The sequence below is a fragment of the Caballeronia sp. EK genome, from assembly GCF_014384845.1.
In the GTDB taxonomy this organism is placed as follows: domain Bacteria; phylum Pseudomonadota; class Gammaproteobacteria; order Burkholderiales; family Burkholderiaceae; genus Caballeronia; species Caballeronia jiangsuensis.
This window is the reverse complement of sequence record NZ_JACSUE010000003.1, coordinates 286,264-511,667: the sequence shown is the minus strand read 5'-3', so window position 1 is coordinate 511,667 and position 225,404 is coordinate 286,264. Positions and strand designations below refer to the sequence as shown.

At 63.5% G+C, this 225,404-nt stretch carries 217 protein-coding genes, 5 tRNA genes and 1 pseudogene (2 of these 223 only partly in view); 134 read left to right on the top strand and 89 right to left on the bottom strand.

The genetic code is table 11. The features are described from left to right. From uraD to ltaE, 4 genes are all read left to right on the top strand, one after another. On the top strand, window positions 1-186 hold the end of the coding sequence (gene uraD / locus IAG25_RS11090; protein ID WP_187604881.1) for a 2-oxo-4-hydroxy-4-carboxy-5-ureidoimidazoline decarboxylase. The gene continues 339 nt to the left of window position 1, outside the view; the window shows 186 of its 525 coding nt (coding positions 340-525); the start codon falls outside the window, past its left edge; it ends in the stop codon at window positions 184-186. A gap of 46 nt (window positions 187-232) precedes the next feature. After that, on the top strand, window positions 233-1,243 hold the full coding sequence (alc, locus tag IAG25_RS11085) for an allantoicase (protein WP_187604880.1): 1,011 nt from the start codon (window positions 233-235) through the stop codon (window positions 1,241-1,243). Further along, the gene (locus IAG25_RS11080; protein WP_187605067.1) at window positions 1,243-1,746 is read left to right on the top strand and encodes an ureidoglycolate lyase; all 504 of its coding nucleotides are present in this window, start codon (window positions 1,243-1,245) and stop codon (window positions 1,744-1,746) included. Before alc ends, IAG25_RS11080 begins: the two co-directional genes overlap by 1 nt. 103 nt (window positions 1,747-1,849) lie before the next feature. After that, window positions 1,850-2,854: a low-specificity L-threonine aldolase gene (gene ltaE / locus IAG25_RS11075; RefSeq protein ID WP_187604879.1), complete on the top strand. Its 1,005-nt coding sequence runs from the start codon at window positions 1,850-1,852 to the stop codon at window positions 2,852-2,854. 57 nt (window positions 2,855-2,911) lie between these two features. Here the strand turns inward: ltaE and IAG25_RS11070 are convergent, their stop codons facing one another. Together IAG25_RS11070 and uraH are read right to left on the bottom strand one after the other, a co-directional pair. Next, the gene (locus tag IAG25_RS11070) at window positions 2,912-4,105 is read right to left on the bottom strand and encodes a urate hydroxylase PuuD (RefSeq protein WP_035498847.1); all 1,194 of its coding nucleotides are present in this window, start codon (window positions 4,103-4,105) and stop codon (window positions 2,912-2,914) included. 73 nt (window positions 4,106-4,178) lie between these two features. Further along, window positions 4,179-4,532, bottom strand: coding sequence for a hydroxyisourate hydrolase (gene uraH / locus IAG25_RS11065; RefSeq protein WP_035498845.1), 354 nt, complete (start codon window positions 4,530-4,532; stop codon window positions 4,179-4,181). A gap of 483 nt (window positions 4,533-5,015) precedes the next feature. Here uraH and IAG25_RS11060 point away from each other — a divergent pair, with 483 nt between their 5' ends. After that, window positions 5,016-6,380 carry an 8-oxoguanine deaminase gene (locus tag IAG25_RS11060; protein WP_187604878.1) on the top strand — a complete coding sequence of 455 codons (1,365 nt, stop codon included), beginning with the start codon at window positions 5,016-5,018 and terminating at the stop codon, window positions 6,378-6,380. 682 nt (window positions 6,381-7,062) lie between these two features. Here the strand turns inward: IAG25_RS11060 and IAG25_RS11055 are convergent. Continuing rightward, window positions 7,063-7,995, bottom strand: a complete 933-nt coding sequence (locus tag IAG25_RS11055; protein WP_035498841.1) for a LysR substrate-binding domain-containing protein — start codon at window positions 7,993-7,995, stop codon at window positions 7,063-7,065. A gap of 271 nt (window positions 7,996-8,266) precedes the next feature. Between IAG25_RS11055 and IAG25_RS11050 the strand changes: the two genes are divergently transcribed. The 4 genes from IAG25_RS11050 (at window position 8,267) to IAG25_RS11035 (ending at window position 13,088) form a co-directional block, all read left to right on the top strand. Continuing rightward, complete coding sequence (locus tag IAG25_RS11050) at window positions 8,267-9,841, top strand: ABC transporter ATP-binding protein (protein ID WP_187604877.1); 1,575 nt, start codon at window positions 8,267-8,269, stop codon at window positions 9,839-9,841. A gap of 5 nt (window positions 9,842-9,846) precedes the next feature. After that, window positions 9,847-10,953 carry an ABC transporter permease gene (locus IAG25_RS11045; protein ID WP_187604876.1) on the top strand — a complete coding sequence of 369 codons (1,107 nt, stop codon included), beginning with the start codon at window positions 9,847-9,849 and terminating at the stop codon, window positions 10,951-10,953. A gap of 13 nt (window positions 10,954-10,966) precedes the next feature. Continuing rightward, on the top strand, window positions 10,967-11,896 hold the full coding sequence (locus IAG25_RS11040) for an ABC transporter permease (RefSeq protein WP_187604875.1): 930 nt from the start codon (window positions 10,967-10,969) through the stop codon (window positions 11,894-11,896). Between the two features lie 106 nt (window positions 11,897-12,002). Next, complete coding sequence (locus tag IAG25_RS11035) at window positions 12,003-13,088, top strand: BMP family ABC transporter substrate-binding protein (protein ID WP_187604874.1); 1,086 nt, start codon at window positions 12,003-12,005, stop codon at window positions 13,086-13,088. Window positions 13,089-13,795: 707 nt separating this feature from the next. Here the strand turns inward: IAG25_RS11035 and IAG25_RS11030 are convergent. The 4 genes from IAG25_RS11030 to IAG25_RS11015 all read right to left on the bottom strand — a co-directional run bounded on the left by IAG25_RS11030 (window position 13,796) and on the right by IAG25_RS11015 (window position 17,038). Beyond that, on the bottom strand, window positions 13,796-14,002 hold the full coding sequence (locus tag IAG25_RS11030) for a dodecin (RefSeq protein WP_035498835.1): 207 nt from the start codon (window positions 14,000-14,002) through the stop codon (window positions 13,796-13,798). A gap of 214 nt (window positions 14,003-14,216) precedes the next feature. After that, window positions 14,217-14,708 carry a hypothetical protein gene (locus IAG25_RS11025; RefSeq protein ID WP_035498834.1) on the bottom strand — a complete coding sequence of 164 codons (492 nt, stop codon included), beginning with the start codon at window positions 14,706-14,708 and terminating at the stop codon, window positions 14,217-14,219. A gap of 322 nt (window positions 14,709-15,030) precedes the next feature. After that, window positions 15,031-15,474, bottom strand: coding sequence for a large conductance mechanosensitive channel protein MscL (mscL, locus tag IAG25_RS11020; RefSeq protein ID WP_035498832.1), 444 nt, complete (start codon window positions 15,472-15,474; stop codon window positions 15,031-15,033). Window positions 15,475-15,652: 178 nt separating this feature from the next. Further along, a complete protein-coding gene (locus IAG25_RS11015) occupies window positions 15,653-17,038 on the bottom strand; it encodes a DUF2252 domain-containing protein (RefSeq protein WP_187604873.1) in 1,386 nt (461 codons plus the stop codon). Window positions 17,039-17,283: 245 nt separating this feature from the next. Between IAG25_RS11015 and glgX the strand changes: the two genes are divergently transcribed. Continuing rightward, the gene (gene glgX, locus IAG25_RS11010) at window positions 17,284-19,494 is read left to right on the top strand and encodes a glycogen debranching protein GlgX (protein WP_187604872.1); all 2,211 of its coding nucleotides are present in this window, start codon (window positions 17,284-17,286) and stop codon (window positions 19,492-19,494) included. A gap of 355 nt (window positions 19,495-19,849) precedes the next feature. Here the strand turns inward: glgX and IAG25_RS11005 are convergent, their stop codons facing one another. The 3 genes and pseudogenes from IAG25_RS11005 to IAG25_RS41420 form a co-directional block, all read right to left on the bottom strand. Further along, a complete protein-coding gene (locus IAG25_RS11005; protein ID WP_187604871.1) occupies window positions 19,850-21,067 on the bottom strand; it encodes a tetratricopeptide repeat protein in 1,218 nt (405 codons plus the stop codon). A 147-nt stretch (window positions 21,068-21,214) separates the two neighbouring features. After that, entirely contained in the window at window positions 21,215-21,895 is a 681-nt protein-coding gene (locus tag IAG25_RS11000; RefSeq protein WP_187605066.1) for a PspA/IM30 family protein, read from the bottom strand. 335 nt (window positions 21,896-22,230) lie between these two features. Beyond that, window positions 22,231-22,518, bottom strand: a pseudogene (locus IAG25_RS41420) (plasmid mobilization protein); the annotation flags it as partial. Window positions 22,519-23,009: 491 nt separating this feature from the next. Between IAG25_RS41420 and IAG25_RS10990 the strand changes: the two are divergent. Next, the gene (locus tag IAG25_RS10990; protein ID WP_187604869.1) at window positions 23,010-25,565 is read left to right on the top strand and encodes a penicillin-binding protein 1A; all 2,556 of its coding nucleotides are present in this window, start codon (window positions 23,010-23,012) and stop codon (window positions 25,563-25,565) included. 75 nt (window positions 25,566-25,640) lie between these two features. Here IAG25_RS10990 and IAG25_RS10985 read toward each other — a convergent pair whose 3' ends face one another. The 3 genes from IAG25_RS10985 to IAG25_RS10975 form a co-directional block, all read right to left on the bottom strand. After that, window positions 25,641-26,072, bottom strand: a complete 432-nt coding sequence (locus IAG25_RS10985) for a copper chaperone PCu(A)C (RefSeq protein ID WP_187604868.1) — start codon at window positions 26,070-26,072, stop codon at window positions 25,641-25,643. A gap of 7 nt (window positions 26,073-26,079) precedes the next feature. Then, window positions 26,080-26,442 (bottom strand): copper resistance CopC family protein, encoded by a 363-nt coding sequence (locus IAG25_RS10980; RefSeq protein ID WP_187604867.1) that lies wholly within the window; start codon window positions 26,440-26,442, stop codon window positions 26,080-26,082. 115 nt (window positions 26,443-26,557) lie between these two features. Beyond that, window positions 26,558-26,938: a DUF2946 domain-containing protein gene (locus IAG25_RS10975; RefSeq protein ID WP_187604866.1), complete on the bottom strand. Its 381-nt coding sequence runs from the start codon at window positions 26,936-26,938 to the stop codon at window positions 26,558-26,560. Window positions 26,939-27,132: 194 nt separating this feature from the next. On the opposite strand from IAG25_RS10975, the gene IAG25_RS10970 reads away from it, so the two are divergent. Beyond that, window positions 27,133-27,209: transfer RNA gene (locus IAG25_RS10970), tRNA-Met, on the top strand. Here IAG25_RS10970 and IAG25_RS10965 read toward each other — a convergent pair. Then, window positions 27,188-27,448, bottom strand: coding sequence for a hypothetical protein (locus IAG25_RS10965; RefSeq protein ID WP_187604865.1), 261 nt, complete (start codon window positions 27,446-27,448; stop codon window positions 27,188-27,190). The genes IAG25_RS10970 and IAG25_RS10965 overlap by 22 nt on opposite strands. Between IAG25_RS10965 and IAG25_RS10960 the strand changes: the two genes are divergently transcribed. Together IAG25_RS10960 and IAG25_RS10955 are read left to right on the top strand one after the other, a co-directional pair. Then, complete coding sequence (locus IAG25_RS10960) at window positions 27,447-27,944, top strand: heme-degrading domain-containing protein (RefSeq protein ID WP_187604864.1); 498 nt, start codon at window positions 27,447-27,449, stop codon at window positions 27,942-27,944. The two genes, IAG25_RS10965 and IAG25_RS10960, sit on opposite strands and share 2 nt — an antisense overlap. 36 nt (window positions 27,945-27,980) lie before the next feature. After that, a complete protein-coding gene (locus tag IAG25_RS10955) occupies window positions 27,981-28,319 on the top strand; it encodes a DMT family transporter (protein WP_187604863.1) in 339 nt (112 codons plus the stop codon). A gap of 21 nt (window positions 28,320-28,340) precedes the next feature. On the opposite strand, the gene IAG25_RS10950 is transcribed toward IAG25_RS10955, so the two are convergent. Continuing rightward, complete coding sequence (locus tag IAG25_RS10950; RefSeq protein WP_187604862.1) at window positions 28,341-28,724, bottom strand: hypothetical protein; 384 nt, start codon at window positions 28,722-28,724, stop codon at window positions 28,341-28,343. 308 nt (window positions 28,725-29,032) lie between these two features. On the opposite strand from IAG25_RS10950, the gene IAG25_RS10945 reads away from it, so the two are divergent. From IAG25_RS10945 to IAG25_RS10920, 6 genes are all read left to right on the top strand, one after another. Then, window positions 29,033-29,299, top strand: a complete 267-nt coding sequence (locus tag IAG25_RS10945) for a hypothetical protein (protein WP_187604861.1) — start codon at window positions 29,033-29,035, stop codon at window positions 29,297-29,299. Further along, the gene (locus IAG25_RS10940; RefSeq protein ID WP_222946482.1) at window positions 29,299-29,652 is read left to right on the top strand and encodes a hypothetical protein; all 354 of its coding nucleotides are present in this window, start codon (window positions 29,299-29,301) and stop codon (window positions 29,650-29,652) included. Before IAG25_RS10945 ends, IAG25_RS10940 begins: the two co-directional genes overlap by 1 nt. Window positions 29,653-29,853: 201 nt before the next feature. Then, a complete protein-coding gene (locus IAG25_RS10935) occupies window positions 29,854-30,138 on the top strand; it encodes a DUF1488 domain-containing protein (RefSeq protein WP_035498949.1) in 285 nt (94 codons plus the stop codon). 225 nt (window positions 30,139-30,363) lie between these two features. Beyond that, the gene (locus tag IAG25_RS10930; RefSeq protein WP_035498816.1) at window positions 30,364-30,546 is read left to right on the top strand and encodes a hypothetical protein; all 183 of its coding nucleotides are present in this window, start codon (window positions 30,364-30,366) and stop codon (window positions 30,544-30,546) included. A gap of 49 nt (window positions 30,547-30,595) precedes the next feature. Next, window positions 30,596-31,306 (top strand): TetR/AcrR family transcriptional regulator, encoded by a 711-nt coding sequence (locus tag IAG25_RS10925; protein WP_255503627.1) that lies wholly within the window; start codon window positions 30,596-30,598, stop codon window positions 31,304-31,306. Continuing rightward, window positions 31,303-32,412 carry an enoyl-CoA hydratase/isomerase family protein gene (locus IAG25_RS10920; protein WP_187604859.1) on the top strand — a complete coding sequence of 370 codons (1,110 nt, stop codon included), beginning with the start codon at window positions 31,303-31,305 and terminating at the stop codon, window positions 32,410-32,412. The genes IAG25_RS10925 and IAG25_RS10920 overlap by 4 nt, the downstream gene beginning before the upstream one ends. Before the next feature lie 27 nt (window positions 32,413-32,439). Here the strand turns inward: IAG25_RS10920 and IAG25_RS10915 are convergent, their stop codons facing one another. Both IAG25_RS10915 and IAG25_RS10910 read right to left on the bottom strand, forming a co-directional pair. Then, on the bottom strand, window positions 32,440-32,865 hold the full coding sequence (locus tag IAG25_RS10915) for a hypothetical protein (protein WP_035498813.1): 426 nt from the start codon (window positions 32,863-32,865) through the stop codon (window positions 32,440-32,442). 109 nt (window positions 32,866-32,974) lie between these two features. Next, window positions 32,975-33,220 (bottom strand): hypothetical protein, encoded by a 246-nt coding sequence (locus IAG25_RS10910; protein ID WP_187604858.1) that lies wholly within the window; start codon window positions 33,218-33,220, stop codon window positions 32,975-32,977. A gap of 347 nt (window positions 33,221-33,567) precedes the next feature. On the opposite strand from IAG25_RS10910, the gene IAG25_RS10905 reads away from it, so the two are divergent. From IAG25_RS10905 to IAG25_RS10860, 10 genes are all read left to right on the top strand, one after another. Continuing rightward, the gene (locus tag IAG25_RS10905; RefSeq protein WP_187604857.1) at window positions 33,568-34,953 is read left to right on the top strand and encodes a tyrosine-type recombinase/integrase; all 1,386 of its coding nucleotides are present in this window, start codon (window positions 33,568-33,570) and stop codon (window positions 34,951-34,953) included. A 77-nt stretch (window positions 34,954-35,030) separates the two neighbouring features. After that, window positions 35,031-35,780 (top strand): hypothetical protein, encoded by a 750-nt coding sequence (locus IAG25_RS10900; protein WP_187604856.1) that lies wholly within the window; start codon window positions 35,031-35,033, stop codon window positions 35,778-35,780. A gap of 104 nt (window positions 35,781-35,884) precedes the next feature. After that, on the top strand, window positions 35,885-36,253 hold the full coding sequence (locus IAG25_RS41415) for a hypothetical protein (RefSeq protein ID WP_255503626.1): 369 nt from the start codon (window positions 35,885-35,887) through the stop codon (window positions 36,251-36,253). Window positions 36,254-36,620: 367 nt separating this feature from the next. Beyond that, window positions 36,621-38,174 carry a phage/plasmid primase, P4 family gene (locus IAG25_RS10890; protein WP_187604855.1) on the top strand — a complete coding sequence of 518 codons (1,554 nt, stop codon included), beginning with the start codon at window positions 36,621-36,623 and terminating at the stop codon, window positions 38,172-38,174. A 120-nt stretch (window positions 38,175-38,294) separates the two neighbouring features. After that, a complete protein-coding gene (locus tag IAG25_RS10885) occupies window positions 38,295-38,714 on the top strand; it encodes a putative PDDEXK endonuclease (protein ID WP_187604854.1) in 420 nt (139 codons plus the stop codon). Then, a complete protein-coding gene (locus IAG25_RS10880; protein ID WP_187604853.1) occupies window positions 38,711-39,115 on the top strand; it encodes a single-stranded DNA-binding protein in 405 nt (134 codons plus the stop codon). Before IAG25_RS10885 ends, IAG25_RS10880 begins: the two co-directional genes overlap by 4 nt. Window positions 39,116-39,291: 176 nt before the next feature. Then, window positions 39,292-39,687, top strand: coding sequence for a hypothetical protein (locus IAG25_RS10875; protein WP_187604852.1), 396 nt, complete (start codon window positions 39,292-39,294; stop codon window positions 39,685-39,687). Window positions 39,688-39,837: 150 nt separating this feature from the next. After that, a complete protein-coding gene (locus tag IAG25_RS10870) occupies window positions 39,838-40,179 on the top strand; it encodes a hypothetical protein (RefSeq protein WP_187604851.1) in 342 nt (113 codons plus the stop codon). A 27-nt stretch (window positions 40,180-40,206) separates the two neighbouring features. Further along, complete coding sequence (locus IAG25_RS10865; RefSeq protein ID WP_187604850.1) at window positions 40,207-40,449, top strand: hypothetical protein; 243 nt, start codon at window positions 40,207-40,209, stop codon at window positions 40,447-40,449. A 97-nt stretch (window positions 40,450-40,546) separates the two neighbouring features. After that, window positions 40,547-41,104, top strand: coding sequence for a hypothetical protein (locus IAG25_RS10860; RefSeq protein ID WP_187604849.1), 558 nt, complete (start codon window positions 40,547-40,549; stop codon window positions 41,102-41,104). A 112-nt stretch (window positions 41,105-41,216) separates the two neighbouring features. Here IAG25_RS10860 and IAG25_RS10855 read toward each other — a convergent pair whose 3' ends face one another. Then, on the bottom strand, window positions 41,217-41,435 hold the full coding sequence (locus tag IAG25_RS10855; RefSeq protein WP_187604848.1) for a hypothetical protein: 219 nt from the start codon (window positions 41,433-41,435) through the stop codon (window positions 41,217-41,219). A 266-nt stretch (window positions 41,436-41,701) separates the two neighbouring features. On the opposite strand from IAG25_RS10855, the gene IAG25_RS10850 reads away from it, so the two are divergent. Both IAG25_RS10850 and IAG25_RS10845 read left to right on the top strand, forming a co-directional pair. Further along, window positions 41,702-42,358, top strand: coding sequence for a hypothetical protein (locus tag IAG25_RS10850; RefSeq protein WP_187604847.1), 657 nt, complete (start codon window positions 41,702-41,704; stop codon window positions 42,356-42,358). A gap of 276 nt (window positions 42,359-42,634) precedes the next feature. Further along, window positions 42,635-43,039: a hypothetical protein gene (locus IAG25_RS10845; RefSeq protein ID WP_187604846.1), complete on the top strand. Its 405-nt coding sequence runs from the start codon at window positions 42,635-42,637 to the stop codon at window positions 43,037-43,039. A gap of 155 nt (window positions 43,040-43,194) precedes the next feature. Here IAG25_RS10845 and IAG25_RS10840 read toward each other — a convergent pair. Then, a tRNA-His gene (locus IAG25_RS10840) sits at window positions 43,195-43,270 on the bottom strand. Between the two features lie 117 nt (window positions 43,271-43,387). Then, entirely contained in the window at window positions 43,388-44,392 is a 1,005-nt protein-coding gene (dusA, locus tag IAG25_RS10835) for a tRNA dihydrouridine(20/20a) synthase DusA (RefSeq protein WP_187604845.1), read from the bottom strand. 182 nt (window positions 44,393-44,574) lie between these two features. Here dusA and IAG25_RS10830 point away from each other — a divergent pair, with 182 nt between their 5' ends. From IAG25_RS10830 to IAG25_RS10820, 3 genes are all read left to right on the top strand, one after another. Beyond that, complete coding sequence (locus IAG25_RS10830; protein ID WP_187604844.1) at window positions 44,575-44,877, top strand: hypothetical protein; 303 nt, start codon at window positions 44,575-44,577, stop codon at window positions 44,875-44,877. A 34-nt stretch (window positions 44,878-44,911) separates the two neighbouring features. Continuing rightward, window positions 44,912-45,304, top strand: coding sequence for a DUF5594 family protein (locus IAG25_RS10825; protein WP_187604843.1), 393 nt, complete (start codon window positions 44,912-44,914; stop codon window positions 45,302-45,304). 114 nt (window positions 45,305-45,418) lie between these two features. After that, entirely contained in the window at window positions 45,419-45,622 is a 204-nt protein-coding gene (locus IAG25_RS10820; RefSeq protein WP_035498948.1) for a hypothetical protein, read from the top strand. A 31-nt stretch (window positions 45,623-45,653) separates the two neighbouring features. Here IAG25_RS10820 and IAG25_RS10815 read toward each other — a convergent pair whose 3' ends face one another. After that, window positions 45,654-46,685: a methyltransferase gene (locus tag IAG25_RS10815; RefSeq protein ID WP_187604842.1), complete on the bottom strand. Its 1,032-nt coding sequence runs from the start codon at window positions 46,683-46,685 to the stop codon at window positions 45,654-45,656. A gap of 210 nt (window positions 46,686-46,895) precedes the next feature. Here IAG25_RS10815 and IAG25_RS10810 point away from each other — a divergent pair, with 210 nt between their 5' ends. Further along, the gene (locus tag IAG25_RS10810) at window positions 46,896-47,633 is read left to right on the top strand and encodes an SDR family oxidoreductase (protein ID WP_187604841.1); all 738 of its coding nucleotides are present in this window, start codon (window positions 46,896-46,898) and stop codon (window positions 47,631-47,633) included. A 50-nt stretch (window positions 47,634-47,683) separates the two neighbouring features. Next, entirely contained in the window at window positions 47,684-48,037 is a 354-nt protein-coding gene (locus IAG25_RS10805) for a putative quinol monooxygenase (RefSeq protein WP_187604840.1), read from the top strand. Here IAG25_RS10805 and IAG25_RS10800 read toward each other — a convergent pair. The 5 genes from IAG25_RS10800 to IAG25_RS10780 all read right to left on the bottom strand — a co-directional run bounded on the left by IAG25_RS10800 (window position 48,003) and on the right by IAG25_RS10780 (window position 51,104). After that, the gene (locus IAG25_RS10800; RefSeq protein WP_187604839.1) at window positions 48,003-48,464 is read right to left on the bottom strand and encodes a lytic transglycosylase domain-containing protein; all 462 of its coding nucleotides are present in this window, start codon (window positions 48,462-48,464) and stop codon (window positions 48,003-48,005) included. The genes IAG25_RS10805 and IAG25_RS10800 overlap by 35 nt on opposite strands. Before the next feature lie 33 nt (window positions 48,465-48,497). Beyond that, window positions 48,498-48,839, bottom strand: coding sequence for a hypothetical protein (locus IAG25_RS10795; protein WP_187604838.1), 342 nt, complete (start codon window positions 48,837-48,839; stop codon window positions 48,498-48,500). A gap of 4 nt (window positions 48,840-48,843) precedes the next feature. Then, window positions 48,844-49,236: a hypothetical protein gene (locus tag IAG25_RS10790; RefSeq protein ID WP_187604837.1), complete on the bottom strand. Its 393-nt coding sequence runs from the start codon at window positions 49,234-49,236 to the stop codon at window positions 48,844-48,846. Window positions 49,237-49,427: 191 nt separating this feature from the next. Beyond that, on the bottom strand, window positions 49,428-49,625 hold the full coding sequence (locus IAG25_RS10785; RefSeq protein WP_187604836.1) for a hypothetical protein: 198 nt from the start codon (window positions 49,623-49,625) through the stop codon (window positions 49,428-49,430). A gap of 54 nt (window positions 49,626-49,679) precedes the next feature. Continuing rightward, on the bottom strand, window positions 49,680-51,104 hold the full coding sequence (locus IAG25_RS10780) for an MFS transporter (protein WP_187604835.1): 1,425 nt from the start codon (window positions 51,102-51,104) through the stop codon (window positions 49,680-49,682). A gap of 166 nt (window positions 51,105-51,270) precedes the next feature. On the opposite strand from IAG25_RS10780, the gene IAG25_RS10775 reads away from it, so the two are divergent. The 3 genes from IAG25_RS10775 (at window position 51,271) to gnd (ending at window position 55,676) form a co-directional block, all read left to right on the top strand. After that, window positions 51,271-52,323 (top strand): NADP(H)-dependent aldo-keto reductase, encoded by a 1,053-nt coding sequence (locus IAG25_RS10775; protein ID WP_187604834.1) that lies wholly within the window; start codon window positions 51,271-51,273, stop codon window positions 52,321-52,323. Between the two features lie 272 nt (window positions 52,324-52,595). Further along, the gene (gene tkt, locus IAG25_RS10770; RefSeq protein ID WP_187604833.1) at window positions 52,596-54,689 is read left to right on the top strand and encodes a transketolase; all 2,094 of its coding nucleotides are present in this window, start codon (window positions 52,596-52,598) and stop codon (window positions 54,687-54,689) included. A gap of 6 nt (window positions 54,690-54,695) precedes the next feature. Then, entirely contained in the window at window positions 54,696-55,676 is a 981-nt protein-coding gene (gene gnd, locus IAG25_RS10765; RefSeq protein ID WP_035498788.1) for a phosphogluconate dehydrogenase (NAD(+)-dependent, decarboxylating), read from the top strand. Window positions 55,677-55,734: 58 nt separating this feature from the next. Here gnd and IAG25_RS10760 read toward each other — a convergent pair whose 3' ends face one another. Together IAG25_RS10760 and nodI are read right to left on the bottom strand one after the other, a co-directional pair. Then, window positions 55,735-56,580, bottom strand: a complete 846-nt coding sequence (locus IAG25_RS10760; protein ID WP_222946460.1) for an ABC transporter permease — start codon at window positions 56,578-56,580, stop codon at window positions 55,735-55,737. 4 nt (window positions 56,581-56,584) lie between these two features. Next, complete coding sequence (nodI, locus tag IAG25_RS10755; protein WP_035498944.1) at window positions 56,585-57,532, bottom strand: nodulation factor ABC transporter ATP-binding protein NodI; 948 nt, start codon at window positions 57,530-57,532, stop codon at window positions 56,585-56,587. A gap of 335 nt (window positions 57,533-57,867) precedes the next feature. On the opposite strand from nodI, the gene IAG25_RS10750 reads away from it, so the two are divergent. Further along, entirely contained in the window at window positions 57,868-58,377 is a 510-nt protein-coding gene (locus IAG25_RS10750; protein ID WP_035498786.1) for a universal stress protein, read from the top strand. Window positions 58,378-58,380: 3 nt separating this feature from the next. Here the strand turns inward: IAG25_RS10750 and IAG25_RS10745 are convergent, their stop codons facing one another. The 3 genes from IAG25_RS10745 to lexA all read right to left on the bottom strand — a co-directional run bounded on the left by IAG25_RS10745 (window position 58,381) and on the right by lexA (window position 60,290). After that, window positions 58,381-58,980 (bottom strand): DUF2939 domain-containing protein, encoded by a 600-nt coding sequence (locus IAG25_RS10745; protein ID WP_187604832.1) that lies wholly within the window; start codon window positions 58,978-58,980, stop codon window positions 58,381-58,383. Window positions 58,981-59,069: 89 nt separating this feature from the next. Continuing rightward, entirely contained in the window at window positions 59,070-59,396 is a 327-nt protein-coding gene (locus IAG25_RS10740; RefSeq protein WP_035498782.1) for a hypothetical protein, read from the bottom strand. A gap of 216 nt (window positions 59,397-59,612) precedes the next feature. Further along, window positions 59,613-60,290 carry a transcriptional repressor LexA gene (gene lexA / locus IAG25_RS10735; RefSeq protein WP_035498780.1) on the bottom strand — a complete coding sequence of 226 codons (678 nt, stop codon included), beginning with the start codon at window positions 60,288-60,290 and terminating at the stop codon, window positions 59,613-59,615. A 259-nt stretch (window positions 60,291-60,549) separates the two neighbouring features. Between lexA and IAG25_RS10730 the strand changes: the two genes are divergently transcribed. The 6 genes from IAG25_RS10730 (at window position 60,550) to IAG25_RS10705 (ending at window position 66,561) form a co-directional block, all read left to right on the top strand. Continuing rightward, window positions 60,550-61,584 carry a sulfate ABC transporter substrate-binding protein gene (locus IAG25_RS10730; RefSeq protein WP_187604831.1) on the top strand — a complete coding sequence of 345 codons (1,035 nt, stop codon included), beginning with the start codon at window positions 60,550-60,552 and terminating at the stop codon, window positions 61,582-61,584. Between the two features lie 93 nt (window positions 61,585-61,677). After that, window positions 61,678-62,583: a sulfate ABC transporter permease subunit CysT gene (gene cysT / locus IAG25_RS10725; RefSeq protein ID WP_187604830.1), complete on the top strand. Its 906-nt coding sequence runs from the start codon at window positions 61,678-61,680 to the stop codon at window positions 62,581-62,583. Continuing rightward, window positions 62,580-63,488, top strand: coding sequence for a sulfate ABC transporter permease subunit CysW (gene cysW / locus IAG25_RS10720; protein ID WP_222946459.1), 909 nt, complete (start codon window positions 62,580-62,582; stop codon window positions 63,486-63,488). The genes cysT and cysW overlap by 4 nt, the downstream gene beginning before the upstream one ends. Window positions 63,489-63,504: 16 nt before the next feature. Beyond that, window positions 63,505-64,575 carry a sulfate/molybdate ABC transporter ATP-binding protein gene (locus IAG25_RS10715; protein WP_187604829.1) on the top strand — a complete coding sequence of 357 codons (1,071 nt, stop codon included), beginning with the start codon at window positions 63,505-63,507 and terminating at the stop codon, window positions 64,573-64,575. A gap of 35 nt (window positions 64,576-64,610) precedes the next feature. Next, complete coding sequence (locus tag IAG25_RS10710) at window positions 64,611-65,537, top strand: CysB family HTH-type transcriptional regulator (protein ID WP_061117420.1); 927 nt, start codon at window positions 64,611-64,613, stop codon at window positions 65,535-65,537. Window positions 65,538-65,568: 31 nt separating this feature from the next. Further along, on the top strand, window positions 65,569-66,561 hold the full coding sequence (locus tag IAG25_RS10705; RefSeq protein WP_187604828.1) for an asparaginase: 993 nt from the start codon (window positions 65,569-65,571) through the stop codon (window positions 66,559-66,561). A gap of 807 nt (window positions 66,562-67,368) precedes the next feature. Here IAG25_RS10705 and IAG25_RS10700 read toward each other — a convergent pair. The 3 genes from IAG25_RS10700 to gcl form a co-directional block, all read right to left on the bottom strand. After that, window positions 67,369-68,274 carry a 2-hydroxy-3-oxopropionate reductase gene (locus IAG25_RS10700; RefSeq protein WP_187604827.1) on the bottom strand — a complete coding sequence of 302 codons (906 nt, stop codon included), beginning with the start codon at window positions 68,272-68,274 and terminating at the stop codon, window positions 67,369-67,371. Window positions 68,275-68,301: 27 nt separating this feature from the next. Then, complete coding sequence (gene hyi / locus IAG25_RS10695; RefSeq protein ID WP_187604826.1) at window positions 68,302-69,102, bottom strand: hydroxypyruvate isomerase; 801 nt, start codon at window positions 69,100-69,102, stop codon at window positions 68,302-68,304. A 72-nt stretch (window positions 69,103-69,174) separates the two neighbouring features. Continuing rightward, a complete protein-coding gene (gene gcl / locus IAG25_RS10690) occupies window positions 69,175-70,950 on the bottom strand; it encodes a glyoxylate carboligase (RefSeq protein ID WP_187604825.1) in 1,776 nt (591 codons plus the stop codon). A 172-nt stretch (window positions 70,951-71,122) separates the two neighbouring features. Here gcl and IAG25_RS10685 point away from each other — a divergent pair, with 172 nt between their 5' ends. From IAG25_RS10685 to IAG25_RS10650, 8 genes are all read left to right on the top strand, one after another. Then, window positions 71,123-72,076 (top strand): LysR family transcriptional regulator, encoded by a 954-nt coding sequence (locus IAG25_RS10685; protein WP_187604824.1) that lies wholly within the window; start codon window positions 71,123-71,125, stop codon window positions 72,074-72,076. Between the two features lie 121 nt (window positions 72,077-72,197). Continuing rightward, complete coding sequence (gene rpsF, locus IAG25_RS10680) at window positions 72,198-72,569, top strand: 30S ribosomal protein S6 (protein WP_014191231.1); 372 nt, start codon at window positions 72,198-72,200, stop codon at window positions 72,567-72,569. A 45-nt stretch (window positions 72,570-72,614) separates the two neighbouring features. Beyond that, window positions 72,615-72,914: a primosomal replication protein N gene (priB, locus tag IAG25_RS10675; RefSeq protein ID WP_035498764.1), complete on the top strand. Its 300-nt coding sequence runs from the start codon at window positions 72,615-72,617 to the stop codon at window positions 72,912-72,914. Window positions 72,915-72,916: 2 nt separating this feature from the next. Next, window positions 72,917-73,192, top strand: coding sequence for a 30S ribosomal protein S18 (gene rpsR, locus IAG25_RS10670; RefSeq protein ID WP_014191233.1), 276 nt, complete (start codon window positions 72,917-72,919; stop codon window positions 73,190-73,192). A gap of 28 nt (window positions 73,193-73,220) precedes the next feature. After that, window positions 73,221-73,676 carry a 50S ribosomal protein L9 gene (rplI, locus tag IAG25_RS10665; RefSeq protein WP_187604823.1) on the top strand — a complete coding sequence of 152 codons (456 nt, stop codon included), beginning with the start codon at window positions 73,221-73,223 and terminating at the stop codon, window positions 73,674-73,676. A 116-nt stretch (window positions 73,677-73,792) separates the two neighbouring features. Continuing rightward, on the top strand, window positions 73,793-75,181 hold the full coding sequence (locus tag IAG25_RS10660) for a replicative DNA helicase (RefSeq protein WP_035498758.1): 1,389 nt from the start codon (window positions 73,793-73,795) through the stop codon (window positions 75,179-75,181). A gap of 140 nt (window positions 75,182-75,321) precedes the next feature. Next, window positions 75,322-75,948, top strand: coding sequence for a DUF47 domain-containing protein (locus IAG25_RS10655; RefSeq protein ID WP_187604822.1), 627 nt, complete (start codon window positions 75,322-75,324; stop codon window positions 75,946-75,948). 112 nt (window positions 75,949-76,060) lie between these two features. Next, on the top strand, window positions 76,061-77,071 hold the full coding sequence (locus IAG25_RS10650; protein WP_035498755.1) for an inorganic phosphate transporter: 1,011 nt from the start codon (window positions 76,061-76,063) through the stop codon (window positions 77,069-77,071). 48 nt (window positions 77,072-77,119) lie between these two features. Here IAG25_RS10650 and IAG25_RS10645 read toward each other — a convergent pair whose 3' ends face one another. From IAG25_RS10645 to IAG25_RS10590, 12 genes are all read right to left on the bottom strand, one after another. Continuing rightward, window positions 77,120-77,926, bottom strand: a complete 807-nt coding sequence (locus tag IAG25_RS10645) for an SDR family oxidoreductase (RefSeq protein ID WP_035498754.1) — start codon at window positions 77,924-77,926, stop codon at window positions 77,120-77,122. A 58-nt stretch (window positions 77,927-77,984) separates the two neighbouring features. Beyond that, window positions 77,985-78,950, bottom strand: coding sequence for a C40 family peptidase (locus IAG25_RS10640; RefSeq protein WP_187604821.1), 966 nt, complete (start codon window positions 78,948-78,950; stop codon window positions 77,985-77,987). A gap of 194 nt (window positions 78,951-79,144) precedes the next feature. Beyond that, a complete protein-coding gene (locus IAG25_RS10635) occupies window positions 79,145-81,010 on the bottom strand; it encodes a PhoH family protein (RefSeq protein WP_187604820.1) in 1,866 nt (621 codons plus the stop codon). Between the two features lie 398 nt (window positions 81,011-81,408). Beyond that, window positions 81,409-81,870 carry a peroxiredoxin gene (locus IAG25_RS10630; protein ID WP_187604819.1) on the bottom strand — a complete coding sequence of 154 codons (462 nt, stop codon included), beginning with the start codon at window positions 81,868-81,870 and terminating at the stop codon, window positions 81,409-81,411. 84 nt (window positions 81,871-81,954) lie between these two features. Continuing rightward, window positions 81,955-82,851, bottom strand: coding sequence for a polysaccharide deacetylase family protein (locus IAG25_RS10625; protein WP_187604818.1), 897 nt, complete (start codon window positions 82,849-82,851; stop codon window positions 81,955-81,957). A 15-nt stretch (window positions 82,852-82,866) separates the two neighbouring features. Next, window positions 82,867-83,913 carry a bifunctional UDP-4-keto-pentose/UDP-xylose synthase gene (locus IAG25_RS10620; protein ID WP_187604817.1) on the bottom strand — a complete coding sequence of 349 codons (1,047 nt, stop codon included), beginning with the start codon at window positions 83,911-83,913 and terminating at the stop codon, window positions 82,867-82,869. Then, window positions 83,910-84,896: a formyltransferase gene (locus IAG25_RS10615; protein WP_187604816.1), complete on the bottom strand. Its 987-nt coding sequence runs from the start codon at window positions 84,894-84,896 to the stop codon at window positions 83,910-83,912. Before IAG25_RS10615 ends, IAG25_RS10620 begins: the two co-directional genes overlap by 4 nt. Next, window positions 84,893-85,930 (bottom strand): glycosyltransferase, encoded by a 1,038-nt coding sequence (locus IAG25_RS10610; RefSeq protein WP_035498746.1) that lies wholly within the window; start codon window positions 85,928-85,930, stop codon window positions 84,893-84,895. Before IAG25_RS10610 ends, IAG25_RS10615 begins: the two co-directional genes overlap by 4 nt. 23 nt (window positions 85,931-85,953) lie before the next feature. After that, a complete protein-coding gene (locus tag IAG25_RS10605; protein WP_187604815.1) occupies window positions 85,954-87,111 on the bottom strand; it encodes a DegT/DnrJ/EryC1/StrS family aminotransferase in 1,158 nt (385 codons plus the stop codon). A 51-nt stretch (window positions 87,112-87,162) separates the two neighbouring features. Beyond that, the gene (locus tag IAG25_RS10600) at window positions 87,163-87,534 is read right to left on the bottom strand and encodes an SMR family transporter (RefSeq protein ID WP_187604814.1); all 372 of its coding nucleotides are present in this window, start codon (window positions 87,532-87,534) and stop codon (window positions 87,163-87,165) included. Window positions 87,535-87,631: 97 nt separating this feature from the next. After that, on the bottom strand, window positions 87,632-89,305 hold the full coding sequence (locus IAG25_RS10595; RefSeq protein ID WP_187604813.1) for a glycosyltransferase family 39 protein: 1,674 nt from the start codon (window positions 89,303-89,305) through the stop codon (window positions 87,632-87,634). A 309-nt stretch (window positions 89,306-89,614) separates the two neighbouring features. Next, a complete protein-coding gene (locus IAG25_RS10590; protein WP_187604812.1) occupies window positions 89,615-89,989 on the bottom strand; it encodes an Mth938-like domain-containing protein in 375 nt (124 codons plus the stop codon). Between the two features lie 423 nt (window positions 89,990-90,412). Here IAG25_RS10590 and IAG25_RS10585 point away from each other — a divergent pair, with 423 nt between their 5' ends. From IAG25_RS10585 to IAG25_RS10570, 4 genes are all read left to right on the top strand, one after another. Then, window positions 90,413-91,651 carry a pyridoxal phosphate-dependent aminotransferase gene (locus tag IAG25_RS10585; protein WP_187604811.1) on the top strand — a complete coding sequence of 413 codons (1,239 nt, stop codon included), beginning with the start codon at window positions 90,413-90,415 and terminating at the stop codon, window positions 91,649-91,651. Window positions 91,652-91,676: 25 nt separating this feature from the next. Continuing rightward, a complete protein-coding gene (locus IAG25_RS10580) occupies window positions 91,677-92,999 on the top strand; it encodes a homoserine dehydrogenase (protein ID WP_187604810.1) in 1,323 nt (440 codons plus the stop codon). 11 nt (window positions 93,000-93,010) lie between these two features. Then, the gene (gene thrC / locus IAG25_RS10575; protein ID WP_187604809.1) at window positions 93,011-94,456 is read left to right on the top strand and encodes a threonine synthase; all 1,446 of its coding nucleotides are present in this window, start codon (window positions 93,011-93,013) and stop codon (window positions 94,454-94,456) included. Window positions 94,457-94,643: 187 nt separating this feature from the next. Beyond that, window positions 94,644-96,236: an ABC-F family ATPase gene (locus tag IAG25_RS10570; RefSeq protein WP_035498737.1), complete on the top strand. Its 1,593-nt coding sequence runs from the start codon at window positions 94,644-94,646 to the stop codon at window positions 96,234-96,236. 64 nt (window positions 96,237-96,300) lie between these two features. On the opposite strand, the gene IAG25_RS10565 is transcribed toward IAG25_RS10570, so the two are convergent. From IAG25_RS10565 to IAG25_RS10555, 3 genes are all read right to left on the bottom strand, one after another. Continuing rightward, on the bottom strand, window positions 96,301-96,504 hold the full coding sequence (locus IAG25_RS10565; RefSeq protein ID WP_187604808.1) for a DUF1289 domain-containing protein: 204 nt from the start codon (window positions 96,502-96,504) through the stop codon (window positions 96,301-96,303). Window positions 96,505-96,576: 72 nt separating this feature from the next. Continuing rightward, window positions 96,577-97,839: a phospholipase A gene (locus tag IAG25_RS10560; protein ID WP_187604807.1), complete on the bottom strand. Its 1,263-nt coding sequence runs from the start codon at window positions 97,837-97,839 to the stop codon at window positions 96,577-96,579. A 98-nt stretch (window positions 97,840-97,937) separates the two neighbouring features. Further along, window positions 97,938-99,275 (bottom strand): Nramp family divalent metal transporter, encoded by a 1,338-nt coding sequence (locus IAG25_RS10555; RefSeq protein WP_187604806.1) that lies wholly within the window; start codon window positions 99,273-99,275, stop codon window positions 97,938-97,940. Here IAG25_RS10555 and IAG25_RS10550 point away from each other — a divergent pair. The 5 genes from IAG25_RS10550 (at window position 99,274) to IAG25_RS10530 (ending at window position 103,903) form a co-directional block, all read left to right on the top strand. Continuing rightward, window positions 99,274-99,459, top strand: a complete 186-nt coding sequence (locus IAG25_RS10550; protein ID WP_187604805.1) for a hypothetical protein — start codon at window positions 99,274-99,276, stop codon at window positions 99,457-99,459. The genes IAG25_RS10555 and IAG25_RS10550 overlap by 2 nt on opposite strands. Before the next feature lie 335 nt (window positions 99,460-99,794). Beyond that, window positions 99,795-100,910, top strand: a complete 1,116-nt coding sequence (locus IAG25_RS10545; RefSeq protein ID WP_187604804.1) for a polyamine ABC transporter substrate-binding protein — start codon at window positions 99,795-99,797, stop codon at window positions 100,908-100,910. 103 nt (window positions 100,911-101,013) lie between these two features. Further along, window positions 101,014-102,186: an ABC transporter ATP-binding protein gene (locus IAG25_RS10540; RefSeq protein ID WP_187604803.1), complete on the top strand. Its 1,173-nt coding sequence runs from the start codon at window positions 101,014-101,016 to the stop codon at window positions 102,184-102,186. Continuing rightward, window positions 102,183-103,088, top strand: a complete 906-nt coding sequence (locus IAG25_RS10535) for an ABC transporter permease subunit (RefSeq protein WP_187604802.1) — start codon at window positions 102,183-102,185, stop codon at window positions 103,086-103,088. Before IAG25_RS10540 ends, IAG25_RS10535 begins: the two co-directional genes overlap by 4 nt. Further along, complete coding sequence (locus tag IAG25_RS10530) at window positions 103,088-103,903, top strand: ABC transporter permease subunit (RefSeq protein WP_187605061.1); 816 nt, start codon at window positions 103,088-103,090, stop codon at window positions 103,901-103,903. The genes IAG25_RS10535 and IAG25_RS10530 overlap by 1 nt, the downstream gene beginning before the upstream one ends. A gap of 54 nt (window positions 103,904-103,957) precedes the next feature. Here IAG25_RS10530 and IAG25_RS10525 read toward each other — a convergent pair whose 3' ends face one another. The 3 genes from IAG25_RS10525 to mfd all read right to left on the bottom strand — a co-directional run bounded on the left by IAG25_RS10525 (window position 103,958) and on the right by mfd (window position 110,405). Then, complete coding sequence (locus IAG25_RS10525) at window positions 103,958-104,962, bottom strand: threonine/serine dehydratase (RefSeq protein ID WP_187604801.1); 1,005 nt, start codon at window positions 104,960-104,962, stop codon at window positions 103,958-103,960. Between the two features lie 19 nt (window positions 104,963-104,981). Next, window positions 104,982-106,208: an acetylornithine deacetylase gene (gene argE / locus IAG25_RS10520; protein WP_187604800.1), complete on the bottom strand. Its 1,227-nt coding sequence runs from the start codon at window positions 106,206-106,208 to the stop codon at window positions 104,982-104,984. 723 nt (window positions 106,209-106,931) lie between these two features. Next, window positions 106,932-110,405: a transcription-repair coupling factor gene (gene mfd, locus IAG25_RS10515; RefSeq protein WP_187604799.1), complete on the bottom strand. Its 3,474-nt coding sequence runs from the start codon at window positions 110,403-110,405 to the stop codon at window positions 106,932-106,934. Window positions 110,406-110,531: 126 nt separating this feature from the next. Here mfd and ispD point away from each other — a divergent pair, with 126 nt between their 5' ends. Both ispD and ispF read left to right on the top strand, forming a co-directional pair. Beyond that, complete coding sequence (ispD, locus tag IAG25_RS10510) at window positions 110,532-111,266, top strand: 2-C-methyl-D-erythritol 4-phosphate cytidylyltransferase (protein ID WP_187604798.1); 735 nt, start codon at window positions 110,532-110,534, stop codon at window positions 111,264-111,266. 26 nt (window positions 111,267-111,292) lie between these two features. After that, on the top strand, window positions 111,293-111,784 hold the full coding sequence (ispF, locus tag IAG25_RS10505) for a 2-C-methyl-D-erythritol 2,4-cyclodiphosphate synthase (protein ID WP_187604797.1): 492 nt from the start codon (window positions 111,293-111,295) through the stop codon (window positions 111,782-111,784). 39 nt (window positions 111,785-111,823) lie between these two features. On the opposite strand, the gene IAG25_RS10500 is transcribed toward ispF, so the two are convergent. The 4 genes from IAG25_RS10500 to ompR all read right to left on the bottom strand — a co-directional run bounded on the left by IAG25_RS10500 (window position 111,824) and on the right by ompR (window position 115,313). Then, entirely contained in the window at window positions 111,824-112,348 is a 525-nt protein-coding gene (locus IAG25_RS10500; RefSeq protein ID WP_187604796.1) for a carboxymuconolactone decarboxylase family protein, read from the bottom strand. Window positions 112,349-112,434: 86 nt separating this feature from the next. Beyond that, the gene (locus IAG25_RS10495; RefSeq protein ID WP_035498713.1) at window positions 112,435-112,983 is read right to left on the bottom strand and encodes a peroxiredoxin; all 549 of its coding nucleotides are present in this window, start codon (window positions 112,981-112,983) and stop codon (window positions 112,435-112,437) included. A gap of 177 nt (window positions 112,984-113,160) precedes the next feature. Continuing rightward, a complete protein-coding gene (locus IAG25_RS10490; protein WP_035498710.1) occupies window positions 113,161-114,525 on the bottom strand; it encodes an ATP-binding protein in 1,365 nt (454 codons plus the stop codon). 62 nt (window positions 114,526-114,587) lie between these two features. After that, window positions 114,588-115,313 carry an osmolarity response regulator transcription factor OmpR gene (gene ompR / locus IAG25_RS10485; protein WP_008349770.1) on the bottom strand — a complete coding sequence of 242 codons (726 nt, stop codon included), beginning with the start codon at window positions 115,311-115,313 and terminating at the stop codon, window positions 114,588-114,590. Between the two features lie 244 nt (window positions 115,314-115,557). Here ompR and IAG25_RS10480 point away from each other — a divergent pair, with 244 nt between their 5' ends. Then, window positions 115,558-115,947: a hypothetical protein gene (locus IAG25_RS10480; RefSeq protein WP_187604795.1), complete on the top strand. Its 390-nt coding sequence runs from the start codon at window positions 115,558-115,560 to the stop codon at window positions 115,945-115,947. Window positions 115,948-115,962: 15 nt separating this feature from the next. Further along, window positions 115,963-116,877, top strand: a complete 915-nt coding sequence (locus IAG25_RS10475) for a DUF1501 domain-containing protein (RefSeq protein WP_187604794.1) — start codon at window positions 115,963-115,965, stop codon at window positions 116,875-116,877. Here IAG25_RS10475 and IAG25_RS10470 read toward each other — a convergent pair. Together IAG25_RS10470 and IAG25_RS10465 are read right to left on the bottom strand one after the other, a co-directional pair. Further along, a complete protein-coding gene (locus IAG25_RS10470; protein ID WP_187604793.1) occupies window positions 116,874-117,695 on the bottom strand; it encodes a squalene/phytoene synthase family protein in 822 nt (273 codons plus the stop codon). The genes IAG25_RS10475 and IAG25_RS10470 overlap by 4 nt on opposite strands. A 280-nt stretch (window positions 117,696-117,975) precedes the next feature. Beyond that, window positions 117,976-118,062 (bottom strand) — tRNA-Leu (locus IAG25_RS10465). Window positions 118,063-118,333: 271 nt separating this feature from the next. On the opposite strand from IAG25_RS10465, the gene IAG25_RS10460 reads away from it, so the two are divergent. Together IAG25_RS10460 and IAG25_RS10455 are read left to right on the top strand one after the other, a co-directional pair. Further along, a complete protein-coding gene (locus IAG25_RS10460; RefSeq protein WP_187604792.1) occupies window positions 118,334-118,705 on the top strand; it encodes a DUF2946 domain-containing protein in 372 nt (123 codons plus the stop codon). A 128-nt stretch (window positions 118,706-118,833) separates the two neighbouring features. Beyond that, window positions 118,834-120,252, top strand: coding sequence for a PepSY-associated TM helix domain-containing protein (locus IAG25_RS10455; protein ID WP_187604791.1), 1,419 nt, complete (start codon window positions 118,834-118,836; stop codon window positions 120,250-120,252). A 13-nt stretch (window positions 120,253-120,265) separates the two neighbouring features. On the opposite strand, the gene IAG25_RS10450 is transcribed toward IAG25_RS10455, so the two are convergent. Continuing rightward, on the bottom strand, window positions 120,266-121,414 hold the full coding sequence (locus IAG25_RS10450) for a glycerate kinase family protein (protein ID WP_187604790.1): 1,149 nt from the start codon (window positions 121,412-121,414) through the stop codon (window positions 120,266-120,268). Window positions 121,415-121,940: 526 nt separating this feature from the next. Between IAG25_RS10450 and tig the strand changes: the two genes are divergently transcribed. From tig to IAG25_RS10405, 9 genes are all read left to right on the top strand, one after another. Beyond that, window positions 121,941-123,287, top strand: a complete 1,347-nt coding sequence (tig, locus tag IAG25_RS10445) for a trigger factor (RefSeq protein WP_187604789.1) — start codon at window positions 121,941-121,943, stop codon at window positions 123,285-123,287. A 139-nt stretch (window positions 123,288-123,426) separates the two neighbouring features. Beyond that, on the top strand, window positions 123,427-124,080 hold the full coding sequence (clpP, locus tag IAG25_RS10440) for an ATP-dependent Clp endopeptidase proteolytic subunit ClpP (protein ID WP_035498698.1): 654 nt from the start codon (window positions 123,427-123,429) through the stop codon (window positions 124,078-124,080). 177 nt (window positions 124,081-124,257) lie between these two features. After that, window positions 124,258-125,529 (top strand): ATP-dependent Clp protease ATP-binding subunit ClpX, encoded by a 1,272-nt coding sequence (gene clpX, locus IAG25_RS10435; RefSeq protein WP_035498697.1) that lies wholly within the window; start codon window positions 124,258-124,260, stop codon window positions 125,527-125,529. A 186-nt stretch (window positions 125,530-125,715) separates the two neighbouring features. Then, complete coding sequence (gene lon / locus IAG25_RS10430) at window positions 125,716-128,139, top strand: endopeptidase La (RefSeq protein ID WP_187604788.1); 2,424 nt, start codon at window positions 125,716-125,718, stop codon at window positions 128,137-128,139. 485 nt (window positions 128,140-128,624) lie between these two features. Continuing rightward, window positions 128,625-129,992: a group II intron reverse transcriptase/maturase gene (gene ltrA / locus IAG25_RS10425; RefSeq protein ID WP_187604787.1), complete on the top strand. Its 1,368-nt coding sequence runs from the start codon at window positions 128,625-128,627 to the stop codon at window positions 129,990-129,992. A 217-nt stretch (window positions 129,993-130,209) separates the two neighbouring features. Continuing rightward, on the top strand, window positions 130,210-130,536 hold the full coding sequence (locus IAG25_RS10420; RefSeq protein ID WP_273591749.1) for an HU family DNA-binding protein: 327 nt from the start codon (window positions 130,210-130,212) through the stop codon (window positions 130,534-130,536). A 77-nt stretch (window positions 130,537-130,613) separates the two neighbouring features. Beyond that, a tRNA-Val gene (locus IAG25_RS10415) sits at window positions 130,614-130,689 on the top strand. 26 nt (window positions 130,690-130,715) lie between these two features. Further along, window positions 130,716-130,792: transfer RNA gene (locus tag IAG25_RS10410), tRNA-Asp, on the top strand. A 284-nt stretch (window positions 130,793-131,076) separates the two neighbouring features. Next, window positions 131,077-133,002, top strand: a complete 1,926-nt coding sequence (locus IAG25_RS10405; protein ID WP_187604785.1) for a SurA N-terminal domain-containing protein — start codon at window positions 131,077-131,079, stop codon at window positions 133,000-133,002. 98 nt (window positions 133,003-133,100) lie between these two features. Here IAG25_RS10405 and IAG25_RS10400 read toward each other — a convergent pair whose 3' ends face one another. Together IAG25_RS10400 and IAG25_RS10395 are read right to left on the bottom strand one after the other, a co-directional pair. Beyond that, on the bottom strand, window positions 133,101-133,442 hold the full coding sequence (locus IAG25_RS10400; protein ID WP_187604784.1) for a hypothetical protein: 342 nt from the start codon (window positions 133,440-133,442) through the stop codon (window positions 133,101-133,103). 128 nt (window positions 133,443-133,570) lie between these two features. Then, a complete protein-coding gene (locus tag IAG25_RS10395; protein WP_222946455.1) occupies window positions 133,571-134,242 on the bottom strand; it encodes an arylesterase in 672 nt (223 codons plus the stop codon). On the opposite strand from IAG25_RS10395, the gene IAG25_RS10390 reads away from it, so the two are divergent. Next, a complete protein-coding gene (locus IAG25_RS10390; protein WP_035498685.1) occupies window positions 134,241-134,942 on the top strand; it encodes an ABC transporter ATP-binding protein in 702 nt (233 codons plus the stop codon). The genes IAG25_RS10395 and IAG25_RS10390 overlap by 2 nt on opposite strands. Before the next feature lie 51 nt (window positions 134,943-134,993). Here IAG25_RS10390 and pgi read toward each other — a convergent pair whose 3' ends face one another. The 3 genes from pgi to IAG25_RS10375 all read right to left on the bottom strand — a co-directional run bounded on the left by pgi (window position 134,994) and on the right by IAG25_RS10375 (window position 139,768). Then, window positions 134,994-136,628 carry a glucose-6-phosphate isomerase gene (gene pgi, locus IAG25_RS10385; protein WP_187604782.1) on the bottom strand — a complete coding sequence of 545 codons (1,635 nt, stop codon included), beginning with the start codon at window positions 136,626-136,628 and terminating at the stop codon, window positions 134,994-134,996. 206 nt (window positions 136,629-136,834) lie between these two features. Next, window positions 136,835-138,397: an NAD(P)H-hydrate dehydratase gene (locus IAG25_RS10380; protein ID WP_187604781.1), complete on the bottom strand. Its 1,563-nt coding sequence runs from the start codon at window positions 138,395-138,397 to the stop codon at window positions 136,835-136,837. 78 nt (window positions 138,398-138,475) lie between these two features. Further along, entirely contained in the window at window positions 138,476-139,768 is a 1,293-nt protein-coding gene (locus IAG25_RS10375; protein WP_187604780.1) for an FAD-dependent oxidoreductase, read from the bottom strand. Window positions 139,769-140,231: 463 nt separating this feature from the next. On the opposite strand from IAG25_RS10375, the gene purL reads away from it, so the two are divergent. Then, on the top strand, window positions 140,232-144,269 hold the full coding sequence (gene purL / locus IAG25_RS10370; protein WP_187604779.1) for a phosphoribosylformylglycinamidine synthase: 4,038 nt from the start codon (window positions 140,232-140,234) through the stop codon (window positions 144,267-144,269). Between the two features lie 101 nt (window positions 144,270-144,370). On the opposite strand, the gene IAG25_RS10365 is transcribed toward purL, so the two are convergent. From IAG25_RS10365 to IAG25_RS10345, 5 genes are all read right to left on the bottom strand, one after another. Further along, a complete protein-coding gene (locus IAG25_RS10365) occupies window positions 144,371-145,153 on the bottom strand; it encodes a peptidylprolyl isomerase (RefSeq protein ID WP_187604778.1) in 783 nt (260 codons plus the stop codon). A gap of 80 nt (window positions 145,154-145,233) precedes the next feature. After that, window positions 145,234-145,548 (bottom strand): BolA family protein, encoded by a 315-nt coding sequence (locus tag IAG25_RS10360; RefSeq protein ID WP_187604777.1) that lies wholly within the window; start codon window positions 145,546-145,548, stop codon window positions 145,234-145,236. Then, window positions 145,545-146,081, bottom strand: coding sequence for a septation protein A (locus IAG25_RS10355; RefSeq protein WP_062266040.1), 537 nt, complete (start codon window positions 146,079-146,081; stop codon window positions 145,545-145,547). Before IAG25_RS10355 ends, IAG25_RS10360 begins: the two co-directional genes overlap by 4 nt. Before the next feature lie 127 nt (window positions 146,082-146,208). Further along, window positions 146,209-146,625 (bottom strand): peptide-methionine (R)-S-oxide reductase MsrB, encoded by a 417-nt coding sequence (msrB, locus tag IAG25_RS10350; RefSeq protein WP_035498674.1) that lies wholly within the window; start codon window positions 146,623-146,625, stop codon window positions 146,209-146,211. A 49-nt stretch (window positions 146,626-146,674) separates the two neighbouring features. Next, entirely contained in the window at window positions 146,675-148,201 is a 1,527-nt protein-coding gene (locus tag IAG25_RS10345) for a protein adenylyltransferase SelO (RefSeq protein ID WP_255503649.1), read from the bottom strand. A 172-nt stretch (window positions 148,202-148,373) separates the two neighbouring features. Between IAG25_RS10345 and IAG25_RS10340 the strand changes: the two genes are divergently transcribed. Further along, window positions 148,374-150,020, top strand: a complete 1,647-nt coding sequence (locus IAG25_RS10340; protein ID WP_187604775.1) for a 3-(methylthio)propionyl-CoA ligase — start codon at window positions 148,374-148,376, stop codon at window positions 150,018-150,020. A gap of 60 nt (window positions 150,021-150,080) precedes the next feature. On the opposite strand, the gene IAG25_RS10335 is transcribed toward IAG25_RS10340, so the two are convergent. After that, the gene (locus IAG25_RS10335; RefSeq protein WP_187604774.1) at window positions 150,081-150,971 is read right to left on the bottom strand and encodes a LysR family transcriptional regulator; all 891 of its coding nucleotides are present in this window, start codon (window positions 150,969-150,971) and stop codon (window positions 150,081-150,083) included. A 118-nt stretch (window positions 150,972-151,089) separates the two neighbouring features. Between IAG25_RS10335 and IAG25_RS10330 the strand changes: the two genes are divergently transcribed. The 14 genes from IAG25_RS10330 (at window position 151,090) to IAG25_RS10265 (ending at window position 165,477) form a co-directional block, all read left to right on the top strand. Further along, window positions 151,090-152,073: an ABC transporter substrate-binding protein gene (locus tag IAG25_RS10330; RefSeq protein WP_187604773.1), complete on the top strand. Its 984-nt coding sequence runs from the start codon at window positions 151,090-151,092 to the stop codon at window positions 152,071-152,073. 20 nt (window positions 152,074-152,093) lie between these two features. Continuing rightward, window positions 152,094-153,164, top strand: coding sequence for an ABC transporter ATP-binding protein (locus IAG25_RS10325; RefSeq protein WP_187604772.1), 1,071 nt, complete (start codon window positions 152,094-152,096; stop codon window positions 153,162-153,164). After that, complete coding sequence (locus IAG25_RS10320; protein ID WP_187604771.1) at window positions 153,158-154,813, top strand: ABC transporter permease; 1,656 nt, start codon at window positions 153,158-153,160, stop codon at window positions 154,811-154,813. Before IAG25_RS10325 ends, IAG25_RS10320 begins: the two co-directional genes overlap by 7 nt. Then, window positions 154,810-156,027 (top strand): pyridoxal phosphate-dependent aminotransferase, encoded by a 1,218-nt coding sequence (locus tag IAG25_RS10315; protein WP_187604770.1) that lies wholly within the window; start codon window positions 154,810-154,812, stop codon window positions 156,025-156,027. Before IAG25_RS10320 ends, IAG25_RS10315 begins: the two co-directional genes overlap by 4 nt. 53 nt (window positions 156,028-156,080) lie before the next feature. Continuing rightward, window positions 156,081-156,953, top strand: a complete 873-nt coding sequence (locus IAG25_RS10310; RefSeq protein WP_187604769.1) for a phosphonopyruvate hydrolase — start codon at window positions 156,081-156,083, stop codon at window positions 156,951-156,953. 76 nt (window positions 156,954-157,029) lie between these two features. After that, window positions 157,030-157,524, top strand: a complete 495-nt coding sequence (locus IAG25_RS10305; RefSeq protein ID WP_187604768.1) for a hypothetical protein — start codon at window positions 157,030-157,032, stop codon at window positions 157,522-157,524. Window positions 157,525-157,803: 279 nt separating this feature from the next. Further along, window positions 157,804-159,888, top strand: a complete 2,085-nt coding sequence (locus IAG25_RS10300) for a 3-hydroxyacyl-CoA dehydrogenase NAD-binding domain-containing protein (RefSeq protein WP_187604767.1) — start codon at window positions 157,804-157,806, stop codon at window positions 159,886-159,888. 1 nt (window position 159,889) lies between these two features. Then, a complete protein-coding gene (gene pncA, locus IAG25_RS10295) occupies window positions 159,890-160,516 on the top strand; it encodes a bifunctional nicotinamidase/pyrazinamidase (RefSeq protein ID WP_255503648.1) in 627 nt (208 codons plus the stop codon). 15 nt (window positions 160,517-160,531) lie between these two features. Further along, the gene (locus IAG25_RS10290) at window positions 160,532-161,710 is read left to right on the top strand and encodes an acetyl-CoA C-acyltransferase (protein WP_187604765.1); all 1,179 of its coding nucleotides are present in this window, start codon (window positions 160,532-160,534) and stop codon (window positions 161,708-161,710) included. Between the two features lie 70 nt (window positions 161,711-161,780). Then, window positions 161,781-162,083: a Dabb family protein gene (locus tag IAG25_RS10285; protein ID WP_035498667.1), complete on the top strand. Its 303-nt coding sequence runs from the start codon at window positions 161,781-161,783 to the stop codon at window positions 162,081-162,083. A 5-nt stretch (window positions 162,084-162,088) separates the two neighbouring features. Further along, the gene (locus IAG25_RS10280) at window positions 162,089-162,565 is read left to right on the top strand and encodes a PaaI family thioesterase (RefSeq protein WP_187604764.1); all 477 of its coding nucleotides are present in this window, start codon (window positions 162,089-162,091) and stop codon (window positions 162,563-162,565) included. 28 nt (window positions 162,566-162,593) lie between these two features. After that, a complete protein-coding gene (locus IAG25_RS10275) occupies window positions 162,594-163,598 on the top strand; it encodes an NADP-dependent oxidoreductase (protein ID WP_187604763.1) in 1,005 nt (334 codons plus the stop codon). Window positions 163,599-163,614: 16 nt separating this feature from the next. Then, a complete protein-coding gene (locus tag IAG25_RS10270; protein ID WP_187604762.1) occupies window positions 163,615-164,475 on the top strand; it encodes an SDR family oxidoreductase in 861 nt (286 codons plus the stop codon). A 48-nt stretch (window positions 164,476-164,523) separates the two neighbouring features. Next, window positions 164,524-165,477, top strand: coding sequence for an alpha/beta hydrolase (locus tag IAG25_RS10265; RefSeq protein ID WP_187605060.1), 954 nt, complete (start codon window positions 164,524-164,526; stop codon window positions 165,475-165,477). A gap of 5 nt (window positions 165,478-165,482) precedes the next feature. Here IAG25_RS10265 and IAG25_RS10260 read toward each other — a convergent pair whose 3' ends face one another. Together IAG25_RS10260 and ygfZ are read right to left on the bottom strand one after the other, a co-directional pair. Then, window positions 165,483-166,304: an NRDE family protein gene (locus IAG25_RS10260; protein ID WP_187604761.1), complete on the bottom strand. Its 822-nt coding sequence runs from the start codon at window positions 166,302-166,304 to the stop codon at window positions 165,483-165,485. Between the two features lie 12 nt (window positions 166,305-166,316). Continuing rightward, on the bottom strand, window positions 166,317-167,315 hold the full coding sequence (ygfZ, locus tag IAG25_RS10255) for a CAF17-like 4Fe-4S cluster assembly/insertion protein YgfZ (protein ID WP_187604760.1): 999 nt from the start codon (window positions 167,313-167,315) through the stop codon (window positions 166,317-166,319). A gap of 104 nt (window positions 167,316-167,419) precedes the next feature. Here ygfZ and mltG point away from each other — a divergent pair, with 104 nt between their 5' ends. The 9 genes from mltG (at window position 167,420) to IAG25_RS10210 (ending at window position 176,432) form a co-directional block, all read left to right on the top strand. Next, window positions 167,420-168,430 (top strand): endolytic transglycosylase MltG, encoded by a 1,011-nt coding sequence (gene mltG / locus IAG25_RS10250; protein ID WP_035498654.1) that lies wholly within the window; start codon window positions 167,420-167,422, stop codon window positions 168,428-168,430. Then, window positions 168,431-169,051, top strand: a complete 621-nt coding sequence (gene tmk, locus IAG25_RS10245; protein ID WP_187604759.1) for a dTMP kinase — start codon at window positions 168,431-168,433, stop codon at window positions 169,049-169,051. Window positions 169,052-169,071: 20 nt separating this feature from the next. Next, window positions 169,072-170,112, top strand: a complete 1,041-nt coding sequence (locus IAG25_RS10240; protein WP_187604758.1) for a DNA polymerase III subunit delta' — start codon at window positions 169,072-169,074, stop codon at window positions 170,110-170,112. Between the two features lie 61 nt (window positions 170,113-170,173). Then, entirely contained in the window at window positions 170,174-170,959 is a 786-nt protein-coding gene (locus tag IAG25_RS10235) for a TatD family hydrolase (protein ID WP_187604757.1), read from the top strand. Window positions 170,960-171,029: 70 nt separating this feature from the next. After that, window positions 171,030-171,794, top strand: coding sequence for an ankyrin repeat domain-containing protein (locus IAG25_RS10230; protein ID WP_375336512.1), 765 nt, complete (start codon window positions 171,030-171,032; stop codon window positions 171,792-171,794). A 106-nt stretch (window positions 171,795-171,900) separates the two neighbouring features. Next, the gene (locus IAG25_RS10225) at window positions 171,901-172,257 is read left to right on the top strand and encodes a Rap1a/Tai family immunity protein (protein ID WP_187604755.1); all 357 of its coding nucleotides are present in this window, start codon (window positions 171,901-171,903) and stop codon (window positions 172,255-172,257) included. Between the two features lie 135 nt (window positions 172,258-172,392). Beyond that, window positions 172,393-173,616: a mechanosensitive ion channel family protein gene (locus IAG25_RS10220; RefSeq protein WP_187604754.1), complete on the top strand. Its 1,224-nt coding sequence runs from the start codon at window positions 172,393-172,395 to the stop codon at window positions 173,614-173,616. A 90-nt stretch (window positions 173,617-173,706) separates the two neighbouring features. Further along, window positions 173,707-175,092 carry an alpha,alpha-trehalose-phosphate synthase (UDP-forming) gene (otsA, locus tag IAG25_RS10215; protein WP_187604753.1) on the top strand — a complete coding sequence of 462 codons (1,386 nt, stop codon included), beginning with the start codon at window positions 173,707-173,709 and terminating at the stop codon, window positions 175,090-175,092. Window positions 175,093-175,361: 269 nt separating this feature from the next. Next, a complete protein-coding gene (locus tag IAG25_RS10210) occupies window positions 175,362-176,432 on the top strand; it encodes a glycosyltransferase family 4 protein (protein WP_187604752.1) in 1,071 nt (356 codons plus the stop codon). 97 nt (window positions 176,433-176,529) lie between these two features. Here IAG25_RS10210 and IAG25_RS10205 read toward each other — a convergent pair whose 3' ends face one another. From IAG25_RS10205 to IAG25_RS10195, 3 genes are all read right to left on the bottom strand, one after another. After that, window positions 176,530-177,120 carry a BPSL1445 family SYLF domain-containing lipoprotein gene (locus tag IAG25_RS10205; RefSeq protein WP_035498938.1) on the bottom strand — a complete coding sequence of 197 codons (591 nt, stop codon included), beginning with the start codon at window positions 177,118-177,120 and terminating at the stop codon, window positions 176,530-176,532. A 398-nt stretch (window positions 177,121-177,518) separates the two neighbouring features. Continuing rightward, window positions 177,519-177,986, bottom strand: a complete 468-nt coding sequence (locus IAG25_RS10200) for a hypothetical protein (RefSeq protein WP_187604751.1) — start codon at window positions 177,984-177,986, stop codon at window positions 177,519-177,521. Between the two features lie 222 nt (window positions 177,987-178,208). After that, window positions 178,209-178,505, bottom strand: coding sequence for a PsiF family protein (locus tag IAG25_RS10195; RefSeq protein WP_187604750.1), 297 nt, complete (start codon window positions 178,503-178,505; stop codon window positions 178,209-178,211). Window positions 178,506-178,737: 232 nt separating this feature from the next. Here IAG25_RS10195 and IAG25_RS10190 point away from each other — a divergent pair, with 232 nt between their 5' ends. The 11 genes from IAG25_RS10190 (at window position 178,738) to IAG25_RS10140 (ending at window position 193,471) form a co-directional block, all read left to right on the top strand. Further along, a complete protein-coding gene (locus IAG25_RS10190) occupies window positions 178,738-179,019 on the top strand; it encodes a hypothetical protein (protein WP_187604749.1) in 282 nt (93 codons plus the stop codon). 324 nt (window positions 179,020-179,343) lie between these two features. Next, window positions 179,344-180,306, top strand: a complete 963-nt coding sequence (locus IAG25_RS10185; protein WP_187604748.1) for a sugar ABC transporter substrate-binding protein — start codon at window positions 179,344-179,346, stop codon at window positions 180,304-180,306. Between the two features lie 184 nt (window positions 180,307-180,490). Beyond that, window positions 180,491-182,080, top strand: a complete 1,590-nt coding sequence (locus IAG25_RS10180) for a sugar ABC transporter ATP-binding protein (protein ID WP_187604747.1) — start codon at window positions 180,491-180,493, stop codon at window positions 182,078-182,080. Further along, a complete protein-coding gene (locus IAG25_RS10175) occupies window positions 182,081-183,070 on the top strand; it encodes an ABC transporter permease (protein WP_187604746.1) in 990 nt (329 codons plus the stop codon). Window positions 183,071-183,242: 172 nt separating this feature from the next. After that, window positions 183,243-184,265, top strand: coding sequence for a LacI family DNA-binding transcriptional regulator (locus IAG25_RS10170; protein ID WP_035498640.1), 1,023 nt, complete (start codon window positions 183,243-183,245; stop codon window positions 184,263-184,265). A 26-nt stretch (window positions 184,266-184,291) separates the two neighbouring features. After that, on the top strand, window positions 184,292-185,242 hold the full coding sequence (rbsK, locus tag IAG25_RS10165; protein WP_187604745.1) for a ribokinase: 951 nt from the start codon (window positions 184,292-184,294) through the stop codon (window positions 185,240-185,242). Between the two features lie 177 nt (window positions 185,243-185,419). After that, window positions 185,420-187,138, top strand: a complete 1,719-nt coding sequence (locus IAG25_RS10160; RefSeq protein WP_187604744.1) for a methyl-accepting chemotaxis protein — start codon at window positions 185,420-185,422, stop codon at window positions 187,136-187,138. 129 nt (window positions 187,139-187,267) lie between these two features. Beyond that, window positions 187,268-188,029, top strand: coding sequence for a hydratase (locus tag IAG25_RS10155; protein WP_187604743.1), 762 nt, complete (start codon window positions 187,268-187,270; stop codon window positions 188,027-188,029). A gap of 375 nt (window positions 188,030-188,404) precedes the next feature. Further along, complete coding sequence (locus IAG25_RS10150) at window positions 188,405-190,327, top strand: PrkA family serine protein kinase (protein ID WP_035498636.1); 1,923 nt, start codon at window positions 188,405-188,407, stop codon at window positions 190,325-190,327. A 217-nt stretch (window positions 190,328-190,544) separates the two neighbouring features. Further along, entirely contained in the window at window positions 190,545-191,810 is a 1,266-nt protein-coding gene (locus tag IAG25_RS10145) for a YeaH/YhbH family protein (protein WP_187604742.1), read from the top strand. Then, window positions 191,807-193,471: a SpoVR family protein gene (locus IAG25_RS10140; RefSeq protein WP_035498631.1), complete on the top strand. Its 1,665-nt coding sequence runs from the start codon at window positions 191,807-191,809 to the stop codon at window positions 193,469-193,471. Before IAG25_RS10145 ends, IAG25_RS10140 begins: the two co-directional genes overlap by 4 nt. Before the next feature lie 45 nt (window positions 193,472-193,516). Here IAG25_RS10140 and IAG25_RS10135 read toward each other — a convergent pair whose 3' ends face one another. After that, on the bottom strand, window positions 193,517-194,572 hold the full coding sequence (locus IAG25_RS10135) for an AI-2E family transporter (protein WP_029672478.1): 1,056 nt from the start codon (window positions 194,570-194,572) through the stop codon (window positions 193,517-193,519). 282 nt (window positions 194,573-194,854) lie between these two features. On the opposite strand from IAG25_RS10135, the gene rarD reads away from it, so the two are divergent. After that, on the top strand, window positions 194,855-195,730 hold the full coding sequence (gene rarD / locus IAG25_RS10130; protein ID WP_029672479.1) for an EamA family transporter RarD: 876 nt from the start codon (window positions 194,855-194,857) through the stop codon (window positions 195,728-195,730). Between the two features lie 6 nt (window positions 195,731-195,736). On the opposite strand, the gene IAG25_RS10125 is transcribed toward rarD, so the two are convergent. Then, entirely contained in the window at window positions 195,737-196,732 is a 996-nt protein-coding gene (locus IAG25_RS10125) for an aldo/keto reductase (RefSeq protein ID WP_187604741.1), read from the bottom strand. 54 nt (window positions 196,733-196,786) lie between these two features. After that, window positions 196,787-198,241, bottom strand: coding sequence for a DHA2 family efflux MFS transporter permease subunit (locus tag IAG25_RS10120; RefSeq protein ID WP_375336511.1), 1,455 nt, complete (start codon window positions 198,239-198,241; stop codon window positions 196,787-196,789). A gap of 83 nt (window positions 198,242-198,324) precedes the next feature. On the opposite strand from IAG25_RS10120, the gene IAG25_RS10115 reads away from it, so the two are divergent. Both IAG25_RS10115 and IAG25_RS10110 read left to right on the top strand, forming a co-directional pair. Then, the gene (locus IAG25_RS10115) at window positions 198,325-199,185 is read left to right on the top strand and encodes a LysR family transcriptional regulator (protein ID WP_187604740.1); all 861 of its coding nucleotides are present in this window, start codon (window positions 198,325-198,327) and stop codon (window positions 199,183-199,185) included. Between the two features lie 128 nt (window positions 199,186-199,313). Beyond that, on the top strand, window positions 199,314-200,972 hold the full coding sequence (locus tag IAG25_RS10110; RefSeq protein ID WP_029672483.1) for a tannase/feruloyl esterase family alpha/beta hydrolase: 1,659 nt from the start codon (window positions 199,314-199,316) through the stop codon (window positions 200,970-200,972). 12 nt (window positions 200,973-200,984) lie between these two features. Here IAG25_RS10110 and IAG25_RS10105 read toward each other — a convergent pair whose 3' ends face one another. Beyond that, on the bottom strand, window positions 200,985-201,383 hold the full coding sequence (locus IAG25_RS10105; RefSeq protein WP_187604739.1) for a DUF2917 domain-containing protein: 399 nt from the start codon (window positions 201,381-201,383) through the stop codon (window positions 200,985-200,987). 333 nt (window positions 201,384-201,716) lie between these two features. On the opposite strand from IAG25_RS10105, the gene IAG25_RS10100 reads away from it, so the two are divergent. The 3 genes from IAG25_RS10100 to IAG25_RS10090 all read left to right on the top strand — a co-directional run bounded on the left by IAG25_RS10100 (window position 201,717) and on the right by IAG25_RS10090 (window position 203,846). Then, on the top strand, window positions 201,717-202,070 hold the full coding sequence (locus IAG25_RS10100) for a YciI family protein (RefSeq protein ID WP_187604738.1): 354 nt from the start codon (window positions 201,717-201,719) through the stop codon (window positions 202,068-202,070). 76 nt (window positions 202,071-202,146) lie between these two features. After that, window positions 202,147-202,545, top strand: coding sequence for a VOC family protein (locus IAG25_RS10095; RefSeq protein ID WP_187604737.1), 399 nt, complete (start codon window positions 202,147-202,149; stop codon window positions 202,543-202,545). Beyond that, the gene (locus tag IAG25_RS10090) at window positions 202,542-203,846 is read left to right on the top strand and encodes an RNA polymerase sigma factor (protein ID WP_187604736.1); all 1,305 of its coding nucleotides are present in this window, start codon (window positions 202,542-202,544) and stop codon (window positions 203,844-203,846) included. Before IAG25_RS10095 ends, IAG25_RS10090 begins: the two co-directional genes overlap by 4 nt. Window positions 203,847-204,037: 191 nt before the next feature. Here IAG25_RS10090 and IAG25_RS10085 read toward each other — a convergent pair whose 3' ends face one another. Beyond that, window positions 204,038-204,526 carry a hypothetical protein gene (locus IAG25_RS10085; protein ID WP_187604735.1) on the bottom strand — a complete coding sequence of 163 codons (489 nt, stop codon included), beginning with the start codon at window positions 204,524-204,526 and terminating at the stop codon, window positions 204,038-204,040. A gap of 63 nt (window positions 204,527-204,589) precedes the next feature. Then, window positions 204,590-205,411: a glucose 1-dehydrogenase gene (locus tag IAG25_RS10080; protein ID WP_029672447.1), complete on the bottom strand. Its 822-nt coding sequence runs from the start codon at window positions 205,409-205,411 to the stop codon at window positions 204,590-204,592. 880 nt (window positions 205,412-206,291) lie between these two features. On the opposite strand from IAG25_RS10080, the gene IAG25_RS10075 reads away from it, so the two are divergent. After that, window positions 206,292-207,689, top strand: a complete 1,398-nt coding sequence (locus IAG25_RS10075; RefSeq protein WP_187604734.1) for a glycosyltransferase family 9 protein — start codon at window positions 206,292-206,294, stop codon at window positions 207,687-207,689. Between the two features lie 20 nt (window positions 207,690-207,709). Here IAG25_RS10075 and IAG25_RS10070 read toward each other — a convergent pair whose 3' ends face one another. Together IAG25_RS10070 and IAG25_RS10065 are read right to left on the bottom strand one after the other, a co-directional pair. After that, the gene (locus tag IAG25_RS10070) at window positions 207,710-208,216 is read right to left on the bottom strand and encodes a CBS domain-containing protein (RefSeq protein ID WP_187604733.1); all 507 of its coding nucleotides are present in this window, start codon (window positions 208,214-208,216) and stop codon (window positions 207,710-207,712) included. A gap of 68 nt (window positions 208,217-208,284) precedes the next feature. Then, window positions 208,285-208,596 (bottom strand): TFIIB-type zinc ribbon-containing protein, encoded by a 312-nt coding sequence (locus tag IAG25_RS10065; RefSeq protein WP_187604732.1) that lies wholly within the window; start codon window positions 208,594-208,596, stop codon window positions 208,285-208,287. Window positions 208,597-208,883: 287 nt separating this feature from the next. Here IAG25_RS10065 and IAG25_RS10060 point away from each other — a divergent pair, with 287 nt between their 5' ends. After that, entirely contained in the window at window positions 208,884-209,564 is a 681-nt protein-coding gene (locus IAG25_RS10060; protein WP_238217790.1) for a carbonic anhydrase, read from the top strand. A 43-nt stretch (window positions 209,565-209,607) separates the two neighbouring features. Here the strand turns inward: IAG25_RS10060 and IAG25_RS10055 are convergent, their stop codons facing one another. Next, window positions 209,608-210,153: a DUF4142 domain-containing protein gene (locus IAG25_RS10055; RefSeq protein ID WP_035498932.1), complete on the bottom strand. Its 546-nt coding sequence runs from the start codon at window positions 210,151-210,153 to the stop codon at window positions 209,608-209,610. A gap of 129 nt (window positions 210,154-210,282) precedes the next feature. Between IAG25_RS10055 and IAG25_RS10050 the strand changes: the two genes are divergently transcribed. Together IAG25_RS10050 and IAG25_RS10045 are read left to right on the top strand one after the other, a co-directional pair. Further along, window positions 210,283-210,507, top strand: a complete 225-nt coding sequence (locus IAG25_RS10050; protein WP_187604730.1) for an FmdB family zinc ribbon protein — start codon at window positions 210,283-210,285, stop codon at window positions 210,505-210,507. 208 nt (window positions 210,508-210,715) lie between these two features. Next, window positions 210,716-210,991: a DUF1488 domain-containing protein gene (locus IAG25_RS10045; protein ID WP_029672455.1), complete on the top strand. Its 276-nt coding sequence runs from the start codon at window positions 210,716-210,718 to the stop codon at window positions 210,989-210,991. Between the two features lie 41 nt (window positions 210,992-211,032). Here IAG25_RS10045 and IAG25_RS10040 read toward each other — a convergent pair whose 3' ends face one another. Continuing rightward, window positions 211,033-211,488 (bottom strand): response regulator, encoded by a 456-nt coding sequence (locus IAG25_RS10040; RefSeq protein ID WP_187604729.1) that lies wholly within the window; start codon window positions 211,486-211,488, stop codon window positions 211,033-211,035. A gap of 102 nt (window positions 211,489-211,590) precedes the next feature. Then, on the bottom strand, window positions 211,591-212,055 hold the full coding sequence (locus IAG25_RS10035) for a DUF883 family protein (RefSeq protein ID WP_187604728.1): 465 nt from the start codon (window positions 212,053-212,055) through the stop codon (window positions 211,591-211,593). 355 nt (window positions 212,056-212,410) lie between these two features. Between IAG25_RS10035 and IAG25_RS10030 the strand changes: the two genes are divergently transcribed. Continuing rightward, the gene (locus tag IAG25_RS10030) at window positions 212,411-213,361 is read left to right on the top strand and encodes a DMT family transporter (RefSeq protein ID WP_187604727.1); all 951 of its coding nucleotides are present in this window, start codon (window positions 212,411-212,413) and stop codon (window positions 213,359-213,361) included. Window positions 213,362-213,366: 5 nt separating this feature from the next. On the opposite strand, the gene IAG25_RS10025 is transcribed toward IAG25_RS10030, so the two are convergent. From IAG25_RS10025 to IAG25_RS10015, 3 genes are all read right to left on the bottom strand, one after another. Next, on the bottom strand, window positions 213,367-213,900 hold the full coding sequence (locus IAG25_RS10025) for a cupin (RefSeq protein WP_187604726.1): 534 nt from the start codon (window positions 213,898-213,900) through the stop codon (window positions 213,367-213,369). 69 nt (window positions 213,901-213,969) lie between these two features. Next, window positions 213,970-214,206: a hypothetical protein gene (locus IAG25_RS10020; RefSeq protein ID WP_222946454.1), complete on the bottom strand. Its 237-nt coding sequence runs from the start codon at window positions 214,204-214,206 to the stop codon at window positions 213,970-213,972. A 30-nt stretch (window positions 214,207-214,236) separates the two neighbouring features. Further along, window positions 214,237-214,572, bottom strand: coding sequence for a hypothetical protein (locus tag IAG25_RS10015; protein ID WP_187604725.1), 336 nt, complete (start codon window positions 214,570-214,572; stop codon window positions 214,237-214,239). 233 nt (window positions 214,573-214,805) lie between these two features. Here IAG25_RS10015 and IAG25_RS10010 point away from each other — a divergent pair, with 233 nt between their 5' ends. From IAG25_RS10010 to IAG25_RS09980, 7 genes are all read left to right on the top strand, one after another. Continuing rightward, window positions 214,806-215,723 (top strand): LysR family transcriptional regulator, encoded by a 918-nt coding sequence (locus tag IAG25_RS10010; RefSeq protein ID WP_187604724.1) that lies wholly within the window; start codon window positions 214,806-214,808, stop codon window positions 215,721-215,723. Between the two features lie 190 nt (window positions 215,724-215,913). Further along, the gene (locus tag IAG25_RS10005; protein ID WP_255503622.1) at window positions 215,914-218,220 is read left to right on the top strand and encodes a two-partner secretion domain-containing protein; all 2,307 of its coding nucleotides are present in this window, start codon (window positions 215,914-215,916) and stop codon (window positions 218,218-218,220) included. After that, window positions 218,193-219,959: a ShlB/FhaC/HecB family hemolysin secretion/activation protein gene (locus tag IAG25_RS10000; protein ID WP_255503621.1), complete on the top strand. Its 1,767-nt coding sequence runs from the start codon at window positions 218,193-218,195 to the stop codon at window positions 219,957-219,959. The genes IAG25_RS10005 and IAG25_RS10000 overlap by 28 nt, the downstream gene beginning before the upstream one ends. A gap of 11 nt (window positions 219,960-219,970) precedes the next feature. Continuing rightward, window positions 219,971-220,612, top strand: a complete 642-nt coding sequence (locus IAG25_RS09995; protein ID WP_187604723.1) for a FecR family protein — start codon at window positions 219,971-219,973, stop codon at window positions 220,610-220,612. Between the two features lie 11 nt (window positions 220,613-220,623). Further along, on the top strand, window positions 220,624-222,882 hold the full coding sequence (locus tag IAG25_RS09990) for an SLC26A/SulP transporter family protein (protein ID WP_187604722.1): 2,259 nt from the start codon (window positions 220,624-220,626) through the stop codon (window positions 222,880-222,882). After that, window positions 222,879-225,107, top strand: a complete 2,229-nt coding sequence (locus IAG25_RS09985; protein WP_187604721.1) for a CHASE2 domain-containing protein — start codon at window positions 222,879-222,881, stop codon at window positions 225,105-225,107. Before IAG25_RS09990 ends, IAG25_RS09985 begins: the two co-directional genes overlap by 4 nt. Window positions 225,108-225,127: 20 nt before the next feature. Then, a protein-coding gene (locus IAG25_RS09980; RefSeq protein WP_187604720.1) for a 3',5'-cyclic-nucleotide phosphodiesterase crosses the window boundary here: on the top strand, window positions 225,128-225,404 show its beginning. It continues 509 nt past the right edge of the window; the window shows 277 of its 786 coding nt (coding positions 1-277); it begins with the start codon at window positions 225,128-225,130; the stop codon falls past the right edge of the window.

The following is a 225,404-nucleotide window of genomic DNA, read 5'->3' as shown; positions in this document are numbered from 1 at the left end:
ACGCAATATCGCGAAAAATTCGGTTTTCCCTTCATTCTCGCGGTGCGTGGGTATGACCGTCACGGCATCATCGCGAACTTCGAAAAGCGCGTGAATCATGACCGCGCCGAAGAGCTGCGCACGAGTCTCGACCAGATCTACCGGATCGCGCGTTTCAGGCTGAACGACCTGATCCAGGCCGCGTAATCCGCATCAACCGTCACAACCGAACGAAAAGCAAGGAAGCAGACAAATGGCAATTCCGACACTCGATCCCAACGCGCCCGAATTCACGCGCCGCTATGTGAACCTCGCGGATCCGCGTCTGGGCGCGCAGGCACTCGAGGCGAGCGACGATTTCTTCGCGCCGAAGGACCGCATGCTGAACCCGGAGCCGGCGGTGTTCATTCCCGGCAAGTACGACGATCACGGCAAGTGGATGGACGGCTGGGAAACGCGCCGCAAGCGCACGACGGGCTACGACTGGTGCATCGTCAAGCTGGCGCGTCCGGGCGTGATCAAGGGCATCGACGTCGACACGAGCCACTTCACCGGCAACTTCCCGCCGGCGGCGTCGATCGAAGGCGCGCATGTCATCGACGGTTCGCCGAATCAGTCGACGCAATGGACGGAAATCGTCCCGTCGACGACGCTTCAGGGCAACCATCACCACTATCTCGAAGTCAAGGCCGAACAGCCGTTCACGCATCTGCGTGTGAACATCTATCCGGACGGCGGCATCGCGCGTCTGCGCGTGTACGGCCAGCCGCAGCTCGACTGGAGCAACGCGGACCGCAACCAGCTCGTCGATCTCGGCGCGATGGAAAACGGCGCGTACATGGTGGGCACGAACAACCAGCACTTCGGCCTCGCATCGACGCTGCTGATGCCGGGTCGCGGCGTGAATATGGGCGACGGCTGGGAGACGCGTCGTCGTCGCGAGCCGGGCAACGACTGGTGTATCGTCGCGCTGGCGCAGCCGGGCGTCATCAAGAAGGTCGAAGTGGATACCGCGCACTTCAAGGGCAATTTCCCGGATCGCTGCTCGCTTCAGGCGGCTTACGTGAAGGGCGGCACGGACAGTTCCCTCGTCACGCAGGCCATGTTCTGGCCCGTGCTGCTCGGCGAGCAGAAATTGCAAATGGACAAGCAGCATTTCTTCGAGTCGGAAGTGGCGGCTCTCGGCCCGGTGACGCACGTGCGCTTCAATATTTATCCCGACGGCGGCGTGTCGCGTCTTCGTCTCTTCGGAACCCTCGCATGATGAAAAAGCTCGCTATCGAACCGTTGACGCGCGCTGCGTTCAAGCCTTATGGCGATGTCATCGAACTCGATGGCGCGAAGCAGATCCCGATCAACCTCGGCACCACGATCCGCTTTCACGATCTGTGCAACGTGGACGTGACGGATCAGGGCGGCCATGCGATCGTCAATCTCTTTCGCGGCCAGCCGCGCACGCTGCCGTTCGAATGCAAGATGATGGAACGGCATCCGCTCGGCAGCCAGGCGTTCATTCCGCTCGATGACCGGCCGTATCTCGTCGTCGTCGCGCCCGCCGGCGATCTCGACGAGTCGAAGATTCGCGCGTTCGTCACGAGCGGCTGGCAGGGCGTGAACTATGCGAAAGGCGTGTGGCACCATCCGCTGCTCGCGTTGGGGAAGGTGAGCGATTACATCGTCGTCGATCGCGGCGGTGGCGAAGGGCACAACCTCAACGAGCTGGATCTGAAGGAATCGCTGTGGCTGACGGACGAGGCGATGCGCTAGACCGCTTTTTTCGGGCAAGGGAAGGACCGGTGCGGTAAGACCGGTCCTTTTGCTTTTGGGGCGTTAAGATAAGCAGTTCATTTCCGACGACCCCCACTCAACGATGATCGATCTTCGCAGCGATACCGTCACCCGTCCCAGCCAGTCCATGCTCGCCGCCATGTCGGCCGCCGAAGTCGGCGACGATGTCTGGGGCGACGATCCCACCGTCATCCGCCTTCAGGCCGCGCTTGCCGAGCGCACGGGCAAGGAAGCGGGCCTGTTCTTCCCGAGCGGCACGCAAAGCAATCTCGCCGCGTTGATGGCGCATTGCGCGCGCGGCGACGAGTACATCGTCGGGCAGTCCGCGCACACGTACAAATACGAAGGCGGCGGCGCGGCGGTGCTCGGCAGCATTCAGCCGCAGCCGATCGAAAACGCGCCCGACGGCTCGTTGCCGCTCGACAAGATCGCGGCGGCGATCAAGCCGATCGACAACCACTTCGCGCGCACGCGTTTGCTGGCGCTCGAGAACACCATCGGCGGAAAGGTGCTGCCTGCCGATTACGTGGCGAAGGCGACACAGCTCGCGCGCGATCGCGGTTTGTCCACGCATCTCGACGGCGCGCGCGTGTTCAATGCCGCGGTGGCGTCGGACAAGCCGGTCAGGGATTTGTGCGCGCCGTTCGACAGCGTGTCGGTCTGCTTCTCGAAGGGTCTGGGCGCGCCGGTCGGTTCGGTGCTGGTCGGATCGAAGGCGTTGATCGATGTCGCGAGCCGCTGGCGCAAAGTGCTTGGCGGGGGCATGCGTCAGTCGGGCCTGCTCGCTGCCGCGTGTCTGTATGCGCTCGATCATCACGTCGACGCGCTCGCGCAGGATCACGACAACGCTGCTTATCTCGCCGCCGGCCTCGCGCAAACCGATGGAATCGAGGTGCAATCGCACGCAACGAACATGGTCTTCGCGCAGATTCCCGAAGCGCATTGCGCACCGCTCGAAGCCTTTCTGAAGGAGCGCGGCATTCTCATGCAGATGCTCTATGCGTCGCGCTTCGTCACGCATCGCGATGTGTCGCGCGCGGATATCGATACCGTGATTCGCGCGGTGAAAGACTACTTCGCGCGTTGAATGAAAAATGCCCCGCTCGAACATCGGCGGGGCATTTCTCGACTCGGAACGGCAGACTTATTCGACGGCGCCGCCTGCAAACCAGGCCGCCACCTTCTGACGTTCGGCATCGGTCATCTGCGTGACATTGCCGAGCGGCATCGCCTTCAGGGTCACGGCTTGCTGATGCACGCGCTGGGCGTTCTGCTTGATCTCGGCGGGCGTATCGAGCAACACGCCGGCGGGCGCGCTGCCCATCATCGTCGGATGCGCGGAGTGGCAGGTCGCGCAACGTTGCTGGATGATCGGCTGAATGTCGGAGACCTTGATCGTCGGCGCGCCGGCGGCCTGTGCGACAGCCACGGTCGGCGCGGGCATCGTCCATGCGAAGGCGCCGAGCACCAGCACCAGACCCGCGACCGGCATGTACCACAGCACCTGGCCGCGATGGCGCATCACGAAGAACTGGCGAATGAGCGCGCCCGCCAGCATGATCAGCACGAGAATCAGCCAGTTGAACTTGTGCGTGTAGGTCATCGCGTAGTGGTTCGACAGCATCGCGAACACGACCGGCAGCGTGAAATACGTGTTGTGCACGGAGCGCTGCTTGCCGCGCTTGCCGTAGATCGCGTTCGGCGTTTCGCCCTTGAGCATCGCGGCGACCATCTTGCGCTGACCCGGAATGATGACGAAGAACACGTTCGCCGACATGATCGTCGCGATCATCGCGCCAGTGATCAGATAGGCGGCGCGGCCCGCGAACACATGGCACGCGATGAACGCCGCGACCAGCACGTAGATGCCGACGCAGATGCCGAGCAGCTTGTCGTTGGTGCCGAGCACGCGGCACAGCGTGTCGTACACGATCCAGCCGGCCATCAGGAAGCCGAGCGCGGCGGATACTGCGACGACCGGGCCCATGTCGAGCACGCTCTTGTCGATGAGATAGGTGCTCGGCGACAGCAGATACAGCACGAAGAAGAGGCCGAAGCCCGACATCCACGTGGTGTACGACGGCCAGAACGACCAGTGCAGGTTCTCCGGCATGTCCTGCGGCGCGACGGAATACTTCTGCATGTGATAGAAGCCGCCGCCGTGGACGTGCCAGAAATCGCCGAACACGCCGCGACGGCGCGCGTTCGGGTCGGTGGGCGGTTTGAGACTGTTATCGAGCGCAACGAAGTAGAACGATTCGCCGATCCATGCGATCGCGACGATGACGTGCAGACAGCGCAATACGAGATTGAGCCAGTCGGTGACAAAGCCTTCCATGTACTCCTCCACTACCGATTCGTTATGCGCACATCGTCAGATTGATGGGGACGGGCGCGATATATATATGTTTTTAGCTGCCGCGATACGTGCTGTACGCCCACGGCGATACGAGCAGCGGCACGTGATAGTGCGCGCCGGAATCCGCGATGCCGAAGCGCAACACGACGCGATCGACGAAGCGCGGCTCGGGCACCTTCACGCCGATCGTGGCGAAGTAGTCGCCCGCGTGGAACACCAGTTCGTATTCGCCGGTTTCGAGATCGGCGCCTTCGAGCAGCGGCGCATCGGCGCGGCCGTCGTCGTTGGTGTGGATGGTCTTGATCGCGCGGCGGGCGTCGCCGTTGAGCGCGAACAGCTCGACTTTGATGTTTGCGCCCGGGCGGCCGTGCGCGGTGTCGAGGACGTGGGTGGTGAGCTTGCCCATTCGCAGTTTCCTTGAGTTGTGCGAGATCCGGCTTTGCGCATCGATCCGAATTTCGGCACCTTGAAACGTCAGTGCGTCTGCGGCGGATCGAGGCTCCACGTCAGTGGCTACATACCCGTCGGCGTTTCAGATGCGCGCCGTGTACAGCATTGTAGGAATTTGAGACGCGCTGTGCGCCCGCGATAGGAAAGATAATGCCCAACGCATGACAGCGGCGCGTAAGCCTTGCCGCAAAGGGTTCGCCGACGTTCCCGGCGGCTTCCCGACGACTCTTCCGGCGATGCTACCCGCGCCAAAAATCGGGAATATATCGCCGCCGTGAAGACGACTATGACGGCAGTCTGATTGCGTCCGATTTTTTGATTGCGGACAGTGGCGGTGCGCGCAGTATCGATGGATATTTGCCGCGTCCCGAAGACGGCGGCCGACGCTGGGTAACCGGGGCTTTTACTGGTTCCCTTACCGTCTCTGGAGATAACGCAGATGCCACGCAGTCTTTTGGTCAAAAACGCCCACATGCTCGTCACGATGGACGAGCAGCGCCGTGAAATTCGCGACGGCGGCATGTATATCGAAGACAACCGGATCGTGCAGGCGGGACCGACGAGCGAACTGCTGCAAACCGCCGACGAGGTGCTCGACATGCGCGGCCATCTCGTGATTCCGGGGCTCGTCAACACGCACCATCACATGTATCAGAGCCTGACGCGGGCGATTCCCGCAGCTCAGAACGCCGAGTTGTTCGGCTGGCTCACGAATCTCTACAAGATCTGGGCGCATCTCACGCCCGACATGATCGACATCTCGACCAAGACCGCGATGGCCGAGCTGCTGCTCTCCGGCTGCACGACGTCGAGCGACCATTTGTATATCTATCCGAACGGCAGCCGGCTCGATGACAGCATCGCGGCGGCGCGCGAAATCGGCATGCGTTTTCATGCGGCGCGCGGCAGCATGAGCGTGGGACAGAGGGATGGCGGCTTGCCGCCCGATTCGGTCGTCGAAAAGGAGGACGCGATTCTGAAGGACTCGCAGCGCCTGATCGAGACGTATCACGACGAAGGCCGCTACGCGATGCTGCGCGTGGTCGTCGCGCCTTGTTCGCCATTTTCGGTGAGCCGCGAATTGATGCGCGACGCGGCGCTGCTTGCGCGCGAATACGGCGTGTCGCTGCACACGCATCTGGCCGAGAACGTGAACGATGTCGCGTACAGCCGCGAGAAATTCGGCATGACGCCCGCCGAATATGCGGAGGATCTCGGCTGGGTCGGGCATGACGTGTGGCATGCGCACTGTGTGCAACTGGACAAGCCGGGCATCGAACTGTTCGCGCGCACGGGAACGGGCGTCGCGCATTGTCCCTGCTCGAACATGCGGCTGGCGTCGGGCATCGCGCCGATCCGTGCGATGCGTGATGCGGGCGTGCCGGTTGGTATCGGCGTGGACGGCTCGGCGTCGAACGATGGCGCGCAGATGGTCGCGGAAGTGCGGCAGGCGCTGCTTTTGCAGCGTGTCGGGTTCGGTCCGGATGCGATGACGGCGCGTGAGGCGCTTGAAATCGCGACGCTCGGTGGCGCGAAAGTGCTCAATCGCGATGATATCGGCGCGCTCGCGCCTGGGATGGCGGCGGATTTCGTGTCGTTCGATCTTTCGCAGACTGCGTTTGCGGGCGCGTTGCATGATCCGGTGGCGGCGCTGGTGTTCTGCGCGCCGTCGCAGGTGTCGACGAGTGTTATCGATGGGAAGATCGTGGTGAAGGATGGGCGGTTGACGACGGTCGATTTGGGCGTGGTGGTGGAGCGACACAATCGCCTGGCGCGGGGGCTGGTTGAGGCTTCGGGTTTGTGAGGATTCGGTTTGGGCGGGAGGCTTTGCTTCGGCTTTTGTGGATGGCCTGAATTCGTGTCGGTCTATTAGCACTGCCCCTCCCCGGGGCGGGGGTCACTTTCTTTGCTGCTGCAAAGAAAGTAACCAAAGAAAGCAGCTTCTCACCGCCCGCGGTCACACGCACGTTGGCCATGCTTGCCAGCCGCAGGCGGCACTCGCCTAAGTGTCGCCCTCGAAGGACCAACCGGGCTTGGATCGCGCACGGTCTGCCGCACCACATGTTTTGGCGCGCTGGTTCAGCACCAAATAGCTTCGGCACAGCGCTACGCGCTGCCGTCGGGTCTGCAAGCGAAACCATCGAAGAAGCACGTGCACACCCGATTGACCCATCGGCCGCGAAGCGGGCCGGAGCTATTTGGTGCTGAGCCAGTTCGTTGTGTGGTGCGATGTGTCGGACCGTGCGCGATCCAAGCCCTTATCTGCTTGTGGGGGCACTCGCTACTGCCGGGCCATTAGGCCAATCGTCTGTGCCGCGGCCGGTGTGAAGTGCTTAGGCTGGGGAGAGCTGTTTCTTTGGTTACTTTCTTTGCAGCAGCAAAGAAAGTGACCCCCGCCCCGGGGAGGGGCAGAGCAAATAGACCGACGCGAAAACAGGTTTCACGAACGAACGCAAAGACAAGCGAGCGAAAAACCAAAAGCAACCTCAAGGCTGATCGATCAACGACCGCGTCGCCTCGGCGACGAGCCCCCGCAGCCAGCGAACCTCATCGGAATAATGACACCGCTCATGCCACAACTGGTAATACTGCATCGGCGGGAAATCGAGCGGCGCGGGCACGACCGCGAGCGGCAGAAACCGCGCGTAATGGTCCGCGAAAAGCCGCGTCGTCGTGAAGACGAGATCCGACTTGATCAACACGTAAGGCGCGAGATTGAAGTACGGCAACGTAACGACGACATGACGCTTCAAACGCTCCCGCGCAAGATGCACGTCGATCGCACCGCGCTGCCCGACGGAATAGGGCGTCGGTGCGAGATGCGGCGCGTTCAGGTACTGATCGAGCGTGAGCCCGCCGCGCTTGGCGAACGGATGTTGATTGCTGACGAGACACACGATCTTGTCGACGAACAGATTGGAGAGGTGCAACTGTTCGGGCGGCTCGGGCCAGTTGCCCACGACGATGTCGAGCTTGCCGTCTTCGAGCGCCAGCTCGTAATCGAACGCGGGGCCGAGCGAATGGAACTCGAGCGTCGCGTCGGGCGCAGCCTGCCGGAATCGTTCGACGACGGTCGGCACGAACAGCACGTTCAGATAGTCGGGACAGCCGATGCGATAGCACCGCACCGACGTCGAAGGATCGAAGTTGTGCTGCTGGACCTTGATGCGCTCGATTTCGCGCAGCGCGTTTTGCGTAGGTTCGAGCAGGCGCAGACCATATTCGGTCGGCACCATGCCGGACTTGCCGCGCACGAGCAACGGGTCGCCGGTGATATCGCGCAACCGGCGCAAGGCGGCGCTGATGGCGGGTTGCGACTGATTGAGCTTGACGGCCGCACGCGTCACGCTGCGTTCCATCAAGAGGGTATGCAAGACGCGTAACAGATACGTATCGATCGCCTCGCGTTGCTGACTCATGTTATCTCCACTATATGTTCTGGCTGATCGATGCGGGGGTGCAACATATCATTTTTAATATGACGTAAAAATTTCGTCAAGGTGTGGCTTACCCGCAAACACTGGCTTTAGCGGTACGCAACACATAATTTTGAGTTATCGACTTAGCGTCCCGAATTCTGTAAATTCTGCCCGCGATATGAGTTTGTGCGACACCGCCGTGTCACGCGCTCGTGAGCGGTAACTTTTCCAGCCCGGTCTGCTCGGTGGCCAGGCGCATTTCTGGATTTCAATGGGCGACGCCATTTCCACGTCGATGACGCCACCGCGCCTGGCGTTGTCGGGTATCAGCAAACAGTATCCGTCCGTCAAGGCGAACGACGGCGTGAATCTCGTCGTCATGCCGGGGGAAATTCACGCCGTGCTCGGCGAGAACGGCGCGGGCAAATCCACGCTGATGAAGATCATCTACGGCGCGGTGCGCCCGGATGAAGGCGAAATCCGCTGGCAAGGCGAAACGGTCGAGATCGGCAGTCCGGCCGCCGCGCGCAAGCTCGGCATCGGCATGGTGTTCCAGCACTTCTCGCTGTTCGAGACGTTGACGGTCGGCGAGAACATCGCGCTCGCGCTCGACGAGAAGTTCGACATGAAGGCGCTCGGCAAACGCATCCGCGAAGTGTCGAAGGACTACGGCCTCGATGTCGATCCGCAGCGGCACGTGCACAGCCTCACCGTCGGCGAGCGGCAACGCGTGGAAATCGTGCGCTGCCTGCTGCAGAATCCGCGTCTGCTCATCATGGACGAGCCGACCTCGGTGCTCACGCCGCAGGCCGTGCAGAAGCTCTTCAAGGTGCTGCGACGCCTCGCCTCCGAGGGTTGCAGCATTCTATACATCAGCCACAAGCTCGACGAAATCCAGTCGCTCTGCGAAAACGCCACCGTGATGCGAGGCGGGCGCGTGACCGGCAACGTCGATCCGCGCAAGGAAACGCAGGCATCGCTCGCGCAACTGATGGTCGGTCATTCGCTGCCCGACTACACGCGCCGCGAGCACAATCCGGGCGACGTGCGGCTCGCGGTGAAAAACCTGTCGGTGGCGAGTCCCGATCCGTTCGGCACATCGCTTGAGAACGTCTCGTTTTCCGTGCACGCGGGCGAGATCTTCGGCATCGCGGGCGTGTCGGGCAACGGACAGGCGGAACTGCTCGCGGCGCTTTCGGGCGAAATCCGCGACCGGCACGTCGCGCCCGATGCCGTCTCGATCTGCGGCAAGCCCGCCGCGCGTCTGACCGCGGGCGGACGGCGCCGGCTCGGCTTCGCGTTCGTGCCCGAGGAACGCCTCGGGCGCGGCGCGGTACCGGCGATGTCCCTCGCCGATAACGGTCTGCTCACCGCGCATCGCGACAACATGGTGCGCGGCGGCTGGATCAGATCGGGCACGGTGAGGTCGTTCGCCGAGCGCTGCATCAAGTCGTTCGATGTGCGCTGCGGCGGCAGCGATGCGCTTGCGCAGAGCCTGTCGGGCGGCAACCTGCAGAAGTTCATCGTCGGGCGCGAGATTCTTCAGGAGCCGAAGGTGCTCGTGGTCGCGCAGCCGACCTGGGGCGTCGATGTCGGCGCGGCGGGCTTCATCCGCCAGCAACTGCTCGATCTGTCGGCGCGGGGCGTGGCCATCCTCGTCATTTCCGAAGAGCTCGAAGAACTCTTCGACATCTGCGACCGGCTCGCCGTGATCGCGCGCGGCAAGCTCTCGCCGGTGCGCAAGACAAGCGAAACCAACGCGGAGGAAGTCGGCCTCTTCATGGCCGGTCTTTTCGAAGGCAAGTCCGCGCCCGCCGCCGAACCCGACTCTCTCTTGAAGCATTAAGCACGATGATCTTCCCCTATCGACTCGAAGCGCGCCCGACGCCCTCGCGCGCCATGCAGCTCGCGGTGCCGGTGGTCGCCGCCGTCGCGACGCTCGTCATCGGCTTTCTGATTTTCAGTCTCGTCGGCCAGGACCCGTTGCGCGCGATGCACGCGTTCTTCATCGAGCCGCTTTCGAGCGTCAACGGCTGGTCCGAGCTCGTGCTGAAAGCGTCGCCGCTGTGCCTGATCGGACTCGGGCTCGCGGTCGGCTATCGCGCGAACGTGTGGAACATCGGCGCGGAAGGGCAGATGCTGCTCGGCGGCATCGTCGCGGGCGGCATCGCGATCCATGTCGGCGATGCGTCCGGCTGGTGGACGCTGCCCCTGATGATGGCGGGCGGCGTCATCGGCGGGATGGTGTGGGCGGGGATTCCCGCGCTGCTGAAGAGCCGCTTCAACACCAATGAAATCCTGACGAGCCTGATGCTCACCTACGTCGCGGCGCAATTGCTGATCTATCTGGTGAGCGGCCCGTGGCGCGACCCGGAAGGCATGAACTTCCCGATCTCGGCGATGTTCGGCGACGATGCGCTGTTCCCGCGTCTCTACGGCGACTGGCACTGGGCGTGGCTCAAGGGCACGCGCATCAACGCGTCGGTGTTTCTGACGGCGATCACGATTCCGTGCGTGTGGCTCTTCATGCGCAAGAGCTTCGCGGGCTTCCGGATGAACGTCGGCGGTCTCGCACCGCTCGCCGCGCGCTACGCCGGTTTCTCCGACAAGAAAACGATCTGGACATCGCTGCTCCTGTCCGGCGGCCTCGCGGGCCTCGCCGGGATGGGCGAAGTCGCCGGTCCGATCGGCCAGCTTCAGGCGGGCTGGTCGCCGGGCTACGGCTTCACGGCGATCATCGTCGTGTTCGTGGGACGACTGCATCCGGTGGGCATCGTGCTCGCGAGCCTGCTGATGGCGCTCCTGTATCTCGGCGGCGAAGCCGTGCAGACCTCGCTGCAATTGCCGCAAGCGCTCGCGGGCGTGTTCCAGGGCTTGCTGCTCTTTTGCCTGCTCGGCTGCGACCTGTTCGTGAATTACCGCATCAAGCGCAGGACGCCTGCGCATCACGCCGCATGACGAGGCAATAAAAATGGACATCAATCAGGCCAGCAACCTCGCGTCGAGCGCCGTGATCGCCGCCATCCCGCTGATGTACGCGGGCGCGGGCGAACTCGTCGCGGAAAAATCGGGCGTCCTGAATCTCGGCGTCGAAGGGATGATGCTGATGGGCGCCGTCACCGGCTATGCCGTCACCGCGATCACCGGCAGTCCGTGGCTGGGCATCGTCGCGTCCGTGTTCGCGGGGCTCGCGATGGCGCTGCTGTTCGGCTTTCTCACCATCACGATGCTCGCCAATCAGGTCGCGACGGGCCTGTCGCTGACGATCTTCGGCATCGGCTTTTCGGCGTATGTCGGCAAGCCGTATACGTCGGCGGCGGTGCGCGCGAGCATCGACGTGATGCCGCTTCCCGGCCTCGCGAACATTCCCGTGCTCGGCCCCGCGATCTTCTCGCTCACGCCGCTCGGCTATCTCGCGTTCATCATGTTCGGCGTGATCGGCTGGTTCCTCTACAAGACGCGCGCGGGGCTCGTGCTGCGCTCGGTCGGCGAATCGCCCGCGGTCGCGCATGCGGTGGGCTTTCCGGTCGTCGGCGTGCGTTATGGCGCGACGCTCTTCGGCGGTGCGATGGCCGGTATCGCGGGCGGCTACTACTCGATCGTCTATCTGCACGTCTGGCAGGAGCAACTCACATCGGGGCGCGGCTGGATCGCGCTTGCGCTCGTCGTGTTCGCGACCTGGAGGCCGGGCCGCCTGCTGATCGGCGCGCTGCTCTTCGGCTCGGTGATGGCGCTGCAGTTCTACGCGCAGGCGATCGGCGTGCCCGTGCCGACGCAATTCCTCGCGATGCTGCCTTATATCGCAACGATCGTCGTGCTCGTGCTCATCTCGCGCAACCCGAACACGATCAAGCTCAACGCGCCGGCATCGCTCGGCAAGCCGTTTTTCGCGGCGAGCTGATGCTGTTGTTCTCGCGCAGCATCGCGGTTTCGCTCTCATTTTTGACCGACCAAACTGACGCGGGGCTGCATGACCGCTTCACACAACATCGACCAGGAGAATCACAATGAATAAACCATGGCTGAAGGCGATCACTGCGACGGTCGCATTGTCCGCCACCGTCGCGGCCCTGAGCGCGCGGGCAGCGGATGCGCCGGGCGTCGCGTTCGTCTATCTCGGCAATCCGGGCGATGCGGGCTGGACCTTCGCGCACGATGCGGGCAGCAAGGAAGCCGAAGCGAAGTTCGGCAGCAAGATCAAGATCACGCGCGTGGAGAACGTGCCTGAGTCGGCGGATTCGGAACGCGTGTTCCGCGATCTCGCGAACAAGGGCAACAAGGTCATCTTCGCGACGAGCTTCGGCTATCAGGATTTTGCGCTGAAGGTCGCGAAGGATTTTCCGGACACCATCTTCCTGACAGCAACGGGCTTCAAGAAGGCGAAGAACTTCGGCACGTATGACGTGCGCATGTATCAGGGCGCGTATCTGGCGGGCGTCGCCGCGGGCTACGTGACGAAGACCAACACGCTCGGCTTCGTCGCGTCGGTGCCGATTCCGGAAGTCGTGCGCAACATCAACGCTTACACGATGGGCGCGCGCTCCGTGAACCCGAAGGTCCATACGAAGGTCATCTGGATCAATAGCTGGTTCGATCCAGGCAAGGAAAAGCAGGCTGCCGAAACGCTGATCGGGCAGGGTGCCGATGTGCTGCTGCAGAACACGGATTCGAATGCGACGCTCAATACCGCCGCCGAGAAGAAAGTCTTCGCGTTCGGCTGGGATTCGAACATGAAGAAGTTCGGCCCGAGCGCGCATCTGGGCTCGGTGGTCGCGCACTGGGGCGTGTACTACAACACGGTGATCCAGCAAGTGCTCGACGGCAAGTGGAAGAACGATCCGGTGTGGCTTGGCATTCCGCAGAAGGCTGTCGATCTCGAAGATTTGAACACTGGCGCGATTCCCGCGAAGGCGGTGCAGGCGGTTGCCGCGAAGCGTGACGAACTGCATACGGGCAAGTGGGATGTGTTCAGTGGTCCGATCAAGGATCAGTCGGGGGCGGAGAAGGTGCCGGCGGGCAAGACGCTTTCCGATCCGGAGCTGCAGCGGATCAACTGGTATGTCGAGGGGGTCGACGGGTCGTTGCCGAAGTAAGGTTTTTTTTGCGATTGATCCCGTGATCGTGTCGGTTTATTAGCACTGCCCCTGTGCGGGGCGGCACCTACTTTCTTTGCTGCTGCAAAGAAAGTAGGCAAAGAAAGCAGCTTCTCACCGCCCGCGGTCACACGCACGTTGGCCATGCTTGCCAGCCCGCGGTGGCCCTCGCCTAAGTGTCGCCCCCGAAGGCCCAATCGGGCTTGGCTCGCGCACGGTCTGCCGCACCAAATGTTTAAGCGCGCTGGTTCAGCACCAAATAGCTTCGGCACAGCGCTACGCGCTGCCGTTGGGTATGCGAGGGAAACCATCGGAGAAGAAGCGTACGCGAACCCGATTGACCCGTCGGCCGCGTAGCGGGCCGGAGCTATTTGGTGCTGAACCAGTTTGTTGTGTGGTGCGATGAGTCAGACCGTGCGCGGTCCAAGCCCCGCGAGACCTACGAGGGCACTCGCTACAGCTGGGCCATTAGGCCAATCGCCTGTGCCGCGGCCGGTGTGAAGTGCTTAGGCTGGGGAGAGCTGTTTCTTTGGTTACTTTCTTTGCAGCAGCAAAGAAAGTGACTGCCGCCCCGCACAGGGGCAACGCTAATAGACCGACGCGAAAACGGGATCCGGCAAAAAGCCGGCCCCGGCATGCACGCAGCCATCATCGAACGCAAACGGGATCGGCCAAAAGCCCACCCCCGGCTCGCGGGGGCGCCGCCATCAATCGATCCGCAGTCCCACCTTGATCGTCACCTGCCAGTGCAGGACCTTGCCATCATCGATGTGTCCTCGTGTTTCCACCACCTCGAACCAGTGCATGTTGCGCAGCGTTTTCGACGCCTTCTCGAGCGCGACGCGCACGGCGTCATCGCTCGATTGCGGCGATGAGCCGGTCAGTTCGATCTGCTTGTAGACGTGTTCCGACATGGTGTTCTCCTTGTAGTCCCTCAAGGGGATGTCTTCCGATGCAGCAAAGCACGCGCCATCACGCTTTCGCGCGTGGCTTCCATTAAAGGACAGGAACGCTTACGGGAGTAGTCGGGGTTTGCGCGAAGCACGCCGCCGCGCAGACAATGACACGCGAGGCCTCGTTCACGAGGCCCGCATGCATCGGGGACAAACAGGAAAGCTCAGAGAAGGATCAACGCAGAGGCCGCGAAGCAGCATCGCCCGCGTCCTGACGGCGCGTGCCGCGACGCCTGCGCGCCGAAACCGTCGCGCCGAATTCGCTCAGGATCTGCGTTCGGGCGCGGCTCGCGAACACGAGGAAACCAAAGCCGTTGGCCTCGTACCAATAACCGCCGTTCTCCAGTCCGTCGAGCGGCTGCTCGAGCGCATTGGTGATCGATTCGACACAACGCCTGTGCAGCTCGTCGATGGCCGGGTACGGCGGCTGTGCGCCGCGCACGCTGCACAGAAGAACATCGAGCCCCGGCAGGACATGCGCGTACAGCACCGGTTCATCCTGGGCGCGAGCTCGGGCAATCTTCGTGTCGAGCTGACCAAATGGCTTGAAATGCCGCAGCACGGCGAGAAAAGACTCGTCGCCATCGGCCTTCACGCGCTTACGCTTTTTCGGGAAGGACATAAAAACTCGCCTGAAAAAGAATTGCAAGAAACGCAGCGTCCTCATGCGGCCACTCCCGTCTTGCGCGCCGCACGTCGATCTTTTATAGCGCATCGATGTGATTAGGTCACGGTGAATCGGGCCATTCGTCATTGTGACCGGCAAAACGCCGGTGCACGTTCCTGGCGCATGATTCGTGCCGATGACCGTTTGGCGGCCCGCTTGGCATCCCTCTGAGCATCTATCCCAATAATAGTCCCGCTGCTACCCGCGCGAACAGCTTTCGTAAAGAAAAAAGCGGGTGGGCGCACCAAGCGTGCGGGGTGACTCTTTGGGCAGACCCATGCGCGTCGCACGGGTTCCGCCCGTTTCGAGCGGGTTTGCCCGGCTAGACGCGCGGCGCGTTCTTGAGTTCGTCGCGGATTTCGCGCAGCAGCAGCACGTCTTCCGGCGTCGCGGGCGGCGGCGTGGTTTCGGAAGGCTTGCGCAGATTGTTGATGAACTTGACCATCAGAAAGATGATGAACGCGAGGATGATGAAGTTGATCAGCGTCGTGATGAACGAGCCGTAGCCGAACACGGCGACGCCCGCCGTCTGCAAGTCCTTGTACGAATCCGGATTGCCCTTGAAGGTTGGCGGTATCTGTCCGAGTTTTACGAATAGGTTTGAAAAGTCCAGGCCGCCGGTGGCAAGACCGACGACCGGCATGATCAGATCCTTCACGACGGAGTTCACGATCGTCGAGAATGCGCCGCCGATGATGACACCGACCGCGAGGTCCATGACGTTGCCCTTCAGGGCGAAGTTCTTGAATTCTTCGATCATGCTCATGCGCGGCTTCCTCCAGTTTGAGTTAGACGGTTGTGCGGGCTTAAGCGGCAGCAAGGGCTATGCCATTGAGACATCCGCGAAACGCGCAGCGAAGCGCGTTTCAGCGCAGACAGCGTCAATGATAGTCAATTCGACTGCGGACCGCCCGCGCGCCGAAAATCGCGCACGCCTGCGATCATCATGCGGCAGGCACGCGGCCCACGCTGATCGCCGCGCAAAAGGCGGCGTGATCGGCGACTGTCTGCGCGCCGTAGCGCTCGGCCCAACTCGCGTAGGCCGCGTCGAGGCGATCCGAGTTGCCGCAATACCCCGCGATGAGCGCGGCGTCGCCCGTGCGCGCGTGGGCCCGGCCGAGCAGGAGGCCGAGACACCACGCGTAAAAATCGAAGGTGGCGCCGTGCAGCCAGTCCATGGGAATCGAGCCGCGAATCTGTTTCATCTGTCGTACGTAGAAATCGCGGCCGGATATGGTCGTCCAGCCGAGCAGCGCGTCCGACGAACTCTGCAAGAGCCGCTGGCCATGCACGACGCGCCGTCCCTGATGCCGATACGGTTCGTCGAGCGGCGGCACGAAGGGCGCGGCGGCGGGCACGATGCCTTCCTTCACCTGAATGAAAAGCGGATCGCCGAGCGCGCGCCCGAGCATCAGCACGAGATACGCGCGCGTGCCGACACTGCCCACGCCGACGACGCGATGCGCCACATCCACGACGTCGTAACGCTCGAGCATCATGCGCCATTCGCCCGCGATGGTCTGCAAATACGCCTTCAGGCCATCGATCACATGATTTTTTTCGGCGGCGTCGAGACTCGTGAGGATCGGCGGATCGACCTTGAAGCGATAGCTGTTGCCGGCCGGTTCCGCGACTTTCGCGAGCATCGTCGCGTGCGAGCGCTTCATCGCGCGCTCGACGGTCTTTTCGATGGTCGCTTTTTCGTCGGCGTCGAGCTTCGTCGGGGCGTCCATGTGCAGCGCGCTCGCGTAGGAGCGCATCTGCCAGAGATCGTAGGGGCTCACTTGCCAGAGATCGGCCATCGTCGTGCGATACGCGGCGCATGCCGAGCGCACCGCGCGCTCGCGCCCGGCGGCGTCGACGCCGTTCTCGCGCGCAGCCACGTTGATGCTCGCGGTCAGGCGCTTCAGATCCCATTCCCAGGGACCGACAAGCGTTTCGTCGAAGTCGTTCAGATCGAACACGACGTCCTGGCGCGGCGTGCGAAAAAGGCCGAAATTATTGACGTGCGCATCGCCGTCGATGATGACGTTGTGCCCGATCGACGGCGACTTCGCCAGATCCCACGCCATCACGGTCGCGGAGCCGCGCAGGAACGCGAACGGCGACTCGGCCATGCGCTGCATGCGCAGCGGAATAAGCCGCTCCTGCCGGCCTGCGTTGCCCGCGAGCACGCGCTCGACGGGATCGGGCCTGTCGTGCTCGGGCGACCACGCGCCGTGGGCGTCGAACGGAACCGCGTCGCGCAACGCGCGGCCGGTCGCACGGCTTTCTTCGGCCGTGCCGTTGAGCGGTGAATTCGACGTCGCGGAACCGGGGCGTGTGGACAAGGCGTATTCTCCTTCGGCGATGGGCGCGTGCGTCGAACGTGCCGGGGAGCGTCGGGCACGGAACGTTTTACACGCGGCGCGTGGCGAGCATGAGGCGTCGGACGTCGCGGAAGGTATGAAGCAAGCGGCGCGCCGACACAGCGCAAACGGGCACGCTAAATGCTCCTTACGATCCGCTTGAAGCCCCTCAATGCCAACGCACGATTCCGACGCAGCGCGCGTCAACCATTCGAACACATCATCTCATGCCGAACGAAATCCGCATTGCCGAAGGCTCCCCGTTTCCGCTCGGCGCGAACTGGGACGGAAAGGGCGTCAATTTCGCGCTCTTTTCCGCGAACGCGACCAAGGTCGAGCTGTGTCTCTTCGACGAGAAGGGCGAGAAGGAAACGCAGCGCATCGAGCTGCCCGAATACACCGACGAAGTCTGGCACGTCTACGTGCACGGGCTCGAACCCGGCGCGGTCTACGGTTATCGCGTGCACGGTCCTTACGAACCGGAAGCGGGACATCGCTTCAATCCGAACAAGCTGCTGCTCGATCCTTACGCGAAGGCGCACGTCGGCACGCTGAAATGGGATCCGGCCTTGTTCGGCTACACGCTCGACGCCGAAGGCGACGATCTCACCTTCGACGAACGCGACAGCGCGCCCTTCATGCAGAAGTGTCAGGTCATCGATCAGACATTCAGCTGGACCCACGCGACGCGCGTGCGCGTGCCGTGGGAACACACGATCTTCTACGAAACGCACGTGCGCGGCTACACGAAGCTGCATCCGGCGATTCCCGAGCACATGCGCGGCACCTTCGAAGGGCTCGGGCAGAAGGAAGTGGTCGAGTACATCAAGAGCCTCGGCGTGACGTCGGTGGAACTGTTGCCGATCCATACGTTCGTCAACGACAGTTATCTGCTCGACAAGGGCCTCACGAATTACTGGGGCTACAACACGATCGGCTTTTTCGCTGCCGATCCGCGCTATTTCGCGCGCGGGCCGGGCGTCGTCGCCGAGTTCAAGGAGATGGTCGACCGGCTGCACGAAGCCGGCCTCGAAGTGATTCTCGACGTCGTGTACAACCACACCGCCGAAGGCAACGAGCGCGGGCCGACGCTGTCGTTCCGCGGCATCGACAATGCGTCGTACTACCGGCTGATGCCGGAAGAATCGCGCTACTACATCAACGATACTGGCACGGGCAACACGCTCAATCTCTCGCATCCGCGCGTGCTGCAGATGGTTACCGACAGCCTGCGCTACTGGGTGACGGAGATGAATGTCGACGGCTTCCGTTTCGACCTCGCGACGATCCTCGGCCGCGAACCGTACGGCTTCGACGAAGGCGGCGGATTTCTCGACAGTTGCCGGCAGGACCCGATTCTGTCGAGTGTCAAGCTCATCGCGGAGCCGTGGGATTGCGGGCCGGGCGGTTATCAGGTCGGCGGCTTTCCGCCGGGCTGGGCCGAATGGAACGACCGCTATCGCGACACGGTGCGCGAGTTCTGGAAAGGCGACGAAGGCGTCGCGCCGGAACTGGCGACGCGCATCACCGCATCGGGCGACAAGTTCAACAAGCGCGGACGCAGGCCGTGGGCGAGCGTCAACTTCATCACCGCGCACGACGGCTTCACGCTGAACGATCTCGTGTCGTACAACGAAAAGCACAACGATGCGAACGGCGAGGACAACAACGACGGCCATTCGGACAACAAGTCGTGGAACTGCGGCGCCGAAGGCCCGACCGACGACGCGGAAATCCGCACGCTGCGTGAACGCCAGAAGCGCAACATGCTCGCGACGCTCCTGTTCTCGCAAGGCACGCCGATGCTGCTCGCGGGCGACGAATTCGGCCGCACGCAGAAGGGCAACAACAACGCGTACTGCCAGGACGACGACATCAGCTGGGTGAACTGGGACCTCGACGACGATGGCCGCGCGCTCGCCGAGTTCGTGCGCAAACTGACGACGCTGCGTCACACGCTGCCCGTGCTGCGGCGCCAGCGCTTCCTCACGGGCGAATACAACGAGGCCTTGCAGGTGGCCGATGTCAGATGGCTCGGCACGACCGGCGACGAGCTTACGCAGGAGCAATGGGACGATCCGAACATGCGCTGCTTCGCGATCGTCTTCGACGGCCGCGCGCAGGCGACCGGCATCCGCAAGCCGGCATCGGACGCGACGCTTTTGCTGATCGTGAACGCCTATCACGACGTGGTCGATTTCACGCTGCCGGATATTCCGGGCCCGGACGAATGGATCTGTCTGATCGACACGAATGCGCCGATCCGCGAGGAATTGCCGGAGTTCGGTTCGGACGACGTGTATCAGGTGACGGGCCGCTCGCTGCTGCTGTTCGCGCTTCAGCCGCGCGGCGCGACGAGGCGGATTTTCAAGCGTCTGGAGGAAGCGCTGACGGACGAAGCGCCGCCCGAAAGCGAAGAGAAGAAAGCGGAAGGCTGAAGCTCGCATCGCCGGGACGCCATGCGCGACCGGGTATCATGCGATTCTTTGCACTAGAGACAGGAGGCGGCGCGAGCCGCCTTCTTTTTTCCACGATGCCTGTTTCATTCACGCATGAACGCGCGCTCATCGAAGGCCGCGCTGCGCAAACGGCATGATCCTGCACGCCATTCTGCACGTCGCGAGCTGGGATCAGCTCGAACGCATCTGGGAATTCATCGTCGGCTTCTTCAAGTTTCTGTGGGGCCTGTTGCGTTTTCTCGGCGGCGGATGATGCGCCGATTCTCCACGCCGTAACGAAAAGGGCCCCGCGCAAACGGGGCCCTCGATCATGCGTGCGCGACAAGCGGCAGGGTCAGGAATCGCGCCAGCTGTCGTCGCTGCTGCCGAGGTCTAGGCCGCCGCCGCCGCCGCTGCCATCGTTCCAGTCGTTCGAGCCATTGCCGAAATCGAGGCCGCCGCCGTTGTTGTTGTTGCCGAAGTCGAGACCGCCGTTGTCGTTTTGCGCCGGGCGATCGACAGGCACTTCGCGCTCGATCACGCGATCGCGCCCATGCGACAACGCTTCGCCCAGCAACACGCCGGTGAGCAGTCCGCCCATGCCGCCGCCGAATCCGCCGCCGCCTTGCTGAATGATGACGGGCGGTTGCTGCCCCTGCTGCGGTGGATAAGGCGGATAGGGCCCTTGCTGCGGATACTGTTGCTGGCCACGTCCGAAACGCTCGGCTTCCTGCGCATACGGCGAGCCGGCCGCCGCACCCGCTTGAGCGTTGTTCGCGGCGTTCGGATCGGGACGGCCCTCGGCGCGTGCCTTCAAACTCGCGACCTGGTTCGCCAGATCGTCGATCGCATACGGCGGCACCGGATTCTTCGAGTTCGACAGCGATTCGACCATCTCGCGCAACTGCGTCTCCGCGCCTTCGACATCTTTAAGGAGCGCCTCGTGACCCGGCGCGGTGGAGAGCCGGACGTCGAGCTTGAGCGTGCGCACGTCGTTGAGCAGCTCGGTCGCGCGCTTGATCTGCGAGCGGCGGTCGTTCTCGGCCTGACCGTCGTCGCGTGCGCGGGCGCGTCGCAAGCCCCAGCGCAGCACGAGTGCGATCGCCGCGATCAGCAGCGCGAAACCGATCCACGCGCCCATGCCGATGCCGTGCTTTTGCGGCGCGGCGGACGCCTGTTCCTGATTGAACGGATTCTGCGCGCTCGAAGTAGTTGCGCCGTTGTTCGAGCGCGGCGAGATGCTCGCGCGCGTCGCATCGGCCTGGATGCGGGCTTGCGTGGCGGCGAAGCGCGACGGATCGGTGAAGCTCAGCGAGGGATCGAGCGATTTGGCCTGCTGAAGCTGCGAAAGCGCGTCGCTGTAGCGGCCCTCGCGGTCGAGCACCTGCGCATACAGGTAGTGCGCATGCGCGTTCTTCGGATGCGCGCTGAGCACTTCGCTCAACTGGGAGTCGGCCTGTTGCCAGTTGCCCTGCGTCATCGACTGCTCGACCTGCTGCGCGGTCGGCACGGCGAACGCGAGCGGAGAAGCGAGCGACAGCGACAACGCCAGAGCCGTCAAAGTCTTTTTCATGATGCGGGCCGGACGCGATGAACGTCCGTCTCCTGTCGATGCTGCAAACGGATGATGCAAGTCGTGATGCTCAAGGTAACGCATATTCGTGCGACGCGCGGCGGACCCGGAAGTTCGCCGCGCGCCGCCGCCTTTCAGATGCAGCACTTACTGGGCCGGCGTGTTCAACTGCTTCTTCAGCGCTTCGAGACGATCTTCCACCGATGGCCCGCGATTGAGCGCGGCGAGCTTGTCCTCGAGCGCCTTGCCGGAGTTCTGGTCCGCCGAATTCAGACGCGCGTCCGAGCGGGCGTTGGCGAGCTGAACCTTGTCTTCGAGCTTCTGAAAGTCTTCGGAAAGATTCTTTCCGCCGATGCCGCCCAGCGCGGTTGCCGCCGTGTCCTTCGCCTGCGCGATCTGCTGCTTGGCCTGAAGGATATTCGAGCGCGCGTTGAGATCGTTGCGGCGCTGGCGCATGTCCGCGATCTGCTTTTTCAGATGCTCGACCGAGGGCACGAGCGTTTGCAGTTCCGCCGCGAGCGCGTCGCGTTCGGTTTCGGCGTTGGACTGCGCCGCGAGTGCTTCGCGCGCGAGACTTTCATCGCCCGACTGAAGCGCGCGCTTCGCGCCGTCTTCGTATTTCCTGGCTTTATCTGCTGCTGCGTCGCGCTTGCTTTGCTGCGTCGCGACCTGCGCTTCGATCTCGATGAGCGAGTTCTCCGCCTTCGCGATGCTGTCGTCGAGCTCGCGCACGATCTGGCGTGCGTCGCGCGAAGGGTCCTGCATGGTGTCGGCGGCGTCGTTCAAGAGGCCTCTGACCGTGCGCGTGATGGAATCGAAAAGCGACATGTATTTCTCCTGGATGAAGACGGCGGCGTGCGCGCCCACCTGCGTGCCACGCGGCTCGAATGTGAGGCGCAATGCGCGGGATTGCAAGCGTCGTGAGCCTCACGCTCACGCCGGGTTTACCCGCTCATTAGATCATGCCGTGACTTAATCGGGACTTAACGGAAGGTTAAGGAGTGTAACGATGCGCCGTGCCGGAGAAGCGGACCACGGTAGCGGTGCAGCTAGCGTTCGGAACGCGTGTCGTCCGTCAGCGAGGCATCGTCGCCCTGATCCGTGTCGTGCTCGGCATCCTCTTCAGATTGGGCTTGCTGAGCTTGAGAAACGGTGCGCGCCTGCGCCGCGCGCTTGGTTGCGCTTGCCGCCGCTTCGCGGGCCTCGCGCGCGGCGGCTTTCGCGGCGACGCTCTTCAGCGCGGCGTTGAGCGCATCGGGGGCCTTCGGCGCACGCAGACGATCGACGATGCCCGCGACCTTGATCTGCTCGCTCGTCGCGTTGAAGTTCAGCACCGCGCGCCGCATGAGCTCGCTCACGCTGATGCCGAGGTTGTCCGCTGTCTTGCTGATGGCCAGCTTCTGCGCGGGGGTCACGAAAACAACGATGCGTTCGCTGGGTTTGGTCGTCATGAGCGGCTCGCAAACAGTAAGGCAATCGTATGGGACGATCGCGACTTCGGTTCATCAAACGGCACGACATCGTTACTGCAGGCCCACCCGACCTGTTCCGGGGAACCTGCGATCCACTCAACCATCATATCGGTTTGCGGGCGGCCGTGCGTGTGAACCACCGCGCATCCCATGCGTTTGAGCATTGCGCAAAAACGGCGCGCGATCAACGACTTGGATATTTTCTCATACGGTTGTCCACAAGGCTCTCAACACTTTCTGTGGGTAACCCAACATTCACGCGCGTTCCGGCGGCGCGCGGGCATTTACTTACAAAAAATTCCCGCTGGTTTTGTAGTGGCGCGCGCGAATTCTTTAAAATGCGCTGTTATCTTCGGTCGATACCGGCCCGCACATTCACTCGTCCCGCCTTTGCAGTAGCGCCAAAGCTTCGGCGCATCGCATCGCAGCTCGGCAGCGCGCGCTTCACGGCGCGCCGAACGAACCCAGTCATGCCTATCATCAAACGACCCGACTCATCCAATTCCTCGCGATACGATCGCGAACCCCGCTGGAACGACTCTCGCAACGACTCACGCAATGACTCGGGCGGCCGCGACGGCGGCGGGCGCAACGGCGGAAACGGCCGCAATGGCGGCAATGGCCGTAACGATCGCAACGGCGGCGGGCGAGGCCGTTCGCCCTTCGCGCGCATCGCGCTCTGGTTCGCGGGGCTCGCCGCGATCGGCGTGGTGATCGGCGCGCTCATCGTCGGCTATGCGCTCGTCGTCATGGGGCCGAATCTGCCGTCGCTCAATGCGCTGATCGACTACCGGCCGAAGGTGCCGCTGCGCGTCTATACCGCCGATCACGTGCTGATCGGCGAGTTCGGCGAGGAGCGGCGCAGCCTCGTGCGCTTTCAGGACATCCCCGACCAGATGAAGAAGGCCGTCCTCGCGATCGAGGATTACCGCTTTTACGATCACGGCGGCGTCGACTTCGTGGGCATCCTGCGCGCGGGCGTGACCGATCTGACGCACGGCGGCGCATCGCAGGGCGCGAGCACGATCACGATGCAGGTCGCGCGCAACTTCTTTCTGTCGAGCGAGAAGACGTACACGCGCAAGATCTATGAAATGCTGCTCGCGTACAAGATCGAGCGCGCGCTGACGAAGGATCAGATTCTCGAGGTCTATATGAATCAGATCTATCTCGGCGAGCGCGCCTACGGCTTTTCGGCTGCGGCACGCGTGTACTTCGGCAAGGATCTGAAGGACATCTCGCTCGCCGAAGCGGCGATGCTCGCGGGCCTGCCGAAAGCGCCGTCGGCGTATAACCCGGTCGTCAATCCGAAGCGCGCGAAGGTGCGTCAGCAATACATTCTCAAGCGCATGCTGGACCTGAACTTCATCACGCGCGAACAGTACGATAAGGCGATCGCCGAGGATATCCACACGAAGTCCGCGGGCACCGAGTACGGCGTGCATGCGGAATACGTCGCGGAAATGGTGCGGCAGATGATGTACGCGCAGTACAAGGAAGAAACGTACACGCGCGGCCTCACGGTGACAACGACCATCGATTCCGCCGATCAGGATGCCGCGTACAAGGCCGTGCGCAAGGGCGTGATGGATTACGAGCGCCGGCACGGCTATCGCGGGCCGGAAGGCAACATCAATCTGCCGTCGAACGCGGACGATCGCGCCGAGGCGATCGAAGACGCGCTCGTCGATCATCCGGACAACGGCGAACTCGTCGCGGCGGTCGTGACGGCCGCGAGCCCGAAACAGGTGACGGCGCAGTTCGTCGGCGGCGATACCGCGACCATCGCGGGCGAAGGATTGCGCTTCGTGGCGGCGGGGCTGCGCAACAATGCATCGAAGGCGCTTGCGATCAAGCCGGGTTCGATCGTGCGCCTCACGAAGGACGACAAGGGCAACTGGCAGATCACGCAACTGCCGCAGGTCGAGGGCGCGCTGGTTTCGATGACGCCGCAGGATGGCGCGATCCGCGCGCTCGTCGGCGGCTTCGACTTCAACAAGAACAAGTTCAATCACATCACGCAGGCATGGCGTCAGCCGGGTTCGAGCTTCAAGCCGTTCATCTATTCGGCGGCGCTCGACAAGGGTCTCGGACCGGCGACCATCATCAACGATGCGCCGCTGTACTTCCCCGCGGCGGGCGGCGGCGATGCCTGGGAACCGAAGGACGACGACCAGCCCGACGGCCCGATGTCGATGCGCACCGGCCTGCAGAAGTCGAAGAACCTGGTGTCGATCCGCATTCTGTCGTATATCGGCACGGGCTACGCGCAGGACTTCGTCACGCAGAAGTTCGGCTTCGACAAGGACAAGACGCCGCCTTATCTCCCGCTCGCGCTCGGCGCCGGCCTTGTCACGCCCTTGCAACTGAGCGGCGCGTATTCGGTGTTCGCGAACGGCGGCTATCGCATCAATCCGTATCTCATCGCCGACGTCGCCGATGCGCGCGGCACCGTGATCTCGCGCGCCAATCCGCTCATGGCCGGCAGTAACGCACCGCAGACGCTCGAGCCGCGCAACGCGTACATCATGAACAGCCTGCTGCATACGGTCGCGACGCAGGGTACCGGCTCGGGCACCAATGTGCTCAAGCGCAACGACCTGCAAGGCAAGACCGGCACGACCAACGACGCGAAGGATGGCTGGTTCGCCGGCTATCAGAAGCAGCTCGTCGCGGTTGCGTGGATGGGCTATGACCAGCCCAAGACGCTCGGCAGCCGCGAGTTCGGCGCGCAGCTCGCGTTGCCGATCTGGGTCGAGTACATGGGACGTGCGTTGCGCGGCATTCCGCAGGAGCAGATGGCGAAGCCCGATGGCATCACGACCGTGGACGGCGAATTGTTCTACGCCGACCGCACGCTGGGCGCGGGCTTCGTCGCGAGCATCGGGCTCGACAACACCAATCCGATGGCGGGCGATGCGACCACGATGGGCGGCGTCGGACCGGCGGGCATGCAGGCGCCCCCGACACCGCAAGTCACGACCGACGAACGCAAGCAGATCATGGACATGTTCAGCAGGCCGTGAAGTGATGCGGCACAGTCGATAAAAAAGCGCGCCGGGCTAAACACCCGGCGCGCTTTGCATTTCGGAGGCGTGCGTTCAGTGACCGACGGTCGCGGGTGACTTTACTTCACATTTCACGTCGAGCGTGGACTTGTCCGCGAACGAAAGGGTGAGGGGAATCGTCGAGCCGACTTTGAGCGGCTTGGGCGGCTCTTCGAGCATCAAGTGATAGCCCTTCGGCGCGAAGCTCAGCGTGCCGTGCGCGGGGACATCGACGGAATCGACCGGCGACATCGTGGCCGTGCCGCTTTTGCTCTCGGACTTGTGCATCATCGCCATGCCGAATGCGGGCGTCGCCGCGGCCGTGAGCGTCGCGGGCTTGTCGCCGTTATTCGCGACGGTGAAGTAGCCCGATGACGGCAGGTTCGGCGGCATCGCGCGAATCCAGCAATCGCGGGCTTCGAGCGTCGCGGCCTGTGCGAGCGATGCGCAGGCGAGAGTGCCCACGAGTACAGCGATTTTTTTCATTGCGTTCTCACTTGACGGTGAAGTTGTAGTGACCTTGCGTGCGATGCCCGTCTGCCGCAACCGCGGTCCATTGCACCTTGTAGACGCCCGGCGCGAGATCGGGAAGCGCGACGCTCATGTGCTTCTTGTCGCTGGCATCGACGGCGGATTTCGCGGTGTTGATCTGCGTGCCCTGAGCATTGGTGACGATGAGCTTGCTGAAGGTCGGTTCGAGCGCTTCGCCGAAGTCGATCGCGACTTCGTGCGGTGCGCTGACGGTTGCGCCGGGTCCGGGCTGTTGCACCTTCGGCAATGCATGCGCGAGCGCGAGCTGCGCCGATCCGAAGAACGCCAGCGCGAGCGCGCCGCGCATGATCGATGATGAAAGCATGATGGTTCCTTGCGTGCTCGAAGCCGCTGGCTTGTCGAGCAATGTTTGCTGCGTGCGAATGGCAGACTTCATCTCGCGCGGTGCGATGAACGAAGTCCATGCGTAGGAGCGTGAATCAGGCGAAGGCGGGCGGGGCGCGCGGTTGCGCGGCGTTGAGCAATGCGCGGCGCGGCGCATCGTCGAAGATGGCGTCGGCGAATGTTTCGTTTGACGGGAACGCGGAGAAGGTTCGATCGAGCGATACCGGCGGCGTCGGTGCGTGCGCGATGAGGTCGCAATAAGCGCACGCCTGAAGATGACCGACGGCGTCGTGATCGACCGGATGCGAATCGTGCGATGTGCGTGCATCGGCGGCGCACACGGAAGCGAGCATCGATTCGATGCGCACATGTTCGAACGCCTGCGATGCGACGGGCGCGAGCGAGAGCAGCAGGATCGCGCATATCGCCGCGAACCCGCTTATCTTCCCGATGATGCCCCGACGCAAGTGATGCATGTCGCGTTTGATCCGTTATCGATACATAGACCATGCTGAGCGGACGATTATGCCATGCGTGTTTTCACACGCTTTGCATCGGGGAGAGTCGCATCGACGCAGCATCGATGCTTCGCTTCTTCTTTTTCTTTGATCGAAGCAGATGGGGTCTTGCGACAAAGTAAGCGAGGACTTATAATCTTTTCTTCGACGGACGCGGGGTGGAGCAGTCTGGCAGCTCGTCGGGCTCATAACCCGAAGGTCGTAGGTTCAAATCCTACCCCCGCAACCAAAACCGTCCAGCATCACGCAGAAAAGCCCGGTCAAGCCGGGCTTTTTGCTTTTCAGCGCACGCATCGCGATGCGTCCATCGTGCAAACCCACGAACCGCACGAAGTCGCAATCGAACCAGTTCATGGCCGAAGCGCATGTGGCGGCTTCACATGCGCATGTCAAAATCGCAAAGACCGGCGCATGCACATGCGCCAATCCAATCCCATTCCACGCACGATAAAAGGAGTCCTCGCTCATGGACATTCCACACGTTCTGCAGGCTATCGCGCATCAGGAACACACGCTCGTGTTTTCGCAGTTTCACGCCGAGCATGCGTGGCAGATCGGCTCGCAGTTGCGCGAGATGGCGCTCGCGCGCGACGCAGCCGTCGTCATCGACGTGCGTACGTTCGGGCGCAAGCTCTTCTATGCCGCGATGGACAACACGACGCCCGACAACGCGCGCTGGATCGAACGCAAGTCGCGCACCGTCGAGCATTTTCGACGCAGCTCGTATGCAATCGGGCTCGCGCTGCAGCAGGCCGGCACGACGCTCGCCGACAAACACGCCCTCGATCCCGCCGAGTTCGCGACGCACGGCGGCGCATTTCCGTTGCGCGTGTCGGGCGCGGGCGTGATCGGTTCGGTCGCGGTGTCGGGTCTTCCGCAGCGCGACGATCATCAGATGGTCGTCGAAGCGCTATGCGCGGTGCTCGGCGAGAACTTCGGCAATCTTTCGCTCGGACGCGACTGACGTCATCGGCATCCTCGAATCGACACGACAACCAAGATGCGCTCAACCGCTTATGTGCTTCTCGCCATCGCGATCGTCGCCGAAGTCGTCGCGACCTCCGCGCTGCGCGCCTCCAACGGCTTCACGCGTGCGCTGCCCGCGGCCATCGTCGTGGTCGGATACGGGCTGTCGTTCTATCTGCTGTCGCTGACGCTGCGCGCGTTGCCCGTCGGCGTCGTGTATGCCGTGTGGTCGGGCGCGGGCATCGTGCTCATCACGATCGTCGCGGCGCTGCTCTTCAAGCAGACGCCCGATCTGCCCGCCATGCTCGGCATGGGCCTCATCGTGGCGGGCGTCGTGGTGCTCAATGCGTTCTCGAAGATGAGCGCGCACTGAAACACCCGATCGCGCGCAGGCTTATTTGCAGCGCACGATCATCGAGCGATTCTTGACGTTCGCCGAGATCACGTTGGTGATGCCGCCGCCGGTCGGGCCGCCTTCCTCGTTATCTTTCGAGACGATGTCGTAACCCGTCGCGCCGCATTTCTTGCCGGCGAGCACATAGCAGCTCGCCCAGCTCGATCCGGCGTCCGCGCCGCTGCAGTTGACGGCATAGCCGGTCTGTCCATCGGGCAGATTGATGAGCGATGCGTCGTTCGACGATGCGCACGCGCCGAGAGTCGAGATCGCGACGACAGCCGCGCCGAATGCCGCGGCACGCAGCCAGGAGACACGCGAGACAGCGCCGCCACGTGCGGCGCGTGCGGAGATACGGCGCATGCGCCGACCAGGTTCCTTCATCTTTACCTCGTGAGAGCGAAATGACGATATGCGCCCGCCGGCCTCGAGTTCGCGGGGAGAGCGCATTTTTTGAGATGTGCATTGTCCCATACGCCGCTTACGCGACACGTAAGCGGATGTTATCCGCGCGGCGCACGCCCGAAGCGCGATGGTCGCGCGGGCGCGTTGCTTGCGGAGCCACGATTGAACGCGCAAATCCGATGAACTATTTTCCGGATCGCGCACCTTAACCTCTGCAGTTTCGGTTGGAATTGCTTATCGGACGGCAGGACCAAAAGTGCCGCGAGCGAAAAAAGGGAGAGAAAGCCATGGCGGAAAGAGTCACGGGGCCATATCGAGGGTATTACATCAGTGCTTCGGCGCGGCTCGTGCAGTCGCACGGCGAGCATGACGGCGAAGCGCCGATCTATGTCGGCTCGGTCAGTCTCGCGCGCGGCGGGCCCGACGATGCGCATCGCTTCGAGGCGCTCGTCGATCTCGGACCCGAGCGGCGCTTCGCAACCGAAGGCGAGGCGCTCGTGCATGTGGAGCAGGCCGCGCGCGAATACATCGACCGCTTGCTGCAAGCGACGTGATGCGTCCCATCCATCTTCGACACGCCGTGCTGTACGACGTCGCGAATGGCCTGATCGATCTTTTTCCGAGCGGCGCGGATGTCGCGGAAATAGGTTTCGAGGCGACGCCCGCGCTCTTCGTGAGCTGGCGTACCGGCGGCGTCGCGAATCACCCCGGCAACATCGCGTGGGGCGTGCACTATCGCTTCGATGCGCAGGTGCTGCGTGACTATCCGCATCTGTCGGAGGAGGCGCGGCAGCGCGTATGCGAGCGCGTGCGCGAAATGAGCCGGTTGCTCGACTTCAACTACGCGGACCCTCTGGCGAGTTCGCTGCTCGTCGTGGATGTCGACGAAACCGTTCTTGCCGCGTGAACGGCGCGGGCGCTGGACCGCGTGGCGCGAGCGCGAGTACCATAGTCGCCGAATCGATTCGTGCGATCGTTTGCGGCGCTGCAAACACATTTGCATCGAATGGAGCAACGAAGCGGAGCAATGAAGCGCTTGAACGTCTTCGCGTTGGCGCCGACCCGATGCTTTCCCGGCCGGGCGCCACGCATCAGCAACGAGACAATCATGGATATTCGATTCCTCCCCGACGCGCCGGATTACCGCGATGCCAACCTGACCATCGAGTTCGCCGCGATCGTCGACGGACGACGCGTGCCGTGCGCGATTTCGGTGGAAGCGCTGGAAGATCATTTCGGCGCGCAAACCTATGACAGCGCCGGCTGGATCGATGCGTTCGATTCGGGCCGCACGCGTATCGAAGCCGTGGCGCGCGAGCATCTGCGCGTGACCAACGGTATGCCGGTGCTCCTGAAAAGCGGACACTTCCCACCGGGACGCGTCACGGTCTGATGCGCTGACGCACACGCACCTTCTTCTCTTACACGGCGCGATGTAAGACCTCCATCGCACCGCGTCCTTTATCGACGGCGGATGCGTTGCGCCTCCTTCCGCGTGATCGCGCATCGGAGTACCATCCCTCTATTCGCCGCACGCGATGCGATTCGCTCGGCACATTATTTGCTCGAAGGCATGCGCTTCTTGAGCAATCAAATATAAAAATCGCGCGGGGTCGTCATGCTTCAATCCTTTCTTCACTCACTTGTCGAGTCCAATGCGCTATGGCTCATCTGGGCAGCCGTTGGTGTGCTGATTCTTGCGCTGTGCATCGTGTTCGCATCGGTTCTGCTGAGCGACTCGGACGAGCCGCTCTATCGGGCGGCGCCGCGCCGCGACGACGACGCCAAGATCACTATCTGAGCGCGCGCGGGCGCGCCGCGATTTGACTTCGACAGAGGCGGTGCCGACAATGCCTCGCATGGGACCGCAAGAGCGGCGCACCGAGCAAAGACGCGAACAGCGCCAGGCGCTGCGCGAGCGCATACTCGAGGTCTCGCGCGAGATCGTGAAGCGCGAGGGCTTCGCATCGCTCTCGATGAGAAAGCTCGCCGAAGCGATCGATTATTCGCCCGCCGCGCTGTACCTTCATTTCAAGAGCCGTGGCGATATCGCGCGGGCGTTGCGCCGCGAAGGGCACGCGAACCTGCGCGATGCGTTCGTCGCGCACACATCGATCGCGGACCCGGCCGCGCGTTTGAACGCGATGGGCCGCGCGTATGTCGAATTCGGGCTGGCCGAGCCCGAGACGTATCGGCTGATGTTCATGGAGCCCGCGGGTTCCGCCGATGCCCCCGCCGATGCCGATGACAATGGCAACGGCCACGCGGCGGAATCCGGTGCGGCGACGCTTTCGCTGATCGCGGATGCGTTCGTCGAGTTGCGCGCGGCCGACCGGCTGCCGCCGCGCGCCGCGCCGATTGCGTGCGCGGAAGGGCTGTGGGCGAATCTGCATGGCATCGTCGCGCTGAAGCTGAATGGCGCGGCGTTGCCCGAGACACCGGCCGCGACGCTCGTCGAGTTGTCGCTCGACGTGTGGTACGCGCCGGTCAACGGAACTGAACCTCGGGGAACCGAAACTCGATTCAACTCACCGGATCGATCCGACACTTCAACACGATGACCACCGAAGACATCCGTATCGACACCGCCAACGGCATCGGCTTCATTGCACTCGATCGTCCGAAGGCACTCAACGCGCTGACGCCGCCGATGCTGCGCGCGATCAGCGAGGCATTGCGCGCGTGGCGCCACGATCAGGCGATCCGCGCGGTCGTCGTCTATAGCCCGCACGTGCGGGCGTTCTGCGCGGGCGGCGATATCCGCTTTCTGTACGAGTCCGCGCAGGCGGGCGCGCGCGACGCGATCGACGCGTTCTTCACCGACGAATACAAGCTCAATCACGCGATCTTCACGTTTCCGAAGCCGTATATCGCGGTCGTGAACGGCGTCGTGATGGGCGGCGGCATGGGCATCTCGCAGGGCGCGCATCACACGGGCGGACTGCGCATCGTTACGCAATCGACGAAGATGGCGATGCCCGAGACGCGTATCGGCCTGTTTCCCGATGTCGGCGTGAGCTGGTTCCTCGCGCGCGCGCCGGGCGCGATCGGCCGTTATCTCGCGGCGACGGGCGCGAGCCTCGCCGCCGCCGATGCGCTCTACGCCCGCATGGCCGACGCCTATCTCGACGATGGCGCGCTGCCGGGACTCGTCGAATCGCTCAGGCATCAGCGCTTTCTCGATGGCGTGGAAATCGTGCGCTTCGTGCAGAACGAAACGACGAAGTACAAGGTCGCGCCGATCCCCGAGAGAAGCGAGCTCGCTTTGGCGCGCACGATGATCGACAAGCACTTCGCGGCGGGCAACGGCGCGTCGATTCTCGCGTCGCTCGAGCGCGAGGCGGACGCCGGCAACGACTGGGCGAAGCGCACCGCAGCCGACTTGCGCGAGCGCTCGCCGCTTTCCGTCGATGTAGCGCTGCAGCAGGTCGATCGCGCGAAGTTCTCGACCATGGCCGAAACGCTGCGCCGCGACCTGGATCTCACGCGCACGATGTTCGAGCGTGGCGATGTGCTGGAGGGTATTCGGGCGCGCATCGTTGACAAGGACAACGAGCCGCGCTGGAAGATCGCGCGCGCCGAGGATGTGAACGCCGCCGATATCGACCGCATGTTCGAAAGCGCGTGGACGCCCGCGTTGCATCCGCTGCGGCTCTTGAAGGACTGATACCGCGCGGGTGATTTCGACGCCGGATCAGTCCGGTTCGCTGCCCGCCATGAATGCGCGCATGAAGACGAGTGCGCCCCAGCCCCAGATCGCGTTGGCGATGAAGTTCGGCGCGAGGCGCGGCAGCATGTTGCCGCTCGGCCAGATGCCGCGCGCCGGATCGATCACGAACACGCCGACCGCGGTCAGCACGATGCCGCCGAAGACGAGCGCGCCGATCCAGGGCGCGTTGCGCTCGGGCGCGACACGCAGAAGCCACACCATCAGCACGGCGAAAATGGAGCTCCACAGCGCATGCGCGATGAATTCGGGGATGCCGAGCGGAACAAACGGTGCGGTGGAAAAGCCGGCTGGATCGACGAGACCCGCTGCGTGCAGCAGCGCCAGGGTCGATTCGCGGAAAAAGAGCGCGGCGAGAAAACCGGAAACTAACGGCAGTATGACTTTTTGCATTGATTGGACCGCTTGGAGCCGGAGGGCGCGGTTCTCTCCGATTGTCGTGACGAGCGCCATTATAGTTGCGTCGCGCGTGCTTCCAGGCGGGGTACGGGGGCTTCGCGGGTTATTTTGCGATCGCGTCGCTCGCCGGGCTGTGATGCAGCATGCGATCGCTGTTCTGCGGCGGACTCGGACGCTTCACCGGCATGTTGTCGGGGTTGTCGGGGCGCGTGGCGCTCGCGGATGGCGCGCCGCGTGCGCCCGGCGGCTTGACCATCGATGCGTTGTCGTCGGGGCGCGCGGTCTGGGCGTGGGCCGCGAAGGTCGTGATGAACAGAAGGGCGGCTGTCGCGAGGTGATGTCGGGTCATGATCGCTCTCCGCGAAGGGGAGATTTTTGATGTGCATGACGCGTGCCTGAGTCGTGGTCGAGAATGCAAAAAGCCCAGTCGGATGACTGGGCTTTTTGCATGAATTCTCGGTGGGGTGGCTGATGGGACTCGAACCCACGACGACAGGAATCACAATCCTCTAAACTGGCCATAGCGCTGCATGGCGGGCAAAGGGTAAAACACCAATGAAATCATAAAAAACAATAGCTTAATGCGTCTATCCTACTTATACCCAATGGCGTTCGATGGCGTGATATTGCTATAATTTGCTTACATGAATGCTTACACGGACCGATGGGCGGCTATGTAAGCACTCTGGAGCAAACATGGCTAGGGTGAAATTCACGGCGGCGCGGGTCCGAGACTTCGCGTGCGAGGCCGGCAAGCAGCAGTCTTTCTTATGGGATTCGGAAGCGGTCGGGCTAGCGCTGCGTGCGACGGCGAAGGGCGCGCGCGCATACGTGTTTCAGTCGCGGCTAGGCGAGCGCGAAATGCGCGTGACCATTGGCAGCCCGCGAGACTGGGACATTACGCACGTCCGCGAGGAAGCGCGCCGCCTCCAGCGCCTGATTGACGCAGGCAAGGACCCGCGCGAGGAAAAGCGGGCGACGATGGAAGCCGACCGCGCCGCCGCCGAGGCGCGCCGCCATGCAGCGCAGCGCGAGGCTGTAACCCTGCGTGACGCATGGGACGTGTACGTTGCTGAGCGCTGCCCGAAGTGGAGCGAACTGCATTACCGAGACCATGTCACGCTTGCCAGCGCTGGCGGCGAACCGAAAAAACGTGGCAAAGGCATCACGGAACCCGGGCCGCTCGCCGCGCTGCTGAGCCTGCGGCTGGCGGACTTGAGCGCCGACCGCATGGCGGAATGGCTGGCCGTGGAAGCCGAAAAGCGTCCGGCGCGTGCGCGCCTTGCCTTTAACCTGCTGCGCATCTTCGCGGGGTGGTGCGAATCGAAAGCCGATTATCGCGGCCTAGTTGACCCGCAGGCCGTTTCCACGCGGTTATCCAAAGACGCGCTGCCGAAACGAGGGATCAAAACCGACGCCCTGCAACGGGAACAATTGGCTGGATGGTTCGCGGCGCTCCGCCAGCTTGAAAACCCGATGATGGAAGCGTACCTGATTGGTCTGCTGGTAACGGGGGCGCGCCGGGAAGAACTGGCCGGGCTGCGCTGGGACGACGTGGACTTTCGTTGGCGCAGCCTGCATCTGGCAGACAAGGTGGAGACCGAAACCGGACGCAGGATTCCCCTGACGCCTTATTTTGGTTCGCTGCTGCGAGAACTTAAACGCATAAACGAGACGCCCCCCAACGTGCGGCAGATGCGCCGCCTTACCGCGAGAGGCGAAACGTGGAAGCCGTCCGACTGGGTGTTTTCCAGTAAAACCGCCGCTGATGGACGTCTGGTAGCCCCGAATAACGCCCTATATCGCGTGTGTACGACCGCTGGCATTCCGCCCGTAACGTTGCATGGCCTGCGCCGCTCGTTTTCCAGTCTTGCCGAGTGGACGGAGACGCCAACCGGCGTAGTCGCGCAAATCATGGGACACAAGCCGAGCGCGACCGCTGAGCGGCACTACAAGGTCCGTCCGCTCGACCTGCTGCGCGCTTGGGCGGACAAGCTGGAAGCGTGGATTCTGACGGAGGCGAAAATTGAATTTCAGCCAGCAGTCGAGCAAGCGTTGCCGGTCATACATGCCATGAAATAATGCCGGGGGCGGCGACGCGTTGCGATGGGCGCAGCGCGCCGCCTGACCAACACCCTGTCTTGCTAGGAGACGCGGTAATGGCTAACGATGATGATAGCGCGCAGGACGACACGTTAGACGGCGCAGCGGCAGCAGCGCGCGGGAAGTCAACGAGAATCACGGTCCCGCATGGCTGTAAGTACGTGCGCTTGACTGTCGCCATCGAATCGGTAATTGCCGTTTCCGCCGCGAGGGGCGTCTTTCCGCCGACCTACGATTTCTATGCGAAGGACGTAACGGACAATGGTGAACCGATAGGCGAAATCCACATGGACCTGAGCGACGGGGGCGGTTTAGCGCTGCTTCGCGCAAAGTCCAATTTGACAGTCATCTGCCAAAAGCTGGGTATCAGTCCTCGCGACCCCCATAACCCGGTCGTGGATGACTATGAGGGCACGGAGCGACAGAATCTGACCTACAGGATAACGGTCGATGAATGGGCACGCCTCGCTGCGGGATATGACGTACCGTTCGAGGTGGAATCTGCGCAGGGTTCATTGCCAATGATGCAGGCTGAGGACGTGACGGCAGACACACTGCCTGCGGCGACCCCTCACATTTCGAAGGCCGAACGGCAGCAAGCCCGCATACTTGGAGTGCTACGGGGCCATGGCTATGACCCGATGGCGCTGCCGGTAGCGCGAGGCAAGAGCGGCGCAAAACAAGCGGTGTGGGAAGATTGCAAAAAAGATACGGCGCTGTTCACGTCGGAATCGTTCGAAAAAGCGTGGCAGCGGTTACGCAAAGACAGACAAATCAAAGATGCGCCCACGATAGACCGGGAATAGTATTCCGCCAAATTGGCGGATGGCGGAAGCTTGCGGCGGAGCATAGTTGCGGGTGCTTAATCGTTCCTGCGCCATCACTTGCGATGGTGCAGGAGCGACGAACGATGCAGACCTGCGATACTCCCGCCCCCGAAGTTATCGCGCTTGCCGCGACGCTGCGTTCCACGTTGCCCGCCATGCCGGACGGCGTGCCGCGTGCGCTGGTGCAACTGGCTCTGGCCGTGCTGGCCGACGCGGAAGCGCGTACCAGTCGCGCCGCGCCGCCTGAAGCGAATGTTCTACCCATCAAACCTAAGCCGCTCAGCACTGCTGAACTGGCCGCCACGCTGGGCCGCGAGCAAAGTACAATCCGCCGCCGCCTCTGCGATACCGGCAGCTATTTCGGACTGACGCCGACGAAACTACCGTCCGGGCGCTTGCTTTGGCCGGCGGACGCGCTCCAGCAATTGACGGCAGCTGGGGGCGCGAAGTGAAAAAAACGTCCGACCCCCTCGACGGCGAATCAGGCGCACTGCTTCCACTCGCAGCCAATCATACAGTAGTCCTTCCGAGTCCCAGCGCGGAGTTTGCAGGGACCGACAATCCCCGCCATCTTCGCGCGATTGCCGCTCTGCGCGTCCGCTCGCAGCCGCGCGAATCCATCGACCGCGCGGCGGGCTGTGACAACGGCCCAGACCTGATTGCCGAACTGCGCCGCCGCAATCTAGACCTACCCTGTACGCGTGTCGCCTGTATCGACCGCGACGGCTGCGAAGTGTCGCGCGGCGTCTATCACTTAACGAACGCAGACCGCCGCAAGCTGGCGCGTTGGGCGGCGCGTCGTCCGAAGTCGGGGACAGCATGAATAGCGACGCCGATGACCGCCATGAGGACAAGCCTCCGGAGCGGACGACCCCTTCTGCGCTCGAAGCCGATGCCCAGACGCTCGATGAAGTGCGCCAGAAGTTTCACGCGAGAGATCATGAGAAGCGCCCGCGCACCAGCGGCGGACGCATGTTCGCACCACTCAGTGCGATTCCGGCGCATCTGACGTTCGAAGTCCCCGCTACTGCCGAACTGAGCGAAGACGCACTTGCCGTAGTCTTCGCGAACGAATATCAGGGAAAGTTGCTCTTCGACACGTTGCGCGGCAGGTGGTTTTGTTGGGAAGGCACGCACTGGCAGCGTGACGACGGCGCGCGCGTGACGCGCCAAATGATTCGCCGCATGGTACGCCGTATGTGCCGGGGCGAGCCGCGCTGGTTGACGTCGCGCGTAATGGACGCCGTTGAAAAGCTCGCGCGCACCGACGAGCGCCTCTGCCCGCGCGGAACGTTCGACGCAAACCCGCTGCTGCTCGGCACGCGTTCGGGCGTCATTGACCTGCGCGACGGGTCGCTGCGCGCCGCCCGCCCCGAAGACATGATGACGCGCCTGACCGGATACGCGCCGGAATTTGGCGGCGACTGTCCGCGCTGGCTCGAATTTCTCGCGGCATGTATCAACGGCTTCGATCAGCACGGCGAGCCGCGCAGCGCGCCGCCCGATGACGACATGATGCGGTTTTTGCAGCGCATGTGCGGCTACTTCCTGACCGGCTCGACGCGCCACGAATTCGTGTTCCTTCTCTTTGGCGGCGGCGCGAATGGGAAGACGACCTTCCTGCGCGTGCTGCGCGAAATCCTTGGCGACTACTTCGTCTCCGTCCCGGTCGAAACCTTCCTGCAATCGGCGCATGACCAGCATCCAACCGGCATGGCCCATATCGAAGGTGCGCGGCTCGCGGCCTGCGGCGAACTGCCGGACAACCGCGCGTGGAACTCGGAGCGCGTCAAGAATATTTCGTCGGGCGAAAAGATTGCAGCACGACACATGAGACAGGACTGGTATGACTTCGTGCCGATATGCAAGCTGCTGTTCGTCGGCAACCATCGCCCGCGTCTGCGGCAGGTTGACGAGGCCGAAAGGCGGCGCTTTCGTATCGTTCCCTTCGTCCACAAGGTCCCTGAGAACAGGCGCGATTCAATGCTTGAAGACGCATTGCGCGACGAATCTCCCGCCATTCTCGCTTGGATGCTCGACGGTGCGAAGGCTGTCATTGCCGGAGGTTTTGGTCCAATGCCCGCCGCCGTCACGAAAGCGACCGACGACTATTTCGCGGAGAACGACACGTTCGCCCTGTGGGCGAGCGAACAGCTGCTGCTGCACAAGGACTATTCGGTGCCTTCTGACGTCGCTTACGCGAATTACACGCGCTGGTTTGAAGGGGGCGGCTACGAGGGGCGTCCGGTATCGCGCCGCGAATTCAAGACGCGCATGGAAGAGATGGGCGCGATACACGACCGCGATAGGCGAGGCCGCCTGTATCGCGGCGCGATGCTCGACACGTCCGGCGATTTATCTGGCGAGACATGAATTCGTGTCGCTTGTGTCGCTAGTTTCCATTTATCGGCCTACACGCGCGCGCAAGAGAGTTAACCGGAACTAAGCAGCACAGCGACACAAGCGACACACTCAACAAGGAAGCGGGTGCATATGGGCGCGATGCAGCGGCGAAAAGGCGGCGACGGCGAGCGCGAGATTGCCGCGCTGGTGCGCGACCTGACCGGCTGGGACGTGCGGCGGCGCGTGCGTCAGTACGAAGGTGACAGCGACATTGAAGGCATTCCTGGCTGGTGCGTCGAAGTAAAGCGCCATGCGCGGGCGACGCGCGCGGACCTGCGCTGCTGGTGGAATCAGACCGCGCGGCAGGCGGCGTCCTGCGGACTGCGGCCTGTGCTGTTTTATCGACTCGACCGGGACTGCTGGCGCGCGCTCTGGCCGGTCGCAGTGCTGGCGGACACGCCTGTCTCTGCCGGCTGGCTCGATTACGACATGACCTGCGAGGGCAGCGTATCCGCATGGGCCGCCGTCGCTCGCGAACGCGAATCCGCAACGTTGGAGGCGACGCTATGATTGACGGACTGGTCCTAGGCAGGCTGCACGCGAAGCCGGTCGCGCGCACCAGCCGCAACGGCAATGCGTTCGTTAGTGTCGCGGTGCTGGTGGAGCTGGCCGATGGTGCGACACTTTACGTGTCGGGCTGCGCGTTCGACGGACCGGTGCGACATGCCCTGCTCGCGCTCCACAAGGGCGATTCGGTCGCGCTGGCGGGGGCGCTGGCAATCGGCGTCTATCAGCCCGACGACGGCGCGCCGCCGCGTCCGAGTATCAGCGTAACGATACAGGCGGTCCTATCGCCCTACGACGTGCAGCGCCGGCGCAAAGCGACCCGCGCCGCCCGCAGGACTGAACCCACCGAGCGCCCGAGCGCGAGCGCGCGTGAAGCGTTTGAGGACGACGACCTTGCGTTCTGAGACCGACAAGGCCGCCGAGCGTCGCGAACTGAGGCGCGCTGCTCTATTCGAACGTGTCGCCGGATGCGACCGGGAACTGCGTTGCTGGCTCGACGCTTGCCGGCGTTGCAACGAAACGCGCGGTCAAACCCTCATCCGCTTGCTTGAAGAGACCGCGCCGCGCAGGAGGAAGACCGATGGGGACAAGTAAGTCGTTCGACGTAACGAAATTGGCCGCGCATCGCGCGCGTCTGCTGGCGCAGGGCTACCGGCGCTGTAGCGCTTTCCTTTCCCCGCAGTTGCAGAAACTGATTGCGCGTCATCGGCGGCGCGGGGAGAGCGTCGGTGCGCTACTTGACCGGCTGCTGCTGTCCGAGACCGCTATGCGACCGCGCTTTTCGACTGCCGATAACGTAACGGACGCGAAAATGATTCGCCGCACGCAAAACCAGATTCGGCATAGCTCGCGGCCTAGTAATGCCGGGCCGCGACTTCTCTCGGTCGAAATTCGTGAATCGGACGGCAGCGGCGTGCTCATCACGGCGCATGACGCGGTTCGCTTCGAAAAGGCATGCGGGCCAGCGCAAAGCTGAACAGCTTGGGTCGCGCGCGCGAGTGCACACGTATCTGGCGGAGCGCCTAGAGTAGGCGCTCAATATGCGGCGTCATGCCACGCCTCCGACATTTCGTTGCGTTCTATGTTTAAAAGCGCAATGACGCAATCCGAGATTGGGTGATTTTTGATGAAACAACGTACTTTTAAGCGTTTGGCTGCATGCGCCTTCCTGCTCTTGTCATGTAACGTCGCATTCGCACAGGTGGGAAGTACGGCCTACGGAAACCAAAGGCATTACAACAATGGTGTTACGGCGCAACAGTATGGAAACCAGACCTATTACAGCAATGGCGTGACTGCTCAAACCTACGGTAACCAGACCTCCTATAGCAATGGGATAAATGCGCAGACATATGGCAATCAAACGTACTATTCAAATGGCGTCACGGCGCAGACCTATGGCAATCAAACGCATTATTCGAACGGTGTGATATGTACGCGGTTTGGCAACACAGAAACTTGCAACTGAGTTACTTTTTCAACGCGGGAGTGCTCCATGCATTTTGTTATATTGGCCGTGGCCATCGGCGTGCTCTGGCTGTTCTACAGGGAAAAACCACGCGCGACGGCGCTGGTTGTGCTTGTCGCAGTAGGCGTTTTCTGCGGCTTCTGGCTTGGCATGTTTGCTCAAGTGTTGATAGCTCCCGACATCAACAAGGCATGGCCTCTTTGGGTCGGCATGCTTGGCTGCGGGGCACTGTTGCCGGGGCTGTACTATCGCGCGACGCAAAAACAATAATGACGCACGCGGGACGGGTCAACGCCGATGGTATCGCGATGCATTTCGACCGGTAAGCCCGCAAAAGTGTCATCTTTAATTCCGATAAGGACGTATTATGAAACCTGCTACGCGCGTGACTGCGCCTGTGGAACTGTTGTACCTCGCGCTGCTGCGCAAATGGGTGAAGACCGCCCCGCCGGATGGTAAATACGGATTTCGGGATGGGGAAAAGTGCTGTAATTCCCAGACTGCCCGCCTCGCGCGTGTCCTCAACATCATTGCAGCAGGTAATCACGATGACTTCTTTAACGCGCTTGCGCGGTATACCCGAAAGCCGCGAGGGGACGGGTCGCTGGTCACGCGCGACAAAGGCGCATTGCAGGACCCGTATCCACTCATTAATGGATGGTATGTGGAACAGTGCCTGAATCTGCCGCAGAAACTAGCGATTGTCGATTACCTAACAAGACTGGGATTGTCTTCGCCCTTCGCCAACGCTGCTCGCGAATTCGTCGCGGCCCAACCGTTCGACCAATTCGAACCAGACGAACGCGACGCGCCGACTATCTGGGCGAATGTGCGCGCCTGCGAGGAGCGCGAACAGGCAGAGCCGTTCCCGCCCGATATTGAACGGGAGGTACAACGCATGTTCCGCGATTTAACCCTAGAATGACGCGACGGTAGCTCGCGCCCGCAAGGTCGGCGCAGCGCAGCGAAACGACTGTAGTCTAGCTGCGTGACTCGCGCACGCGCGTGAGAACGTATTGCGGCAAAACAGAGTGCGATTAAGTCTGGTCCGGCAAGCGCTCGATGCGTATGTTGCGAATCCGCGCCCCTTTTGGCGACTGCGAAAGATGCTCGCCGATGGCAAAACGGCGGTCTGGGTGACGCTCGACCGCCAGTACCACGGAGCGCTCGGCGTCCTCCACTGCAACGTCGGGAGTTGCGAAAAGCGCGGCTCCGACCGGCAGACCGCGAAGTTGCATTGTCAAATTGGGCGACACCGGCGCCTCCGTTCGAATTGTTGACCGCGAGTGCGGGGCATCCCGCGTTCCCGCCGGCGCACTCATTTGTCCGTGGATGAAGCGAAGAAAGTCCGCCATCTGTTCGGGAAACGTATCCGTGCGCCTTTTCCATGCTCTGTGCTGAAAATGTGCCACGTCTCGCGGATTCGAGTAGGTCCTCAACCCGCGACAAGCCACCGCACGTAAAACGGTCGTTTCTTTCTACACTGATTTCAGTGTTATGACAGTTCGACCAAGGAGGCGTTATGAACGCGAAAGTTTCCAAAATTCTCATGGCAGGCATAGCAGGACTGCTCGCTCTCGGTTTGATAGCCCAACACAGGCCTGCGTCTGGTCCAAAAGAAGCGGCCCCCTCCGCGCCCGAAATCGCCGCTGTGGTAGACGCGAGCGCCACAGAGCCAGCGGCGGTTCCCCCACCATCGAGGGAATACATTCTGGCGGAGGATTCCGGACTGCTTGAACGCGCCGCCAAGCATCTCACTGAGAGCAAAGAGAAGTTGAAGAAATATTACGGCAGCGTGGACGACCTTAACCGCATGAACTCCGAATTGACCGACGTGCGCGCAGTGATATTGCGGCACACGGACGGCGACAAGCAGGAACAGGACGTCGCGCGGAGAGCAAAGGGGCTGGAGCCACAGATGGCGCAACAGGTGCGAGCGCTGTATGCGTCTTCGCTCGAAGAGATATTTATTAAAAACGGCTTCGATATTAAGGTGAAGGCGACAGGGACAGAACTTCGATTAACCTACGCACTCATGTCGAAGCCACTCGTTTACAAGTTTGCCAATGAGTGGAAGCTTGCCGACAAGGCTGCTGACTATGGATTTACGCGATTGGTCTACACGAATGGTTTCAGCAGTTCTCTTGGTGAGACGTGGACCGAACACGTACCGGGCTAGAAATCTGAACATCGGCGAAAACCCACGGCCTGCCTAGAGCCGCACGCGAATTGATCTATGCTTTGACCTGTGTACCTTGCATTCGTCGGGAAGACTGTTTGAATTTTAGAAACCGACGTTAAGAGTGTTGCACTTGCGTACATCGCCGAACTGCCGGTAGTTCGATGGCTCCAGTCTGCGCAAAATGCCTTTAGCGACGGTAAGCCCATTTGCTTAGTAACCACGCTTCGTACATACTCAAAAGCCGTCTGCGACGCACGGTACTCAAAACGAAAAATGAATCGCTCTCTCTTTTACGCGCTACTGTTGAGCTTGGCGTTGATTCCAATTGGCGTCGCAGCCCAAGCGACCAACCAACAAAGCGTCATGACTGGCGTTCCGGCCGACGCCCGCTTTGAGATTGTTCAATCCGAGTTGGCAGTTAGATGGACGTTCAAGCTCGATAAGTTTGCCGGGGTCGTTTTTCAATTAGTCGCGACAAAAGACGGAGGAGTGGCTTGGGAGGAAGTGCCGAGATTGAGGGGCCGAACACCGGACCCTGCGACACCAAACAGAGTCAACTATCAGATTTTTCTTTCTGGCATGGTCGCGCGGAACATGCTTTTGCTAAATGTGAATTCGGGCGCGACTTGGCAACTCCAGAGTGGAAACGATGGAATCTCCTGGGTTCCCTTTGAATAAGCTGGGAGACCTTGGTACGTCAGGCGCGAATGCGCGCCAGATGGCCTATGCACCGCGCGGACCCCGCAGTGCGAAAATGCTTACACCAGTGCTTACACGGATTTCAGAAAGCAAAAAGCCCAGTTCGATTGACTGGGCTAAGTGCTTGATTTTACTGGGGTGGCTGATGGGACTCGAACCCACGACGACAGGAATCACAATCCTGGACTCTACCAACTGAGCTACAGCCACCACTGTTACCGCGATCCCGACTGCTTCAGAACTGCCGTAGCAATCAAGAAGCGAGATTATACGAACATTGATTGCACTTGCCTAGTCCCTTCGAGCATCTTTTTCCGAAGTGCGCCGTCAGGACTCGATAGCTTCCACGGCCTCGCGAAGATGCGCACGCGCCTCGTCGAAAATCGTCAGATCGCCTTTCGCGAGCCGCCGATTGTCGGAGAGCACGCGACGCCATCCGCGCGCGCCCGCGACGCCGCGATACAGGCCCAGCGCATGCCGTGTCATGGCGCCGAGATACGTGCCGCGCGCAAGTTCGTGGCGCGCGTAGTCGATGAATCCCGCTTCGATGTCCTCGCGCGACGGACCCGGCGTAGCGGCGCCATAGAAGCGCGTGTCGACGCCCGCGAGCACGTACGGATTGTGATAAGCCTCGCGGCCGAGCATCACGCCATCGACATGCTTCAGATGTTCCTCGACTTCGTCCAGCGTCTTGATGCCGCCGTTGATCGAAATCTCCAGATGCGGGAAGTCGCGCTTCAACCGGTACGCGTACTCGTACTTGAGCGGCGGAATCTCGCGGTTTTCCTTGGGACTCAGGCCTTTCAAGATCGCGTTCCGCGCGTGCACGATGAACACCTCGCAGCCCGCGTCGGCGATCGTGCCGACGAAATCGCGCACGAACTCGTACTCCTCGACCGTATCAACGCCGATGCGATGCTTGACCGTCACCGGAACCGACACGGCATCGCGCATCGCCTTCACGCAATCCGCGACGAGCTGCGGCTCGTTCATGAGGCACGCGCCGAATGCGCCGCGCTGCACGCGCTCGGACGGGCATCCGCAATTCAGGTTGATCTCGTCGTAGCCCCATTGTTCGCCGAGCTTCGCGCTCTTCGCGAGATCGGCCGGCTCGCTGCCGCCGAGTTGCAACGCGACGGGCGCCTCGGCGGGCGTGAACGCGAGATGCCGCGCGACGTCGCCGTAGAGCAGCGCGCCCGTGGTCACCATCTCCGTGTAAAGCCACGCATGACGCGACACGAGCCGGTGCAGGGACCGGCAATGTCGGTCGGTCCAGTCCATCATCGGTGCAACGGAAACGCGGCGGGGGCTGATCTTCGATACGGCTGACATGGGCGACGACGGCCGCGCTTTCGTGCGAACCGCCTGAATCTCAAGGGGAATCCGCGATTTTACCGCAGCGCGGCGGATCGGTCGTCCGGTCCGATCGTGCCGGGTGGCGCAAACGTTCACCCGCTTCGCCTCACCATGCTAGGATTTCCAAACCACCCCCAACGACGACATCGGAGACAGACATGACGACTTTGGCGATCGACGGTGTGCGCTGGGTCAACGATCGCGTGACCAACGTGCGCTGGGGCAGTTTCGATCCGGCCACGAACGACTGGACCGCGCCCACCACCATCGTGGACGTCCAGCAGGTCGTGGACGCCCTCAAAAACGGCAAGGAAGTCCGCACGCTCTTCACGCTCGGCGGGCGTGTCTTTCTAGGTCCGAAAGTCAGCGCGCTGCCGTATACGAACGGTCATATCGGCATCGAGGCGCGCGTGCAGGACGGGCAGATCGAGAAATCGCTCGAAGATCTGCCGCCCGTCTGAAGACATCGCAAAGGCGCACTCTCGGAGACGAGCGTTGAATCGGGAACACGCGCTGCAGTTCGAAACCGAGTTCATGCCGCGCATCGTCGAACGTGTGATGCGTGTCCTCGGGCGCGGCGTGCGCGTCGAGATACTTCCCTACGAGCGCGCAGCCGTGCCGACGCGTTTGCATGTCAACGCCGATGCGCATCGAGCGGGCGATGAACATCGGCACGTCTATCCGTATCCGCTGAATGTATTTCTGACCTGGGACGACGAAGAAATCGAACGTCTGTTGGGCGACGGCGGCGAGGCCCGATTCCTGCGATATCTCGACGCGATGGCCGCCAAGCTCGACGCCTGGCAGGGCGCACGCGACGTCGATCTCGCAACGCGTTCCCAGGCGGAGCCGTCGGTGCTCTTTGGCGGTCTCGATTTCGAAGCCTGATCACGGCGGCCGGCTGCCGCCCGTTAGCGCCCGTTCAGCCGACGCATCGCATCGCCGGGGCTCACGCATTGCGTGGCGTCGGCAGGGCGCATCAACATGAACGTGGAGGTCGGTATGGCATCGTCGAATGAAGGCGATCTGCGCGCATTCGTGCAGACCGCGGAACAGGCGGGCGGTTTTGTGTGGGTCCTTGCGCTCGTCGATTTTTCGGCGCGCGAGGTGAAGCGCGTGCTGGTCTCCGAAGAAAATTTCGCCACCGCCGACGCCGCCCGCGACGCAGGCAATGATCGCCTGAAAGGGATGTCGAACGACCGCTGACGAAGCCTCGCGCGCGCGGCCCGCGACGGATTCACTTCGTCGCGATCACCATCGACTCCGGTCCCGCCAGAGGCTCGACGCGCGCCGTTGCGAACCCCGCTTCCTTCATCCAGGCGCAACATTGCGCGCCGGTGTAATCGAAGCCGCCCGGCGTTTCGATCAACATGTTGAGGCTCATCAGAAGGCCGAACGCATTCTGACGGCGTTCGTCGTCGATGATCGCGTCGTACACGATGAGCACGCCGCCCGGCGGCAGCGCCGCATGGCACTTCGCGAGCAGTTCGAGCTTCTGCGGCAGGTTCCAGTCATGCAGGATGTGACCCATCACGAGCACATCCGCCGACGGGCACGGGTCCTTGAAAAAATCGCCGGGATAAAAGCGCAAACGCTCCTGCAGCCCGTGCGCCGCGACGTAGTCGTCGAAAATGGGCCCGACCACCGGCAGGTCGAAACCGCCTCCCGTCAGATGCGGATGCGCCCGCGCGACCTGCACCGGCAGCGCGCCTTGCGCCGCGCCGATATCGATGAAGGTCCGGTACTCGCTCCACGGAAACTGGCGGGCGATCGCCTGCGCCGCACCCATGCTCACGCCGCTCATCGCCTGCAGGAAACCGCGCAGGCGCGCCGGGTCGCTATAAAGCGTCTCGAAGACGTTGCCGCCGTGCTTCGATTCGTTCTGCGGCAAGCCGGTGCGCAGCGCCTCGGTCAACGATCCCCAGAACGGGTACAGGCGCGCGTTCGCCATCTCCAGCAATCCGCCGACATACGAAGGCTTCTCGCGATCGAGGAAGAAGTCGGCGTCGCTCGCGTTCGCGTAGCGGCCATCCTCGCGCGTAAGCAGATTAAGCGCGACGAGCGTATCGAGAAAATCCAGCGCCCCGCGCGGATGCAGTTCGAGCGCCTGCGCCAAGTCTTCCGCCTGTCGCGGTCCGTTCGCCAGTTGCGTGAACACGCCGAGCTCGACCGCCGACAGCAGCGCTTTCGACGCCCAGAACGCCATGCCCATTTGCAGCAAGCGCTCCGGATTCGGCTGTGCGTTCATACTGCCTTGCGCGTCTTGCATGATGCGGCTCCCTGAAGCTGAAAGCAGACTGGAAAGGTCTGCGTACTCTACGATCGGTTCGCGTCCGGTTCAAGGAGTTATGTGGGCCGCATCACGCAGACGAAAACATGTTCGATGATATCGAACGAGTGCGCCGGTAACGTCGTACGGCAGCGCGCGAAGTCCCGCCCATAATGACTTCACACTGATCAACGTTCAAAGGAGAACGTCATGAATCGCTTCGAAGGCAAGACAGTTCTGGTAACCGGCGGCAACAGCGGCATCGGTCTCGCGGCGGCGCAGGCATTTGCGGCGGAAGGCGCGCGGGTCGTCATCACGGGACGCGACGAAAGCTCGCTCGCCACGGCGCGTGAATCGCTGGGCGCGAATGCGATCGCCATTCGCAACGTCGCCGGCACGGTCGGCGCGGCGCGTGAACTGGCGCAAGCGCTCGTCGATGCGAACATCCGCCTCGATGCGATCTTCGTCAACGCGGGCGTCGGCACGTTCGCGCCGTTCACCGACATCGACGAAAAGGCGTGGGACGAAACCTTCGCGATCAACGTGAAAGGGCCTTATTTCCAGATTCAGTCGCTGCTGCCGCTTCTGAACGAAGGTGCGTCGATCGTGCTGAACGGTTCAATCAACGCGCATATCGGCATGCCGATGTCGTCGGTGTACGCGGCCAGCAAGGCGGCGCTCGTGTCGCTTGCGAAGACGCTTTCGGCGGAATTGCTGCCGCGCGGCGCGCGCGTGAATGTCGTGAGCCCCGGCCCGGTCTCGACGCCGCTGCATGAAAAGCTCGGCCTCGTCGACGAAGCCGCCGCGCAACTCCAGAGCCAGATTCCGCTCGGACGCTTCGGCAAGTCGAGCGAAGTGGCGGCGACGGTGCTGCATCTGGCATCGGCGGAATCGGGCTTCATCGTCGGCACGGAGATCATCATCGACGGCGGCATGAGCCAGCTCTAAGCCAACCGCGCGGGCCGCACGCGCGGCCCGTGCTCTGCGAGGGATTCATCATGAGTGACATCACTTCGTTCGTCGTGCATCTGCCGGGCAAGCCGGAGCATCGCGATGAACTCGAAACGCGTCTTCTCGATGTGCTGGAACGCATGTCCGAAGAGCCGGATTTCATCAACACGTATCTGCATCGCGCGGCGGACGATCCCGATACGCTCGTGCTGTACGAAACGTGGGCTTGCTCGGCCGAGCATTTTCGCGCGCATCATCTGGGACGGCCTTATCGGCAAGCGTACGAGGCCGTGCTGCCGCAATTGCTCGCGCGCGACCGGACGATCGAATTCCTCACGCCGGTGCGAACCTACGAACGCGGCGCGCTCAGCGCATCGCCGGCTGCAGTTCGCCCCAGCTGACGAGAATTTGCTGGATGCTGCGCGCGTAGGCATCGCGATGTTTCGGCGATTCCGAGTGATAGGCGCCGATCGCGCGCCACGTATTGCCGTACTTCACCATCTTCTGCTTCAGGAGCCACGCGGCGACGAACACATTGACGCACGGATCGGCGAGCGCGCGATGCGGGATGCCCTGACGCGCCAGATCGGTGAAATGGATCGAGTTGATCTGCAACTGGCCGACATCGATCGAGCCGTTGGCGTTGCGGTTGATCGCGGCGGCATCGCCCTTCGATTCGCGCCAGGCGACCGCGCGCAGCACGAGCGGATTGACGCCCTGATAGGCGGCGGCCTGCTCGAAGCAATCGTCGGCGCGAGCGGCGCCCGGCGCGAGCGATGCGCCGAACAGCACGCAGGCGGCGAGGGCGGCATGAGTCGAACGGAACATGAGGCGTGGCTCCTTGGAATGGGCGCGCGTCGCTTACGGCGCAAGCGCGATATCGATGCGATGCTCGACGTCCTTCATGTACGCGCGCGATTCGTCGGACACGACGAGACGCGGTTCCGGGCCGTTGCATTTGCAATCGGCGACGCGGCGCGTTTTCTTGCCTTTCTTGCTCGCGGACTTGACGGGCGGATCGTCGTCGTCGATGGCGGCGGGCGGCAGCATCGCGAGCGTGGGCAAGGGCGGATAGACCTTCTGGACGACGGGGCCCAGCGCCGCGAGCGTTTGCACGGAGGCGGGCGCGCTCACGTCGAGCGGACTCGCGAAGGCGCTCGCCGAAAGCAACATGCCGGAGGCGAGGATCAGGAATCGGCGCATCGCGTCAGCCTCCCTGCGTCGGCTTGATGGACACGCTGTAGGGCTGTCGCGCGCCGGCGGTCAGGTTTTCGAGGCTGAGCCTGACCGTGTGCCGGGCGGGAACGCCTTTCCAGATCGCCTGGTTGAGATACGGAAAGTCCTGTGCGAGCGCGGTGACGAGGATGGTCGTCGGCTGCTTCTGCGCGGCCGCGAGCGCACCGGCTTTCGCGAGCATCGCGGTGAGTTGCGGGTCGCGCGCGCCGAGCGCGTCAGCGGGAATCTCGAAGCGGATGATTTCGGCGGACACCGCCGGCTTGTCGGTCTGGGCCGTGCTGGCCGCCGGCATCGGCGCGCAGCCGGTCACGGCGAATGCGACGGCGATGGCAAAAAAAAGTGACGCTGCCCCCTTCACTGGCATCTCCTGATTCAGTCATGGTGATATGCGAGTTGACGGCTCGCACGCGCGCGACTTGATAGCCGCGCGCAAACGTTTCGCCAAATAGCAAAACTTGACTCAGAAGACGGCGATTCGGGAAATCGCCCCGCACGGATCGCGGCAAACGATGCCGCGACGTTGCCGATGTGACGGTGAAATGACGCGGGTATCGATCAGATGGGCCACCACGCGCCGATGCTCGGCTCGGCGTCGAGCGCGCGGAGGAAATCGTTGGCGAAGGCGTCGGCGGCGATTTCTCGCTCGGGCGAGCCTTCGGGCAGATCGTGGGGATTCTTCAGGCCGCGCGCGTGGCGGATGGCGGCGACCGTTTCGGTCAGGGCAGCGAGCGAGTCGAGCGTGTGGGAGTTCATACCGCGGATTACGGCACAGACGACGAAGGCTTTAGCCCTCACGTCATAAAACCGTCACGCCTTCGGCTTCCGATGCCCCGAAACGAGCGCGCCTGCATCCCTCGCGAGCCCGAACAGATCGAGCACGCCCACAAGCCCCACAAACGCGACGATCAGAAACGCGACGCCGAAATCCTCCGGCCCGATCGAATGCGCATCGTGCCCGTGCAGCCACTCGCCGATGCGCAACGCGATCGCGCCGACCGCGACGCCGATGCCCATCGTCATCTGAAAGAGCGTGCTGGACAGCGCCGACGCGCCGCTCATCTGCGCTTTGGGCACATCGGCGAAGCTCAGCGTGTTGAGCGCCGTGAACTGCAGCGAGCGCGACAGGCCGCTCGCGAACAGCACGACGACGATCACGAGCTTCGGCGTCGTCGGCGCGAGCAGGCTCATCGCGGCAAGCGACAGCGCCGCGAGCACGCCATTGACGATCAGCACCGGCCGAAAGCCGAACTGGCGCATCACGGGCGTGGTGACGAGCTTCATCGACAGATTGCCCGCGAACACGGCAAGCGTGAGCAGGCCCGATTCGAACGCGTTCATGCCGAAGCCGACCTGGAACATCAGCGGCAACAGAAACGGCGCCGCGCTGATCGCGATGCGAAAGAGCGATCCGCCGCCCATCGCCACGGCAAAGGTTTTCACCTTCAGCGCCGACAGATCCACGACCGGATGCGCCGCGCGCCGCAGATGCCACCACGAAGCGATGCCCGCCGCCACGCCCACCGCGACGAGCACGCCGACGAGCGTCCAGTCGGCGTCGCTGCGGCCGACCAGTTCCATCGCGTAGAGCAGCGTCGTGCACGCAATGCCGCAGAGCGCGAAGCCCGGCAGGTCGAAGCGCCGTGTCGCGTCGCCGCGCTCGTTGCCGATGAAGCGCAGCGTCAGCAGCAAGCCGATCAGACCGAGCGGCACGTTCAGATAGAAGATCCAGCGCCAAGACGAATACGTCGTGATGAAGCCGCCGAGCGGCGGGCCGATCACCGGCGCGACGAGTCCCGGCCACGTGATGATCGCGATGGCGCGCATCAGGCCTTCCTTGGGTGTCGCGCGCAGCACGGCGAGCCGGCCGACCGGCACCATCATCGCGCCGCCGATGCCCTGCAGCACGCGCGCGGCGGCGAAGGCGGGCAGGGTCGAGGTCGTGGCGCACAAAACGGACGCCGCCGTGAACACCGCGATCGCGCTCGCGAACACGGTGCGCAGGCCGAAGCGGTCGGCGGCCCAGCCGGAAATCGGGATGAAGACGGCGAGCGTCAGCAGATACGCCGTGATGCCGAGACTCATGTCGGCGGGATGCACGTTGAACGAGCGCGCCATCTGCGGCAATGCGGTCGCGATGATCGTGCCGTCGAGGTTCTCCATGAAGAAGGTCGCCGCGACGAGCGTGACGATGAGCGACGAGCCTTTGTTGTCGCGATCGCTTGCGGACGGCATCGGTCGAACGCTCCTGCATGACGTGTTGGAAGCTTGCCATTCTAGCCGCGAGAGCAGAGCTTTCGCGGCTATGGTAGTTTTTGCGATTGCCGGAAAACCAGCCAAGCAGCATTTCCGACAATGCGCCGACAACGCGCAAACACAACGCCAACAAGAGGAATGAGCAATGAAGTTTCGGAAACTGGGTGATTCGGGTCTCGACGTCAGCCTGATCGGGCTCGGCACCATGACCTGGGGCGAGCAGAACACCGAAAGCGAAGCGCACGAGCAGATCGACTACGCGCTGGCCCAGGGCGTGAACCTGATCGATGCCGCCGAAATGTACCCGGTGCCGCCGCGCCCCGAGACGCAGGGCCGCACCGAGGAATACATCGGCACGTGGCTCGCGAAGAACGCCGCGAAGCGCGGCGACATCGTGCTCGCGACGAAAATCGCCGGGCCCGCGCGCCAGCCGCACAATCCGCGTCATATTCGCGGCGCAGGCAACCAGTTCGACCGCAAGAACCTGAACGAAGCCATCGACGGCAGTCTGAAGCGTCTGCAAACGGATTACGTCGATCTTTACCAGTTGCACTGGCCCGATCGCAGCACGATGACCTTCGGCCGCCCGTCATACCCGTATCTCGACGACGAATACACGGTGCCCATCGAGGAAACGCTCGCCGCGCTGGCCGAGCTCGTGAAGGCGGGCAAGATCCGCCATGTGGGCGTGTCGAACGAAACGCCGTGGGGCGTCGCGCAATTCCTGCGCGCCGCCGAAAAGGCCGGATTGCCGAAGATCGTCAGCATTCAGAATCCGTACAGCCTCGTGAACCGCACGTACGAGCTCGGCCTGTCCGAGTTCACGCACAAGGAAGGCGTCGGGCTGCTCGCGTATTCGCCGCTCGCGTTCGGCTGGCTGTCGGGCAAGTACGAAGGCGGGGCGCGTCCGGCGGGCGCGCGCATCACGCTGTTCGAACGCTTTCAGCGCTACAGCAAGCCGCAGGCGATCGCCGCGATCACGTCCTATGTCGAGCTGGCGAAGCGCCACGGACTCACGCCGACGCAACTCGCGCTCGCGTTCGTCAACACGCGGCCATTTACGACGAGCACGCTGATCGGCGCGACGTCGATGCCGCAACTGAAGGAGAACATCGAGAGCGTGAACATCGAACTGTCGGAGGAAATTCTGGCCGAAATCGAAGCACTGCACGAACGACAGCCGAATCCGGCGCCCTGAAATTCCCTGTCCGGTCATGCATTTGTCGAAGAATCGGATGCGCTGGCCGCGAATGTGTCAGCATTGACGTTCGCATAGCAGTCGCGTAGTGCCTGCATCCTTTTCGTAATACCGCCGTGGGCCGAAGCGCCTGACGCTTTTACCCCCGGCGCACCCCTCGCAACGTTCGCGGTGCGGTGCCGGCTGCAAGGCACTACACTTGCTCGATGGTCCTGGTTGCCCGCTGCGGCGCCTTTCGCCACAGCGCGCTCTTCGCAAAGGAGTCGTCGCTCATGTCTCAAGGAACACCGCAGGCCAAAGATCTCGATCGCCTCACGATCGACACCATCCGCACCCTCTCGATGGACGCCGTGCAGAAGGCCAATTCCGGCCACCCCGGCACGCCGATGGCGCTCGCGCCCGTCGCGTTCCATCTCTGGCAGAACCATCTTCGTTACGATCCCGACGCGCCGCTCTGGCCCAATCGCGACCGCTTCGTGCTGTCGGTCGGGCATGCGTCGATGCTGCTTTACTCGCTGCTGCATCTGGCGGGTGTGAAGGAGTTCGACCAGGACGGCAAGCCGACCGGCAAGCCCGCGGTGTCGCTCGACGACATCGAGCATTTCCGCCAGCTCGACAGCAAGACGCCCGGCCACCCGGAATTCCGCATGACGACCGGCGTCGAGACGACGACCGGCCCGCTCGGTCAGGGTCTCGGCAACAGCGTCGGCATGGCGATGGCCGCGCGCTGGAAGGAAGCCCACTTCAACAAGGGCAAGGATGCGATCTTCGATTACCGCGTCTACGCGCTCTGCGGCGACGGCGACATGATGGAAGGCGTATCGCACGAAGCCGCGTCGCTCGCGGGGCATCTGAAGCTATCGAACCTCATCTGGATCTACGACAGCAACCGCGTCACCATCGAAGGTCATACGGATCTCGCCTATAGCGACGACGTCGAGGCGCGTTTTCACGGCTACAACTGGCACACGCTGCATGTCGACGACGCCAACGACGCGCAGGCGCTCGAAGACGCCATCAACAAGGCGAAGTCGCACACGGACAAGCCGACGCTGATCGTCGTGAAGAGCATCATCGGCTGGGGCGCGCCGAACAAGCAGGACACGTCGAGCGCGCACGGCGAAGCGCTCGGCGAGGAAGAGGTCAAGCTCGCGAAGAAGTTCTACGGCTGGCCCGAGGACAAGCAGTTCTACGTGCCCGACGGCGTGATGCAGCATTTCGCCGACGGCATGGGCGCGCGCGGCAAGAAGCTGCATGCCGAATGGAAGCAGCGCTTCGACGCCTACGAGAAGGCCAATCCGGAACTCGCGAAAGAAGCGTGGCAGATGCTCGAATCGAAGCTTCCCGACAACTGGGACGCCGACATTCCGACCTTCGAAGCCGACGCAAAAGGCATCGCTACGCGCGATTCATCGGGCAAGGTGCTGAACGCCATTGCGCCGCGCCTTCCCTGGCTGATCGGCGGCGCGGCGGATCTCTCGCCATCGACCAAGACGAATCTCAAGTTCGAAGGCGCGGGCAGCTTCGAGCACGACAGCTACGGCGGACGCAATCTGCACTTCGGCATTCGCGAGCACGGCATGGGCGCGGTCTGCAACGGCCTTGCGCTATCCGGGTTGCGCCCGTATGGATCGACGTTCCTGATTTTCAGCGACTACATGAAGCCGCCGATCCGCCTTTCCGCGATCATGGAAGTGCCGGTGATCTACGTGTTCACGCACGATTCGATCGGTGTGGGCGAAGATGGTCCGACGCATCAGCCGATCGAGCAACTGGCTTCGCTGCGCGGCGTGCCGGGCCTGTGCACGCTGCGCCCCGCCGATGCGAACGAGGTGGCCGAAGTGTGGCGCGTCGCGCTGACGCATTCGAAGGAGCCATCGTGCATCGTGCTCACGCGTCAGGCGCTGCCGACTTTCGATCGCAAGAAGTACGCATCGGCCGATGGAGTGAAGCGCGGCGCCTACGTGCTCGCCGATGCCGATGGCGGCAAGAAGCCCGAAGTGCTTCTGCTCGCGACCGGCAGCGAAGTGTCGCTGTGCGTCGAGGCCTACGAGAAGCTGAAGGGCGAAGGCATCGCGGCGCGCGTCGTGTCGATGCCGTCGTGGGACATCTTCGAGAAGCAGGATCAGGCGTACAAGGACTCGGTGCTGCCGCCGGACGTGAATGCGCGCGTTTGCGTCGAGCAGGCCGCGACGCTCGGCTGGGACCGCTATGTCGGCCGCCTGGGATCGCAGATCGTGATGCACACCTTCGGCGCATCGGCGCCATTGAAAGCGCTGAAGACGAAATTCGGCTTCACGCCGGAAGCGGTCTACGACGCCGCGAAGAAGCAGATCGAACGCGTGAAATCCAACGGCAAGGAGTGAATCATCATGCAGATCGGCATCGTGGGACTGGGGCGCATGGGCGGCAACATCGGGCGGCGGCTGATGCGCGCCGGGCATACGTGCGTCGCGTACGATCACAATCCGCAAGCGACCGAAGCGCTCGCGAGCGAAGGTGCGACGGGCGCGAAGGATCTCGGCGATCTCGTCGCGAAGCTGAGTGCGCCGCGCGTCGTCTGGCTCATGCTGCCCGCCGGAAAGATCACGGAGGACACGCTCGACGATCTGCACAAGATCCTCGGCGCAGATGACGTGATCATCGACGGCGGCAACAGCTTCTACAAGGACGATATCCGCCGCGCGGCGCAGCTGCGCGAGAAGGGCATCCATTACGTCGATGTCGGCACGTCGGGCGGCATCTGGGGACTGGAGCGAGGCTACTGCATGATGATCGGCGGCGACGAGGCGATCGTGCGGCGGATCGATCCGATTCTCGCGACACTCGCGCCCGGACGCGGCGACATCCCGCAGACGCCCGGCCGCGAAGGACGCGATGCGCGCGTCGAGAATGGCTATATGCACTGCGGGCCGGTCGGCTCCGGGCACTTCGTGAAGATGGTGCACAACGGCATCGAGTACGGCCTGATGCAGGCGTATGCCGAGGGCTTCCATATCCTCAGGCACAAGGAGTCGAAGGATCTCGCGGAAGGCGAACGCTACACGCTCGATCTCGCGGATATCGCCGAAGTATGGCGGCGCGGCAGCGTGGTGTCGTCGTGGCTGCTCGATCTGACCGCGGGCGCGCTCGCCAGCGACGGCACGCTCGAACGCTTCTCGACGGAAGTCGCGGACAGCGGCGAAGGGCGCTGGACCATCGAGGCGGCGATCGAGGAAGCGGTGCCTGCGCAGGTTCTGTCGGCGGCGCTTTACACGCGCTTCCGCTCGCGCGATGCCGAGTCGTTCCCCGAGCGCATGCTTTCCGCGATGCGCTTCGGCTTCGGCGGCCATCACGAGTTTCCCGTGAAGTAGCGTTTTTTCTTCGACGATGCGGACACGGCGATGGACTTCAGCGGTCCATCGCCGTTTTTCATTTCATCATGCGTCGCCGGAAGAGCCACGCGCACAGGAAAAACGGCACGACCGCATAGGCGGTAAGCACCAGCACATGGAGCGCGGCGCCGTCGAACGGGCGGCCGAGCATCGCCGGGCGGATCAGCTCGACCGCATGGAAGAGCGGCAGAACCTGCGTGACGTGCCGGGCGATCGCGGGCAGTTGCGCGATCGGAAAGAACACGCCGGATAGCAGCAGCATCGGAGTGAGCGCGAGCGTCTGATAGAACATGAAGAAGTCGTAGCTCGGCGCGAGCGCGGTGATGACCATCGCCGTGCTGGCGAACGCGAGTCCCGTCAGCACGATGACGGGCAGCGCGATCAGCATCGACGGAAAGCTCGCATAGCCTAGCGCGCCCGCGACGATCATGATCGCCACGCCCGACAGCACCGACTTGCTCGCGGACCATACGATCTCGCCAAGCACGATGTCGCCGAGCGTGAGCGGCGTATGCATGATCGCTTCCCACGTGCGCTGCACGTGCATGCGCGAGAAGCCCGAGTACATCGCCTCGAAGCTCGCGGACATCATCACGCTCGATGCCGCCGTTCCCGCCGCGAGAAACGCGATATACGACACGCCGTCGACATGCCCGACCATCAGCCCGAGACCCAGTCCGAGACCGAAGAGATAGATCATCGGGTCGGCGAGATTGCCGATCATCGAGGCGATCGCGAGCTTCTTCCAGACGAGATAGTTGCGCCGCCACACCGACATCCAGTGCGTCGCATTGGCGGGCAGCGCACTGGATAGCGGAGTGAAATTTTCCGCGCGCTTCGATTCGCGTTTTCGTCCGATGCGGGATGGTTCGAGCGTATCCATTGATTCAGTCCACCATCTCACGTCCCGTGAGACGCAGGAAAACATCTTCGAGATTCGCCGGACGATGCAGATAGCGCACGTCCGCGCGGCCTTTCACGCGCGCATGCACGGGCTGCGGATCGTCGACATAGCAAAAGAGCGTTTCGCCGCTCACTTCCATGCGCTCGACGAACGGTTCGAGCTCCGCCGCGAGCGCCTGCGGATCGGGCCCATAGATCTCGATCACATCCGAGCCGATCACCGATTCGATGAGATCGCGCGGCCGTCCCTCGGCAATCTTGCGGCCTTCCTCGATCACACAAAGGCGATCGCAAAGACGTTCGGCTTCTTCCATGAAATGCGTCGTCAGAAGGATGGTCTTGCCGCGCGCGAGGAGCGAGCGCAGGCGCTCCCAGATCATATGCCGCGCTTGCGGATCGAGTCCCGTGGTGGGTTCGTCCATCACGAGAACATCTGGATCGTTGACGAGCGCGCGCGCGAGCGTGAGACGCCGCTTCATGCCGCCCGACAGTTCGCCGACGCGCGCATCGGCCTTGCTCTCCAGGCGCGCGAACTCCAAGAGCGATGGCACGAGCGCATCCATGCGCGCGCCGGTGAGACCGAAGTAGCGGCCGAACACAGTCAGGTTTTCGCGCACCGTGAAATCGGGATCGAGATTGTCGAATTGCGGCACGACGCCCACGCGTTCGCGCGCGAAACGGGCGCGCGCGGGCACCGGCTCGCCGACGAGACGGATCGCGCCGCTATCGGGCGAGGTGATGCCGAGCAGCATCTTGAGCGTCGTCGTCTTGCCCGCGCCGTTCGGGCCGAGCAGTCCGAAGCATTCGCCGGGCCGCACATCGAACGACAGACCATCGACCACGGTGCGCTCACCGTAGTGCTTCCTTACTTCGCTGAACTCGATGGCGGGCGCGCCGCTTTCATCGGACTCGCGTGATGTTTGATCAGTCATGCATTCGTGCCGCAGGAAAATCGCGTAGGGGAAATCCAGCGGGCTAGTGTAATCCATTGCACCAAGGCGATGCCTGGCGTGCAACCGCGTGCGGCGAGCGCGTGTCAAACCTGTGCGACGGGCGTCGAACCGGTTCCGGCCGAAAGTGCCAGAGGCTTGTCCGTCGGCGTGTTCGGAGTTCTGGCACGGTGCGAGCTAGCATGTTCGCGTCGGTAAGCGTTTTCCAGCGTTGTCACCCAAGGGGCGACGCACGATGATGAAGCAACGCCGCGGGTAAATCGCGCTTCGGGTCGCGTCGGGCGGGCGCGAAGGGCAAGTTGGCCAGGGAGGTCATGATGGAAAGCTACCGAAAAATCCTGCTCTGCTATGACGGCTCCAGAGAAGGTCGCAAGGCATTGCGCCAAGGCGCGAATCTCGCGCTGGATCTGAATGCCGAGACGCACGTCCTCGCAGTGGTGGACATGCGCTCGAGCATCGCGCAGAGCGCCGGACTGCTAACCGATATGGCCTGCGGACGCTTCGAAGAGGCCGCGCGCGACATTCTGCAGGAAGGCGTCGAGTGGCTCCGCGAACGCGGTCTTCAGGCGCAGGGACATTTTGCGTTCGGGCATCCGATCGACGAGATCGCCGCGCTCGCCGAAAGCCTTCAGGTCGATCTCGTCGTGGTCGGGCATCGTTGCCGCAACGGTCTCGCGCGCTGGTGGATGGGCGCGGGCAACACGCCCTTGCTCGACCGCGTGAAGTGCAGCATTCTCGTGGCCGTCTGTCAGGCGGGTGAATCGGCGGAAGCGGAAGACGAAGCGGCTTACGCGGCCAAGCCCGTCAAGGCCGAAGCCGGCGCCTGATCGTCAGCCATTGAGATCGACCGCGACGAGCTTCCATGACACGAGGCCGTAGCGGTGAAAGATCGCCGAGTAACGCGCATCTCCGGCGCCGTGCTGATACGTGACGACGAACGTGTTCAGGCTTCGATAACCGGCGGTGGTCTGTGGCGGTTCCCTGGGCGCCTGCTGCGCGGCCGTGACGCCCGAGGCCGGCGCGTTCGACGGCGTTGCCGATGCACCGTTTCCGGCTTGCGGCGGTTGCTCGCCCGGATCGCCGCGCGGCGGAATGCCGTTCAGAATCGCCGCGACGCCGTCCGGTGTCGCATATGAATCGACGAGAGGACCGACGAGCGCCGCACCGATCATCGCCCCGATGATTGCGAGCGGATTGCCGCTCTTTTGAATATCGACGCGGCGCGTGAGCAGCGCGCCGACCTGTTCCTTGAGGCTCGCGCGCAACGCGGGAAAATCCACGTACTGATTGACGGTCTGCGCGTCGCGGGCATCGGCTGCGCGTTTCACGCGATTCAGCGCGATATAAGGTGACGCGTAAATAAAAGCGAGCGCCGCGACGAGAATCAGGACGACGAACGCGGTAGCGACAGAACGGGTAGTGCGGGACATGCGACGACGAAGCCTCTTTGCAAAACGTGAATCCGGGATTGACCACGCCGGTGCGCGATAAATCCCGCGAATTCACGTTCCACCCCGATTCAGGCGAGGATGCCGCCGGCGAGCCCCGCGTCTTCCTCCGCGATGCAACGGTCGATCATGCGCGACACTTCGTCGATCTTGCCCACCAGAATCACGCGCGATTGCCCGCGATAGACGCGCACCGGCGCGCGCTGTTCCGGCTCCGCGTGCACCGTGCTGCTCAGCGACACGCGCGCGAAAGCCGGCTGCCGGGAGGGCAGCGCGGGCATGTCGTCGAAGAGGTCGGGGGCGGTTTCGGCGTGCGGCGTGCCGCATGCGATCAGCGTGCGCAGATGGCGCAGGCGGCCAAACTGACGGAAGGGCAGCAGACGGGCAAAACGTTCCATGATGACTCTCCAGACGATAGGACGCACCGCGGCGCACCGCGCACGGCGGCCGTCATGCTTGTTGTGTTTGAGCCGCCTCGACTGAGCGTTAAAGCGGTTGGTGAGGCTATCTTGCGATGTCAATGGGACATTTCTTGTCCCATTCTTATCTCTTTCTGAACGTGAGCGAACGATATGCCCGCGCTTTTCGCTCCCCGCCCTTGCCGGGTGGAGATTTCAGAACTCGCCAGAACGAATCAGGCCAACCGCGATGCCTTCCAGCGCGAAATCGCCGCTGCCGGAGCGCACGAAAATGTTCTCGTAGTCCGGGTTCTCGGCGATCAGTTCGACCCCGTCCGGACGACGTTTCCAGCGTTTGACCGTGACGTCGTCGCCCAGACGCGCGACGACGATCTGCCCGTCCTTCGCCTCGGTGCGCTTCTGCACGGCGAGCAGGTCGCCGTCGAGAATGCCGGCGTCGCGCATCGACAGGCCCCGCACTTTCAGCAGATAGTCCGGCTTGCTGGAGAAGAGCGCGGGATCGCATGCGTAATGCTGCGAGATGTGTTCCTGCGCGAGGATCGGGCTACCTGCCGCGACGCGTCCGACGAGCGGCAGCGACAGTTGCATGATGCTCTGATGCGGCAGCGTGAACTGATGCGGCAGTTCTTCCGAGCGATCGATGCGCGAGGCGTCGCCGAGCAGCCGGATGCCGCGCGACGAGCCCGCCGCGAGTTCGATCACGCCCTTGCGCGCCAGCGCCCGCAAGTGCTCCTCGGCCGAATTCGCCGAGCTGAAGCCGAGTTCCGCCGCGATCTCGGCGCGCGTCGGCGGAAAGCCCGTGCGGTCGATCGCGCGCTGGATCAGTTCGAAGACCTGCTGCTGCCGCGCGGTAAGTTTTGATGTCTTGGTCACAGGCTCTGGCCCCTGGGTGCACTGTATGGATGGACAGTTGACTGTATTTTTATACAGTATTTCGCGCTTTTCAAGCTTTACTTTAAGTTCGTCCGCCCGCAGCAGCGGAGGGCGCGTTTCGCCGCCACCGTCGCTTCTTCCACCCAGGAATATGCTTCTTAGCAGTTTTACGTATAAAAAAGTGAATAACGATTATTTCTAATCATATAGACGCCTCGATAGACTGATTCCGTCAATTCGATAAGACGGAGAACGGGGAATGCAAAGCATCAAGTTGGGATTGGGCAAAGGCGCGCGGCGCGTGCTCGCGGCGGCGGCGCTGACGGCGGCGGGCGTCGGGCTGGCTGCGTCGGCGTTCGCGCAGACGTCGTTTCTGAACGTCTCCTACGACCCGACCCGCGAGCTGTATCAGGACTTCAATCAGGCGTTCGCGAAAAAGTGGAAGGCCGACACGGGCGAAACGGTCACTTTCAAGCAGTCGCACGGCGGCTCGGGCGGACAGGCGCGCGCGGTGCTCGACGGTCTGCAGGCCGATGTCGTGACGCTCGCGCTCGCCTACGACATCGATGCGCTCGCGTCCAAGGGACTCGTCAACGCGGACTGGCAGAAGCGTCTGCCGGACAACGCGTCGCCGTACACATCGACGATCGTGTTTCTCGTGCGCAAGGGCAATCCGAAGCACATCAAGGACTGGGACGATCTGGCCAAGCCGGGCGTGTCGATCGTCACGCCGAATCCGAAGACCTCGGGTGGCGCGCGCTGGAACTATCTCGCGGCGTGGGCGTATGCGCAGCACAAGCCGGGCGGCAACGACCAGACCGCCAAGGATTTCGTCACGAAGCTCTACAAGAACGCCGGCGTGCTCGATTCCGGCGCGCGCGGCGCCACGACGAGCTTCGTGCAGCGCGGCCAGGGCGACGTGCTGATCGCATGGGAGAACGAGGCGTTCCTCTCGGTGAAGGAATTCGGCACGGACAAGTTCGAGATCGTGGTGCCGTCGGTGAGCATTCTCGCGGAGCCGCCGGTCGCGGTGGTGGACAAGGTCGTCGACAAGCACGGTACGCGCAAGCTCGCCGATGCCTATCTCAAGTATCTGTACAGCGACGAAGGACAACAGATCGCCGCGCGCAATTTTTATCGGCCGCGCTCGGACAAGGTGCCCGCTGAACTCACGAAGCAGTTTCCGAAGCTGAAGCTCTACACCATCGACGACACGTTCGGCGGTTGGACGAAGGCGCAGAAGACGCACTTCGCGGACGGCGGCGTGTTCGATTCGATCTATCAACCGCAGTAAGCGAAAGAGCGGGCGACGCGGCGCGTCAATGACGCCGCGCGCCCCGAAGCAGCGACGCGCCTAACCCCGGCGCAAGAAAAGGATCAATCAAGGATGACGACCCTCACATTCAAGAAGCCGAGCGCGCTTCCCGGGTTCGGCCTGACGCTCGGCATCACGGTGGCGTACTTAAGCCTCGTGGTGCTGATTCCGCTTGCCGCCACCTTCGCGAAGACCGCGACGCTCGACTGGGCGCAGTTCGTGCGCGCGGTCACGTCGCCGCGCGTGCTCGCGTCCTATCGGCTCACGTTCAGTGCCGCGCTCGGCGGCGCGCTCATCAACGCGGTGTTCGGCTTTCTCGTCGCGTGGGTGCTCGTGCGCTACACGTTTCCGTTCAAGCGCATCGTCGATGCGATCGTCGATTTGCCGTTCGCGCTGCCGACGTCCGTCGCGGGCATCTCGCTCGCCGCGGTCTATGCGGGCAACGGCTGGATCGGGCAATATCTCGCGCCGTTCGGCATCAAGGTCGCGTTCACGCCGCTCGGCGTGCTCGTCGCGCTGACGTTCATCGGCTTGCCGTTCGTCGTGCGCACGGTGCAGCCGGTGCTGGAGGAGTTCGAGCGCGAACAGGAAGAGGCCGCCGCGTGCCTCGGCGCGACGCGCTGGCTGACGTTTCGCCGCGTCGTGCTGCCTTCGGTGTTTCCCGCGCTCCTGACCGGTTTCGCGCTCGCGTTCGCGCGTGCGCTCGGCGAGTACGGCTCGGTGATTTTCATCGCGGGCAATGTGCCGATGAAATCCGAGATCACGTCGCTGCTCATCATCACGAAGCTCGAACAGTACGACTACGCCGGCGCGACCGCGCTCGCCGTCGTGATGCTGTGCGTGTCGTTCCTGATGCTGCTCCTCATCAACACGCTGCAATGGTTCCTGCAGCGGCGCACGAGCAAGACGGGCGCGGCGCCTGCCGTCGCGGCCGGGCCTTCGCTGCATGTCGGACATCCGGGCGGAGGTCACGCATGAGTACGCCCGACAGCAAAGCGCTTCCGGTGCACGCCGCCGCACGCGTGCGCGCAAGCAGGCTCAATCCCGTCACCGAACCGCGCGCCGTGCGCTGGCTGCTGACGGGCATCGCGCTCGTGTTTCTTGCGCTCTTTCTCGTCGTGCCGCTCGTCGCGGTGTTCGTGCAGGCGTTCGCGAAGGGCATCGATTATTACTTCGAGTCGCTGAAGGATCCCGATGCGTGGTCCGCGATCAAGCTCACGCTGATCACCGCGGCGATCGCCGTGCCGCTGAACGTCGTGTTCGGGCTGGCCGCTTCGTGGGCGATCGCGAAGTTTGACTTTCGCGGCAAGGCGCTCCTGACCACGCTCATCGATTTGCCGTTCTCGGTTTCACCCGTGATCTCCGGTCTCATCTACGTGCTGATTTTCGGCGCGCAAGGCTGGTTCGGTCCGTGGCTCGCCGCGCATGACGTGCAGATCATCTTCGCGGTGCCGGGCATCGTGCTCGCGACGATCTTCGTGACCTTCCCGTTCGTCGCGCGCGAGCTGATTCCGCTGATGCAGGCGCAGGGCAACGACGAAGAGGAAGCGGCGCACGTGCTCGGCGCCTCCGGCTGGCAGATCTTCAGGCGCGTGACGCTGCCCAACGTGAAGTGGGGCCTGCTCTACGGCGTGATTCTCTGCAACGCGCGCGCGATGGGCGAGTTCGGCGCGGTATCGGTGGTGTCGGGCCATATCCGCGGCCAGACCGACACGATGCCGCTGCACGTCGAAATTCTCTACAACGAATACAACTTCTCGGCCGCGTTCGCGGTGGCGTCGCTGCTTGCGCTGCTCGCGCTCGTGACGCTCGCGCTCAAGCTCCTCGCGGAGCGGCGCATGTCGCAAGCCATCGGCGAAACCCGGACACCCGCACAGAATTGAAGAGGCCGACAACATCATGAGCATCATCGTTCGCAATCTGCAAAAACGCTTCGGCGATTTCACCGCGCTCGACAACGTCACGCTCGATTTTCCTGCGGGCGAACTCGTCGCGCTGCTCGGGCCTTCGGGCTGCGGCAAGACCACGCTCCTGCGGGTCATCGCGGGCCTCGAATTCGCCGATGCGGGCCAGGTCGTGCTGCATGGCGAGGACGTCGCGGCGGTCGGCGCGCGTGAGCGCCAAGTCGGCTTTGTGTTCCAGCATTACGCGCTCTTCAGACACATGACAGTGTTCGAGAACGTCGCGTTCGGCCTGCGTGTGAAGCCGCGCCGCGAGCGCCCGAGCGAAGCCGTGATCCGCGAGAAGGTGCATGAACTGCTGAAACTCGTGCAGCTCGACTGGCTCGCCGAGCGTTTCCCGTCCGAACTGTCGGGCGGGCAGCGGCAGCGCATCGCGCTCGCTCGCGCGCTCGCCGTCGAGCCGAAAGTGCTGCTGCTCGACGAGCCGTTCGGCGCGCTCGATGCCAAGGTGCGCAAGGAACTGCGCAGCTGGCTGCGCCGCCTGCACGACGATCTGCATATCTCGACGCTCTTCGTCACGCATGACCAGGAAGAGGCGCTCGAAGTGGCGGACCGTATCGTCGTGATGAATCATGGGCGGGTGGAGCAGGTGGGCAGTCCGCAAGACGTGTACGATCATCCGCAGACGTCGTTCGTGTACGAGTTTCTCGGCGCGGCGAACCGGCTGCACGGCAATGTCGATGCCGGCGGCTTTGTCGTCGATGGCGCCGCGAGCCCGATCGCCGCGGAGGCGCATTTCAGGGGCCGGGCGCTCGCGTATGTGCGTCCCCACGATCTCGCGCTATATCCCGCCGACGGCACGCATCGCGACGGCATCGTGGTCGGCGTGCGGCGCGTCGTGACGCTTGGCGGCTCGGTGCGTGTCGAGCTCGAAGGCAGCGCGGGCGGGGTGATCGAGGCGGAACTGGATCGCGAGGCATGGCGCGCGCTCAAGCTCGATGTCGGGGACGGCGTGACGGCCGTGCCGCGCGCGCTGCGCGTCTTTCCAGCGCCGTCGCCGGCGCAATGAGATAACAACATAAAAGGATCGCGGAGAGGTTTCACATGAATTTCCAGCAATTGCGCTTCGTGCGCGAGGCCGTGCGTCAGAACATGAATCTGACGGAGGTCGCCAACGTGCTCTACACGTCGCAGTCGGGCGTGTCGAAACAGATCAAGGATCTGGAGGACGAGCTCGGCGTCGATATCTTCATTCGCCGCGGCAAACGTCTCACGGGTCTCACGGAGCCGGGCAAGGAGGTGCATCAGCTGATCGAGCGCATGCTGCTCGACGCCGAGAACCTGCGACGCGTGGCGCGCCAGTTCGCGGATCAGGACAACGGCCATCTCGTCGTCGCGACGACGCACACGCAGGCGCGTTACGCGTTGCCGAAGGTCATCCGCCAGTTCACCGAGGTGTTCCCGAAGGTGCATCTCGCGCTGCGCCAGGGCAGTCCGCAACAGATCGCGCAGATGATCATCAATGGCGAGGCGGATATCGGCATCTCGACCGAAGCGCTCGACCGCTATCCGGATATCGTCACGTTTCCGTGCTATTCGTGGCATCACACGGTCGTCGTGCCGAAGGATCATCCGCTCGTCGGCCGCGAGAACATCACGCTCGAGCAGATCGCCGAATATCCGATCGTCACTTACGACCAGGACTTCACCGGCCGCTCGCACGTCGACCAGGCGTTCGCGAGCGCGGGCGCGATTCCCGATATCGTGCTCACCGCGATCGATGCCGACGTCATCAAGACGTATGTCGAGCTCGGCATGGGCATCGGCATCGTCGCGGCGATGGCCTACGACGCGAAGCGGGACACCGAGCTCGTCGCGCTCGATACGCAGCATCTGTTCGAGGCCAGCACGACGCGCGTCGGCCTGAGAAAGGGCGCGTTCCTGCGCGCGTATGCGTATCGATTGATCGAGATGTTCGCGCCGCAGCTCGAAGAAGCGCAGATCGCGGCCCAGCTTCGCGAAACGGCGTGATCCGCATGCCGGCTGATTTACAATCGCCGGCATGAATACTTCCTCTCTCCCTCGCATCGCCGTGCTGGCGACGGGCGGCACCATCGCCGGGTCCGCCGGTGACGCATCGAAGACGGCGGGCTACAAGGCGGGCGTCGTCGGCGTCGACAAATTGCTCGATGCCGTGCCGGCGCTCGGTACCGTGGCGCGCATTCACGCGGAGCAGATCGCGAGCATCGACAGCAAGGACATGAGCGCCGCGCTGTGGACCACACTCTCATCGCGCATCGACGAACTGCTCGCGCAGGACGATATCGATGGCGTGGTCGTCACGCATGGCACCGATACGCTCGAAGAAACCGCGTATCTGCTGCATCTCACGGTGAAGAGCGCGAAGCCTGTCGTGCTGACGGCGGCGATGCGCCCGTCGACGGCGCTGTCCGCCGATGGCCCGCTCAATCTGCTGAATGCGGTGACTGTCGCGGCATCGAGGGACGCGGCGGGCAAGGGCGTGCTCGTGGCGGTCAATAACCAGATTCATAGCGCGCGCGATGTCACCAAGACGAGCACTTATGCCGTCGATGCGTTTCGCTCGCCCGAGACCGGCGTGCTCGGTTTTGTGCAGGACGGGCGCGTCGAGTTTCAGCGTATGGTCGTGCGGCCGCATACCGTGGCGAGCGAGTTCTCCGTGACCGATCAATGGCCGACGGTCGAGATCGTCGCGAGTTACGCGGATGCATCGCGGGTGATGGTCGATGCGCTTGTTGCGGCGGGAGTGCGGGGGATTGTTGTTGCGGGGACGGGCAATGGCTCGATGCATGCGACGCTTACGCAGGCGCTCGCCGATGCCGTTTCGCACGGCGTCGCGGTCGTGCGCGCGTCGCGCGTGGGGGCGGGGCATGTGATGCGCAACGGCGCCGCGAATGATGACGCCATCGGGAGCGTCAGTGCGGGGACGCTTAACCCTTATAAAGCGCGGGTTTTGTTGATGCTTGCTCTTGCTTCGGGAGTTGATGACTTGCAGCGCGTTTTTGATGTTTATTAGGGTTTTTTTTGTTTGCTTCGGCTGCTATGGATGGCCTGAGTTCTTGTCGGTCTATTAGCACTGCCCCTCCCCGGGGCGGGGGTCACTTTCTTTGCTGCTGCAAAGAAAGTAACCAAAGAAAGCAGCTCGTTTAAGCCCGCGGTCACACGAAGTTTGGCCATGCTTGCCAGCCGCTAGTGGCCCTCGCCTAAGTGTCGCCCTCGAAGGACTTACCGGGCTTGGATCGCGCACGGTCTGCCGCACCAAATGGTTTGGCGCGCTGGTTCAGCACGAAATGGTTTCGGCACAGCGCTACGCGCTGCCGTTGGGGATGCAAGGGAAACCTTCGAAGAAGCACGCGCAAACCCGATTGACCCGTCGGCCGCGAAGCGGGCTGGAGCCATTTGGTGCTGAACCAGTTTGTGGTGTGGTGCGATGTGACAGACCGTGCGCGAGCCAAGCTCGATTGGGCCTTCGAGGGTGACACTTAGGCGAGTGCCATCGACGGCTGGCAAGCATGGCCAACGTGCGTGTGACCTCGAGCGGTGAGAAGCTGTTTCTTTGGTTACTTTCTTTGCAGCAGCAAAGAAAGTGACTGCCGCCCCGCACAGGGGCAGTGCTAATAAACCGACACGAACTCAGGCCATCCATAGAAACCAAAACAAACGAATCCGACGCGGACACCCGACGATAAACCGTCTGACCGACCAAGGCTTACCCGGCGCATCACCGGGTGCCGCTTCTCGGACCCCACTTTGTCGCCCTCAGCCCAGAGCGACGTTTGTCCCGCGTGCCCATACGCGGGACGCCCCACGGTTCAGGTGCCGCTTACGCAGCCTTGGCTTGCGCCGGCTCGTCAGCCACCTGGAAGTTCGACATGATTTCGAGCGCACGCACGAGCGCCGAGTGATCCCACGCCTTGCCGCCGTTCGCGGCGCACACGCTGAACAGTTGCTGCGCGCTGGCCGTGTGGGGCAGGGCGAGGCCCATCTTGCGCGCGCCGTCGAGCGCGAGGTTCAGATCCTTCTGATGCAGTTCGATCCGGAAGCCCGGATTGAACGTGCGCTTCGTCATGCGCTCGCCATGCACTTCGAGAATGCGCGACGATGCGAAGCCGCCCATCAACGCACGACGCACGCGCTCCGGATCGGCGCCCGAACGCGACGCGAACAGCAGCGCTTCCGCGACCGCCTCGATGTTCAGCGCAACGATGATCTGGTTCGCAACCTTGCAGGTCTGACCCGCGCCGTTGTCGCCGATGAGCGAGATGTTCTTGCCCATCAGTTCGAACAGGGGCTTCGCGATCTCGAACGACTTCTCCGGGCCGCCGACCATGATCGTTAGCGTCGCTTCACGTGCGCCGACTTCGCCGCCGGACACCGGCGCGTCGAGATAGTCGCAGCCGAGCGCGTTGATCTTCTTCGCGAACTCCTGCGTCTCCAGCGGGGCAATCGAGCTCATGTCGATCACGAGCTTGCCCTTCGTGAGACCCTTCGCGACGCCGTCATCGGCGAACAGCACATTGGCGACATCGGGCGTGTCGGGCACCATCGTGATGACGATCTCGCTTTCCTGCGCGACCGCCGAGGAATCCGCGACGACTTGCGTTTGCGCGCGGATATCGTCCGGCACCGGAAACTTGCCGTTCACGACGAGCTTGTGGCCGCCCTTGATGAGATTGCGCGCCATGTGCGCGCCCATGATGCCGAGGCCGATGAAACCGATCGTTGCCATACTTCGAGCTCCTCCTGTGTGTCTGGTTTAAGCGGTTGCGCCTTGCTTCACGCCGCCGATCGATTGAAGCCAGCCGAGGCCCGCTTCGGTGCCGTCGAGCGGCTTGTACTCGCAGCCGATCCAGCCTTGATAGCCGATCTCGTCGAGCAGACCGAACAGATACGCGTAGTTGATTTCGCCCGTGCCCGGCTCGTTGCGGCCAGGGTTGTCGGCGAGCTGGATATGCGCGATCTGCGGCAGGTTCTTCCGGATCGTCGCGGCGAGTTCGCCTTCCATGCGCTGCATGTGATAGATGTCGTACTGAAGGAACAGATTGTCCGAGCCGACCGCGCGGATCACATCCAGTCCTTCTTTCGAACGGTTCAGCGCGAAGCCCGGAATGTCGTACGAATTGCACGGCTCGACCAGCAGCCTGATGCCTTCCTTCTTCAGCGCTTCCGCAGCAAAACGCAGATTCTCGATGATCGTCGTGCGCGCCTGTTCCGCCGATACGCCCGCCGTCGGAATGCCGACGAGGCAGTTCAGTTGCGGCACGTTCAGCGCCTTCGCATATTCGATCGCGCGCGGCACGCGTTCGCGGAACTCAGCGACGCGATCCGGCAGGCAGGCGATGCCGCGCTCGCCCGCTTCCCAGTTGCCCGCGGGCAGGTTGTGCAGCACGATCCGCAGGTCGTTGTCCTTCAGGCGCTTCTGGATATCGCTGATCGAGAACGCGTAAGGGAACAGGAACTCGACCGCCTTGAAGCCCGCGTTCGCGGCCGCGGCAAAGCGGTCGAGGAACGGGACTTCGTTGAACAGCATGGTCAAATTCGCGGCAAATTTCGGCATTGTTCTTTCCGGATGGTCGGTCAGTGAATGTTCGCCGCGCATTCGCTCGATCGAACGCGCGGCGGCGAAGCTTCAGTCGAGCGGCGTGACGGCGGTTGGTGCATCGGCCTTGGTTTCGGCGAGCTCTTCGAACTCGTTGATCGCGTCGATCTCGGTGCCCATCGCGATGTTGGTCACGCGCTCGAGAATCATCTCGACCACGACCGGCACCTGATGTTCGGCGGCCAGCGCCTGCGCACGCTTGAGCGCCGGTGCAATGTCTTCCGGCTTGTGCACGCGCAGCGCCTTGCAGCCGAGGCCTTCGGCGACCGCCACGTGGTCCACGCCATAGCCTTCGAGTTCAGGCGCGTTGATGTTGTCGAACGCGAGCTGCACGCAGTAGTCCATGTCGAAGCCGCGCTGCGCCTGACGGATCAGGCCGAGATACGAGTTGTTCACGACCACATGCACGTACGGCAGCTTGAATTGCGCGCCCACGGCGAGCTCTTCGATCATGAACTGGAAGTCGTAGTCGCCCGAAAGCGCGACGATCTTGCGTTGCGGGTCAGCCGCACGCACGCCGAGCGCGGCGGGAATCGTCCAGCCGAGCGGGCCGGCCTGGCCGCAGTTGATCCAGTTGCGCGCCTTGAACACGTGCAGGAACTGCGCGCCCGCGATCTGCGACAGACCGATCGTCGTGACGAAACAGGTGTCGCGGTCGAACGCGAGGTTCATCTCTTCGTAGACGCGCTGCGGCTTCATCGGCACGTTGTCGAAGTGCGTCTTGCGCAGCATCGTGCGCTTGCGCTGCTGGCAGTCCGCCACCCACGCGCCGCGATCCTTCAGCTTGCCGGCGGCCTTCCATTCCTTCGCCACTTCCACGAACAGTTCGAGCGCGGCCTTCGCATCCGACACGATGCCGAGGTCCGGTCCGAACACGCGGCCGATCTGCGTCGGCTCGATATCCACGTGCACGAACTTACGGCCCTTGGTGTACACCTCGACGCTGCCGGTATGGCGATTCGCCCAGCGGTTGCCGATGCCGAGCACGAAGTCCGAGGCGAGCATCGTCGCGTTGCCGTAGCGGTGCGACGTCTGCAGGCCGACCATGCCTGCCATCAGCGGATGATCGTCGGGGATCGCGCCCCAGGACATGAGCGTCGGAATAACGGGCACGCCGAGCGTTTCCGCGAACTGCACGAGCAGGTCTTCCGCCGCCGCGTTCAGCACGCCGCCGCCCGAGACGATCAACGGCTTTTCGGCGTCGTTCAACATCGTCAGCGCCTTTTCGATCTGCCCGCGCGTCGCTTTCGGCTTGTAGACCGGCAGCGGTTCGTACGTGTCGATGTCGAATTCGATCTCGGCGAGCTGCACGTCGATCGGCAGGTCGACCAGCACCGGACCCGGACGGCCCGAGCGCATCAGATGGAATGCCTGCTGGAACACGCGCGGCACGAGCGCCGGCTCGCGCACGGTGACGGCCCACTTCGTGACCGGCTTGGCGATCGATTCGATATCGACGGCCTGGAAGTCTTCCTTGTAGAGACGCGCGCGCGGCGCCTGGCCGGTGATCGCGAGAATCGGAATCGAATCCGCCTGGGCCGAGTAGAGGCCGGTGATCATGTCCGTGCCCGCCGGGCCCGACGTGCCGATGCAAACGCCGATGTTGCCGGGCGCGGCGCGGGTATAACCTTCGGCCATGTGCGATGCGCCCTCGACGTGGCGCGCGAGCACGTGGCTGATGCCGCCCGACTTCTTCATCGCCGAGTAGAACGGGTTGATCGCTGCGCCCGGCACGCCGAACGCGGTATCGATTCCTTCTTTTTCCAGCACGAGGACGGCTGCGTCGACGGCTCTCATCTTGGGCATGGTTGTCTCCTTCCTGGGGGTCTCTATCCGAAATGGCTGTCTGCATTCAAGCAGGGTTCCGTTGCACTTTAAGTCTGTGAAAAAGGTTTGATAAGATCAGCCGCAGTCGCTTTTTCCCAAACAAAAAGTATCGAATGCCCGTTCCGCGCGGTTGGGCGGCTGGAGACGAGAGATGGACCGCTTCAAGCAGATAGAAACTTTCGTGCGCGTGGCCGAAGCCGGCAGCCTGGCGGCGGCGGCGCTGGAGGAGGGCGTGTCGCCGGTGATTCTCGGCAGGCGCATCGACGCGCTCGAGAAGCGCCTCGGCGTGAAGCTGATGTACCGTTCGACGAGGCGGCTCGTCGTGAGCGAAGAGGGCGCGGCGTTTCTGGACCGCTGCAAGAATCTGCTGCTGGAATGGGATCAGGCGGAAAACGAGCTCGCGGCGGGACGGCGCGCGGTCGGCGGGCATCTGATCGTGTCGGCGCCGGCGGCGTTCGGTCGCATGCACGTCGCGCCGCACGCGCCCGCATTCGTCGCCGACAAACCCGAACTGCAGATGTCGTTCAATCTGACCGACCGCGTCGTCGATCTGGTGCGCGAGGGCTATGACCTGTCGATTCGCATCGGCGGAGCGGTCGATCCGAATTTCGTCGCCGTGAAGCTCGCGGGCAACCGGCGCGTGGTGTGCGGCACGCCCGCCTATTTCAGGAAGCACGGCCGGCCGAAAGCGCTCGAAGATCTGCCGAATCACAACTGCCTCGCGTTCAATCTCCAAGGCGGACAGAATCGCGGCTGGTATTTCCGGCGTAACGGCAAGGTCGTGACGGTTCGCGTCACCGGGACGCTCGATTGCAACGATGGCGAATTGCTGCATCGCTGGGCGTCGGAGGGACTGGGGCTCGGCTGGCGCTCGACCTGGGAAATCCAGCGGCAACTGGAATCGGGCGAACTCGAAACCGTCCTCGACGAATTCGAATTGCCCGATTACGACATCCTCGCGGTCTATCCGCAACAGCGCTACGTACCGGCGCGTGTGCGCTATTTCATTGATTATCTTAAGGAAATCTATGCGCAACCCGGTTACTGGAGCCGTCGACTGACGCTTCCGGGCGAGCCGCAGACGGCGCCCGCGCAGGCGTCGTAACTACTTGAAAACGCGTTCAAAATCGTATTTGCGCAGGCGGATGGAAAAAGCTATAATCTTTGGCTTCTCACTTGCCGCACCGGTCCGACGCCCGGGTGGCTTATATCCACAAGGAGTGAATATGCGTCATTACGAAATCGTCTTCATCGTGCATCCCGATCAGAGCGAGCAAGTGCCCGCCATGATCGAGCGCTACAAAGGCACGATCACGTCGCACGGTGGTCAGATCCACCGCATCGAGGACTGGGGCCGTCGCCAACTGGCCTACATGATCGAGAAACTCGCGAAGGCTCACTACGTCTGCATGAACATCGAATGCGACCAGGCCACGCTCGAAGAACTGGAACACGCGTTCAAGTTCAACGACGCCGTTCTGCGTCACCTCATCGTCAAGATGAAGAAGGCCGAAACCGGCCCGTCGCCGATGATGAAGGAAGTGCAGCGCGAAGAAGCCAAGAAGGCGGCTAGCCAGCCGTCCGAAGCGCAGGCTTAAGGACAGTTCAATACTGTCAAGCCACCAGGGAACAGAAGCTATCTCGTGAACCGGCTGCAACTGACAGCAAGCGTCGTGGAACGCGAACCGGTGCGGTACACGCCCGCCGGCATCCCGATCGCAAGCTGCACGTTGCAACACCGCGCGGAAGTCGTCGAAGCGGGCATCGCCCGTCAGATTGAACTGACACTGCAGGCGGTCGCGGCCGGAGAAGCGAGCGGCAGGCTGGAAAGCTGTCCGATGGGCGTCGAAGCGCGCTTCACCGGATTTCTGGCCAAAAAGAGCCGTAACGCGCGAACCCTGGTGTTTCACATCACAGAATTGCAGGACATTGGAAAGGACTAATCATGCCCCGCCCGACTGGTAAGAAATTCGACAAGCGTCGTCAGCAACAAAACCCGCTCTTCAAGCGCAAGAAGTTCTGCCGTTTCACGGCAGCCGGTGTCGAGCAGATCGACTACAAGGACACGGAAACGCTGAAGGACTTCATCGGCGAAAACGGCAAGATCACGCCGGCTCGTCTGACTGGCACGAAGGCGCACTACCAGCGCCAGCTCGACACGGCAATCAAGCGCGCGCGTTTCCTCGCGCTCCTGCCGTACACCGACCTGCACAAGGCCTAATCAGACGACGCACTAAGGAAAGCCAAAAATGCAAATCATTCTTTTGGAAAAGGTCGTCAACCTGGGCAACCTCGGCGATATCGTCAAGGTCAAGGACGGCTACGCACGTAACTTCCTGATCCCCGGCAAGAAGGCACGCCGCGCAACGAAGGACGCCATCGCCGAATTCGAAGTTCGCCGCGCCGAGCTCGAAAAGGTCGCCGCTGAAAAGCTGGCGGACGCGCAAAAGCAAGGCGAAAAGCTGAACGGCTTCACGGTTCAGGTTTCGCAAAAGGCTGGCGTGGACGGCCGTCTGTTCGGTTCGGTCACGAACGCGGACATCGCTGAAGCACTGAAGTCGCAAGGCTTCGCCGAAGTGGAAAAGGCGCAAGTGCGTCTGCCGCAAGGCCCGCTGAAGATGGTCGGCGACCATTCGGTTCAAGTGGCGCTGCACACGGACGTGCTGGTCGACGTCACCGTGTCGGTGCTCGGCGAGCACGCGTAAGTTTGACGCGAGACTTCGGTCTCGCGTGCGGTACGAAAAAGCGGAGCCTTTCATGGCTCCGCTTTTTTTCGTCTGAACGTAGCCTAGCGCGCGACATTAATCGATAATTCCACCCCATGAACGCTCCGTCCAAAGACCCGCAACTCGACGCGCTGAAGGTCCCGCCGCATTCGATCGAAGCCGAGCAATCCGTGATTGGCGGCCTGCTGCTGGACAACGCCGCATGGGACCGCATCGCCGATGTCATGCACCAGAGCGATTTCTATCGCTACGACCATCGGATCATTTACGAGCACGTCGGCAAGCTGATCGCGGCGACGCGCCCGGCCGACGTCATCACCGTCTACGAAGCGCTCACGATGGCCGGCAAGGCCGAGGAGGTGGGCGGCCTTGCGTATCTGAACGCGCTGGCGCAAAACACGCCGAGCGCCGCGAATATCCGACGCTACGCGGAGATCGTGCGCGACCGCGCCGTGCTGCGCCGGCTCGTGTCGGTCGCGGATGAAATTTCTGCCGACGCCTTCAATCCGCAAGGCAAGGAAGTTCGCCAGATTCTCGACGAAGCCGAAGCGCGCGTGTTCTCGATCGCCGAAGACGGCGCGCGCGGCACGCAGGGCTTTTTGGAAATCGGGCCGCTGCTCACGCAGGTCGTCGAGCGCATCGACACGCTGTATCACACGGCGAATCCGAGCGATGTGACCGGCACGCCGACAGGCTTCGTCGATCTCGACCGCATGACTTCGGGCATGCACGGCGGCGAGCTGATCATCGTGGCCGGCCGCCCGTCGATGGGTAAGACGGCTTTTTCGATGAACGTCGGCGAATACGTGGCGGTGGAGTACGGCTTGCCCGTCGCGGTGTTCTCGATGGAAATGCCGGGCACGCAGCTGACCATGCGTATGCTGGGTTCGGTCGGCCGGCTCGATCAGCATCGTATGCGCACGGGCCGTCTCACGGACGAGGATTGGCCGAAGCTCACGCACGCGGTGCAGAAAATGAGCGAGGCGCAGCTTTTCATCGACGAAACCGGCGGTCTCAACCCGATGGAACTGCGCTCGCGCGCGCGGCGTCTGTCGCGGCAATGCGGCAAGCTCGGCCTGATCATCGTCGACTATCTGCAGCTGATGTCGGGCTCGGGCGGCGGCGAAAATCGCGCGACCGAAATCTCCGAAATCTCGCGTTCGCTCAAGAGTCTCGCGAAGGAACTCGACGTGCCGGTGATCGCGCTGTCGCAGTTGAATCGAGGTCTCGAACAACGTCCGAACAAGCGCCCAATCATGTCGGACCTGCGCGAATCGGGCGCTATCGAGCAGGACGCGGACGTGATCCTCTTCATCTATCGCGACGAAGTCTACAACCCCGACAGCCCGGACAAGGGCACCGCGGAAATCATCATCGGCAAGCAGCGTAACGGTCCTATCGGTCCGGTGCGCCTGACCTTCCACGGTCAGTACACGAAGTTCGACAACTTCGCCGGCGCGCAGAACTTCTACGGCGGCGAATAGGCCGCCGATCGCATTCGCTGTCAATCCCTGACGACATCGGCCACCGCGTGTCATGAACGCGCGGTGCGTCCGCCAATGTGCGCAGGTACAATATGACGGTTTGATGTACGTCTCAAATTGACCCATTTAGCGGGAATTTCATGTTCGGTCGTTTCATGCCCACCGAGGGCAAATTCTTCGAGATCTTCAACGCGCACGCGAAGTGCATGGTCGATGCAAGCCGCGAGCTCGAACTGCTGATCGATAACCTTGACGATGCCGAGGTCCACAAGCAGAACGTCCAGGCGAACGAAAAGCGCGCGGACAAGCTCACGCACGAGACCATCGATCTGCTGCACAAGACGTTCATCACGCCGCTCGACCGCGACGAAATCCACAAGCTCATCACGACGATGGACGACATCCTCGATCTGATGGAGGACGTCGCCACGGCCATTTCGCTGTACGACGTGCGCGCGGTGACGTCGGAGGCGAGCCAGCTCGCGCATATCTGCACCGGCACGGTCACGCGCGTGCAGCAGGCCGTCGGACTGCTGGCCGACATGAAGCGCGCGAGCGAAATCCTGAAGATCTGCGAGGAAATCGACCGGCTGGAGTCGGACGCCGACCGCGTGCTGCGCTCGGCCATGTCGAAGCTCTTCCGCGAGGAAGACGACGTGAAGACGCTCATCAAGCTGAAGGCGATTTACGAACTGCTCGAGACGATCACCGACAAGTGCGAAGACGTCGCGAACATCATCGAAGGCATCGTGCTGGAAAACGCCTGACCACGCCGTCCAAGCCCCCGGCGCGCGGCAGGCCCGCGCGCGGCGGGACACGAGAAAACCGGGACGACTAACCGGCAGCGCATTTCAAGACCGGTCAAAACAACACCAACCGATGCATTCGATTCAACTCGCCATCTGGGCAGTCTCCTTGCTCGTCATAGTCGCACTCGCGTTCGACTTCATGAACGGCTTTCACGACGCCGCCAATTCCATCGCGACGGTCGTTTCGACCGGCGTGCTCAAACCGCAGCAGGCCGTCGCGTTCGCCGCCGCGTTCAACGTCATCGCGTATTTCATCTTTCACCTGAAGGTCGCGGCGACCGTCGGCAAAGGCACGATCGATCCCGAAATCGTCGATCACTACGTCATCTTCGGCGCGCTCGTCGGCGCGATCGGCTGGAATATCGTCACGTGGCATTACGGCATTCCGTCGAGCTCATCGCATGCGCTGATCGGCGGTCTCGTCGGCGCAGCGCTCGCGAAGTCGGGCTGGGGGTCGCTCAACTGGGACGGATTGCTGAAGACCGTCGCATTCATTTTCATCTCGCCGCTGCTCGGCTTCGTGCTCGGCTCGTTCTTCATGCTGCTCGTGTCGTGGCTGTATTTCCGCACGCCGCCCTCGAAGGTCGACCGGCGTTTCCGGCGCATGCAGCTCGTGTCGGCGGGCCTGTATTCGCTCGGCCACGGCGGCAATGACGCGCAGAAGACCATCGGCATCATCTGGATGCTGCTGATCGCGACCGGCTACGCTTCGGCCGCCGCCGATGCGCCGCCGATCTGGGTGATCGGCCTGTGTTATCTGTCGATGGGTCTCGGAACGCTCTTCGGCGGCTGGCGCATCGTGCGCACGATGGGCCAGAAAATCACGAAGCTGAAGCCGGTCGGCGGATTCTGCGCGGAGACGGGCGGGGCGATCACGCTCTTCGTCGCGTCGTTCCTCGGCATTCCCGTTTCGACCACGCATACGATTACCGGCGCGATCGTCGGCGTCGGCGCGACGCAGAAGTTCAGCGCGGTGCGCTGGGGCGTCGCGGGCAATATCGTGTGGGCGTGGATTCTGACGATTCCGGCGTCCGCCGCGCTCGCCGCAGCGGGCTGGTGGGTCGGCCACCGCTTCCTGTAAGCGTTTTATCTTGCCTCGGGCCCCGAACCGCTTCGGAGCCCGAGCGCGTCAAATGATCGGCGACGACACACCGTCCATCGGAATGATCGCGCCCGACACGTAACTCGCGCGGCGGCTCGCCAGAAAGAGCGCCACGTCGGCGATTTCCTCAGGTTTTGCATAGCGTCCGAGCGGCACTTTCGCCTGGCTTTCGGCAAGCACCTGATCGCGCGTGACGCCTTGCCGTTTCGCTTCCAGATCGAGTGCTTCCTCGACGCGCTCGGTGAGCGTCGCGCCCGGATTGATCGCGTTGATGCGAATGCCGAGCTTCGCGTAATGATGGGCGAGGCCGACGGTATTGAGCATCAGCGCCGCATTGGCCGCGCCGCCCGCGATATGGATGTCCGTCGCGATCTTCCCGCCCATCCCGACGATATTGACGATCGCGCCGGGTTCCGTGCCCGGCTCGTTGCGCAGGCGCTCGGCCATGCGCTTCAGCACGACTTGCTGCGGATAGACGTAGGAGAAGTACTTGGCGTCCATGGCCGCTTTATAGGCCGCGGCATCGAGCGTGTCGGGATCGTAGCGACGGGCGGCGCCTGCGCTATTGACGAGGATATCGATCGGTCCGAGCGCGGCGCTCGCTTCCTCGACCACGTCTTCGGCGCTATGCGCTTCGTGCAGGTCCGCGCGCGCGAGATGCACGTGATAGCCGGCGCTCGCCAGTTGTTCGCGGGCGCGGGCGAGATTCGCGGCATCGCGCGAGACGATCGCGACTTTCGCTCCTTCGCTCGCGAACGCCTTGGCGCATGCAAATCCGATTCCCTTGCTGCCGCCCGTGATCAGGACGACCTTGCCCGCGAGTCCCAGGTCCATGGTATTGCGCTCCGTCGAAGAATGATCGAAACACGATAGCAGAGACGCGTGGCGCGCGTCAGTTCGTGCCGGTCGCGAAGCTTGCGATGGGATCGTCGGTTTGCGCGGGGCGGGGCGCGGCGAGCGAACCGGTCGAGGCGCGCATCACGCGTACGGGCGCTTCGGCGGGATCGGTGGAGTCGGTGGCCTGAGCGGCGCGCGCCTGTTGACGTGCGGCGCGCGAGGTCAGAGGCGGCGGCTCGAAGGCGTCGGCGGCTGCCTGGATAGGATCGGACGACGCATTGACTGCGGCGGCCGTCTGCGGCGCGGTCGCGCCCGCGGCTTGCGATTGTCGTTGCGCGGCGGTGAGCGTGGAGGGCGGCGGTTCGAACGCGTCAGTGTTTGCCGGAACGGGGGGCGTTTGCCGCGCGTAAGCAGGCGTCGGCGCGGGCGTTTGCGCGGGCGCGGGCGATGCCAGATAAGTCGGTGCATCGAACGGCGCGGGTGTGGCCTTGGGCGGCGCGACGCGTCGGATACCGTCGAAGCGTTTCGCCCAATACGGGTTCGTCAGATAGTCGAGCCGCACGGTGCCGCCCGTCGACGGCGCGTTCACGAAACGCAGTTTGCCGACGTAAATGCCCACGTGCGAATGCGGCCGCCCGGTCGTGTTGAAGAAGATCAGATCGCCCGGCGCAATGCCGTCCGGCTCGATCGATTCGCCTCGCGAACTCATGTCGGCGGTCGTGCGCGGCAGATTGACCGACGCCGCGCGGTCGACGACATAACGCACGAGCCCGCTGCAATCGAAGCCCGCGTCAGGCGTGTTGCCGCCCCAGCGGTACGGCACGCCGACGAGCGACATTGCCTGAATGGAGATTTCCTCGCGTCCGACGCTGTGATCGACGAAATTGGGAAAGCCGGGTGGCGGCTGGTAGGTGCGGTTCGCAGTCGTGCTGGCGGCGGGCTTGCGTGCCGTCTGCTGCGGCGCGGATCCACACGCGGCGAGCAGTACGGTGACGGAAAGCAGCAACCAGATTCGACACATTGCATTGGGCGAGCAATCTCGCCGGGAAGGACACTGTGCCGATACTAGCCCGCCGAACGGGCGTGCGACAAGATGTCTTCAGGATTTACATGAAGTTTGTGCCGTAAGTGTTGCAGCCGGGGAACGTTCAGACAAAAAGAAGCGGCCCGGCGAATCGCTTCGCCGGGCCGCATGGAAACGCCAATGCGCTGTGCTTACAGGATGTCGGACGCGTAATCGGCGAGGCGCGAACGTTCGCCACGCGCGAGCGTCACGTGTCCGCTATGCGTCCAGCCCTTGAAGCGATCGACGACGTACGTCAGCCCCGAGCTGCCCTCGGTCAGGTACGGCGTGTCGATCTGCGCGATGTTGCCAAGGCAGATGATCTTCGTGCCCGGACCTGCGCGCGTGACGAGCGTTTTCATCTGCTTCGGCGTCAGGTTCTGCGCCTCGTCGATGATCACGTACTTGTCGACGAACGTGCGACCGCGCATGAAGTTCATGCTCTTCACCTTCAGCCGCGACCGGATGAGTTCCTGCGTCGCGGCGCGGCCCCATTCGCCGGCGGCATCGTCGGTCTTCTGCAGGACTTCGAGGTTGTCGTCGAACGCGCCCATCCACGGCTGCATCTTCTCTTCCTCTGTGCCCGGCAGAAAGCCGATATCTTCGCCGACCGGCACCGTCGCACGCGTCACGATGATCTCGTTGTAGCGCTTGTCGTCGAGCACCTGCGCGAGGCCCGCGGCGAGCGCCATCAGCGTCTTGCCGGTGCCCGCCTGGCCGAGCAGCGTGACGAAATCGACTTCCGGGTTCATCAGCAGGTTGAGCGCGAAGTTCTGCTCGCGGTTGCGCGCTGTGATGCCCCACACGTTGTTCTTGTGATGGCCGTAGTCGCGCAGCGTCTGCAGGAGCGCGGTCTTGCCGTTCAGTTCGCGCACGACGGCGTGGAACGACGGCTCGCCGTTCTGCGGCTCCAGATAGACGAACTCGTTGACAAGCATCGACGGGCACAGCGGACCGGTCACACGGTAATACGTCGTGCCGGTCTTGGTGTCCTGCCAGCTCTCCATGCCCTTGGCGTGCTTAGTCCAGAAGTCCTGCGGCAGCGCGCGCACGCCCGAATAGAGCAGGTCCTTGTCCTCGAGAACCTGGTCGTTGAAATAATCCTCGGCGGGCAGCCCGAGCGCGTGCGCCTTGATGCGCATGTTGATGTCTTTCGACACCAGCACGACTTGCCGATCCGGCCGCTCCTTCTGCAGCGCGCGAACGACGCCGAGAATCTGGTTGTCCGCCTTGCCGACGGGCAGGCCTTCCACCGGCTCGATGTCGGTGAGCGTGGTCTGGAAGTAAAGGCGGCCGAGCGCGTCGCGGTTGCCTTGCGCGGCGAGCGGCAAACCTTCCGCCATCTTGCCGGCGTCGCCCGCGTGCGCGACGAGCGCATCGAGCGTGCGGCTCACCTGACGGGCATTGCGCGCCACTTCCGACATGCCCTTCTTGTGATTGTCGAGTTCTTCCAACGTCATCATCGGCAGATAGACGTCGTGTTCCTCGAAGCGGAAGAGCGAGCTCGGATCGTGCATCAGCACGTTGGTGTCGAGCACGAACAGCTTGCGCAGTTCGGCTTCCGCCGCCGTGCCCTTGCGGCGCTTGTTTTGCGTGCGCGTGTCTCTCGCCGAGGTCCGCGCCGATGCCTCCGGCGCCACAGGCGTCTCGGCGCGCTCGGTGCGAGCATCGACAGGTTCCGGCGTGGCGCGCGCGGCCGGCGCCGGCTGCAGGAGCGCCGCGGTCTGTTTCGATTTTCGGCCGCGCGTCGGCACGGTGCCCGGCGCGGGCGGCGGCACGACCGCTTCCACGTGCGGTTCGGCCGGAATCTGGGTCAGCACTTCGCTCGCGATCGAGCGCAGCGTGTGCGCGGCGTTCGTGGCGGGACGCTCGGCGGCGACGGTCTCGACCGCGCCGTAGGCGTCGTCATCGCTCGCCGCGGCTTGTTTCTTCGACTGTTTCGAAGGCCGGGCTTTGGCCTTGTATTCTTCAGCCGGAAGGAGGTGGCCGAGCTTGGCCGGGGCGGTAGGCAAAGGCATAGTGTTCCCTCGAAAGGAATCGGGTCGTGTATCGTGCGCCGCCTGTCGCATCCTGCTCGTCCGCCCTCGAAGCGATACGAATCCCGCAGTTTGCGCCCGGTGGCGCGCTTAGTTGTCGAAATCGCCGGTTCGCCTAAGTTTCGATCTGCTCCTTGGAGGTCGCGTGCAACGCGCCGCTCGCGAGCCGGTCAACCGTGGCTTTTGTGCGACGCCAAATAAAAAAGCCGCCGTTCCGACTATCGGAACCAGCGGCTGACTTCTGTTTCAGAGCGCCTTTCCCTTGCCGGCTCCACGTAGCCCGGGTCCATGCCGACCGTACCGACAGGCACACGGCGGCTCGCGCTAAGACAAAGGGAATGGGGAGGACAGGCGCTCATTGCGAACCAATATATCGTGCCTCAAATCGCTTGTACAGCCTCGACAATAGCCTCTACGTGGCCTGGCACCTTGACGCCGCGGAACTCGCGGCGAAGCACGCCTTTCGCGTCGATAAGGAAGGTCGAACGCTCGACGCCGCGCACTTCCTTGCCATACATTTTCTTCATTTTGATGACATCGAAGGCCGAACAGATGGCCTCGTCGCCGTCCGACACCAGCGTGTAGGGCAGTTCCAGCTTGGCCTTGAAATTGTCGTGCGATTTCACGCTGTCACGCGAGATGCCGATCACTTCCGCGCCCGCCGCCTTGAACTGGTCGTAGTGGTCGCGAAACTGCAGGCTTTCGGTCGTGCAGCCCGGCGTGTTGTCCTTCGGATAAAAGAAGAGCACGACCTTTTTGCCGCGCAGGGAGGACAGGGTGAACTCGCCACCCGTCGCGGGCGCGGTGAAGTCGGGAACGGGCTGGTCGACTGCGACTGACACGTAGGTTTCTCCGGTTGTTCTGATTTGTAGGTGAGAAAGAAGACGAAACTCGCGGCGAGTCCCGAAAAGCGGCCACGCGCCGCTTCAGCCCGCCTGAACGATCAGCTCGCCCGCGCGGCCCGGAATCTCGCCCCACGTCACAGGGTACGTGGGCAGCGACGCGCGGTCCAGCGCCGCATGGTAATCGCCCATCGTGGCGAAGGTGTGTCCCTGCGCGCGCCAGCCGGCGAGCAGTTGCTCGAACACCGGCGCGAGCTTCTGGCCTTCGAGTTCGGCGTGCAGGGTGAACACCTGATCGTGCGGATTGTCGGCCGTATGGCGCAGCACATGGGCCGCGACGTTGCTTTCGTCGACGCCGTCGACACCCAGCACTTCGTCGAGCGTCGGGAGCGTCGTCGGCATCTGGATGTGGTTCAGCGTGCGGCCATCGAGAACGGGAATGTACGGCGTGTGGCCGCGCCCGTCGGACGCATAGCGCATGCCCCATGCATCGATCTGTTCGAAAGCGTAGCCGTTCATCTGCCAGCCGGCCGCGCCGTGCGTGACGGGCGGTCCGCCAAAGATCTCGATGAAACGCGCATGGCTCTGCTGCATCTGTGCGACGGTCCATTCGCGGTCGCGCCCACGCACGTTGTCCTGCCAGTAGACGTGGTCCCACGTATGGATGCCGCATTCGAAGCCGGCTTCGTGAATCGCGCGCATCTCCGACACGGCTTCGCGGCCGATGTCCGGCCCCGGCAAGAGTACGCCGTACATGAGCGTCTTCACGCCATAGTGCTCGACCACCGATGTGCGCGACACCTTCTTCAGGAAGCCGGGCCGGAAGACGCGCCGCAGCGCCCAGCCGGTGTGATCGGGGCCGAGGCTGAAGAGGAACGTCGCGCGGGCGCTGTACTTGTCGAGCAGACGCCCGAGGTTGGGCACGCCTTCGCGCGTGCCGCGCAACGTATCGACGTCGATCTTGAGAACGATGCGGGCCACGCGCGGTTCCCTCGCTTACGACTGTTCGACGAGCTTGCGGGCTTCGCCCACGTGGCCGCGATACGCTTCGAAGATCTTGCGCAGCGCGTCGTCCATGGACGCTTGCGGCGCCCAGCTGAGCTCCTGCATCGTGTTGTCGATCTTCGGCACGCGATTCTGCACGTCCTGGTAACCGTTGCCGTAGTACGCGCCCGACGAGGTCTCGACGAGCTGCACCTTCTTCGCGGTGTCCGTGTACTCGGGGAACTCGTTCGCGAGCGCGAGCATCTTGTTCGCCAGCTCGCGCACCGAGAAGTTGTTCGTCGGATTGCCGATGTTATAGATCTTGCCCGACGCCACGCCGTCCTTGTTCTCGATGATCTTCATCAGCGCGCCGATGCCGTCGTCGATGTCGGTGAACGCGCGCTTCTGCGCTCCGCCGTCCACGAGGCTGATGTTCTCGCCGCGCACGATATGGCCGAGGAACTGCGTCACGACGCGCGACGAACCTTCCTTCGGCGTATAGATCGAGTCGAGGCCCGGGCCGATCCAGTTGAACGGACGGAAGAGGGTGAAGTTCAGCCCTTCCATGCCGTAGCCCCAGATCACGCGGTCCATCAACTGCTTCGAGCACGCGTAGATCCAGCGCGGCTTGTTGATGGGACCGTAGGAGAGCATCGAGTTCTCCGGGTCGAACTGCTCGTCGGCGCACATGCCGTAGACCTCGGAGGTCGACGGAAACACGAGATGCTTGCCGTACTTCACGGCCGAACGCACGATCGGCAGGTTCGCTTCGAAGTCGAGTTCGAACACGCGCAGCGGCTGCTTCACGTAAGTCGCGGGCGTCGCGATGGCGACGAGCGGCAGGATCACGTCGCACTTCTTCACGTGATACTCGACCCACTCCTTGTTGATCGTGATGTCGCCTTCGAAGAAATGCATCCGCTCGTGATTCGCGAGGTCGCCCAGGCGATCGGTTTGCATGTCCATCCCGAAGACTTCCCAGTCGGTGTTTTCGAGGATGCGCTTGGACAGGTGATGGCCGATGAAGCCATTGACACCCAGGATCAGAACTTTTTTCATGAATGACGAGAGGATTGAATGATGCGGCCGAATTCGGCGGGATCGACGGGGCGCTCTTCGTCCACGGGTTGCGAATCGGCGTCGAGCGACCGATGGCGCAATTCGTGGATGGCGATGACGCGGCCATCGCCGCAGACGCCGAACAGCGCATTATCCGCCACGCTTAGGCCCGGGGGCAAACCCCGCAACTCACCGAGCCTTTCGGAGGACAGGCCGGGCGCGCCGGTTTCGGGCACGAGCCGCGCCCGCGCGACGATGAAACGGTCCGCGCCGATATCCGTGAACGCGCCCGGATAGGGCGGCGCGACCGCGCGGATCAGGTTATAGACGCGCTGCGCGGGCTGCGACCAGTCGATGCGGCCGTCTTCCGGCTTGCGCCCGCCGTAATAGCTGCCCGACGCGAGATCGTTCGGCAGATGCGGCGCTTCGCCCGCGAGCAGCGCGGGCAGCACGCGCCAGAGCGTCTGCTCGGCGGCGACCACGGTCTTGTCGAACACGAGCGCGGCGGTGTCGTCGGGGAGAATCGGCACCGGCGTCTGCGCGAGGATCGCGCCCGCATCCGGCTTCTCCGCCATTTCGTGCAGCGTCGCGCCGGTCTCGGTCTCGCCGTTGATCACCGCCCAGTTCGTCGGCACGCGGCCGCGATACTTCGGCAGGAGCGAGCCGTGCATGTTGTACGCGCCGCGCCGCGCGAGCGAGAGCAACGAGACCGGCAGCATGTGGCGGTAGTAGAACGAGAAGATGAAATCCGGCGCGACCTTTTCCAGCGTGTCGTACAGTTCGGGCGATTTGGGATCGACGGGCGTGATCGTGTCGATGCCGTGCTCCGCCGCAACCTGCGCGACGCTGCCGAACCATATGTTCTCGCTCGCGCTGTCCTCGTGCGTGACGACGAGCGCGACATCGACGCCGCGTGCGAGCAGCACCTGCAGACAGCGCACGCCGACGTTGTGATAGGCGAAGACGACTGCGCGCGGCTTCATCGGCCGTCTTCCTCGCGCGTGACGACGGCCACGTGCTGCACGGATTCCTGCAGCGGCTTGATCGCGGTGGGCAGGCCGTCGCGCTGTTCGAGGATCGTCTGCACGAGATAGCGGGGCCGCGCGCGCACCTGCTGATAGATGCGCCCGATGTATTCCCCGAGCAGCCCGAGCGCGAAGATGATCACGCCGAGCATGAAGAACGTGATGGCGAAGAGGGTGAACACACCCTGAACTTCCGCGCCGAACATGAAGCGACGAATCAACAGCAGCAGGAAAAGACCCGCCGAGCCGACCGACAGGATCACGCCGATGAACGACAGCCATTGCAACGGCACCACCGAGAAACCGGTGACGAGATCGAAGTTCAGGCGAATGAGACTGTAGAGCGAATACTTCGACTCGCCCGCAAAGCGCTCCTCATGCGCGACATCGACTTCGATGGGGTTCTGCGCGAACGTGTACGCAAGCGCCGGAATGAACGTGTTGATCTCGCCGCAGCGGTTGATCGTATCGATGATATGGCGGCTGTACGCGCGCAGCATGCAGCCCTGGTCGGTCATGCGAATCTTCGTGATGCGTTCGCGCAGGCGGTTCATCGCGCGCGACGCTTTCTTGCGCCACAGGCTGTCCTGCCGCTGCTGACGAATGGTGCCGACGTAGTCGTAGCCTTCGCGCATTTTGTTGACGAGCTTGGCGATCTCCTCAGGCGGATTCTGCAGGTCGGCATCGAGCGTGACGACGATCTCGCCGCGCGACTGTTCGAAGCCCGCGAGAATCGCCATGTGCTGGCCGTAATTGCCGTTGAGCAGAATCACGCGCGTGGTGTCCGGCCGCACGTGAAACTGCTGTGCGAGCAGCGCGGCCGATTTGTCGCGGCTGCCGTCGTTGATGAAGATCACCTCGTACGACGTGCCGAGCGCGTCGAGCGCGGGATACAGGCGCTGGAAGAGGGCGGCGAGGCCGTCTTCCTCGTTGTACACCGGGATGATCACCGAAAGCTCGGGAGACGTCGCCGGAAAATCCAAATGACTCATATTGGGCTGAGTGTCCTTGCTGGTTACCCGTTGTGCGCGAACTGTTCGCAGATTTCGTCGACTGATTTCACGACGTGTTCGACATCGTCCGTGCTCATCAGCGTGAAGAGCGGCAACGTGACCGTCGATGCGCCGTAGCGCTCCGCATGCGGAAACATGCCTTCTTTAAAGCCACGCGCGCGATACAGCGTGAAGAGATGCAGCGCCGGGTAGTGCAGACCCGTGCCGATGCCGCGTTCCTTCATCTCGGCCATGAACTCCGCGCGCGAGAGCCTGAGCTTTTCGAGCGGCAGCGCGATCTGAAACATGTGCCAGTTGCTGTCGGTGAAATTTTTCGTCGGCAGGCCGACGCCAAACTTGACCGCCGCGCCGCCTTCGAATGCTTCGAAGTACGCGCGCGCGAGTTCGCGGCGCTTTTCGGTGAAGCGCTCGATCTGCCGCAACTGGCCGAGCCCGACGCGCGCCGCCACATCCGTCAGGTTGTATTTGCCGCCGAGCACGTCGCAGTCCATGCCGTCGAAGCCCGTGCGCGTGATGCCTTGCAGGCGATACTTGCGCGCCAGTTCCGCTTCGTCCTCGTTGTTGAGCACGAGCGCGCCGCCTTCGATCGACGTCACGTTCTTGTTCGCGTGAAAGCTGAACGACACGATGTCGCCGATCGCGCCGATGCGCTTGCCCTTCCAGCTTGAACCGAACGCCTGCGCGGCGTCCTCGATGACGCGCAGCTTATGGGCGCGCGCGATCTCGTAGAGCCTGTCCATGTCGACGGGCAGGCCCGCCAGATAGACCGGCATGATCGCCTTCGTGCGCGGCGTGATCGCGCGCTCAAGCAGGTTCAGGTCGATGTTGCGCGTGAGCGGATCGATATCGACGAACACCGGCGTCGCGCCCACTTCGAGGATCACGTTCGCGGTCGACACCCAGGTCATCGGCGTGGTGATGACTTCGTCGCCCGGACCCACGCCGGCGATGCGCAAGCCAATTTCCATCGTGCACGTGCCCGAATTGAACGCCCGCACCGGACGGCCACCGACGTACGCCGACAGTTCGGCCTCGAACTGCTGGTTCTGCGGTCCGGTCGTGATCCAGCCCGAGCGCAGCACGTCGACCACGCCCTGAATGGTTTCCTCGTCGATCTCGGGCTTCACGAAAGGCAGAAACGGCCGCGTTGTTTGAGTCATTGGACTATGCGTTTAAAAATGAATTGATCTACGACGCTTCGATTCGACGAACTAGCCGCGCGCGAGCACCACCACGCCGATCAAGATGATGCCGATGCCGATGAGCCGCTGCATCGACAGCACTTCGCCGAACAGATACCACGCGGCGAACGCGTTGACGACGTAGCCGAGCGAGAGCATCGGATAGGCGATCGATACATCCACGCGCGACAGCCCCACGATCCACACGACGACGCTCAGCACATAACACGCGAGGCCGCCGATGATCGGCCACTGCGTCGCAATCTTTAAGCCGACGGGCAGAATGTTGGCGGGCGTGAAGTCGAAATGGCCCACCGCATTCACGCCGGCTTTGAGCAGCAGCTGGGCGCACGCGTTCAACGATACGCCGATGACGATGCAAATAAAGGAAATCGGGTTCATCGCGCGTTTTTCAAATGCGGAACAAGGATACTCGGTTCAGCGGCAAATGCCGAACGATCGTGCGGCGCAACATCGCCGCTGAAACGGATGACGAGGCTCACGGCTGCGGCTTTTCCACGATCACGCGGCGTTCGTCGCGCGCGATCAGTTGCATCGGCACGTGGCGCGCGCTCAGTTCGTCGTAACGGGACGGCGACATCAGCGCGAGCGCGTAGCGTTGCGAATCCCACAACTTGATCCACTCGTCGATGCTCGGCACCCATTTCTGCGGTTCCGTGCGCACGCCGAAGCCCAGTTCGTCGGCCTCAGCGACCATGATCATGGTGTGGCCGAGGTAGAAGGGCATCGTGTGATCGAGCTTCGCGACCCCATAGAACGGCGTGTCGGGCGGCAGCTTCGCCATCGCGGCTTTGACGGCGGGCACGAGCTTTACACCCGAGCTTTGCGTACCGAAGACTTCGTGGCCGGAGCCGGCGATCGTGCCGAGCAGCAGCCACGCCGCGCCCAGTCCCGCCGCGCCCGCGAGCACGCTGCGCCGGTTCAGCCAGATCGCGAACACCGTCACGACGAATGCAACGGCGAGGCCCGCGTACACCCAGATCTGGAACTCTCGATACAGCACGTTCGGCGTGTTGGCGCTGCCCGCGCGGCCGATGAAAATGGCGCCGAATGCCGCCGCGACGAGAAACACCGCGTAGCCGATCAGATGCATGCGGTAGCGCGCCTGCGTGAGCGATGGCAGATAGAGCCCGATCACGAGCGCGATGGCGGGCGCGACCGGCAGCACGTAGGAAACGAGCTTGGAGTGCGACGCGCTGAAGAACAGGAAGATGAACGCGGCCCAGACGAGCAGCAGTGTGACCGGCGCGAAGCCGTTCGGCTGGCGCGGCGTCTTCAGGCCGTGACGCACGCTCTGAAAGGTGATCGACAGCCACGGCAGAAAGCCGACGATCAGCACGGGCACGAAGTAGTAGAACGCGCCCGGACGATTCTGCTCGGGCGTCAGATAGCGCTTGAACTGCTGAACGATGAAAAAGAAGTCGAAGAACTCCGGGTTCTTCATCTGGACGAGCGCGAACCAGGGGCCGGTCACGATCAGGAACACGATCAAACCGCTACCGATATAGAGCCGTTTCCAGAGCGCCCAGTCACGCGACACGAGCGAGTACAGGACGAGAACCGCGCCCGGCAGGATCAGTCCGACCAGTCCCTTCGACAGCACGGCGGCGCCCATCGCGGCCCAGCAGAGCCACATCCACAGACGTACTTCACGCGTCGGCAGGCCGGGGCGCTGGGCGAGCAGCAGCGCGCAGAGCGTCAGCTGCATCCAGAACGACAGGCCCATGTCGAGCGTGTTGAAGTGGCCCATCAGGTTCCAGTACGGGCAGGTCGCGAGGATGACCGCGGCGGCGAAGCCCGTCATCGCGTTGAATACGCGCGTGCCGGTGTAGCCGACGAGCAGCACGCCCGCGAAGCCCGTGAGCGCCGTATAGAGCCGCGCCTGCCATTCGCCGATGCCGAACCACGCAAAGGAGAGCGCGTTCGCCCAGGTTTGCAGCGGCGGCTTTTCGAAATATTTGTAGCCGTTGTAGCGCGGCGTGATCCAGTCGCCGGTCACGAACATCTCGCGCGCCATTTCGGCGTAGCGGCCTTCGTCGCTCGGCACGAGATGACGATAGCCAAGCGGCGCGAACCAGATGATCGCGAGCGCGAGTACGAGAAGAATGAGCGAAAGACGCGTGAGCGGTAGCCGGGAAGGCGTATCGTTCATGAAGTCGACCTGTCCGATGCCGCGATGCGCGGCGCTAGTGAAACGAAATGGGCGATGATCGCGGGCCGCGTGAGACTACAGTACGCGCCTGCTCAGGCATGCATTTTCGCTGTGAGTTCGCGAGTTGCGGCGCGCCACTTCCGAAGCGACTCCGCCAAATGCCCGCCGAACACCCACGCCGGGCGGGAGTGTAGCGCACAGCCGGCCCGCATTCTTTAAATTCGATACGCGGCGGGCGCCGGCGCGCGCCGATGTCGGATGAGCGGCGGAAGTCTGCCACCGCTTCCTTAGCATTTCCTTAGGCTTTCCTCACGCTTCGATCAGGAGCGCGGCGGCCACGCGCCGGCCCTCGGACATCAGAATGTTGTAGGTGCGGCACGCCGCGCCGAAGTCCATCGTCTCGACGCCGATGCGTCGTTTCGCCAGTTGAGCCGTGAGCCGCGGATGCGGAAAGCGCAGCCGCGAGCCGCTGCCGAAGATGACGACTTCCGGCGCCGCCTGGACGAGCGCATCGAAATGTTCGGACGTGAGCGCCTCGAACGACGACACCGGCCACGCCACGACGGGCGCCTCGGGCATGACGATCACGCTGCCTTCGTGTCTTTCGAGATTGATCGCCACGAAACCGTCTCCGTAGCTCGTGATGGTATTGAGCGCCTTGTTGGATTCCTGGTGCAGTTTCAAAACGATGATCCGGCAAAAGAAAGGGTGACGGCCCAGGGTCTGCGGCAACAGCGAAGGACTGGTCAGACGCGTTCCTTTGGTGCATTGCGGAACTGGGCCATAATCAGTAAATTATAACTTTTCGGCCGCCGGGCTTGCTCGTGCGCCATTCCGTTGCGCTCGCGTGCCGCCACAAGCCGCCTCCGACACGCAATCCGGTCCGCATCGCCCATGCCCTACCTGGCGCGGCGTCTAAAATGCATCGTTCGGCGCTCGGGAACGCGCGAGTCGTCCGGGCGAGCCGCCTTCAGGCTTCAAGTCCGGTTTTCATCGCAACGCCCGTCCGCTGTCCGCGCGCGAGGCTGTCCGCCCGAATGCCGAGCAGCACCTGAGCGACATCAGAACAACCAGTCCGCATCAACACCCAGACCCAGAGCGCCAGCCGTGAAACCGATTCTCAAATCCAACAAGCTGCAAAACGTCTGCTACGACATTCGCGGGCCCGTGCTCGAACACGCGAAGCGCCTCGAAGAGGAAGGCCACCGCATCATCAAGCTGAACATCGGCAATCTGGCGCCTTTCGGTTTCGAGGCGCCGGACGAGATCATTCAGGACATGATCCGCAATTTGCCGGGATCGTCAGGCTATTCGGATTCGAAGGGTGTGTTCGCCGCGCGCAAGGCGATCATGCATTACACGCAGCAAAAGGGCGTGACGGGCGTCGAACTGGACGACATCTACATCGGCAACGGCGCGTCCGAGCTGATCGTGATGGCGATGCAGGCGCTCCTGAACGACGGCGACGAAGTGCTCCTGCCCGCGCCGGACTATCCGCTGTGGACGGCCGCCGTGAGTCTCTCGTCGGGCACGCCGCGCCACTATATGTGCGACGAGAGCAACGGCTGGATGCCCGATCTCGACGACATCCGCGCGAAAATCACGCCGAACACCAAGGCGCTCGTCGTCATCAACCCGAACAATCCGACGGGCGCGCTGTACTCGGACGAGTTGCTGCGCGAGCTGATCGGCATCGCGCGCGAGCACGGCCTGGTCATCTTCGCGGACGAGGTCTACGACAAGATCGTCTACGACGGCGAAACGCATACGTCGATGGCCGCGCTGTCCGAGGACGTGATCACGGTCACGTTCAACAGCCTGTCGAAGAGCTACCGTTCGTGCGGTTATCGCGCGGGCTGGATGGCGATTTCCGGGTTGATCGAAGAGAACCGCCGCCGCGCGAAGGATTATCTGGAAGGCCTGGGCATTCTCGCGTCGATGCGGCTGTGCCCGAACGTGCCCGGCCAGTACGCGATCCAGACCGCGCTCGGCGGCTATCAGAGCATCAACGACCTGATCGTGCCGGGCGGACGCCTCTACAAGCAGCGCGAGCTCGCCTACGACATGCTCACGGCCATTCCCGGCGTGACCTGCGTGAAGCCGCAGGCCGCGCTCTACATGTTCCCGAAGCTCGACCCGAAGATGTATCCGATCCAGGACGACCAGCAGTTCATCACGGACCTGCTGCTCGAGGAGCGTGTGCTGCTGGTGCAGGGCACGGGCTTCAACTGGCCGACACCGGATCACTTCCGCGTGGTCTTCCTGCCGAACGTCGACGATCTCGCGGATTCGATCAACCGCATCGCGCGCTTCCTCGACGGCTATCGCAAACGACATTCCGCTTAATCTCTCTTTTAAAGACTCGCCCTGCATGGAACCGATCAAAGTAGGACTCTTGGGCTTCGGCACGGTCGGCAGCGGCACCTTCACGGTGCTGCGCCGCAACCAGGAAGAAATCAAACGACGCGCCGGACGCGGCATCGAAATCGCGCGCGTCGCGGTGCGCACGCCGGCGAAGGCCGAGGCCGCGAAGCAGGCAGGCATCGCGGTGACGGACGACTTTGGCGCGGTCGTCGACGATCCTTCCATCGATATCGTGTGCGAAATGATCGGCGGCACGGGCTTCGCGCGCGAGCTGGTGCTGCGCGCGATCGCCAATGGCAAGCATGTCGTGACGGCCAACAAGGCGCTGCTCGCGGTCCACGGCACGGAGATTTTCGAAGCCGCGCGCGCGAAGGGCGTGATGGTCGCGTTCGAAGCGGCGGTGGCGGGCGGCATTCCGATCATCAAGGCGCTGCGCGAAGGGCTGACGGCGAATCGCATCGAGTACATCGCGGGCATCATCAACGGCACGACGAACTACATTCTCTCGGAGATGCGCGACCGCGGCCTCGACTTCGCGACCGCGCTGAAAGCCGCGCAGGAGCTCGGTTACGCCGAAGCCGATCCGACCTTCGATATCGAAGGCGTCGACGCCGCGCACAAGGTCACGATCATGAGCGCGATCGCGTTCGGCGTGCCGGTGCAGTTCGATCGCGCGTATGTGGAAGGCATCAGCAAGCTGGCGGCCATCGACATTCGCTACGCGGAGGATCTCGGCTATCGCATCAAGCTGCTCGGCATCGCGCGGCGTACGGAGAAGGGCATCGAATTGCGCACGCATCCGACGCTCATTCCCGCCAAGCGCCTGCTCGCGAATGTCGAAGGCGCGATGAACGCGGTCGTCGCGCATGGCGATGCGGTCGGCACCACGCTGTACTACGGCAAGGGCGCGGGCGCGGAGCCGACCGCTTCCGCCGTGGTCGCCGATCTCGTCGACGTGACGCGCCTGCACACGGCCGATCCGGAGCATCGCGTGCCGCATCTGGCGTTCCAGCCGGATAGCCTCTCGAACACGCCGATCCTGCCGATCGACGAAGTCACGAGCGGCTATTACCTGCGCCTGCGCGTCGCGGACGTGACGGGCGTGCTCGCGAACATCACGCGCATTCTCGCGGACAAGGCCATCTCCATCGACGCGTTGCTGCAGAAGGAATCGGAAGAAGTCGACGGCGCGAACAAGGGCGAAACCGACATCATCCTCATCACGCACGAAACGGTGGAGAAGAACGTGAACGCGGCGATCGCGGAGATCGAAGCGCTGTCCACGGTCGTTTCGAAGGTGACGAAGCTGCGCATGGAAGCGCTCAACTAAGGGCAAGCAAGATGAACTACATTTCGACGCGCGGCGCCGGCAGCAACGAGCGCCACACGTTCTCGGACATTCTTCTCGGCGGCCTGGCGAAAGATGGCGGGCTGTATCTGCCGGCGGAATATCCGCGCGTATCGGCCGATGAACTCGCGCGCTGGCGCACGCTGTCGTATGCGGATCTCGCATTCGAAGTGCTGTCGAAGTTCAGCGACGACATTCCCGCCGAAGACCTGCGCTCGCTCACGCGCAAGACCTACACCGCGCAGGTGTACAGCAACGTGCGCCACGAAGAGAGCGCCGTGCAGATCACGCCGCTCAAGACGCTCGGCGAGGAAAACGGCACGACCTTGTCGCTGCTGGAACTCTCGAATGGCCCGACGCTCGCCTTCAAGGACATGGCGATGCAACTGCTCGGCAATCTGTTCGAGTACGCGCTCGCGAAGCACGGCGAGACGCTGAACATCCTCGGCGCGACCTCGGGCGACACCGGCAGCGCCGCCGAATACGCGATGCGCGGCAAGAGCGGCGTGCGCGTCTTCATGCTCTCGCCGCACAGGAAGATGAGCGCGTTCCAGACCGCGCAGATGTTCTCGCTGCAGGACCCGAACATCTTCAATCTGGCTGTCGAGGGCAACTTCGATAACTGTCAGGACATCGTGAAGGCCGTATCGAACGATCACGCGTACAAGGCGAAGCACAAGATCGGCACGGTCAATTCGATCAACTGGGCGCGCGTCGTCGCGCAGGTCGTGTACTACTTCAAGGGCTACTTCGCCGCGACGGCGAGCAATGACGAGCGCGTGTCGTTCACGGTGCCGTCGGGCAACTTCGGCAATGTGTGCGCGGGACACATCGCGCGCATGATGGGCTTGCCGATCGATCAGCTCGTCGTCGCGACCAACGAGAACGACGTGCTCGACGAGTTCTTCAAGTCGGGCGTGTATCGCGTGCGCGGCGCGGCGGAGACGTATCACACGACGTCGCCGAGCATGGATATTTCGAAGGCGTCGAACTTCGAGCGCTTCGTGTACGACCTGCTCGGCCGCGATCCGGCGCGAGTGCTGCAACTGTTCCGCGATGTCGAGGAGAAGGGCGGCTTCGATCTCGCGGCGAGCGGCGATTTCGCGCGCGTGCGGGAATTCGGCTTCGTGTCGGGCAAGAGCGATCACGATGACCGCGTGAACACCATCCGCGACGTGTACGAGCGCTACCAGACGATGATCGACACCCACACCGCCGATGGCGTGAAGGTCGCGCGCGAGAACCTGAAGCCGGGCGTGCCGATGATCGTTCTGGAAACCGCCCAGCCGATCAAGTTCGGCGAGACGATCCGCGAGGCGCTCAATCGCGAGCCGGAGCGGCCGGCGGCGTTCGCGGGCCTTGAAAAACTGCCACAAAGGTTCGATATCGTTCCTGCGGATGCGGGCGTGGTGAAGGCTTTCATCGCCGAGCGCACCTGATCGGGGAGGCGCATCCGCCTCGTGCGGATTTATCGCGAAGACGCACGGGGCGCGGCCAGTCTGGACCGCGCCCTTTTTCATTCGATGCGCGGCGGAAGCGGGTTTCAAGCCTCGACCCGCGTTAAATCCCGCCAAAAGCTGCTAAAATCTTAGGTTTTTCGTCGTACCCCATTCAAAAGGACGCGCCGTGCTGTCTACCGCCAATATCACCATGCAATTCGGGCCCAAGCCCCTCTTCGAGAACATCTCGGTCAAGTTCGGCGAAGGAAACCGCTATGGCTTGATCGGCGCCAACGGCTGCGGCAAGTCGACCTTCATGAAGATCCTGGGCGGCGATCTGGAGCCGAGTGCGGGCAACGTCATGCTGGAGCCGAACGTCCGTCTCGGTAAATTGCGCCAGGATCAGTTCGCGTACGAAGACATGCGCGTGCTCGACGTCGTGATGATGGGCCACACGGAAATGTGGGCCGCGATGACCGAGCGCGACGCGATCTACGCGAACCCGGACGCCACCGACGACGACTACATGCGCGCCGCCGAACTCGAAGCCCGTTTCGCCGAATACGACGGCTACACGGCTGAAGCGCGCGCGGGCGAACTGCTGCTCGGCATCGGCATCAACATCAACGATCACAACGGCCCGATGAGCAACGTCGCGCCGGGCTGGAAACTGCGCGTGCTGCTCGCGCAGGCGCTGTTCTCGAAACCCGACGTGCTGCTGCTCGACGAGCCGACCAATAACCTCGACATCAACTCGATCCGCTGGCTGGAAGACGTGCTCAACCAGTACAACTCGACGATGATCATCATCTCGCACGATCGACACTTCCTGAACCAGGTCTGCACCCACATGGCGGACATGGATTACGGCACGCTGAAGGTCTGGCCGGGCAACTACGACGACTACATGCTCGCGTCGACCCAGGCGCGCGAGCGTCAGCAGGCAGCGAACCAGAAGGCGAAGGACCGCGTGGCCGATCTGCAGGATTTCGTGCGCCGCTTCTCGGCGAACAAGTCGAAGGCGCGTCAGGCGACCAGCCGTCTGAAGATGATCGACAAGATCAAGATCGAGGAATTCAAGCCGTCGTCGCGTCAGAATCCGTTCATCCGCTTCGAGTTCGAGAAGAAGCTGCATAACATCGCGGTCGTGGCCGAGGATCTGACGAAGAAGTACGACCGGACGATCTTCCAGAACTTCTCTCTCTCCGTGCAGCCGGGCGAGCGCATCGCGATCATCGGCGAGAACGGCGCGGGCAAGACCACGCTGCTCAAGTCGCTCAAGGGCGCGCTGGATCTCGATCACGGCACCGTGAAGTGGGCGGAGAACGCGAACGTCGGCTACATGCCGCAGGACACGTACGAAGAGTTTCCGAAGGACGAGACGCTGACCGAGTGGATCGACCAGTATCGCAAGGAAGGCGACGACGAGCAGATGATGCGCGGCACGCTCGGCCGCCTGCTGTTCAATGCGGACGACATCAAGAAAAACGTGAAGGTGCTGTCGGGCGGCGAGAAGGGCCGCATGATCTGGGGCAAGCTTATGCTCGGCCGTCACAACGTCCTGATGATGGACGAGCCGACCAACCACATGGACATGGAGTCCATCGAATCGCTGCAGATCGCGCTCGACAAGTTCGAAGGCACGCTGATCTTCGTGTCGCACGACCGCGAGTTCGTGAGCGGGCTGGCGAACCGGATCATCGAAGTGAAAACCGATGGCACGCTGCGCGATTTCGGCGGGAATTACGAGGATTTCCTGTCGAGTCAGGGGATTCAGTAATCTCCCTGCTTACGTAGGCATCGAAGCGGCCCGTCTCGAAAGAGCGGGCCGTTTTTCATTGCGCTCAGAGCCTGTCGTTCCGAAACCGCATCGCCGTACCCTCGCTCGTGATGCGAGTCCAGATCACGCGTTTCTCCTCGTCGGAGAGAAAAACCCAGTTGGACACCTCGCCCGCGGTGCGGCCGCAGCCTTTGCAGACTTCGTCGAAAAGCGTGGAGCACACGCCGATACATGGGCTGTCGGGCAGGTCGTGAAGGTTCGAAGACATTGGGCTGGCTCGTGACCGCATCATCGCCGGAAAAGAGGGCGACAACGCGGCGTTCAAATTCGTAAAAGAAACTCAACGCGCGATACTGTAGCCTATCCGCGCGATCCAGTGATTTCGCTGGTTGTAATCGAGGATGTCCTCGCCGTAGCCGTTGAAGTAACTCACGAACAGATAGCCGCCCCATGCGCTGCCGATCAGCTTCGCGAGCGGGTACGTGAGCTGCGAATCGACGCTGCCGTACCAGTGTTTCGTACCCTTGCGCAGTGTCGTGGCGAGCTGCCATCCGTCCGGGCTGCCGTACTTCACGAGAAAATCGACATAGCCGCGATAATTTGCGATGTCCTCGTTGCCCGACTTCGACAGGTAGTAATAGAACTTCGGCGACAGCGTCAGGTGGTTGCCGTTCAGGTCGCCGAAATCCCAGGTCGGGCGCACGAACGCAATGTTGATCGAGCGCGAATCGTCGCCGCTCCTGCCGTTCGATTCGTGTCCGAAACCCGCCGACACGCCCATGCGCGTGAAGAGCGCGCTCTTCCAGCCGGTGTCCTCCACGTAGTAGAACAGTTGCGGCTGAAAACTGATGTCGCGGAACGGCACGGACTCGGCGGACAGATTCCATATCGCCGTCTGCGTGTAACCGAAGTAGAGATTGTCCAGCAAGCCGCGCGAGCGCGGGTCGTCGGGCAGATGCAGGCGATATTTGAAGCTGAACTGAAATTTCGCGAGGTTGTCGCCGTTCTTGCCGTCCGCGAAGTACATCGGCTCGAAGGTGGAAAGGCGGCCGGAGAGCATCGTGTCGGTGGTGGTCGTCGGCACGGCGGCGGTGTTGGCGGCGGCGCTGGCGCTCGCGAGTTGCGCGGGTGTCGTCGCCTGCGTCTCGCGACGCTCGGCCGCCGCGACTTGCGTCTGCGTGTCGCTCCGATTGATCGTGACGAGCATCGGCGATGCATCGAAGCCGACCGGATCGATCTTCACCGTGCCGCGCGCCGATTCCGGCCAGGGCGCGGTATAGCGCACGCGGCGATATTGGCCGGGCGCGAGCCGCAGACGGTCCGGCACCTTGGGATCGCGTTCGAGCGTGAGCGGCGCGGGCGGCAGATCGCCGTTCGTCAGATTCACGGTCAATTGTTTGGGCACGTCGACGGTGAGGGGTTTCGCGTCATCGTCGGTGTAGAGGAGCGTCAGTTCGAGCGGCTGCGAGGCGGCTGCTTCGCGTGCGGGCTGAAGCACCGCGACGGTCGCGTGGGCCGCGCCGCTTGCGCCGATGGCGGCGATAAGAAGTGCAAGCGAGCGTGCGCGGACGGAAAAGAAAATCGATCGTGGGCCTTGAGCCATATGGTTTGTGTCCTGTTTTTTGGGCGGAGGCGGGCGCCAGAACGGTCTGACAACGCGAGCCGCGTCACGATCCCGACATCGACACGAAATCAGAAAGCTCAGCCCGGAAACACCGCCTGCCACAGCATCGCGCCGTTCAATGCGACGATCACGCCCGCGCACGCCCACGCGAGCGCGAGCGGCACGCGCGCGACGCGCCAGCGGCCCATCAGCCCGGCATCCGAGGCGAAGCGCACGAGCGGAATCACCGCGAGCGGCAATTGCAGGCTCAGCACCACCTGCGTCGCGACGAGCAGCGCGTTCGAGCCGTGCTGCCCGAAGCTCGCCACCGCGACGAGCGCCGGGCCGATCGCGAGACCGCGTGTCAGCAGCGCCCGTGCCCAGCGCGCCATCTTCAGCCGCAAGAAGCCTTCCATGACCGCCTGGCCGGCGAGCGTGCCGGTCACCGTCGCGTTCAGGCCGCAGGCGAGCAGGGCGGCTGCGAACACGACGCCCGCCCAGTGGCTGCCGACGAGCGGCTCGATGAGCCGGTGCGCATCGGCGAGATCGTCGACGTCCGTATGGCCGGTCGCGTGGAACACGGCCGCCGCGACCACCAAAAGCGACGCGTTGACGATGAACGCGAGCCCGAGCGCGCCGAACGTGTCGATGTTCACGCCGCGCAGCGCCCGCCCGATGGCCGCGTCGTCGCGGGGGTCCGCGTGGTCCTTGACGAGCGCCGAGTGCAGATAAAGGTTGTGCGGCATCACCGTCGCGCCGAGCACGCCTGCCGCGAGCCAGAGCATGCCCGCATCCCGCAGCAGCTTGCCCGAGGGCGCGAGCCCGCGCATCGCGTCGCCCCAGACCGGATGCGCGAGCACGAGTTCGACAACAAAGCAGAAGCTCACGAAGAAGATCAGCGCGGTCACGGCGCGCTGCAACGGACGCCTGCCGCGGCTTTGCAGCGCAAGCATCGCAAAGGTCGCGACCGCCGAGATCAGCACGCCCACGGTCAGCGAGAAGCCGAATAGCAGTTGCAGCGCGACCGCACTGCCGACGACCTCCGCGACATCGCACGCGATGATCGCGATTTCGCACGCAATCCACAGCACGAGCGTCGTGCGCCGGCTGTAGCGCTCGCGGCAGAGTTGCGCGAGATCGCGCCCGGTCACGACACCCACGCGCGACGCGATCCATTGCAGCAGCATGCCCATCAGGCTCGCGAGCAGCACGACGAAGAGCAGCGAGTAGCCGTAGCGCGCGCCGCTCGCGAGCGCCGTCGCCCAGTTGCCGGGATCCATGTAACCCACGGCGACGAGCGCGCCCGCGCCCGCGAACGAATACCAGCGTCCGTGCGGGCGCGGGTCCCGTCGGCGGTCCTCGCGGCTCGCCGCGGGCGACTGCGCGTCGGACGGCGCGGCGGAAAGCTGGGCGAGCACGGACGGAGTGGTGTTCATGCGGAAAGCGGCCTCGAATAGCGATGCAACGGCGGCGCCGATTCAGTCGTATGCGCGTGCGTTGCCGGTTCAGAAGACGCCGCACTTCGCGGCGCACGTCGAATTGGCTCGCAACAACTGTTCCGCTGGCTATTCGTCAGGCGCGGGCGCCCATTCGCGGGCGCCGGAGGCCGATTGCGAATGATGACATTGCATCGGGCTTACGCGATCGCGTCCCCTTTTGACGAGTGTGGTTTTATCAGGTGCCGCCGGGGCCGATTAAGGGCTAAAATGCGCGCTCTTTCCTGCCGGCCGCGCGTCGCGCGAAGCCGTCGAGAAGCCCGCCTGGCAAGACTGTCGCCGCACCGCGCAAGGGCGTGTACATTTTGCGCGACACGCGACTCTTTATTTTTTGTCGGGCATGCGTTTAATGGTAGTTTTTCGGGGTTTTAAGGGAGTCGCGGCCAGATCGGCGATGAGACGAAGCGCCGGACCGGCGCAGCGCGACACCGTGACAAGTCGGAACAAGGGAGAATCGAAATGAACCAGAAACTGGCGGGCCGCACGGCCAAGCTGGCGGGCGCACTGGCATGCGTCGCGATGCTGACTCCGCTCGCGGCATCCGCGAAGGACACGCAGTTGAATGTGTACAACTGGTCCGACTATATCGCGAAGGACACGATTCCCAACTTCACCAAGCAGACCGGCATCAAGGTGAAGTACGACAACTACGACAGCGACGACACCCTTCAGGCCAAGCTGCTCACCGGCCGTTCGGGCTATGACATCGTGGTGCCGACGAGCAATTACGCGGGCAAGCAGATCGCCGCGAACATCTTCATGCCGCTCGACAAGTCGAAGCTGCCGAACCTGAAGTATCTCGATCCCGACCTGATGAAGCTCGTCGAGGGCGCCGATCCGGGCAACAAGTACGTGGTGCCCTGGGCCTACGGCACGACGGGCCTCGGCTACAACGTCGACAAGGCCAAACAGATTCTCGGGCCGAACGCCGAACTGAACAACTGGGACATCCTCTTCAAGCCCGAGAACATCTCGAAGCTGAAGGCGTGCGGCGTCTCGGTGCTCGACGCGCCGGACCAGATGTTCGCGGCGGCGCTGCATTACATCGGCAAGGATCCGATGAGCACGAATCCGGCCGATTATCGCGAAGCCCTCGCGATGATGAAGAAGATCCGCCCGTACATCACGCAGTTCAACTCGTCGGGCTACATCAACGACATGGTCGGCGGCGACATCTGCTTCACCTACGGCTGGTCGGGCGATGTCGTGATCGCGAAGCATCGCGCGGTCGAGGCGAAGAAGCCGTTCAAGATCGAGTACTACATTCCGAAGGGCGGCGCGCCCGTATGGTTCGACGTGATGGCGATCCCGAAGGACGCGAAGAACAAGGACGCCGCGCACGAGTGGATCAACTACATCGAGACGCCGCAGGTTCACGCCGCGATCACGAACGCGGTCTACTACCCGAGCGCGAATCTGGAAGCGCGCAAGTATGTGGACAAGGACGTCGCGAACGATCCGGCCGTGTATCCGCCGCAGGACGTCATCAAGACGCTGTTCCTGCTGAAGCCGCTGCCGCCTGAAATCCAGCGCCTGCAGACGCGGCTCTGGACGGAATTCAAGTCCGGCCGATGAATCGCAAAAGCCGGTTATTCTTTTGAATCGACGAAGCCCCTGGACCTCCGGGGGCTTTGTTCGTGATCGCATCGCATGGAAGCAGGGAGTCGAACAGGCAATCATGAGTGAGCAGTCGAGCGCGTTGAAGGCAGCGCCTAATTCCGGCCGGCGCGAGCCGGGCATTTCTCCATCGGCCCAGGGCACGGACGACAACTTCGTGCAGATCGTCGACGTCGTGAAGAAATTCGGCGAGACGACGGCCGTGCGGGGCGTCAACCTGTCGGTGAAGAAGGGCGAGCTGTTCGCGCTGCTCGGCAGCTCGGGCTGCGGCAAGTCGACGCTTTTGCGCATGCTCGCGGGGCTCGAGTCGGTGACCGAAGGGCAGATCCTGATCGACGGCGAAGACCTCGCGAAGATGCCGCCGTATAACCGGCCGGTGAACATGATGTTCCAGTCCTACGCGCTCTTTCCGCACATGAGCGTGGAATCGAATGTTGCGTTCGGGCTGAAGCAGGAAGGCGTGAAGGGCGGCGAGCTGAAGGACCGCGTGAACAACGCGCTCGAACTCGTGCAGATGGGGAAGTTCGCGAAGCGCAAGCCGCATCAGTTGTCGGGCGGCCAGCAACAGCGTGTCGCGCTCGCGCGCAGTCTCGTGAAGCGCCCGAAGCTCCTCCTGCTCGACGAGCCGATGTCCGCGCTCGACAAGCAGATCCGCCAGCGCACGCAGATCGAGCTCGTCAACATTCTCGATCAGGTCGGTGTCACCTGCATCATGGTGACGCACGATCAGGAAGAGGCGATGACGATGGCCAATCGCCTCGCCGTGATGAGCGAAGGCCAGATCGTGCAGCTCGGCACGCCGCACGAGGTCTACGAATATCCGAACACGCGCTTCTCGGCGCAGTTCATCGGCTCGACCAATCTGTTCGATGGCAATGTCGTGGAAGACGAGCCGGATCACGTCTTCGTCGAATCGCAAGATTTGCCCGTGCGTCTTTATGTAAGCCACGGCATCACCGGGCCGCTCGGCATGCCGGTGACGATCTCCGTGCGCCCCGAACGCATCGCGCTCACGCGCAAGCCGCCCGAGGGCACGTACAACTGGGGTCGCGGCAGGGTGACGAACATCGCGTACATGGGCGGCTACACGCTTTATCACGTGACGCTCGATTCGGGCAAGGTCGTGGTCGCGAATTTGTCGAGCCTCGCGATCGGCGAGATCGATTCGCCCACCTTCGACGACGAAGTCTACGTGCGCTGGAGCGCGTCAGCGGGCGTGGTGCTGACCTCATGATGAAGCTGCTCAAGCGCATGGGCGTGTCGGGGCGCACGCTCGTCATCGGCGGCCCGTATCTGTGGCTCCTGCTGCTGTTCTTCGTGCCGTTCCTGCTCGTCGTGAAGATCAGCTTCGCGGACAGCCAGCTCGGTATTCCGCCGTACACGGATCTCGTGTCGATGGAACAAGGCGTGATGCATATCGCGCTCGACTTCGCGCACTACGCGTTCCTCGTGCAGGACAGCCTGTACTTCGCGACCTACATGAACTCGCTGCTGGTCGCGGCCGTGTCGACGCTGCTGTGCCTTCTGATCGGCTATCCGATGGCGTATTACATCGCGCGCTCGAATCCGTCGTCGCGCAACATTCTGATGATGGCGGTGATGCTGCCGTTCTGGACGTCGTTTCTGATTCGCGTGTATGCGTGGATCGGCATTCTCAAGAACAACGGCCTGCTGAACAATTTCCTGATGTCGATCGGCCTGCTGCATTCGCCGATCGAGCTGTATCACACGAATATCGCGGTGTATATCGGCATGGTGTATTCCTATCTGCCGTTTCTCGTGATGCCGCTCTACGCGCATCTCGTGAAGATGGATCTGACCTTGCTCGAAGCCGCCTACGATCTCGGCGCGAAGCCGTGGAAGGCGTTCGTGCAGATCACGTTGCCGCTGTCGAAGAACGGCATCATCGCGGGCTGTCTGCTCGTGTTCATTCCGGCGGTGGGCGAGTACGTGATTCCCGAGCTGCTCGGCGGCGCGGACACGCTGATGATCGGCCGCGTCATGTGGAACGAGTTCTTCAACAACGCCGACTGGCCGATGGCGTCCGCCGTCACCTGCGCAATGGTCCTGCTGCTGCTCGTGCCGATGGCGCTCTTCCAGCACTTCCAGGCGAAGCAACTGGAGGAGAAGCGATGATCAAGCCCAGCCGTCCATTGCAGATCACCGCGCTCGGCCTCGGGTTTGCATTCCTGTATATCCCGATCCTGAGTCTCATCGTCTATTCGTTCAACGACTCGCCGCTCGTCACCGTGTGGACGGAGCCGTCGCTCAAGTGGTATCGCGCGCTCTTCACGGATGACGAGCTGATCAACGCCGCGTGGCTGTCGTTGCGCATCGCGTTCTTTACGGCGTGCGCGTCGGTCGTGATCGGCACGTGGGCGGGTTTCGTGCTGGCGCGCATGGGACGCTTCAAGGGGTTCACGCTCTACGCGGGCATGATCAACGCCCCGCTCGTGATTCCCGAAGTCATTCAGGGCATTTCGCTGCTGCTGCTGTTCGTGGAAATGGCGAAGCTCATCGGCTGGCCGGATCGCGGCTTCTTCACGATCTGGATCGGGCACGTGATGCTGTGCATTTCGTATGTCGCGATCATCGTGGAATCGCGCGTGCGGGAGTTGAATCCGTCGCTGGAAGAAGCCGCGCTCGATCTCGGCGCGACGCCGCTGCGCGTGTTCTTCTCGATCACGCTGCCGTTGATTTCGCAGGCGCTCGTCGCCGGCTGGCTCCTGTCGTTCACGCTGTCGATCGATGATCTCGTGCTGTCGGCGTTCCTGTCCGGCCCAGGCTCGACTACGCTGCCGCTCGTCGTGTTCTCGCGGGTGCGGTTGGGTCTGAACCCCGAGATGAACGCGCTCGCGACCTTGTTCATCGCGCTCGTGACGATCGGTGTGGTCGCGGCGAATGCGTTCATGCAGCGCAGCGAGCGCAGAAGGCTCGCGGGCGTGATGTAACGCCGAGAAAGTACACGAATGGAAACGCGGCCCCTGTACGGGGCCGCGTGCATTTCAGGCGTTCGCCAGGTGTTTCGCGAAGGTCGCCGGATCGGTATTGGTGCCGCACAACAGCACGCCGACGCGCTTGCCCTGCAAACGCTCGCGCAGCGGGCCGAGCAGGGCGGCGGTGGCCGCCGCGCACGCCGGTTCGACCGCGAGCTTGAGTTCGCTGAAGAGTTGCAGCATGCCATGCCGCAATGCATCGTCCGACACGGTCACGATGTCATCGATATGCCGCCGGCACAACTCGTAGCTGTACTGCTCGGTGTGCGGGGCCATCAGCGAATCGGCGATGCCGTGCATCGCGCCCATCTTGATCGTGTGATTCGCTTCGAAACTGCGCTTCATCGCGTCCGATCCTTCCGGCTCCACGCCGAAGACGTGCAGCGACGGATTCGCGAGACGCATCGCCGTCGATACGCCCGCGGCGAGGCCGCCGCCGCCGATCGGCAGGATCACGGCGTCGAGATCGGGCGCTTGCGAGGTCCACTCGTAGCCGAGCGTCGCCGTGCCGAGCACCGTGCGATAGCCGTTGAACGGATGGATGAAGACGCGTCCTTCTTCCGCTTCGACGCGTCGCACGACATCGAATGCCTCCGCGACGTTCTCCGCGAACACCACTTCCGCGCCGAAGCGCCGGCACAGCGCAACGCGCGCCGGGCTCGCGCTCTTGATGATCACGACTTTCGCACCCACGCCCATGCGCTGCGCCGCGTAGGCCACGGCCACCGCGTGATTGCCCGCCGACACGCAGGTGACGCCCGCCGAGCGTTCGCTTTCCGAAAGCGCGAGGATGTTCGAGAACGCGCCGCGCGCCTTGAACGTGCCGCTCGCCTGCAGCAGTTCGAACTTGAACGTGATCGGCGTGCCTTCGAGCGTCGGAAAATCGTGACGCTCGAAAGTGGGCGTGCGCGCGACCCAGGGCGTGAGCGCCATGTGCTGCTCGGCGATTTCGTCGAGCGTCGGAATCGGCGTGCCGTCGATCGTATTGTCGGAATGCTGCGTGGCAGTGGACATGGCTTTTTGTTCTGAAGAGTCAGCGAGCCTGTGCTTCGACGGACATGCTGTGAATGAACTTGCCGAGGAACGCCTCGCACTGGACGAGCTGTTCGAGCGACACGTACTCGTTCGCCTTGTGCGCCTGCTCGATATTGCCCGGACCGCACACGATGCTCGGCACGCCGGCATTGGCGAACAGGCCCGCTTCGGTGCCGTAGGCGACCTTGTGCTTGTCCTGATCTTGCGTGAGCGCGCGCACGAGTTGCGTGATCGCGGCCTGCTCGGTGGCGTCGAGGCCCGGCGCGAACGCGAGCTTCGTGAATTCGATAGCTGCCTTGCCGTGCTCCTTCAGCATCTTCGGCAGCAGCGTGTCGTGCGCATACGCCTCGATGCGTCTGAAGATCTGGTCGGGATCTATCGTCGGCAGATTGCGGAACTCGAACTCGAAGTTGCATTCGGCGGGCACGGTGTTGATCGCGTTGCCGCCTTTGATCGTGCTCGTCTGACCGGTGGTGAAGGGCACGTCGTAGAGCTCGTCGAACGGACCCTTCGCGCGGAACTCGTCGACGAGATCGCGGATGTGACAGATGAGCCGCGCCGCGTACTCGATGGCATTCAGGCCCTTCGGCGTCAGCGACGAGTGCGCGGCGAACCCGCGCACGCAGCAGTGATACGTGTTGATGCCTTTATGCGCGATGATCGGGCGCATCGATGTCGGCTCGCCGACGATGCAGCCGTCCGGTTTCACGCCACGCTTTTGCAGGTCCGCGATCATCAGCGGCGCGCCGGCGCAGCCGACTTCTTCGTCGTAGGACAGCGCGAAGTGGATGGGTTTGGCGAGCTTCGTCGCCTGCATTTTCGGCAGCATCGCGAGCGCCGCGCCGATGAAGCCTTTCATGTCGCACGAGCCGCGACCGTAGAGCAGGCCATCGCGGACTTCGGGCTTGAACGGGTCGCTCTGCCAGTCCTGACCGTCGACCGGCACGACATCGGTATGACCCGACAGCACGATGCCGCCGTTGGTCTCGCCGTCGTGCGCCGGGACCGTGGCGAAGAGGTTCGCCCACTGGCCGCGCGGATCGTTGGTGATGGTCGCTTCGATGCCAGCGTGGCGCAGCTCGTCGCGAACGGTTTCGATCAGGCCGAGGTTCGGATTGCGGCTGACTGTATCGATGGAGACTAGCCGTTCGATCCACGGCAGGGAAATGGGCGTTTCGGTCCTGGATTGAGCTTCGGGATGCGCCGCATTAGCGGTTTGGGACATTTTTTTGGCTCCGGCGGGTAGGGTTTGATCATAGCCCAAATGTGGGGTGCTGGCCCGCAGCGGGGGGCTTTTGGGGTTTGGGTTTTGGGTTCTTGGTTTGTCGCCGGATCCCGTATTCGTGTCGGTCTATTGGCACTGCCCCTCCCCGGGGCGGGGGTCACTTTCTTTGCTGCTGCAAAGAAAGTAACCAAAGAAACAGCTATCCCCAGCCTAAGCACTTCATGCCGGCCGCGGCACAGGCGATTGGCTGAATGGCCCGGCAGTAGCGAGGCCCCCACAAGCAGACAAGGGCTTGGACCGCGCACGGTCTGACACATCGCACCACGGAACAAACTGGTTCAGCACCAAATAGCTCCAGCCCGCTACGCGGCCGATGGGTCAATCGGGTGTGCGCGTGCTTCTTCTTCGATGGGTTCCCTCGCATACCCCACGGCAGCGCGTAGCGCTGTGCCGAAGCTCTTTCGTGCTGAACCAGCGCGCCAAACCATTTGGTGCGGCAGACCGTGCGCGAGCCAAGCCCGATTGGGCCTTTGGGGGCGACACTTAGGCGAGGGCCATCGGCGGCTGGCAAGCATGGCCAACGTGCGTGTGACCGCGGGCGGTGAGAAGCTGCTTTCTTTGGTTACTTTCTTTGCAGCAGCAAAGAAAGTGACCCCCGCCCCGGGGAGGGGCGGTGCTAATAGACCGACACGAAATCAGGCCATCCACAAAACCAGCAAACCTTCACCGCACAGCAACCGCCTGCCTCACCGGCCCACCCAACGCCCGCAGCGTCTCCTTAACCGTAGAAATCCTCACAGCAAGATCAGGACTCCGCGCCTCGATGCGCAACTTGTCCTGCCCCGCGAGCTTGATGTGCTTATGCTTCTGAACCATCTCGATGATCTTCATCCCATCGACCGGCGGATTCGGAATGAACTGCAACGAGATCGACTGCTCGGCCGCATCGATCTTCGAGATGCCCAGCGGCTTCGCAGCCAGCCTCAACCGATGGGTCTCGACGAGCGCATGCGCCTGCGGCGGCAGCTTGCCGAAACGGTCGACGAGTTCTTCGAGAATGCCGTCGATGGCATCGCTCGATTCGCAGTTCGCAAGCCGCTTGTACAGCGATAAACGCTCCTGCACATCGCCGCAATAATCGGCGGGCAGAATCGCGGGCGCGTGCAGGTTGATCTCGGTCGTCGCGGCAAGCGGTGCGTTCAGATCCGGCTCGCGACCTTCCTTCAAAGCGCGCACCGCGTCGTTCAGCATGTCCGTGTAAAGCTGGAAGCCGATCTCGTGAATCTCGCCCGATTGCTTGTCGCCGAGCACTTCGCCCGTGCCGCGGATTTCGAGGTCGTGCATCGCGAGATAGAAGCCCGAGCCGAGCTCCTCCATCTGCTGGATCGCTTCGAGCCGGCGCTGCGCCTGCTTGGTCAGCGACTGCGGGTCATGCACGAGCAGATACGCATACGCCTGGTGATGCGAACGCCCCACGCGTCCGCGCAACTGATGCAGCTGCGCGAGACCGAACTTGTCCGAGCGATGCATGAGGATCGTGTTCGCGCTCGGCACGTCGATGCCCGTTTCGATGATCGTCGTGCACAACAGCACGTTCGCGCGCTGCCCGACGAAATCGCGCATCACGCGCTCGAGCTCGCGTTCGTGCATCTGTCCGTGCGCCACCGCGATACGCGCTTCCGGCACCAACGCCTCGAGCATCGTGCGGCGATTCTCGATCGTCTCGACCTCGTTGTGCAGGAAGTACACCTGGCCGCCGCGCTTGAGTTCGCGCAGCATCGCCTCGCGGATCACGCCGTCTTCCTCGCGCCGCACGAAGGTCTTGATCGCGAGTCGCTTCTGCGGCGCGGTCGCGATCACGGAGAAATCGCGCAGGCCTTCGAGCGCCATGCCGAGCGTGCGCGGAATCGGCGTCGCGGTGAGCGTGAGCACGTCGACTTCGGCGCGCAACGCCTTCAACGCTTCCTTCTGCCGCACGCCGAAGCGGTGTTCCTCGTCGATGATCACAAGCCCGAGCCGCTTGAACTTCACATCGCCCGACAAGAGCTTGTGCGTGCCGATGACGATATCGACCGAGCCGTCATTGATCTGCTGCACGGCCGTCGATACTTCCTTGCCGGTCTTGAAGCGCGAGAGCTCCGCGATCCGCACGGGCCAGTCGGCGAAGCGGTCGGTGAAGGTCTGCGTGTGCTGTTCGGCGAGCAGCGTAGTGGGCGAAAGAATCGCGACCTGCTTGCCCGCCATCACCGCGATGAACGCGGCGCGCAGCGCGACTTCAGTCTTGCCGAAGCCGACGTCGCCGCACACGAGGCGGTCCATCGGCTTGCCGCTCGTCATGTCGCCGATCACCGCCGCGATCGCCGCCGCCTGATCGGGCGTTTCCTCGAAGCCGAAGCTTTCCGCGAACTTCACGTAATCGCGCGGTTCGAGCTTGAACGCGTAGCCCTCGCGCGCGGCGCGGCGTGCGTAGAGATTGAGGAGTTCCGCCGCCGTATCGCGGATTTGCTGCGCAGCCTTGCGCTTGGCCTTTTCCCACTGGCCGGAACCGAGCGTATGCAGAGGCGCGCTTTCCGGGTCCGCGCCGCTGTAGCGCGAGATCACATGCAACTGCGCGACCGGCACATACAGCTTCGATTCGTTCTGGTACTCGAGATGCAGGAATTCGGTTTCGCCTTCGCCCAGATCCATCGATACGAGGCCCATGTAGCGGCCGATGCCGTGCTGCGCATGAACGACGGGATCGCCGATCTTCAGCTCGGCGAGATCGCGGACCATCGAATCGACGTTGCTCGCCTGCTCCTGGCGACGTCGCCCGGCGCGGCGCGCGAGCGGCCCGTAAAGCTCCGTCTCGGTGATGATCGACAGCTTCTCCGCGGGCAGCGCGAAGCCGTTCGCCAGCGGCGCGATGCCGAGCGTGAATCGGGCGTCGCTCGTGAGCCATTCCTGGAATGTGTCGCGCAACTCGCCGCGCAGGCCGTTGTCCGCGAGCAGTTGCTGCATCGTCTCACGCCGTCCCGCCGATTCCGCGACGAGCATCACGCGGTTCTCCGTCTGCTCCAGATAATGGCGCAGCGCGAGCAAAGGTTCGTCGGCGTGACGGTCGAGGGCGAGTCCCGGCAGCGGCACTGCCCAGCCGCCTTCCGGCGTACTCGGGAATTTCAGTTGGGCGAAGGGCTTCGCGAACGTGAAGAAATCGTCGTCGCTCAGAAAGAGCCGGCGCGGTTCGAGCAAGGGCCGCTCGCGGTCGTGCGAGAGAAAGTCGAAGCGCTGCTTCGTATCGTTCGTGAAGCGCTTGATCGCCGCATCCATGTCGCCGACGAACGCGAGCTGCGAGCCTTCCGGCAGATAGTGGAAGAGCGTGGCGGTTTCGTCGAAAAAGAGCGGCAGATAATATTCGATGCCCGCCGACGGCACGCCGATGCCGATGTCCTTGTAAATCTGCGAGCGGCTCGGATCACCCTCGAAAACTTCGCGCCAGCGGCTGCGAAAAGCGGTGCGCGCGGTTTCGTCGAACGGAAACTCACGGCCCGGCAGCAGACGCACGTCGCGCACGGGGTAGAGGCTGCGCTGCGTGTCGGGATCGAATGCGCGGATGGAGTCCACCTGATCGTCGAACAGGTCGATGCGATAGGGCAGCGCCGAGCCCATCGGATACAGGTCGATGAGCGAGCCGCGCACGCAGTATTCGCCCGGCCGCACGACCTGGCTCACGTGCTCGTAGCCCGCGAGCGTCAATTGCGCCTTGAGCTTGGCCTCGTTCAGGCGCTCGCCCTGCGTGAACGAGAACGTGTAGGCCGCGAGAAACGAGGCGGGCGGCATGCGGTAAAGCGCCGTCGTCGCGGGCACGATCAGAATGTCGCAACGGCCTTCGCCGAGGTCGTGCAGCGTGGCGAGACGCTCGGACACGAGATCCTGGTGCGGCGAGAAAGTGTCGTACGGCAGCGTTTCCCAGTCCGGCAGAAGCCGCACGCGCGCGTCCGGCGCGAAGAAGGGGATTTCGGCGGCGAGACGCTGTGCATCGACGGCGCCCGCGGTCAGGACCGTCAGGAGCGGCACGCTCTCGCGATACGCGGTGTGATAGCGCGCGATGGCGAGCGCGTCGGCGGAGCCGGAGGCCCCGTCGAAGACGAAGCGCTGGCCCGGCTTCACGAGCGCGATGGGAGAACTGGACTGCGCGTTGACGGCTTTGGAAGGCATAGAGTGTGCATGGAGCCGTCCGGCAAACGCGGGTTCGGAGAGTCGACTACCGCGCGCGGGACGTGATCGCGAAAGACCTATTATAAAATCCGGGCTTCAACTTTGACTTGCCCACATTATTCGCCCGTGACTTCGCGCCTGTTTTCACTGATTCCCTGCGCCGGAACCGGCAGCCGTTCCGGTGCGCCGATGCCGAAGCAATACCAGACTGTCGCGGGCCGTCCGATGCTCGCGTACTCGCTTGCGGCGTTCGACGCGTGCTCCGAATTCTCGCAGACACTCGTCGTGCTCGCACCGGACGACCACCACTTCGACGCCCGCCGCTTCGCCGGACTGCGCTTCGCGGTCGAGCGCTGCGGCGGCGCCTCGCGGCAGGCGTCGGTGTACAACGGGCTGCTCGCGCTCGCGAAATTCGGCGCGCGCGAGGACGACTGGGTGCTCGTGCACGACGCCGCGCGGCCCGGCATCACGCCGGAGCTGATTCGCAAACTTGTCGCGGAACTGCGCGATGATACGGTCGGCGGCATTCTCGCACTGCCGCTCGCGGATACGCTCAAGCGCGTCGCACCGAACATGCCCGACGTGCCTGCCGTTGCCGGCGAAAGCGAGACGCGCATCGCGCGCACGGAATCGCGCGACGGGCTCTGGCAGGCGCAGACGCCGCAGATGTTCCGGCTCGGCATGCTGCGCGAAGCGATCGAGCGTGCGCGTCACGACGGCCACGATCTGACGGACGAAGCGAGCGCCGTCGAATGGCTCGGGCACTCGCCGAAACTAGTTCAGGGCAGCTTGCGCAACTTCAAGGTGACCTATCCGGAAGATTTCGCGCTCGCGGGCGCGGTCCTCTCCGCGAACGCCTGACTCACACTCAACGAAGGTTTGAATCGATGGATTTCAGAATCGGACAAGGGTACGACGTCCACCAGCTCGTCGAGGGCCGCCCGCTCATCATTGGCGGCGTGACGATTCCCTACGAACGCGGCCTGCTCGGCCACTCCGACGCCGACGTGCTCCTGCACGCGATCACCGATGCGCTCTTCGGCGCGGCGTCGCTCGGCGATATCGGCCGGCATTTTCCGGACACGGCGACGGAATTCGCCGGCGCCGACAGCCGCGTGCTGCTGCGCGAGGCGTTCAAGCGCGTGTCGGAAGCGGGATTCGCCATCGCGAACGTCGACAGCACGATCATCGCGCAAGCGCCGAAACTCGCGCCCCATATCGATGCGATGCGCGCGAATATCGCCGCCGATCTCGATCTCGCCATCGACCGCGTGAACGTGAAGGCCAAGACGAACGAAAAGCTGGGCTATCTCGGCCGCAAGGAAGGCATCGAAGCGCAGGCGGCGGTGCTGCTGCGCCGCACATCGATCGACGGATGAGACGACGCCACGCTGCCAGAGCGTGGCGTCTTCGAAGACTTACTTCCCTTCCGCTTCGATCGTCAGCGCGACGGCATTGATCACCGCCGCGATGCGTCCGACGTCGCGCAATTGGGTCGTCGACATGCCTTCGGTCACGAGATTCGCGTAGTGCGATTTCACGCAGAAGTGGCACTTGCCGATGATCGACGCCGCGAGCGCGTACATCTCGAAGCGCCGCTTGTCGACGCCGCCGTGCGACGCATAGGCATTCATGCGCAGGCCGGCGGGCTGCGTCTTGAGATCGGCGTTGTCGGCCATCTCGAGATACGGATACCAGACGTTGTTCATGCCCATCAGCGCGGCGGCGGTCAGGGCGGCGTTGGTTTCTTCCGGCGACAGCACGCCTGCATTGCGGATGATGCCGGTGAGCTTCGTCGCCTTCGCGGCATAAGCGGCGGCAAGCGCGACGCCAACCGCATCGTTGCCTTCGAGCGACGAGCGGGCGATCGTGCCATCGACGTTCAGGCGAATGTCCTTCGCGTAGTCGGGCACGAGTTCCTTGATCGCAGACAGGAATTCCATTGTTCTCTCCAGTTCGATGGCGTTAAAAAGCCCGCCGCGGCCGGATACGCTCGGCCGAAGGCGGGCTTCGCGGCATCAGGAAACGCTTACAGCGTCGAGCCGCCGACAGCGCGGTTGCACGGGCACAGTTCGTCCGTTTGCAAGCCGTCGAGAATACGCAGGACTTCTTCCGGGCTGCGTCCCACGTTCAGGTTGTTGACGGACACATGCTGGATGACGTTGTCCGGATCGACGATGAAGGTCGCGCGCAGCGCCACGCCGGCTTCCTTGTCGCGCACGCCGAGCTGGTCGATCAGTTCGCCCTTCACGTCGCCGAACGCGTAGTGGTTCAGCTTGTTCAGGTCCTTGTGCTCGCGGCGCCACGCGAGCTTGACGAACTCGTTATCGACGCTGCCGCCGAGCAGAACCGCGTCGCGATCCTCGAAATCCTTGGCCAGCTTCGCGAACTCGACGATTTCCGTCGGGCACACGAACGTGAAGTCCTTCGGATAAAAGTAAATGATCTTCCACTTGCCCGGAAACGACTGCTCGGTGATTTCCTCGAAAGCGGACTGGCCGTTTTCTTCGTGATGGTTGAAACCCGGTTTCGCAGCGGTAACGGTAAATGCTTCGACTTTATCGCCAACGGTCTTCATGCAGTAACTCCTGTGAAATCGTTGAAAGGACAAGCTCGACCAAATTACTGGATCGCCATAACGCACGCGTGACACTTTCATGCCAATGCGTGCTACGCGTTAACCCGGTTCATCTTAACTCTAATTAAATGATCGGCTCGGTGGTTTCTGGCTACCGATTCGGCCGATAAGCGGCGTCTAGCCTTCGAAGCGCGCGCCGCCTTTCACGGGCGGGAAATCGATCGTCACTTCGAAGCCGGGAAGCGGCGTGCGGTTGCGCAGCCTCAGCGTGCCGCGTTGACGCGTGACGAGGCGCTGAACGATGGCCATGCCGAGACCCGTGCCGTTCGCCTGCGTGCGCGCCGTATCGACGCGATAGAACGGGCGCGTGATGAGCGCGACCTGATCGTCGGGAATGCCGCGGCCTTCGTCCATCACGGAGAGTTCGACCTTGCCGTGCGCGACGCGCGTCTGCAGCGTGATGCGCGCGATGTCGTCCTGTTCGCTGCGTCCGTACTTGCGCGCGTTTTCCAGCAGATTGCCGACCACGCGGCGCGCATCGGTCGGATCGCCTTCGATGACCGCGCCTTGCGCGAGATCGGTGTGCATCACGACGCCGTCGTCGGCCTGGAAGCGCGCGGCGAGCTCGCTTGCGATCATCGAGAGATCCACCGCTTCGGGCATCCGCTGCATCGGCCGCGCGTAATCGAGGAAGCGGCCGATGATCATGTCCATCTGCTCGATGTCGTCGATCATCGCGAGCTTGGTCGCTTCGTCCGACGGGCTCATTTCCGTTTCCAGACGCAGGCGCGCGAGCGGCGTGCGCAGATCGTGCGAGATGCCCGCGAGCATCAGCGCGCGATCCGCCTCGAGCTGTTCGAGATCCTGCACCATCTGGTTAAAGCTTCGGTTGGTTTCCGCCGCCACGCCCATGCCGCGCTCGGGCAAAGGCTCAGGCGACTGCCCCGAGCCGACCTTGCGCGCCGCGAGCGCGAGACGCGCGAACGGCCGGTTCACGAGACTCGTGATGAAGGCCGCGCCGAACAGCGACAGCGCGAGTGCGAACACACCCCAGCCGGCCCATTGCAGGCCGGTGACGGTGTCGAGCTGATCGCGGTCGAGCGCGACCCAGTAATCGTCGTCATCGATCTTGAAGCTGATCCAGACACCGGGAATGTCATTGACCGATTGCGCGATGATCGTCTCGTTGCCGAGCCGGCCGCGCACGTCGCGTTCGATCAGCCGGTTGAGCGATTCGTCCGGCTGCAGCTTGTATTTGTCGGTGGTCTCGCGCGGATACACGCGCACGCCCTCGTTGCTCTCCAGATCCTGAAGCAGCGCGCGGCGCAGATCGGGATCGGAATAGAGCAGGGCGGTGCGCGTGAGCTTGACGACGGCGACGAGCTGAAGCGCCACGCGCTGCGCGCGCGGTTCGCGTTCGATCACGCGAAAGCTCTGGAACCACGCCGTCAGACTGACGGCGATGAGCAGCGCGATCAGCGCGAAGGTTCGCCAGAACAGGCCGCCGAACGCGAGCGCCAGTAGCCGCCTGTCGATGCGCATGGGTCTGTCGGGTTCAGCTCGGTAAAGGGGAGAAAGCGTGACGAAACTCGCTCAAATATCGATCAGGCTGCGCCGTCGGGAATGAAGACGTAGCCGAGGCCCCACACGGTCTGAATGAAACGCGGGCTGCTGGGGTCGGGCTCGATCAGCTTGCGCAAACGCGAGATCTGCACGTCGAGGCTTCGATCGAACACTTCGTATTCACGTCCGCGCGCGAGTTCCATCAGCTTCTCGCGCGAGAGCGGCTGACGCGGATGACGCGCGAACACCTTCAGCACCGAAAACTCGCCGGTCGTCAGCGGAATTTCCTGGCCGTTCTTCGTGAGCGTGCGCGTCGCGAGGTTCAGCGCGAACTCGCCGAACTCGAACACTTCGGTGGTCTCGGACGGCGCGCCCGGCAATTCGGACGGCGTCTGACGGCGCAGCACCGCGTGAATGCGTGCGACGAGCTCGCGCGGATTGAACGGTTTCGGCAGATAGTCGTCCGCGCCCATTTCCAACCCGACGATGCGATCGACGTCTTCGCCCTTCGCGGTGAGCATGATGATCGGCGTGCGATCGTTGCTGCCGCGCAGACGCCGGCAGATGGAAAGCCCGTCTTCGCCGGGAAGCATCAGATCGAGCACGAGCAGATCGAAACGCTCGCGCACCCAGAGCTTGTTCATCGACGGCGCGTTTTCGGCGACGTACACGTTGAAGCCCTGTTCACCGAGATAGCGCCGCAGCAGATCGCGCAGGCGCGGATCGTCGTCGACGACGAGAATTTTTGAAGGGTTCTTGGTTTCCATGGAGGCATCTTAGCGCGTTTGATCAAACGCCGAGTTTGTAACAAAAGCGAGTGTAACAGTTCGTTACAAAATTTACGGAGGCTGTGGCACGGCCTAAGGGTTTGCTGCGTACACTCCTTTACCTAAGCCCGCCATTCGGTAGATACTCCATTAGACCAGCGCGTCATGCGGCCCGACCAAGCCCTTGTAAGACGTGCGCGAAAAGAATGAGGCTGTCCGGTTGTCGAGCAACGAAGGGAACAACATGAAGGGAGCGCGGCAGCGCGGACCTGTGCGCTCCGAGCGCATCTTCAGAAAGACACTTCTTGCCAGTGCGCTCTACGCAGTACTGAGCACACCCCACGCCTATGCACAGTCCACGGGCTTCGATCGCGGCATCTCCACTTCGCCAAATCGCTTCGACGGCCGCATGATTCGCGCGCAGCAGCGCGTGAGTAGCGTGAATAGCGCGGGTAAAGGCTCGACTCCTTCGAGCCAGGATCGCGACCCGAAAGGGCTGGCGATGCAACCCATCCAGCAGGTCGATCAGACACCGCCCGCGCGCCCGCCGCGCCACACAGTGATGACCGCCGACGAGCGCCGTCTCCTGCGGCAGCACATCGAAGAAGCGGTGCGCGATCTCTATAAGCGGTAAGCAGCGCGACCCGCGATGAACCGACGTCAATTCCTCTCGATTGCCGGCGCGTTCGCAGGATGTGCGGGCAGCTTGGAAGAAGCGTGCGCTATCGCACATTTCGATGCTTCGTCTTGTATTTGCTCGCTCGTGCTCGTCGATCTCGACGGCGGCAACGATGGGCTGAACACCGTCATTCCAGTCGCGGATCCTCGCTATCGCGAGTTGAGGCCGAATCTCGCCATATCGAAAGACCGGGCATTGTCGCTCGATGAACGCACGGCACTGCATCCGTCGCTGTCGCCGTTGATGAGCGCGTGGCACGCGAACGATCTCGCGATCGTGCAGGGCGTCGGTTACGACGCGCCCAACCGGTCGCATTACCGCTCGCGCCAGATCTGGGATACCGCATCGCATGTCGATGAATATCGCGCCGATGGCTGGCTCGATCGCGTGAACGTCGTCACCGAGGTGAAGACGTTCAATGCCGCAAGCGATGCCATCGCGCGCGCCGCGTCGCATGAAACAAGCGTGATCCGCATCGCGCTGCATGGCTTCGATACGCACGAGAATCAGGCGCGCCGACATGCGGCATGTCTTGCACAACTGGCTGAAGGACTCGCGTCGCTGCGCGCGTCGTCGATCGCGTCCGGCGCGTGGAGCCGTACGCTCGTGATGACGCGTTCGGAATTCGGGCGCGCCGCGCGTGAAAACGCTGCGGGCGGCACGGAGCACGGCGCGGCTTCGGCGCATTTCATGATGGGTGGACGTGTGCGCGGCGGACTATTCGGCGCGCCGCCGCGACTCGATCGGCTCGACGCGGACGGCGGCTTGCCCGTCGGCATCGACTTCAGACGGCTGTATGCGACGGTCCTCGACGCATGCTGGCAGAGCGATTCCGCAGCGATCCTCGGCGCGCATTTCGAGCCGCTACCGATTCTTCGCGTCTAACGCGTGCGCCATGTGATCCACAGCTTGCGGATCGGCGTGAGCGCGATGCGTTGATGCAGCACCTGAAAGTTTTCGCGTTCGATCTCGTCGAAGAGCGCAAGCGATAGCGCGGCCTGCGCGCGCAGCATGCGCTGCGTCGCGCGTTCCGAGGCGGGGATGGCAGCCAGCGCATCGTCGAGCGCTTGCCGGGCGCGTCCGGTCTGAAAGCGCATGAGATCCGTGAAGGCATCGCTGTACTTTCGATTGATGACGTCCGCGGCGGTCACGTTGAAGCGCTGCAACTCGTCGATGGGAATATAGATGCGGCCATTGCGCGCATCGCCGCCGATCTCCTGAACACGCTCCGCGAGCAGCAACGCCGATCCCAGCGGAGCGGCCCACGCGGCGGCCTGAACCGGATCGCGCGCGCTGGCCCGCGCAAGCGCCGTCGCGAACGCGCCGCCTGTCTGATCGAGATACCGTTTGAGACCGGGCCAGTCGAGATAGCGCGCCTGATCCAGATCCATGCCGAAACCATCGACGACCGTGGCGAGCGACGTGCGCCATGCTGCATCGCCTTCATGCGCCTGCAATGCCTTGGTGACCGGGTGCGTCGGCTCGCCGCCATCGAGTCGGCCGAGTTCGCTCTGCCACCACGCGTGCTTCGTGCGGCCGATGGTCGGATCGCTGGTTTCCTTCACGGTCTCTTCGAGTTCGCGATAGAGCGCGAAGAGCGCGGTCAGAAGCGGCTGGCTCGCGGCCGGCGCGCGGCGCAGCGCGTAGTACGTGCCGGAGCCTTCGGGGGCGGCCTTTTGCTGGCAATAGTCGTCGAAATTCACGAACGGGGCTTATGGGAGTTCGAAGGGGAGGCGTCGTGGGGTGTCGTCTTGCGGTTTCGCCACGCGGCGGACCGACGCATGGGCGCTCATTTTATCCGGCGGGGCGCGGCTTCGCCGACGCGAGATCAGGCGGGTGATGGAGCGCGGGCATCGACTTCGCGGATCGCTCGCAGGCGAAAGGCGAGGTGATGATGGTCGGGCTGGGCAACATCGGCATCTGACCGGCGAAAGCAGAGCCCGAAAACGAAAAACCCCTTTGCCAATGAAAGGGGTTTCGTTGTGGTGCGAGGAGGGGGACTCGAACCCCCACACCCTTGCGGGCGTCAGGACCTAAACCTGGTGCGTCTACCAATTTCGCCATCCTCGCAGCACGGCAGGCTCTGGGCTGATTCGGTGACGATTCGCGCCCGGCGATGCCGCCGTGTCCGGCACCGGTCCACTGTGCCAAGCCCGAAATTCTAACCGATCCGTCCGGCGATGTCTGCGAAAATGCGTCGATGCTTTTCGCTCGGTCAATCCGCTCGCAAGGCGCGCGCATGAGCGCCGATCCCGGACATACACGCTCCAGGATTGCCGCTTCGTGAGCGGCTGCCTACAATCCCGTTCATTCATCCGTCTCGACACCCGGGCTTCCTTTCATGACTCGCAACGCGCGCAATCGCTTCGTCGCATGGCTCGGCATCGCCGCCATGTGGCTCGCGATCGTCGCGCCGGTCATCAGCCAGACGCTCGCAGCACGCGACGCCACGACCGATCCGCAAGCGATCCTGTGCACGGTCGATGTGTCAGCACCGGATGCGCACGCGGGTCATCACGACGCCGCGAATCATTTCGACGCCTGTTCGTACTGCGGATTGCTCGCACACGATCTGCCCGTCGCGACGAGCGCCGCGCATGACGTGGCATCGATCGAGCGCGTCGTGCGCGCCCCGACATTCGCAAGCGCCGACCCTGTCGCTTCGAAATCCTTCAACGCCGCGAGCCCGCGCGCGCCTCCCGTTCTTTCCTGACATCGTCCTTTGTCCGACCGTCTCGCTTATCCCGCGAGGGCGTCGGCGTTCGCGCCGGGATTGCGTATCCAGTCCGCATGTAGCGCGCACGCCCAGTCTGAAAACATGAACATTCAACGAGAATCGCCATGCTTGCACCCAACCTGAACGCGGAGGTCGCGGCGCACCGTCGCACGCTCTGGCGCTGGCATTTCTATGCGGCGCTCTTCGTGATGCCGCTACTCATCGTGCTCGCGATCACCGGCACGATCTATTGCTTCCAGCCGCAGATCGAGCCGCTTCTGTATCGCGACCGGATGGTCGTCGCGGATACGCACGGACCGCAGCTTCCCCGCGATGTCCTGCTTGCGAAGGCCGCCGCGAACGAGCCGCCCGGCGCCGTGCCGACGCTCGCGCAAATCGAAACCGATCGCACGCGCAGCGCCGAGTTCGTCTTTCGCCTGCCTTCGGGCGAGAGCGAAAGCGTGTATGTGAATCCCTATGACGGCGCGGTGCTCGGCACGCTTTCCGTCGAACATCGATTGATGAAGCAGGTGCGCAATCTGCATCGCGGGCTGATGCTCGGCAAGACCGGCGAACTCGTGATGGAACTGGCCGGTTGCTGGACCCTCGTGATGATCGGCACGGGCATCGCGCTGTGGTGGCCGAGCCGGTCGAACGCGCGAGAGGGTGGCGTGTGGTTGCCGCGTCTGTCGTTGCGAGGACGCGCGTGGTGGCGCGATCTGCATGCGGTGGGCGGCATCTGGCTCGCCATCGGCGCGCTGTTCTTCGTGCTCTCGGGGCTGCCGTGGTCGGGATCATGGGGCAAGGAGTTCAAGGCGCTCGCGACATCGGCGTCGCTCGGCTATCCGAAGGGCGCTTGGGGCGAAGCGCATGTGCATTCGGCCGCGCCCGGCGCCGCATCGAAGAACACGGATGAGCACGCGATGCACGGCATGCACATGAAGATGGACGACCTCCCGCTGCATCAGACGCCGTGGGCCGTCGGCGCGACGACCGTGCCCGATAGCGCCGACGCTTCTTCGCCGGCCGCGCGCGTGTCGATCGACGACGTGGTCGCGCTCGCCACGAAAAACGGAATCGCCGACGACTACGGCATCGCGCTGCCCGACAAGCCGACGGGCGTCTACACGGTTTCGTATTTCCCGGCCGATCCGCGCGCCGAACGCACGCTTCACATCGATCAGTACAGCGGCCGCGTGCTGTCCGACATCGATTACGCGAGCTACGGACGCGTCGCGCAATGGATTTCGTATGGCACGTCGCTGCACATGGGGCGCTACTTCGGGCTCGCGAACCAGATCGTCTGCTCCGCGATCTCGCTCGGGCTCGCGACGCTGGCCGTGACGGGCTTCATCATGTGGTGGAAGCGCCGGCCCGCGCGTGAACTCGGCGCGCCGGCGCGTCCGGTCAAGCGGCCGCCGATGCGCGCGTGGCGCGGCGGCCTCACCTTACTGGGCGTGGTTTTCCCGCTGATGGGTGCGACGATGCTCGCGGTCTGGTGCCTCGACCGGCTCGCGTTTAGCGCGAGGCGCGCGGTCGTCTAGCGGTTCCCGACGCTCAGATCGAACCGAACCGGAGCCGCGTGAGTTGCTCGGCTTCGTTAGCGAGCAGGCGCGCGGCGTCGCGGATCGCCGTATCGAGCGTGATCGGGCCCGGCGCGGGCGAGAAGCAGCCGCTGAAGAATTCGGAGAGTCGCGGCAGAGCAGCCGAATCGACCGCGCCCGACAGCAGCGATGCCGGCACGCCCGAATCGCGCGCGTGCTTGCAGGCGATGAAGGGCGCCTTGCCGTGCAGCGTCTGGACATCCGAACGGCCTTCGCCCGTGATCAGCCAGTTCGCGCCTTCGAGCGCGGCATCGAGGCCGATCTCGCGCGCGACCACTTCCGCGCCCGTCTCGAAGCGCGCGCCGAGCATGTGCAGCGCGAAGCCGAGTCCGCCCGCCGCGCCCGCGCCGGGTTCGTTGCGCTTCGCGACCCCCATCGCGGGTTCGAGAAGATCGGCGAAATGGGTGAGGGCGGCGTCGATCGTCGCCACTTGTTCGGGCGTCACGCCTTTTTGCGGACCGAAGATCGCGGTCGCGCCGTGATCGCCGGTGAGCGGGTTATCGACATCGGACATGCCGACGAATTTCGCATCCTTCACACGCGCATCGAGTCCCGACGCGTCGATCCGCGCGATCTGCGCGAGCGCCGACGGCACCGGAGCGAGTTCCTTGCCGGCCGCATCGAAAAGTTTGAGCCCGAGGCCGACGAGCAGGCCTGCGCCGCCGTCGTTGGTGCTGCTGCCGCCGAGCGCGACGTAGAACGTGCGCGCGCCCGAATCGAGTAGCGCGCGGATCGCCTCGCCCATGCCGAGCGTGCTGCGCTCGGTGACGGGCACGGCCATGCCATCCGGATCGGTGATGCCGACGACTTCCGCCGTCTCGATGATCGCGCCGCCGTCGTCGAGCAGGCCGGTCGCGGCATCGCGCCGCGCGGCGGCCGCGCCGCGCACGTTGAGCATGCGGCGCTCGCCGCCCGCCGAGAGCATCGCGTCGAGCGTGCCTTCGCCGCCGTCGGCCATCGGGCGGATGCGGATGTCGGCGTCCGGCCGTGCGCGCCTGATGCCTTCCGCGATGGCGTTCGCGACGCCTTCCGCGGCGAGCGAGCCCTTGAAGGAATCGGGAGCGATGACAACTACGGGAGCAGCAGACGTGGCGTTAGGCATGGTGTCTCGAATGTTCTGGTGTGAAGGAACGATTGAAAAGCCGCGGCGATGCCTTATCTATGCACTTGTTGCATGCGCTTCATGCCATGCGGCAATGGATTGCGCGCAGGGCGGCTTCGTCGCGTGAATCATGCGCCGGCAAGCTTATCAGCGCGGCGCGCGCCGCAAAATAGCGGCGCGCCGATAACGGGAATTGTGCGCGTGGGAGCGCGTCGGAAAAACGCGGATTTACGCCGAAATTTCCTCGTTAAAAGGGCGCTTTGCCGGGGAAATCCGGCTGAAACGGCGCGTTCACGAATTCGTCGGACGGACCGCGCGGAATTGTTTGCTAAAATACTTGGCTCTGTTGACTGACACCGTGTCGGGCGACGTTCCGGCACGCCGCGAGATGCGTTTTTTGCGCGTCTTTCGGCGCCAGGCGTCGATTTCGGCCGGCTCCCGCAGAGCCCGCATCCGGACCCGCGCCTTAAGAACCGCGGAAGAACCGAACACCGAATTTACGATTTACTCTAGGACGATTTCAGCCATGGCTAACGTAGTTGAGAACCTCGGCAAGCTCGAACGCCGCGTGACGATTTCCCTGCCGAAAGACACCGTGCAGAAGGAAGTGGATTCGCGCATCCGCCAGCTGGCCAAGAACGTGCGCATGCCGGGCTTCCGCCCGGGCAAGGTGCCGCTCAAGATGGTGACGCAGCAGTACGGCGGCCAGGTCGAGGCGGAAGTGCTGAGCGACAAGGTCGGCAAGGAATTCTTCGACGTCACGCGCGCCGAAAACCTGCGCGTCGCGGGCCAGCCGAGCTTCGCGCCGAAGTCGGAAGTCGCAGCCGACGCCTACGCATTCGACGCGACCTTCGAGGTCTATCCGGAAGTGCAACTCGGCGATGTGGCGAACGCTGAAATCGAACGCACGGTCACGACCATCTCCGAAGCTGAAGTCGATCGCACGCTGGACATCCTGCGCAAGCAGCGCGTGCACTTCCACGCCCGCGGTGAAGCCGGCGAGCATGGCGACGGCGGCGCGAGCACGGCAGCGGCCGACGGCGACCGCGTGACGCTCGACTTCGTCGGCAAGATCGACGGTGTCGCGTTCGAAGGCGGCAGCGCGGAAGACTTCGCGTTCGTGCTGGGCGAAGGCCGCATGCTGCCGGAATTCGAGCAAGCCGCGACGGGCCTGAAGGTCGGCGAATCGCGCGATTTCGACCTCAAGTTCCCCGAGGACTACCACGGCAAGGACGTCGCGGGCAAAACGGCGCAGTTCACGATCACGGTCAAGAAGATCGAGTGGCCGCATCTGCCGGAAATCAACGCGGACTTTGCGAAGTCGCTCGGCATCGAAGACGGCGATCTCACGAAGATGCGCACCGAGATCAAGGACAACCTGGAGCGCGAAGCGAAGCGCCGCACGCAGCAGATCGTGAAGAACCAGGTCATGGACGCGCTCCTGAAAATCTCCGAGCTGGACGCGCCGAAGGCGCTGATCGAGCAGGATCAGCAGCGTCTCGTCGAAATGGCGCGCCAGGACCTGCAGCAGCGCGGCGTGCCGAACGCCGCCGACGCGCCGATCCCGGCCGAAATGTTCGCCGAGCAGGCCGAGCGCCGCGTGAAGCTGGGCCTCGTGCTGGCCGAACTGGTGAAGGCCAACGAACTGCAGGCGAAGCCGGAACAGATCCGCGCTGAAGTGGACGAATTCGCCAAGAGCTACGAAGACCCGAAGGAAGTCGTCCGCTGGTATTATTCGAACCAGCAGCGCCTCGCCGAGATGGAAGCGTACGTCGTGGAAAGCAACGTCGTCGATTTCGTCCTGGGCAAGGCCAAGGTGACCGACAAGGAAGTCAGCTTCGAGGAACTGGCCAGCGCAACGGCGCAAGCCTGACGCGTTAGGCAAGGGGCGTGCGGAGTCGTCGGACTGACGGCTCGCACGCCTTTTTTGCATTAAAGTTTGGGCGTTTGCATGCCGTTCTATTGGATGTTCCTTTGTCGTTCAGTATCCCTATTCCGAACAAGGAAATTGCATGACCTTTCGCGCTGAATTGCTCGACACGTTGGCGTCCCACGCATCGCGGGACTTCGAAGCCCAGGCGCTCGGCCTCGTTCCGATGGTCGTGGAAACGAGCGGCCGCGGCGAGCGGGCCTATGACATTTATTCGCGCCTCCTGAAGGAGCGCGTGGTGTTTCTCGTCGGCGAGGTGAACGACCAGTCGGCGAACCTCGTCGTCGCCCAGTTGCTGTTCCTCGAAAGCGAGAACCCGGACAAGGACATCAGCCTGTACATCAACAGCCCTGGCGGCTCGGTTTCGGCCGGCATGGCGATCTACGACACCATGCAGTTCGTGAAGCCCGATGTCTCCACGCTGTGCATGGGTCTCGCCGCGAGCATGGGCGCGTTCCTGCTGGCTGCGGGCGCGAAGGGCAAGCGCGTCGCGCTGCCGAACGCGCGCGTGATGATTCACCAGCCGCTCGGCGGCGCGCGCGGTCAGGCATCGGACATCGAGATCCAGGCGCGGGAAATCCTGTACCTGAAGGAACGTTTGAATCAGTTGCTGTCGCATCACACGGGTCAGCCGGTCGAGCGCATCGCGCGCGACACGGATCGCGACAACTTCATGTCGGGCGACGATGCGCAAGCTTACGGCCTCGTCGACCAGGTGCTTCACAAGCGTCCCTGAAGGCGTCCGGAGCGGCGCTGCGCCGGCCCTCGGAGACGAAAAGCCGGCGAGAAGTGCGAAGTCGCGCATGCGGCGCAACGCCAAAAACGTGCTTCTTTCGACCTCGCGGGTGCGAATCTGCGTCGTCGAATCGAAGCGCGTATCATGTAACAAGAGTGTCCGGAGGCTTACACATTTATGGCGGACAAAAAAGGTTCCAGCAGCGAAAAGCTGCTGTATTGCTCGTTCTGCGGAAAAAGCCAGCATGAGGTGAAGAAGCTCATCGCTGGGCCGTCGGTGTTCATCTGCGACGAATGTATCGATCTGTGCAACGAGATCATTCGCGACGAGGCAGCCGGCGCGGCGGAGGAGGCCGGGCTGACGAGGTCCGACCTGCCGAGCCCGCAGGAAATCAGCGATATCCTCAACCAGTACGTCATCGGCCAGGAACGCGCGAAGAAAATTCTCGCGGTGGCCGTGTACAACCATTACAAGCGGCTCAAGCATCTCGACAAGAAAGACGAGATCGAGCTGTCGAAGAGCAACATTCTCCTGATCGGGCCGACCGGCTCGGGCAAGACGCTGCTCGCGCAGACGCTCGCCCGCATGCTGAACGTGCCGTTCGTGATCGCGGATGCAACGACGCTGACCGAAGCCGGCTATGTCGGCGAGGACGTCGAGAACATCATTCAGAAGCTGCTGCAGAACTGCAACTACGAAGTCGACAAGGCGCAGCGCGGAATCGTTTACATCGACGAAATCGACAAGATCAGCCGCAAGTCGGACAACCCGTCCATCACGCGCGACGTGTCGGGCGAGGGCGTGCAGCAGGCATTGCTCAAGCTGGTCGAAGGCACGATGGCGTCGGTGCCGCCGCAAGGCGGACGCAAGCACCCGAATCAGGATTTCATCCAGGTCGATACGACCAACATCCTGTTCATCTGCGGCGGCGCGTTCGATGGTCTGGAAAAGGTCATCACGGACCGCACCGAGAAGACTGGTATCGGTTTCGGCGCGAGCGTGAAGAGCAAGCAGGATCGCGACGCAGGCGAAGTGCTGCGCGAAGTCGAGCCGGAAGATCTGATCAAGTTCGGTCTGATTCCTGAACTGATCGGCCGTCTGCCCGTCGTGGCGACGCTCGGCAAGCTCGATGAAGCCGCGCTCGTGAAGATTCTCATCGAACCGAAGAACGCGCTCGTGAAGCAGTATCACAAGCTCTTCGCGATGGAACGCGTGGAACTGGAAATCCGCCCGGCGGCGCTGCAGGCCATCGCGCAGAAGGCGATTCGCCGCAAGACCGGCGCGCGCGGCCTTCGTTCGATTCTGGAACAGGCGTTGCTCGACGTGATGTACGAACTGCCGACCATGAAGGGCGTTTCGAAGGTGATCGTCGACGACAACACGATCGACGGCGACGGCAAGCCGCTGCTCATCTACGAAGACGCACCGAAAGTAGCAGGATCGAACTGAAGCAGGCTGTGTGTCGGCGAAAGGCCGTTCATGGCGACGTGAACGGCCTTTTATTTTTTTCGGTTTATCTTGTGGACGTTACTGACGCGATCTTTGACTAACGACTTTTCCCTTCCGATAAAGGCTTGCAATAGCTCTGAACGGCCTTACTTACGACTGAACTGATTCCATTAATGGGGAAATGAAATGTCAGGAACCCAACTCCTCCCGCAGGAACGCATTACGCTGCCGCTGCTCCCGCTGCGCGACGTAGTCGTTTTCCCGCATATGGTGATTCCGCTCTTCGTCGGGCGGCCCAAGTCGATCAAGGCCCTCGAAGCCGCGATGGAAGGCGGCAAGCACATCATGCTCGTCGCCCAGAAGACGGCGGCGAAAGATGAACCGACCGAAAAGGACATGTACGAAGTGGGATGTGTCGCCAACATCCTGCAAATGCTGAAGCTGCCCGACGGCACCGTGAAAGTGCTCGTCGAAGGTTTGCAACGCGCCAAGACGCTCTCGATCGAAGAGCAGGAAACGCAATTCTCGTGCGACGTGATGCCGCTCGAGCCCGATCACGCCGACAGCGCTGAAACCGAAGCGCTGCGCCGCGCGATCGTTTCCCAGTTCGATCAGTACGTGAAGCTCAACAAGAAGATTCCGCCGGAGATCCTGACGTCGCTGTCGGGTATCGACGAAGCGGGTCGTCTTGCCGACACCATCGCCGCGCATTTGCCGCTCAAGCTCGATCAAAAGCAGCACATCCTCGAGATGTTCCCTGTGATCGAGCGTCTGGAGCATTTGCTCGCGCAGCTCGAAGCCGAAATCGACATCCTTCAGGTCGAGAAGCGCATTCGTGGGCGCGTGAAGCGCCAGATGGAGAAGAGCCAGCGCGAGTACTACCTGAACGAACAGGTCAAGGCAATCCAGAAGGAACTGGGCGAAGGCGAAGAGGGCGCGGATCTCGAAGAACTCGAGAAACGCATCACCGCCGCGCGCATGCCGAAGGAAGCCAAGAAAAAGGCCGATGCCGAGCTCAAGAAGCTCAAGCTCATGTCGCCGATGTCTGCGGAAGCGACCGTCGTGCGCAACTACATCGACACGCTGATCGGTTTGCCGTGGCGCAAGAAGAGCAAGGTCAACAATGACCTCACGAACGCCGAGCGTGTGCTGGACGAAGACCACTTCGGTCTCGAGAAGGTGAAGGAACGCATTCTCGAGTACCTCGCGGTTCAGCAACGCGTCGAGAAGGTGAAGGCGCCGATCCTGTGCCTCGTCGGGCCTCCGGGCGTCGGCAAGACCTCGCTTGGGCAATCCATCGCCCGCGCGACGAACCGCAAGTTCGTGCGCATGGCGCTCGGCGGCGTGCATGACGAGTCCGAGATTCGCGGTCACCGTCGCACGTATATCGGTTCGATGCCCGGCAAGATCCTGCAAAGCCTGACGAAGGTCGGCGTGCGCAATCCGCTCTTCCTGCTCGACGAAGTCGACAAGATGGGCATGGATTTCCGCGGCGATCCGGCTTCCGCGCTGCTCGAAGTGCTCGACCCGGAACAGAACCACACGTTCGCTGACCACTACATCGAAGTGGACTTCGACCTGTCGGACGTGATGTTCGTGGCGACGTCGAACTCGCTGAACATTCCGCCGCCGCTGCTCGACCGGATGGAAGTCATCCGCCTGTCGGGTTACACGGAAGACGAGAAGGTCAGCATCGCGACGCGTTACCTGTTGCCGAAGCAGAAGCGCAACAACGGCTTGAAGGACGGCGAGATCGATGTCACCGAGCAAGCCATCCGCGACATCATTCGTTACTACACGCGTGAAGCGGGTGTGCGTTCGCTCGAGCGCGAAGTGTCGAAGATCTGCCGCAAGGTCGTGAAGATGTTGCTGCTGAAGAAGGCCGAAGGCGCCGTGAAGGTCGATGGCTCCAACCTCGACACCTTCCTCGGCGTGCGCAAGTACGACTTCGGTCTGGCCGCGAAGGACAACCAGATCGGTCAGGTCACGGGTCTTGCGTGGACGGAAGTCGGCGGCGATCTGCTGACGATCGAAGCGGCGGTGATGCCCGGCAAGGGCGGTGTGATCCGCACGGGTTCGCTCGGCGACGTGATGAAGGAATCCGTCGAAGCGGCGCGCTCGGTGGTGCGTTCGCGTTCGCGTCGTCTCGGTATCACGGATGAGTCCTTCGAGAAGAAGGACATTCACATCCACGTGCCGGAAGGCGCGACGCCGAAGGACGGTCCGTCCGCCGGTATCGCGATGACCACGGCGCTGGTGTCGGTGCTGACGGGCATTCCGGTTCGCGCGGATGTTGCGATGACGGGCGAAATCACGCTGCGCGGCGAAGTGCTGCCGATCGGCGGATTGAAGGAGAAGCTGCTGGCGGCGCATCGCGGTGGCATCAAGCTCGTGCTGATCCCCGAGGAGAACACCAAGGATCTGGCCGAGATTCCCGACAACGTGAAGAACGCCATCGAGATCGTGCCGGTTCGCTGGATCGATCGCGTGCTGGAACTGGCACTCGAACGCGCGCCGGAGTCGTTGCCCGAGGAAGAAGCGAAGGCAACGCCGGTCACGACGGCCGAGCAAAAGGACGCGCCTGCATCGGGCGAGTTTGTGAAGCACTGAGCGCTTCTCGCGACACGGTTTCATCGCCGTGTTGCGTGATCGAAGCTAAAACCCGCAGGCGTTTGCCTGCGGGTTTTTCTTTTTGGTGCGCCCAGCATGGGCGCACTCCTGTGGGTGTAAGTCCCGCCGTAAGCTGGTCACAGCGAACGAAGCGAAACGCAACTGCATGAGGGCGACCGAGTGTGGGGAGGAAGCGTGGAGCATAAATCGCGAGCCGATGAACAAGAACCGCATAGAAGGCGCTGCCGAGCAGGGCGAGCGGGCCAAGAACCGCAAAGCTCTCGTGACCAAGGCGAAGCGGCGTAGATGCGGCGGTTGTGCGATGAAGGAGTGCGTTCTTACCTGGGGAGATCTCGCCTCATGCCTGAAAGGGCGACGGTGTCGAGCCGGAGCGAGAAGTCAGCAGCGGCCATAGTAGTCTCAGGACAGGCTGATGAAGCCAAAGCTAGCGACGAAGGGCCAAACGGGAAGGAGTGTCCAGCGTCATGTCGATGCGACAGGTATTGCGTCAGATGCCCGCGCAAGCGGGGCGAACGGGAGCCACGCGCGGTGAAGCTGCGCCTATGCCCGTGAGCGACGAAGCCTGCTGCCCGCGCCATGAAACCGGGGACGCAGGGTCATCGCTGCTGGAAGCGGCGCTGACGAGAGAGAACCTGAAGCGGGCGTTCAAACGGGTACGGGCCAACAAGGGCGCCGCTGGCGTGGACGGTCTGGACATTGACCAGACGTCGCGTCATCTGGTGAGCGCGTGGCCTGCGATCCGCGAACGATTGCTCAAGGGGACGTACCGGCCCAGTCCGGTACGACGGGTGACGATACCGAAACCGGACGGAGGCGAGCGCGAGCTCGGCATCCCGACGGTGACGGACCGGCTGATCCAGCAGGCGCTGCTGCAAGTGCTGCAACCGATTCTGGATCCCACCTTCAGCGAGCACAGCTACGGCTTTCGTCCTGGACGGCGTGCGCACGACGCGGTGTTAGCCGCGCAATCGTACGTGCAGTCGGGTCGGCGAGTCGTGGTGGATGTCGATCTGGAGAAGTTCTTCGACCGGGTCAACCACGACATTCTGATCGACCGCGTGCAGAAACGAATCGATGATGCGGGCGTGATCCGGCTGATCCGTGCGTATCTGAACAGCGGCATCATGGATGACGGGATGTTCCAGCAGCGGGATCAGGGCACGCCGCAGGGCGGGCCGCTATCGCCGTTGCTGGCCAACGTGCTGCTTGACGAGGTGGATAAGGAACTGGAGCGGCGGGGTCATTGCTTTGCACGTTACGCCGACGATGCGAACGTCTATGTTCGCAGTCGTCGCGCAGGCGAGCGGGTGATGACGCTGTTGCGACGCCTGTATGGTCGACTGCGCCTGAAGGTCAACGAGACCAAAAGCGCGGTGGCGAGTGTATTTGGTCGCAAGTTTCTGGGCTACAGCCTGTGGGTAGCGTCCGGCGGGGTCGTGAAACGCAAGGTGGCGCTCAAAGCGCTGCTGACGTTCAGGCACCGCATTCGTGAACTGACCCGTCGTAATGGCGGGCGCAGCATGAAGGACGTGCTGGAAAGGCTGCGGGCTTATGTGCTGGGGTGGCAGGCTTACTTCCGGCTGGCGCAGACACCGAAGGTCTGGCGTTTATTGGACGAGTGGCTGCGCCATCGGTTGCGCGCCATCCAGCTCAAGCACTGGCGCCGTGGCTCAACCATCTACCGGGAACTGCGCGCGCTGGCTGCACCGGCCGATGTGGCGCGACAGGTGGCGGCTAACAGTCGTCGCTGGTGGCGCAACAGCGACCGGCTGCTCAAGCGGGTGATGACCATCTCCTATTTCGACCGGCTTGGCGTCCCCCGGCTCTCCTGACCTCAACTTCCCGAACCGCCCGGTGCGGACCCGCATGCCGGGTGGTGTGGCAGGGGTACGGCCTCATGGCCGTCCCCTATGCCGATCGAAACGCTTTTCCGAAGAGGTCTTCTAAAACGCTTCAAACCCTCGCCGAATAAGGCTCAACCCCCGTTGACACGCTTCTTTCGGCTAAGTTAAATGAGCGCCGCATCCATCATATCGAGATGCCATTCGCATCGATGCTGGACCAGATCGATTACAACGTGCCAATACTGATTCGGGGATCACCATGAACAAGACGGAATTGATCGACCATATCGCGCAGCAAGCCGATATCTCCAAGGCCGCAGCCGGCCGCGCGCTCGAAGCGGTGATCGGCGGCGTGAGCGCGACGCTGAAGAAGGGCGGCACCGTGACGCTCGTCGGCTTCGGGACGTTCGCCGTGGGCAAGCGCACCGCGCGCACGGGCCGCAATCCGCGCACGGGCGATGCGATCAAGATCGAAGCCGCGAAGGTCCCGAAATTTCGCCCTGGCAAAGCGCTGAAGGATGCGCTAAACTAGCGGACTCGCTGGATACGGCGCTTCTCAAACGAAGCGCATGAATTCAGCGCAGCGCAAACCGAATGAATTTGCGGACCGGGTGCTTAGCTCAGTTGGTAGAGCGGCGCCCTTACAAGGCGTAGGTCGGGAGTTCGAGCCTCTCAGCACCCACCAGGTCTCAGTTCATTGCGCGCTACCCAGGAGCGGTAGTTCAGTTGGTTAGAATACCGGCCTGTCACGCCGGGGGTCGCGGGTTCGAGTCCCGTCCGCTCCGCCAGAATCGAACATGAAAGTCCCGCAAGCTGCATCGCTTGCGGGACTTTTTTGTTTTTTGCGCGTGATTCCGCGTCGTTAAGAATGCTAACGATTGCGCGAAGAAGCATGCGTCTGTGTGCCGCTGATTCGCTGCACGCAAGGTATTTCCGGAGCGTGAGACCTTTCACTACGGAAAGTCGGCGCGACTATTTCGCTCTTGGGAACGCAAATCCCACCTGCCTTTCGCCTTTTCCCCGTCCACTGTTGTAATATCGAGCGTTTTGTTATAACCACGCAGCGCTACGCATGCTCGACTTTTTCCGTAATCACCAGCGCCTGATGATGGCTCTGCTGATCCTGATCATCGTGCCCGGTCTGGGCATGGTCGGGATCCAGGGCTTCAGCAACTATTTCGACGAAAGCTCCTACGTCGCCAGCGTGAATGGCCACAAGATCACGCGCGCGGAGTTCGACAGCGCCTTCCGTCAGCAAGTGGACCGCGCCCGCTCGATGCTCGGCGCGCAGTTCGACGCCAAGATGTTCGATACGCCCGAGGCACGCGCCGCGATGGTCGACAGCCTCGTGCAGCAACGGGCGATGGCCGACGAAACGCAGCGCCTGCATCTGACCGCGTCGGATGACGCCGTGCGCCGCGCGCTGCTTTCCGATCCGGTGATCTCGTCGCTGAAGAAACCCGATGGCAGCATCGACCTCGATCGCTACAAGCAACTGCTCGCGATGCAGGGCATGACGCCCGCGCAGTACGACGAGCGCATGCGCTACACGATCGCGACCGAGCAGATTCCGGGCAGCATCCAGACGACATCGTTCACATCGAAAGCGCTTGCGCAGAGTCTGACGGAGCTCGCCGAGCAGAAGCGCTCGGTGCAGGGTCTGTCGCTGCGCGCGGCCGACTACACCGCGAAGATCCAGCCCACCGACGCGCAGCTCAACGCTTACTACGACGCGCATCGCAACGACTTCGCGACGCCCGAGACGGCCACGATCCAGTATCTGCTGCTGTCGCCATCGACGGTTGCGGCGGCATCGAAGCCAAGCGACGCCGAGCTCAAGAAGTATTACGACGACAACATCCAGCGCTATCGCACGGAAGCGGAAGTGCGCGCGAGCCACATTCTCGTGAACGCGCCGAAGGACGCGAGCGCGGCGGACAAAGCGAAGGCGAAGCAGAAAGCCGAAGAACTGCTCGCGCAAGTCAAGGCGCATCCCGACCAGTTCGCGCAGATCGCGCAGAAGAACTCGGACGATCCCGGTTCGGCGAGCAAGGGCGGCGATCTCGGCTACTTCGCGCGCGGCCAGATTGCGGGCGGCAAGGCTTTCGACGACGCCGCGTTCGGCCTGAAGAAGGGCGAGGTGAGCAATATCGTCGAGTCGGACTTCGGATATCACATCATCCAGGCAACCGATGTGAAGCCGTCCATCACGAAGCCTTTCGACGAAGTGAAAGATTCGCTCGCCAAGGACTATGCCGCCCAGCAAGGCACGAAGGGCTTCGCCGAAAACGCGCAAGGCTTCACCGATCTCGTCTACGAGAAGGCGAAGACGCTGCAACCCGCCGCGGACAAGTACAAGCTGACGATCCAGACCGCGACGGTCGGCCCGAAGCCGAATCCGCAGTTGCCGCAGGACAATCCGCTCAACAATCCGAAGTTCCTCGCGGCCGTCTTCGCGCCGGACGCGGTGAAGGACCGCAACAACACGCAGGCCATCGACGTCGGCAACAACACGCTGATCGCCGCGCGCGTGACCGACTACAAGGCTTCGTCGGTTCCGGCGTTCGACGCCGTGAAAGACGACGTGCGCAAGAAGGTGATCGCGGAAATGGCCGCTGCGACGGCGAAGAAGGAAGGCGAAGCGAAGCTTGCGAATCTGCAGAAGTCGAAGTCGGCCGATGGCTTCACGTCGCCCGTCACGGTTTCGCGTAACGACGCGCAAGGCTTGCCGCCCGCTGCGCTGAGCGCGATCTTCAAGGTGGATGCATCGAAGCTGCCGGCTTATGTCGGTGTGGATCTCGGCGCGGACGGTTATGCGATCTATCGCGTGAACGGCATCGAGAAGGCCACGCCGGTTGCCGCCGATCGTCTCGCAGGTGCGCAGCAGCAGGTCGCGCAGGTCTATGCGCAAGCCGACATGGAGGCTTATATCAACGCATTGAAGGCGCGCTCGAAGGTCAAGCTCAGCCAGGCGCCGCCGCCGTCGTCGTCGAACTGATCGACGCTGACGTCGTTAAAAAAGCCCCGCTTCCGAAAGGATGCGGGGCTTTTGCTTGGGCTACGCCGCCGTAAGGCAGGCAGGCGTCAGAAAGTCGCTTACAGGCAAGCCTGGATATCGCCGGTGGCCTGGCTGCCGGCAGCGCCCGAGGCGCGGAAACCGACCCACGTGCCCGAACCCGACCATGCCGGACGGACGACAGCCGCAGCGCCGCTCGGCGGTTGCTGGCCGGGAACGTACACGTCGACGGCCTGATCGTTCGCCAGCGTGTCCTGCGACACGACTTGCTGCTGCGACGCGTCGGCCCACTTCTGGGCGACGCATTGCGCGACGACCTTCGGCGCCTTCTGGCTCGTGCCGACCTGCTGCACGCCGGCAGGCGGCTGAGCGGCGCAGGCCGAGATCGCAACGGTCAGGGCGAGGAGAGGGATAAATTTCACGTGACCTCCTTGTAGAGTCGCTCACGAAACGAGCGGGGTTATAAGAGTTACGCGAAAGTCTCAGAGATCTGAATCTTGGCCGTGCTCCGCGTTGGATTGCTAAAGCTGTCGCGCGTCCGGCGTCTTCGTTAGTGCGACGCACTGGCGCCCAGCAAGGGTTTCAAGGTTGGCCAGACGTTATCCAATAGCAAAGGCTGGGCCTGCACCGTTGGATGAATCTGGTCGGCCTGGAACATGGCGGGCTTGTCAGCGATGCCCGCGAGCAGAAACGGCACGAGCGGCACGTTCTTGTCCTTCGCGATACGCTCATAGACCGCGTGGAACTTTTGCGTGTAGTCGGGGCCGTAGTTGGGCGGAACGTACATGCCGATGAGTAAAACCTTCGCGTGCGCGGCCTGCGATGCATCGACGATGCCGCGCAGATTCGTCTCCGTCGTCGCGAGCGGAACGCCACGCAGCGCGTCGTTCGCGCCGAGCTCGACGATCACGACCGCAGGCTTGATGCGCGAAAGCACCGCGGTCAGGCGCGCGCGCCCGCCGCTCGTGGTGTCGCCGCTGATGCTCGAATTGGCGACGCTATAATCGAAACGCTCCTTCGCCAGCTTGTCGCGCAGCAGATTGACCCAGCCGGTGTCGCGCGGCAGACCGTATTCGGCCGACAGACTATCGCCCAGCACGACGATCGCGGGCTTCGGTTGCGATGCCGCCTGCGCATCCGCGGCGTGCGCGGTCGCACAACATGCCGTCATCATCGCGAACGCGGTAACGAGGCCGCGCAAGTTTATTTTCAAGGTGTCCATGCAAAACAATATCGAGCCGGTCATCGAAGTACGGGGATTAAGCAAGCGAGTGAAGGACGCAACGGGCGAGCTCACGATTCTCGATCACATCGATCTGTCGATCGCGAAGGGCAGCAGCGTCGCGATCGTCGGCGCATCGGGCTCGGGCAAGTCGACATTGCTCGGCCTGCTCGCGGGTTTGGACAGCGCGAGCGAGGGCTCGGTTCGTCTGCTCGGCAAGGAGTTGTCCACCTTGAACGAAGACGAGCGCGCCGCGCTCAGAAGCGGCGCCGTCGGTTTCGTGTTCCAGTCGTTCCAGTTGATGCCGCATCTGACCGCGCTCGAGAACGTGATGCTGCCGCTCGAGTTGCGCGCCCAGACGCCGCACAGCGAGATCGCCGCGCGCGCGCGTTCGCTGCTCGATCAGGTCGGACTGGCGCAGCGCACAGGACATTATCCCAAGGTGCTGTCCGGCGGAGAGCAGCAGCGCGTCGCGCTCGCGCGCGCGTTCGTCACGCATCCCGCCGTGCTCTTCGCCGACGAACCCACCGGCAGCCTCGATGCCGCCACGGGCTACGCGATCATCGATCTGATGTTCGAGATGAATCGCCGCAACGGCGCGACGCTCGTGCTCGTCACGCATGATCAGGAACTCGCCGAACGTTGCGATGCCACGGTGACGATCGAAGCGGGGCGCCTCGTCAACGGTCTCGGCGTGTAAAAAGGCCCGCAACGCCGAAGCGTCGCGGGCCATCGACGACAAAGCCGGGCGTCAGCGCTTCAACGCACTGCGCGCACGCGCGATCAACGCCGAGGTCGACGAATCATGCTTGGCCGCATCGACACTCGCGGCGGTGATATCGGCCTCGACGACCTTGCCGAGAATCTTGCCGAGTTCCACGCCCCACTGATCGAACGAGTTGACGTCCCACACCGTGCCTTGCACGAGCACCTTGTGTTCGTACAGCGCGATGAGCGCGCCGAGCGACTGCGGCGTGAGCGCATCGAGCATGATGGTCGTGGTCGGGCGATTGCCGGGGAAGCTCAGATGCGTCGCGAGTTCTTCCTTGCCCGGACCGGCCACCTTCTTCGCTTCTTCCAGCGTGCGGCCGAGCATCAGCGCTTCGCTCTGCGCAAAGCAGTTGGCGAGCAGCTTCGCGTGATGATCGACGAGCGGATGCTCCGGCGTCATCACGGCGATGAAGTCGATCGGGATCAGCGTCGGGCCCTGATGCAGCATCTGGAAGAACGCGTGCTGGCCGTTCGTGCCCGGCTCGCCCCAGATTACGGCGGCGGTCGGATAGTCGACCATCTTGCCGTCGAGCCGCGCGGACTTGCCGTTGCTTTCCATCTCCAGTTGCTGGAGATAGGACGGCAGATAGTGCAGCGCCTGCGAATACGGCGCGATCAGATCGCTCTGCGAGCCGAAGAAGTTGCGATACCAGATGCCGATCATGCCCATCAGCACGGGCAGGTTCTTGTCGAGCGGCGCGGTGCGGAAGTGCTCGTCCATCGCGGCCGCGCCTTGCAGGAGCGCGTCGAAATTCTGCGGACCGACGGAGAGCATGATCGAAAGACCCACCGCCGACCAAAGCGAGTAACGGCCGCCGACCCAGTCCCACATCTCGAACACGTTTTCTTTCGCGATGCCGAACTTGACCACTTCGGCCGGATTTGCCGAGACGCCGACGAAATGCTTCGACAACTGATCTTCGGGACAGCCGGATTTCAGGAACCAGTCGCGCATCGAATGCGCGTTGGTCATCGTTTCGAGCGTCGTGAAAGTCTTGGAGACGACGATCGCGAGCGTCTCTTCGGCGTCGACTTGCTGGAGCACGCTCCAGAGATCGGCGCCGTCGACGTTCGATACGAAGTGCGTGTCGAGATCCTTCGACGCGAGATGATGCAGCGCGTGCACGACCATCTTCGGCCCGAGGTCCGAGCCGCCGATCCCGATGTTCACCACGTGACGGATGCGCTTGCCGCTATAGCCTTTCCAGGAACCGTCGCGCACGCGGTCGGAGAAGGCGGCCATCTTGGCCTTTTCCTTCTGCACCTGCTCGTAGAAGGGCGCATCGGACGACTGGGCGCGCAGCGCGGTATGCAGCACCGCGCGATGCTCGGTGATGTTGACGATATCGCCACGGAACATCGCGTCGCGGCGTTCGGTGACCTTGGCTTGCTGTGCGACCTCGACGAGCAGCTTGAGCGTTTCGTCCTTGACGCGGTTCTTGGAGAAGTCGATTGCGAGGCCGCCGCCTTCGAAGGTCAGGCGCTCGGCGCGCGTCGGCGCGGTGTCGTGCTCGGGCGCGAACCAGTCGCGCAGACGCTCGCCGGAGATGGCATCGTAATGCGACTGGAGCGCCGACCAGGCAGGAAGCGAATTGAGCATCGAGTTTTGGGTCATGAGCGGTCCGTTAGTCTGAGAGTGACAGAGGAATACGTTCGTGCGATTGCGGCTCGGCTTGCCTGTGCGTGTCGTGTCTGGTGAACGCGACTGAAACACGAGTGAGCGGCCGCGGTTGCCCGAATCAAAAAAGAGTATAGCGACGATGCATGACCGGATGCTTGCAAAGCGTCACGCGGGCCTTGCAGGCGAGCGCCCGAAAACCGTCAGCTTCGCGCGTGCCCCGCGTAAAAGCGGCGGTTGATGAGACCGCGCACGACGGGGGCGAGTTCGCCCGCGGTCAGTCCGGCCGGGCCGATGCCGTCGTCGGTGAGTGTCTGCGCGGCGAGCCCATGCACATAGACGCCCGCGAGCGCGGCTTCGTAAGCCGGCAGCTTCTGCGCGAGCAATGCTCCGATTAATCCGCCGAGCACGTCGCCGGTGCCGCCGGTCGCGAGGCCGGCGTTGCCGGTCGGGTTCACCGAGACGCGGCCATCGGGCGACGCGATCACCGTGCCCGAGCCCTTGAGCACCGCGATTGCCGCATAGCGCGCGGCGAGCTGGCGCGCGGCGGCGATGCGGTCGGCCTGAACGGTTTTCGCGTCGCTTTGCAGGAGGCGCGCCGCTTCGAGCGGATGCGGCGTCAGAATGCACGGATCGCCCTGAGCGCCGCGCGCCGCGACGGCGGACGCGAGCGCCTCGTCTTTCGCGACGAGATTGAGCGCGTCGGCGTCGAGGAGTTTCGGGACGTCGAGCTTCAGCACGTCCGCGAGCACGTTTTTCGCGCGCTCGCTCGTGCCCATGCCGCAACCGATCGACAGCGCGTCCATCCTGTCGAGCGCGAAGCCGTCGGCGCGATGCAGCATCAGTTCGGGATGAGGCGGATCGTAGGGCGGAAAGCCGTCGCCGAGAAACGCGACGTGCACTTTTCCCGCGCCGCCGTAGAGCGCCATGCGCGCGGCGAGAATCGGCGCGCCGCACATGCCGGTATCGCCGCCGATCACCGCAAGCGAGCCGAACGTGCCCTTGTTGGTCGCGTTGTCGCGCGGCGGCATGCACGCGCCGAACAGCGCGGGCGCGTTGAGCACGATCGAGGGCGTGGCGCTCGATTCGATCTCCAGCGTCGAAACGAAGAGCCGTCCCGTCAGATCGCGGCCCTGCGACGTGAAATGACCCGGCTTCGCGCCGATGAACGTGATGGTGTCGGTCGCGCGCACGGCTTCGCCGCCGTTCACGGGCGCGCCGGTGTCGCTGTTCAGGCCGCTCGGGACGTCGAGCGCGAGCACGCGGCCGGAAGCAGCGCAACGGCGCGTCATGCGCGCGGCGATATCGGCGAACACGCCTTCGAGCGCGCGCGTGAGACCGATGCCGAACATGCCGTCGACGAGCCAGCCGAAGCCGTCGAACGATGCGGGCGGCTGGCCGTCGATCGGCACGCCCGCCGCGCGCGCCGATTCGACCGCCCAGCGCGCGTCGTCGGGCTTGACTTCGACCGGCATGCATACGCGCACGGCAATCCCCGCGCGATGCAGCCGCTCGGCCATCACGAGCGCGTCGCCGCCGTTATTGCCGGGACCGGCCACGAGCCATACCGGCCGTGCGCGCGAATCGGGATCGTGCTCGAACAAGTCGATGAGGCATTGCGCGGCGGCCGCACCCGCGCGCGCCATCAGCGTGTGGGGCGGCAGCGCCGCGGCTGCGCGCGCTTCGAGCGTGCGTAGCTCGGTGAGCGTCAGCAGCGCGAGCGGACCGTCTTTGGGGCAGAAGTAGGGCGAGCGGGCAGCGGTCATGGCGGCGGCGGGAAGGGCGATCGGAAACCCGGCGTTTTCGCAGCAATCGTGCCCGTCGCGGCGCGCGCCGCGAGGTCGCTAGAAGCGTTCGATGCTCAGCGCGGCGAGCGTGCTGGCGGGCAAATCGGGCGTGACGCCGGAGACGAGGTCCGCGATCACTTTAGCAGACCCGCACGCGAGGCCCCAGCCCGCCGGGCCGTGCGCCGCGCTCACGAAAAGCCGCGGATGGCGGGCCGCGCCGACGATCGGCAACCCGTCGGCGGTGATCAGCCGCAGACCGTCCCACGCGCGCGCGGCGGAGACTCGCGCGGCGCCCGGAATCCAGTCGTGCGTGCCCTGGCCGAGCAAATCGAGCGCGCGCCGGGACAGCGTGGCGTCGAGCGGCTTGTCGGCCTTCGACGCGCTCTGAAACACGCCCGCGCCGCCCACGCGCAGCCGCTGGTTCACGCGCGTCATCGTGATGCGCTTGACCGTATCGACGACCGTGAGATGCGGCACGCGCTCCTCGTACGCGACGGGCGCGGTCAGCGTGTGCACACGCAGCGGAAAGAGCGAGGACGCCGATTTCACGCCGCCGACGAGCCCCGTCGTGCCGGTGCCCGCCGCGACGACGATCGCATCCGCGGTGATCAACTCGACGTCGGCGCTGCGCTTCCTGGCTTCGTTCGGATCGCCGAGTTCGACCGCGGCGCGCGCGCCGTCCAGCCGCACCGACGCGACGCTCCGATGCATGCGGAACTGCACGCCGTCGTCTTCGAGTACTTGCTTCAGTTGCTTCGTGAAGAGCGGGCAGTTCGCGGTGCGTTCCTCGGGCAGCAGCACGCCGCCCGCGAATTCGGGATAGTCCGGCACGGAAGGCTCGACGGCGACGCATTCCTCGGGCGTCAGGAGCCGGTACGGCACGCCGCAGCCCTTGAGCAGATCGATGGCCGGCTGCGCGTCTTCGAGTTCGCGCGGCTGCCGGAATACGTGCAGCATGCCGCGGCGTTGCTCGAAATCGAGTTCCAGACGGCTTTCGATGTCCGCCAGCACGCGTCGCGACAACTCGACGAGCGGCTGCAGATGCGCGTATTGCGCCGCGAACGCGTCGGGATCGCGCAGCGTCGCGAGTTGCTTGATGAAATCGCGGGCGGCCGAATCGAAGCCGGTCTTGACCACCATGCCGCTTTGCTTCGAGCGGCTCGACGCCATGAAGGTCGGGCCGAACCAGACATCGAGCGGCGAGGGCAGAAGCGGGCCGCCCTGGCCGTAGGTCGCGCCTTGCGCGACGGTCGCGTGGCGCTCGATCACGCAGACGCGATGCCCGGCCGCATGCAACTGATAAGCGGTGGCGATGCCGGCGATTCCTCCGCCGATGACGATGACATCCATGACTTTTTTTGTGCCCGAAGGCGCGAGATTGCAGTGCTGCGCGGCGTGACGCGCGGGCGGAAGCGCCCGAAGCCGCGCGCTTTGACGGTAAAACGACGGACCCGGCTGCGCGACTCAACGCCGGACCCGAAGAAAGCGCGCCATGATAGCGCCAAAATCGTTTGCGAGGGACGGCAGGCCGCGTGGTCGTGGGCCGCGCGGCGCGCTCCGTCGAGCGCGGCCGGGCAAGCCCCAGTGATTTCGAGATGAGCATTCGATGCATTCGGTATCGCCGGGCCGCCGCCGTGCGCCGTTCGCCCGGACCGCCCCGGCCGATTTCGAGACGCTTCCGGGTTATAATCGCGGTCTTCCTTTCGCCTCACGCCGTTTTGCGCGCTCGAGTCCGAATTTGCGAATTTTCTGGATTCGCAAAAATGCGAGCGTCGCGCGAGCGGCACACAGACGTCATCGACGCACCGTCACAATGGCCCACTTCTCGTGTTTCCCCGGCGCTTCGGCCCTCTCCGATTTTCGTCAGACCCGCCTTCTCGAAACGCTCGCCCGCATCGACGCGAATATCGTCGGCGTGCGCGGCCAGTATCTGCATTTCGTCAACGCGTCCGAGCCGCTCACCGACGATGACACCAGCCGCATCGACGCGCTGATGCATTACGGCGCGCCGTTCGACGCATCGAAGGAACGCGGCCACGTCGAAACTTTCATGGTCGTGCCGCGCTTCGGCACGGTTTCGCCGTGGGCGAGCAAGGCGACCGACATCGCGCATCACTGCGGGCTCGAGAAGGTGCGGCGCATCGAGCGCGGCGTCGAGTACTCGGTCATCATGAAAAGCGGCTTTCTCGGCGGCAAGAAGGCGCTGTCGGACGAAGCGCGCGCGGCCGTCGCGGATGCGTTGCACGACCGCATGACGGAAAGCGTCGCGGCATCGCGCGATCAGGCGCTGCATCTCTTCGATGAACTGCCCGCCAAGCCCTTGCAGACGGTCGATATCATCGGCGCGGGCCGCAAGGCGCTGGAAGCCGCGAATATCGAACTCGGCCTCGCGCTCGCGGACGACGAGATCGACTATCTGGTGAGCGCGTTCGAAGATCTGAAGCGCAATCCCACCGACGTCGAACTGATGATGTTCGCGCAGGCCAACAGCGAGCACTGCCGCCACAAGATCTTCAACGGCGAATGGACCATCGACGGCGAGAAGCAGGACATGTCGCTGTTCCAGATGATCCGCAACACTGAAAAGCTGAATCACGAAGGCACGATCGTCGCGTATTCGGACAACTCGGCGATCATGCAGGGCGGCATCGCGGAACGCTGGTTCCCGCGCGGCCGCGACGAGCAGTATCAGCGTCATGTGGAAATGACCCACACGCTGATGAAGGTCGAGACGCACAATCACCCGACCGCGATTTCCCCGTTCGCGGGCGCGGCGACGGGCTCCGGCGGCGAAATCCGGGACGAAGGCGCGACGGGCCGCGGCGCGCGGCCGAAGGCCGGTCTCGCGGGCTTCACGGTGTCGAATCTCGATTTCCCCGACGCGCGCGAAAAATGGGAAAACGATCGCGATGCCGCGGTGCCGCTCGCATCGCGCAATCCGGCCGACCAGCACGCGCCGTACGGCCGGCCCGACCGCATCGCGTCGCCGTTGCAGATCATGATCGACGGGCCGATCGGCGCCGCCGCCTTCAACAACGAGTTCGGCCGCCCGAACCTCGGCGGCTACTTCCGCACCTACGAGCAGAACGTCGCGGGCCGCGTGCGCGGCTATCACAAGCCGATCATGATCGCGGGCGGCATCGGCAATATTTCGGATCAGCACACGCACAAGAACGATCTGCCGGCCGGCACGCTGCTGATCCAGATCGGCGGGCCGGGCATGCGCATCGGCATGGGCGGCGGCGCGGCGTCGTCGATGGCGACCGGCGCGAACACCGCCGAGCTCGACTTCGACTCGGTCCAGCGCGGCAATCCGGAAATCCAGCGCCGCGCGCAGGAAGTCATCAACACCTGCTGGCAGATGGGCGACGGCAATCCGATCCTGTCGATTCACGACGTCGGCGCGGGCGGCATTTCGAATGCATTCCCGGAGCTCGTCGATGGCGCGGGCAAGGGCGCGCGTTTCGATCTGCGCAAGGTGCAGCTCGAAGAAAGCGGTCTTTCGCCGCGCGAAATCTGGTCGAACGAGGCGCAGGAACGTTACGTCCTCGCGATCTCGCCCGCCGATCTGCCCGCGTTCCAGGCCATCTGCGAGCGCGAACGCTGCCCGGTGGCAGTCGTCGGCGTGGCGACGGAAGAGCGCCAGTTGAAGCTGATCGACGACGCGAACGAAGGCCAGGAACCCGTCGATATGCCTATGGACGTGCTGCTCGGCAAGCCGCCCAAGATGCATCGCGACGTGAAGCGCGAGAGCACGCAGTTCACGCCGGTCGATGTGACCGGCCTGCCGCTGTCGGCGGTCGCGGTCGATGTGCTGAAGCATCCGACGGTCGCGAGCAAGTCGTTCCTCATCACCATCGGCGATCGCTCGGTGGGCGGCACGACCGCGCGCGACCAGTTCGTCGGTCCGTGGCAGGTGCCCGTCGCCGATTGCGCGGTCACGACGATGGACTACGCGGGCTTCCGCGGCGAAGCAATGACGATGGCCGAGCGCACGCCGCTCGCCGTCATCGACGCGCCCGCATCGGGACGCATGGCGGTGGGCGAAGCGGTGACGAACATCGCGTCGGCGCCGATCGAATCGCTGAACAAGCTGAAGTTGTCGGCGAACTGGATGGCCGCGTGCGGCAGCGCCGGTGAAGACGCCGCGCTCTACGAGACGGTGAAGGCGATCGGCATGGAGCTGTGCCCGGCGCTCGGCATCAGCATTCCGGTCGGCAAGGATTCGCTGTCGATGCGCACCAAGTGGCAGGACGCACGCGGCGGCGCGCGCGAAGTGGTGTCGCCGGTGTCGCTGATCATCTCGGCGTTCGCGCCCGTGGAAGACGTGCGCCGTCATCTGACGCCGCAGCTCGTCAACGACGCCGGCACGGTGCTGATCGCGATCGATCTGGGCCGCGGCCGCAACCGCATGGGCGGCAGCATCCTCGCGCAGGTGACGCAGCAAGTGGGCGATGCCGTACCCGACGTCGACGATCCCGAAGACCTCAAGCGCTTCTTCGCCGCGATCCAGGCGCTCAACGCCGACGGCAAGCTGCTCGCCTACCACGACCGCTCCGATGGCGGCCTGTGGGCAACGGTCTGCGAAATGGCGTTCGCGGGTCACGTGGGCGTGTCGCTGAACGTCGACATGCTGACGCTCGACGCCGAACACGAATCCGACTACGGCGACGCGAAGGACTGGGCAAAGCAGACGAGCGGCCGCCGCGACGATCGCACGATCCGCGCGCTGTTCTCGGAAGAACTCGGCGCGGTGGTGCAGGTGCGCGCATCGGACCGCGACGCGGTGCTCGGCGCGCTGCGCGAGCATGGCCTGTCGGCGTGCTCGCATGTGATCGGCAAGCCGAACGAAAACGGCGCGATCGAGATCTATCGCGACGCGAAGAAGATTTTCGATGCGCCGCGCGCCGAGCTGCATCGCGCGTGGAGCGAGGTGAGCTGGCGTATCGCGCGTCTGCGCGACAACCCGGCCTGCGCGGATGCCGAATACGACGCGCTGCTCGATGCCGCCGACCCCGGCATTTCGCCCGTGCTGAGCTTCGATCCGGCCGAAGACGTCGCCGCTCCGTTCATCGCGACGGGAAAACGTCCGCGTGTCGCGATTCTGCGCGAGCAGGGCGTGAACTCGCATCTCGAAACGGCCTACGCGTTCGATCGCGCCGGCTTCGATGCGCACGACGTCCACATGAGCGACCTGCTCGAAGGCCGAGCGACGCTCGCCGATTTCGCGGGCGCGGTTGCGTGCGGCGGCTTCTCGTACGGCGACGTGCTGGGCGCGGGCGAGGGCTGGGCAAAGACGATCCGCTTCAATCAGCGTCTCGCCGACATGTTCGCCGCGTTCTTCGGCCGCGCCGACACCTTCGCGCTCGGCATCTGCAACGGCTGCCAGATGATGTCGAGTCTCGCGTCGATCATTCCCGGCGCGGAAAACTGGCCGAAGTTCACGCGCAACAAGTCGGAGCAGTTCGAGGCGCGCTTCTCGCTCGTCGAGGTGCAGAGCTCGCCGTCGATCTTCTTCGCCGGCATGGAAGGCTCGCGCATTCCGGTGGCGGTCGCGCACGGCGAAGGTTTCGCCGACTTCTCGCAGCAGGGCGATCAGGCGCAGGCGCTGGTCGCGATGCGCTACGTCGATCATCGCGGCAATGCGACGGAGCAGTATCCGTTCAACCCGAACGGCTCGCCGCAGGGCATCACGTCCGTGACGACGCCCGATGGCCGCTTCACCGTGCTGATGCCGCACATGGAGCGCGTGCATCGCAACGTGCAGATGAGCTGGACGCCCGACGACTGGACCACCGACGGCAGCCCGTGGCTGCGCGTGTTCCAGAACGCGCGACGCTTCCTCGGCTGATCGCGCTTCGCGTCAGAATTTGCGTCAGAAACAACAAAGCCGCCCGAGGGCGGCTTTGTCATGATCGCTGATGCGCGAACGGGGCGATCAGGCAAGCACGCTTACTTGATCACCGCCTTGCTTCGCAGACCTTCTTCGAATGCCTGCAGCTTTTCCTGCTGAATCTGCTGCGCGATCTGCGTCTTGACCTGATCGAGCGGCGGCGGGGCGATTTCACGCGAATCGTCCAGGCGGATCACGTGCCAGCCGAACTGCGTCTTCACCGGCTCCGGCGTGACTTCGCCCTTCTTCAGCTTCTCCGCGGCGGCGCCGAATTCCGGCACATAAGCCGAAGGCGACGACCAGTCCAGATCGCCGCCGTTCTTGCCCGATCCCGGGTCTTTCGAATATTGCTTGGCGAGATCTTCGAAGCTCGCGCCGGCCTTGATCTTCGCGATCAGATCCTTCGCCTGCGCTTCGTCCGCGACGAGGATGTGATGCAGATGCAGTTCCTTGCCGCCACCGTTCTGCTTGACGAGCTGGTCGTAGCGCGCCTTGATCTCGGCGTCGGTCGGCGTGTTCTTCTTCACGAAGTCTTCGATCAGCGCGCGCAGCACGACGGTCTGCTGCGCCACGGCGACCTGCGCCTTCACGTCGGGACGCGTCGCGACGCCTTCACGCGCGGCTTCCTGCATCAGGATTTCGCGGTTGATGAGTTCTTCGCGCACGGCCTGCTGAAGTTGCGGCGAGTCCTGCTGACCCTGCGCGACGAGCTGCTTCACGAGCGCATCGGCGCGCGACGTGGGAATCGGCGTGCCGTTGACGACGGCGACGTTTTGCGCAAAGGCGGGCGCAGCCGCGAACGCAGCCAGCAACACCCAGACGCGGGTTTTTTTCAAAGTCATCGGAGGTTCCTAACTGAGCAAACAGACGCCTTCAAAGGCGAATTTAAGAGGCAAAGCTTTGTGATGAAGCGCGCGCGCGTCTATTCGAATTGTTCTGCGAACTCCTGCGGCGTGTAAGCCCGGATCGCGAGCGCGTGCACGCCGCGCCGCATTTCCTCGGCCAGCGCATCATACACCAGCCGATGCCGCGCCACGCGCGCCTTGCCGGCGAAGCACGCCGCGACGATCGTCACCGTGTAGTGGCTGCCGGCCGCCGCGCCCGCATGGCCCGCGTGCGCGGCGCTGTCGTCGTCGATATGCACCGATTGCGGTTGCAGCGTCTCGTTCAGGCGCGCTTCGAGATGCGCGATCTTGTCCGCCGCCGACGCGCTCATGAAATCGAACGATGCGTTCATTGTCCGTCCTCCTTCATGTGTTTCGCGAGCCAGAAACTCTGCGCGACGATGAACAAAACGAGACAGCCCGTCGCGCCGAAGAGCTTGAAGTTGACCCACTGATCCGTGGTGTAGTTATACGCGACGAAGAGGTTCACGATGCCGAGCAGCGCGAAGAACACGGCCCACGCGACGTTCAATTGTCCCCACACGCGATGCGGCAGCACGATCTGCTTGCCCATCATCGCTTCGATCAGATTTTTTCTGAAGCCGAGCTGCGCGACGATCAGCGCAAACGCGAACAGCCAGTAGAGCGCCGTCGGCTTCCATTTGATGAAGGTGTCGTTGTGCAGCACGAGTGTCGCGCCGCCGAACACGACGACGACGCCGAGACTCACCCACAGCATCGGATCGACCTTGCGATGACGGAACGCGACCCAGGCGATCTGCACGAGCGTCGCCGCGATCGCCACCGCCGTCGCGGTATAGATGCCCCAGACCTTGAAAGCGACGAAAAAGAGAATGATCGGAAACAGATCGAACAGAAATTTCATTGGCGTCCGGACGTGATGGGCATCGGATGGATGCGAGGCGCGCGAGGGAAGAACGCCCGCTCGAACGGAGCGGGCGTCGGTACGGCGTGGCACGGTCGCTCCCCGAGCGAGGGTGCCGGGCTCGCGCTTACTTGGGTTCGAATTGTAGCGCAGCCGAGTTGATGCAATACCGCAGGCCGGTCGGCGCGGGGCCGTCCTCGAATACATGACCGAGATGCGCGCCGCAGTTCTTGCACAGCACTTCGATGCGCAGCATGCCGTGCGTGCGGTCGGTTTTCTCCTGGATCACTTCGCCGTTGATCGGTTTGAAGTAACTGGGCCAGCCGCAACCGGCGTCGAATTTCGTGGCGGATTCGAAAAGCGGCGTGCCGCAGCACACGCAATCGTAGATGCCACGCTCGTCGTGATCCCAGTATTTGCCCGTGAACGGGCGCTCGGTCACGGCGTGGCGCGTGACCTGATACTGCATGTCGTCCAGTTCACGGCGGTAGGTGGCGTCGTCTTTCTGCAGCGGATAGTTCGTCGGGGTGTCTTCTCTGCTCATCTCTCGTTCCTTTGGTCTGGCCGGGAAGGCCTTGTATATGAGGGCGATCCTACGAAGAACAACTGACTTCGAGGTTGCTCGCCCAGTTGGGCGGCAGGCCGGCATAAGCCTCGTATTGCGGCTGTTCGTCGTACGGATGGCGCAGCACGTCCAGGAGGCGCTCCACTTCCGAAAAGTCCTTCTCGGCCGCCCGGCGGATCGCCTGTTCGGCCAGATGATTGCGCAGCACGTACTTCGGATTCACGCGATTCATCGCCGCGGCGCGGGCTGCGTCGTCGCGCGGCTCGTGGGCCAGGCGCTCGCGATACTGCACGGCCCACGTATCGAAGGCGGCGCGGTCGAGGAACAGATCGCGTACCGGTGCATCCTGGCTCGCGTCGGATTTCGAGAGCTTCGACAAGTTCCGGAACGTGAGCGTAAAGTCCGCGCGATTCGCATGCATGATTTCGAAGAGACCGTTGGCGAGCTTGTCGTCGCCGTCGCGCTCGACTTCGAGGCCGAGCTTCGCGCGCATCGTCGCGACGAGCGCGGGCCCGAAACGATCCTTGTAACGCTCCATCACCTTCTGCGCCTCTTCGACCACGCGCTCGGCGCGTCCTTCCTCGGGCAGATTCCCGCCGAAGAGCGGCACGAGGGCCTGCGCGAGACAGAAGAGGTTCCAGTATCCGACCTGCGGTTGGCGGCCATAGGAATAGCGCCCCTGCGTATCCGAGTGATTGCAGACGTGATGCGCGTTGAAGGCATCCATGAAGCCGAACGGGCCGTAGTCGATCGTGAGTCCGAGAATCGACATGTTGTCGGTGTTCATCACGCCGTGGCAGAAGCCCACGCCTTGCCATTGCGCCATCAGATCGGCGGTGGAGCGCACGGCTTCGTCGAGCAGCGCGAGATAGGGGTCGTCGGCGTCGCGGCAGTGCGGATAAAAGCGGTCGATCACGTGATCGGCGAGCGTGCGCAGATCGTCGATGCGGTCGTTCGCATAGAAGTGCTCGAAGTGGCCGAACCGCACGAAGCTCGGCGATACGCGCGTGACGATCGCCGCCGTTTCGATAATCTCGCGGCGCACCGGCAGATCCGAGCCGATGACGGCGAGCGCGCGCGTCGTCGGAATGCCGAGATGGTGCATCGCTTCCGAGCACAGAAATTCGCGGATCGACGAACGCAGCACCGCGCGGCCGTCGCCCATGCGCGAGTAGGGCGTGCGTCCCGCGCCCTTCAGTTGCACTTCGAGGCGCTCGCCATCGTGCTGGACCTCGCCCAGGGTAAGCGCGCGGCCATCGCCCAGTTGACCCGCCCACACGCCGAATTGATGCCCCGAATACACGGCCGCATAGGGCAGCGAATCGCTCGCCCAGTCGCGCGTCGGATTGCCGGCGAAGTACGCGGCGAATGCATCTTTTTCTGGGCCGGCGGCGACTTGCGGATCGAAACCGAGCGTTTCGGCCATCTCGCGCGAAAGCCCGACGAGATACGGTTCGGGCACCGGCGCGGCGGGAAGACGCGTGAGAAAAGCGCTGCCGAGCGCGGCGAACGAACCGGGCTCGCCGACGCGGATCGCGTCGGCGATTTCGCTCATGGAACGCGCGTCGGCGGGCGTCTCGTCGCGCGTCGCGCGTACGGCATTGCTTGGGGAAAACGACATATTGAGCGCCTCTGAGTTAAACGATATTGTAATTCCGCGCCCGCGGGCCTGCAGGAGCGTGGCCCGGCCATCCGATCAGCATCCGACAGATTCGAGGACCCCGCCTATGACGTCGCCGCTCTACGGCCAGATGATGGAAGTACCGCTGCTCGCGTCGTCCCTGTTGTCCCATGCCTCGCGCCACTTCGGCGATAACGAGATCGTGTCGCGCCGCATCGAAGGCGACATCCACCGCTACACGTACCGCGATTGCGAGAAGCGCGCGAAGCAGCTTGCGCAGGCGCTGAGCGCGCTCGGCGTCGAACAGGGCGAGCGCATCGGCACGCTTGCATGGAACGGCTACAGACATCTGGAGTGCTATTACGGCGTGAGCGGCATGGGCGCCGTGTGCCACACGATCAATCCGCGTCTCTTTCCCGACCAGATCGCGTTCATCATCGATCACGCCGACGATTCCTATGTCTGCTTCGACATGACCTTCGGCCCGCTCGTCGAACTCATCGCGCCGCAGTGTCCGAACGTGAAAGGCTGGATCGCGCTCGGCGATGCCGCGTGCATCGCCGAGCATCTGTCGGACATGAGCGTGCCGGTGATGAGCTACGAGAGCCTCATCGGCGAGCATGACGGCGACTACGAATGGCCGATGCTCGACGAGCGCCAGGCCTCGTTTCTCTGCTACACGTCGGGCACGACCGGCAATCCGAAGGGCGCGCTGTACTCGCATCGATCGACGGTGTTGCACGCGTACGGCGCGTCGCTGCCCGATGCGATGGGCGCGTCGTCGAGCGATGCGATTCTGCCTGTCGTGCCCATGTTCCATGTCAACGCGTGGGGCATTCCGCACGCGGGGCCGCTCGTCGGCGCGAAACTCGTGTTCCCCGGTAAAGACCTCGACGGCAAATCGCTCTACGAGCTGATGGAGGCGGAAGGCGTCACGTATTCGGCGGGCGTGCCGACTGTCTGGATGGCCTTGCTCACCTACATGAAGCAGCAGAACGTGCGTTTCTCGACGTTGAAGCGCACGGTGATCGGCGGCTCCGCGTGTCCGCCCGCGATGCTGCGCATCTTCGAGGAAGAGTACGGCGTGCAGGTGATCCACGCATGGGGCATGACGGAGATGTCGCCGCTCGGCACGTTGGCCCGCCTGAACTTCAGGCAGAAGCAGCGTCCGCTCGAAGAGCAGCGCCGCTCGCTCGAGAAGCAGGGGCACACGCTCTTCGGCGTCGATATGAAAGTCGTCGGCGACGACGGTGCCGAGCTGCCGTGGGACGGAAAGTCCTTCGGCGATCTGTATGTGCGCGGGCCGTGGGTCATCGACCGCTATTTCCGTCGCGACGACTCGCCGCTCGTCGACGGCTGGTTCCCGACGGGCGATGTCGCGACCATCGATCCGGACGGCTTCATGCAGATCACCGATCGCAGCAAGGACGTCATCAAGTCCGGCGGCGAATGGATCAGCTCGATCGAACTGGAAAATATCGCGGTGTCGCATCCGCAGGTGGCGGAGGCCGCGTGCATCGCGTGTTCGCATCCGAAGTGGACGGAGCGGCCGTTGATCGTGGCGGTGCTCAAGCCTGACGCCACCGTCACGCGCGAGGAACTGCTCGCGCATTTCGAGGGCAAGGTCGTGAAGTGGTGGATTCCGGACGATGTCGTGTTCGCCGAGTCTTTGCCGCACACCGCGACCGGCAAGCTGCAGAAGTTGCGTCTGCGCGAGCAGTATCGCGATCACGTGCTGCCGGCGTCCGCCTAGGTCACGTCGGTACGTTTGAAGCTTCGCTGAATTCGGGTGAATGCGCGGTAAGGGCGCCAATCAGGCGCTCTGACTGCGCTCTCGCAACATCCCTTTCAGCCACCGACAAAATACCCGTGCCATCTGCACATGTCGGCTCCGCGAATTGACGTACGCCACGTACATGGCCCCCGACGCCACTATTTCCTGATCGGCCAAAATCAGTGTCCCTGTCTGCAAATGGTCCTGCACGACAATACGCGGCACGATCAGAAGGCCGTTGCCACCGATTGCAGCAGCCACGGCGAGAAACAGGTGGTCGTACACAGCATGGACCTGGAGCGATTCGAGCGGGATGTTCTTGGCCAATGCCCAGACGGCAATGGTGTCCGGTCGCGAGCGCGATGCTATCAGCGGCCACCGATACAGCGCCTTTGAACGATGCGCTGACTGCATGGACGGCGAACAAACGCAAACAAGTTCTTCCTGGATGAGTTCCCAACTCTCCGTGTCCGGAAGGCTGAGATCTCTCGTTATCAAGACGTCGAACTGCTCGCGTGGCTGTGGCGGTGAGAGAGACGTGACAAGGTCGATCTGCACGGGATGACTGATCGTGAAGGCGCCCAACGCTGGAATCACAACCGTCATTGCAAAGCTTGGCATAGACGTTCTTACGGTGATTCGGTCATGCTCCTGCTGACCCTGCATGAGTTGCAGGGTAGCAAGTTCAATCGTCGAGACCGCATCTTTAACCGCGTCGTGAAACTGAGCCCCTGAGGGTGTCAGCGTCAACTGGGGGCCCCGACGCTCGAACAGCGAACATCTCACCAGCGCCTCAAGCGTTGCAATGTGACGACTGACCGCACTTTGCGTGATGCCCAACGCTTCCGCCGCGCGCGTGAAATTCCCATGCCTGCCGACCGTTACGAAAACACGTATCGCAGTCAAGGGCAGCGTCGATTTCGGCACCATAACAAAAACTCATGCTAGCAGGAGTGGATCATATAACCGTCATTTTTACGATGATATCTTTTTTCCATCGTAACCAGGTTTTAAAGCTGCACCACGCCATCGTGCCAAGGGGATAACAATGTTGAAGCGGGTTCAATTAGCATGCATTTCAATCATGATAGGGCCTTTGTTGCAACATCCGGCACAGGCAGCTGATGTCGTGCTGTATTCATCTAACGACGTTGAAACAGTCGCCAAGGTTGTCGAGCAATTTGAAAAGCAGAATCCCGCCATCAAAGTTTCGGTTGTCCGTGCCGGAACAGGAGCGTTGATGCAGCGGATCAAAGCCGAAACGGCTAACCCGCTTGGCGATATCTTTTGGTCGGGAGGAATCTCGACGATCAGCGCTTTTCAGGATCAGTTTCAGCCCTATAACTCCCCGGAGGAGAGCGCGGTTCCAGCGCAGTATCGAAGCAAGCAAGGTCTCTGGCTTGGAACCAATACGCACGTGTCTGTGCTGATGGCTAATCTTCGCCAGGCGCCGGGCGGGCAAGCACCGAAAGGCTGGAACGACCTTGCAGACCCAAAATGGAAAGGGAAAATTGTTATCCCCGATCCGCAATTCAGCAGCGCCTCGTATGTCGCCCTTTATGGGCTGAGCAAGTTGGTTTCGCCTGGCGTATACGCGCAGATCATTCGCAACGCAGTCATCGTCGGCACGACATCGGCCGCGTACCAAGGTGTCGCCAATGGAGAGTTTGCTATAGCGGTGACTATGGAATACGCCGCGTACCAGTATGTTGCCGGTCAACTCGACAGCGTCAAACTGGTCTATCCCGCTGAAGGCACTTTCCTTTCACCGGAAGGCATGGCGCTCATCCGCGGTGGAAAACACCCATCGGAAGCTCGAAAACTTTTCGATTTCCTCGCGTCGAAGCCGGTTCAGACAGAGATCTTCAAAAGTGCGTTCCGGCGGCCGCTGCGGACCGATATCGACGTGAGCAAGATGTCTGCGCTTCCGGCGCTCGACAATATCAAGGTTATCGCGCTCGACGCCAGTCAGATGGAAGCAGCGCGCGCGGAATTCCTCTCGCAGTGGCGCCAGATTGTGGCCTCCAAGTAACGGGCGAGCGAGGAACCGATATGCAGGTTTCATTCGAAAAAATCGATCAGAGCTACGGACGGCAGACGCTGTTTCGTTCACTCGACCTGGTCATTCCAAGCGGCCAGTTTTTCACGCTGCTCGGCCCATCGGGCTGCGGCAAGACTACCTTGCTGCGAATGCTTGCCGGATTCGTGCGGCCCGACCGTGGACGTGTTCTTTTCGGCAACGAGAACGTCACGTCAATTCCAGTGCACCGACGGGGCGTGGGCATCGTGTTTCAGGACTACGCACTTTTCCCGGATCGGTCGGTGATGGCGAATGTCTCATACGGGCTGCTGGCTCGCGGTATGGCGAGGCAGGAGGCATTTGAGCGATCGGCTTCGATGCTCGAGCGCGTTGGACTTGGCGCCTTTCTCGATCGCGCTCCAGCCGCACTGTCCGGTGGCCAACGGCAACGGGTGGCGATGGCTCGCGCTCTTGTCATCGAACCAAAAGTATTGCTGCTCGACGAACCACTGTCAGCGCTCGACGTAAAACTGCGCGTTGAACTGCGTTCGATGATTCGCACCTTGCAGATCGAAGCGGGGATAACGACAGTGTTCGTGACTCACGACCAGGAGGAAGCGCTCGCCGTGTCGGATCAGATCGCTGTCATGAACCGCGGCGAGATCGTGCAGATCGGATCACCACTGGGAATTTACACACGCCCTCGCACCGCATTCGCCGCCGACTTTGTGGGCGGCGCCAACGTTATCCCGATCATTCAGGAGTTGGCCTCCCGCAGCGATGGTCTGCGACGGATGGAAACGCCAGCAGGCATTCTGCTCACAAGAAGCGATGCGCATGTTCCAGACGGCGCTTCACTGGCGGTCCGTGGAGCGGATATTTCCATCGCTGACGCTTCGCCCGTAAAGGACGGGGAAATAGCCGGATCAATCGTTCAGGTCGAGTATCGCGGTCACACGGTTGGATACTCCGTCCAGACGAGTATCGGACCGATCCGCGTCGATGCCTCCGCTTCACAGGGCACGCGGCTTCGAACGAGGGGAGAGTCTGTTGTGTTGAGAGTGCCGCACTCTTCGCATATCGTGGAGGGAACGCTATGTTAGGCAGCCTCCGGCGCGATCCCGTATGGCTCGCGCTCGCCGTTCTCTCAATTGCCTTGTTGTGCGCGTTTTTGCTATGGCCGTTAGGCACGATGCTCGGCAAGTCTCTGATCGACTCTACTGGCGCTGCTGACTTCAGCGGTTATGTGCGTTTTTTTTCTGAGCGTGGGTATCGCGAAGCGCTATTCAACACACTGATCCTAGGGGGTGCCGTAACCGTCTCTTCGATGCTGGTCGGCGGAGGACTCGCAATCGTTGTTGCGCGTTGCGCATTCCCTCTGGCGGGACTGGTTTGCGCGCTGCCATTCATCACGCTCGTGGTGCCCGATGTCGTGGTGGCCGCCGCCTGGGTATTGATCCTGGGCAAGCAAGGGGTGGTGAATATGCTGCTCACGCCGACAGGACTCCAGGTGCCGTCATTGTATTCGTGGTGGGGTCTCGTATTTGTGATGACCCTTAACAACTACGTCTATGCGTTTGTAGCGGTCTTCGTCGGACTGAAGTCGATGGATCGCAATCTGGAAGAAGCTGCGCTTAGCCTTGGTCGGCCGATGAGCCGAGTGCTGTCGGGTGTCACCTTGCCGATGCTGCTTCCGTCGGTATTCGCCGGTGCAATGATTGTCTTTACGCACGTCATCGGCAGCTTCGGTGTCCCGGCCATCATCGGCGCGCGGACGCCCGTTCTCGCAGTGAAGGCATACAACGAGTTTGTCAGCGAAATGGGCGGCAGTGCGCAGATGCAGACCACGATGGCGTCATTGCTCGTGTCGTTGGGAGCCGGCGCTCTGCTGTTTCAGAAAATCGTAGTGGAGCGACGACAGTTTCAGATGGAATCCGGGCGGACACCGGCATCCTCCAGGATATCGGGTTGGCACGCCGTGGCAGCGACGTCCAGTGTGTCGCTGGTAGTCGTCATGTCGCTGCTACCTGCGCTCGTTGTCGTTGTGACTGCGTTCACGCCGTCGATCGGTCCAGTACTGAGGTATGGCAGCTTTACGCTGGACAACTTGACGCATGTTTTGTTTCAAGCGCCAGAGCCGCTCTATCACTCGCTATTCCTCGCAACGATCGCCACCGTCGCCGGTACATGCTTCTCAATTGCCGCCGCCTATCTCATCGTGAAGCGACGTTCGGCGCTCTCGCATACGCTGGACGTCCTCGTCACGCTTCCTCTGACCGTCGCCGGTACGGTTATGGGGATCGCCTTGACGAATACCTTTGGCAGCGGCTGGCTTGTCCTGACTGGAAGCTGGGTCATCATGGCGCTCGCCTACTTCTTGCGCAAAGTGCCTACGAGCGTGCGCGCTGCAATCGGCCCACTTCATAACCTGAAGGACTCGATCGAGGAAGCGTCGATGAGTCTTGGGGTTAGCCCGATCAAGAGCTTTTTCAAAGTCGTCCTGCCTGTCATTGGACCATCGGTCGCGGCTGCCGCCGTTCTGATGTGGGTCACGACATTGTCCGAACTGTCGGCGACGATCGTGCTGTATTTCGGCGGTATGAGCACGATGCCAATCGAAATCTTCCAGCAGGTCGACAGTGACCGTCTGGCGCTCGCCTGCGCGTACAGCCTCTTGCTTCTGCTCTCCATCTTTGTGCCGCTTGCGGTGGCCAAATGGAAACTTCGCCTCAAAATAGGAACGATCGAATGACCGCAATCGAAACGACACTTCTGGCAAATCGGGTCCTCGGCGCCAAACCTTCCGCCACGAAGGAAATGACCCGCCTTGCGAATCAGTTGAAACGCGAAGGCGCGGACGTAATCGCGCTCAGTCAGGGCGAACCGGATTTCCCGACGCCAGAGCACGTTCGCGAGGCTGCCAAACTTGCGATCGATCGCAATGAATCGCGTTATACGGATGTCGCCGGTACGGTCGAACTTCGCGAGGCCGTGGTACGCAAATTCCAGCGCGACAACGGGCTCGACTATCGACCGGAGCAGATCCAGGTAGGGTGCGGCGCCAAGCAATTGCTGTATAACGCGCTTCAGGCCACGATCAATCCCGGGGACGAGGTCGTTATTCCGACGCCCGCGTGGGTGTCCTACCCGGAGATGGTGTTGCTTGCCGGGGGTCGTCCAATCATTGTCCGCTGCGGCGCTGCTAGTGGCTTCAAAATCACGCCCGCGCAACTCGAAGAGTCGATCACGCCGCGCACGAAATGGCTGATGCTGAATTCCCCGTCGAATCCAAGCGGTGCAGTCTATAGCGCCGAAGAACTCTCCGCGTTAGGAGAGGTGCTTCTGCGACATCCGAATGTTTGGGTGATGGCCGACGACATCTACGAAAAAATCCGTTACGACGATTCGGCCTTCGCCACGCCGGCCGCCGTGACCCCCGAACTGGCTTCTCGCACGCTGACGATCAACGGAGTGTCCAAGGCATACGCGATGACTGGCTGGCGGGTAGGGTTTGGAGCAGGACCCGCCGAGCTCATCAAGGCGATGAATCTCGTTCAGTCGCAATCCACGTCTCATACGAGTTCGATCAGTCAGGCGGCATCGATTGCCGCGCTGGATGGCCCGATGGACTTCCTAGACGGTTTTGTCGAACAGTTTCGCAAGCGCCGCGACAATGTCGTCGATACTTTGCGTGGGATCAAAGGCCTGACATGCGATCTTCCGCCCGGCGCCTTCTACGCTTTTCCTGGTTGTGTCGGTCTGCTCGGCACCCGTGATGAATCTGCAAATCTGATCGCGACCGATATCGATCTTGCGATGTACATCCTTCGGACAGCCGGCGTTGCAGTTGTACCCGGAACGGCCTTTGAACTGCCGGGCCACTTCCGCATCTCGTATGCTGCGTCCGACGCCGAGTTGCGCGAAGCAATGAGCCGCATCGCCCGAGCCTGTTCCGCGCTGCGTTAAGTCACGCCGTCAAAAAGCTCTCGACAACCTTGAAGTTAAAATAGGATACCTAAATGACAAAGAATGAATTTCTGCGTGAAACACTTAACCAAGGCAGGCTCTTCACGGCGATGGCGGCACATAATCCATTATCTGCCAAGCTGGCCGAGCAGGCTGGTTTCGATGGTATATGGGGTAGCGGCTTCGAGCTTGCGGCGAGCTATGCGGTCCCCGATGCGAACATTCTTTCGTTCGGCACACATCTGGAGATGATGCGCGCCATCGCTTCGGTTACCTCGATTCCTCTTATTGCCGACATCGATACCGGTTTCGGCAATGCCGTCAACGTCCGATACGTCGTACCTCAGTACGAAGCGGCCGGGGCGTCGGCGATCGTGATGGAGGACAAGACATTTCCCAAGGATACGAGTTTGCGTGCGGAAGGGCGGCAAGAACTCGTCCGCATCGAGGAGTTTCAGGGAAAGGTCGCAGCCGCTGTGGCGGGACGACATGATCCTGACTTCGTGATCATTGCGCGCACCGAAGCGCTGATCGCGGGCCAAGGGCAGGACGAAGCGCTGCGCCGCGCCGCCGCATATGAAGAAGCCGGCGCCGATGCAATCCTGATCCACTCGAAGCAGAAGACACCCGACGAAGTACTCGCCTTCATCAATGCGTGGAACGGCCGCGTGCCACTGGTACTTGTTCCGACTGCATATCCTGAACTGACTGAATCAGACATCAAGGCACTTCGCAAGGTCGGTATCGTCATCTACGGAAATCATGCGATCCGTGCAGCCGTGGGAGCGATGCAAACCGTCTTTGCAAAGATACGGCGAGAGGAAGGAATTCGCGAAGTCGATAAAACCTTACCGTCCGTCCAGGAAATCATTAGTCTTCAGGGCGACGCACACATGGGCGATATCGAAGCGAAATTCCTTCGCTGAACAAGCTTGGCAAGCGCGCGCCGGATTGCCGGCAAAACAACGGTCGGCGCGCGATTCATCTATTGCGAGGAACAGAATGGCGATCGACGTTTTTTCGTTTCACGGTGGCCGGGTCACGAGTCCAACCACCACGCTCTGTGATCGCGCGGATGGTGGCCACCTCATTGTCTACCCGTCTCAATCGGTCTGGGAGCGAAGCGAACTCGCCCCGCTCGATTTGTATCATTGGTCATGCCTTGTCGCAGCGACCGGCCGCGCGATGCTCCAGGTCTTGCCTCAACTCGACGGCGGGTGCGTGAATTATTGGGAAGCGGGAAATTGGTCGCTAAACGACAGCGCAGACCCTGCGGGACCCAAGAACGTAGCGGAGTATCGCAGAGTGCATCATCACATTTTCGGCAGAAGCAGGAACGCGCTCAGTGACGACTGGAAATGGGGCGAGGCTCCGAAGTTTCCAGACTTCGCGAAGAAGAAACAATGGGCATGCAACCACAATCCACTCAACGGCGATGAGCGTGACGCCATAGCGCGGCGCGTCGGTGAAATCTTGCATGAGAGCTATGGGCTGTAAGTTCGGCAAGTTCGTCGCTGCTCGACCGGAAGCCCATCGCATGTCCTGGGCGCTGAAGGGGGCCGATCATGTCGCATACAGTGAAGACGCGACGGAAAACTCGGTCTAGCGCAGTCGCGCTCGTCGAAGCCTCGGTCCGCTCGCGCGGAGCCGGGGCTTCGTCGTATTCGGCGTCTGCATGACACTAGGCAATCATATTAATTGAACGGTCGTGCTTTTTTGTGTATTCTGCACCCATCGCCCACAATTAATCCGATATCCGGTCGACAGGAGACACTCATGGCAGTGGACTACACGAACCGCGGCGGCATCGCGGTCATTACCCTCGATAACCCGCCGGTCAACGGGCTCGGGCATTCGACGCGCGCGGGCATCGTAGAAGGCATCGAACGCGCCAACGATGACGACGACGTGCGCGCCATCGTCATCATCGGCGCGGGCAAGGCATTTTCGGGCGGCGCGGACATCACCGAATTCAATACGCCGAAAGCCACGCAAGAGCCCACGCTCATGGCCGTGATCAAGGCGCTGGAAGAGAGCGCGAAGCCGGTGGTCGCGGCGATCCACGCGGTCGCGATGGGCGGCGGTCTCGAACTCGCGCTCGGCGCGCACTACCGCATCGCCGCGCCCGGCGCGCAGATCGCGCTGCCGGAAGTGAAGCTCGGCCTGCTGCCCGGCGCGGGCGGCACGCAGCGCCTGCCGCGCGTGGTCGGGCTGGAAACGGCATTGAACATGATCGTGTCGGGTGCGCCGGTGCCGTCGGAAACGCTCGCGCAGACCGCGCTTTTCGACGAACTCGTCGAAGGCGATCTGCTGACCCGCGCGCTGTCGTTCGCGAGCAAGGCGGCGGATTGGGGCGGTCCGCATCCGAAAGTGCGCGACCGCGAGATCGAGCACCTGAACGCCGAAGGTTTCATCCAGTTCGCGAGGAACGGCGTCGCGGCGGTCGCGAAACAATTCCCGGCGCCGCACAAGTGCATCGACGCGGTCGAAAAGGGCGTGAAGGAAGGTTTCGAGCGTGGCCTCGCGTTCGAACGCGAATGTTTTCTCGCGCTCGTGCAGACACCCGAGAGCCGCGCGCTGCGGCATGCGTTTTTCGGCGAGCGCGCGGCCGCCAAAATCGCCGATGTGCCCTCGAATACGCCTGTCAGGACCATCGCGCAAATCGGCGTGATCGGCGCGGGCACGATGGGCGGCGGCATCGCGATGAACTTCCTCAACGCGGGCTTGCCTGTCGTGCTGCTCGAAACGAAGCAGGAGGCGATCGATCGCGGGCTCGCCACGATCCGACGCAACTACGAAGCCCAGGTCAAAAAGGGCAAGCTCACGCAGGAGAAGGTCGAAGCGCGCATGGCGCTGATTCAGCCGACGCTGTCGTTCTCCGATCTGGCGAACGCGGATCTGATCATCGAAGCCGTGTTCGAGGAACTGGGCGTGAAGGAGCAGGTGTTCCGCCAGCTCGACGAAATCGCGAAGCCCGGCGCGATCCTCGCATCGAACACATCGACGCTCGATCTGAATCGGATCGCCGCGTTCACGAAGCGCCCCGGCGATGTCATCGGCATGCACTTCTTCAGCCCCGCGAACGTGATGAAGCTGCTCGAAGTCGTGCGCGGCGAGAAGACGGACAAGGACGTGCTCGCCACCGTCATGCAGCTCGCGAAGAAGATCAAGAAGACGGCGGTGGTGTCGGGTGTGTGCGACGGCTTCATCGGCAACCGGATGATCGAGCAGTACATCCGGCAAGCACTTTTCATGCTGGAGGAAGGTGCGCTGCCCGCGCAGATCGATCGCGCGATCGAAAAATTCGGCTTCGCGATGGGCCCGTTCCGCATGAGCGATCTCGCGGGCAACGACATCGGCTGGGCGATTCGAAAGCGCCGCTATCGGGAGCAGCCCGATCTGCACTATTCGCGCGTCGCGGATCGCCTGTGCGAGACGGGCCGCTTCGGGCAGAAGACCGGCGCGGGATGGTACGACTATCAGCCGGGCAGGCGCGACGCGGCGCCGTCGAAACTCGTCAACGACATGATCGTCGCGTATTCGAACGAGCGCGGCGTCGGGCGGCGCAAGATCGGCGACGAAGAGATCGTCGAGCGCCTCGTGCTCGCGCTCGTGAACGAAGGCGCGAAGATTCTCGCGGAAGGCATCGCCAGCAAGGCGTCGGACATCGACATGGTCTATCTGACGGGCTACGGCTTTCCGCTCTGGCGCGGCGGCCCGATGCTCTATGCGGACACCATCGGCCTCTACAACGTGGAGCGCGCGATGCGCAAGTACGCGAAGCAGGCCAACGGCGAAGCGTGGCAGCCCGCCGCGCTCGTGACCCGGCTCGCGCAATCGAATGGACGCTTCAATGACTGAGATGAAACCCGTCGAAGACGTGTTGCTCGTCGTGGATGTGCAGTACGACTTCATGCCGGGCGGCGCGCTTGCCGTCGCGCGCGGCGATGAAGTCGTGCCCATCGTCAACCGGCTTGCGCGCGCGTTCTCGCACGTCGTGCTGACGCAGGACTGGCATCCGCGCCCGCATGTGTCGTTCGCGGCGAATCACGCGGGCCGAAAGCCGTTCGAGACGATGATGCTGCCGTACGGCGAACAGGTTCTGTGGCCGGTTCATTGCGTGCAGGACACCGAGGGCGCGGCGCTGCATCGCGATCTGCATGTGCCGCATGCCCGGCTCGTGATCCGCAAGGGACATCACGAGCAGGTCGATAGCTACTCGGCGTTCATCGAAGGGGACCGCGTCACACCGACCGGCCTCGAAGGTTATCTGCGCACCGTCGGCGCGAAGCACGTCTGGCTCGCGGGACTCGCGACCGACTATTGCGTCGCATGGTCCGCGCTCGATGCGCGCGCGGCGGGCTTCGAGGTGACCGTGATCGAGGACGCGTGCCGCGCGATCGATCTCGACGGCTCGCTCGAACGCGCGTGGCAGGACATGCGCGACGCCGGCGTGCGGCGCGTGGACTCAGCAGACATACTCAATTAAAGCAAGGGAGACAACATGACCGATGCAGTCATCGTATCGACGGCGCGCACCGCGCTCGCCAAATCGTGGCGCGGCGCGCTCAACATGACCCACGGCGCGACGCTCGGCGGGCACGTGACGAAGGCCGTCGTCGAACGCGCGGGCATCGATCCGGCGCGCGTCGAGGACGTCATCATGGGCTGCGCGAATCCCGAAGGCGCGACGGGCATGAACATCGCGCGGCAGATCGCATTGCGCGCGGGTTTGCCCGTTTCCGTGGCCGGCATGACGGTGAATCGGTTCTGCTCGTCGGGCTTGCAGACGATCGCGCTCGCCGCGCAACGCGTGATCGCGGGCGAGGGCGATGTGTATGTCGCGGGCGGCGTCGAATCGATCTCGTGCGTGCAGAACGAGATGAATCGCCACATGCTCACCGATGGCTGGCTGAACCAGAACAAGCCGGAGATCTACTGGTCGATGCTGCAGACCGCCGAGACCGTCGCGAAGCGCTACGAAATCTCGAAGGCGCGGCAGGACGAATACGGCGTGCGCTCGCAGCAGCGCGCGGCGGCGGCTCAGGCCGCGGGCAGGTTCGACGATGAAATCGTGCCGATCACCGTGCTCGCCGGCATCGCCGACAAGGCGACGGGTCGCATGTTCACCAAGGAAGTGACGCTCGCCGCCGACGAAGGCATCCGCGCCGACACGACGCTCGAAGGCGTGTCGAAGATTCGGACCGCGCTGCCCGGCGGCGTCGTCACGGCGGGCAACGCGAGCCAGTTTTCCGACGGCGCATCGGCGTGCGTCGTGATGAACGCGACGCTCGCCGAGAAAGAGGGACTTCAGCCGCTCGGCATCTTCCGCGGCTTCGCGGTCGCGGGCTGCGAGCCGGACGAGATGGGCATCGGTCCGGTGTTCGCCGTGCCGAAGCTCTTGAAGCGCGCGGGCTTGTCCGTCGACGATATCGGCCTGTGGGAGTTGAACGAAGCCTTCGCCGTGCAGGTGCTCTATTGCCGCGACACGCTGGGCATCCCCGATGAGCGCCTGAACGTGAACGGCGGCGCGATCGCGGTCGGGCATCCGTACGGCGTTTCGGGCGCGCGGCTGACGGGCCACGCGCTCATCGAAGGCAAGCGGCGCGGCGCGAAGTTCGTCGTGGTCACGATGTGCATCGGCGGCGGCCAAGGGGCTGCGGGGCTGTTCGAAATCGTGTGACGGTTGCGCGTTTCTCGCCGCACGGCGATTTTTGCTACGCTTCAGTTCTCGTTCGACAACAGGAGTCGCCGTGCTACGTCACATCGTCATGTGGAAGCTGAAGGAAAACGCCGAGGGCGCGAGCCGCGCCGAGAACGCCGAAAAGCTGAAGGCGAAGCTCGAGACCTGCCGCAGCATCGTCAAGGGGCAGGGACATTTCGAAGTCGGCACCGCGCAGCCTGGTTTCGCGTGCACGTACGACGTCGTGCTGGTCTCCGACTTCGACGACCACGCCGCGCTCGAAGCCTATCAGGTTCATCCGAAGCATCAGGCGCTGAAGGACTTCGTCGCGGCGATCCGCGAAGACCGGCAGTGCGTCGATTACGAAGTGTGAGCGCGATGTCTTCTTCAGATTCATCAAGCAACGTTTCGATCGAAAGCCCGTTCATCGACGCGCTCGGCGTGCAGCTCGTCAAGGCCGCCGACGGCGAGAGCGAAGTGCGCATGCCGCTTCAGGAAGCGCATATGAACACATGGGGCATCGCGCACGGCGGCGTCACGATGACGCTTCTCGACGCAGCGCTTGCGCTCGCCGCGCGCAGCGTCGCGGGCGATGGAATAGGCGTCGTCACCGTCGAGATGAAAGTCAACTTCATGCAGCCGGGCCGCGGCGAACTGCGCGGCTATGGCCGAGTGCTGCATCGTTCGACGACGATGGCCTATTGCGAAGGCGAGATCCGCGACAGCGAAGGCCACTTCGTCGCGAAGGCGCTCGGCACGTTCAAATACATGAAGCGGCTCGCGGTCGGGCGCGACATCGTCAGGCAGAAGATGCGTTCCGATCCGAAGGCGACGCCCGGTCCGAGCGACGCCTGATCCAAACAATCCGCGAAGGAGAATCCGCATGGCTGAGACACACATCAACCGCCAGATTTTGCTCGTGTCGCGCCCGCAAGGCGAGGCGTCGGTGTCGAACTTCAAGCTGGTCGAAACGCCGCTTGCGCCGCTGCAAGACGGCGAAGTGCGCGTGCGCAATCACTATCTGTCGCTCGATCCGTACATGCGCGGCCGCATGGACGACGCGAAATCGTACGCCGCGCCGCAGCCGCTCGACGAGGTGATGATCGGCGGCACCGTGGGCGTCGTAAGCGAATCGCGCAATCCGGCGTTCGCGGTGGGCGATAGCGTCGTCGGCGTGCTCGGCTGGCAGGAGTTCGGTACCTCCGATGGCCGTGGCCTGAACAAGGTCGATGCGTCGCGCGTGCCGCTGTCCGCGTATCTCGGCGCGGTCGGCATGCCGGGCGTCACGGCGTGGTACGGGCTCAATCGCATCATCGAGCCGAAAGCCGGCGAGACGGTCGTCGTGTCGGCGGCGAGCGGCGCGGTGGGCAGCGTCGTCGGCCAACTGGCGAAGGCGGCCGGATGCCGCGCGGTGGGCATCGCGGGCGGGCCGGACAAGTGCCGCTATGTCGTCGAGACGCTCGGCTTCGATGCCTGCGTCGACTACAAGGCGGGCAAGCTCTACGAGGATCTGAAGGCCGTGACGCCCAGCGGCGTCGATGGCTACTTCGAGAACGTCGGCGGCGCCACGCTCAATGCCGTGCTCGCACGCATGAATGCGTTCGGACGCGTCGCCGTGTGCGGCATGATCTCCGGTTACGACGGCAAGCCTTTGCCGATGGACGCGCCCCGACTCATCCTGACGCAGCGGCTCAAGCTGCAGGGCTTCATCGTCTACGAACATCTGGATATCTGGCCGCAGGCGCTCAAGGAACTCGCCGAGCGCGTCGCGACGAAGAAACTGCATTTTCGCGAGAGCATCGCGCAAGGGCTGGAGAATGCGCCCGAGGCGTTTCTCGGCCTCCTGCGCGGAAAGAACTTCGGCAAGCAACTCGTGAAGCTCGTCTAGTCGCGAAGGAACGCACGTGGATCGATTCGAAGGCAAGGTCGCCGTCATCACCGGCGCGGGCAGCGGATTCGGGCGCGAGTTCGCGAAGCTGGGCGCGTCGCTCGGCATGAAGCTCGTGCTCGCCGATCTCGACACCGCCGCGCTCGCCGCGACCGTCGAAGCGGTGCGCGCGGAGGGCGGCGACGCGATCGGCGTCACGACGGACGTGTCGGACGCAGCTCAGGTCGAAGCACTCGCGCGCGCGTCGCTCGAAACGTACGGCGGCGCGCATCTGCTCTTCAACAACGCGGGCGTCGGCGCGGGCGGCTTCGTGTGGGAGAACAGCGCGAACGACTGGCAATGGGTTTTCGGCGTGAACGTGATGGGCGTCGCGAACGGACTGCGCGCGTTCGTGCCGGTCATGCTCGAACAGAACGAGCCGGCGCATATCGTCAACACGGCGTCGGTGGCGGGCCTGCTCGCCGCGCCCGCGATGGGCGTCTACAACGCATCGAAGCACGCGGTCGTCGCGCTGACCGAGACGCTACATCACGACTTGCGGCTCGCGGGTGCGTCGCTGATCGGCGTGTCGCTGCTGTGTCCCGCGTTCGTGCCGACCGGCATTGCCGACGCCGAACGTTCGCGGCCCGAGGCGCTCGCCAACGAGGCGCCTTACACGGCGTCGCAGAAGCTCGCGGCCCGTCAACTCACGCGGGCGGTGGAAGGCGGCAAACTCACCGCGCGCGACGTCGCCCATTTGACGTTCGATGCGGTGCGCGAAGGGCGCTTCTATGTCATCACGCATCCGAACATCATGGCGTCGGTGCAACTGCGGCTCGACGACATCGCGCAACTGCGCAATCCAACCGATCCGATGTCGCTGAAACGGCCGCGCTGACGGCGTGGTTCGTGGCATCATCGTGTCCCTTTGACATTCACTTCGCCGATGCCGCTCAATCCGAAGATCGCGCAAATCCTGGAGATGGTCGCGCGCGCGAATCGACCGCCGTATCACACGCTCACGCCGCAACAGGCGCGCGCCGCGTACGCGATGAGCGCGCAAATTCTCGACATCGCGCCGCTGCCGATGTTCAGCGTCGAGGACCTGCGCATTCCCGTGCGCGATGGCGAGACGATCGGCGTGCGCATCTATCATCCGGTCGAGCCGGGCTGGGCCGAGCCTGTCGCGGCGCTCATGTATCTGCACGGCGGCGGCTTTACGGTCGGCAGCATATCGACGCATGACGCGCTATGCCGCAAGCTCGCGCACGACGCGGGCTGCGCGGTCGTATCGGTCGATTATCGCCTCGCGCCCGAGCACAAGTTTCCCGTCGCGGTGAACGATGCGTTCGACGCGCTGCAATGGCTCGTGCGCGAAGCGCCGACGCTCGGCATCGATCCGGCGCGGCTCGCGATCGGCGGCGACAGTGCCGGCGGCACGCTCGCGATCGTGTGCGCGGTGCTCGCGCGCGATGCGGGCATCGATCTGCGGCTGCAGTTGTTGATCTATCCGGGCACGAGCGCGTGGCAGAAGAGCGCGTCGCACGCGCGGCTCGCGGATGGCTACCTGCTTTCCGGCGAGACGATTCAATGGTTCTTTGCGCAATATCTGCGCGACGATCGCGACCGCGACGACTGGCGCTTCGCACCGCTCGATGCGACGGGCGGCGTGCCGGATTTCAAAGGCGTTGCGCCCGCGTGGATCGCGGCGGCGGATCACGATCCGCTCTATGACGAGGACATCGCGTTTGCAGCCACGCTCGAAAAGGCGGGCGTGGCGGTCACGCTCGTGCGGTATGAAGGCATGATCCACGAGTTCTTCAAGATGGGCGGGTTCGTGCCGGAAGTCGCCGGGGCGCATGCCGAAGCGGTGAGGGTGTTGCGGGCGGCGTTCGAGTGATTCGCCTAGCCTTCGATCTCGAACGCAAACGCCCGCTCGAAAGCCCCCGGCCGCACGATGCGATGCGAACCGTCGTCATCGCTACGTTCCTTGATTTCCAGCGATAGCCCCCGCGCAAACGGCTTCACGCGCAACGCCGTCGTGCTGCGCGTCGCGTAGTCAGGCGTTTCGATGAACGCCGCCGACAGCACGCGCTCCCGCTCGATCGAGATTCCCGTCGATGGCAGATGCTCGTCGTTCGCGATACGCGGATCGCGCAATGTCTCGATGAGCACATCGAGCGACGGGCGTTCATCGGCGTGAATCAGATCGCACAGCGCTTCGCGTTGCGCGACGAGCTTCGGCCAGGGCGTGTTCAACAGACTGTTGGACAAGCCATGCACGCCTGCGTCGAGCAACGCGGGCGGCGCATCGGCGCGATTGCCGTACCAGCCGAGCTCGCGCCGCGTGAAGTCTCCGCACAGCAGGTTGAAGCCGTTATATCGATGACCTTCCCGCGCCACCTGCTGTAAATAATCCAGGGGCGCTTCGCGCTCGCCCGCGAGGAACGCGCTCACGAGCGTGCCGCGCGTCGGCGCGTTCGGCTTCATGTCGCCCGGCGCGCGATAGTTGGTGAGCGCCGCGAAACGGCCATCGCGCGAGACGCCGAGCCACGTTCCGCCGCCCGTCAGATCGCGGCCCGCGAGTACGCCGGGCGCATCGTTCCACCAGTGCATCGGCTCGGCGTCGCGGCGCAGGAATTCGTCGCGGTTGGCCGAGAGCGTCAGCAATGCGCGGCCGCTTTCCTCGGAAGCCGCGGGCTGCCAGTCGAAGACGATCAGACACATGCGCGCGCGACCTCAGGCGTCGGCGGGAAAAGCGTAGGGCAGCGGCACGAAGCCGAGCGCGGGGCCATCGGCAGCGCCGACGTGCACCGAGCCGCTTTCGAGCGCGGCGAGCTTGATTTCCACGAGACAATCCACGCCGCCGTGCTCGCCGGGCGCCACGTTGACGACGAGTCCGCACGGCTGGCCGGGATCATCGGAATGAAAGAGCTCGGCGCCGGGCAGGACGGAATCGGCGCCGGTATCGACGTGTGCGAGCGCCGTGCGCCGCTTGATCGTGCCGCGATACTGGCTGCGCGCGACGATCTCCTGTCCCGGATAGCAGCCTTTCTTGAAGTTCACCGCGCCGAGCACGTCGAAGTTCACCATTTGCGGAACGAACTGCTCGACCGTCGCGTGCGTGATGCGCGGCTCGCCGGCGTGGATATCGAGCCAGTCCCACATTTGCTCGGGCACGCGCTTCAGTTTTTCGTCGAGCTTCGCGATGTGCGCCTCGACATCGGCCTTCGGTCCGACCCACAGAAAGCGCGGACGATGCGCCGCATCCGGCACGCGGATCAGCGCGCCGTGCGGGCCTTCGACCTTCACGTGCACGCCGTCGGGCAATGCGTCGAAGATGCCGGAGAGCGCCGCACGCACGTCGCCCGCGAAGCCGACTGCCGCCACTTCGGAAGTCGCGTCGGTGAGCTTCGCCTTCGAGCGCAGCACGAACATCGACAGGCGCTTCTGCACGGCGGCCTGCACGTCGTGCGCGATCAAGAGGCGCACCACGTCGGCCGTGCGCCACATCAGGAACGAACCGAGCAGGCGGCCCTTCGGCGAGCAGTAGCCCGCGAGCCGCGCGGTGGACGCATCGAGATGCTGGACATCGTTCGTGACCTGGTTGTGCAGGAACGAGGCGGCGTCCTCGCCCTTGACGTCGATCACGCCGAACTGGGTGAGCGGCATATACGCGCCGGCGGTCTTGACGGATTCGAAGTCTGAAGCGGCGAGGGCGATGGTCTGGGAATTCATGAGCGGGCGGGCTGTCAATCCTATCGTTTGGGCGCAAGCCGCAGAAAGCGGCTCTGACGCAGGCGGCAAGTTATTATATTGGTCTTATCTCAAGCGTGTTTCGCATGTCCTTTTTCAAGAAATGCGTCGTGGCGGCGGTGTTCGTCGCGATGCTCGCGGCGGCCGTCGCAGGCGGCATGTACTGGTGGGCCAACCGGCCGATGACCCTGTCGACGCCCGAACTCGACGTCACCATCAAACCGCACAGCAGCCTGCGCAGCGTGAGCGCCCAGTTGAACCGCGGCGGCGTGCCCGTCGAACCCGAACTTTTCGTGCTGATGACGCGCGTGCTCGGCCTGTCCGCGCAGCTGAAGTCCGGCAATTACGCTTTCAAGAGCGGCATCACGCCTTACGAAGTGCTGGAGAAGATCGCGCGCGGCGACGTGAACGAATATGTCGCGACCGTCATCGAAGGCTGGACGCTGCAAAAAATGCGCGGCGAGCTCGACGGCAATCCCGCGCTCACGCACGACACGGCGGGCATGACCGACACCGACCTGCTGCGGGCGATCGGCGCGGCCGAGGTCGACAAGGCATCGGCCGAAGGACTGTTCTTCCCGGACACCTATCTCTTCGACAAGGGCACGAGCGATCTCGCCGTCTACAAGCGCGCGTATCGGCTGATGCAGGCCCGCCTCACCGAAGCGTGGAACACGCGCGCGCAGAATCTGCCTTACAAGACGCCGTACGACGCGCTCATCATGGCGTCGATCGTCGAGAAGGAGACGGGGCGCGCGTCGGACCGTCCGCTCGTCGCGGCGGTGTTCGCGAACCGGCTGCGTATCGGAATGCCGCTGCAGACCGACCCGACCGTGATCTACGGCCTCGGGCCGGCTTACGGCGGAAAGCTGAGGAAAAAAGACCTGCAGACGGACACTCCGTACAATACCTACACGCGCATGGGCCTGCCGCCGACGCCGATCGCGCTGCCCGGCGTGGCCGCATTGAACGCCACGCTCAACCCCGCCGCGAGCAACGCGCTGTATTTCGTGTCGCGCGGCGACGGCAGCAGCATCTTTTCCGACAATCTGGGCGACCACAACAAGGCCGTCGACAAATACATCCGGGGTCAATGAATGGCGCGCGGCAAGTTCATCACGTTCGAAGGCATCGACGGCGCGGGCAAGACCACGCATCTGGACTGGTTCCGCCAGCGCCTCGAAGCGAAACTGGCGTCGGGCGGACATCAGGTCGCGATGACGCGCGAACCGGGCGGCACACCGCTCGGTGAAACGCTGCGCGGCATCCTGCTGAATCAGCCGATGGACCTCGAAACCGAAGCGCTGCTGATGTTCGCCGCGCGCCGCGAGCATCTCGCGCAGGTGATCGAACCGGCGCTTTCGCGCGGCGACTGGGTGTTGTCGGACCGTTTCACCGACGCGACTTTCGCGTATCAGGGCGGCGGGCGGGGCCTGCCGCGCGACAAGCTGGAGGCGCTGGAGCGCTGGGTGCAGGGTGGTTTCCAGCCTGATCTGACCGTGCTTTTCGACGTGCCGACCGATACCGCCAGCGAGCGACGCTCGGCCGCGCGCGCGCCGGACAAGTTCGAGAGCGAGTCGGAGGCGTTTTTCGAGCGCACGCGCAACGAATATCTGCGCCGCGCGGAGGAATCGCCGCAGCGGTTCTTCATCGTCGATTCGACGCGGTCTATCGAAGACATTCGTGAAAAGCTTGAGGAAGTAGTCTCAAGCCTCTGATTTAACATAGAAAAATATCGATGATCTACCCTTGGCAAAACGACGACTGGCAACGTCTCCAGCAACTGCGCGCGCACTGGCCGCATGCGCTTTTACTGCATGGCGAGGCGGGCATCGGCAAGCTTCAGTTCGCGCAACATCTCGCGCAGGGACTGCTGTGCGAGATGGCCGCGCCGAATGGCGAGCCGTGCGGGACTTGCCGGGCATGTCTGTGGTTTTCCCAGGGCAATCATCCCGATTACCGCGCGGTGCTGCCTGAAGCGCTCGCGGGCCTCGCGGCCGGCAGTGCCGACGCCGCCGACGCATCCGCCGACAAAGCCGATGGCGACGAAGGCAAGAAGACCCGCACGCCCAGCAAGGAAATCAAGATCGAGCAGGTGCGCGCGCTGCTGGACTTCTGCGGCGTCGGCTCGCATCGGGGGGGCCTGCGCGTCGTCGTGCTGTATCCGGCCGAAGCGCTCAACGTAGCGGCGGCGAATGCGTTGCTCAAAACGCTCGAAGAGCCGCCATCGGGCGTCGTGTTTTTGCTCGTGTCGGCGCGCGTCGACCGTCTGTTGCCCACCATCATCAGCCGATGCCGCCAGTGGCCGATGAGCGTGCCGCCTTCGAAAGAAGCGAGCGCGTGGCTCGCCTCGCAGGGCGTCGACGATCCGGCGGGACTGCTCGCACAGGCAGGCGGCGCACCGCTTGCTGCGCTTGCGCTGGCGAACGACGAGAACCGCGCCCTTCGTGACTTCACGCTCGCGCAACTCGCCGCCGGACCGAATTGCGACGCCTTCGCGTGCGGCGAAAACCTGCAGAAGCTGCCGGTGCCGCTCGTGCTCGGCTGGCTGCAACGCTGGCTTTATGATCTGCTCGCCGAGCGCACGGCGGGCCGGCCGCGCTACTTTCCCGGCGCGGCGAAGGCGCTCGCCCGTTGCGCCCAAAGCGCCGACCCCGCCGCGCTCGCACGCTACATGAAGACCGTAACGCGGCAGCGCGCGGTGGAAAATCACCCGCTCAATGCGCGCCTCGTGTTCGAGGAACTGTTCATCGGCTATCGCGGCATTTATACGGCCTGACATACGGCCTGACCGCGACTTGCGCCCCACGCGCAGCAGCACATGTATTAAGGAGCACCGGATGTTCGTCGATTCACACTGCCACATCAACTTCGAAGGGCTCGCCGACCGTCTGCCCGACGTTCTCGACAAGATGCGCGCGCACGCCGTGACCCATGCGCTGTGCGTGTCGGTCGATCTGGAAACGCTGCCTTCCGTGCTCGAAATCGCCGAAAAGCACGAGAACGTGTACGCATCCGTCGGCGTGCATCCGGATCACGAGGATGCGAAGGAGCCGAGCGTCGCGGAACTCGTCGAACTGGCGGCGCATCCGAAGGTTTGCGCGATCGGCGAGACCGGGCTCGACTACTATCGTCTGGAAGGGCGCAGCATCGCCGACATGGAATGGCAGCGCGAACGCTTTCGCACGCACATCCGGGCCGCGCACAGGACGGGCAAGGCGCTCATCATCCATACGCGCTCGTCGTCGGACGACACGCTGCGCATCATGGAGGAAGAGCGCGCGGGCGTGCCGGGCGGCGTGATGCATTGCTTCACGGAGCCGTGGGAGATCGCGGAACGGGCGCTCGCGCAGAACTTCCATATTTCGATCTCGGGCATCGTCACGTTCAAGAATGCGAAAGACGTGCAGGACGTTGCGCGGCGCGTGCCGATCGAGCGTTTGCTGATCGAAACCGATTCGCCGTATCTCGCGCCGGTGCCGTATCGCGGCAAGCCGAACGAACCTGCGTACGTGAGTTATGTCGGACGTTTCATCGCGCAGTTGCGCGAGCAGCCGGAAGAAGCCGTCGCAGAGGCGACCACCGAGAACTTCTTCCGGCTCTTCAAGATCGCGCGGCCAGTCTGAGGGCAGCCGGCCCGCGCGCGAAAAAAACCTGTTTCAAGGCAATCCGAAGGTCACTATGAACAATTCCCCGATGGTTTCCACCCCGTCCGTGGCGAGCGTGCCAAACGTTTCCCGTGCACGCGATGTCCGCAATGCACGAGCAGGCGCGGCCGTGCGCGGCCTCGTCGCGGGCGCGCTGCTGGCGGCCTGTGCGATCGCGCAGCCGGTCTGGGCCGCGTCCGTGGACTCGCTCATCAAGGCGGTCAAGTTCGACGACGTCTCCGCCGTCAAGAAACAGCTCGCGCAGGGCGCGGACCCGAACACGGTCGACAACACGGGCACGCCGATCATCGTGATCGCCGCACGCGAGAAGTCCGACAAGGTCGGCCAGTTGCTCGCCGACAACTCGAAGACCGATCTGGAGAAACTCGACCCCGCCGGCGAAAACGCAATGATGCTCGCCGCGCTCAACGGCGACGCGACCTTCGTGAATCTCCTGATCGCAAAGGACGCCGAAGTGAACAAGAAGGGCTGGACGCCCTTGCACTACGCGGCGACCAACGGCCATGACGATATCGTGAAGATCCTGGTCGATCATTCGGCCTATATCGACGCCGGTTCCCCCAACGGCACGACGCCGCTCATGATGGCCGCGCGCGGCGGTCATCTTTCGACCTGCAAGCTGCTGCTCGACGAAGGCGCGGATCTGCGTGTGAAGAATCAGCTCGGCATGACGGCGGTGGACTTCGCCCGCAAGTACAACGAGAAGGACGTCGCGGAAGGCCTGCAGGCGCGTCTGGATTCGATGCCACAGAGCGGCGGCGCTCCGCAAAGCGGCTCAAACGGTGCAAAATAGCGCAGCGCGACAGTCAAGCTCCGGGACACGCGCGGTCAGGCGCGGCCGCGCATCGCCCCGAACCCGTTGCCCCATTCAAGCCGCCGCTCAACATAAAAGGAAGACCATGCTGCGGGAATTCGTCCTCGCCTGTGCTCTCGCGACGCCCGTCTGCGCGTTAGCGTTTACCGGCAACGATCTGAACAAGCTCTGCACCAAAACGGATCCCAATTCGCGGACTGCCTGCGCGGCCTATATCGAAGGCGCGGCGGACGGCATCTACAACACGATCGAGGCGATCGGCGGAACCTCCGGGCCGCAGGTCGGCCAGTATTTCTGTCTGCCGGCGGACGTGAAGCCGCAGCAACTCACGGACGCGGTGCGCAAGTACATCGCCAATAATCCCGACAAGGCCGATTTCAACGCGACCACGATGGTCTCGCTCGGCCTCGGCAAGGCGTTCCCCTGCAAGGCGGAGCGCTGATCGTCTTTTGACGCCGGGGCGCCATCGGGCGGTCTGGCGTCGCGCTGCATTGCGCGGCGATCCGCATCCGTGCGATGCGGCCGGCGTATTCACTTCGCCGCCTCCACCTTCACGAAGCTGATCTTCGCGACGCTCATGCTCCCACTCGATCACTTCCTGAATCTCGCAGAACGGCCGCTCGGCACCTGGCCGGGCGCGCTCGTCGTGGCCGCCATCGCGGTGGTATTCGCGATCGGCGTGCATCGCATCGGCGCGCGCATTCTCGTGCGCATCGCGCGGCCGTATCCGCTGATGAGCGTCGTCCTGCGTTACGTCGACAAGCCCGCGCTCGTCCTCCTCATCATCCTCGGAATCGGCTTCGTGATTTTCGAGGCGCCCGATACGCTGCCGCTCATCGGCGTGCTGCGCGATGTCGAAACCGTCGCGCTGATCGGCGCGCTCACGTTTCTCGCAATGCGCTCGGCGGGCGCGGTAGGCGAGGCGATCGTGCAGGCGCATCCGCTCGACACCGACGACAACCTCAACGCGCGCCGCATCCACACCCAGGCGCGCGTGCTCGCGCGTTCGGTGATGGTGGTGATCGTGATCATCGGTTTCGGCGCGGCGCTGATGGCGTTTCCGAGCGTGCGGCAGATCGGCGCGAGCCTTTTGGCGTCGGCGGGCGTCGCGGGGCTCGTCGCCGGTATCGCGGCGCGGCCGGTGCTCGGCAATCTGATCGCCGGATTGCAGATCGCGCTGTCGCAGCCGATTCGCCTCGACGATGTCGTCGTGATTCAGGGCGAGTGGGGACGCGTCGAGGAAATCACCGGCACGTATGTATCGATTCGAATCTGGGATCAGCGGCGGCTCATCGTGCCGTTGCAGTGGTTCATCGAGAATCCGTTCACGAACTGGACGCGCAACAGCTCGCAGATCATCGGCACGGTGTTTTTGTACGTCGATTACCGTATGCCGATCGCGCCGCTGCGCGAGGAACTGGAGCGCATTCTCGCGCACGCGCCGGAATGGGACGGCCGCGTGCAGGTGCTGCAGGTCACCGACGCCACCGACCGCGCGATGCAGCTTCGCGTGCTCGTCAGCTCGTTCGATTCGGCGCTCAACTGGGATTTGCGCTGCCGCGTGCGCGAAGGGCTCGTGAACTTCGTGCAGGCCGCGTATCCGCAGTATCTGCCGCGTGCGCGCGCGGATTTGTCGACGGATAAGGACCGTCACGTCGATTTCGCGCCCCCGCTCGAACGCGAGGGCGCGACGCATGCCGCCAGCACGGCGAACACGCCCGCCGATCCGGTCGCGAGCCGCGGCGAGCCGGGCGGGCCGGATCCACGGGCGCATGCGGCGGCATCGACCGGGAAGAACTGAGGGCATCGACGGAAACCCGCGCGGGATTTTCCAGTCGAAAATTTCGGGTTTATTCTAAAAAGAAAAGTTCGAAGAGGAAAAGGAAAGCATATGAGCCGTCTCGTCGTCGTATCCAACCGGGTCGCCACGCCGACCGAAACCAAAGGCTCCGCGGGCGGCCTCGCCGTCGGCGTCTTCGGCGCGCTCAAGGACAGCGGCGGCGTCTGGTTCGGCTGGAGCGGGGACGTGGTGAGCGAAACCGTTGCGAACCAGGGGCCGAAGCTCGAACAGGACGGCGCGGTGACTTTCGCGACCGTCGGCCTGCCGAAGAAGGACTACGACCAGTATTACCGTGGCTTCTCCAACGCGATGCTGTGGCCGGTCTTTCACTATCGCAACGATCTCGCCGTCTACGACCGCGACGAATACGCCGGCTACCGGCGCGTGAACGCGTGGCTCGCGCACAAGCTCATCAAGCTGCTCGAACCCGACGACATCATCTGGGTCCACGACTATCATCTGATCCCGTTCGCCGAAGCGCTGCGCTCGGCGGGCATCACCAATCGCATCGGCTTCTTTCTGCATATCCCGTTTCCGTCGCCGCAGATTCTCTTGAACATTCCGCCGCACGAGGAACTGGTCAAGTCGCTGTGCTGCTACGACGTGGTCGGCTTTCAGACCGAGCGGGACCGCGTCGCGTTTCATGACTACATCGTCCGGCACGCGCACGGCACCGCAACGCCCGACGGCCACGTCGAAGCGTTCGGCAGAAAGCTCAGGACGAACGTGTATCGCATCGGCGTGTTTCCGGACGAAATCGCCGAACAGGCCGAACGCGGCGAAGCGCGTCAGGACGTGATGGACCTGAAGCAGAGCCTCGAAGGCCGCAAGCTCATCATGAGCGTGGACCGGCTCGATTACTCGAAAGGACTCGTCGAGCGTTTTCGCGCGTTCGAGCATTTTCTGGAGAAGTCTCCCGAATGGCGCGGCAACGTCACGCTCGTGCAGATCGCGCCGCCGACGCGCGCGGATGTCGAGACCTATCAGCAGATCCGCCAAAACCTGGAATACGAAGCGGGGCGCATCAACGGACGCTACTCCGGGCTCGATTACACGCCGATCCGCTATCTCAACCAGCGCTACGACCGATGGAAGCTGATGTCGCTCTTTCGCGAATCGCAGATCGGGCTCGTCACACCGCTGCGTGACGGCATGAATCTCGTCGCGAAGGAATACGTCGCCGCGCAGAATCCCGACGATCCCGGCGTGCTCGTGCTCTCGCAATTCGCGGGCGCGGCCGATGAAATGACCGGCGCGGTGATGGTCAATCCGCACGATATCGTCGGCACGAGCGAGGCGATCGGGCGCGCGCTCGCGATGCCGCTCGCCGAGCGCAAGGAGCGCTACGAAACCAACATGACCGCGCTGCGCAAGCACGACCTGGGCGTGTGGCGCGACGACTTTCTCGCGGATCTGCGCGGCGACGGTCAAGCGTAACCGTCTCCCGAAACGAGTGTTTCGCCCCTGTAACAGAGCGATGAAAGTGCAATAGACGCCCACGGCAGGCGCATTCGCCCTCGATAATGGGTTCAGCACGCTGGCGATTGCCGGCGCACGACAGGCATGGGCGAACCGCGCGAGACGGAATTACGCGTAAGGGCAAACCTTGTTGGCCCGGCTTACGGCCCGCTGTCATACTCGATGCGCGCCGCGGCCGGTACATGAAGTCTGCGCCGCACGTCGATATCCGCATGGAGACGAGAACGATGAGAATTGCCCAGATTGCTCCGCTGACCGAGTCGGTGCCGCCGAAACTGTATGGCGGAACCGAGCGCGTCGTGTCGTACCTCACCGAGGCGCTCGTCGAGCTCGGTCATGACGTGACGCTCTTCGCGACCGGCGACTCGCAAACCAGCGCCAACCTGGAAGCCGTATGGCCGCGCGCGTTGCGGCTCGACCCGGCGATCCGCGACCGCATCGCGCCTCACATGCTGCTGATGGAACTGGTGCGCCGTCGCGCCGAGGAGTTCGACGTCCTGCACTTCCACATGGACTATTACTCGTTCTCGCTCTTCAAGCGCCAGGACACGCCGTTCGTGACGACGATGCACGGCCGCCTCGATCTTCCCGAGCAACAGCCGGTATTCGATACGTTCAATACCGCGCCCGTGATCTCCATTTCCGATGCGCAGCGCCATCCGCTGCCGCAGGCGAAGTGGGTGAGCACGGTGTATCACGGCCTGCCGGAGAAGCTTTATACGCCGCAGCCGGTGGAGCAGAAGTATCTGGCGTTCCTCGGGCGCATCTCGCCGGAAAAGCGTGTCGATACCGCGATCCGCATCGCAGGCCGCTGCGGCTTGCCGATCAAGATCGCCGCCAAGGTGGATTTCGCCGATCACGAGTATTTCGAGCGCGAAATCGCGCCACTGTTGAAGTTGCCGTATGTCGAGTATGTCGGCGAGATCAACGACAGTCAGAAGGCCGAATTTCTGTCGGGCGCGCATGCGCTCATGTTCCCGATCGACTGGCCGGAGCCGTTCGGCCTCGTGATGATCGAAGCGATGGCGTGCGGCACGCCTGTCATCGCGTTCAATCGCGGGTCGGTGCCGGAAGTGCTGGACGAAGGCGTGTCGGGCTTTATCGTCGAGGATGAAATCGGCGCGGTGGCCGCGGTGAATCGCCTGCACACCTTGTCGCGCGAACGCGTGCGCGCGCGCTTCGAAGAGCGCTTCACATCGCATCGCATGGCGCGGCAATATCTGGAGGCCTATCAGGCAGTCGTGCGCGCGCAAAAGCGCACGCGCTTCAAGCTGATCGATCGCGCGACGACGACCTGATCGGTCGAGCTTCGAAGAAAAAAACCGCCGTGTGGCGCGGCCCGAAGGTCGCACCACACGGCGGTTCTGCATTCGCCGCGCGGGAAGAGCAGCGCGCTCAGTACTTGATGCGCGACACCTTCGTGCCTTGCAGCGAGACGTCGGCCATCAGGCCGGCGTTGGTCAGCACGATCGCCTCGACAGGCTTGGTGGCCGTGGTGGTATCGATCACGCCGTTCGCGCCCATCTTCACCAGCGCCACCGATGCATCCGCGCCCGCCGACCAGCCGTCGGAGTTGCGGAATTTGTCGAGGGCATCCTGCGTCATGAACAGGAAGATCAGCGCCTTCGATTGCGCGCCCGCCTGCAGGCCGAACGAGCCGGACGTCGTGCTGTAGTAGCCGACGGAGCTGCCGCCGACACGCAGCGCACCCTTGCCGTATTGCGCGCCGACAATAAAGCCGGCCTGAAGCACTGACGGGAACACCAGCACGCCGCGCGCTTTCGCCACCAGCTCACGCGAGCCGCCCACCGTTGCGTAGAGACGCTGGATGGTGCTGTCGACGTCGGCGTCGATGGAGCGCCGGTCATCGGCGGCGCCCGCAGCCGCTTCACTGCCGGCGTTTCTGTTTGCCGTGCAGCCGGCAAGCGCGAGGCCTCCCAGCGCCAGAACGGCGGTCGACTTGAGCATGAAGTTTCGTCTTTGCATCATTGTTCTCCATCGTGGAATTTAGGAAACCCCATAGAGCGGGAGGGTGAGGCACGCCAAGTTATAGCACAGCAACCTGAAAACACGAGCCCCGATCCATGCGCCCAAAGCCTTGTCACGCTTGGGTTCTCAGGCTACGCACCATTCAGGGAAAACGCTCGGAGCTAGCTTACTCCGAATCCGGCCCCATAAGCGACATGCAGCACACTAAATTACATCCGACTTTCGATCGACACTTCGCCTGATATTAGGGTAGACGAAGCTTCGACCAAACGAAATGGAACCGGCGTTTTCGCCCGAAGTGCGCCCTCAAGACAAGCATAAATTTCGTCCAGCTTGCTTAAGGTCGTACGAGAAAACCGCAAGCAGAAGTAGCAACGACCGTACCCGACCCGCGCTCACGGATGGGTCGTCGTTTTTACCTCGGAGGCAGATGTGCTCGGATGCTGCGGTCGGCGCAGCGCGCGCCTCACGCCGCCGACGAGCATGCCGAGCACGAGCAGGAAGGCGGCGGGCACGATCCAGTAGCCGACGAACGCATGCCACAGATAATCCGCGAGCGTCGCCTTGCGATGCGCGTATTCGTCGAGCGCTTCCTGATGCTTCGCCGCAGTAGCCGCGATGACATCTTCGGGGCAGCCGGCGGCACGGGCCTCGTCGGGCGCGCCGTGGCAGCGCGCGGCGACGCCTGCCGCACGCTGTGCGTCGGTCAGCTCCCAGGTCGAGAGCGCCTTTTGAAGATCGACGTTGTTATACGCCATCTCCTCGCGCACCTCGTTCACCGCGACGATCAGCACCGGCACGAACCAGAACGTGATTATCACGAGCCACCGCCTGAACCAGCGGTTTTTATGTCTCCATGCCATCCGGATGCCTCCATGCGCGGCTTTTCGCCTCGCTCGAAACGGCGGCGGCCGATGGCGTGTTTCTTGTATTCGTGAGGGGCCGCCTTCGCGCCATCTTATGAGAAAAAGACGACGGTGCGAATCAATTGCTTGGGTGCAGTGCAATATCGGCCGGTAGGCTGAGTAAATACGAAAGGGTCGCCGCGCGCGAACGGCGCGGCGTGAACATGCGTGTGAGCGGGATCAGCCCTTGTTGCTGAGGCAGCTCTTCATGAACGTCTTGCGTTCGTCGCCTTTCTTGTCGCTTGCCTGCTGATTGCACGCGGTCATCTTCTGCTGCTGCGTCATCGGCGCGGAAGCAGCGGCGGGCGCGGCGGACAGACAGCTCTTCATGAAGGCCTTGCGGTCGTCGCCTTTTTTGTCGCCCGCCTGCTTGTTGCAATCGGTCATCTTGCTTTGCTGACTGTTGGCGGCGATGGCGACGTTCGCGCCGAGCGCGAGGCTCAGCACAGCGATGAGGGCGGTGGCTCGAATAGTCATGTGACGCTCCCTGATTTGAGTGACGGTTTATTCTTCGGCGGCGCCTGTCTAGAGCGGCATGCCGCCCGCGCATTATGGCAAACCCAATATGAACGGTGTGTGGGATAAGGTGAAATCGGGAGACGGCCGCGGGAACGAGGCTTGCAGGCGCCTTTCATTCATCCACGACCCACGCGAAGCATGCAGCCGACGTATGATCGTGCGATGCATCTCAACGCAAAGGAGACGCTTCATGTCCACACCGCTGTCCGACCATTACAAGGGCTTCGAGATCAAGGTGCAGGCATTGCGGCGCGCGAAAGAACGCGACGAGCCGGACGACGGTCCGCGCCACTTCGACATCGTCGTGACGATCGCGAAGAGCGCGCACGGCGAGAGTGGCCGCGCAGTGATGTTCGGCGTGCCCGAACAGGAACCTTTCGATAGCCCGATCGACGCGACGCGCGCGGGCATCGACTACGCGCGCGACATCATCGACAAGAAGGTGGACGGGCAGTCGGTCGAAGATCTCTGACTTTGGCAGCAAGCCGTTGCACGCCGGCAACCACGGAATACCGACAATGCCGCCGATCCTTTGATCGACGGCATTGTCGCGTGTGGACTACACGTTAGCCCGATTGACCTCGGGCGTCTGTCCAACGAGAATCGACGACGAGCAAACGTTGACACCGCGTCCGGACAGAACCATCGAAGGCGTTGGCGCGCAACACGAAGCGAGGGCGCGACAGGGCGCCCGCAATCGCTTCCCTTCGTTGCCCGGCGCGGATCGACACGCGTTGCTCGCGTTCGCTGCATCTCGAAAGACCAGACAAACCAGAACAAAGCACTGGAGATCCGCATGAACCGAACCATCCGCCGACGCGTCCTGTCGGCCGCCGTCGCGCTTGCCGCCTGCACCGCATTGCCGTTCGCCTCGTCATCCGCATTCGCGCAAACGGCGGGCAAGCCGAAGGTCGCGCTCGTCATGAAGTCGCTCGCCAACGAGTTCTTCCTGACGATGGAAAACGGCGCGAAAGACTATCAGGCGCACAACCCCAGCCAGTTCGACCTGATCACCAACGGCATCAAGGATGAGACCGACACCGCGGCGCAGATTCGCATCGTCGAGCAGATGATCGTGTCGAAGGTCGACGCGCTCATCATCGCGCCGGCCGATTCGAAGGCGCTCGTGCCGGTGATCAAGAAGGCGGCGGACGCGGGCATCATCGTCGTGAATATCGACAACCGGCTCGATCCGGACGTGCTCAAGTCCAAGGATCTGAACGTGCCGTTCGTCGGACCGGACAACAAGAAGGGCGCGCGAAAGGTCGGCGATTATCTCGCCCCGAAACTCAAGAAGGGCGATGAAGTCGCGATCATCGAGGGCGTGACGACCACCACGAACTCGCAGGCGCGCAGCGCGGGCTTCAAGGAAGCGATGGACGCGGCCGGCATGAAGGTCGTCGCGCTCCAGTCGGGCGAATGGGAAATCGATAAGGGCAACGCGGTGGCAGGGCAGATCCTGAACGCGAACCCGAACGTGAAGGCGCTCCTGTGCGATAACGACAACATGGCGATCGGCGCCGTGTCGGCGATTCGCGCGGCGGGCAAGGCGGGCAAGGTGCAGGTCGTCGGCTTCGACAATATCGGCGCGATCAAGCCGATGCTGAAAGACGGACGCGTGCTCGCGACCGCCGACCAGTACGCGGCGAAGCAGGCCGTGTTCGGCATCGACGTGGCGCTGAAGGCGATCGCCGGCCACAAGAAGCAGTCGGAGCTTTCGCAGGTCGTGGAAACGCCGGTCGATCTCGTGACGAAGTAAGCCCGGCGCGCGGCGGCGTCGTCGGGCGCCGTTTCGCGCGAAAAGCCTAAAGTTCGCGGCCGGCGTGCCGATAACACACTGACGAGCGCGGAAGGCAGACGGCGCGGGCATTGTCCGCGGCCATCCGGACGCTTTTCCGCGCGGGACCACCACGAGGATGCACAGCGAAGCCTTGAAGCGCCCCATGAGCGGACCGAACGATGCGAACGTGCTGACGGTGACGGGCATCGGCAAGACCTATGTCGAGCCGGTGCTGGCGGACGTCTCGCTGGCGCTCGTTCCCGGCGAAGTGCTTGCGCTCACGGGCGAGAACGGCGCGGGCAAAAGCACGCTGTCGAAGATCATCGGCGGACTCACGGACCCGACCACGGGCACGATGACGCTCGCGGGCCAGCCCTACTTGCCGAAGAGCCGCTCGGACGCCGAAGCGCTCGGCGTGCGCATGGTGATGCAGGAGCTGAACCTGTTGCCCACTTTGTCGGTGGCGGAGAATCTGTTTCTGAACCGCCTGCCGCGCAAAGGCTTCGGCTGGATCGACCGGAAGCGGCTCGCGCAAGACGCGCGTCATGCGATGGCGCAGGTCGGGCTCGACGCGATCGATCCGGACACGCTCGTCGGCGGCCTCGGCATCGGGCATCAGCAGATGGTCGAGATCGCGCGCAATCTGATCGACGATTGCCGCGTGCTGATCCTCGACGAGCCGACCGCGATGCTCACCGCCCGCGAAGTCGATCTGCTGTTCGAGCAGGTCGAGCGGCTGAAGGCGCGTGGCGTCGCGCTCGTCTACATCTCGCACCGGCTGGAGGAATTGCAGCGCATCGCCGAGCGCGCGGCCGTGTTGCGCGACGGGCGCCTCGTGCATATCGGTCCGATGGACGAACTCACGAGCGACCGGCTCGTCACGCTGATGGTCGGACGCGAGATCGGCGAGCGCATCGATCTCGGCGAGCGGCGCATCGGCGGCGTCGCGCTGAAGGTGGAAGGCATGACGCGTGCGCCCGTGGTGCGCGACGTGTCGTTCGAGGTCCGCGCGGGCGAGATTTTCGGCGTGAGCGGGCTGATCGGCGCGGGCCGGACCGAACTCATGCGCCTCATTTACGGCGCGGATCGCGCGGACGCGGGCACGGTGTCGATCGCGCGCAACGGCGAGCCGCTGCGGCGCGTGTCGGTGCGCTCGCCGTCGGACGCGGTCGACGAAGGCATCGCGCTGATCACGGAGGATCGCAAGGGCGAGGGCCTTTTGTTGAGCCTGCCCATCGCCGCGAACGTTTCACTGGGCAATCTGGGCGCGGTGGCGCGGCATGGCGTCGTCGATACGCGCCGGGAATCCGCGCTCGCGCAGCGCCAGATCGACGCGATGCGCATCCGCACGTCGGGGCCTGCGCAGGCGGTGTCGGAGCTGTCGGGCGGCAACCAGCAAAAGGTCGTGATCGGCCGCTGGCTCGCGCGCGACTGCACGGTGCTGCTGTTCGACGAACCGACGCGCGGCATCGACGTCGGCGCGAAGTTCGACATCTACGGGCTGATGGGCGCGCTCGCCCGCGAAGGACGCGCGCTCGTCGTCGTGTCGAGCGATCTGCGCGAGCTGATGCTGATCTGCGACCGGATCGGCGTGATGTCGGCCGGGCGCATGACGGGCGTGTTCGAGCGCGCGAGCTGGACGCAGGACGCGCTGCTCGCGGCGGCGTTCTCGGGTTACGCGAAGCGCGAGGCGATCCTGCACGATCCGATCGCGCCCGATGCGAAAGCGCCCGAAGACAACCTGGAGCACTGAATGAGCGAAGCGAACCTGCCCGCCGATGCACCGAAGAGCACGAAAGGCGTCGGCACGCGTCTCGGCATTTCGAATTACCTGGGTCTCGCGGGTGCGCTCGCCGCGATGATCGCGCTGTTTTCGGTGCTGAGCACGCACTTCCTGACGTACGACACGTTCAGCACGATCGCGAACCAGATTCCCGATCTCGTCGTGATGTCGGTCGGCATGACGTTCGTGCTGATCATCGCGAGCATCGATCTGTCGGTGGGCTCGGTGCTGGCGCTCGGCGCGTCGGTCGTGAGCGTGGCCGCGCTCAAGTGGCACTGGCCGGCGTTTCCCGCCGCGCTGATCGGTCTCGCGGCCGCCGCGCTGACCGGCACGGTGACGGGCCTCGTCACGGTGGCGTGGCGGATTCCGTCGTTCATCGTGTCGCTCGGCGTGCTGGAAGGCGCGCGCGGGCTCGCGTACCAGATGACGAACTCGCGCACGGCGTATATCGGCGATGCGTTCGATTTTCTGTCGAATCCGATCGCGTTCGGCATCTCGCCCGCGTTCCTGATCGCGGTCGCGGTGATGATAATCGCGCATCTGGTCTTGACCCGGACGGTTTTTGGCCGATATCTCGTAGGGATCGGCACGAACGAGGAAGCGGTGAGGCTCGCGGGCGTCAATCCGCGGCCGTACAAGGTCATCGTTTTCGCGCTGATGGGCGCGCTATCGGGACTCGCGGCGCTGTTCCAGATCTCGCGGCTCGAAGCCGCCGATCCGAACGCCGGCGCGGGAGTGGAACTGCAGGTGATCGCGGCCGTCGTGATCGGCGGCACGAGTCTGATGGGCGGGCGCGGCTCGGTCATCAGCACGTTTTTCGGGGTGTTGATCATTTCCGTGCTGGCGGCGGGACTGGCGCAGATCGGCGCGAACGAGCCGACCAAGCGCATCATTACCGGCGCGGTGATCGTGGTGGCGGTGGTGCTGGACACATACCGCAGCAGAAGGAAGCGTGTGTAATCGTTTGTCTGACCGATGGACGGCGACGGCGCGCACCGCACGGGGCGGAAAAGCGGCCGGCGACGGTGGTTGAAGCAAGAGCGGCAAGCAGGGCGCGCGCGATAAGAAGTACGCGCCGGACGCCTTACGACCAATAAGAGCAGTTGGACCAAAGCATAGAGAAGGACGATGTATGGCGACGATCAAAGACGTGGCAGCCATTGCCGGGGTGTCGTTTACGACGGTATCCCACGTAGTGAACAATTCACGGCCGGTGTCGGCCGACGTGCGGGCGAAAGTCGAGCGGGCGATCCTCGAACTCGACTACGTGCCGTCGGCGGTCGCGCGCTCGCTGAAGGCGCGCTCGACGGCGACCATCGGCCTGCTCGTGCCGAACGCGACGAACCCGTATTTCGCCGAACTGGCGCGCGGCGTCGAGGACGGCTGCGCGAAGAACGGCTATTGCGTGTTCTTCTGCAACTCCGACGACGATCCCGCCAAGCAGCGCAGCTATCTGCGCGTGCTGCAGGAAAAGCGTATCGATGGACTGGTGATCGCGTCGGCGGGCGAGGATTCGGTGCTCGCGCAGTGCCTCGCGGGCGCGCGTGAGCCGCTCGTGATCGTCGATCGCAATATCGAAGGGCTGCAATCCGACCTCGTGCAGATCGACCACGAAAAGGGCGCGTATCTCGCGACGCGGCATCTGCTGCAACTCGGGCACTCGCAGATCGGCTGCATCACGGGGCCGGTCGCGACGGCCGTTTCCGCGATGCGCCTGCACGGCTTCATCCGCGCGATGGCCGAGCGCGGCATCGAGATCGAGCCGAACGCGATCGTCCAGAGCGACTTTTCCGCGACGGGCGGTTACGCCGCGGCCTCGCAATTGCTCGACAACATGAGGCCGACCGCGATCTTCGCGTGCAACGACATGATGGGCATCGGCGCGCTGCGTGCGGCGGCGGAGCGCCACATCAACGTGCCGACGGAATGCTCGATCATCGGTTTCGACGATGTCGAGCTGTCGCGCTACACGTATCCGGCCTTGTCAACGGTGGGACAATCGGTGCGTGCGCTCGGCGAAATGGCCGCGCAGACGCTGATCGACCGCATCACCGGCAAGCTGACCGGCACGACACGCCGGCGCGTGGTGGCGCCGCGCCTCGTGCGCCGCGAATCGACCGCCGTGGTGCCCGAATCGCGCAGCGCGAGAGCATAACGAAGGCTGTTCAAAAAGGAAGCGAGATGGGCGACAACGCCAATTCAGGCGACGCAGGCAAGACCGGCAACGTAACCGTGGTCGGCAGCCTCAACATGGACCTCGTCGCGCGCGCGCCGCGTCTGCCGAGGCCGGGCGAAACGCTCGCCGGACATGCGTTCGCGCAGGTGCCGGGCGGCAAGGGCGGCAATCAGGCGGTCGCCGCGGCGCGCCTGGGCGCACGGGTCGCGATGATCGGCTGTGTCGGCAACGATTCGAACGGTGCGACGCTCAAGGGCAGTCTGGAGGCGGAAGGCATCGACTGCACGGCGCTCGCGACCAGCGCTGACGCGCCGACGGGCGTCGCGCTCATCGTCGTCGATGATGCGAGCCAGAACGCGATCGTCATCGTCGCGGGCAGCAACGCCGAAGTGACGCCCGCGCGCATCGAGGCGCAGGAAGCGCTGATCGCGCAGGCCGACGTCATTGTGTGCCAACTCGAAACGCCGCCCGAAACCGTGCGCGCCGCACTCGCCGCCGGCCGGCGTCTTGCGCGCACGACGATCCTCAATCCCGCGCCCGCCGCGCGCAAGTTGCCGCCGGACTGGTTCCCGCTCGTCGATTATCTGATTCCGAACGAACTGGAAGCCGCGACGCTCTCGGGCGTGGCGATCGAAACGCCCGACGACGCGCGCCGCGCGGCGCAGGCGCTCAAGGCAAAGGGCGCGCGCAACGTGATCGTGACGCTCGGCGGACAAGGCGTGCTCGCGCTGCTCGACGGCGCGGACGACGCCGGCGTTCATCTGCCTTCGCCGATAGTCGAAGCAGTCGACACGACCGCCGCCGGCGATACGTTCATCGGTGGCTTCGCGGCAGAACTCGCGCGCGGCGCCGCTCCGATCGACGCAATCGCATTCGGCCAGCGCGCCGCCGCGGTGGCCGTGACGCGCGAAGGCGCCCAGCCGTCGATTCCGCACCGCAGCGAAATTTCCGCATAACTTTTCAATGATCGCTGAAAAACGGCGCGCCTGACGCGCCGTTTTCTTTTCAGACGAAATAATTCCCTCAAGTGCTTACGCTTTCGCGCCGTTTACATCGATAGCGGTCGCGTGATCCTTCGCGCGCGCAGACACGAAACGACGACTCCGCTCGCGGGCGGCATCAGGGAAAACTCAATGAAAAAGGCTTTGACGATCAAGGCGCGCCTCGGCATCTCGATGGCGTTTCTGGGTGGGCTGCTCATCGCGATCGGCGCGCTGGGACTCACCGGCATGAGCCATTCGAACGGCGCGTTTCAGGAAACATACTCAGTGCAGATGCCTGCGGCGATCGCCGTCGGCAACGCCGAAATGTACGCCGCGCGCGAGCGGCTCGTGTTCGACCGCGCGGCGCTCCTCGCCGGCACGCCGGAAGTGGCGTCCACCGTCGAGCGCGCGCGCATGATGCGCGATCGGGCGGACGGCTACTGGAAGGAATACATGTCCTTGCCGCAGGCGCCGGGCGAAAAGCGCCTCGCCGACGCCGCGCAGGACAAGCGCCTCGCGCTGCAGGGCATCGTCGACAAGGGCATCGCCGCGGTCATGGAGAACGACCACGACGGCATCATCGCGAACGCCAAGGCGATGCAGTCGATGTACAACGAGCTCGCCAACGCGGACGACGCGCTGCGCAAGTATCTGACCGAAGCGTCGAAGCAGAGTTACGAAGAGACGCAGAACCGCTTCCTGTGGTTCCGCGCGCTGAGTCTCGGCGCGATCGCGCTCGGCATGGCGGCTGCCGTGTTCGCGTGGGTATCGCTGCGGCGCGCGATCGCGCGCCCGCTCGAAGCCGCGCTCGGTCATTTCGACGCGATCGCCGCGGGCGATCTGCGCCGCGAGGTCGTCGTCACGTCGCGCGACGAAATGGGGCAGTTGCTCGAAGGGCTCGCCAGGATGCGCACGAGCCTCCTCACGACCGTGCGCACCGTGCGCTCGGGCAGCGAATCGATCGCATCGGCGACGCAGCAGATCGCCGCCGGCAATACCGATCTGTCCTCGCGCACCGAGGAACAGGCGTCCGCGCTGCAGGAAACGGCGTCGAGCATGGAAGAACTGACCGGCACCGTCCGCCAGAACGCCGACAACGCGCGGCAGGCGAGCGCGCTCGCGGCGAATGCGTCGGACATCGCGGGCAAGGGCAGCGCGGTGGTCACGCAGGTCGTCGACACGATGCGCGAGATCAACGGCAGCTCGTCGAAGATCGCGGACATCATCACGATCATCGAGGGCATCGCGTTCCAGACCAACATCCTCGCGCTCAACGCGGCCGTCGAAGCGGCGCGGGCGGGCGAGGAAGGGCGCGGCTTCGCGGTCGTCGCGGGCGAGGTGCGCAGCCTCGCGCAGCGTTCGTCGGCGGCGGCGAAGGAAATCAAGGAACTGATCGACACCTCGGTGGCGCGCGTGCGCACGGGCACGACGCTCGTCGATGAAGCCGGCCGCACGATGAACGAGATCATCGGCGCGGTGCAGCGCGTGACCGACATCATGGGCGAGATCGCGGCGGCGTCGGAGGAGCAAAGCAGCGGCATCGAGCAGGTATCGCGCGCCGTCACGCAGATGGACGAGGTGACGCAGCAGAACGCGGCGCTCGTCGAGGAAGCAGCGGCGGCCGCGCAGTCCCTCGAAGATCAGGCCGCGCGTTTGCGGCAGGCGGTAGCCGTATTCCAGGTGGCGGACGGCGCGCCGCTCGCGGTGACAATGTCCGCGTCCACGCCGGCTACGAAAGTTGCACCGCGTGCAACGATGACGCCGCGTGTCGCGCCGCGCGTTTCGCCCGCCAAGCGCGCGGTAACCGCGCCGGCAGCGCCCAAGGCTCCGGCGACCGCGGAGACGGGCGGCGACTGGGAGACGTTCTGAGCAACCGCCTGCGGCGTGAAGCGGCAAACGGGCGGTGAATGCGCGCGAAGGCACACGCGCGCGACCAACGTCGATCCGGTAACCCGTACACTGATGGGTGTGCGTCACCGCTCACACGAGGATATCGACATGACCGGATCGACACTCGCCGCGAAGTTCGCGGACGCCCGCCGCCGGCATCAGCTGATCGAAACGCTGGCGCCCGCCGACATTCCGGCCGACGCGCCCACCGCCTACGCGATCCAGCACGAGATGCTGAGAGAGTCGGATGCGCGCATCGGCGCGTGGAAGATCGGCGCGCGCGCGCCCGACGCGCTCGCCACCGGCGCGCCCATCGACGCCGCGCTTGTTCACGTTTCGCCCGCGCGCGTGCCCTTCGAATCGTTTTTCCGCGTGCTGGTGGAACTCGAAGTCGCGTTCCGCTTCGCCTATGCGCTGCCCGCGCGACATGACCCTTACACGCGCGAGGAAGTATTCGATGCGATCGGCGGTATCGCGGTCGCGCTCGAAGTGGTCGACAGCCGTTTCGCGCAATGGCCCAATGTCGATCCGCTCGCCCAGCTCGCCGACTCGCAGAACAACGGCGCACTCGTGGTGTCGGGCATGGAGCCTTACGACGTCGTCGCGCCGGGCTTCGACTTTCTCCAGCCGCGCCTCGAATTCACGCTGGATGGCGTGTCCATCGCGCCGGCCGCGCTCGGCAATCCGGCGGGCGATCCCCGCGAACTGCTGCCCTGGCTCGTCAACCATTGTTGCCGCATGGGTTTGACCGTCGAACCGTTCTGGACCATCACCACGGGCTCATATACGGGCGCATATCGCGTCGATGGACCTGGCATGCTCCATGGCGCGATCGACCGCATCGGCGAACTGGAACTGGTGCTCGCATGAAGCCGGAACATGCGCATCGATTGCATCGATACTTTGCATCTCATGAGCGCGCGCGCACGTATCCGTCATGACGTGATGAATGCATGTGCGCATGTGAGGCGCACGTCGCATTGGCGGACAGAAGCAGTGGATAAGTAGCGAAGAGCGCGCGGAAACGAACAGGCAGCGACGATGTCGAGAAAGAGGATAGCGACATTGGGATGAGGATTGTAGGTGAACGAAAATAACTCACCAAGATAGGAATTCTTCGAAGCAAATGAACAACGCAAGTGCGTGAAAAAAAATTCGAAAGGGTTTAGGATGATTTCAAGCGATGTCGTTTCGATTACGCGCGTTGCGCACGACATAGCTTTCTGACTTCGGCGAGGAGGTAGCATGGATATCTACAGCAGTTTCGCGACCCGCTTCGAAAAAACCCGCGAGGAGGAATTCTCGCTCGAAGAGTATCTCGCGCTCTGCAAAGAAGATCCTGCCACATATGCAACAGCGGGCGAACGCATGTTGACGGCCATCGGGGAACCCGAATTCGTCGATACGCGACTCGATCCGCGGCTGTCGCGTACGTTTGCGAACAAGGTCATCAAGGTGTACCCGGCGTTCCGTGAGTTTTACGGAATGGAGGAGGTGATCGAGAACGTCGTGTCGTACTTCCGGCACGCGGCACAGGGTCTCGAAGAAAAGAAGCAGATCCTGTATCTGCTGGGTCCGGTAGGCGGCGGCAAGTCGTCGATCGCCGAACGGCTGAAGCAACTCATGGAGCGCGTTCCGTTCTATTCGCTGAAGGGCTCGCCCGTCAACGAATCGCCGCTCGGTCTCTTCGATTACGACGAAGACGGCCCGGTGCTCGAAGAGCAGTACGGCATTCCGCGCCGCTATCTCAAGAGCATTCTCTCGCCGTGGGCCGTGAAGCGCCTGCACGAGTACAACGGCGACATCCGCAAGTTCCGCGTGGTGCGCCGCTATCCTTCGATCCTTCGCCAGATCGGCATCGCGAAGACCGAGCCTGGTGACGAGAACAACCAGGACATCTCGTCGCTCGTCGGCAAGGTGGATATCCGCAAGCTCGAGACCTATTCGCAGGACGACGCTGACGCTTACAGCTATTCCGGTGGCCTGTGCCTCGCCAATCAGGGCCTGCTGGAATTCGTCGAAATGTTCAAGGCGCCGATCAAGGTGCTGCACCCGCTGCTCACCGCGACCCAGGAAGGCAACTTCAAGGGCACGGAAGGCTTCGGTGCGATTCCGTTCGACGGCGTCATCCTCGCGCACTCGAACGAGTCGGAGTGGAAGGCGTTCCGCAACAACAAGAACAACGAAGCACTGCTCGATCGTATCTTCGTCGTGAAGGTGCCGTACTGCCTGCGCTACGGCGAAGAGATCAAGATTTACGAGAAGCTGCTGCGCAACTCGTCCCTCGCCGAGGCGGTTTGCGCACCGGGCACGCTCAAGATGATGGCGCAGATGGCCGTGCTCACGCGTCTGCACGAGCCGGAGAATTCGAGTCTCTTCTCGAAGATGCAGGTCTATGACGGAGAGAACCTGAAGGACACGGACCCGAAGGCGAAGTCGTATCAGGAGTATCGCGATTACGCGGGCGTCGACGAAGGTATGACGGGCGTGTCCACGCGCTTCGCGTTCAAGATCCTGTCGCGCGTCTTCAACTTCGATTCGAGCGAAGTGGCCGCGAACCCGGTGCATCTGATGTACGTGCTCGAACAGCAGATCGAGCGCGAGCAGTTCCCGCCGGAGACGGAGCAGAAGTACCTGTCGTTCATCAAGGACGTGCTGGCTTCGCGCTACGCGGAGTTCATCGGGAAGGAAATTCAGACCGCTTATCTGGAGTCGTACTCCGAGTATGGTCAGAATATCTTCGATCGCTATGTCACCTATGCCGACTTCTGGATTCAGGACCAGGAGTTCCGCGATCACGACACCGGCGAGAGCTTCGACCGCGCATCGTTGAATGCCGAACTGGAGAAGATCGAGAAGCCCGCGGGCATCAGCAACCCGAAGGATTTCCGCAACGAGATCGTGAACTTCGTGTTGCGCGCACGTGCGGCGAACGGCGGCAAGAATCCTGCGTGGATCAGCTACGAGAAGCTGCGCGTGGTGATCGAAAAGAAGATGTTCTCCAACACGGAAGAACTTCTGCCGGTTATTTCGTTCAACGCGAAAGGGTCGGCCGAAGAGCAGCGCAAGCACGAGGACTTCGTCAATCGCATGGTCGCGAAGGGTTACACGCCCAAGCAGGTCCGGCTCCTGTGCGACTGGTATCTGCGCGTGCGCAAGTCGTCGTGATGTAGAGTGGATGGGTATGGGGGAATCGACGGGAGTGGGCGCCATCGCGCCTTACTCCGGTCCCGCGCAAAGCGATAGTCAGGATGTCCCCTGCGGTCCGGGCGCGTGGATTGCGTCCCGACCGCACAGTGGACAGTTTGCGAGACGAAAGACGCCGCGATCAGTCGAAGCTGCACACGGCGCCTCGAAAGCTCGCCAATAACGCGGGAGACTGGATGTGCTGCACCAAATCATCGACCGCAGGTTAGCCGGCAAGAACAAGAGCATCGCCAACCGCGAACGCTTCCTGCGACGCGTCAAGAGTTACATTCGCCGCGCGGTGTCCGACGCGGTGCGCGATCGCAGTATCAAAGACATTCAAAGCACCCAGAGCATCACCATTCCCAAGAAGGACATCTCCGAGCCCTCGTTCCGTCACGGACCGGGCGGCAAGCGCGAGTACGTCCATCCGGGCAACGCCGATTACATTCGCGGCGACAAGATTCCGCGTCCGCCGGGCGGTTCGGGCGGCGGCGGCAAGAGCGCCAGCAACGAGGGCGAAGGGCAGGACGATTTCGTCTTCGAACTGTCCCGCGAAGAATTCATGCAGTACTTCTTCGACGACCTCGAACTGCCGCGCCTCGTCAAGACTCAACTGCTCGCCGTGCCGACCTGGAAGAATGTGCGTGCGGGCTGGGCGGCGGAAGGCACCCCGAATAACATCGATGTGGTCAGGTCGCTGCGCAGCGCGCTCGGACGTCGCATCGCGCTCGGCTGGCCGCTCGCGTCGCAACTGCGCGAGATGGAGCGCCAGCTCGAGCAGTTGAAGGAAGAGAACGCCGACGAGGAAGAGATCGCGCGCCTCGAAGCGGATATCGTCGTCATGCAGGGCCGGATCACGCGCATCCCGTTCATCGATCCGTTTGATCTGCGCTATATCAATCGCGTGAAGCAGCCGACGCCGTCGAGCAAGGCGGTGATGTTCTGCCTGATGGACGTCTCCGGCTCCATGGACGAGCAGCGCAAGGATTTGTCCAAGCGCTTCTTCATCCTGCTGTATCTGTTTCTGCAAAGGAACTACGAGAAGATCGAGGTCGTGTTCATCCGGCACCATACGCGCGCCGAGGAAGTGGACGAAGACACGTTCTTCCATTCGACCGAAAGCGGCGGCACCGTGGTGTCGAGCGCGCTCGAACTCATGAAGAAGATCATGGACGAGCGTTATTCGCCGACTGAATGGAACATTTACGGCGCGCAGGCATCGGACGGCGACAACTGGACCGACGATTCCCCGAAGTGCCGCAGGCTGCTGGCCGAAGACATCCTGCCGAAGGTCCGGTATTTTGCCTATATTCAAGTTGCGCCGGAGGAGCAGAACCTCTGGTTGGAGTATGCTCAGCTTGCGATGGGCGCGCCCGAACTGGCCATGAAAAAAGTCGATTCGGCTGCGGACATCTATCCGGTGTTCCGCGAGCTGTTCGAAAAACAGCAGGCGGCCGCATGACGACGCGGCATTGGCACAACGAGACGCGTGGGTATCAACTGGACAGCACGGACGATCGTGCGGCTTCCAGGCTTGGACCCGAGGCAGAGCAACGCAAGGCGTCCGCAGAGACAGACGAGGCGCACGAGGAAGGCAGAATGAATGTATCGGAGAAGCGGCGACCGCTGCCGTGCCCGTCGGACTGGAGCGTCGAGCTGATCGAAGAGTATGACGCCGAGATTTCGCGCGTCGCGAACGGTTACGGTCTCGACACCTATCCCATTCAGCTGGAGATCATCAGCTCCGAGCAGATGATGGATGCGTATGCGTCCGTCGGCATGCCCGTGAACTATCGGCACTGGTCGTTCGGCAAGCACTTTCTCGCGACGGAGAAGGGCTATCGGCGCGGGCAAATGGGTCTCGCCTACGAAATCGTGATCAACTCGAATCCCTGCATCGCGTATCTCATGGAAGAAAACACCATGACGATGCAGGCGCTCGTGATCGCTCACGCGGCATACGGGCACAACTCGTTTTTCAAGGGCAACTATCTCTTCCGTCTCTGGACGGACGCGCACGCGATCATCGATTACCTCGTCTACGCGAAGAATTACATCGCGGAATGCGAGGAGCGGCATGGACTGGATCGCGTCGAGGAATTGCTCGATTCGTGCCACGCGCTGATGAACTACGGCGTCGATCGCTACAAGCGGCCGCAGAAACTTTCGCTCGCGAAGGAAGCGGCGATGCGGCGCGAGCGTGAAGCGTATCTGCAATCGCAGGTCAACGAATTGTGGCGCACGCTGCCGAAGGGAAAGGACCCATCGCCGGAGGAAATCGAGAGCCGCTATCCGCCGGAGCCGCAGGAGAATCTGCTGTACTTCGCGGAGAAGAACGCGCCCTTGCTGGAGCCGTGGGAGCGCGAAGTCATTCGCATCGTGCGCAAGATCGGCCAGTATTTTTATCCGCAGCGGCAGACGCAGGTCATGAACGAAGGCTGGGCGACCTTCTGGCACTACACGCTGCTGAACACGCTCTACAACGAAGGCCGTCTCGAAGACAGCTTCATGATGGAGTTTCTGCATTCGCATTCGAACGTCGTATATCAGCCGCCGGTGACGAAGCCGTATTACAGCGGCATCAATCCGTACGCGCTCGGCTTTTCGATGATGAGCGATATCCGCCGCATCTGCGAGAACCCGACGGACGAAGATCGCGAGTGGTTCCCGGAACTCGCGGGCAGCAACTGGCTGGACTCCTTGCATTACGCGATGCGCAATTTCAAGGACGAGAGCTTTATCGCGCAGTATCTGTCGCCGCATCTGATTCGCGAGATGCGTCTGTTCTCGATTCTCGACGACGACATGCGCGATGCGCTCGAAGTGTCGGCGATCCATGACGATAGCGGGTATCGCTATGTGCGTCAGGCGTTGTCGCGGCAATACGATATTCATCATCGCGAGCCGAACATCCAGGTGTATTCGGTGAATACGCGCGGCGATCGTAGTCTGACGCTGCGTCACTTCATGACCGACAACCGCCATCTCTCGAACGACAGCGACGAAGTGCTCAAGCACATGGCGCGCTTGTGGCAGTTCGATGTCTATCTGGAAAGCGTCGACGAGAACGGGACGGTGAGAAAGCGCTTCGACTGCCGGTACGTGCCGCCGAATACGCGTTGAACTCCGTGAAAACCGGCGCTCGATAGCGCCGGTTTTTCGTTGTGGCTACTGCTTGCTTGCCTCGTCCTGCGAAAACAGATCCCAGCTCGCCATGAACAGCGCCGCCACCAGCGGCCCGATCACGAAGCCGTTGATGCCGAAGAGCGCCATGCCGCCGAGCGTCGAGATCAGCACGACCCAGTCGGGCATCTTCGTATCCTTGCCGACGAGAATCGGACGTAGCACGTTATCCACGAGTCCGATCACCACGACGCAGAACACGACGAGAATCAGTCCCTTGATGATCTGTCCCGTCATGAAGAAATAGAGCGCGGCGGGCACCCAGATGATCGCAGCGCCTACCGCGGGCAGCAGGGAAAGGAAGGCCATCAGCACGCCCCACAGCAGCGAGCCGCCGATGCCCAGAATCCAGAAAATCAGCCCGCCGAGCAATCCTTGCACGGCCGCGACCGCGATATTGCCCTTGACCGTCGCGCGCACGACCGTGGTGAACTTCGCGATCAGATGCTGCTTGGGCTCCGGGTCCAGCGGAATCGCGCGCCGGATGCGACGGCCGATCTCGCCGCCGTCGCGCAGCAGAAAGAACACGAGATACAGCATCACGCCGAAGCTCACGACGAACTGGAACGTGTTCTGCCCGATCGACAGCGCCTGCGCCGCGGCGAACTGGCTGATCTGCGACGCGCCTTCCATCAGCTTCTGCTGCACGCCGACGATGTCGTCGAGCCCGAACCGCCCGAGCAGTTGCTGCGCCGATACCGGCAATGCATGCAGCACATGCTGGAAATACAGCCCGAAATTCAGGTCGCCGCTCTTGATCCGCGCATAGACGAGGCCGACCTCCTGAACGAGCGTCACCGCGACGACCGCCAGAGGAATGATGACGATGAGAATCGCGGCGGCCAGCGTCGTCAGCGCGGCGAGATTGCGGCGCTTGCCGAAGCGCGCGGCGAGATAGCGCTGCATCGGCTGGAACAGGATCGCGAGAATCGCGCCCCAGAAGATCGCGCCGAAAAACGGCAGCAGCACCCAAGCGAGCGCGAGCGTCACGGCGCACAGCAGGATATGGAAAAAATTTTGATGGACAGATTGGTTATTCATTAGCGACCAGTAGGGCGGGCAGGAGGGCGAACGGCAATCGCGCGGGCGGCCATGCTAGCACGGCCCTTCGGATGGCTTTCGCGCTCAGGGTTCGAGCAGGAATCCGGCCAGGGGTTCGCCTTAAATCTGTCATCGTTTGATTGCCGCTGGAGCCAAACCCCGTGCGTCGACTAAAATCCGGCTTCCAATCCTTGCGGATCGCTTTCCTGCCGGACGGCCAGGCAAACGCGGGCGAACGAGCCGATCGTTCGTGCGCGGCCACTCCGCTCTACGCATCGAACAATGAATCCAGGCGTCATCTACGCATTCTCGGCCTTCGCCATCTGGGGCCTTTTCCCGATCTACTTCAAGGCCTTGCACTCGATCGGCGCGGTCGAGATGCTCGCGCACCGCATGGCGTGGTCGATGCTCTTCCTGTTGATCGTCATGACCGTGCGCCGCCAGTGGAAGTGGCTCGGCCCCGTTTTGAGCGACCGGCGCCTGCTTGCGCGCTTCGCCGCGAGCGCGGTGCTGCTGTCGGCGAACTGGGGAATCTATATCTGGGCGGTGAACGATGGCCGTATCGTCGAGGCTAGCCTCGGCTACTTCATCAATCCGCTCGTCAACGTGCTGTTCGGGATGGCGTTCCTGCACGAGCGGCTGCGGCCCGTGCAATGGATCGCGGTGACGATCGCCGCGCTCGGCGTCCTGTGGCTGACGTGGGTGAACGGCGCGCCGCCGTGGATCAGCTTAGCGCTCGCGCTGACGTTCGGCGGCTACGGGCTTTTGCGCAAGACCGCGTCGCTCGGCGCGCTCGAAGGGCTCACGCTCGAAACGATGCTGCTGTGTCCCGTCGCGCTGCTCTATCTCTTCTTCCTGAGTTCGCACGGCGGCAGCGGCTTCGCGCATGCGTCGCCCGGCGTGAAGCTGCTGCTCGCGGCGGCCGGGCCGGTGACCGCGGTGCCGCTCTTGCTGTTCGCGGCGGGCGCGCGGCGCATTCCGCTATCGATGCTCGGGCTCATCCAGTACATCACGCCGACGCTGCAATTGCTGATCGGCGTCGTGATCTATCAGGAATTCTTCGGGCACGATCAACTGCTCGGCTACGGCGCGATCTGGGCCGCGCTCGCGATTTACTCCCTCGAAGGCGTGTATCGCGCGCGCGCGGCCCGCGTCTGAAAAGGATCAGCGCAACGCGTCGCCGAAACGATATTCGACCGTCGCTTCGTCGAGCTTCGCTTTGACTTCCGGATCGATGGGCTGATCGACAGCGGCGAGCGTCTCGTTCAGTTGATCGGGCCGGCTCGCGCCGATGATCGCCGAAGTCACCGCCGGATTCGCCAGCACCCACGCGAGCGCCGTGCTCGCGAGCGAACGTCCCGTCGGCGCGACGATCTCATTGATCCGCTCGATCGTATGAAACTCGCGTTCGTGCCAATAACGCTCGGTGTACGTCGCGCCCGCCTTGCCGACCGCGCCGGTGAAACGGCCTTCGCTCGGGCCGGCACTGAAGCTGTGCTTGCCCGTCAGCAAGCCGCCCGCGAGCGGGTTGTACGGGATCACGGCGAGATTTTCCTCGGTCGCGAGCGGCAGCAATTCGCGCTCGATCTGGCGGAACAGCAGGTTGTAGCGCGGCTGCACGGAAACGAAACGCGCCGCGCGCAACACGTCCGAGCGGCCGAGCGCGCGCGCGAGCCGGTACGCCAGAAAATTCGATACGCCGATATAGCGCGCCTTGCCTTGCCGCACGATGGTGTCGAGCGCTTCGAGCATTTCGTCGAGCGGCGTGTCGTGATCGTCGGTATGAAGCTGGTACAGATCGACATAATCCGTGTCGAGCCGCTTGAGCGACGCGTCGATCGCATCGAGCAGATGCTTGCGCGAAAAACCCTTGTGCCACGCGAGCGGCCCCATTTCATGCGCGGCCTTGGTCGCGAGAATGAAGTTGTCGCGACGGCCCTTCAGCCAGCGGCCGACGATCTCCTCGGTGCGGCCCGCGAGATCGTGTCCGCTGCCGAGCGGATAGACGTTCGCCGTGTCGATGAAATTGACGCCCGCGTCCGCCGCGCGGTCCATGATGCTGCGCGACACGTCTTCCTCGGTCTGCAGGCCGAACGTCATCGTGCCGAGCGTGAGACGCGAAACGGTGAGACCGGTATTGCCGAATTTGCGGTATTGCACGGTTGCGCTCCATAAGAGAACGAGTCGATCGGACCGACAGAATAGCCGCAACGATCAGGACGTGCCGGCGCGGGCGGGTGCGGCGCCCTGCGGCGCGGAATCGAGATAGCGGAACACGACGCCCGACAGCAGCGTGACCACGCCCATGCACACGAAGCTCAGCTTGAAGCCGGCCGCGGTCGAGAACGGCCCCTGGAACAACTGCACGAGCGAGCCGCCGATCGATACGCCCAGGCCGATCGCGAGCATCTGCACCATCGAAAAGAGGCTGTTGCCGCTGCCCGCGTCCTTGCTCGACAAGCCTTTGAGCGTGACGCTGTTCATCGCGGCGAACTGCATCGAGTTGCACGCGCCGAACACGACGAGAATCGCGATTTCGACGGCGAGCGGCAAGGTCGGCGAAAACAGCGCGAACGCGACGATCGACGCGCCCACGAGCGCCGTGTTCACGAGCAGGAACATGTCGTAGCCGTAATGTTTCACGAGCTGCGCGATCCAGCGCTTGCTGACCGTTCCGGCGATGGCGATCGGCAGCATCATGAGGCCCGAATGCAGCGGGCTGTAACCGAGTTCGAGCTGCATCAGAAGCGGCAGAAGGAAGGGCACCGCGCTCGAACCGATGCGGCACAGCAGATTGCCGATCAGCCCGACGCTGAAGTTCGGTTCGTGAAAGAGCGCGAGATGAAAGATCGGATTGCGCTTGTGCCGCGCGTAAGGGACATACGCGAACGCCGACACCGCCGCGAGCGCGAAGAGCGCCGCCGAGACCGCGCCGCGATGCGTCTCCACCGGGCTATCCAGCGCGAGCGAAAACGACACCATGCACATCGACAGCAAACCGCAGCCGATGAAATCGAAGGGCGGCGCATCGTGCAGCGTGTCGTTCGGCAGGAAGCGTTGCACCGCGTAAAGCCCGACCGCGCCGATCGGCACGTTGATCAGGAAAATCCAGTGCCACGTAAACGACTCTACGAACCAGCCGCCGAGCGTCGGGCCGAGAATCGGGCCGACCTGGCCGGCGACAGAGATCATCGCGAGCGCGGACACGTAGGCTTCGCCCGAGACGGCGCGCAACACGGCGAGACGTCCGATCGGCAGCAGCATCGAACCGCCGACGCCTTGCAGCACGCGCGCGAGCACGAGCTGATTCAACGAATGCGCGCCCGCGCAGGCGAGCGAGCCGATGACGAAGAGCGAGATCGCGACGAGATAGACGCGGCGTGTGCCGAAGCGGTCGGCGAGCCAGCCGGAGGCGGGTGTTAGGAGCGCCATCGTGAGCGTGTAGGCGACGACGATCGACTGCATCGCGAGCGGCGCCGCGCCGAGGCTGCGCGCGATGGAAGGCAGCGCCGTGTTCACGATGGTCGTGTCGAGCGCCTGCATGAAAAAGCCCACGGCGACGATCCAGAGCAGTGCCGTGTGCGAAGAACTTTTGGTCATGTGGGAAGCGGGGTTGCGGTCGCCGCGCGACGAAGAAAGCCTTTTGAAAACAAGCCCATCGCGCGATATGTGAAATGTTAATGACTTGCGGCGTCATCGGGAAGACCGCTAACCGCATTGACTGTCATCGTTTTATCCGATCACAATGTCGCATGCTCAATCCAGTCTGGCTGAACACGTTCGCGACCGTGGCCGCGTCGCACAGTTTCACCGATGCAGGGCGGCAACTGGGCCTGCGGCAATCCAGCGTCTCCGAGCATATCCGGCGTCTGGAGGAGAGCGTCGGCCGGCGCCTCTTCGTGCGCGACACGCATTCGCTCGCGCTCACCGCCGACGGCGAAGCGATGCTCGTCCACGCCCGCGTGATCCTCGAAGCGATGGCGCACGCGCAATCGCAATTCAGCTCGCCGCGTCTGCGCGGACGCGTGCGGCTCGGCTCATCGGACGATATCGCGCTCGGGCCGCTGCCGAGCGTGCTCGCGGCGTTTCGCGACACACATCCGGACGTCGAACTGGAAATCACGATCGGCATGACGGGGCGGCTCTATCAGATGGTCGACGCGGGCGAGATCGATCTCGCGGTCGGCAAGCGGCGTTTCGGCGATGCGCGCGGCACGCGGCTTTTTTCCGGACGGCTCGAATGGCTGGCGAAACCGGGCACCATCGTCGATACGAGCGAGCCGCTGCCGCTCATCCTCGTTTCCGAACCGAGCGTCACGCGCGGCGTCGTGCTGGATTCGCTCGCGCAGACCGGCGCAAGCTGGCAGATGGTCTGCACGAGCAGCAGTCACGCGGGCTGCATCGCCGCGGCTCGTGGCGGACTCGGCCTGACCGTGCGCTCGCATTTTCTGGCGGCGCGGGGACTGGCTCCGCCTGTGAATCGCGCGGAGTTGCCGGAATTGCCTGAAGTGGAGTTCATCGCGTTCGGCGCGAAACATCTGAGCCGTCCGGCCGAAACCTTGCTACAGCTTCTCGAAAACAGTGATCTGCGTGGCGAATGGGACGGCGAATGAAACCGAAAGCGAGCGCGGGCGAGGGCAGGGACACTGGTTGCGTCGCAGCAACGACCGGCAGACCCGAATGGCTATCGTAAATCCGTTCTTATATATTGTGCGGCGATTGAAGTAGCCACTTCCAAGACGTGTTTCGCCTCTTCCGCCCACTTTTCTCCGATGTATCCCGATTCCGTGCGTTTGTCGCGGTGATCGCGCTCGCGGCGTTTTCGAGCGCCCACGCGGCCTCGTACGTGGCGAAGCACTGCGACGACCTCGAAGGCAAGAACGTGCCCGCATCGATCATCGGCTTGCCGACGCGCGGCGCGACGATCGTCTCCGCGTGGGTCGTCAAGGCGGCCGCGCCCGGCAACCGCAACGGCGAATACTGCCGCATCACGGGCTTCATCAAGGCGCTGCAGGACTCGACGCCCGACATCCGCTTCGAAGTGAATCTGCCGAGCCGCTGGAACGGTCGCGCGCTGCAGATGGGCGGCGGCGGCTACAACGGCACGATCGTCTCCGGCACCGAACCGATGCCTTTCGCGCCCGACTCGACGCCGCTCGCGCGCGGCTACGCGACCTTCGGCTCGGATTCGGGCCACGTCGGCAATGCGGGCCGCGCGGACTTCGCGGGAAACGATGAAGCCATCGTCAATTTCGGCTTCGGGCATCTGAAGAAAACTCGCGACGTCGCGCTCGCGCTGATCCAGATGGGCTACGGGCGCACCCCCGAGAAAACCTACTTCGCGGGCGGCTCGACGGGCGGGCGCGAAGGTTTTACCGTGATCGAGCGCTTTCCGAACGACTACGACGGCGTGATCGCCAACGCACCCGCGATCAATTTCTCGGGCGTGCGTCTGATGGGCGTGAAAGTCGGGCAGGCGTCGTATGCGAAGCCTGGCGGTTTCGTCGGCGTCGCGCAGCAGCGGCGCGTGTTCGAGACCGTCGTGCACGAATGCGACCGGCTCGACGGTGCGGCGGACGGCATCGTCGGCAACGTGGAGGCGTGCAGGAAGCTGGAGCCGCAGATCATCGCGTCGCTGCGCTGCGCGAACGGGCAACGTCCTTCCTTGCGCGACAGTTGTCTCTCCGATGCGCAGATCGATACGCTCGAGACGCTGCGCGACGGCGTCACGCTGCCGTATCCGCTCGCGTATGGCGTGGATACCTATCCGGGCTACAACGTGTTTCAGGGCGTCGATTTCTCCGGAACGCTCGGGCTCGGCGACTCGCCGACGCTACTGACTCCGCCGACTTTCGGCGCGAACGGCTATCTCTTCGCGCAAGGCGACGCGTATGTCCGTCACTTCGTCACGCGCGATCTCGGCTTCAGCGGGCTCACGTTCGATCTCGACAATCCCGGCCGCTTCAGGCAACGCCTCGTGACGCTCGCGTACACCGTCGGCGCGATGAACCCGGATTTCTCCGCGTTCATCGCGCACGGCGGCAAGCTCATCGCGATGCACGGCCTCGCCGATGAAGTCATCAGCCCGAACCAGACGATCGCGTTCTATCGCGGGCTCATCGATCGATATGGAAAGGACACCGTCGAATCGTTCATGCGGCTCTACATGGTGCCGGGTTTTCAGCACGGCAACGGCGTGTTCATTCCCGCGTGGGACGAACTCGGCGCGCTCGACGAATGGGTAAGCCGCGGCGTCGCGCCGGAAACGCTCGTCGGTAGCGATATCGCGCCCGCCACCAACGGACGCACGCGACCCATCTGCCGTTATCCGGACTATCCGCGTTATCTCGGCAAGGGCAGCATCAACGTCGCCGCGAACTTTCGCTGCGTGGAGCCTTGAGCGGTCGCATCATCAAAGCGCGTTCACGTCCCGATCCGCGATGCGCGGCCAGCACTTCGCGAGCCAGCGCGACACGAACCCGCGCGCAGCCACGCGATACGACGTGAGCGACACTTCGAAAGCCTGTTCGCTTTCCGACATGAGCCATACGCGCTCGCCGCGCGACAGGCGCACGACATCGCCGGGCTTCATCCAGTAGTCGTACGGATCGCGATGTCGCGTGAGCCAGAGCGAACACGCGGATGCGCCGCTGATGCGCAACTCGGCATCGCGCGTGAGCCGCCACGACACCACCTGATGCGGATGCACTTCGACATGGACCACGACGCGCGCGCCCGATGCAGCGAGGCGACCCGACGCCACGCCGTGGCCGACGCCATGACACGCGAAAACCTGCGATACCTCTTCCATCTCTGCTCTCCATGATGTGGCCGAAGACGGAACCTTGCACGCAAAAACAAGAAGGCCCCGTCTTGCGGCGGGGCCTTCGGAATCTGTTTGCTTGCTGTCTCGCTAGCGCACACGCTGTCCCGATGACCCGCCACGGATGGCGTTCACTCGGTTTTTAATCGCGGCGATGGAGAGAATGAGGGCTGCGTGCATGTGTCGCAGTATCGTGTGGCGCAATGGGGCTTGTCAATATCGAGATAAGCACGCGATGCGAAGACGCTGTCCGACAGACCCTTGCCGACGCGCGCGTGACGGTTTAACTTGAACGCCATCAAAACCTTTCGGAGACTCGTCGTGGCTTATCTGTTACTCGTGATGGAACCCGTCGAACAGCGCGGCCAGCGCACGGAGGAAGAGGGGCGTGAGGCGTACCGGCAGATGGCGGAATTCGCCGAGACGCTGAAGACGCGCGGCGTGCTGCGCGCGGTGGAATCGCTGACATCGATGAAGGATGCGGCGCGCGTGACGAGCGCTCAAGGCGATACGCGCGTGATCGATGGACCGTTCGCCGAAGCCAAGGAAATGATCGGCGGCTTTTTCCTGATCGATTGCGAAACACACGCGCAAGCCGTGGCGATTGCTGCCGGATGCCCCGCGGCGAAGTGGTGCACTATCGAAGTCCGCAAGGTCGGACCTTGCTATGCGTGAGGTTCGTGTCGATTTTCACGCGCGCGGATCGTCGTGCATGTATCACGCGTAACGATTCACCCTGGAGACCTCCGCCATGCACAAGCAGATCTTCGTGAACCTTCCGGTTCGCGATCTCAAGCGCTCGATGACCTTCTTCAAGGAGTTGGGCCTGAATTTCGACCCGGCATTCACGAACGACGACGCCGCGTGCCTCGTCATCGGCGAAAACATCTACGCGATGCTGCTCGTCGAAAAATTCTTTCAGACCTTCACGGAGAAGCCGATCGCCGACGCCCACGCGAGCACCGAGACGCTCGTGTGCCTGTCTTGCGAGAGCAGGGCGGAAGTCGACGAACTGGTCGCGAAGGCCGTCGCGGCGGGCGGGCGCGCGCCGCGCGAGCCGCAGGATCACGGCTTCATGTACGGCCACGGCTTCGAGGATCTCGACGGCCATATCTGGGAACTCGTGCACATGAATCCGGAAGCGGCGTGAGCGGGCGCGGGAACGCGCAGGGCGCGGCGGACGATGCGGCCCGGCGCGCCATCGACGCGGTGTGGCGCATCGAGTCCGCGAAGGTGATTGCGAGCGTGGCGCGCGTGGTGCGCGATGTCGCGCTCGCCGAGGAACTGGCGCAGGACGCGTTCGTCGCCGCGCTGGAGCACTGGAGCCAACCGGGCGTGGGCGTGCCCGAAAAGCCGGGAGCGTGGCTCATGACGACAGCGAAGAACAAGGCGCTCGACCGTCTGCGGCAGCACGCGCTGCACGCGCGCAAGCACGAGGAGTACGGACGCGATCTCGACGCGCAGGAAGCGCACATCACGCCCGATTTCGTCGATGCGCTCGATGCCGCGCGCGAAGACGACATCGGCGACGATCTGCTGCGGCTCATTTTCACGGCGTGTCATCCGGTGCTGTCCGTCGATGCGCGCGCCGCGCTGACGCTGCGCCTGATCGGCGGACTCACGACCGACGAGATCGCGCGCGCGTTTCTCGTGCCGGAGCCGACGATCGCGCAGCGCATCGTGCGGGCGAAGCGCACGTTGTCGGCGGCCCGGGTGCCGTTCGAAGTGCCCAAGGCCGACGCGCGCGTCGCGCGGCTCGGCTCGGTGCTTCAGGTCATCTATCTGATTTTCAACGAAGGTTATTCGGCGACCGCCGGCGACGACTGGATGCGTCCGGGACTGTGCGAAGACGCGCTCAGGCTCGGGCGCATCCTCGCCGAACTGACGCCGGACGAGAGCGAGGTCCACGGCCTCGTCGCGCTGATGGAGATTCAGGCGTCGAGAACGAAGGCGCGTGTCGATCGCGAAGGCAGGCCGGTGCTCTTGCCGGATCAGGACCGCAGCCGCTGGGATCCGCTTCTGATCCGGCGGGGGCTCACGGCGCTGAAACGCTCGGAAGCGCTCGGCGGTGCGCGCGGCGTCTACGCGCTGCAGGCGGCGCTCGCTGCGTGCCACGCGCGCGCGCCGACCGCCGCGGATACCGACTGGCCGATGATCGTCGCGCTCTACGATGCGCTGATGCAGACCGCGCCGACGCCGGTGGTCGAACTGAATCGCGCGGTCGCGGTGAGCATGGCGTATGGGCCGGACGCGGCGCTGCCGATCGTCGATGCGCTTTCCGGGACGCCCGCGCTCAAGAACTATCACTGGCTGCCGAGTGTGCGCGCGGATTTGCTGGCGAAGCTCGGGCGCAAGGACGAGGCACGCGCGGAGTTCAAGCGCGCGGCGGCGCTGACGAAGAATGCTCGGGAGCGAGAGTTTTTGTTGGAGCGGGCTGGGGAGATGGGGTGATGGGTGGGTCGGCTGGAGGATCGGTTTGGCTGCATGGTTGATTTAACATAAGATAAATTATCAATTTTTTTCTTGTGTAACGGCTAAGTTGTAATGTCCGCTTCTAGCCAAGTTGAAAATGTCCGCTCGATGCCACGTAAGCTGAGCGGTCGCGGGTTCTGCAGCGACGGAGGTTTCGATGGCGAGCGAGGTCATTCTCGCTGTACCAGCCCGTCGGGTTCGACAGTGAGCGTGTCGAATTCCACTGCGATCGCGAAACCAGCTGTCGGATAAAGGATGACCGTATTGTCGGCAACCCGTGAGCCCTTCAGAGAGTTCTTGAACAATTTCGCGGCCAGGCGTTCTGTCTCGGTATCAGGTTGCACAGGCTCGAGCGACAGCACGATGTTGACGGTGCCACCCCCATCGATGCCCAAGCGCGTCATGCCGTGAAACGTGACGATCACGCGACGATTGACGAGCCTCAGTTTCAGAACAAGCGTGTCAGGACAGTCCGCATCTTCATCGCTGTGCAGCGCGATGGCGTCTACGTGCCAATCGTGAAAGAAATCGAACGATTCAAGCGTTTTGCGAATGTTGGTCAAATGATGCCTCACCGGGGAAAGCCCGAACCCTCGCTCGTCAGCCAACCGTTGCATAGCAACGAATAAATTAACGCCTTTGGCAACGGTGCCACCCACTCGGGGCTGCAGGAAGGCACATTTCGGCCCAGAAGCAGACTTTCGTGCCGCCCCTCCGGCTGACTAATTTTCGCCATCACCCATCACCGCAGGTGTCGCCGCCGAACCTGCCAGGAGCCCACCATCGATGTTTAATTCGCTGCCGGTGATGTACGTCGCCTCATCCGAAGCCAGCAACAATGCCAGGGCGGCAACTTCCTCAGGCATACCGAACCGCCGAAGCGGAGTATCACGGACCAGCGCAGCCTTTCGTTCCTCGCGGCCTGCGTCAGTGCCCAACATGGGTTCCCAGATGGGCGTGAGAATGGCAGCCGGGTGAATCGAATTGCACCGAACCTTGAGGTTTTGCTCTGCGCAGTAGAGTGCAACAGTCTTTGTGTGGTTACGAACAGCTGCCTTCGACGATGCATATGCTGCAGCGCCTGGAATACCGACCAGGCCAGAGCGCGACGAGATGTTAATGATCGAACCCTGTCCGTGACGTCGCATGGCCCGAATGGCGTACTTGCAACCGAGGAACACGCCATCGAGATTCGTTCGATGCACAGCGTGCCAGTCCTCCAGGCTCGCGTGCTCTGGGTCGTGCGGCACGGCCCGGGCCTCAAAGCCGGTAATTCCGGCGTTGTTGACTAATACGTCCAATCGGCCGCGCTCGTCCAGGACCTGCGTCGTTACGCGCTGCCAATCGCTTTCCACGCGAACGTCAAGCGGCAAATACGCAGCGAAATCGCCAATCGATGTCGCAGTAATTCTGCCGAGCTCGTCGTTGATGTCAGTGACGTAGACGAAGCAACCGTTCTGCGCGAATGATCGTGCAATCGCCGCGCCTATTCCTTGAGCTGCCCCAGTGATGACCGCGACCTTGGAAGCAAGTCTCTCATTCATACGGTATGTGACGCCGCACTTTCGTTTGGCGCGTGATGTGAGCAATAAGACCGTAGTCTACGCCGAGGTTTCGCCCGAATGCAGACGTTCGGAATGGCGACTCCTAGGAGCGTCGAATGTCGCTGCGCTTAACTGAGTTCACTGTTCCATTGATCCCCAGACCCCAAAATCGCAGGCCCATCGTCAGCCGAGAGTTTCGCCCACGATGGGGAAGCCCGCTCGAAATAGCTCCTCGCTGCTGCCTGACGAACCCTGCCGAAAAGCTGCGATGGAGTCACCGTCGCATAGCGGGGCCGGACACTCTGCGCCGAACTGCCTCCGCCGCCTGATTGCTGTCGTGAAGTCGACACGACCACAATGTCGCCGCGGGCCACCGCGTCCTTCAGTTGACTCAGGACCGCTGAAGGAGCCGCGTCGTAAGACACGTATCTGCCGCCTGCCCGGTTCAAGAGCTGACGCACATCATCGGCGTCCCGACTGGAAAGGTCATTCGATGATGCATCTTCAATCGCGCGACGCCCTTCGATATCGCTGACAGTCCGGGCCCCGTTACGGGAATACAAGATGCACTCAGTGAATCCGATCGATATTCGACATACCATCACGTGTCTCGCCCGCCCTCCAAAATACTTAGGAGAAGAGAATATCGGAGGTCAGCGCTCTCCCGGACGAATTAGCGCTTCTTTCACACTTCCTTTTGATAAACGCCCTCCTTTCCGACGCCTATAATCGAATCAAACTCGCCGCGATAATTTCGAATATTGTCGATTTATTAAAACATTGATCAATATTCTGAAATTTTTGTGAGAACAGCACGATCCCCACGCGACCGCACATTCGAGCGCGCAATAATCCGGCACCTTTAAATCGACGCTTTCCCATGATCGACCAATACGACGCGCAGCTTTCCGCCAGACTCTACGCGGGCGAGATCGACGAATGCTTTCGCTTCCTCGACGAGCGCGCCGCGGAGGATCAACACCTCGCGGAATATTGGCATTGGCGAGCGGTCACGCATTTGCGGGGCGGGGAGTTCAAAGAGGCGCTCGACATCTGCTGCCGGCTCACGCGCGAATCGGACCGCTTCGCATATCAGATGCATTGTCTGAGCGACGTATGCGCTCATCTCGGCCTCAAGGAAGTCGCGCTCGCCATGATCGACTACTACGCGCACAAGGCTTCCACAGTGCCGATCGGCGCGTTCTTGTGGCGCGTCTACGGCTGGCACTATCTCGGCGAAGATGAGCGCGTCCTACAGTTGAGCGCGGAAGGCGTCGGCGAGCATTCGGCATACGTCCTCGGCCATCATCAGGGGCGCAGCGCGATGCGTCTGAACGGCATCGCCAGCGGCGTCGAATTGATGCACCGATACTGGTCGTCGCGGGAGTCGCGGCGCGTGCTGTTTCCGCATGTCGACGTCGAGCACTATTGGTGCGGAGAGCGCGTGTTGCCCGCGCATATGACGCTGACATCGATCGCGTCGGGCCACGGAGACCAGGTCAACTGGGTGCGCTACGCCGCGGCGCTTCAGGCGCTGGGCGTGCAGATCGCGTACGCCGACGGCTCCGATCTCAACTATCGCCTCGCGATGCCCGCGGACGAACAGCAAAGAGACGCCGAGGCCATGCGCGCCGCGGACTTCGTCGTGGCGCCCGATGGCGCGCTGTGGACCGATCCCTTCGCCCTCTTCACCTCGCTCTTTCCGGTGCTCGGCTACGCGTCCTCGACGCGCTACATCGAGCCGGCCGAGGCCGATATCGCCGATGCCTTCGTCGATGCCTTCGTCGATGAAATTCGCCGGCGCGCGAGCGGACGACGCTGCGTCGGCATCTTCTGGTCGTCGTGCGAATCGTCGAACAATTTCGCCAATCGCAGTCTCACCCTGCCCGATCTCGCGCCGCTCTTCGACGGCACGAACGACATTCACTGGGTCATCATGCAGCGCGGCTTCGAGCGCAAGCGCTGGCAAAACGACCCGCGCGCGAACGATCCCGAACGCTTCACGACGCTGCCCGACATGACGCTCGCGCAGAGCGTCGCCATCATCGACAGACTCGACGCGTTCGTCGGCAACGACGGCGGCTTGTCTCACATCGCGGGTGCGCTCGGCAAGCGCTGTTATCTGTTCCTCAATCAGGTGGCCGAATGGCGCTACGAGCGCGATCCGCATCGCACGCCGTGGTATCCGACGATGCAACTCGTACGCGCTCGCCGACTCGGCGATTGGAACGATGTCGCGCACAAGCTGCAACAACACCTTGCTTCGGACATGCCCTGAAGATCCGACACACAGAGGCGCTATGCAAAGCGCGCCGCGAGCGTCTTCGGAATCGCGCTGCGCCGCGTGAGCGCGCAAGTCGGCATGTCGTGACCGGGTCCGCGCACGTAACTTTCCAGTTGATCGATGGCGAACTGCTGTTCTTCGATCAGATGCCGCACCATATCGCCGATCGAAATCATGCCGACGAGCCTGCCGCCCTCGATCACCGGCAGATGACGGATGCGTTGCTGCGTCATCAGGGTCATGCATTCGTCGGCGCTCGTTCTGAGGCTCACGGCCATCACGGGCGCGGTCATGATTTCGCATACCGTGGTCGTGCGCGAGGCCTTGTCCTGCATGATCACCTTGCGCGCATAGTCGCGCTCGGTGACGATGCCGCACACCGCGTCTCCCACCATGACGACGAGCGCGCCCACTTCCGCCTTCGACATCAGCGCGACCGCCTCGTACACGCTCGCTTCCGCGTCGATGGTATGAATCGTCGCGTCGCTTTTCGCCTTCAGCACCTGCTTGACCGTTGCCATTTGCCATTCTCCGTTGCTGTTGTCCGTCGCGTTTGAAAAGCCTGCCGATGCGCCCGCCTCTTTCACCTTCAATCGAAATCGAAGAGATCGCCGAGAAACGATTTCTTGCGACGCGCGTGCTCGCGTTTGCCGCGCTGATCGCCGTAGTGGTAACCGTCGTGGCGAGGCGTGCGGTGCTCGCGATCGTGGCCGCGCTCGTGCCACTCGTCGCGTCCGCCCGCCTGTGCTTCGGCAAGCGGCACCTGCGACGCGCGCCGGATGATCTGATCAAGCTCGCCGCGATCGAGCCACACGCCGCGGCACTGCGGGCAATAGTCGATCTCGATGCCCTCGCGCACGGTCATCAGCAGTTCTGTGTCGGGACACACGGGGCATTTCATGTCGATTCCTTTCTGATTGCTTTCAATGAGAGACAATCTAACGGAAGGATCGCGATGGAAAAATGCGAGATTTTGAGCGCTTCGGTTCGGGAAAACCGAAGTAAGCGGCGGCATCAGTGCGTAAAAACGAACGAGCGTTTGCGCGGCAGCGCGGCAAACGCTCAGGCGGGATCCGGCGACACACACTTGCGATCCATCTCAAAACCCCGCAAGCTCTCGGTTTGAGGCGGCGCGCGTGGCGTGCGCCGCAACCGCACACCAAAGGCCCCACGATGCCCGATAAATCGATGAGCGAAGAACGCGGCGGCGCCGAAACGCCCGATCTCCTGTACCTGCTTCAAGGCGCCGACGATTTCAACCGTCACGTATTTCCCGACAGCGAAGCGCTCTTCAAGAGCCTCGCGCGCCAGCAGGCGCCGCACACGCTATTCATCACCTGCGCCGATTCCCGCGTTTCGCCGGAAATGATTACGCAGACGCGCCCCGGCGAACTCTTCGTGTGCCGCAACATCGGCAATATCGTGCCGGCGTACGGCGAGATGCTCGGCGGCGTGTCGGCGGTCGTCGAATATGCGGTGCTCGCGCTCAACGTGCGGCAGATCGTGATTTGCGGGCACTCGGACTGCGGCGCGATGAAGGGGCTCGCGTCGGGTGCGACCATCGCCGATGAAATGCCTACCGTGCATGCATGGCTGCGCAATGCCGAAGCGGCGCGTAGTGTGGTGATGGCGCGAAAGCTGGAAGAAGAGCGCATCGTCCAGGCGATGGTCGAGGAAAACATCCGCCTGCAACTGACGCATCTGCGCACGCATCCGGCGGTCGCCGGCAGGCTCGCGCTCAACAAGCTGCAGGTTCAGGGCTGGGTGTACGACATCGGACGCGGCAAGGTGTCGATCTACGACGAAGCCGACAGCAAGTTCGAATCGCTCGAAGAAGCGCGCCTGCGCATGCTGCGCAAGGCGCGCTGATTTCACGACGCCGCGCGCATGACACACGCGGCGCGTCGTCGCCTTACTGCACGCCCTTTTTCGCGGCAAGTTCCTGCGCCATCTTCAGGTGCTGCTGAATCGTCGGCAGCGCCTTTTGCGCGGCCTGCTTGAGCTTGGCGTTCTGGCCTTCCGTCGCTTCCTTCTGGAATACCTGCACGGCCTCTTCATGCCCCTGTACGCCCAGCTTCTGGATGTACGCGGTATCGAAGTCCTTGCCGTGCAGCGCCTTGAGCGAATCGAGCGCCGATGTGTCCGAGTTGCTCATCGGCACCGTGACGCCGTGCGGCGCGGCCATCTTCAGTTGCATCGCGAGTTTGGTGTGATCGACCATCATGTGATGCGCGAAGCTTTTCACGTCCTTGTCCTGCGATTGCTTCGTGGCGAGCTTGGCGGCGTCGATTTCAGTCGATCCCGCCGACGATGCCGCCTGCACGAAAGCCTTGTCGACGGGCGGCAGATCGTTGGCCATGGTCGAGCTGGCCGCTTCGGTTTGTGCGAGCGCGCCGAGCGGCAGCGTCGCGATGAGCGCCGCGGCGAGCGCCGTGCGCAGCTTTGCATTGCGATTCATGAGAATGACCTCCTGAGCGATGGATCCCGCTTCCTTTGCAGCAATGGCAGTGCCACGGCGCATCGCGGCGCGAACCGAAACCCTTGCTAAACTGAGCACATCAGCGATCTCTCTTCGAGTGGAAACGTCATGCCTGTCTACGATTACGATTGCGCGGATTGCGGCGCATTCGAAGCCGTCCGCCGCATCGCCGAACGTGACGAACCCGCGGCGTGTCCGCAATGCGGCGCGACGGCCGCGCGCGTGACGATCGGCGCACCGAGCGTGGGCGGCGCGAGCGCATCCGGCGACGGCGCGGCCGAAGCCGGCAGCTATGGCATGTCTCATCGGGGCGGTTGCCTCTGCTGCCGCTAGCCTCCTTCACGGCACGCGCCCGGGCACGGCCATTGCAAAGTCACCGTCTCGAACGTCTCGCGCATCGCGGGCGTATCATGCAAGACGACGGTGTGCGGCGCGCAAGGCCGCGCGCAGTCGAGGGCATCGCCATCGCGGGCCGCGCAGTTTCGCTTCCCGCGATGATCGCGCTTAACGTGTTCCGATCGGATAACAGGAGGTGATAAGGATGACGATAGAGTTCAGCGGGCGGCGTCATGTCGTGGCGGCAGCGCGTGTCGCTTTCGAGGCCAGGGTGGACGGCCGCGAAGTGTGGTGCAGCGTCTCCCTCGATGCGCTCAACGATCACTTCGGCAACAGCGGGACGTCGTCGCACGATCTCCTCTCCGCGTTCGAAGGAGGACGCGTGCAAATAGAAGACGCGGCCCGGCGCACGCTGGAGCGCAACCACGGCCAGTCGGTCGAGCTGGAAACCAGCGATTTCAAGGCTTCCCGGGCGGTTTGAGACAGCGCGGCGGGCGGCGGCTCATCGGCTGGCCGCCTGCGTCACTGCGCATAGAAGCATTTCAATACATCGAACATCCACCACACCGGACACGGCGTTCTGCAAAAGCCGTCATAGCCGGCTGCGTGGAGCGTGTCGCGCGGGTCGCGTCCGGCATCGGCGGCGAGCGCGATGAACATCTCCACTTCGCCTTCCAGCCGATCCAGCATCAGCGTATCGCGCAGCGTGCGCGCGAGCGCATGATCGTGAAGTTCGCCGATGAGCGTATCGACGAACAGCACTTGCGGCCGCCATTTACGCAGAAACTGCAGCACGCCGAGCGCGTCGCCGATCTGCACGGCCTCGAAGCCACGCATCGCGAGCAGAAGCGCGAAAGAATCGCCGACGTTCGATTCCGAATGCACGATCAACACACGTCGTGGACCCGCGAGCGCCATGGTCAGCGGATTGAATATTTCGCACCGCTCGTTGCAAAGATCGTACGATCGTTCTTCCATGTCGGCCCGGCACGGCGAGGAGCCGTGTCGGTACCTTTGATACAGCAAGGTTGAGGCCCGCCTGACGTCTGCTTACACGCCGTTACGTCGGCCGCCGGTTCTTCAGCGCGCGGCCAGCAGTCCAACGATCAGCCCGCCGACCGCCGCCAATGCGATCGACTTCCAGGGGTTGTCGTGCACGAAGTCATCGGTGCCTTCCCTCGCCTGCCGGTATCGCGTTGCAACGACATCCTGCGCCCCCGTCAGCATGTCGCGCGCGCGCCGCGGCGCTGGCCGCGACGGATGGTACTGGCTGCCCTGCCCCGCGGAAGTGGTGGCGGCCGGTTGCGCGAGCACCGACGGACTGTCGCCGCCTTCAAGCACGCTGCCGTGCACGTGATACGGCGCATACATCGCCGGCCTGTGCGCCGCGCCCGGCGTGAGCGGCGTCACGCTCGCGGCCTGCCCGTGCGCCATGCCCGGCGCGAGCGCCGCTTCCATCGCGCTCGTCACCGTGCGGCGCGCGAGCGGCGGATCGTCCGTTTGCATCGATTGAATCGTGGATGCGCTGCCGTTTGCATTGTCCATGGCTTTTCTCCAGTTGACCGCGTCCATCGCGCTGCAAAACCTTCATCCATCTTCCGATGATGCAAGAGTCGCACCGAATCCACGCGCCGGCAACCCGCGCGCCGATGGCCCGGCACGCCCCGCCGCCCATGACAATTTTTCTCACATAGCGGTGAGAATTGCTCGTTTGTCCGCGCGTGCGCACACGCTTACGATCCTTGGCGTAGAGCGAAGCCGGGCGAGCGTCCCGAAAGAAGCGGCGAGCACGAGCCGCGCCGATAACGCTGCATCTTTCGTTTCACGCCGGGCCGAAACGTCGGCCTGCCGCACGCCGATACGATGGCTTCGCCCTCCTACTCCTTCTGCGAAGCCCGCCATGAATCCCGTCAATCTCGCTCAACTGTTCATCCTCGCCGCGTTGTGGGGCGGCTCGTTCCTGTTCATCCGCGTCGGCGTGACCGATCTCGGCGTCGCGCCGCTGATGGCGTTGCGCGTGGGCATCGGCGCGCTGTTTCTGCTTCTGATGCTCGCATTGCGCGGCAAGGCGCGACAGGCGTTCTCGACGATGCGCGAGCGCGCGTGGCCGCTCATCGTCGTGGGCGTGCTCAACTCCGCCGCGCCGTTCTGTCTTTTCGCGTATGCGGAGCTGACGTTGTCGGCGGGCGTCACGTCCGTCATCAACGCGACGACGCCGCTCTGGGGCGCGCTCGTCGCGTACCTGTGGCTCAGCGACCGGTTGACCGGCATGCGCGTTGCAGGCCTCGCGATCGGTTTCGCCGGCGTCCTTGCGCTCGTCTGGAACCAGATGTTCATGCACGATGCGAGCGCCGTTCCCGTCTCGCCGATGACCACTGCACTCGCCGCGCTGGCCGCGCTCGCCGCGTCCGCCAGTTACGGCGTCGCCGCGAGCTATACGAAGAAGCATCTGATGGGCGTCGATTCGCTGACGGTCGCCGCCGGCACGATGAGCGCCGCGACGCTCGTGCTCCTCCCGTTCGCGCTTTTCTTCTGGCCCACGGGGGCGGTATCGCCGCACGCATGGGGCGCTGTGCTCGGGCTGGGCGTCGCGTGCACCGGCGTGGCCTACATGATGTTCTTCCATCTCATCGCGGTGGTCGGCCCTGCCCGCGCGATCACGGTGACCTTTCTGATTCCGATCTTCGGGATTCTGTGGGGTGCGCTGTTTCTCGCGGAACGTGTATCGGTGGGGATGGCGGTGGCTTGCGCGATCGTGCTCGTCGGCACCGCGCTCGCGACGGGCGTCGTCAAGCGCGTGCCGTTGTTCAGCGCGCGCCGCACGCACTGCGCGAAGGAAAGCAAGGCCTGAGCGGTTCAGCGCCAGTGACGCGCGAGCGGGCCGTCTTCTCCGGCGACCGGATCGCTTTTCGGGAACGGAAGCGCTTCCATCGCGATACGCTCTGCTTCGCTGATCGCGTCGCGGCGGATATCCCATTGCTGACCGGGCGGATACGCGCCGATGACCTGGAAGCGGCGGCCCGCCGTCAGCAGACAATGGCCGGTGCCGGCTGGCAGGATGAGGGCATCGCCCGTGCTGACTGCGATCACACGGCCGTGCGGGCCGCCGAGGATCAGCTCGGCGTCCCCGGAAGCGATACCGAGCGCCTCATGCGCGGTCGAGTGGAAATGGTGATAGTCGAAGACGCCGTCGCGCCATTGCGGCGGCCAGCCGTTTTGCGCGAACAGCGCTTCGAAACGCGCGGCGCAGTCGGAGGCTTTGGGATCGATCGCGCCGCGCCACACGAGCACCGGCAGGCGGGAATTGTTCGGCACCCAGCCATTCGACGGCAGCATGAAGTGCTCGCAGCGCGCGCTATGCGCCTGAAGCGTTACGGTTTGCTCAGCCATGTTGCGCTTATCTCCTGAAGAGTCGGAGAAAGCGCAGCAACGGCCGTTCCACTTCGATTCAGGCTCGCCTCAGCGTCCGTGCCAGTGCCCGCCGCCTCCGCCGGAAAAGCCGATACCGAGCGACACCGACGGCGCCGCGTAATACCCCGGCCCATACGCGTACCCATAGGCAGGCGCGTAGCCGTATGCAGGCGCGGGCGCGTAGCCATAAGGCGGCGCATATACGCAGCCGCCGAGACCGGCCGCCAGCACCAGCGCGACGGGCACGATCAGCGCCCTGATTCGAGTTCGAGATGAAGTTTTCATGATGATGCCCCGCTCCCGTTCGTTCTCCGCTTACCAGTGGCGATAGCCGTAGCCGCCGTGATGCGCGTACCAGTCGCGGCGTCCCCAGTAGCGGTAACCGTCCCAGTACCTGTCGCCATGCCAGCCGACGACGATGGCGGGCGCGGGCGCGACGACGACCGGCGCCGGCTGATACACGACCGGCGGAGGCGGCGGTGGCGGAGGCGCCTCATAGACGGGCGCAGGCGCGACATAAACGGGCGCGGCATAAACCGGCGCCACCGGCACGCCGAGATTGACGCCGACGCTCACGCCCGCCATCGCGGCTTCGCAAGCGAGGCCCGCCGACAACGCAATTCCGATCCCGACCAAACCCTTGATGTTCATTTCGTCCTCTTCAGATAAGGCCATCACCGAGACTGCGATGCGCTCCTGAACTCGCATGCAGCCATGAATCCATCGTAGCCGCGCCGCTTGCCCGCTGAGTTACAAGCGCTGTAACAGATGTGAATCCTGAAACGGATGTGCTTATATCGAGCCGGCACCCATCGTCCACGCCGGTTGCGCGCCCTTGCACCGCCGTGGGATAGTTCCGGCTTCGTCAAACGGATGCCGGGCCGATGGACTTACTGCGGAGCATGAGGATTTTTGCGCGCGTGGCGGAGGCGGCGAGCTTCACTGTCGCGGCGCAGCAAATGGACATTACGACCGCGCAGGCATCGCGCGCGGTCACGGAACTCGAAACGCACTTGCGCACGCGTCTTCTGAACCGCACGACGCGGCGCGTGGCGCTCACCGATGCCGGCAACCGCTATCTCACCCGCTGCAAGGAAGTGCTCGAACTCGTCGATCTCTCCGAGGCCGAAGCGGGTGACGCGCAAGTGTCGCCGAGCGGCGTGCTGCGCATGCACGCGCCGATCACCTTCGGCCAGCACTACGTCGTGCCCGCGCTCACGCGTTATCTGGAGGAACATCCGCAGGTGCGCGTCGAGCTGACGCTCTCGCAACATGTGCCCGACATGCTCGACGAAGGCTTCGATGTCTTTCTGCAAGTCACCACGTCCACCCTGCCCGACTCCGCGCTCGTTTCCACGAAAATCTGCTCGATGCCGAGCGTGCTCTGCGCGTCGCCCGGCTATCTGAAGCGCGCGGGCGCGCCGCAGCGCATCGAGGACCTGACGAATCACGCGTGCCTTCAACTCGTGACCACCTTCTTCCCGGTCGACCGATGGGTCTTCGAAGGCCCGCGCGGCAAGCACGAAGTGGAGCTGGAACCCGGCCGCCTGCGCGTCAATTCCGCCGATGCGCTCGCTGTCGCCTTGTCGAACGGACTCGGCATCGCTCCGTTGCCGATGCTCGCGGCGCTCCCGTGGCTGCAAAACGGCTCGCTCGTGCGCGTGTTGCCCGACTGGGAACTACAGAGCATGACGATCTACGCGATGTATGCGTCCCGTCAGTATCTCGATGCGAAGATCCGTACCTGGGTCGCGTTTCTGCGCGAATTCGTCGAAGGCACGCTCGCGAACGAGCCGGCCTGAACGTCATATAAATACATCGTATTCCTAAGACAAATAAAGTGATCAGGTACGTAATCGAACGCACACAGCCAACGCCCGCGTACATTCTCTAAACGCGTAGTTGCATGCATGATTCGGAACACTAAACTGCTTGATGGTGCGCCTGCATTTCGTGACGACGATGCAGCGCAACAGAAAGGAGTCTGCCGACATGATCAAGGCTCTGCGCGCAAGCACCGCGTCCCCCGCGCTGCGTTTTTGCTCCGCCACGCTACTGAGCGCGGCCTTCGCGTATGCGCACGCGGAGCCGACCGGCGCGCGCGTCGTCGGGGGTTCGGGCTCCGTGACGAGCGCGGGTCCGAACACGACCATTCAGCAGAACAGCGGCCGCCTCGCGATCGACTGGAATTCGTTCAGCACGCGCCCCGGCGAATCGGTCACGTTCAATCAGCCGGGCGCGAATGCGATCGCGCTCAACCGCGTCGTCGGGCCGCGCCCTTCGGCGCTCTTCGGCAAGCTCGACGCTAACGGGCAGGTGTTCATCGTCAATCCGAACGGTGTGATCTTCGGGCCGGGCGCACAGGTGAACGTCGGAGGATTGCTCGCTTCGTCGCTCGATCTGTCGACGAACGACTTCATGAGCGGCCATTACACGTTCGCCGGCGGCGAGCGTCATCATCACCATCGCGGCGGCGGCGCGGTCGTAAATCTCGGCACGATCGAGAGCGCGCCCGGCGGCTATGTCGCGTTGATCGGCACGCGCGCGATCAACGCCGGCACGATCGATTCGCCCGGCGGCTTCGCGGCGCTCGCGGCGGGCGAACGCATCGCCGTCACGCTCGGCGACCACAGCATGATCGGCTTGTCGGTGGAGCGCGGCGCGCTCAATGCGCTCGCGGCCAATCACGGGCTGATTCAGGCCGATGGCGGTCAGGCGTGGCTCGCCGCGAGCGCCGAGGACGCGCTTTTCAACAACGTCGTGAACAACACGGGCATCATCCGCGCGCGCAGCGCCGTGAACCAGAACGGCGTGATCCGGCTCGTCGCGGACACGGGCGTCGTTCAGGTCGGCGGCACGCTCGACGCATCGGCGCCCAATGGCGGCAACGGCGGCATCATCGAGACGGCGGGCACGCAGGTGCGCGTCGCACCCGACGCGCAGATCACGACGGCGGCAGCATCGGGGCAGACCGGGACGTGGCGCATCGCGAGCGATTTCGCGGCGCTCGTCGGCGCGGACGATGACATCGGACGGCGCTTCGGCACGATCCAGAGCGCGACGCTTTCGCGCGTGCTCGAATCGACGAATGTGTCGATCGGCGCCGCGTCGCCGCCGGGCTTCGCGCCGTTCGGCTTCGTGCTGATCGACGGTCCGGTCGCGTGGCGCGGGTCGAACATGCTTTCGCTCGCGGCGCAAAGCGGCATCCGGCTCGATGCGTCCATCAGCGCGCCGCGCGGCACGCTCTCGATGACGACGGCCGGCAGCGCCACGCAGCGCGCGTCGATCGAAGCCGCCAACGTCGCGCTGCAAGGCGGTGCGGGCGTCTATCAACTGACGAACGCCGGGAATCGCATCGGCACGTTCGCCGCCAATGCCGGTTCGATCGCTCTCGCCGATAGCGCGCCGCTCACCATCGGCAACATCGCGGGTTTGACGGGCGTCTCGGCGAGCGGCGCGGTGACGCTCACGGCGCCGTCGCTCACGCTCGCCGCACCGGTCGCGAGCCGCGCGAGCGGCACGGCCATCACGCTCGCGGCGACGACCTTCGTGAATCGCGCGGGCGCGCAGGCGCTTGCGACGCCCAACGGACGCTGGCTCGTGTACTCGGACGCGCCCGATTCGGACGCATTCGGCGGCCTGCAAAGCGCCAATCTCGCGCTCTGGGGCGACGCATACACGGGCGGCGCCGATGCGCGCGCCGCATCGGCATCGGGCAACCGCTTCGCGTTCAATGCGCTGCAACAGGTCACGCTGACGGCGATCAACCTCGACGTGCCGTTCGATACGCCGCGCACGCTCGGACCGAACGACGTCACGATCGCGCTGCGCTATAACGGCGCGAACTACGGCGGCGCATTCGCCGACAGTCCGTCGATCCACGAGCCTTTCGTGTTCACGGTGACGAGCACGGGCGCGGCGCCGGGAGCCACGATCGGCACCTACGCGATCACCATCACCGCGACGGGCGGCCCCACGGGTTACAAGATCACGACGCAAGGCGGCACGTTGCGGATCGCGGGCGCGCCCGCTCAGCCCGTGACACCGCCCTCGCCACCCGTGCAGCCGGTAACGCCGGTGACGCCGGAAACGCCCGGGACCGTCGTCACGACGGCGGCGACGGTGCCCGGCATTCTCGATTCCGTGCGCACTGACGCCGCCAATCCCGCGCCGCTTTACAATGCGACGCCCGGGCTTCAGCCGGAGTCGGCGCCGCTCGTGCAGCAGCGCACCGATTCGACGAGCGACGGCAGCCGCCTGCCGGACGACGCATGGCCCGGTCACGTATGCCGCATGTGAAGCCCGGGCGCGTGCAACGCTTCGGGCCCCGCGAACGACGCCGCAGCGGCGCTTCCCGCCGGCTCGCCGTCCTTTTCGCGACGCTCGTCGCGGCGAGCGCGCGCGACATGCGCGATGCGCACGCCCAGGCGCTGCCGAATGCGGGCAGCATCCTGCGCGAACAGCAGCAGCAATCGCCCGCGCCTTTGCCGCCCTCCGACCTGCGTCTGAACGTGACGCCCACGCCTGGGCCGCCGCCCGCATCGGGTGCGCCCGGCGGCATCCGCTTCGAGGTGAAGGGCTTCGAGTTCACCGGCAACACGCTCTTCCCCGCCGCGGCGCTGCTCGACGCCGTGCGTCCGCTCATCGGCCCGGACCGTTCGCTCGACGATCTCGAAAGCGCCGCCGATCGCGTGAGCGCGTTCTATCGCCGGCACGGCTATCTGGTGGCGCGGGCCTATGTGCCGCCGCAGCAGATCGACAACGGCATCGTGCGCATCGCGGTGAGCGAGGGGCACTACGGGCGCATCGACATCGATAACCAGTCGCGCACGCGCGATGCGGTCATCGCGCGCTTCTTCGGCGGCCTCAAACCGGGCGACGTGATCGACGAGCACGCGCTGACCCGCGCCACGCTGCTCGCGCAGGACGCGGCCGGCACGACGGGCGCGAACGCGACGATCTCGCCGGGGCTTCTGCCCGGCACGTCGAACATGACGCTGCAGGTGCCGAAGGCGCGGCCGTTGTCGGGCAGCGTGCAGGCCGACAACTACGGCCAGGCGACGACCGGCACCGCGCGTCTCATCGGCGCGCTGCAATGGAACAATCCGCTCGGCATCGGCGATCAGCTCGGCGCGCGGCTGCTCGGCTCGATCACCGGGCAGTTCTACGGCAACATCGGCTATACGGTGCCGGTCGGCGGCAGCGGCCTCGCGTGGGGCATCGGCTATACGCGCTCGACGTATTCCGTCGGCGGCCAGTTCGACGATCTCGACGCCTACGGCAGCGCAAACGTCTTCTCGACGTTCGTAAGCTATCCGCTGCTGCGCTCGCCGGCGGCGAACGTGTACACGACGCTCGGCTTCGACCACAAGCTGCTGTCGGATCACCTGGGCGCGTTCGATTCCGTCAGCGACAAGAACAGCGACGTCGGAAGGCTCGGCGTATCGGGCAATCTCACGCTCGAAAAGAGCATCACGACCTTCGACACGAGCATCCAGCAAGGCAACCTGCGCTTCAAGTCGCCGCAGCCGGCGCAGGTCGCGTCGCAGATCGCGGGCTCGTTCACGAAGTTCGTCTTCGCCGCGACGCACACGCAGGTGATAGGCAATCAGGCCAACGGCACGCAGCTCTATTTCTCGCTCAACGGCCAGACGACTTCGCGCAATCTCGACTCGTCCGAACAGATTTCGCTCGGCGGTCCCTACGCGGTGCGCGCGTATGCGACCGGCGATGCGCCCGTCGACGAAGCGTATATCGCGACCTTCGAAGTGCGGCAGACGATCAGGCAATCGCTCGTGCCGGTGCTTGTCACGCTGGCGGGTTTCATCGATACCGCCGATGGCAGGATCGTCGCGCATCCGGTCGTCCCCGGCAGCAATCACGTGCGGCTTTCGGGACTGGGCGTCGGCGCGACCTTCACCGCGCCGCACGAGTTTCTGCTGTCGATGTCGTACGCGCACACCCTCGGCTACGTCCCGCCGACGCTCGGCACGGGCCACGCGAACCGCTTCTGGGTCGCGCTCACGAAGTCCTTTTGAGACCGAACACGATGCGCGCCCGACACCTCCTCTTTCTCCTTCTGGCGATGACCGCGCGCGTGGCGTCGGCCGAGCCGGTCGCGACGATCACCGCGCTCGTCGGCAATGTCGCGATTCAGGGTGCGAACGGCGCGCAGCGCGTCGCGGCGATGGGCGGCAACATCGAAAACGGCGACACCGTGCAGACCGGCGTCTCGTCCGAGATCGTGATGATCTTCACCGACAAGCAGCGCGTGTATCTGAAACCCGGCTCGGTCTTCCGCGTCGACGATTTCCACTATGCGGCGAACGCGCCGCAGGAAGACCGCAGTTTCCTGTCGCTCGTGAAAGGCGGATTGCGCGCCGTCGACGGACTCGTCGCGAAGGAAGGCAAGCCGGAAAACTATCGCGTGAAGACGCCGACTTCGACCATCGGCATCCGCGGCACCGAATATTCCGTCACCGATTGCGCGAACCTCGAACCCGGCGCGAATGCGGATTGCAAGGGCGATCAGATCGTCGTCTACGACGGGCAGATCGTCGTGATCAATCAGGTCGACAGGCAGATCGTGCGCGCGGGCGAAGGCACGATCGTCATCAATGCGCGCTCGCCGTTCGGCGTGCTCCCGGCGTCGCGCGTCACGCCGGTGGTGCCGTCGGCGGCGTGCCGCTAGCGGGACCGGCGATGAGCGAGAACACGAGCCGCGACGCGAAACTCATGCGCGCATCGCCGGGCGCGGGCGCATCGAGCGTTCACGCGGCCATCGCGGCGTTCGGCGTCGATGCCCTCGCGGGCGTGCTGACCGCGCTGCTCGCGCTCGCCTACGCCGCCGGCTACGGCGCGACGATTTTCTCGGCCGGCCTCACGCCGTGGCTTTCCGCCGGCATGCCGACCGCGCTTTTGAGCTGCGTGATCGTCGCGTTCGTGGTCGCGCTGACGAGCTCGGTGCCGTTCATGATCGCAGGCCCCGATTCGAACGCGACCGCGCTGCTCGCGGGCATGGCCTCGTCCGTCGCGCTGTCGGTGCATGCCGCGGGCGGCGACGATGACGCCGTGCTCGCCACCGTGCTGCTGCTGATCGCGGTGTCGTCGCTGACGACGGGCGCGCTGCTCTTCGCGCTCGCGCACTGGAAACGCGGCAACGCGATCCAGTACATCCCGTTTCCGGTGATCGGCGGCTTTCTCGCGGGCACCGGCCTCTTGCTGCTCGAAGGCGCGCTGCGCGTGCTCACCGACACGCCCGTCGGCGCCGCGACGCCGCGGCTCGTCATGGCGCTGCCGTGGCTCGCGAGCGTGCCCGCGCTCGTGGTGGGCGTCGGGCTGCTCGTGCTCACGCGCATCACGCCGCTGTCGCGCTACGTGATCGTGTTGCCGTCGATGATCGCGCTCGGCATCGCCATCTTCTACGGCGGACTGCACGGCTCCGGCAAGACGCTGGAAGACGCGCGCCGCATGGGCCTGCTGTTTCATTACGAGTCGATCACCGGCATGCGCCTGCCGTTCGCGCTGCTGCACGACGCCTGGCTGCCGACGCTCGTCTCGCGCGCGCCCGAGATTCTCGCCGTCGCCGCGGTCTCGTCGATGACCGTGTTGCTCAACACGACGAGCATCGGCGTGACGGCCTCGCGCGATGTCGACTTCAATCGCGAGATGCGTGTGGCGGGCATCGCGAACGTGCTGACCGGGCTCGCGGGCGGACTCGTCGGCGCGCAGTCGATGACGCGCACGGTCACCAACTGGCGTCTCGGCGTCCGAGGCCGGCGCGCCGGCGTGCTCGCGGCGTTGTTCTGCCTCATCGTGGTCGCGCGCTTTCCGAGCCTGATGGCGCTATTGCCGAAGCCCGTGCTCGTCGGGCTGCAGATTTTCATCGGCGCGGCGATGCTCAACGAATGGCTCATCAACTCGTTTCGGCGTCTGCCGTGGCACGACTATCTGCTGATTCCCGCGATCATGGTGATCATCGAAGCGTACGGGATCGTCGCGGGCGTGCTGCTCGGCGTGATCGCCGCGTGTCTGCTGTTCGTGGTGCGCTATGGCCGCGTGAACTGCTTTCGCCTGGAGTTCGACGGACGCGGGCGGCGCTCGAACGTCGAGCGCACCGTCGACGAAAGCCGCGCGCTCGATGGCGAGGCCCGCGCGCTCTACGGCGTCGCGTTGCAGGGCTTTCTGTTCTTCGGCACCGCGTATTCGATACTCACGCATATCCGCGCGCGCCTCGAAGCGAGCGCCGATGCCCCCGATGCGCGCCCCGGCGTGCGCTTCGTGCTCGTCGATTTCGCCCGCGTGCATGGCGTCGATGCGTCGAGCACGGCGAGCTTCGTGCGGCTGCGCCAGGCGTGCGCGCGCGCCAACGCGCAACTCGTGCTGACCGGCCTTTCGCCGGCGTTGAAGGCGTGGTTCGCCAAAGGCATCACCGATACGAAAGGCGCGAGCGGCCCGCATGAATTCGCCGATCTCGACAACGGTCTCGAATGGATCGAAACGCAGATGCTGCGCGCGCTGAAGCCGTCGCAGGCGACGCGCGCGGGCGGGTTCGCATCGACCTTGCCCGACACGCTCGACGCGCTGCGCCCGCATCTCGACACGCTCGCGCTCGCGCCCGGCGAGTACGTCTTCCGCCAGGCCGATCCGGGCGATTCGATCTACTTTGTCGAAACCGGACGCGTGACGGTGGCGCTCTCCGTCGGCGAAGGACGCACGTTGCGGCTGCGCAGCTTCGGCGCGGGCACGATCGTCGGCGAGATGGCCGTGTACACCGGCGCGCACCGCAGCGCGGATGTCGTCGCCGATGAGCCGACCGTCGTGCTGCGCCTCGCGCTCTCCACGCTGAAGCGGCTGGAAAGCGACGATCCCGCGCTCGCCGCGCGCATGCACAAGTTCGTCGCGCGCGTGCTGGCGGCGCGACTCGTCGCCGCGAACGAGCAGATCCGGGCCGCGCAATGAGCGCGCGCGAGCCGCTCGCGTTCGTGCTGCGACGCTCGGGCGCGCGCTGGGCGCTGGGGCTCGCCGTCGTCGCCGCGCTCGCGGGGCATGCGCTCGCGCGCTACGACATCCGCTTCATCGATTCCCTGTCCGCGATGATCTACGACGCCAAGGTGCGCCTCTTCATGCCGCGCACGACCGACGCGCGTATCGCGATCCTCGACATCGACGAAAAAAGTCTCGCGGAACTCGGCCGCTGGCCGTGGGATCGCGCGCGCATGGCGACGCTCGTCGATACGCTGTTTTCGCGCGAGCGCATCGCGGTGCTCGGCTTCGACATGGTGTTCGCGGAACCCGACGCGAGCTCGGGCCTCGCCGTGCTCGACCAGCTCGCGCACGGCGCGCTCGCCGATAACGCCGCTTACCGGCAGGCGCTCGACCAGCTCGCGCCGCACCTGAACTACGACCAGCGCTTCGCCGATGCCCTCGCGGGCCATCCCGTCGTGCTCGGGTATTACTTCTCGAATCAGGATGCGTCGAGCGGCGCGATTCCAGCGCCGCTGATGAGCGAGCGCGCGTTCGGCACGCATCCGCTCACGCTCTTCGACTGGACGAGCTATGGCGGCAACCTTCCCGCGCTGCAAAACGCGGCGCGGCGCGCGGGTTATTTCAATCCGGTGATCGACTTCGACGGCTCCGTGCGCCGCGTGCCGCTCATCACCGCGTTTCGCGACGGCGTGTACGGCGCGCTCTCGCTCGAAGTGTTCCGCGCGCTGTTCGGCGACGCGTCGGTCACACCCGTTTTCGACGATCCGACCGATCCTGCCGCGCCGCTTTCGGGCCTTGCGCTCGCGACGCCGCGCGGTACACGCGTCATTCCCGTCGATGAGAACGGCGCGGCGCTCGTCCCCTATCGCGGCACGACGGGCAGCTTCCCGTACTACTCCATCGCCGACGTGCTGGCGCAGCGCATTCCGGCGGGCGCGCTCGCGGGCAAGATCGCGCTCATCGGCACCACGGCGCCCGGCCTGATGGATCAGCGCACGACGCCCGTCGGCGAGGTGTATCCGGGCGTCGAGGTGAACGCGAACCTGATCGGCGGCATGCTCGACGGCACGATCCGCTTCGAGCCGCCGTTCGCGGCCGCGTTGCAGGCGTCGCTGCTCGTGCTCGCCGGTCTCGCGATGATCTTTCTGTGGCCGTGGCACATCCCCGCGCGCGCGACGCTCTTCAGCGCGATGCTGTTCGCGGCGATCGTCGCGGCGGATCTCGTCGCGTTCGCGCGGCTCGGCTGGTCGATTCCGGTGGCGTCGCTGCTGCTCACGGTGCTCGCGCTCTACGTGCTCAACATGTCCTACGGCTATTTCGTCGAGGCGCGCGCGAAGCGTTATTTCGCCGCGCTCTTCGGGCAATACGTGCCGCCGGAACTCGTCGAGGAAATGAGCCGCCATCCCGAGGACTACAGCATGGCGGGCCGTCGCGCGGAGCTGACCGTGCTCTTCTGCGACGTGCTCGGCTTCACCGCGATCGCCGAGACGCTGGAGCCGGAAGCGCTCGCGCAACTGATGAACGAGTATCTCGGCACGATGACCGAAGTGATCCGCGCGCATCGCGGCACGCTCGACAAGTACATGGGCGATGCGATCATGGGCTTCTGGGGCGCGCCTGTCGACGATCCTGATCATGCGCGCAATGCGGTCGCCGCGGCGCTCGGCATGCGCGAGGCGCTCATCGAACTGAACCGCACGCTCACGACGCGCGGCTGGCCGACATTGTGGATCGGCATCGGCATCAATACGGGGCCGATGACGGTCGGCGACATGGGCTCGTCCGTGCGCAAGGCGTACACGGTGATGGGCGATGCGGTGAACGTCGCCGCGCGGCTCGAAGGACTCACGCGGCGCTTCGACATCGACATCATCGTCGGCGAGGCGACGCGCGAACGCGTGCCGGATGTCGTGTTCCGCGAGATCGACCGCGTGCGCGTGAAGGGACGTGTCGCGCCGATCGCGGTGTTCGAGCCGCGGCCGCCGCACGAACACGCCGATGCGCTCGCGCGCTGGCACGCGGCGCTCGGGCACTATCGCGCACGCGAGTGGGATGAGGCGGAAACCCTACTCGCGACGCTCGCGGCGCAGTATCCTGAGCGGCAGGTGTATGCGATCTATCGCAAGCGTATCGATGCGCTGCGCGGCGTCGCGTTGCCCGAGGACTGGGATTGCGTAAGCGCATTCGATACGAAATGAACCATCAGGCGGGGCGCATCATGAATGTTCGGGTACTCGGCTGTAGCGGCGCGATCAGCACTGGCCCGGACGCGGCGGACGATCCCGGCGGCACGACCGCGCTGCTCGTCGATGACGACATTCTGATCGACGCCGGCACGGGTGTCGCCGTGCTGACCGACGATGAACTCGCGCGCATCGATCATGTGTTTCTCACGCACTCGCATCTGGATCACATCGCGTATCTGCCGCTCATGATCGACGCCGTGGGCGAAGCTCGCCGCGGGCCGCTGACCGTCCACGCGAGCCGCGCGACGC

Bases quoted from the DNA above. Each gene is read 5' to 3' on its own strand.
- alc (WP_187604880.1), top strand. From the start codon at position 233: ATGGCAATTCCGACACTCGATCCCAACGCGCCCGAATTCACGCGCCGC.
- IAG25_RS11080 (WP_187605067.1), top strand. From the start codon at position 1,243: ATGAAAAAGCTCGCTATCGAACCGTTGACGCGCGCTGCGTTCAAGCCT.
- ltaE (WP_187604879.1), top strand. From the start codon at position 1,850: ATGATCGATCTTCGCAGCGATACCGTCACCCGTCCCAGCCAGTCCATG.
- IAG25_RS11070 (WP_035498847.1), bottom strand. From the start codon at position 4,105: ATGGAAGGCTTTGTCACCGACTGGCTCAATCTCGTATTGCGCTGTCTG.
- uraH (WP_035498845.1), bottom strand. From the start codon at position 4,532: ATGGGCAAGCTCACCACCCACGTCCTCGACACCGCGCACGGCCGCCCG.
- IAG25_RS11060 (WP_187604878.1), top strand. From the start codon at position 5,016: ATGCCACGCAGTCTTTTGGTCAAAAACGCCCACATGCTCGTCACGATG.
- IAG25_RS11055 (WP_035498841.1), bottom strand. From the start codon at position 7,995: ATGAGTCAGCAACGCGAGGCGATCGATACGTATCTGTTACGCGTCTTG.
- IAG25_RS11050 (WP_187604877.1), top strand. From the start codon at position 8,267: ATGGGCGACGCCATTTCCACGTCGATGACGCCACCGCGCCTGGCGTTG.
- IAG25_RS11045 (WP_187604876.1), top strand. From the start codon at position 9,847: ATGATCTTCCCCTATCGACTCGAAGCGCGCCCGACGCCCTCGCGCGCC.
- IAG25_RS11040 (WP_187604875.1), top strand. From the start codon at position 10,967: ATGGACATCAATCAGGCCAGCAACCTCGCGTCGAGCGCCGTGATCGCC.
- IAG25_RS11035 (WP_187604874.1), top strand. From the start codon at position 12,003: ATGAATAAACCATGGCTGAAGGCGATCACTGCGACGGTCGCATTGTCC.
- IAG25_RS11030 (WP_035498835.1), bottom strand. From the start codon at position 14,002: ATGTCGGAACACGTCTACAAGCAGATCGAACTGACCGGCTCATCGCCG.
- IAG25_RS11025 (WP_035498834.1), bottom strand. From the start codon at position 14,708: ATGAGGACGCTGCGTTTCTTGCAATTCTTTTTCAGGCGAGTTTTTATG.
- mscL (WP_035498832.1), bottom strand. From the start codon at position 15,474: ATGAGCATGATCGAAGAATTCAAGAACTTCGCCCTGAAGGGCAACGTC.
- glgX (WP_187604872.1), top strand. From the start codon at position 17,284: ATGCCGAACGAAATCCGCATTGCCGAAGGCTCCCCGTTTCCGCTCGGC.
- IAG25_RS11005 (WP_187604871.1), bottom strand. From the start codon at position 21,067: ATGAAAAAGACTTTGACGGCTCTGGCGTTGTCGCTGTCGCTCGCTTCT.
- IAG25_RS11000 (WP_187605066.1), bottom strand. From the start codon at position 21,895: ATGTCGCTTTTCGATTCCATCACGCGCACGGTCAGAGGCCTCTTGAAC.
- IAG25_RS10990 (WP_187604869.1), top strand. From the start codon at position 23,010: ATGCCTATCATCAAACGACCCGACTCATCCAATTCCTCGCGATACGAT.
- IAG25_RS10985 (WP_187604868.1), bottom strand. From the start codon at position 26,072: ATGAAAAAAATCGCTGTACTCGTGGGCACTCTCGCCTGCGCATCGCTC.
- IAG25_RS10980 (WP_187604867.1), bottom strand. From the start codon at position 26,442: ATGCTTTCATCATCGATCATGCGCGGCGCGCTCGCGCTGGCGTTCTTC.
- IAG25_RS10975 (WP_187604866.1), bottom strand. From the start codon at position 26,938: ATGCATCACTTGCGTCGGGGCATCATCGGGAAGATAAGCGGGTTCGCG.
- IAG25_RS10960 (WP_187604864.1), top strand. From the start codon at position 27,447: ATGGACATTCCACACGTTCTGCAGGCTATCGCGCATCAGGAACACACG.
- IAG25_RS10965 (WP_187604865.1), bottom strand. From the start codon at position 27,448: ATGAGCGAGGACTCCTTTTATCGTGCGTGGAATGGGATTGGATTGGCG.
- IAG25_RS10955 (WP_187604863.1), top strand. From the start codon at position 27,981: ATGCGCTCAACCGCTTATGTGCTTCTCGCCATCGCGATCGTCGCCGAA.
- IAG25_RS10950 (WP_187604862.1), bottom strand. From the start codon at position 28,724: ATGAAGGAACCTGGTCGGCGCATGCGCCGTATCTCCGCACGCGCCGCA.
- IAG25_RS10945 (WP_187604861.1), top strand. From the start codon at position 29,033: ATGGCGGAAAGAGTCACGGGGCCATATCGAGGGTATTACATCAGTGCT.
- IAG25_RS10940 (WP_222946482.1), top strand. From the start codon at position 29,299: ATGCGTCCCATCCATCTTCGACACGCCGTGCTGTACGACGTCGCGAAT.
- IAG25_RS10935 (WP_035498949.1), top strand. From the start codon at position 29,854: ATGGATATTCGATTCCTCCCCGACGCGCCGGATTACCGCGATGCCAAC.
- IAG25_RS10930 (WP_035498816.1), top strand. From the start codon at position 30,364: ATGCTTCAATCCTTTCTTCACTCACTTGTCGAGTCCAATGCGCTATGG.
- IAG25_RS10925 (WP_255503627.1), top strand. From the start codon at position 30,596: ATGCCTCGCATGGGACCGCAAGAGCGGCGCACCGAGCAAAGACGCGAA.
- IAG25_RS10920 (WP_187604859.1), top strand. From the start codon at position 31,303: ATGACCACCGAAGACATCCGTATCGACACCGCCAACGGCATCGGCTTC.
- IAG25_RS10915 (WP_035498813.1), bottom strand. From the start codon at position 32,865: ATGCAAAAAGTCATACTGCCGTTAGTTTCCGGTTTTCTCGCCGCGCTC.
- IAG25_RS10910 (WP_187604858.1), bottom strand. From the start codon at position 33,220: ATGACCCGACATCACCTCGCGACAGCCGCCCTTCTGTTCATCACGACC.
- IAG25_RS10905 (WP_187604857.1), top strand. From the start codon at position 33,568: ATGGCTAGGGTGAAATTCACGGCGGCGCGGGTCCGAGACTTCGCGTGC.
- IAG25_RS10900 (WP_187604856.1), top strand. From the start codon at position 35,031: ATGGCTAACGATGATGATAGCGCGCAGGACGACACGTTAGACGGCGCA.
- IAG25_RS41415 (WP_255503626.1), top strand. From the start codon at position 35,885: ATGCAGACCTGCGATACTCCCGCCCCCGAAGTTATCGCGCTTGCCGCG.
- IAG25_RS10890 (WP_187604855.1), top strand. From the start codon at position 36,621: ATGAATAGCGACGCCGATGACCGCCATGAGGACAAGCCTCCGGAGCGG.
- IAG25_RS10885 (WP_187604854.1), top strand. From the start codon at position 38,295: ATGGGCGCGATGCAGCGGCGAAAAGGCGGCGACGGCGAGCGCGAGATT.
- IAG25_RS10880 (WP_187604853.1), top strand. From the start codon at position 38,711: ATGATTGACGGACTGGTCCTAGGCAGGCTGCACGCGAAGCCGGTCGCG.
- IAG25_RS10875 (WP_187604852.1), top strand. From the start codon at position 39,292: ATGGGGACAAGTAAGTCGTTCGACGTAACGAAATTGGCCGCGCATCGC.
- IAG25_RS10870 (WP_187604851.1), top strand. From the start codon at position 39,838: ATGAAACAACGTACTTTTAAGCGTTTGGCTGCATGCGCCTTCCTGCTC.
- IAG25_RS10865 (WP_187604850.1), top strand. From the start codon at position 40,207: ATGCATTTTGTTATATTGGCCGTGGCCATCGGCGTGCTCTGGCTGTTC.
- IAG25_RS10860 (WP_187604849.1), top strand. From the start codon at position 40,547: ATGAAACCTGCTACGCGCGTGACTGCGCCTGTGGAACTGTTGTACCTC.
- IAG25_RS10850 (WP_187604847.1), top strand. From the start codon at position 41,702: ATGAACGCGAAAGTTTCCAAAATTCTCATGGCAGGCATAGCAGGACTG.
- IAG25_RS10845 (WP_187604846.1), top strand. From the start codon at position 42,635: ATGAATCGCTCTCTCTTTTACGCGCTACTGTTGAGCTTGGCGTTGATT.
- dusA (WP_187604845.1), bottom strand. From the start codon at position 44,392: ATGTCAGCCGTATCGAAGATCAGCCCCCGCCGCGTTTCCGTTGCACCG.
- IAG25_RS10830 (WP_187604844.1), top strand. From the start codon at position 44,575: ATGACGACTTTGGCGATCGACGGTGTGCGCTGGGTCAACGATCGCGTG.
- IAG25_RS10820 (WP_035498948.1), top strand. From the start codon at position 45,419: ATGGCATCGTCGAATGAAGGCGATCTGCGCGCATTCGTGCAGACCGCG.
- IAG25_RS10815 (WP_187604842.1), bottom strand. From the start codon at position 46,685: ATGCAAGACGCGCAAGGCAGTATGAACGCACAGCCGAATCCGGAGCGC.
- IAG25_RS10810 (WP_187604841.1), top strand. From the start codon at position 46,896: ATGAATCGCTTCGAAGGCAAGACAGTTCTGGTAACCGGCGGCAACAGC.
- IAG25_RS10805 (WP_187604840.1), top strand. From the start codon at position 47,684: ATGAGTGACATCACTTCGTTCGTCGTGCATCTGCCGGGCAAGCCGGAG.
- IAG25_RS10800 (WP_187604839.1), bottom strand. From the start codon at position 48,464: ATGTTCCGTTCGACTCATGCCGCCCTCGCCGCCTGCGTGCTGTTCGGC.
- IAG25_RS10795 (WP_187604838.1), bottom strand. From the start codon at position 48,839: ATGCGCCGATTCCTGATCCTCGCCTCCGGCATGTTGCTTTCGGCGAGC.
- IAG25_RS10790 (WP_187604837.1), bottom strand. From the start codon at position 49,236: ATGCCAGTGAAGGGGGCAGCGTCACTTTTTTTTGCCATCGCCGTCGCA.
- IAG25_RS10785 (WP_187604836.1), bottom strand. From the start codon at position 49,625: ATGAACTCCCACACGCTCGACTCGCTCGCTGCCCTGACCGAAACGGTC.
- IAG25_RS10780 (WP_187604835.1), bottom strand. From the start codon at position 51,104: ATGCCGTCCGCAAGCGATCGCGACAACAAAGGCTCGTCGCTCATCGTC.
- IAG25_RS10775 (WP_187604834.1), top strand. From the start codon at position 51,271: ATGAAGTTTCGGAAACTGGGTGATTCGGGTCTCGACGTCAGCCTGATC.
- tkt (WP_187604833.1), top strand. From the start codon at position 52,596: ATGTCTCAAGGAACACCGCAGGCCAAAGATCTCGATCGCCTCACGATC.
- gnd (WP_035498788.1), top strand. From the start codon at position 54,696: ATGCAGATCGGCATCGTGGGACTGGGGCGCATGGGCGGCAACATCGGG.
- IAG25_RS10760 (WP_222946460.1), bottom strand. From the start codon at position 56,580: ATGGATACGCTCGAACCATCCCGCATCGGACGAAAACGCGAATCGAAG.
- nodI (WP_035498944.1), bottom strand. From the start codon at position 57,532: ATGACTGATCAAACATCACGCGAGTCCGATGAAAGCGGCGCGCCCGCC.
- IAG25_RS10750 (WP_035498786.1), top strand. From the start codon at position 57,868: ATGGAAAGCTACCGAAAAATCCTGCTCTGCTATGACGGCTCCAGAGAA.
- IAG25_RS10745 (WP_187604832.1), bottom strand. From the start codon at position 58,980: ATGTCCCGCACTACCCGTTCTGTCGCTACCGCGTTCGTCGTCCTGATT.
- IAG25_RS10740 (WP_035498782.1), bottom strand. From the start codon at position 59,396: ATGGAACGTTTTGCCCGTCTGCTGCCCTTCCGTCAGTTTGGCCGCCTG.
- IAG25_RS10730 (WP_187604831.1), top strand. From the start codon at position 60,550: ATGCAAAGCATCAAGTTGGGATTGGGCAAAGGCGCGCGGCGCGTGCTC.
- cysT (WP_187604830.1), top strand. From the start codon at position 61,678: ATGACGACCCTCACATTCAAGAAGCCGAGCGCGCTTCCCGGGTTCGGC.
- cysW (WP_222946459.1), top strand. From the start codon at position 62,580: ATGAGTACGCCCGACAGCAAAGCGCTTCCGGTGCACGCCGCCGCACGC.
- IAG25_RS10715 (WP_187604829.1), top strand. From the start codon at position 63,505: ATGAGCATCATCGTTCGCAATCTGCAAAAACGCTTCGGCGATTTCACC.
- IAG25_RS10710 (WP_061117420.1), top strand. From the start codon at position 64,611: ATGAATTTCCAGCAATTGCGCTTCGTGCGCGAGGCCGTGCGTCAGAAC.
- IAG25_RS10705 (WP_187604828.1), top strand. From the start codon at position 65,569: ATGAATACTTCCTCTCTCCCTCGCATCGCCGTGCTGGCGACGGGCGGC.
- IAG25_RS10700 (WP_187604827.1), bottom strand. From the start codon at position 68,274: ATGGCAACGATCGGTTTCATCGGCCTCGGCATCATGGGCGCGCACATG.
- hyi (WP_187604826.1), bottom strand. From the start codon at position 69,102: ATGCCGAAATTTGCCGCGAATTTGACCATGCTGTTCAACGAAGTCCCG.
- gcl (WP_187604825.1), bottom strand. From the start codon at position 70,950: ATGCCCAAGATGAGAGCCGTCGACGCAGCCGTCCTCGTGCTGGAAAAA.
- IAG25_RS10685 (WP_187604824.1), top strand. From the start codon at position 71,123: ATGGACCGCTTCAAGCAGATAGAAACTTTCGTGCGCGTGGCCGAAGCC.
- rpsF (WP_014191231.1), top strand. From the start codon at position 72,198: ATGCGTCATTACGAAATCGTCTTCATCGTGCATCCCGATCAGAGCGAG.
- rpsR (WP_014191233.1), top strand. From the start codon at position 72,917: ATGCCCCGCCCGACTGGTAAGAAATTCGACAAGCGTCGTCAGCAACAA.
- rplI (WP_187604823.1), top strand. From the start codon at position 73,221: ATGCAAATCATTCTTTTGGAAAAGGTCGTCAACCTGGGCAACCTCGGC.
- IAG25_RS10660 (WP_035498758.1), top strand. From the start codon at position 73,793: ATGAACGCTCCGTCCAAAGACCCGCAACTCGACGCGCTGAAGGTCCCG.
- IAG25_RS10655 (WP_187604822.1), top strand. From the start codon at position 75,322: ATGTTCGGTCGTTTCATGCCCACCGAGGGCAAATTCTTCGAGATCTTC.
- IAG25_RS10650 (WP_035498755.1), top strand. From the start codon at position 76,061: ATGCATTCGATTCAACTCGCCATCTGGGCAGTCTCCTTGCTCGTCATA.
- IAG25_RS10645 (WP_035498754.1), bottom strand. From the start codon at position 77,926: ATGGACCTGGGACTCGCGGGCAAGGTCGTCCTGATCACGGGCGGCAGC.
- IAG25_RS10640 (WP_187604821.1), bottom strand. From the start codon at position 78,950: ATGTGTCGAATCTGGTTGCTGCTTTCCGTCACCGTACTGCTCGCCGCG.
- IAG25_RS10635 (WP_187604820.1), bottom strand. From the start codon at position 81,010: ATGCCTTTGCCTACCGCCCCGGCCAAGCTCGGCCACCTCCTTCCGGCT.
- IAG25_RS10620 (WP_187604817.1), bottom strand. From the start codon at position 83,913: ATGAAAAAAGTTCTGATCCTGGGTGTCAATGGCTTCATCGGCCATCAC.
- IAG25_RS10615 (WP_187604816.1), bottom strand. From the start codon at position 84,896: ATGAAGCCGCGCGCAGTCGTCTTCGCCTATCACAACGTCGGCGTGCGC.
- IAG25_RS10610 (WP_035498746.1), bottom strand. From the start codon at position 85,930: ATGAGTCATTTGGATTTTCCGGCGACGTCTCCCGAGCTTTCGGTGATC.
- IAG25_RS10605 (WP_187604815.1), bottom strand. From the start codon at position 87,111: ATGACTCAAACAACGCGGCCGTTTCTGCCTTTCGTGAAGCCCGAGATC.
- IAG25_RS10600 (WP_187604814.1), bottom strand. From the start codon at position 87,534: ATGAACCCGATTTCCTTTATTTGCATCGTCATCGGCGTATCGTTGAAC.
- IAG25_RS10595 (WP_187604813.1), bottom strand. From the start codon at position 89,305: ATGAACGATACGCCTTCCCGGCTACCGCTCACGCGTCTTTCGCTCATT.
- IAG25_RS10580 (WP_187604810.1), top strand. From the start codon at position 91,677: ATGGAACCGATCAAAGTAGGACTCTTGGGCTTCGGCACGGTCGGCAGC.
- thrC (WP_187604809.1), top strand. From the start codon at position 93,011: ATGAACTACATTTCGACGCGCGGCGCCGGCAGCAACGAGCGCCACACG.
- IAG25_RS10565 (WP_187604808.1), bottom strand. From the start codon at position 96,504: ATGTCTTCGAACCTTCACGACCTGCCCGACAGCCCATGTATCGGCGTG.
- IAG25_RS10560 (WP_187604807.1), bottom strand. From the start codon at position 97,839: ATGGCTCAAGGCCCACGATCGATTTTCTTTTCCGTCCGCGCACGCTCG.
- IAG25_RS10550 (WP_187604805.1), top strand. From the start codon at position 99,274: ATGCGGAAAGCGGCCTCGAATAGCGATGCAACGGCGGCGCCGATTCAG.
- IAG25_RS10555 (WP_187604806.1), bottom strand. From the start codon at position 99,275: ATGAACACCACTCCGTCCGTGCTCGCCCAGCTTTCCGCCGCGCCGTCC.
- IAG25_RS10545 (WP_187604804.1), top strand. From the start codon at position 99,795: ATGAACCAGAAACTGGCGGGCCGCACGGCCAAGCTGGCGGGCGCACTG.
- IAG25_RS10540 (WP_187604803.1), top strand. From the start codon at position 101,014: ATGAGTGAGCAGTCGAGCGCGTTGAAGGCAGCGCCTAATTCCGGCCGG.
- IAG25_RS10535 (WP_187604802.1), top strand. From the start codon at position 102,183: ATGATGAAGCTGCTCAAGCGCATGGGCGTGTCGGGGCGCACGCTCGTC.
- IAG25_RS10525 (WP_187604801.1), bottom strand. From the start codon at position 104,962: ATGTCCACTGCCACGCAGCATTCCGACAATACGATCGACGGCACGCCG.
- argE (WP_187604800.1), bottom strand. From the start codon at position 106,208: ATGTCCCAAACCGCTAATGCGGCGCATCCCGAAGCTCAATCCAGGACC.
- mfd (WP_187604799.1), bottom strand. From the start codon at position 110,405: ATGCCTTCCAAAGCCGTCAACGCGCAGTCCAGTTCTCCCATCGCGCTC.
- ispF (WP_187604797.1), top strand. From the start codon at position 111,293: ATGGATTTCAGAATCGGACAAGGGTACGACGTCCACCAGCTCGTCGAG.
- IAG25_RS10500 (WP_187604796.1), bottom strand. From the start codon at position 112,348: ATGGAATTCCTGTCTGCGATCAAGGAACTCGTGCCCGACTACGCGAAG.
- IAG25_RS10495 (WP_035498713.1), bottom strand. From the start codon at position 112,983: ATGAAGACCGTTGGCGATAAAGTCGAAGCATTTACCGTTACCGCTGCG.
- IAG25_RS10490 (WP_035498710.1), bottom strand. From the start codon at position 114,525: ATGCGCATCGACAGGCGGCTACTGGCGCTCGCGTTCGGCGGCCTGTTC.
- ompR (WP_008349770.1), bottom strand. From the start codon at position 115,313: ATGGAAACCAAGAACCCTTCAAAAATTCTCGTCGTCGACGACGATCCG.
- IAG25_RS10480 (WP_187604795.1), top strand. From the start codon at position 115,558: ATGAAGGGAGCGCGGCAGCGCGGACCTGTGCGCTCCGAGCGCATCTTC.
- IAG25_RS10475 (WP_187604794.1), top strand. From the start codon at position 115,963: ATGAACCGACGTCAATTCCTCTCGATTGCCGGCGCGTTCGCAGGATGT.
- IAG25_RS10460 (WP_187604792.1), top strand. From the start codon at position 118,334: ATGACTCGCAACGCGCGCAATCGCTTCGTCGCATGGCTCGGCATCGCC.
- IAG25_RS10455 (WP_187604791.1), top strand. From the start codon at position 118,834: ATGCTTGCACCCAACCTGAACGCGGAGGTCGCGGCGCACCGTCGCACG.
- IAG25_RS10450 (WP_187604790.1), bottom strand. From the start codon at position 121,414: ATGCCTAACGCCACGTCTGCTGCTCCCGTAGTTGTCATCGCTCCCGAT.
- tig (WP_187604789.1), top strand. From the start codon at position 121,941: ATGGCTAACGTAGTTGAGAACCTCGGCAAGCTCGAACGCCGCGTGACG.
- clpP (WP_035498698.1), top strand. From the start codon at position 123,427: ATGACCTTTCGCGCTGAATTGCTCGACACGTTGGCGTCCCACGCATCG.
- clpX (WP_035498697.1), top strand. From the start codon at position 124,258: ATGGCGGACAAAAAAGGTTCCAGCAGCGAAAAGCTGCTGTATTGCTCG.
- lon (WP_187604788.1), top strand. From the start codon at position 125,716: ATGTCAGGAACCCAACTCCTCCCGCAGGAACGCATTACGCTGCCGCTG.
- ltrA (WP_187604787.1), top strand. From the start codon at position 128,625: ATGTCGATGCGACAGGTATTGCGTCAGATGCCCGCGCAAGCGGGGCGA.
- IAG25_RS10405 (WP_187604785.1), top strand. From the start codon at position 131,077: ATGCTCGACTTTTTCCGTAATCACCAGCGCCTGATGATGGCTCTGCTG.
- IAG25_RS10390 (WP_035498685.1), top strand. From the start codon at position 134,241: ATGCAAAACAATATCGAGCCGGTCATCGAAGTACGGGGATTAAGCAAG.
- IAG25_RS10395 (WP_222946455.1), bottom strand. From the start codon at position 134,242: ATGGACACCTTGAAAATAAACTTGCGCGGCCTCGTTACCGCGTTCGCG.
- pgi (WP_187604782.1), bottom strand. From the start codon at position 136,628: ATGACCCAAAACTCGATGCTCAATTCGCTTCCTGCCTGGTCGGCGCTC.
- IAG25_RS10380 (WP_187604781.1), bottom strand. From the start codon at position 138,397: ATGACCGCTGCCCGCTCGCCCTACTTCTGCCCCAAAGACGGTCCGCTC.
- IAG25_RS10375 (WP_187604780.1), bottom strand. From the start codon at position 139,768: ATGGATGTCATCGTCATCGGCGGAGGAATCGCCGGCATCGCCACCGCT.
- purL (WP_187604779.1), top strand. From the start codon at position 140,232: ATGGCCCACTTCTCGTGTTTCCCCGGCGCTTCGGCCCTCTCCGATTTT.
- IAG25_RS10365 (WP_187604778.1), bottom strand. From the start codon at position 145,153: ATGACTTTGAAAAAAACCCGCGTCTGGGTGTTGCTGGCTGCGTTCGCG.
- IAG25_RS10360 (WP_187604777.1), bottom strand. From the start codon at position 145,548: ATGAACGCATCGTTCGATTTCATGAGCGCGTCGGCGGCGGACAAGATC.
- IAG25_RS10355 (WP_062266040.1), bottom strand. From the start codon at position 146,081: ATGAAATTTCTGTTCGATCTGTTTCCGATCATTCTCTTTTTCGTCGCT.
- msrB (WP_035498674.1), bottom strand. From the start codon at position 146,625: ATGAGCAGAGAAGACACCCCGACGAACTATCCGCTGCAGAAAGACGAC.
- IAG25_RS10345 (WP_255503649.1), bottom strand. From the start codon at position 148,201: ATGAGCGAAATCGCCGACGCGATCCGCGTCGGCGAGCCCGGTTCGTTC.
- IAG25_RS10340 (WP_187604775.1), top strand. From the start codon at position 148,374: ATGACGTCGCCGCTCTACGGCCAGATGATGGAAGTACCGCTGCTCGCG.
- IAG25_RS10335 (WP_187604774.1), bottom strand. From the start codon at position 150,971: ATGGTGCCGAAATCGACGCTGCCCTTGACTGCGATACGTGTTTTCGTA.
- IAG25_RS10330 (WP_187604773.1), top strand. From the start codon at position 151,090: ATGTTGAAGCGGGTTCAATTAGCATGCATTTCAATCATGATAGGGCCT.
- IAG25_RS10325 (WP_187604772.1), top strand. From the start codon at position 152,094: ATGCAGGTTTCATTCGAAAAAATCGATCAGAGCTACGGACGGCAGACG.
- IAG25_RS10320 (WP_187604771.1), top strand. From the start codon at position 153,158: ATGTTAGGCAGCCTCCGGCGCGATCCCGTATGGCTCGCGCTCGCCGTT.
- IAG25_RS10315 (WP_187604770.1), top strand. From the start codon at position 154,810: ATGACCGCAATCGAAACGACACTTCTGGCAAATCGGGTCCTCGGCGCC.
- IAG25_RS10310 (WP_187604769.1), top strand. From the start codon at position 156,081: ATGACAAAGAATGAATTTCTGCGTGAAACACTTAACCAAGGCAGGCTC.
- IAG25_RS10305 (WP_187604768.1), top strand. From the start codon at position 157,030: ATGGCGATCGACGTTTTTTCGTTTCACGGTGGCCGGGTCACGAGTCCA.
- IAG25_RS10300 (WP_187604767.1), top strand. From the start codon at position 157,804: ATGGCAGTGGACTACACGAACCGCGGCGGCATCGCGGTCATTACCCTC.
- pncA (WP_255503648.1), top strand. From the start codon at position 159,890: ATGAAACCCGTCGAAGACGTGTTGCTCGTCGTGGATGTGCAGTACGAC.
- IAG25_RS10290 (WP_187604765.1), top strand. From the start codon at position 160,532: ATGACCGATGCAGTCATCGTATCGACGGCGCGCACCGCGCTCGCCAAA.
- IAG25_RS10280 (WP_187604764.1), top strand. From the start codon at position 162,089: ATGTCTTCTTCAGATTCATCAAGCAACGTTTCGATCGAAAGCCCGTTC.
- IAG25_RS10275 (WP_187604763.1), top strand. From the start codon at position 162,594: ATGGCTGAGACACACATCAACCGCCAGATTTTGCTCGTGTCGCGCCCG.
- IAG25_RS10265 (WP_187605060.1), top strand. From the start codon at position 164,524: ATGCCGCTCAATCCGAAGATCGCGCAAATCCTGGAGATGGTCGCGCGC.
- IAG25_RS10260 (WP_187604761.1), bottom strand. From the start codon at position 166,304: ATGTGTCTGATCGTCTTCGACTGGCAGCCCGCGGCTTCCGAGGAAAGC.
- ygfZ (WP_187604760.1), bottom strand. From the start codon at position 167,315: ATGAATTCCCAGACCATCGCCCTCGCCGCTTCAGACTTCGAATCCGTC.
- mltG (WP_035498654.1), top strand. From the start codon at position 167,420: ATGTCCTTTTTCAAGAAATGCGTCGTGGCGGCGGTGTTCGTCGCGATG.
- tmk (WP_187604759.1), top strand. From the start codon at position 168,431: ATGGCGCGCGGCAAGTTCATCACGTTCGAAGGCATCGACGGCGCGGGC.
- IAG25_RS10240 (WP_187604758.1), top strand. From the start codon at position 169,072: ATGATCTACCCTTGGCAAAACGACGACTGGCAACGTCTCCAGCAACTG.
- IAG25_RS10235 (WP_187604757.1), top strand. From the start codon at position 170,174: ATGTTCGTCGATTCACACTGCCACATCAACTTCGAAGGGCTCGCCGAC.
- IAG25_RS10230 (WP_375336512.1), top strand. From the start codon at position 171,030: ATGGTTTCCACCCCGTCCGTGGCGAGCGTGCCAAACGTTTCCCGTGCA.
- IAG25_RS10225 (WP_187604755.1), top strand. From the start codon at position 171,901: ATGCTGCGGGAATTCGTCCTCGCCTGTGCTCTCGCGACGCCCGTCTGC.
- IAG25_RS10220 (WP_187604754.1), top strand. From the start codon at position 172,393: ATGCTCCCACTCGATCACTTCCTGAATCTCGCAGAACGGCCGCTCGGC.
- otsA (WP_187604753.1), top strand. From the start codon at position 173,707: ATGAGCCGTCTCGTCGTCGTATCCAACCGGGTCGCCACGCCGACCGAA.
- IAG25_RS10210 (WP_187604752.1), top strand. From the start codon at position 175,362: ATGAGAATTGCCCAGATTGCTCCGCTGACCGAGTCGGTGCCGCCGAAA.
- IAG25_RS10205 (WP_035498938.1), bottom strand. From the start codon at position 177,120: ATGCAAAGACGAAACTTCATGCTCAAGTCGACCGCCGTTCTGGCGCTG.
- IAG25_RS10200 (WP_187604751.1), bottom strand. From the start codon at position 177,986: ATGGCATGGAGACATAAAAACCGCTGGTTCAGGCGGTGGCTCGTGATA.
- IAG25_RS10195 (WP_187604750.1), bottom strand. From the start codon at position 178,505: ATGACTATTCGAGCCACCGCCCTCATCGCTGTGCTGAGCCTCGCGCTC.
- IAG25_RS10190 (WP_187604749.1), top strand. From the start codon at position 178,738: ATGTCCACACCGCTGTCCGACCATTACAAGGGCTTCGAGATCAAGGTG.
- IAG25_RS10185 (WP_187604748.1), top strand. From the start codon at position 179,344: ATGAACCGAACCATCCGCCGACGCGTCCTGTCGGCCGCCGTCGCGCTT.
- IAG25_RS10180 (WP_187604747.1), top strand. From the start codon at position 180,491: ATGAGCGGACCGAACGATGCGAACGTGCTGACGGTGACGGGCATCGGC.
- IAG25_RS10175 (WP_187604746.1), top strand. From the start codon at position 182,081: ATGAGCGAAGCGAACCTGCCCGCCGATGCACCGAAGAGCACGAAAGGC.
- IAG25_RS10170 (WP_035498640.1), top strand. From the start codon at position 183,243: ATGGCGACGATCAAAGACGTGGCAGCCATTGCCGGGGTGTCGTTTACG.
- rbsK (WP_187604745.1), top strand. From the start codon at position 184,292: ATGGGCGACAACGCCAATTCAGGCGACGCAGGCAAGACCGGCAACGTA.
- IAG25_RS10160 (WP_187604744.1), top strand. From the start codon at position 185,420: ATGAAAAAGGCTTTGACGATCAAGGCGCGCCTCGGCATCTCGATGGCG.
- IAG25_RS10155 (WP_187604743.1), top strand. From the start codon at position 187,268: ATGACCGGATCGACACTCGCCGCGAAGTTCGCGGACGCCCGCCGCCGG.
- IAG25_RS10150 (WP_035498636.1), top strand. From the start codon at position 188,405: ATGGATATCTACAGCAGTTTCGCGACCCGCTTCGAAAAAACCCGCGAG.
- IAG25_RS10140 (WP_035498631.1), top strand. From the start codon at position 191,807: ATGACGACGCGGCATTGGCACAACGAGACGCGTGGGTATCAACTGGAC.
- IAG25_RS10135 (WP_029672478.1), bottom strand. From the start codon at position 194,572: ATGAATAACCAATCTGTCCATCAAAATTTTTTCCATATCCTGCTGTGC.
- rarD (WP_029672479.1), top strand. From the start codon at position 194,855: ATGAATCCAGGCGTCATCTACGCATTCTCGGCCTTCGCCATCTGGGGC.
- IAG25_RS10115 (WP_187604740.1), top strand. From the start codon at position 198,325: ATGCTCAATCCAGTCTGGCTGAACACGTTCGCGACCGTGGCCGCGTCG.
- IAG25_RS10105 (WP_187604739.1), bottom strand. From the start codon at position 201,383: ATGGAAGAGGTATCGCAGGTTTTCGCGTGTCATGGCGTCGGCCACGGC.
- IAG25_RS10095 (WP_187604737.1), top strand. From the start codon at position 202,147: ATGCACAAGCAGATCTTCGTGAACCTTCCGGTTCGCGATCTCAAGCGC.
- IAG25_RS10080 (WP_029672447.1), bottom strand. From the start codon at position 205,411: ATGAATGAGAGACTTGCTTCCAAGGTCGCGGTCATCACTGGGGCAGCT.
- IAG25_RS10075 (WP_187604734.1), top strand. From the start codon at position 206,292: ATGATCGACCAATACGACGCGCAGCTTTCCGCCAGACTCTACGCGGGC.
- IAG25_RS10070 (WP_187604733.1), bottom strand. From the start codon at position 208,216: ATGGCAACGGTCAAGCAGGTGCTGAAGGCGAAAAGCGACGCGACGATT.
- IAG25_RS10065 (WP_187604732.1), bottom strand. From the start codon at position 208,596: ATGAAATGCCCCGTGTGTCCCGACACAGAACTGCTGATGACCGTGCGC.
- IAG25_RS10060 (WP_238217790.1), top strand. From the start codon at position 208,884: ATGAGCGAAGAACGCGGCGGCGCCGAAACGCCCGATCTCCTGTACCTG.
- IAG25_RS10055 (WP_035498932.1), bottom strand. From the start codon at position 210,153: ATGAATCGCAATGCAAAGCTGCGCACGGCGCTCGCCGCGGCGCTCATC.
- IAG25_RS10050 (WP_187604730.1), top strand. From the start codon at position 210,283: ATGCCTGTCTACGATTACGATTGCGCGGATTGCGGCGCATTCGAAGCC.
- IAG25_RS10045 (WP_029672455.1), top strand. From the start codon at position 210,716: ATGACGATAGAGTTCAGCGGGCGGCGTCATGTCGTGGCGGCAGCGCGT.
- IAG25_RS10040 (WP_187604729.1), bottom strand. From the start codon at position 211,488: ATGGAAGAACGATCGTACGATCTTTGCAACGAGCGGTGCGAAATATTC.
- IAG25_RS10035 (WP_187604728.1), bottom strand. From the start codon at position 212,055: ATGGACAATGCAAACGGCAGCGCATCCACGATTCAATCGATGCAAACG.
- IAG25_RS10030 (WP_187604727.1), top strand. From the start codon at position 212,411: ATGAATCCCGTCAATCTCGCTCAACTGTTCATCCTCGCCGCGTTGTGG.
- IAG25_RS10025 (WP_187604726.1), bottom strand. From the start codon at position 213,900: ATGGCTGAGCAAACCGTAACGCTTCAGGCGCATAGCGCGCGCTGCGAG.
- IAG25_RS10020 (WP_222946454.1), bottom strand. From the start codon at position 214,206: ATGAAAACTTCATCTCGAACTCGAATCAGGGCGCTGATCGTGCCCGTC.
- IAG25_RS10015 (WP_187604725.1), bottom strand. From the start codon at position 214,572: ATGAACATCAAGGGTTTGGTCGGGATCGGAATTGCGTTGTCGGCGGGC.
- IAG25_RS10010 (WP_187604724.1), top strand. From the start codon at position 214,806: ATGGACTTACTGCGGAGCATGAGGATTTTTGCGCGCGTGGCGGAGGCG.
- IAG25_RS10005 (WP_255503622.1), top strand. From the start codon at position 215,914: ATGATCAAGGCTCTGCGCGCAAGCACCGCGTCCCCCGCGCTGCGTTTT.
- IAG25_RS10000 (WP_255503621.1), top strand. From the start codon at position 218,193: ATGGCCCGGTCACGTATGCCGCATGTGAAGCCCGGGCGCGTGCAACGC.
- IAG25_RS09995 (WP_187604723.1), top strand. From the start codon at position 219,971: ATGCGCGCCCGACACCTCCTCTTTCTCCTTCTGGCGATGACCGCGCGC.
- IAG25_RS09990 (WP_187604722.1), top strand. From the start codon at position 220,624: ATGAGCGAGAACACGAGCCGCGACGCGAAACTCATGCGCGCATCGCCG.
- IAG25_RS09985 (WP_187604721.1), top strand. From the start codon at position 222,879: ATGAGCGCGCGCGAGCCGCTCGCGTTCGTGCTGCGACGCTCGGGCGCG.